Source organism: Paenibacillus harenae, assembly GCF_030812415.1.
GTDB classification, from domain to species: domain Bacteria; phylum Bacillota; class Bacilli; order Paenibacillales; family Paenibacillaceae; genus Pristimantibacillus; species Pristimantibacillus harenae_A.
On sequence record NZ_JAUSST010000002.1, the window covers coordinates 807,401 to 1,038,086 of the forward strand.

219 protein-coding genes, 2 riboswitches and 2 other annotated features (2 of these 223 cut by a window edge) are annotated in these 230,686 nt (G+C 52.4%); of the genes, 201 read left to right on the forward strand and 18 right to left on the reverse strand.

Going from position 1 to position 230,686, the window contains the following annotated elements:
* Positions 1–167, forward strand: partial view of a DUF2515 domain-containing protein gene (locus tag J2T14_RS08570; RefSeq protein WP_307469820.1) — the 3' end only. 1,144 nt of this gene lie to the left of the window's left edge; the window shows 167 of its 1,311 coding nt (coding positions 1,145–1,311); the start codon falls outside the window, past its left edge; its stop codon occupies positions 165–167.
* A 55-nt stretch (positions 168–222) separates the two neighbouring features.
* Here J2T14_RS08570 and J2T14_RS08575 read toward each other — a convergent pair whose 3' ends face one another.
* Positions 223–549 (reverse strand): YolD-like family protein, encoded by a 327-nt coding sequence (locus J2T14_RS08575; protein WP_307203956.1) that lies wholly within the window; start codon positions 547–549, stop codon positions 223–225.
* A complete protein-coding gene (locus tag J2T14_RS08580; protein ID WP_307469823.1) occupies positions 546–1,811 on the reverse strand; it encodes a DNA polymerase IV in 1,266 nt (421 codons plus the stop codon). The genes J2T14_RS08575 and J2T14_RS08580 overlap by 4 nt, the downstream gene beginning before the upstream one ends.
* Before the next feature lie 184 nt (positions 1,812–1,995).
* Here J2T14_RS08580 and J2T14_RS08585 point away from each other — a divergent pair, with 184 nt between their 5' ends.
* The 10 genes from J2T14_RS08585 to J2T14_RS08630 all read left to right on the forward strand — a co-directional run bounded on the left by J2T14_RS08585 (position 1,996) and on the right by J2T14_RS08630 (position 13,317).
* Positions 1,996–3,543 carry a spore germination protein gene (locus J2T14_RS08585; protein WP_307469825.1) on the forward strand — a complete coding sequence of 516 codons (1,548 nt, stop codon included), beginning with the start codon at positions 1,996–1,998 and terminating at the stop codon, positions 3,541–3,543.
* A gap of 18 nt (positions 3,544–3,561) precedes the next feature.
* Complete coding sequence (locus J2T14_RS08590) at positions 3,562–4,779, forward strand: Ger(x)C family spore germination protein (RefSeq protein ID WP_307469828.1); 1,218 nt, start codon at positions 3,562–3,564, stop codon at positions 4,777–4,779.
* A 16-nt stretch (positions 4,780–4,795) separates the two neighbouring features.
* A complete protein-coding gene (locus J2T14_RS08595) occupies positions 4,796–5,884 on the forward strand; it encodes a GerAB/ArcD/ProY family transporter (RefSeq protein WP_307469830.1) in 1,089 nt (362 codons plus the stop codon).
* Positions 5,885–5,952: 68 nt separating this feature from the next.
* Positions 5,953–6,068: riboswitch (TPP riboswitch) on the forward strand.
* 213 nt (positions 6,069–6,281) lie between these two features.
* A complete protein-coding gene (locus J2T14_RS08600; protein WP_307469833.1) occupies positions 6,282–7,331 on the forward strand; it encodes an ABC transporter substrate-binding protein in 1,050 nt (349 codons plus the stop codon).
* Between the two features lie 41 nt (positions 7,332–7,372).
* A complete protein-coding gene (locus tag J2T14_RS08605) occupies positions 7,373–7,675 on the forward strand; it encodes a thiamine-binding protein (RefSeq protein WP_307203964.1) in 303 nt (100 codons plus the stop codon).
* Entirely contained in the window at positions 7,665–8,447 is a 783-nt protein-coding gene (locus tag J2T14_RS08610; RefSeq protein WP_307469836.1) for an ABC transporter permease, read from the forward strand. Before J2T14_RS08605 ends, J2T14_RS08610 begins: the two co-directional genes overlap by 11 nt.
* Positions 8,448–8,450: 3 nt before the next feature.
* Positions 8,451–9,281: an ABC transporter ATP-binding protein gene (locus J2T14_RS08615; protein WP_307469839.1), complete on the forward strand. Its 831-nt coding sequence runs from the start codon at positions 8,451–8,453 to the stop codon at positions 9,279–9,281.
* Entirely contained in the window at positions 9,268–10,086 is an 819-nt protein-coding gene (locus J2T14_RS08620; RefSeq protein ID WP_307469842.1) for a TatD family hydrolase, read from the forward strand. Before J2T14_RS08615 ends, J2T14_RS08620 begins: the two co-directional genes overlap by 14 nt.
* A gap of 352 nt (positions 10,087–10,438) precedes the next feature.
* Positions 10,439–11,209 carry a glucosaminidase domain-containing protein gene (locus J2T14_RS08625; protein ID WP_307203968.1) on the forward strand — a complete coding sequence of 257 codons (771 nt, stop codon included), beginning with the start codon at positions 10,439–10,441 and terminating at the stop codon, positions 11,207–11,209.
* Between the two features lie 85 nt (positions 11,210–11,294).
* Positions 11,295–11,551 (forward strand) — a binding site (T-box leader).
* 74 nt (positions 11,552–11,625) lie between these two features.
* Entirely contained in the window at positions 11,626–13,317 is a 1,692-nt protein-coding gene (locus J2T14_RS08630) for a glutamine--tRNA ligase/YqeY domain fusion protein (protein WP_307469844.1), read from the forward strand.
* Between the two features lie 69 nt (positions 13,318–13,386).
* Here the strand turns inward: J2T14_RS08630 and J2T14_RS08635 are convergent, their stop codons facing one another.
* Entirely contained in the window at positions 13,387–13,545 is a 159-nt protein-coding gene (locus J2T14_RS08635; protein WP_307203971.1) for a hypothetical protein, read from the reverse strand.
* 278 nt (positions 13,546–13,823) lie between these two features.
* On the opposite strand from J2T14_RS08635, the gene J2T14_RS08640 reads away from it, so the two are divergent.
* The 7 genes from J2T14_RS08640 to J2T14_RS08670 all read left to right on the forward strand — a co-directional run bounded on the left by J2T14_RS08640 (position 13,824) and on the right by J2T14_RS08670 (position 23,355).
* Positions 13,824–15,182 carry a glycoside hydrolase family 30 protein gene (locus J2T14_RS08640; protein ID WP_307469847.1) on the forward strand — a complete coding sequence of 453 codons (1,359 nt, stop codon included), beginning with the start codon at positions 13,824–13,826 and terminating at the stop codon, positions 15,180–15,182.
* A 117-nt stretch (positions 15,183–15,299) separates the two neighbouring features.
* Positions 15,300–17,078, forward strand: a complete 1,779-nt coding sequence (locus J2T14_RS08645) for a sensor histidine kinase (protein WP_307469850.1) — start codon at positions 15,300–15,302, stop codon at positions 17,076–17,078.
* A complete protein-coding gene (locus tag J2T14_RS08650; RefSeq protein WP_307469853.1) occupies positions 17,071–18,150 on the forward strand; it encodes a response regulator transcription factor in 1,080 nt (359 codons plus the stop codon). The genes J2T14_RS08645 and J2T14_RS08650 overlap by 8 nt, the downstream gene beginning before the upstream one ends.
* 105 nt (positions 18,151–18,255) lie before the next feature.
* Positions 18,256–19,548: an ABC transporter substrate-binding protein gene (locus tag J2T14_RS08655; protein ID WP_307469857.1), complete on the forward strand. Its 1,293-nt coding sequence runs from the start codon at positions 18,256–18,258 to the stop codon at positions 19,546–19,548.
* Positions 19,549–19,633: 85 nt separating this feature from the next.
* Positions 19,634–20,518: a carbohydrate ABC transporter permease gene (locus tag J2T14_RS08660; protein WP_307469860.1), complete on the forward strand. Its 885-nt coding sequence runs from the start codon at positions 19,634–19,636 to the stop codon at positions 20,516–20,518.
* Positions 20,515–21,342: a carbohydrate ABC transporter permease gene (locus J2T14_RS08665; RefSeq protein ID WP_307469863.1), complete on the forward strand. Its 828-nt coding sequence runs from the start codon at positions 20,515–20,517 to the stop codon at positions 21,340–21,342. The genes J2T14_RS08660 and J2T14_RS08665 overlap by 4 nt, the downstream gene beginning before the upstream one ends.
* Before the next feature lie 18 nt (positions 21,343–21,360).
* Positions 21,361–23,355, forward strand: coding sequence for a beta-galactosidase (locus J2T14_RS08670; protein ID WP_307469865.1), 1,995 nt, complete (start codon positions 21,361–21,363; stop codon positions 23,353–23,355).
* Positions 23,356–23,515: 160 nt separating this feature from the next.
* Here the strand turns inward: J2T14_RS08670 and J2T14_RS30825 are convergent, their stop codons facing one another.
* On the reverse strand, positions 23,516–23,710 hold the full coding sequence (locus J2T14_RS30825; protein ID WP_373458119.1) for an aspartyl-phosphate phosphatase Spo0E family protein: 195 nt from the start codon (positions 23,708–23,710) through the stop codon (positions 23,516–23,518).
* Between the two features lie 412 nt (positions 23,711–24,122).
* Here J2T14_RS30825 and J2T14_RS08675 point away from each other — a divergent pair, with 412 nt between their 5' ends.
* From J2T14_RS08675 to coaD, 3 genes are all read left to right on the forward strand, one after another.
* On the forward strand, positions 24,123–24,368 hold the full coding sequence (locus J2T14_RS08675; RefSeq protein WP_307203979.1) for a YolD-like family protein: 246 nt from the start codon (positions 24,123–24,125) through the stop codon (positions 24,366–24,368).
* A gap of 659 nt (positions 24,369–25,027) precedes the next feature.
* Positions 25,028–25,615, forward strand: a complete 588-nt coding sequence (gene rsmD, locus J2T14_RS08680) for a 16S rRNA (guanine(966)-N(2))-methyltransferase RsmD (RefSeq protein WP_307469868.1) — start codon at positions 25,028–25,030, stop codon at positions 25,613–25,615.
* Positions 25,602–26,111, forward strand: coding sequence for a pantetheine-phosphate adenylyltransferase (coaD, locus tag J2T14_RS08685; protein ID WP_307469871.1), 510 nt, complete (start codon positions 25,602–25,604; stop codon positions 26,109–26,111). Before rsmD ends, coaD begins: the two co-directional genes overlap by 14 nt.
* A 26-nt stretch (positions 26,112–26,137) precedes the next feature.
* Here coaD and J2T14_RS08690 read toward each other — a convergent pair whose 3' ends face one another.
* Positions 26,138–27,367, reverse strand: a complete 1,230-nt coding sequence (locus J2T14_RS08690) for a nucleoside recognition domain-containing protein (RefSeq protein ID WP_307469873.1) — start codon at positions 27,365–27,367, stop codon at positions 26,138–26,140.
* A gap of 146 nt (positions 27,368–27,513) precedes the next feature.
* Between J2T14_RS08690 and J2T14_RS08695 the strand changes: the two genes are divergently transcribed.
* A complete protein-coding gene (locus J2T14_RS08695) occupies positions 27,514–28,590 on the forward strand; it encodes a S16 family serine protease (protein WP_307469876.1) in 1,077 nt (358 codons plus the stop codon).
* Between the two features lie 28 nt (positions 28,591–28,618).
* Here the strand turns inward: J2T14_RS08695 and J2T14_RS08700 are convergent, their stop codons facing one another.
* A complete protein-coding gene (locus tag J2T14_RS08700; protein WP_307469879.1) occupies positions 28,619–29,863 on the reverse strand; it encodes a nucleotidyltransferase in 1,245 nt (414 codons plus the stop codon).
* Between the two features lie 158 nt (positions 29,864–30,021).
* Between J2T14_RS08700 and J2T14_RS08705 the strand changes: the two genes are divergently transcribed.
* The 18 genes from J2T14_RS08705 to trmD all read left to right on the forward strand — a co-directional run bounded on the left by J2T14_RS08705 (position 30,022) and on the right by trmD (position 47,065).
* Positions 30,022–30,540, forward strand: coding sequence for a YceD family protein (locus J2T14_RS08705; protein ID WP_307469882.1), 519 nt, complete (start codon positions 30,022–30,024; stop codon positions 30,538–30,540).
* 34 nt (positions 30,541–30,574) lie between these two features.
* On the forward strand, positions 30,575–30,748 hold the full coding sequence (gene rpmF, locus J2T14_RS08710) for a 50S ribosomal protein L32 (protein ID WP_006036546.1): 174 nt from the start codon (positions 30,575–30,577) through the stop codon (positions 30,746–30,748).
* Between the two features lie 235 nt (positions 30,749–30,983).
* Positions 30,984–31,580, forward strand: coding sequence for a transcription factor FapR (gene fapR, locus J2T14_RS08715; protein WP_307469884.1), 597 nt, complete (start codon positions 30,984–30,986; stop codon positions 31,578–31,580).
* Positions 31,564–32,553 (forward strand): phosphate acyltransferase PlsX, encoded by a 990-nt coding sequence (plsX, locus tag J2T14_RS08720; protein ID WP_307469887.1) that lies wholly within the window; start codon positions 31,564–31,566, stop codon positions 32,551–32,553. Before fapR ends, plsX begins: the two co-directional genes overlap by 17 nt.
* Before the next feature lie 9 nt (positions 32,554–32,562).
* Complete coding sequence (locus J2T14_RS08725; protein WP_307469890.1) at positions 32,563–33,549, forward strand: beta-ketoacyl-ACP synthase III; 987 nt, start codon at positions 32,563–32,565, stop codon at positions 33,547–33,549.
* Between the two features lie 51 nt (positions 33,550–33,600).
* Positions 33,601–34,530 carry an ACP S-malonyltransferase gene (gene fabD, locus J2T14_RS08730; RefSeq protein WP_307469892.1) on the forward strand — a complete coding sequence of 310 codons (930 nt, stop codon included), beginning with the start codon at positions 33,601–33,603 and terminating at the stop codon, positions 34,528–34,530.
* Between the two features lie 21 nt (positions 34,531–34,551).
* Positions 34,552–35,301, forward strand: a complete 750-nt coding sequence (fabG, locus tag J2T14_RS08735) for a 3-oxoacyl-[acyl-carrier-protein] reductase (RefSeq protein WP_307203990.1) — start codon at positions 34,552–34,554, stop codon at positions 35,299–35,301.
* A 139-nt stretch (positions 35,302–35,440) separates the two neighbouring features.
* Positions 35,441–35,674 carry an acyl carrier protein gene (locus J2T14_RS08740; RefSeq protein WP_307203992.1) on the forward strand — a complete coding sequence of 78 codons (234 nt, stop codon included), beginning with the start codon at positions 35,441–35,443 and terminating at the stop codon, positions 35,672–35,674.
* A gap of 185 nt (positions 35,675–35,859) precedes the next feature.
* A complete protein-coding gene (gene fabF / locus J2T14_RS08745) occupies positions 35,860–37,101 on the forward strand; it encodes a beta-ketoacyl-ACP synthase II (protein WP_307203993.1) in 1,242 nt (413 codons plus the stop codon).
* Complete coding sequence (rnc, locus tag J2T14_RS08750) at positions 37,091–37,798, forward strand: ribonuclease III (RefSeq protein WP_307203994.1); 708 nt, start codon at positions 37,091–37,093, stop codon at positions 37,796–37,798. The genes fabF and rnc overlap by 11 nt, the downstream gene beginning before the upstream one ends.
* Before the next feature lie 346 nt (positions 37,799–38,144).
* Positions 38,145–41,720, forward strand: coding sequence for a chromosome segregation protein SMC (gene smc, locus J2T14_RS08755; RefSeq protein ID WP_307469895.1), 3,576 nt, complete (start codon positions 38,145–38,147; stop codon positions 41,718–41,720).
* A gap of 43 nt (positions 41,721–41,763) precedes the next feature.
* Positions 41,764–42,765: a signal recognition particle-docking protein FtsY gene (gene ftsY, locus J2T14_RS08760; protein WP_307203997.1), complete on the forward strand. Its 1,002-nt coding sequence runs from the start codon at positions 41,764–41,766 to the stop codon at positions 42,763–42,765.
* Between the two features lie 522 nt (positions 42,766–43,287).
* Positions 43,288–43,689, forward strand: coding sequence for a putative DNA-binding protein (locus J2T14_RS08765; protein ID WP_307203998.1), 402 nt, complete (start codon positions 43,288–43,290; stop codon positions 43,687–43,689).
* A complete protein-coding gene (gene ffh / locus J2T14_RS08770) occupies positions 43,676–45,052 on the forward strand; it encodes a signal recognition particle protein (protein WP_307469897.1) in 1,377 nt (458 codons plus the stop codon). Before J2T14_RS08765 ends, ffh begins: the two co-directional genes overlap by 14 nt.
* A gap of 52 nt (positions 45,053–45,104) precedes the next feature.
* Positions 45,105–45,377 carry a 30S ribosomal protein S16 gene (gene rpsP, locus J2T14_RS08775; protein ID WP_307204000.1) on the forward strand — a complete coding sequence of 91 codons (273 nt, stop codon included), beginning with the start codon at positions 45,105–45,107 and terminating at the stop codon, positions 45,375–45,377.
* A 28-nt stretch (positions 45,378–45,405) separates the two neighbouring features.
* On the forward strand, positions 45,406–45,636 hold the full coding sequence (locus J2T14_RS08780; RefSeq protein WP_307204001.1) for a KH domain-containing protein: 231 nt from the start codon (positions 45,406–45,408) through the stop codon (positions 45,634–45,636).
* 148 nt (positions 45,637–45,784) lie between these two features.
* Positions 45,785–46,309: a ribosome maturation factor RimM gene (gene rimM, locus J2T14_RS08785; RefSeq protein WP_307204156.1), complete on the forward strand. Its 525-nt coding sequence runs from the start codon at positions 45,785–45,787 to the stop codon at positions 46,307–46,309.
* A gap of 3 nt (positions 46,310–46,312) precedes the next feature.
* On the forward strand, positions 46,313–47,065 hold the full coding sequence (gene trmD, locus J2T14_RS08790) for a tRNA (guanosine(37)-N1)-methyltransferase TrmD (RefSeq protein WP_307469900.1): 753 nt from the start codon (positions 46,313–46,315) through the stop codon (positions 47,063–47,065).
* 79 nt (positions 47,066–47,144) lie between these two features.
* On the opposite strand, the gene J2T14_RS08795 is transcribed toward trmD, so the two are convergent.
* The gene (locus J2T14_RS08795) at positions 47,145–48,572 is read right to left on the reverse strand and encodes a CAP domain-containing protein (protein WP_307469903.1); all 1,428 of its coding nucleotides are present in this window, start codon (positions 48,570–48,572) and stop codon (positions 47,145–47,147) included.
* Between the two features lie 215 nt (positions 48,573–48,787).
* On the opposite strand from J2T14_RS08795, the gene rplS reads away from it, so the two are divergent.
* The 7 genes from rplS to J2T14_RS08830 all read left to right on the forward strand — a co-directional run bounded on the left by rplS (position 48,788) and on the right by J2T14_RS08830 (position 54,361).
* Positions 48,788–49,129, forward strand: a complete 342-nt coding sequence (rplS, locus tag J2T14_RS08800) for a 50S ribosomal protein L19 (RefSeq protein WP_307204005.1) — start codon at positions 48,788–48,790, stop codon at positions 49,127–49,129.
* Positions 49,130–49,224: 95 nt separating this feature from the next.
* Positions 49,225–49,935 (forward strand): signal peptidase I, encoded by a 711-nt coding sequence (gene lepB / locus J2T14_RS08805; RefSeq protein ID WP_307204006.1) that lies wholly within the window; start codon positions 49,225–49,227, stop codon positions 49,933–49,935.
* Positions 49,936–49,968: 33 nt separating this feature from the next.
* Positions 49,969–50,856, forward strand: coding sequence for a ribosome biogenesis GTPase YlqF (ylqF, locus tag J2T14_RS08810; protein WP_307469907.1), 888 nt, complete (start codon positions 49,969–49,971; stop codon positions 50,854–50,856).
* A 63-nt stretch (positions 50,857–50,919) separates the two neighbouring features.
* Positions 50,920–51,534, forward strand: a complete 615-nt coding sequence (locus J2T14_RS08815) for a ribonuclease HII (RefSeq protein WP_307469909.1) — start codon at positions 50,920–50,922, stop codon at positions 51,532–51,534.
* Between the two features lie 184 nt (positions 51,535–51,718).
* A complete protein-coding gene (locus tag J2T14_RS08820; protein WP_307469912.1) occupies positions 51,719–53,698 on the forward strand; it encodes a hypothetical protein in 1,980 nt (659 codons plus the stop codon).
* Positions 53,695–54,006, forward strand: coding sequence for an EscU/YscU/HrcU family type III secretion system export apparatus switch protein (locus J2T14_RS08825; protein ID WP_307469915.1), 312 nt, complete (start codon positions 53,695–53,697; stop codon positions 54,004–54,006). Before J2T14_RS08820 ends, J2T14_RS08825 begins: the two co-directional genes overlap by 4 nt.
* The gene (locus tag J2T14_RS08830; protein WP_307469918.1) at positions 53,993–54,361 is read left to right on the forward strand and encodes a YraN family protein; all 369 of its coding nucleotides are present in this window, start codon (positions 53,993–53,995) and stop codon (positions 54,359–54,361) included. Before J2T14_RS08825 ends, J2T14_RS08830 begins: the two co-directional genes overlap by 14 nt.
* Positions 54,362–54,922: 561 nt before the next feature.
* On the opposite strand, the gene J2T14_RS08835 is transcribed toward J2T14_RS08830, so the two are convergent.
* Positions 54,923–56,503, reverse strand: coding sequence for a YifB family Mg chelatase-like AAA ATPase (locus J2T14_RS08835; RefSeq protein WP_307469920.1), 1,581 nt, complete (start codon positions 56,501–56,503; stop codon positions 54,923–54,925).
* Between the two features lie 324 nt (positions 56,504–56,827).
* On the opposite strand from J2T14_RS08835, the gene sucC reads away from it, so the two are divergent.
* From sucC to pduL, 98 genes are all read left to right on the forward strand, one after another.
* A complete protein-coding gene (gene sucC, locus J2T14_RS08840) occupies positions 56,828–57,988 on the forward strand; it encodes an ADP-forming succinate--CoA ligase subunit beta (protein WP_307204014.1) in 1,161 nt (386 codons plus the stop codon).
* Between the two features lie 57 nt (positions 57,989–58,045).
* Complete coding sequence (sucD, locus tag J2T14_RS08845; protein ID WP_307469923.1) at positions 58,046–58,987, forward strand: succinate--CoA ligase subunit alpha; 942 nt, start codon at positions 58,046–58,048, stop codon at positions 58,985–58,987.
* A 180-nt stretch (positions 58,988–59,167) separates the two neighbouring features.
* Entirely contained in the window at positions 59,168–60,301 is a 1,134-nt protein-coding gene (gene dprA / locus J2T14_RS08850) for a DNA-processing protein DprA (protein WP_307469926.1), read from the forward strand.
* A 28-nt stretch (positions 60,302–60,329) separates the two neighbouring features.
* Entirely contained in the window at positions 60,330–62,435 is a 2,106-nt protein-coding gene (topA, locus tag J2T14_RS08855; RefSeq protein ID WP_307469929.1) for a type I DNA topoisomerase, read from the forward strand.
* A gap of 820 nt (positions 62,436–63,255) precedes the next feature.
* Positions 63,256–64,575 carry an FADH(2)-oxidizing methylenetetrahydrofolate--tRNA-(uracil(54)-C(5))-methyltransferase TrmFO gene (gene trmFO, locus J2T14_RS08860; RefSeq protein WP_307469931.1) on the forward strand — a complete coding sequence of 440 codons (1,320 nt, stop codon included), beginning with the start codon at positions 63,256–63,258 and terminating at the stop codon, positions 64,573–64,575.
* 146 nt (positions 64,576–64,721) lie between these two features.
* Positions 64,722–65,264, forward strand: a complete 543-nt coding sequence (gene hslV / locus J2T14_RS08865; RefSeq protein WP_307204020.1) for an ATP-dependent protease subunit HslV — start codon at positions 64,722–64,724, stop codon at positions 65,262–65,264.
* Positions 65,265–65,345: 81 nt separating this feature from the next.
* A complete protein-coding gene (hslU, locus tag J2T14_RS08870; protein ID WP_307469933.1) occupies positions 65,346–66,749 on the forward strand; it encodes an ATP-dependent protease ATPase subunit HslU in 1,404 nt (467 codons plus the stop codon).
* Positions 66,750–66,776: 27 nt separating this feature from the next.
* Positions 66,777–67,547 carry a GTP-sensing pleiotropic transcriptional regulator CodY gene (gene codY, locus J2T14_RS08875; RefSeq protein WP_307204022.1) on the forward strand — a complete coding sequence of 257 codons (771 nt, stop codon included), beginning with the start codon at positions 66,777–66,779 and terminating at the stop codon, positions 67,545–67,547.
* A 216-nt stretch (positions 67,548–67,763) separates the two neighbouring features.
* Positions 67,764–68,180, forward strand: coding sequence for a flagellar basal body rod protein FlgB (gene flgB, locus J2T14_RS08880; RefSeq protein ID WP_307204023.1), 417 nt, complete (start codon positions 67,764–67,766; stop codon positions 68,178–68,180).
* A gap of 3 nt (positions 68,181–68,183) precedes the next feature.
* The gene (flgC, locus tag J2T14_RS08885) at positions 68,184–68,633 is read left to right on the forward strand and encodes a flagellar basal body rod protein FlgC (RefSeq protein ID WP_307469937.1); all 450 of its coding nucleotides are present in this window, start codon (positions 68,184–68,186) and stop codon (positions 68,631–68,633) included.
* 37 nt (positions 68,634–68,670) lie between these two features.
* A complete protein-coding gene (gene fliE, locus J2T14_RS08890) occupies positions 68,671–68,976 on the forward strand; it encodes a flagellar hook-basal body complex protein FliE (protein ID WP_307204026.1) in 306 nt (101 codons plus the stop codon).
* 42 nt (positions 68,977–69,018) lie between these two features.
* The gene (fliF, locus tag J2T14_RS08895; protein WP_307469939.1) at positions 69,019–70,587 is read left to right on the forward strand and encodes a flagellar basal-body MS-ring/collar protein FliF; all 1,569 of its coding nucleotides are present in this window, start codon (positions 69,019–69,021) and stop codon (positions 70,585–70,587) included.
* 23 nt (positions 70,588–70,610) lie between these two features.
* Positions 70,611–71,612 carry a flagellar motor switch protein FliG gene (gene fliG, locus J2T14_RS08900; RefSeq protein ID WP_373458131.1) on the forward strand — a complete coding sequence of 334 codons (1,002 nt, stop codon included), beginning with the start codon at positions 70,611–70,613 and terminating at the stop codon, positions 71,610–71,612.
* Complete coding sequence (locus tag J2T14_RS08905) at positions 71,605–72,441, forward strand: FliH/SctL family protein (RefSeq protein WP_307469942.1); 837 nt, start codon at positions 71,605–71,607, stop codon at positions 72,439–72,441. Before fliG ends, J2T14_RS08905 begins: the two co-directional genes overlap by 8 nt.
* A complete protein-coding gene (gene fliI / locus J2T14_RS08910; RefSeq protein ID WP_307204030.1) occupies positions 72,428–73,753 on the forward strand; it encodes a flagellar protein export ATPase FliI in 1,326 nt (441 codons plus the stop codon). Before J2T14_RS08905 ends, fliI begins: the two co-directional genes overlap by 14 nt.
* Before the next feature lie 8 nt (positions 73,754–73,761).
* Complete coding sequence (gene fliJ / locus J2T14_RS08915) at positions 73,762–74,208, forward strand: flagellar export protein FliJ (RefSeq protein WP_307469945.1); 447 nt, start codon at positions 73,762–73,764, stop codon at positions 74,206–74,208.
* Between the two features lie 27 nt (positions 74,209–74,235).
* The gene (locus J2T14_RS08920; protein ID WP_307469949.1) at positions 74,236–75,150 is read left to right on the forward strand and encodes a MotE family protein; all 915 of its coding nucleotides are present in this window, start codon (positions 74,236–74,238) and stop codon (positions 75,148–75,150) included.
* Positions 75,151–75,200: 50 nt separating this feature from the next.
* Positions 75,201–76,595 carry a flagellar hook-length control protein FliK gene (locus J2T14_RS08925; protein ID WP_307469951.1) on the forward strand — a complete coding sequence of 465 codons (1,395 nt, stop codon included), beginning with the start codon at positions 75,201–75,203 and terminating at the stop codon, positions 76,593–76,595.
* 41 nt (positions 76,596–76,636) lie between these two features.
* On the forward strand, positions 76,637–77,101 hold the full coding sequence (locus J2T14_RS08930; RefSeq protein WP_307469954.1) for a flagellar hook capping FlgD N-terminal domain-containing protein: 465 nt from the start codon (positions 76,637–76,639) through the stop codon (positions 77,099–77,101).
* Positions 77,101–77,478, forward strand: coding sequence for a TIGR02530 family flagellar biosynthesis protein (locus tag J2T14_RS08935; protein ID WP_307469956.1), 378 nt, complete (start codon positions 77,101–77,103; stop codon positions 77,476–77,478). The genes J2T14_RS08930 and J2T14_RS08935 overlap by 1 nt, the downstream gene beginning before the upstream one ends.
* Before the next feature lie 101 nt (positions 77,479–77,579).
* Positions 77,580–78,398 (forward strand): flagellar basal body rod protein FlgG, encoded by an 819-nt coding sequence (gene flgG, locus J2T14_RS08940; protein ID WP_307469957.1) that lies wholly within the window; start codon positions 77,580–77,582, stop codon positions 78,396–78,398.
* A 62-nt stretch (positions 78,399–78,460) separates the two neighbouring features.
* Positions 78,461–78,688 carry a flagellar FlbD family protein gene (locus J2T14_RS08945; RefSeq protein ID WP_307469959.1) on the forward strand — a complete coding sequence of 76 codons (228 nt, stop codon included), beginning with the start codon at positions 78,461–78,463 and terminating at the stop codon, positions 78,686–78,688.
* Entirely contained in the window at positions 78,685–79,146 is a 462-nt protein-coding gene (locus J2T14_RS08950) for a flagellar basal body-associated FliL family protein (RefSeq protein ID WP_307204040.1), read from the forward strand. The genes J2T14_RS08945 and J2T14_RS08950 overlap by 4 nt, the downstream gene beginning before the upstream one ends.
* A 37-nt stretch (positions 79,147–79,183) precedes the next feature.
* Complete coding sequence (gene fliM, locus J2T14_RS08955; protein ID WP_307204041.1) at positions 79,184–80,185, forward strand: flagellar motor switch protein FliM; 1,002 nt, start codon at positions 79,184–79,186, stop codon at positions 80,183–80,185.
* Positions 80,175–81,440 (forward strand): flagellar motor switch phosphatase FliY, encoded by a 1,266-nt coding sequence (fliY, locus tag J2T14_RS08960; protein ID WP_307204042.1) that lies wholly within the window; start codon positions 80,175–80,177, stop codon positions 81,438–81,440. Before fliM ends, fliY begins: the two co-directional genes overlap by 11 nt.
* Before the next feature lie 21 nt (positions 81,441–81,461).
* Positions 81,462–81,824, forward strand: coding sequence for a response regulator (locus J2T14_RS08965; protein WP_307204043.1), 363 nt, complete (start codon positions 81,462–81,464; stop codon positions 81,822–81,824).
* Positions 81,825–81,834: 10 nt separating this feature from the next.
* Positions 81,835–82,479, forward strand: coding sequence for a flagellar biosynthetic protein FliO (locus tag J2T14_RS08970; RefSeq protein WP_307469961.1), 645 nt, complete (start codon positions 81,835–81,837; stop codon positions 82,477–82,479).
* 37 nt (positions 82,480–82,516) lie between these two features.
* Positions 82,517–83,224, forward strand: coding sequence for a flagellar type III secretion system pore protein FliP (fliP, locus tag J2T14_RS08975; protein WP_373458132.1), 708 nt, complete (start codon positions 82,517–82,519; stop codon positions 83,222–83,224).
* A gap of 22 nt (positions 83,225–83,246) precedes the next feature.
* The gene (gene fliQ / locus J2T14_RS08980; protein ID WP_307204047.1) at positions 83,247–83,516 is read left to right on the forward strand and encodes a flagellar biosynthesis protein FliQ; all 270 of its coding nucleotides are present in this window, start codon (positions 83,247–83,249) and stop codon (positions 83,514–83,516) included.
* Positions 83,517–83,527: 11 nt separating this feature from the next.
* Positions 83,528–84,322 carry a flagellar biosynthetic protein FliR gene (gene fliR, locus J2T14_RS08985; protein ID WP_307469963.1) on the forward strand — a complete coding sequence of 265 codons (795 nt, stop codon included), beginning with the start codon at positions 83,528–83,530 and terminating at the stop codon, positions 84,320–84,322.
* Positions 84,323–84,334: 12 nt separating this feature from the next.
* Positions 84,335–85,432, forward strand: coding sequence for a flagellar biosynthesis protein FlhB (gene flhB / locus J2T14_RS08990; RefSeq protein WP_307469965.1), 1,098 nt, complete (start codon positions 84,335–84,337; stop codon positions 85,430–85,432).
* A gap of 22 nt (positions 85,433–85,454) precedes the next feature.
* Positions 85,455–87,485: a flagellar biosynthesis protein FlhA gene (gene flhA / locus J2T14_RS08995; protein ID WP_307469967.1), complete on the forward strand. Its 2,031-nt coding sequence runs from the start codon at positions 85,455–85,457 to the stop codon at positions 87,483–87,485.
* Positions 87,482–88,720 carry a flagellar biosynthesis protein FlhF gene (gene flhF / locus J2T14_RS09000; RefSeq protein ID WP_307469970.1) on the forward strand — a complete coding sequence of 413 codons (1,239 nt, stop codon included), beginning with the start codon at positions 87,482–87,484 and terminating at the stop codon, positions 88,718–88,720. The genes flhA and flhF overlap by 4 nt, the downstream gene beginning before the upstream one ends.
* The gene (locus J2T14_RS09005) at positions 88,713–89,582 is read left to right on the forward strand and encodes a MinD/ParA family protein (RefSeq protein ID WP_307469975.1); all 870 of its coding nucleotides are present in this window, start codon (positions 88,713–88,715) and stop codon (positions 89,580–89,582) included. The genes flhF and J2T14_RS09005 overlap by 8 nt, the downstream gene beginning before the upstream one ends.
* Before the next feature lie 25 nt (positions 89,583–89,607).
* Positions 89,608–90,969 (forward strand): protein-glutamate methylesterase/protein-glutamine glutaminase, encoded by a 1,362-nt coding sequence (locus tag J2T14_RS09010; RefSeq protein WP_307469978.1) that lies wholly within the window; start codon positions 89,608–89,610, stop codon positions 90,967–90,969.
* 43 nt (positions 90,970–91,012) lie between these two features.
* On the forward strand, positions 91,013–93,106 hold the full coding sequence (locus tag J2T14_RS09015; RefSeq protein WP_307469980.1) for a chemotaxis protein CheA: 2,094 nt from the start codon (positions 91,013–91,015) through the stop codon (positions 93,104–93,106).
* Positions 93,107–93,118: 12 nt separating this feature from the next.
* Entirely contained in the window at positions 93,119–93,580 is a 462-nt protein-coding gene (locus J2T14_RS09020; RefSeq protein ID WP_307204056.1) for a chemotaxis protein CheW, read from the forward strand.
* A 2-nt stretch (positions 93,581–93,582) separates the two neighbouring features.
* A complete protein-coding gene (locus tag J2T14_RS09025) occupies positions 93,583–94,200 on the forward strand; it encodes a chemotaxis protein CheC (protein WP_307204057.1) in 618 nt (205 codons plus the stop codon).
* Positions 94,197–94,691 carry a chemotaxis protein CheD gene (locus J2T14_RS09030; RefSeq protein ID WP_307469983.1) on the forward strand — a complete coding sequence of 165 codons (495 nt, stop codon included), beginning with the start codon at positions 94,197–94,199 and terminating at the stop codon, positions 94,689–94,691. The genes J2T14_RS09025 and J2T14_RS09030 overlap by 4 nt, the downstream gene beginning before the upstream one ends.
* 1 nt (position 94,692) lies before the next feature.
* The gene (locus J2T14_RS09035; protein ID WP_307204060.1) at positions 94,693–95,136 is read left to right on the forward strand and encodes a hypothetical protein; all 444 of its coding nucleotides are present in this window, start codon (positions 94,693–94,695) and stop codon (positions 95,134–95,136) included.
* Positions 95,137–95,140: 4 nt separating this feature from the next.
* Positions 95,141–95,926 carry a FliA/WhiG family RNA polymerase sigma factor gene (locus J2T14_RS09040; RefSeq protein WP_307204061.1) on the forward strand — a complete coding sequence of 262 codons (786 nt, stop codon included), beginning with the start codon at positions 95,141–95,143 and terminating at the stop codon, positions 95,924–95,926.
* Positions 95,927–95,942: 16 nt separating this feature from the next.
* The gene (locus J2T14_RS09045) at positions 95,943–97,349 is read left to right on the forward strand and encodes a DUF342 domain-containing protein (protein ID WP_307469985.1); all 1,407 of its coding nucleotides are present in this window, start codon (positions 95,943–95,945) and stop codon (positions 97,347–97,349) included.
* Between the two features lie 65 nt (positions 97,350–97,414).
* Positions 97,415–97,744 carry a hypothetical protein gene (locus tag J2T14_RS09050; RefSeq protein WP_307204063.1) on the forward strand — a complete coding sequence of 110 codons (330 nt, stop codon included), beginning with the start codon at positions 97,415–97,417 and terminating at the stop codon, positions 97,742–97,744.
* On the forward strand, positions 97,744–98,397 hold the full coding sequence (locus J2T14_RS09055) for a DUF6115 domain-containing protein (protein ID WP_307469991.1): 654 nt from the start codon (positions 97,744–97,746) through the stop codon (positions 98,395–98,397). Before J2T14_RS09050 ends, J2T14_RS09055 begins: the two co-directional genes overlap by 1 nt.
* Positions 98,390–98,953, forward strand: coding sequence for a hypothetical protein (locus J2T14_RS09060; RefSeq protein WP_307469992.1), 564 nt, complete (start codon positions 98,390–98,392; stop codon positions 98,951–98,953). Before J2T14_RS09055 ends, J2T14_RS09060 begins: the two co-directional genes overlap by 8 nt.
* Before the next feature lie 186 nt (positions 98,954–99,139).
* On the forward strand, positions 99,140–99,838 hold the full coding sequence (gene rpsB / locus J2T14_RS09065) for a 30S ribosomal protein S2 (RefSeq protein WP_307204067.1): 699 nt from the start codon (positions 99,140–99,142) through the stop codon (positions 99,836–99,838).
* A gap of 133 nt (positions 99,839–99,971) precedes the next feature.
* Complete coding sequence (tsf, locus tag J2T14_RS09070) at positions 99,972–100,622, forward strand: translation elongation factor Ts (RefSeq protein WP_307204068.1); 651 nt, start codon at positions 99,972–99,974, stop codon at positions 100,620–100,622.
* A gap of 107 nt (positions 100,623–100,729) precedes the next feature.
* A complete protein-coding gene (gene pyrH, locus J2T14_RS09075; protein WP_307204069.1) occupies positions 100,730–101,458 on the forward strand; it encodes a UMP kinase in 729 nt (242 codons plus the stop codon).
* Complete coding sequence (gene frr, locus J2T14_RS09080) at positions 101,458–102,012, forward strand: ribosome recycling factor (RefSeq protein ID WP_307204071.1); 555 nt, start codon at positions 101,458–101,460, stop codon at positions 102,010–102,012. Before pyrH ends, frr begins: the two co-directional genes overlap by 1 nt.
* Before the next feature lie 62 nt (positions 102,013–102,074).
* Positions 102,075–102,839: an isoprenyl transferase gene (locus J2T14_RS09085; RefSeq protein ID WP_307204075.1), complete on the forward strand. Its 765-nt coding sequence runs from the start codon at positions 102,075–102,077 to the stop codon at positions 102,837–102,839.
* A 27-nt stretch (positions 102,840–102,866) separates the two neighbouring features.
* On the forward strand, positions 102,867–103,661 hold the full coding sequence (locus J2T14_RS09090) for a phosphatidate cytidylyltransferase (protein WP_307469994.1): 795 nt from the start codon (positions 102,867–102,869) through the stop codon (positions 103,659–103,661).
* Positions 103,662–103,679: 18 nt separating this feature from the next.
* Entirely contained in the window at positions 103,680–104,819 is a 1,140-nt protein-coding gene (locus tag J2T14_RS09095; RefSeq protein WP_307469998.1) for a 1-deoxy-D-xylulose-5-phosphate reductoisomerase, read from the forward strand.
* Between the two features lie 95 nt (positions 104,820–104,914).
* Positions 104,915–106,195, forward strand: coding sequence for an RIP metalloprotease RseP (gene rseP / locus J2T14_RS09100; protein WP_307470001.1), 1,281 nt, complete (start codon positions 104,915–104,917; stop codon positions 106,193–106,195).
* A gap of 11 nt (positions 106,196–106,206) precedes the next feature.
* Entirely contained in the window at positions 106,207–107,655 is a 1,449-nt protein-coding gene (gene proS, locus J2T14_RS09105) for a proline--tRNA ligase (RefSeq protein WP_307470004.1), read from the forward strand.
* Between the two features lie 191 nt (positions 107,656–107,846).
* Entirely contained in the window at positions 107,847–112,160 is a 4,314-nt protein-coding gene (locus J2T14_RS09110) for a PolC-type DNA polymerase III (protein WP_307470007.1), read from the forward strand.
* Between the two features lie 171 nt (positions 112,161–112,331).
* Entirely contained in the window at positions 112,332–112,793 is a 462-nt protein-coding gene (gene rimP / locus J2T14_RS09115; protein WP_307204082.1) for a ribosome maturation factor RimP, read from the forward strand.
* Between the two features lie 69 nt (positions 112,794–112,862).
* Complete coding sequence (gene nusA / locus J2T14_RS09120) at positions 112,863–113,960, forward strand: transcription termination factor NusA (protein ID WP_307204083.1); 1,098 nt, start codon at positions 112,863–112,865, stop codon at positions 113,958–113,960.
* 50 nt (positions 113,961–114,010) lie between these two features.
* Positions 114,011–114,325, forward strand: a complete 315-nt coding sequence (gene rnpM / locus J2T14_RS09125; protein ID WP_307204084.1) for an RNase P modulator RnpM — start codon at positions 114,011–114,013, stop codon at positions 114,323–114,325.
* The gene (locus J2T14_RS09130) at positions 114,312–114,644 is read left to right on the forward strand and encodes a L7Ae/L30e/S12e/Gadd45 family ribosomal protein (RefSeq protein ID WP_307204085.1); all 333 of its coding nucleotides are present in this window, start codon (positions 114,312–114,314) and stop codon (positions 114,642–114,644) included. Before rnpM ends, J2T14_RS09130 begins: the two co-directional genes overlap by 14 nt.
* A gap of 61 nt (positions 114,645–114,705) precedes the next feature.
* Positions 114,706–117,357, forward strand: a complete 2,652-nt coding sequence (gene infB / locus J2T14_RS09135) for a translation initiation factor IF-2 (protein ID WP_373458133.1) — start codon at positions 114,706–114,708, stop codon at positions 117,355–117,357.
* A gap of 7 nt (positions 117,358–117,364) precedes the next feature.
* Positions 117,365–117,721 (forward strand): 30S ribosome-binding factor RbfA, encoded by a 357-nt coding sequence (gene rbfA / locus J2T14_RS09140; protein ID WP_307204089.1) that lies wholly within the window; start codon positions 117,365–117,367, stop codon positions 117,719–117,721.
* Positions 117,718–118,707 carry a DHH family phosphoesterase gene (locus J2T14_RS09145; protein ID WP_307470014.1) on the forward strand — a complete coding sequence of 330 codons (990 nt, stop codon included), beginning with the start codon at positions 117,718–117,720 and terminating at the stop codon, positions 118,705–118,707. Before rbfA ends, J2T14_RS09145 begins: the two co-directional genes overlap by 4 nt.
* A gap of 3 nt (positions 118,708–118,710) precedes the next feature.
* Positions 118,711–119,622 (forward strand): tRNA pseudouridine(55) synthase TruB, encoded by a 912-nt coding sequence (gene truB, locus J2T14_RS09150; protein ID WP_307470016.1) that lies wholly within the window; start codon positions 118,711–118,713, stop codon positions 119,620–119,622.
* A 69-nt stretch (positions 119,623–119,691) separates the two neighbouring features.
* Positions 119,692–120,630, forward strand: coding sequence for a bifunctional riboflavin kinase/FAD synthetase (locus tag J2T14_RS09155; RefSeq protein ID WP_307470413.1), 939 nt, complete (start codon positions 119,692–119,694; stop codon positions 120,628–120,630).
* Between the two features lie 167 nt (positions 120,631–120,797).
* Positions 120,798–121,067 carry a 30S ribosomal protein S15 gene (gene rpsO / locus J2T14_RS09160; RefSeq protein WP_307204092.1) on the forward strand — a complete coding sequence of 90 codons (270 nt, stop codon included), beginning with the start codon at positions 120,798–120,800 and terminating at the stop codon, positions 121,065–121,067.
* Positions 121,068–121,201: 134 nt separating this feature from the next.
* Positions 121,202–123,298 (forward strand): polyribonucleotide nucleotidyltransferase, encoded by a 2,097-nt coding sequence (pnp, locus tag J2T14_RS09165; protein WP_307470018.1) that lies wholly within the window; start codon positions 121,202–121,204, stop codon positions 123,296–123,298.
* Between the two features lie 189 nt (positions 123,299–123,487).
* Positions 123,488–124,495, forward strand: a complete 1,008-nt coding sequence (locus J2T14_RS09170; RefSeq protein WP_307470020.1) for a polysaccharide deacetylase family protein — start codon at positions 123,488–123,490, stop codon at positions 124,493–124,495.
* Positions 124,496–124,531: 36 nt separating this feature from the next.
* Positions 124,532–125,800 carry a M16 family metallopeptidase gene (locus J2T14_RS09175; RefSeq protein ID WP_307470023.1) on the forward strand — a complete coding sequence of 423 codons (1,269 nt, stop codon included), beginning with the start codon at positions 124,532–124,534 and terminating at the stop codon, positions 125,798–125,800.
* Positions 125,745–126,224, forward strand: a complete 480-nt coding sequence (dut, locus tag J2T14_RS09180) for a dUTP diphosphatase (RefSeq protein ID WP_307470025.1) — start codon at positions 125,745–125,747, stop codon at positions 126,222–126,224. The genes J2T14_RS09175 and dut overlap by 56 nt, the downstream gene beginning before the upstream one ends.
* A 124-nt stretch (positions 126,225–126,348) precedes the next feature.
* Positions 126,349–127,248 carry a dipicolinate synthase subunit DpsA gene (dpsA, locus tag J2T14_RS09185; RefSeq protein ID WP_307470028.1) on the forward strand — a complete coding sequence of 300 codons (900 nt, stop codon included), beginning with the start codon at positions 126,349–126,351 and terminating at the stop codon, positions 127,246–127,248.
* Entirely contained in the window at positions 127,245–127,835 is a 591-nt protein-coding gene (locus J2T14_RS09190; protein ID WP_307204099.1) for a dipicolinate synthase subunit B, read from the forward strand. Before dpsA ends, J2T14_RS09190 begins: the two co-directional genes overlap by 4 nt.
* A gap of 28 nt (positions 127,836–127,863) precedes the next feature.
* Complete coding sequence (locus J2T14_RS09195; RefSeq protein ID WP_307470031.1) at positions 127,864–128,898, forward strand: aspartate-semialdehyde dehydrogenase; 1,035 nt, start codon at positions 127,864–127,866, stop codon at positions 128,896–128,898.
* Between the two features lie 65 nt (positions 128,899–128,963).
* Entirely contained in the window at positions 128,964–130,184 is a 1,221-nt protein-coding gene (gene dapG, locus J2T14_RS09200) for an aspartate kinase (RefSeq protein ID WP_307470036.1), read from the forward strand.
* Positions 130,185–130,363: 179 nt separating this feature from the next.
* Positions 130,364–131,239: a 4-hydroxy-tetrahydrodipicolinate synthase gene (gene dapA, locus J2T14_RS09205; protein WP_307470039.1), complete on the forward strand. Its 876-nt coding sequence runs from the start codon at positions 130,364–130,366 to the stop codon at positions 131,237–131,239.
* A gap of 509 nt (positions 131,240–131,748) precedes the next feature.
* Positions 131,749–133,428, forward strand: coding sequence for a ribonuclease J (locus J2T14_RS09210; RefSeq protein ID WP_307204104.1), 1,680 nt, complete (start codon positions 131,749–131,751; stop codon positions 133,426–133,428).
* 197 nt (positions 133,429–133,625) lie between these two features.
* Entirely contained in the window at positions 133,626–134,399 is a 774-nt protein-coding gene (locus J2T14_RS09215; RefSeq protein WP_307470041.1) for a ClpP family protease, read from the forward strand.
* Positions 134,396–134,614, forward strand: a complete 219-nt coding sequence (locus J2T14_RS09220; protein ID WP_307204106.1) for a YlzJ-like family protein — start codon at positions 134,396–134,398, stop codon at positions 134,612–134,614. The genes J2T14_RS09215 and J2T14_RS09220 overlap by 4 nt, the downstream gene beginning before the upstream one ends.
* Positions 134,615–134,690: 76 nt before the next feature.
* The gene (locus J2T14_RS09225) at positions 134,691–137,399 is read left to right on the forward strand and encodes an FtsK/SpoIIIE family DNA translocase (protein ID WP_307470045.1); all 2,709 of its coding nucleotides are present in this window, start codon (positions 134,691–134,693) and stop codon (positions 137,397–137,399) included.
* A 117-nt stretch (positions 137,400–137,516) separates the two neighbouring features.
* A complete protein-coding gene (gene sleB / locus J2T14_RS09230) occupies positions 137,517–138,281 on the forward strand; it encodes a spore cortex-lytic enzyme (RefSeq protein ID WP_307470048.1) in 765 nt (254 codons plus the stop codon).
* Between the two features lie 154 nt (positions 138,282–138,435).
* Complete coding sequence (yfmF, locus tag J2T14_RS09235; RefSeq protein ID WP_307470415.1) at positions 138,436–139,716, forward strand: EF-P 5-aminopentanol modification-associated protein YfmF; 1,281 nt, start codon at positions 138,436–138,438, stop codon at positions 139,714–139,716.
* A 3-nt stretch (positions 139,717–139,719) separates the two neighbouring features.
* Entirely contained in the window at positions 139,720–141,006 is a 1,287-nt protein-coding gene (gene yfmH / locus J2T14_RS09240; protein WP_307470051.1) for an EF-P 5-aminopentanol modification-associated protein YfmH, read from the forward strand.
* The gene (gene ymfI, locus J2T14_RS09245) at positions 141,003–141,749 is read left to right on the forward strand and encodes an elongation factor P 5-aminopentanone reductase (RefSeq protein WP_307204111.1); all 747 of its coding nucleotides are present in this window, start codon (positions 141,003–141,005) and stop codon (positions 141,747–141,749) included. The genes yfmH and ymfI overlap by 4 nt, the downstream gene beginning before the upstream one ends.
* 111 nt (positions 141,750–141,860) lie before the next feature.
* Positions 141,861–142,112 (forward strand): DUF3243 domain-containing protein, encoded by a 252-nt coding sequence (locus J2T14_RS09250; protein WP_307204112.1) that lies wholly within the window; start codon positions 141,861–141,863, stop codon positions 142,110–142,112.
* Between the two features lie 201 nt (positions 142,113–142,313).
* The gene (locus J2T14_RS09255; protein WP_307204113.1) at positions 142,314–143,081 is read left to right on the forward strand and encodes a DUF3388 domain-containing protein; all 768 of its coding nucleotides are present in this window, start codon (positions 142,314–142,316) and stop codon (positions 143,079–143,081) included.
* A gap of 25 nt (positions 143,082–143,106) precedes the next feature.
* The gene (locus tag J2T14_RS09260; RefSeq protein WP_307470054.1) at positions 143,107–144,054 is read left to right on the forward strand and encodes a helix-turn-helix domain-containing protein; all 948 of its coding nucleotides are present in this window, start codon (positions 143,107–143,109) and stop codon (positions 144,052–144,054) included.
* Positions 144,055–144,078: 24 nt separating this feature from the next.
* Positions 144,079–144,570 (forward strand): YajQ family cyclic di-GMP-binding protein, encoded by a 492-nt coding sequence (locus J2T14_RS09265; protein ID WP_307204116.1) that lies wholly within the window; start codon positions 144,079–144,081, stop codon positions 144,568–144,570.
* Between the two features lie 226 nt (positions 144,571–144,796).
* A complete protein-coding gene (rimO, locus tag J2T14_RS09270) occupies positions 144,797–146,125 on the forward strand; it encodes a 30S ribosomal protein S12 methylthiotransferase RimO (protein WP_307470056.1) in 1,329 nt (442 codons plus the stop codon).
* Positions 146,122–146,697, forward strand: a complete 576-nt coding sequence (gene pgsA / locus J2T14_RS09275) for a CDP-diacylglycerol--glycerol-3-phosphate 3-phosphatidyltransferase (protein ID WP_307204118.1) — start codon at positions 146,122–146,124, stop codon at positions 146,695–146,697. The genes rimO and pgsA overlap by 4 nt, the downstream gene beginning before the upstream one ends.
* Positions 146,698–146,788: 91 nt before the next feature.
* Entirely contained in the window at positions 146,789–148,039 is a 1,251-nt protein-coding gene (locus tag J2T14_RS09280) for a competence/damage-inducible protein A (RefSeq protein WP_307470059.1), read from the forward strand.
* 570 nt (positions 148,040–148,609) lie between these two features.
* Positions 148,610–149,662, forward strand: coding sequence for a recombinase RecA (recA, locus tag J2T14_RS09285; RefSeq protein ID WP_307470062.1), 1,053 nt, complete (start codon positions 148,610–148,612; stop codon positions 149,660–149,662).
* A 104-nt stretch (positions 149,663–149,766) separates the two neighbouring features.
* The gene (locus J2T14_RS09290) at positions 149,767–150,456 is read left to right on the forward strand and encodes a RecX family transcriptional regulator (RefSeq protein ID WP_307470065.1); all 690 of its coding nucleotides are present in this window, start codon (positions 149,767–149,769) and stop codon (positions 150,454–150,456) included.
* 213 nt (positions 150,457–150,669) lie between these two features.
* A complete protein-coding gene (gene rny / locus J2T14_RS09295) occupies positions 150,670–152,211 on the forward strand; it encodes a ribonuclease Y (protein WP_307210418.1) in 1,542 nt (513 codons plus the stop codon).
* Positions 152,212–152,303: 92 nt separating this feature from the next.
* Positions 152,304–153,104, forward strand: coding sequence for a TIGR00282 family metallophosphoesterase (locus tag J2T14_RS09300; protein ID WP_307470068.1), 801 nt, complete (start codon positions 152,304–152,306; stop codon positions 153,102–153,104).
* A 136-nt stretch (positions 153,105–153,240) separates the two neighbouring features.
* Positions 153,241–153,501, forward strand: coding sequence for a stage V sporulation protein S (locus J2T14_RS09305; protein WP_006036664.1), 261 nt, complete (start codon positions 153,241–153,243; stop codon positions 153,499–153,501).
* Positions 153,502–153,723: 222 nt separating this feature from the next.
* Positions 153,724–154,659, forward strand: a complete 936-nt coding sequence (locus J2T14_RS09310; RefSeq protein WP_307470071.1) for a dipeptidase — start codon at positions 153,724–153,726, stop codon at positions 154,657–154,659.
* A 291-nt stretch (positions 154,660–154,950) separates the two neighbouring features.
* The gene (locus J2T14_RS09315; RefSeq protein ID WP_307470073.1) at positions 154,951–156,708 is read left to right on the forward strand and encodes a 2-oxoacid:acceptor oxidoreductase subunit alpha; all 1,758 of its coding nucleotides are present in this window, start codon (positions 154,951–154,953) and stop codon (positions 156,706–156,708) included.
* On the forward strand, positions 156,686–157,552 hold the full coding sequence (locus J2T14_RS09320; RefSeq protein WP_307210397.1) for a 2-oxoacid:ferredoxin oxidoreductase subunit beta: 867 nt from the start codon (positions 156,686–156,688) through the stop codon (positions 157,550–157,552). Before J2T14_RS09315 ends, J2T14_RS09320 begins: the two co-directional genes overlap by 23 nt.
* A gap of 97 nt (positions 157,553–157,649) precedes the next feature.
* The gene (pduL, locus tag J2T14_RS09325; protein WP_307470417.1) at positions 157,650–158,222 is read left to right on the forward strand and encodes a phosphate propanoyltransferase; all 573 of its coding nucleotides are present in this window, start codon (positions 157,650–157,652) and stop codon (positions 158,220–158,222) included.
* 71 nt (positions 158,223–158,293) lie between these two features.
* Here pduL and J2T14_RS09330 read toward each other — a convergent pair whose 3' ends face one another.
* Positions 158,294–159,790: an MDR family MFS transporter gene (locus tag J2T14_RS09330; protein WP_307470076.1), complete on the reverse strand. Its 1,497-nt coding sequence runs from the start codon at positions 159,788–159,790 to the stop codon at positions 158,294–158,296.
* 191 nt (positions 159,791–159,981) lie between these two features.
* On the opposite strand from J2T14_RS09330, the gene J2T14_RS09335 reads away from it, so the two are divergent.
* The 6 genes from J2T14_RS09335 (at position 159,982) to J2T14_RS09360 (ending at position 164,710) form a co-directional block, all read left to right on the forward strand.
* Positions 159,982–160,584, forward strand: coding sequence for a TetR/AcrR family transcriptional regulator (locus tag J2T14_RS09335; RefSeq protein WP_307470084.1), 603 nt, complete (start codon positions 159,982–159,984; stop codon positions 160,582–160,584).
* A 176-nt stretch (positions 160,585–160,760) separates the two neighbouring features.
* The gene (miaB, locus tag J2T14_RS09340; protein ID WP_307470418.1) at positions 160,761–162,305 is read left to right on the forward strand and encodes a tRNA (N6-isopentenyl adenosine(37)-C2)-methylthiotransferase MiaB; all 1,545 of its coding nucleotides are present in this window, start codon (positions 160,761–160,763) and stop codon (positions 162,303–162,305) included.
* 23 nt (positions 162,306–162,328) lie between these two features.
* On the forward strand, positions 162,329–162,847 hold the full coding sequence (locus tag J2T14_RS09345; protein ID WP_307470087.1) for a RicAFT regulatory complex protein RicA family protein: 519 nt from the start codon (positions 162,329–162,331) through the stop codon (positions 162,845–162,847).
* A gap of 144 nt (positions 162,848–162,991) precedes the next feature.
* Positions 162,992–163,210 carry a hypothetical protein gene (locus J2T14_RS09350; RefSeq protein ID WP_307210383.1) on the forward strand — a complete coding sequence of 73 codons (219 nt, stop codon included), beginning with the start codon at positions 162,992–162,994 and terminating at the stop codon, positions 163,208–163,210.
* 485 nt (positions 163,211–163,695) lie between these two features.
* Complete coding sequence (locus tag J2T14_RS09355; protein WP_307470092.1) at positions 163,696–164,019, forward strand: sigma factor regulator N-terminal domain-containing protein; 324 nt, start codon at positions 163,696–163,698, stop codon at positions 164,017–164,019.
* On the forward strand, positions 163,970–164,710 hold the full coding sequence (locus J2T14_RS09360) for an anti-sigma factor C-terminal domain-containing protein (RefSeq protein ID WP_307470095.1): 741 nt from the start codon (positions 163,970–163,972) through the stop codon (positions 164,708–164,710). The genes J2T14_RS09355 and J2T14_RS09360 overlap by 50 nt, the downstream gene beginning before the upstream one ends.
* Before the next feature lie 73 nt (positions 164,711–164,783).
* On the opposite strand, the gene J2T14_RS09365 is transcribed toward J2T14_RS09360, so the two are convergent.
* The gene (locus tag J2T14_RS09365; protein ID WP_307210376.1) at positions 164,784–165,413 is read right to left on the reverse strand and encodes a biotin transporter BioY; all 630 of its coding nucleotides are present in this window, start codon (positions 165,411–165,413) and stop codon (positions 164,784–164,786) included.
* Positions 165,414–165,538: 125 nt separating this feature from the next.
* On the opposite strand from J2T14_RS09365, the gene J2T14_RS09370 reads away from it, so the two are divergent.
* Both J2T14_RS09370 and J2T14_RS09375 read left to right on the forward strand, forming a co-directional pair.
* Complete coding sequence (locus tag J2T14_RS09370) at positions 165,539–166,396, forward strand: energy-coupling factor ABC transporter ATP-binding protein (protein WP_307470097.1); 858 nt, start codon at positions 165,539–165,541, stop codon at positions 166,394–166,396.
* Entirely contained in the window at positions 166,374–168,068 is a 1,695-nt protein-coding gene (locus tag J2T14_RS09375) for an ATP-binding cassette domain-containing protein (protein WP_307470100.1), read from the forward strand. The genes J2T14_RS09370 and J2T14_RS09375 overlap by 23 nt, the downstream gene beginning before the upstream one ends.
* Here J2T14_RS09375 and J2T14_RS09380 read toward each other — a convergent pair.
* Positions 168,063–168,656 (reverse strand): HAD family hydrolase, encoded by a 594-nt coding sequence (locus J2T14_RS09380; protein ID WP_307470103.1) that lies wholly within the window; start codon positions 168,654–168,656, stop codon positions 168,063–168,065. The genes J2T14_RS09375 and J2T14_RS09380 overlap by 6 nt on opposite strands.
* Positions 168,653–169,864: an MFS transporter gene (locus J2T14_RS09385; RefSeq protein WP_307470106.1), complete on the reverse strand. Its 1,212-nt coding sequence runs from the start codon at positions 169,862–169,864 to the stop codon at positions 168,653–168,655. The genes J2T14_RS09380 and J2T14_RS09385 overlap by 4 nt, the downstream gene beginning before the upstream one ends.
* Positions 169,865–170,009: 145 nt before the next feature.
* On the opposite strand from J2T14_RS09385, the gene lepB (J2T14_RS09390) reads away from it, so the two are divergent.
* From lepB (J2T14_RS09390) to J2T14_RS09410, 5 genes are all read left to right on the forward strand, one after another.
* Positions 170,010–170,555 (forward strand): signal peptidase I, encoded by a 546-nt coding sequence (lepB, locus tag J2T14_RS09390; RefSeq protein ID WP_307470108.1) that lies wholly within the window; start codon positions 170,010–170,012, stop codon positions 170,553–170,555.
* Positions 170,556–170,571: 16 nt separating this feature from the next.
* Positions 170,572–171,525, forward strand: coding sequence for a DUF4184 family protein (locus J2T14_RS09395; protein ID WP_307470112.1), 954 nt, complete (start codon positions 170,572–170,574; stop codon positions 171,523–171,525).
* 187 nt (positions 171,526–171,712) lie between these two features.
* Entirely contained in the window at positions 171,713–173,191 is a 1,479-nt protein-coding gene (locus J2T14_RS09400) for a sensor histidine kinase (RefSeq protein ID WP_307470114.1), read from the forward strand.
* Positions 173,169–173,864, forward strand: a complete 696-nt coding sequence (locus tag J2T14_RS09405; RefSeq protein ID WP_307210360.1) for a response regulator transcription factor — start codon at positions 173,169–173,171, stop codon at positions 173,862–173,864. The genes J2T14_RS09400 and J2T14_RS09405 overlap by 23 nt, the downstream gene beginning before the upstream one ends.
* Before the next feature lie 31 nt (positions 173,865–173,895).
* Entirely contained in the window at positions 173,896–176,925 is a 3,030-nt protein-coding gene (locus tag J2T14_RS09410) for an efflux RND transporter permease subunit (RefSeq protein WP_307470117.1), read from the forward strand.
* Positions 176,926–177,010: 85 nt separating this feature from the next.
* Here J2T14_RS09410 and J2T14_RS09415 read toward each other — a convergent pair whose 3' ends face one another.
* Complete coding sequence (locus tag J2T14_RS09415) at positions 177,011–177,433, reverse strand: cupredoxin domain-containing protein (protein WP_307470120.1); 423 nt, start codon at positions 177,431–177,433, stop codon at positions 177,011–177,013.
* A 157-nt stretch (positions 177,434–177,590) separates the two neighbouring features.
* Between J2T14_RS09415 and J2T14_RS09420 the strand changes: the two genes are divergently transcribed.
* From J2T14_RS09420 to J2T14_RS09490, 15 genes are all read left to right on the forward strand, one after another.
* Positions 177,591–178,412, forward strand: coding sequence for a VanW family protein (locus J2T14_RS09420; RefSeq protein ID WP_307470123.1), 822 nt, complete (start codon positions 177,591–177,593; stop codon positions 178,410–178,412).
* Positions 178,413–178,488: 76 nt separating this feature from the next.
* Positions 178,489–178,830 (forward strand): DUF3889 domain-containing protein, encoded by a 342-nt coding sequence (locus tag J2T14_RS09425; RefSeq protein ID WP_307210348.1) that lies wholly within the window; start codon positions 178,489–178,491, stop codon positions 178,828–178,830.
* Between the two features lie 79 nt (positions 178,831–178,909).
* Positions 178,910–179,221 (forward strand): YbjQ family protein, encoded by a 312-nt coding sequence (locus tag J2T14_RS09430; protein ID WP_307470126.1) that lies wholly within the window; start codon positions 178,910–178,912, stop codon positions 179,219–179,221.
* 275 nt (positions 179,222–179,496) lie between these two features.
* A complete protein-coding gene (locus tag J2T14_RS09435; RefSeq protein WP_307470128.1) occupies positions 179,497–181,878 on the forward strand; it encodes a DUF4350 domain-containing protein in 2,382 nt (793 codons plus the stop codon).
* An 80-nt stretch (positions 181,879–181,958) separates the two neighbouring features.
* The gene (locus J2T14_RS09440; protein WP_307470419.1) at positions 181,959–182,891 is read left to right on the forward strand and encodes an ABC transporter ATP-binding protein; all 933 of its coding nucleotides are present in this window, start codon (positions 181,959–181,961) and stop codon (positions 182,889–182,891) included.
* Positions 182,888–183,784, forward strand: a complete 897-nt coding sequence (locus J2T14_RS09445; RefSeq protein ID WP_307470131.1) for an ABC transporter permease — start codon at positions 182,888–182,890, stop codon at positions 183,782–183,784. The genes J2T14_RS09440 and J2T14_RS09445 overlap by 4 nt, the downstream gene beginning before the upstream one ends.
* A gap of 70 nt (positions 183,785–183,854) precedes the next feature.
* A complete protein-coding gene (locus J2T14_RS09450; protein ID WP_307470134.1) occupies positions 183,855–185,603 on the forward strand; it encodes a hypothetical protein in 1,749 nt (582 codons plus the stop codon).
* Between the two features lie 12 nt (positions 185,604–185,615).
* Positions 185,616–186,605 carry an AAA family ATPase gene (locus J2T14_RS09455; protein ID WP_307470137.1) on the forward strand — a complete coding sequence of 330 codons (990 nt, stop codon included), beginning with the start codon at positions 185,616–185,618 and terminating at the stop codon, positions 186,603–186,605.
* Positions 186,602–187,585, forward strand: coding sequence for a DUF58 domain-containing protein (locus tag J2T14_RS09460; protein ID WP_307470140.1), 984 nt, complete (start codon positions 186,602–186,604; stop codon positions 187,583–187,585). Before J2T14_RS09455 ends, J2T14_RS09460 begins: the two co-directional genes overlap by 4 nt.
* Positions 187,586–187,628: 43 nt before the next feature.
* Complete coding sequence (locus tag J2T14_RS09465; protein WP_307470143.1) at positions 187,629–189,611, forward strand: vWA domain-containing protein; 1,983 nt, start codon at positions 187,629–187,631, stop codon at positions 189,609–189,611.
* On the forward strand, positions 189,595–192,501 hold the full coding sequence (locus J2T14_RS09470) for a VWA domain-containing protein (protein WP_307470146.1): 2,907 nt from the start codon (positions 189,595–189,597) through the stop codon (positions 192,499–192,501). The genes J2T14_RS09465 and J2T14_RS09470 overlap by 17 nt, the downstream gene beginning before the upstream one ends.
* Before the next feature lie 117 nt (positions 192,502–192,618).
* Positions 192,619–192,930 (forward strand): rhodanese-like domain-containing protein, encoded by a 312-nt coding sequence (locus tag J2T14_RS09475; protein ID WP_307210322.1) that lies wholly within the window; start codon positions 192,619–192,621, stop codon positions 192,928–192,930.
* Positions 192,931–193,307: 377 nt separating this feature from the next.
* Positions 193,308–193,564, forward strand: a binding site (T-box leader).
* A gap of 66 nt (positions 193,565–193,630) precedes the next feature.
* Positions 193,631–195,532: an arginine--tRNA ligase gene (locus J2T14_RS09480; protein ID WP_307470149.1), complete on the forward strand. Its 1,902-nt coding sequence runs from the start codon at positions 193,631–193,633 to the stop codon at positions 195,530–195,532.
* Between the two features lie 101 nt (positions 195,533–195,633).
* Positions 195,634–197,889 (forward strand): heavy metal translocating P-type ATPase, encoded by a 2,256-nt coding sequence (locus J2T14_RS09485; RefSeq protein ID WP_307470153.1) that lies wholly within the window; start codon positions 195,634–195,636, stop codon positions 197,887–197,889.
* Entirely contained in the window at positions 197,886–198,572 is a 687-nt protein-coding gene (locus J2T14_RS09490; protein ID WP_307470156.1) for a sulfite exporter TauE/SafE family protein, read from the forward strand. Before J2T14_RS09485 ends, J2T14_RS09490 begins: the two co-directional genes overlap by 4 nt.
* A 6-nt stretch (positions 198,573–198,578) precedes the next feature.
* Here J2T14_RS09490 and J2T14_RS09495 read toward each other — a convergent pair whose 3' ends face one another.
* Positions 198,579–199,040 carry a FixH family protein gene (locus J2T14_RS09495; protein ID WP_307470160.1) on the reverse strand — a complete coding sequence of 154 codons (462 nt, stop codon included), beginning with the start codon at positions 199,038–199,040 and terminating at the stop codon, positions 198,579–198,581.
* Between the two features lie 187 nt (positions 199,041–199,227).
* Positions 199,228–199,460: riboswitch (cobalamin riboswitch) on the forward strand.
* Between the two features lie 208 nt (positions 199,461–199,668).
* Here J2T14_RS09495 and J2T14_RS09500 point away from each other — a divergent pair.
* The 22 genes from J2T14_RS09500 to J2T14_RS09605 all read left to right on the forward strand — a co-directional run bounded on the left by J2T14_RS09500 (position 199,669) and on the right by J2T14_RS09605 (position 221,829).
* Positions 199,669–200,661: an ABC transporter substrate-binding protein gene (locus J2T14_RS09500; protein WP_307470163.1), complete on the forward strand. Its 993-nt coding sequence runs from the start codon at positions 199,669–199,671 to the stop codon at positions 200,659–200,661.
* Between the two features lie 3 nt (positions 200,662–200,664).
* Positions 200,665–201,702, forward strand: coding sequence for a FecCD family ABC transporter permease (locus J2T14_RS09505; RefSeq protein ID WP_307470165.1), 1,038 nt, complete (start codon positions 200,665–200,667; stop codon positions 201,700–201,702).
* A 2-nt stretch (positions 201,703–201,704) separates the two neighbouring features.
* A complete protein-coding gene (locus tag J2T14_RS09510; RefSeq protein WP_373458134.1) occupies positions 201,705–202,487 on the forward strand; it encodes an ABC transporter ATP-binding protein in 783 nt (260 codons plus the stop codon).
* Between the two features lie 34 nt (positions 202,488–202,521).
* Positions 202,522–203,586: a nicotinate-nucleotide--dimethylbenzimidazole phosphoribosyltransferase gene (gene cobT, locus J2T14_RS09515; RefSeq protein WP_307470172.1), complete on the forward strand. Its 1,065-nt coding sequence runs from the start codon at positions 202,522–202,524 to the stop codon at positions 203,584–203,586.
* Between the two features lie 9 nt (positions 203,587–203,595).
* Positions 203,596–204,177, forward strand: coding sequence for a bifunctional adenosylcobinamide kinase/adenosylcobinamide-phosphate guanylyltransferase (cobU, locus tag J2T14_RS09520; protein WP_307470175.1), 582 nt, complete (start codon positions 203,596–203,598; stop codon positions 204,175–204,177).
* On the forward strand, positions 204,174–205,154 hold the full coding sequence (cbiB, locus tag J2T14_RS09525; protein ID WP_307470179.1) for an adenosylcobinamide-phosphate synthase CbiB: 981 nt from the start codon (positions 204,174–204,176) through the stop codon (positions 205,152–205,154). Before cobU ends, cbiB begins: the two co-directional genes overlap by 4 nt.
* Complete coding sequence (gene cobS, locus J2T14_RS09530) at positions 205,136–205,960, forward strand: adenosylcobinamide-GDP ribazoletransferase (protein ID WP_307470181.1); 825 nt, start codon at positions 205,136–205,138, stop codon at positions 205,958–205,960. Before cbiB ends, cobS begins: the two co-directional genes overlap by 19 nt.
* 18 nt (positions 205,961–205,978) lie before the next feature.
* Positions 205,979–207,070, forward strand: coding sequence for a threonine-phosphate decarboxylase CobD (gene cobD / locus J2T14_RS09535; protein WP_307470184.1), 1,092 nt, complete (start codon positions 205,979–205,981; stop codon positions 207,068–207,070).
* Positions 207,067–207,777, forward strand: a complete 711-nt coding sequence (locus tag J2T14_RS09540) for an adenosylcobinamide amidohydrolase (protein ID WP_307470187.1) — start codon at positions 207,067–207,069, stop codon at positions 207,775–207,777. The genes cobD and J2T14_RS09540 overlap by 4 nt, the downstream gene beginning before the upstream one ends.
* A 152-nt stretch (positions 207,778–207,929) precedes the next feature.
* Entirely contained in the window at positions 207,930–208,469 is a 540-nt protein-coding gene (locus J2T14_RS09545) for an isochorismatase family protein (protein ID WP_307470188.1), read from the forward strand.
* Between the two features lie 386 nt (positions 208,470–208,855).
* Positions 208,856–209,167 (forward strand): hypothetical protein, encoded by a 312-nt coding sequence (locus J2T14_RS09550; protein ID WP_307470190.1) that lies wholly within the window; start codon positions 208,856–208,858, stop codon positions 209,165–209,167.
* A 92-nt stretch (positions 209,168–209,259) separates the two neighbouring features.
* Entirely contained in the window at positions 209,260–210,213 is a 954-nt protein-coding gene (gene corA / locus J2T14_RS09555; protein WP_307470192.1) for a magnesium/cobalt transporter CorA, read from the forward strand.
* Between the two features lie 22 nt (positions 210,214–210,235).
* The gene (locus J2T14_RS09560) at positions 210,236–211,063 is read left to right on the forward strand and encodes a hypothetical protein (RefSeq protein ID WP_307470194.1); all 828 of its coding nucleotides are present in this window, start codon (positions 210,236–210,238) and stop codon (positions 211,061–211,063) included.
* Positions 211,064–211,131: 68 nt separating this feature from the next.
* Positions 211,132–213,630: an ATP-dependent helicase HrpB gene (gene hrpB, locus J2T14_RS09565; protein ID WP_307470195.1), complete on the forward strand. Its 2,499-nt coding sequence runs from the start codon at positions 211,132–211,134 to the stop codon at positions 213,628–213,630.
* A gap of 44 nt (positions 213,631–213,674) precedes the next feature.
* Complete coding sequence (locus tag J2T14_RS09570) at positions 213,675–213,953, forward strand: DUF1294 domain-containing protein (RefSeq protein WP_307470197.1); 279 nt, start codon at positions 213,675–213,677, stop codon at positions 213,951–213,953.
* A 96-nt stretch (positions 213,954–214,049) separates the two neighbouring features.
* The gene (locus J2T14_RS09575) at positions 214,050–216,131 is read left to right on the forward strand and encodes a HelD family protein (protein WP_307470198.1); all 2,082 of its coding nucleotides are present in this window, start codon (positions 214,050–214,052) and stop codon (positions 216,129–216,131) included.
* A gap of 49 nt (positions 216,132–216,180) precedes the next feature.
* Entirely contained in the window at positions 216,181–216,843 is a 663-nt protein-coding gene (gene modB, locus J2T14_RS09580; protein ID WP_307470200.1) for a molybdate ABC transporter permease subunit, read from the forward strand.
* A gap of 66 nt (positions 216,844–216,909) precedes the next feature.
* Complete coding sequence (locus J2T14_RS09585; RefSeq protein ID WP_307470201.1) at positions 216,910–217,773, forward strand: EcsC family protein; 864 nt, start codon at positions 216,910–216,912, stop codon at positions 217,771–217,773.
* Positions 217,770–218,858 carry a nitric oxide synthase oxygenase gene (locus tag J2T14_RS09590; protein WP_307470203.1) on the forward strand — a complete coding sequence of 363 codons (1,089 nt, stop codon included), beginning with the start codon at positions 217,770–217,772 and terminating at the stop codon, positions 218,856–218,858. The genes J2T14_RS09585 and J2T14_RS09590 overlap by 4 nt, the downstream gene beginning before the upstream one ends.
* Positions 218,859–218,924: 66 nt before the next feature.
* A complete protein-coding gene (locus J2T14_RS09595; protein WP_307470205.1) occupies positions 218,925–220,073 on the forward strand; it encodes a DUF3900 domain-containing protein in 1,149 nt (382 codons plus the stop codon).
* 53 nt (positions 220,074–220,126) lie between these two features.
* A complete protein-coding gene (locus J2T14_RS09600; protein ID WP_307210471.1) occupies positions 220,127–220,486 on the forward strand; it encodes a Lin0512 family protein in 360 nt (119 codons plus the stop codon).
* 29 nt (positions 220,487–220,515) lie between these two features.
* Complete coding sequence (locus J2T14_RS09605) at positions 220,516–221,829, forward strand: hemolysin family protein (protein WP_307210474.1); 1,314 nt, start codon at positions 220,516–220,518, stop codon at positions 221,827–221,829.
* 79 nt (positions 221,830–221,908) lie between these two features.
* On the opposite strand, the gene J2T14_RS09610 is transcribed toward J2T14_RS09605, so the two are convergent.
* Positions 221,909–222,202, reverse strand: a complete 294-nt coding sequence (locus tag J2T14_RS09610) for a DUF3817 domain-containing protein (protein ID WP_307470421.1) — start codon at positions 222,200–222,202, stop codon at positions 221,909–221,911.
* A 255-nt stretch (positions 222,203–222,457) separates the two neighbouring features.
* Here J2T14_RS09610 and J2T14_RS09615 point away from each other — a divergent pair, with 255 nt between their 5' ends.
* The gene (locus J2T14_RS09615) at positions 222,458–223,051 is read left to right on the forward strand and encodes a hypothetical protein (protein WP_307470206.1); all 594 of its coding nucleotides are present in this window, start codon (positions 222,458–222,460) and stop codon (positions 223,049–223,051) included.
* On the opposite strand, the gene J2T14_RS09620 is transcribed toward J2T14_RS09615, so the two are convergent.
* Entirely contained in the window at positions 223,020–224,432 is a 1,413-nt protein-coding gene (locus J2T14_RS09620; protein WP_307470207.1) for a hypothetical protein, read from the reverse strand. The genes J2T14_RS09615 and J2T14_RS09620 overlap by 32 nt on opposite strands.
* A gap of 167 nt (positions 224,433–224,599) precedes the next feature.
* On the opposite strand from J2T14_RS09620, the gene J2T14_RS09625 reads away from it, so the two are divergent.
* Together J2T14_RS09625 and J2T14_RS09630 are read left to right on the forward strand one after the other, a co-directional pair.
* A complete protein-coding gene (locus J2T14_RS09625; RefSeq protein WP_307470208.1) occupies positions 224,600–225,043 on the forward strand; it encodes a DUF6376 family protein in 444 nt (147 codons plus the stop codon).
* Positions 225,044–225,077: 34 nt separating this feature from the next.
* Positions 225,078–225,347, forward strand: a complete 270-nt coding sequence (locus J2T14_RS09630; RefSeq protein WP_307470209.1) for a hypothetical protein — start codon at positions 225,078–225,080, stop codon at positions 225,345–225,347.
* A 74-nt stretch (positions 225,348–225,421) separates the two neighbouring features.
* Here the strand turns inward: J2T14_RS09630 and J2T14_RS09635 are convergent, their stop codons facing one another.
* Both J2T14_RS09635 and J2T14_RS09640 read right to left on the reverse strand, forming a co-directional pair.
* Positions 225,422–226,873, reverse strand: a complete 1,452-nt coding sequence (locus J2T14_RS09635; RefSeq protein WP_307470211.1) for a SulP family inorganic anion transporter — start codon at positions 226,871–226,873, stop codon at positions 225,422–225,424.
* Between the two features lie 286 nt (positions 226,874–227,159).
* Positions 227,160–227,786, reverse strand: coding sequence for a DedA family protein (locus J2T14_RS09640; RefSeq protein WP_307470213.1), 627 nt, complete (start codon positions 227,784–227,786; stop codon positions 227,160–227,162).
* 209 nt (positions 227,787–227,995) lie between these two features.
* On the opposite strand from J2T14_RS09640, the gene J2T14_RS09645 reads away from it, so the two are divergent.
* The 3 genes from J2T14_RS09645 to J2T14_RS09655 form a co-directional block, all read left to right on the forward strand.
* Positions 227,996–228,241 carry a hypothetical protein gene (locus J2T14_RS09645; RefSeq protein WP_307470215.1) on the forward strand — a complete coding sequence of 82 codons (246 nt, stop codon included), beginning with the start codon at positions 227,996–227,998 and terminating at the stop codon, positions 228,239–228,241.
* Positions 228,242–228,340: 99 nt separating this feature from the next.
* Entirely contained in the window at positions 228,341–229,741 is a 1,401-nt protein-coding gene (locus J2T14_RS09650; RefSeq protein WP_307470217.1) for an MDR family MFS transporter, read from the forward strand.
* Between the two features lie 16 nt (positions 229,742–229,757).
* Positions 229,758–230,686, forward strand: partial view of a serine hydrolase domain-containing protein gene (locus J2T14_RS09655; RefSeq protein WP_307470219.1) — the 5' portion only. 22 nt of this gene lie beyond the right edge of the window; the window shows 929 of its 951 coding nt (coding positions 1–929); its start codon is at positions 229,758–229,760; the stop codon falls past the right edge of the window.

Below are 230,686 nucleotides of genomic sequence, written 5' to 3' on the forward strand. Positions count from 1 at the left end.
CCGTCGACCCTGCCGAGAAGGGCGATTGGTTCAAGTCGGCTGATCAGGTACTGACCTACTTCCGCAAGCTGCCGCTTCCGCCGATGTTCGAGCTAACGAACGAGTACGGACTTATGCTCAATAAAATCGAGCTTGCCGTGCTTGCGACGCAGCGGCAGAAGCAATGACCGATAAACATGCCGCAGCACCAGCGTCACCGAGTTACCCGATGCGTCACCCGCCTCAGTCGCTGGTCGTGACGCCTTCGATATTCTTGACCTCGAACCATTCGCCGTCGATCATGAACCGGCCCCTCATCGAATCGACCCGATCGACGATGCCTATAATCGTCAGCTCCTCCAGCGGATGAAACATCCGCAGCGTTATGGGAAGCCGCAGCTGCAGCGATTCGGCTACGGAGCGCGAGACGGCTTCCCATTCCTGCTCGTCGAGCACGGTGCGCGCGCGCCGTTTCAGCGCCTCGTTGTTGTCGATAATCGCCGCTTTGTGCTCGGGCAGCATCATGCGGCTCGATTCCCATAATCCGTTCCCCTCAAGCTTCTTTCTCATTTGTAATGGCCTCCAATTTTGGCGGAGCGATCCTGCGCTTGGCCGCTCGGCGTTATCGATACGGCGCGCATGATGCTCGCATCTCCGTATTTTTGCTTAATGGCGTCGGTCGTCCTCTCCAGCGCTATCGACTTCTCCCGGTGCAGATCGAATAAAGAAAGCTGGTATCCGTCGTCCGAGGAAAACTGCGAGAGGCTGACGCCGACCTTGCGGACCGGAAGGCCGTCCCAATGCCTCTGCAGCAGCGTCACGGCTGCCCGGTACACTTGATTCGTAATATTGGTCGGATCCTCCATCTTCATCTGCCTGTTGAATCCGCTCGGACGGTCGTAATCGGCGCCCATGCATCCGACGGAAACGACATGTCCCATATAGCCCTTGCTGCGGCAGCGCTGGCATACAAGCTCGACGAGTTCCAGCAGCACGACCTTAATGTCCGCCAAGGTTCCGTAATCGCGGGGCAGCGTCATCATATGGCCGACGGTCGTAGGGGCGACCTGATGCGTGCCGGGCGTCACGGGACTGTCATCGATGCCGCTGGCAATACGCCAATACAGCTCGGCGTTGATGTCCGAGTTTTTGCCGAATTTGCGCCGCATCATCGCTTTCAGTTTATCCAGGGGCGTTCGCGCGATATGTCCGATGGTCGTCAGACCCATCGCATTGAAGTGGGCGGTCATCCGGTTGCCGACCATGAACATCTTGCCTACGGGCAACGTCCATAACGTCTCTTCGAGCGAATCCTTGGTCAGCGTGTAGAGACCGGATTCGTTCTTTTTGGCGTAGTTGTCGCAGGCCGTCTTCGCCAAAATTTTGTTTTCGGCGATGCCGAAGCGGGTGTTTATGCCGGTCTCGGCCTGTATGCGAGCCTGTATGAGCTCGGCGAGCTTCTCCGGCGGACCATATAGGTGCAGCGATCCGGTCACATCGAGAAATTGCTCGTCAATCGAGTAAGGCTCGACCAAATCGGTGAAGCTTTCGTAAATTTGCGTAATTCTCATCGACGTATCAATGTAAAGCTTCATGCGGGGCTTTACGATGACGAGATCCGGGCATTTGGAGAGCGAGTCTCCAAGCCGCTCGGCGGTTGTGACCCCGAATTTCTTCGCGATCGGGCAGGCGGCGAGAATAATGCCGGAGCGCCGCTCGGGATCGCCGGCGACGACGAGCGGGAGATCCTTGTATTCGGGATGCTCCGCCTTCTCGACGGAGGCGTAGAACGACTGGCAATCCGCCAGCATGACAACTCTTTGACGGGGCATCGTGTTCCTCCTATACAGAACGTTTGTTCTTACTATTATATACGGAACATGCGTTCTTATTCCATAGGCTTTGTTATGGTTATTATTGACAATGGACGCGGGTAAGGGATGTCCTTACATATATTCAACCAGTTTGCGCCAAAATAGAGGCAACATGGAAATGGAAAGGTGCCGGAATGCCGCTATGAAAAAAAACGCCCAGAAGACGCTAACGCCGCTTAGCTCGTCGCTTAAGGCTAACACGGACGCGATCCGGAGCCGTTTCGGGGGCAGCTTCGATCTCGTCGTCCGCCTGTTCCGGAGCGATGCGGCCCCGAGCCGGGAGCTGGCGATCATCTATATCGATGGCATCGTCGATGCGGAAACCGTCAACGTTAGCGTCATGGAGCCGCTAATGTCGATGACATTGCCGCCGCATGCGCATACGAAGGGGACTAAGCTGCTGGACGCGCTGCGCAGCTGCATCGTCTCGGTCGGCTCCGTAGGGGAATCGGCTACGCTAGAGGAAGCGCTGCAGGCGGTGTCGGACGGTTCATGCCTAGTGCTGGCGGAGGGCTGCACGTCGGTGCTGACGGCCAGCGTTAACGGCGGCGAGCAGCGCTCCGTCACCATTCCGCAGACGCAGACGGTCATACGAGGCCCGCAGTACAGCTTTGTCGAAAATATCCGAACCAATATAAGTCTTGTCCGGCGCATTATTCGCTCCAGCGATCTGCATGTGCAGATGCACAAGATCGGCAGCCAGACGCATACCGACGTTGCGGTCCTTTATTTGAACGGAATCGTCGACGAAGGCGTGCTGAAGGAAGTATACCGCAGGCTGGCCGACATCGATATTGACGGCGTGCTGGAGAGCGGTTATATCGAGGAATTCATCCAGGACGAGACGTTCACGCTGTTCCCGACCGTCCTCAACACGGAACGTCCCGATACCGTTGCCTCCATCCTGCTGGAGGGGCGTGTGGCGATCATGGTGGACGGAACGCCGATCGTGCTGATGGCGCCGATTACGTTCTTCAGCTTCTTCCAATCGCCGGAAGATTATTATCAGCGGTTCGATATTGCAACGTTCATACGAGTTATCCGATATGCGGCGTTCATCGTGTCGATCCTGCTGCCCGGTTTATACATCGCGGTTACAACCTACCATCAGGAGATGCTGCCGACGACGCTGCTGATCAGCCTTGCGGCGCAGCGGGAGGGCGTTCCGTTTCCGGGACTCGTGGAGGCGCTGCTCATGGAGGTGACGTTCGAGGTGCTGCGGGAAGCGGGGCTCCGAATGCCGCGGGCGATCGGACCCGCCATATCGATCGTGGGAGCCCTCGTGCTCGGGCAATCCGCGGTGCAGGCGGGCATCGTGTCGGCGGGCATGGTCATCGTCGTTTCCTTCACGGCGATCTCGAACTTCGTTATGCCGGAGTTCAATATGGGTGCGGCATCTCGCATTATCCGGTTTATCTTCATGCTGATGGCGGGCATGTTCGGCTTCTTCGGCCTCTTCATCTCGGTGCTGCTCATGCTCGTTCATCTCGTGTCGCTGCGCTCGTTCGGCGTGCCTTATATGTCGCCGATGGCTCCGGGGTCGGCGAGTCAGTCCATATTCAGGGACGTATTCATCCGCCTGCCGTGGTGGGCGATGATATTCCGCCCGTTCGAGCTTAAGCTGCGCAATCCGCGGCGGCTGCCTAATCGCAGGAAGCCTGCGGCTCAGCGGCATTCAGACAATCCATAACGGAAGGAGGCGGCATGCGTGAAAGGATGGAGGCTGCTGCCCGGACTACTCGCGCTGCTCGCCTGCTTGCCGCTGGCGGGGTGCTGGAACAGGGTCGAGCTAAGCGATATCGCAATCGTATCGGCAACGGGCGTCGATTGGAAGGATGGGCAATGGCAGTTGTCCTACCAGGTCGTCATTCCGCAAGCGATCTCGGGCCAGAGCCCCTCGGCCGACTCGGGCGCCGCGGTTAACGTATTCTCGACCAAAGGCGAGAACTTCCGGGGCGCCATTAGCAAAGCGAGCTTGGAGACGCCGAGGCGGCTCTTCTTCGCCCATAACCAGATCGTCATTATCGGACAGGAGGCTGCGCGCAAAGGGATATCCACGCTTGCGGAGGCATACCTTCGCACCCCCGATTCACGGGAAACGGTCAGCGTATTTCTGACGAAAGGCAGCGCGCGCCGCGTGCTGGAGCAGCTTATTCCGCTGGAGAAAATACCTGGGGCCGCGATCCAGCAAATGGTATTCAACGAGGAGCTGAACGGCTCGACCTTTCAGGAGATGACGATGCATAAGGTACTGGAAAATTTGCTTGGAAGCGCGCAGGCAGTCGGCATACCCAGCCTCGCGATCACCGGAACGGGAGAGAGTCTCGACCAAGCGGACAAGCTGGCAAGGACGAATACGCCCTCCAAGGTGAGGCTGCTCGATCTGGGCATCGTCTCCGGCGACAAGCTTGTAGGCTGGATCACGAAGGAAGAGAGCTCGGGCGTGATGTGGATTACGGATCAGATCAAGAAGTCGACCGTATCCTTCGCCTGTCCGGATGACGGCGAGAACAAGGTCTCCTCGATCCGCATTACGAAGGCGTCCACGAAGCTGCGTCCGCAGCGCTCCGGCGACAAGTGGACGATGCATGTAGAGACGAGGGCGGAAGGAACGCTGCTGGAGTATAACTGCGGCGGCGATATGATGCAGCCCAAACAGGTGGACGCGACGGGGCAAGCGATTGCCCAGTCGATCAAAGGAACGATGGAGAGCGGATGGAAAGCGGTCGCGAAGTATAAGTCGGATGTGCTGGGCTTCGGCGATCTCATTCATCGGAAGCACCCCGGAACGTGGAAGCAGATCAAGGGGGAGTGGCCGGACCTTTTTGCCCGAATGGACGTGAAAATTCAAGTGAAGGTGAGAGTAAATTCGACGGGCATGAGCGGCAACAGCTTCAAGAAGGTACAGGAGAAGGCGCGCTCATAGTCGGAAAGGAGAGGCCATGCAACGGATCGGAAAGTCGCAGTTGTCTATTATGATTATTGTTTTCTTAATCGGCAGCACGCCGCTGTTCGAGCTTGGCCTCAAAGCCCGGCAGGACGCTTGGATCGCGATGGCGATGGCCGCCGTCGTTGGACTGCTGCTTACCGTTATTTATGTAAAACTGCAGAAGCGCGCTCCGGAGGCGGGACTCGCCGAGCTGTGCAGGATGCATTTTGGCAAATGGCTTGGCGGAACGGTCGCTCTTGTCTACACGGTATGGTTCTCCTATGAATCGATGCGCAACGTGCGCGACGTAGGAGAACTGACGAGGATGGCGCTGTTGACCGTGACGCCGAAGTGGATCATCATGCTGCTCATTCTGTTTGTAGCCGCCTATACGGTCAGCAAAGGGCTTGAGGTGTTCGCGCGAATCGTGCAGCTGCTGTTCCCGATAGTCCTCATCAGCTATTTGTTCATTATTTTGCTTCTGTTTATCGCGAAGCTGCCGGAGATCGATCGTCTGCTGCCTATCATGGAGAACGGGATGGGGCCGATAACGAAGGCGGCGTTTCCGGATCTGGTTTCGTTTCCTTTTGGCCAAACGGTTGTCTTTCTCGTTTATTGGAAGCATCTGAAGGAGAAGCGGGAGCTGGGAAAGACGACGTTCAAGTCGCAAGCGGGGGTATCGGCCTTCCTGATTTTTATGAATATGCTCGTGATGAGCGTCTTAGGGCCTGCTCTATCCGAGGTTACGTCGCTGCCATTGCTCCAGGCGGTTCAATTGATTCGGCTGGCAAATTTTCTGGAGCGGTTGGACGTCATCGTTACGCTGCTTCTGTTCATTGGTCTCTACGTGAAAATGACGGCGTTATACTTGGCGGCTGTGCTTACTCTTAAGGAAGTGACGGGTGCCGCTTACCGCCATTTCGTATGGCCGGTCGGATTGGTTGTCTATGCAGCTTCGTTTCTCGAGCCTAACAATACGTATCATTTATGGTTGGGGCTTGATGTAACGCTCAAAATCGTACCGTTGTTCCAAATCGTGTTTCCTCTGCTCATGCTGGTCGCAGGCGTTCGCAAACGGTATAAGCGCGCGGCGTCTCCCTAGAGCTGGCTTTTCGAAAAAAAGATAGCTATTTGGTCGGGATTTGCTATAATAGTCGTATTGACGAAATCGAATATGTTCCGGGGAGCTGGTTAGGCCGGCTGAGAGGGGATTTATGTACAAGCAATCCCGACCCTATAAACCTGATCTGGATAATGCCAGCGTAGGGAAGATAATCTTTTGCGCGCTTCATGCAAGCCACGACCGTTAGTCAGTGCTTCTAACGTCATGACTGGGCAGCGTGCATAGGTGCAGCCGAATTTCAGGCGTCCTTCCATGCGGGAGGACGCTTTTTTTGCATGCAATGAGGTGGCAATTGCGCGGGGGCATCAGGACACAGACGAGATATCGTTTCGTTTTTCGTTTCGACAAAATAGAGATACGGGGAGAGGGAAACAGCATGATGAAGAAACAAGCGGGACGATTGACTTGGAGGCTAACGGCTCTATTAATGGCGCTCGTTATCGTACTTGCGGGCTGCGGAGCGAACAACAACAAGCCGGAGGGCGGCAACGCGGGAGAGAACGAGGCAAACGGTGCGGATAAGCCGCTGACGAAGGTGCAGGTCGTGCTTGACTGGACGCCGAACACGAATCATACGGGGCTCTACGTGGCAAGGGATAAAGGATTCTTCAAGGAGCAAGGGCTCGACGTTGAAATCATTCAACCGGGCGAGAGCGGCGCCGACCAAATGGTCGCATCCGGCAACGTGCAGTTCGGCGTGAGCTATCAGGAGTCGATCACGATGGCTCGCATCGCCGGCGTGCCGCTCGTGTCGCTGGCGGCAGTCATCCAGCATAACACGTCGGGCTTCGCTTCGCCGGTCGACAAGGGAATCGACTCGCCGAAGAAATTCGAAGGCAAAACGTACGGCGGCTGGGGCGCTCCGCTCGAAGAGGCGGTCATCGACTCGCTCATGCAAGAGGAGCAAGCGGACGTGAAGAAGGTGAATATCATGAGCATCGGCGACGGCGATTTCTTCTCGGCCGTTAAGCGCGATATCGACTTTGCCTGGATTTATTACGCATGGACGGGCGTGGAGGCCGAGCTGCGCGGCGAGAAAATCAATATGGTTTATTTGACCGATTACAGCGACAAGCTGGACTACTATACGCCGGTGCTTGCGACAAGCGAGAAGCTGATCGCCGAAGACCCTGAGCTCGTTAAGGCGTTCGTTGCGGGCGCGGCGGCAGGCTACCAATATGCGATCGACAATCCGGAGGATGCAGCCGAAATGCTGATCAAGGCAGAGCCGGACCTCAATGCCGAGCTCGTTCGCGCAAGCCAGAAGTGGCTTAGTCCGAAATACCAGGACGATGCAGCCCAATGGGGCGAGCAAAAGTTGAGCGTATGGGAAAATTACGCGGACTGGATGTTCGACCACAAGCTGCTGGAAAAGGAGCTTGAGGCGGACAAAGCGTTCACGAACGACTTCTTGCCGAAGAAATAATCGATCTTGTTTCTTAGTACAGACGAAAGCAGGGGAATCGAATGGCTAATGCACTGGTAAGCATTCAAATATTGCCGACGACGCCGGGCGGGGAAAGCGTTCTTCCGTACGTGGATCGGGCGATTGACATTATTAAGGCAGCGGGCGTCCCTTACCGGGTAGCGCCGCTGGAGACGACGATGGAGGGCGAGCTTAGCTCGCTGCTCGGCGTCGTGCAGCAGATGAGCGAGGCAATGGCAGAGATGGGCTGCCCGTCCGTTATATCGCAAGTGAAAATTTACTACAATCCGGTAAACGGCGCCTCAATGGGCAGATTGCTGGAGAAATACCCAGATGGGCAATAAGACGGGCGTTTGGGCAAAGGTATGGCCTCCGGTTATCGTCGTCGTCGCGCTTCTAGCCTGCTGGCAAGGCGCGACGATGTGGGGGCAGGTCGATAGCTGGCATCTTCCAAGCCCGGCATCGATCGTACAGGAAGCGGCATCGGCTAACGTCTGGCCGCGGCTCATGGAACATACCGGCGCGACGCTGCGGCTTACGCTGCTCGGATTTGCAGGCGGATCGGCGGCGGGCTTCTTGCTCGCCGCCTTGCTGCATCTTGCTCCGGGTTTGCGTGCTGCCGTCTACCCGCTCCTCGTCGTTTCGCAGAACGTCCCGATCGTCGTTATCGGCCCTCTGCTAACGATGTGGCTCGGATATGGGCTGCTGCCGAAGGTGCTGCTCGTCATGATGGTATGCTTCTTCCCGATCTCGGTAGCGATGCTCGGCGGCCTCACGAATACGGATGCGCAATTGCGCAATTATTTGCAAATGATCGGCACGGGCAAGTGGCAGCTGTTCTGGCGGCTTGAGCTTCCGCATGCCATCATTCATTTATTCTCGGGGCTTAAGCTTGCGGCGTCATACAGCGTGCTTAGCGCGATTGTCGCGGAATGGCTCGGTACGAATAAGGGACTTGGCTACTTCATGCAGCTGTCGGCCAAAGGGTTCATGCCGGAGCGGGTATTCGCGTCGGTTTTCATTATCGTGGCGCTCAGCCTGTCGTTGTTCGGCTTGATGACGCTGGCGGAGAAGCTGCTTATGCGCTGGCGTCCTGCCAAGAAGGAGGGGAACTAGCGAATGAATCGCACAGATGATGTGCAGAGGACGGTTGCCGGCTCTGAAGCGCTGGAGGTTAAATCGGTTAGCAAAAGCTTCGGCAAAGGCGCAGCTCTGAAAGAGATTCTCGGCGGCTTATCGCTGACGGTCGGCGAAGGGGAGTTCGTCTCCATCGTCGGGCCGTCGGGCAGCGGCAAGACGACGCTGTTCCAGGTCATTGGCGGACTGGAGCGTCCGACGAGCGGAGAGATTTGGATCGACGGCCGGCAAGCGACGGGGCAGACCGGGCATATCTCGTATATGCCCCAGCAATCGTCGCTGCTGCCATGGCGGACGGTAGCCCGCAACATCGAGCTGTCGCTGACGATCGCCGGGCTGGACCGCAATGAGGCGAAGCGAAGCGCGGCGGAATGGCTGCGCCGTATCGGGCTCGAGGAGTACGCGAAGAGCTATCCGCATGTGCTGTCGGGCGGCATGCAGCAGCGCGTATCGTTCCTGCGGGCGCTGTTGTCGCCGCAGCGGCTTATGCTGCTCGATGAGCCGTTCGGCTCGCTCGATGCGCTGACGCGGCTGAAGATGCAGAAGTGGCTGCTGTCTATTTGGGAGGAGAACCGCAGATCGGTGCTGCTCGTGACGCATAGCATCGAGGAGGCGCTGTTCTTGTCCGACCGGGTCATCGTGCTGTCCAACTCTCCTGCGATCGTGCTCGAACAATTCGAGGTGCCGCTGGCAAGGCCGCGCAGCGAGGCGATGTGGACGGAGCCGGCGTTCGTTGCTTTGAAGCAGCGGATCTATGAGCTGCTCCAAACGGGAGCGGGAGTCAAGGAGGAAGCGGGATATGCCAATCGTTAACGGGGGAACGGCAGGAACGTGGATCGACGCCCATATCCATGTGGATCATTATGACGAAGCGGAACGGGAAGCGCTGTTGGAGAAGGCGTTCTCCGCAGGGGCGGCCGCCGTGGTGGCCGTGTCGATGCATTTGCAGTCGTCGATCGCCAATCACGGACTGGCTCAGACGTATCCGGATCGCGTTCATCCGGCTTACGGCTTCCATCCGGAGCAGCCGATACCGTCCTCGGAGGACCTGGATGAGCTGTTCGAGTGGATGATGGCACGGCATGCGGCAGGCGAGAAATTCGCGATCGGAGAGGTCGGTCTGCCTTATTATACGAGAACGGAAGCGGAGGCTGCCGGGCAGACGTTCGACGAAGCGCCTTACTTGGCGTTGCTCGGGCGCTTCGCAGCGCTGGCGGCTGAACTGGAACGGCCGATCGTGCTGCACGCCGTCTATGAGGACGCGGACAAAGCTTGCGATATATTGGACCGCCACGGTGTACGCAAAGCGCACTTCCATTGGTTCAAGGGAAGCGAGGCGACCGTGAGGAGAATGATCGCCTCCGGCTACTCGATCTCGATTACGCCGGATATTGCTTACGAGGCGGAGATAAGAGCGCTCGCCGAGATATATCCGCTAAGCCTGCTGATGGCGGAGACGGACGGGCCATGGCCCTTCGAGGGTCCTTACGAGGGGCGTGCGACCGAGCCGGCCATGTCGCGGGATGTTGCGGTTCATATTGCAGCAATCAAGCAGCAGCCGGTGGAGCTCGTTCGCACTGCATTGCTGGAAAATACGAAACGGTTGTACGGATTATAACAGGTGGTTTACGAAAACAAGCTGCCGCTGCGATTTAAACGACGCCAGCCTGTTTTGTTTGTTTTTGTTGCGGACGTAGAAGTCGCTAATGGCTGCTTATCGCTGCATTTTTGATTATTACGGACAGAGGAGGCTTTAATCGATCATGATTGGGACGGTTAAACCTCTTTTTCAACCCATAGAGCTGCCTGAGTCCGTAATAAGCCGAATGATAGTTGTTTGGAGTAAATAAGGTCTTCTGTGTCCTTAAGCATGCTTCATACATACGATCGATTACCGCTCTGTCCCTTGCGCCGCTCCACTCTTCTGCATACAAAGATAGCAACAGAATGAGAAGAAGGGAGTTTTGAAGATGGCAGCTTTGACTCGGGAACAGTTTTTTGCGGTTTTGGCTCCGATCGTTATTAGGGTAAGGCAGGAAGGCTCGACGATGTTTCCTTCCGTGCGGTTAGCGCAAAATTTGCTCGAAACAGGCGGCGTTATTCACGCTTGGAACAATCTGAGCGGCATTAAAGTAGGCAACGGGCAGACGAATGCGTACTGGCATGGCGAGGCGGTCGTAAAGAGAACGTGGGAGCATATCGATGGCCGCGATATCAATACGAAGGCGGCGTTCCGGGCATACGATAGTCTGTACCACTTCTACAAGGATCTCGATCTGCTGCTGGCAACGCCGCGGTACGACCGCGTTCGCAAGGCGGAATCGCCGGAGCGCCAAGCCCAGATGCTGCTCGCTTGCGGGTATGCGACGGATCCGAATTATCCCTTGAAGCTGATGGCGATCATTAAGCAGTATTCGCTAAAGAAATACGACCTGATGGGCAAACCGCCTGTTAAGCCGGAGAAGTTCAGAGACGCTGAGATCGTGGCGGTCGTTCATGGCGGGCAGGCGGTGTCGGACGGCTACTTGGTTCATGGCGTCACATGGATACCGGCAAGACGGGTCGGCGAGCTCCTTGGAGCGGCGATCGATTGGAACGGGAAGCAGGTCACGGTGAACGGGGTCGCGATCGAGTCCGTATTGTCTAATGCAACGGGCTACGTCAAGGTGCGCGATCTGGCAGACCGGCTTGGACTGACGGCCGGCTGGGACGCACTGGCGAGAGTCGTCACGATCGGCTAGCAGATGGCCTGATGCATGCAGCTGATGCGCTCAGCATGCCGCGATTTACATCGGGGTCGGTCATTTGGTATTCTATAGGCAACAATGAAACGCGATGACGAGAAGAGTAAGGGAACAGGTTGTTGCACAGAGAGCTCCGGCAGCTGAGAGGGAGCGGACAACGTCTCCCCGAACCAAGCCTCCGAGCAGCATGTCGGAATCGCCCCGGGCGAGGATGGCATGACGGGAGCTCCCGTTACAGAGCTAAAGTATAAGCATTGCCTGCAATGCCGTACTTGAAGAGGTTAATATGGCGACATGTTAATGAAGCTGGGGTGGCACCGCGAGAACTTCGCCCCCAAGACCGACGTCTTGGAGGTGAGGTTCTTTTTTTGCGTTGCTTGGCCACTACAGCATTTATTAAGGAGGAGCCGACTTTGGAATCGGATAACAAAAAAGAGCATTCGAACGACAACTTTTTATTCAAGCTGATTAGCGGGGAGTTGGAGCAAGCTCCGTTCGCAAAAGACATGTGCACGCGATTCCCGCCGGAGCCGAACGGCTATCTCCATATCGGAAGCGCCTATGCGATTCAGACCAATTATAATGTAGCGCGCAGCTTCAAGGGGAAATTTCATTTGCGCTTTGACGATACGAATCCGCTCAAGGAGGACATTGCTTACGTCAATGCGATTATCGAGGATATCAAGTGGCTTGGTTATGATCCGGGCGAGCACATTTACTATGGGTCCGATTATTCGGATGAAATCCATTCGGCTGCAGTCCGTTTGATCGGGCATGGAAAAGCTTACGTATGCGATCTGACGCCGGAGGAAGTGTCGGAGTATCGGGGAACCTTGACGCAGCCGGGCAAGAACAGCCCGTATAGGGAACGGACGGTCGAAGAAAACCTGGCGCTTTTTGCGAAAATGAAAAAGGGCGACTTTGCGGCCTCCTCCAAGGTGCTGCGCGCCAAAATCGATATGGGCTCGCCGAATATGAACCTGCGCGACCCCGTTATTTACCGCATCATCCACGCCGAGCATTATCGTACAGGCGAAGACTGGTGCATCTATCCGATGTACGACTTCGCGCATCCGATTCAGGACTCGATCGAGGGCATTACGTATTCGCTCTGCTCGGTCGAATTCAAGGACCATCGGCCCTTGTACGAATGGGTGCTTAGAGAGCTTGGCATTGAGAGTCCGCCGCGGCAAAGGGAGTTCGGCCGCTTAAGCATAACGGGCGTTGTGACGAGCAAACGTTTCCTGCGGCAATTAGTGGAAGGCGGATTCGTAGACGGCTGGGATGATCCGAGATTGCCGACGCTTCGCGGCTTAAGAAGAAGGGGATTTACGCCGGAAAGCATACGCGGCTTCATCGAGGAGATCGGCAGCATCCGAACGCAAAGCACGGTTCATATCTCTTTGCTCGATCATTGTCTCCGGCAGGAGCTGAAAGCGTCGACGGCCAGCGTAATGGCGGTGCTGAAGCCGCTCAAGGTTGTCATTACGAATTATCCGGATGATAGGGCGGAGCTGTTGACGATCGAGAACAATAGCGAGAACGAGGAGCTCGGCAAGCGGGAGGTTTCTTTTGCCAAAACGATTTATATCGAACGGGACGACTTCGCGGAGCATCCGCCGAAGGGCTTCCATCGATTGAGTCCGAATGGCGAGGTCAGGCTGAAGGGCGCTTACTATATTCGCTGCGAGGAAGTCATCAAGGATTCGGATACCGGCGAAGTGACGGAGCTTCGTTGTACGTACGATCCGATCACGAAGAGCGGAACGGGGTTTAACGGGCGCAAGGTGAAAGGGACGATTCATTGGGTATCGGCGGAGCATGCAGTCAAGGCAAACGTTCATCTGTACGATAGGCTGCTGCTGGAATCTGCGGATACGGCAAGCGGGGATTGGACGGATGCGGTTAATCCGGAATCCCTAGTCATAGTGAAGGATGCTATGATTGAGCCTTTTGCGGCGGAATGGGGAGAAGATTGCCTGGAGCGCAGGCTGCAATTTTTACGCCATGGCTATTTCTGCATCGATAAGAAGCATACAACCGCCGACAGGCTCGTATTCAACCGGATTGTGCCGCTTAAGGATAGCTGGAACAAAAAGAATTAGGTTGTGCAAAGGCTGCCGATGCGAGGATCGGCAGCCTTTGTGCGCTTCTGGTCCACGTACGCGCGACGGTTATTTGCCTTTCTTAGAGGCGGCCCAGAAGGCGAGAGCGATAAGCGCCAGCAGAATATACCAAGGGATCGTAATCGTTCCGCCGACGATGAAAGCAAGCGCCATAACGAAGATAACGCCAATAATAATGTACAGACAGCCGCGTCCGAACGTTTCCATGCCATTGCTCCTTTCGTATGCCAGATCTGCGTCGCTAGCTACATGAAAGTATATTCGCGGATATAGCAGGATAGAGCAGCAGGTTGGCGTCGGCTCTCGTTCATCAGGGCAGCGTATGTTTAAGCATATCGTTCGCGGTTTAAATTTATCCAATGGAAATGGCTAACGCTGTCCAATCTTAATTCCTCCCTGGAAGGTTATAATGTAATCGCAACCAATTGAGCCCCATTACACTAAACTTAGGGAGTGCTTAACCGAAACGAGGGAGGACTACGGTCATGAACGAACATAAGCTTCGCTGGATTGCAAGCACGGAGCAGCGCCGTTGGCTGGAGCAGGCGGCTGTCACGGCAACAGCCGCAACGGCCGCAACAACCGCAACAGCGAATTTAACGATAACGGATCGCGAGCACCAGACGTTCGAAGGATTCGGCGGCTGCTTTAACGAGCTTGGCCATGTGGCGCTTGGCCGCTTGCCGGCAGAGGAACGCGATCAGGTGATGCACGGTCTGTTCCATCCGGAGGGCGAGCATAGGCTCAGCGTGTGCAGATTGCCGATCGGAGCCAGCGACTACGCGCTGGACTGGTACAGCCATAACGAAACCGACGGCGATACGGCGATGGAGCATTTTTCTGTCGAGCGCGATCGAAAGCATTTGATTCCATATATTAAAGAAGCGCTAAAGCTGAATCCTGAGCTCGTATTGTTCGCATCTCCATGGAGTCCGCCGACTTGGATGAAGTTTCCGAAGGCGTACAATTACGGCACGCTGCGCTGGGAGAAGGACATTTTGGAGGCGTACGCCCTGTATTTTGTCAAATTCGTACAAGCCTATGCCGAGGAAGGCATTACGATACATCAGGTGCACGTGCAGAATGAAGTGGTTGCCGATCAGAAGTTCCCGTCCTGCGTATGGACCGGGCAGCAATTGCGGGAATTTATTCGCGATTATTTGGGTCCTGCCTTCGAGCGGCATGGTCTGGATACGGAAATTTGGCTGGGCACGATCAATGCGCCCGAAGCGTGGGACGAGTGGCTGAAGAAAAAGGCGACCGACTTTGATGGCTATGCGGGAACTGTGCTTGGAGACCCGGAAGCGTATAAATATATCAAAGGCGTCGGCTATCAATGGGCGGGCAAGTACGGCATTCAGCGGGCCGTGCAAAGCTACCCGGAGCTGCGCTATATGCAGACCGAGAACGAATGCGGCGACGGCGAGAACACCTGGTTTTATGCCAAATATATTTTTAGCTTGTACCAGCATTATTTGTTTAACGGCGTTCATGCGTATGTATACTGGAATATGGTGTTGGAGCCGAAGGGCAGAAGCACGTGGGGCTGGGAGCAAAATGCGATGGTTACCGTCGATCCCGCGACGCGGCAATACGTCCGAAATCCGGAATATTACGTGATGAAGCATTATGCGCATTTCGTATCCCCCGGCGATATCCGAATCGGCCTGCAAGGTCCGTGGTCGGGGCATGCATCCGCCTTCCTGAAGCCGGACGGAACGAAGATTATCGTACTGAGCAATCCATATCCGGAGGAAAAGGAGCTGCGACTGTCATGCGGTTCCGTGGTATATAGCTTCCGACTGGAACCTGAATCGTTCCATACGATCGTATGGCCTGGCTAACCGGCCTTATTACACGAACGCCCTCATCAACTGCAGGGCGTTCGTGCTTTTTGATTTAACCTTTTGAGCGGTCCTTCTTCAAGGCTATAATGGTTGCAAAATAGGGGGCGATGCCAAATGATAAAAAAAATAGGGAACAAACTGGTCGAGCCGTTCAAACGCAGCATCAGGAACAAGCTGATCCTGACGATGATTTTGTTGGCGATCGTCCCGATTGCCGCCATAACGGGGCTTGCTGCCGACAACAGCCGTCAATCGATGGAAACGGAAGTGATAGCGACCAACCAATCCAATATGAAATGGACGGGCATATACGTCGGCGATCAGTTCGCGCAGTTGAACAATTTGATCTATAGTACCCTCATCAGTCCCCATCTTAGCGATTATTTGGCGAATGTGGAAGAGGGCAGCCCGTCAACGCAATTCACCATACAGAAGAACCTGATCGAGACGTTGAACAATATGTTCTATTCCGCGGGTAATCAGGTCATCGGAGTGGAGATGTATTTGGCCGAGCCGAAGAAGATGTTTGTCATTAACGCCTCGCAAAACGATATCGAATCGGTATCTATCCAGCCGGAGCCGTTCCGGACTATGGCGGATAACAACCAGGACTTTATGGTGCGGACAGACGAAGCGCGGCCCGATCAATTCCAGTTGATCAGAAGCATTAACCGCTTCGAGAATCAGGATAGGCTTGGCTATATATCCTTGCGGATTCGCTGGTCGATGTTCGATCAGACGCTTGATTTGCTCGGACGCGGCGATCGGCAGCAGGTGCTTATTGTCGGCGGGGATGGGAAGGCGCTCTACTTGCCGGGCGAGCATAACGTGCCGGAACCCTCGTTGGAGCGCATTCGGCAAATGGATCAGGGGCAAGGCTATTTCAGTACGGATGATGAATATGTGTTCTACAATACGATCGATCCCGTCGGCCTGCGCCTCGTCAACATCATTCCGAGAAGTACGATTAACGCAAGCGCGCTTGCGACGATGCGATTCGGTTTCATCGTCGGAACCATTTCCGCCATCGCAGCGATCGTCATGGCCGTATTTCTCGCTTGGCGTTTGGCTACCCCTATCGTATCGTTGGCAAGGTCGATGCAAGGGCTGGGGCTTATACGGGAGACGGAAGTTCCCATTAGCAATCGGGTGGACGAGATCGGTTTGCTTGAGACGAAGCTGAACAACATGTCGCTGCGAATCAAGGAGCATATTAAGAACGAATATAGCATTACGCTGGAGAAAAAAACGGCGGAGCTTAAAGCGCTGCAGGCCCAGATTAATCCGCATTTCCTGCAAAATACGCTGCAAATGATCGGCAGCATGCTATTCACCAAGCAGCCCGCGGAATGTTATGCCGTGATTCGTTCGCTTAGCGAAATGTTCAGGTACGTCATTCGCGATCCGGATCAACTGGCAACGTTGAAATCCGAAATGGATCATCTCGACAATTATATGAAAATTCAACGGCAGCGCTTCGGCGCACGGCTCCAATATAAGGTGCAGCAGGATGAGTCGGCGCTTGCGTGTTCCATTCCTAAGCTTACGTTGCAGCCTATTGTCGAAAATGCTTTTTTCCATGGGCTGGATACGAAAATGGGAGACTGGCAGTTAAATGTCGACGTCTACAAGGAAGAGAGCGCCGTGTTTATCCGCATCAAGGATAATGGCGTCGGAATGAGCGCGGATCGGCTGGCTCTTGTCAGGAGCAGGTTGAACGGACATAGCGGACAACCATGGACGGGCGGAAGCCGGATCGGCATTCAGAATGTCGCATCGCGAATCAGGCTGCATTTTGGCAAGGAAGGCCATATCGGGATTAATAGCGAGCCCGGAATAGGTACGACGGTAACGGTAAGCATGCCACTTGGCGGGGGTGTTGGTCTTGAATGATCGTATTAAAGTGCTGCTCGTAGACGATGAGGCCTGGACACGGGATATCGTGAAGACGTTCGGCGATTGGGATTCGCTAAACATGGTGATTATCGGAGAAGCGGATGACGGCATGGAGGCGTTGAAGCTCGTCGAGGAGCTTGAGCCGCAGGTGGTTATTACGGATATGCGCATGCCCGGCGTCGACGGCGTAAGATTGCTTGAGGTGCTTAACAAGCGATTTCCCGACATCAAATCGGTTGTGGTCAGCGGCTACGATGATTTTCAATATGCGAAGCATGCGGTGCGTTTTCAAGCTGTCGATTATTTGCTGAAGCCGGTGGATCCGGCAGAGCTCAATGCGGCGCTGCTTAAATGCAAGGAACAGGTGGAAGGGGCACAGATGAGTTTGGACGTTCTGGGACTAGACGTCGACGTATCGTACCTGCTGTCCCCTTTCAAGTCTCGGCTGCGCAGCTATTACAACGAGCTTAACCATGAAGGGGTCGAGACGGTGCTGAACCAACTGCGGGCAGAGCTGGATTCGAAAGTTGCGAAAGCGGTCATGAAATCATCTAAGCTGGAGCAGGTTGCGCAAGAGCTGCTGCTGTTGCTTAAGGAACTGATGGATGTCAATTCACAGAGCGCGGACAGCCTGAAGTTTTCTTATGAATCCAGCACGTTCGCGTCGCCTGGCGGGACGACGGCCTTTTTGCGCGTGTGTTATGGGCATATGCTTGATCAATTGATCAATATGCGGAAATTCAAGAACAAGCTTAACCTGGAGGAAGTTCGTAAATTTATGGACACTCATTATGCGGAGCCGATTACGCTTGAGCAGCTCGCACGAAGCTTCTATGTGAGCAAGGAATACTTAAGCAAATCGTTCAAGCAGGAATATAGGCAAAACATTACCGACTATTTGCTGAATTTACGGATGGTGAAGGCGAAGGAATGGCTGCTTGACGAAAGCATTCCGATTAAAGCAATCGCGGAAATGGCGGGTTATGAGGACGTGACTTATTTCTACCGGGTATTCAAAAAGCACTTCGGCATCGCTCCGGGCGAAATGCGCAAAAACAGCGAGGTTTAAAATTGTCCAATCAAAAAGCATAATTCCGTCCAATTAAACGCTTTCATCATTCAGTTACACTAAACACGTAAACAAAACAAGACGATTATTGGGAGGTCGCTACAGATGAGAAAAACGGTAAAAGGCATGCTGATTACCGCGCTTGCGGTCACGCTTCTGGCAGGCTGCGGAAGTAATGAGGGCAGCAATAGCGAGTCGGAAGGAACGTCAGGCGGCGAAGCGAAGAGCGTCAAACTCAAACTGTTTATTGCGCAGCCGCGGCTTAAGGAGCATTACGACAAATTCATCAATGATTTTGTTGCCAAACAAAAGGCCGACAAGAACATCGAGGTGTCGGTACAGCTTGAAATGCCTACAGCCGACAATGCAGCCCAAATATTGAAAACGCGTCTTGCATCCAACGACGCTCCGGATATTTTCGCGCTGCATGCGATCAATGAAATTCCGACGTATTATAAAGCGGGCTACCTGGAGGATTTAACCGATCAGCCTTTCGTAGGCAAGCTGCTTGACAGCGTCAAGCCTGCGGTAACGACAACGGACGGCAAGGTCGTGGCTGTTCCGCTGGAAACGTTGTCTTGGGGTTACCTGTACAACAAAAAGATTTTCGGCGATCTCGGGCTAACGCCTCCGGCTACGCTGACAGAAATGAAAGCGGTTGTCGAGAAGCTGAAGGATAACAAAATTACGCCGTTTGAATTGGCCTATAAGGAAGCATGGGTTCCGCAATTGATTCTTCCTCTCGCGGCCGGTGCGATGATCAATACCGAAAATCCGGATTTCATTGAGCGGATGAACAAGGATGAAGGCTCTTTTACAGAGATCAAATCGGCAATGTTCGACGTATTCGACCTGATCAACAGCAATGGAACGGAGCGTGCTACGGAGGTTGGCGCGGACGATGGAGCGGCGGCATTCGCGGCAGGCAAAGCGGCTATGTGGCTGCAAGGTCCTTGGTATGCGGAAACGATTCTCAAATCCAACCCTGACATCGAATTCGGCGTAGCTCCCCTGCCAATAAACGATAACGAAAAAGCGACGATGATTAACTTGAGCGCTTCCACTTCTCTAGCGGTTTCCAAAACGAGCAAAAACAAAGAGGTGGCTCTCGATTTCATCAATTATGTATTGGATGACCAGGCTTCCAACGATTTCTTCCAAGCTTTGAAGTTTAATCCGATTGCAACGGTTCATACGTATGACAGCTATCCATGGGTGAACGATGCTACCGATTACGTGAAAGAGGGCAAATCGTATCAGGATCCTGCTATTCCGCAAGCGGTCAAGGATGAGGTAGGAAAAGGGCTGCAATCGTATTATGCCGGACAAATTTCTCAAGACGATGTCATTACGGCGCTTGATAAAGCGTGGAAATCGTTCAATAAAGTAAATAAATAAAAACGGATATCCGGGCATGGCGGGAGCGCAAGCTCCCGGTCTGGCCGATACGCTGACAGATTATCATAGGGAGGGGGCGTAACCGATGCTCGCCAAAGGCTTTCGAAAATATGCAATATTTATATCGTTTATCGCGCCAGCATTTGTTTTGTATGCCGCTTTCCTATTAATCCCGACGATCGGCGGGATGTTCTACAGCTTTACCGATTGGAACGGGCTGAATCCGGACTACGATTTCATTGGACTTGGAAATTTCGTGGAAGCGCTTAAAGAGGATCCTGACTTTATACATTCGCTGCTCTTCACGCTTAAATACGTATTGTTTATGGTCGTTCTGCAAAATGTGTTCGCGCTTGGACTCGCCGTACTCATCGAGACTCGGGCGCGCAGCAAAGGATTTTTCCGTACGATCTTCTTTATGCCGAATATGATCAGTACGATTATTAGCGCGTTTATGTGGACCTTCGTGTTCGCGCAGGTGCTGCCGCAATTGGCGGAGAAAACGGGCATCGCCTTTTTCGGCCAATCCTGGATCGGCAATCCGGACGTATCGTTTTTCTCCATTCTTATCGTATCCTTGTGGAACGGCGTAGGTTATATGATGATTATTTATTTGGCGGGATTGCAAGGCGTTCCGCAAAGCTTAAGGGAGGCGTCCGTTATCGACGGAGCAACGCCATTCCAGACGTTCCGCAACGTCACTCTGCCGATGATTACGCACGCCATCACGATTTGTTTCTTCTTGACGCTTAACGGCGCGTTCAAAGTATTCGAGGCGGTATACGGTCTTACTGGCGGCGGTCCGGGCCGAAGCACGCAAGTCATTACGATGAATATTTACGAGGAGGCGTTCTCGAACAATTTCCGCTACGGTTATGCAAGCGCCAAATCCGTTATTTTGTTCATGATCATTCTGATTTTCACATTCATACAAATTCAGGTTATGAAAAAACGGGAGGTGGAGGCATGAGACAGAAAAAATCGACATCGCTGCTCGTTGGCATTCTGCTCGCAATCGCCGCTGCTATCTCCTTCTTCCCTATTTATTTGGCCATTATCAACTCGTTCAAGACGCAGGGAGATATGTTCCGCTCGTTTATTTCTCTGCCAACCCAAATTAGCTTTGACAACTATGCGCAGGCTTTTGATAAAATCAACTTGTTAGGCAGCACATTCAATTCGGTCGTCATTTCGGTTCTGGGCATCGGCGGCATCGTGTTATGCGCCTCGCTTGCCGGCTATAAACTATCGCGAACGAGCGAATTGCTGAGCCAGATTATATTCTTTCTGTTCATCGCGTCCATGCTTGTTCCGTTCCATTCGATTATGATTCCGCTCACCAGGATGGCCAAAACGTTATCCGTGCAAGGCAGCACCTACGGTCTGGCGGTTGTTTATATCGGACTCGGCGTCAATATGGCGATATTCCTCTACCACGGCTTCGTGAAATCGATTCCCCGCGAGCTGGAGGAAGCGGCGCAAATGGATGGCTGCAACGAATACCAGACGTTTTTCCGAATTATTTTTCCGTTGCTTGTGCCGATTACGGTTACGATCGCCATTCTCGATTTTCTCTGGATCTGGAACGACTTCCTGCTGCCGCTGCTGATGCTGACGGACTCGGCGGACTTTACGCTTATTTTGTCTACGAATACGCTGTTCGGCGAATACAACAAGGACTGGTCGTTAATTTTGTCCGCCCTCGTGCTGACAGCTATCCCGGTCATCATTATCTATGCGTTCTTCCAGCGCTTTATTATGCACGGCATTGCCGAAGGCGCGGTCAAAGGCTAACCAAAGGAGCGAGTCCGATTGGATAAATTATTGTACGGCGTTGCTTATTACGATGAATACATGCCTTACGAAAGGCTTGCCGAGGACATCCGGATGATGAAGGAAGCGGGCATTAATGTAGTCCGCATCGCCGAGTCTACCTGGAGCACGCATGAGCCGCAAAACGGGGTGTTTGATTTCAGTTCGGTCGACCGCGTGCTGGATGCGATGCACGATGCTGGCATTCATGTTATCGTTGGAACGCCGACTTATGCGGTTCCGACCTGGATGGTCAAGGAGCATCCGGAGGTACTGGCAGAGACGCCGCGCGGACCAGGCAAATACGGAGCAAGGCAAATTATGGACATTACGAATCCAACCTATTTGTTCTACGCGGAGCGCATCATTCGCAAGCTCATTTCGCGCGTTGCCGCCCATCCCGCCGTAATCGGCTATCAGATGGACAATGAAACGAAGCATTACGACACGGCAGGCGCGAATGTCCAGCTTCGGTTCGTTAAATACATGCGCGATACTTACGGCGATCTCGATGCAATCAACAAACGCTTCGGACTGGACTATTGGAGCAATCGGATTAACAGCTGGGAGGACTTCCCTTCCGTGGTTGGCACGATTAACGGCAGCCTCGGAGCCGAATTCGCCAAGTTTCAGCGCCTGCTCGTTAACGAATTTCTGGCATGGCAGGTGTCGCTCGTCAATGAATACAAGCGGCTCGGGCAATTCGTCACGCAAAACTTCGATTTTGAATGGCGCGGCCATTCGTTTGGCGTCCAGCCGTCGGTGGACCATTTTGCGGCGTCGGAGCCGTTCGATATCGCGGGCGTGGACATTTATCATCCATCGCAGGATAAGCTGACGGGAATTGAAATCGCCTTCGGCGGGGATATGACGCGTTCTCTCAAGCATAGCAACTACCTGGTGTTAGAAACGCAAGCGCAAGCATTCCCTAACTGGACGCCCTATCCAGGCCAGCTTCGCCAGTTGGCGTTCAGCCATTTGGCTTCGGGAGCGAATATGGTCGCTTATTGGCATTGGCATTCCATTCACAATTCGATCGAGACGTATTGGAAAGGCTTGCTCAGCCATGATCTTGGTCCTAACCCTGTATATAATGAGGCGAAGACGATCGGCGCCGATTTCCAGCGTTTAAGCGCCGAGCTTGTCAATTTGCGCAAAACGAACAAAGTGGCGATGCTCGTCAGCAATGAAGCGCTGACGGCAATGGAATGGTTCAAGCTTCCTGACGGCAAACTGTACAATGATGTGGTGCGCGCGCTCTATGACGAGCTGTACAAGCTTAATGTGGAAATCGATTTTATTTCGCCTTCCAGCGCCGATCTTGACCGTTACAAGCTTATCATAGTTCCCGCATTGTATGCAGCACCGGATAATTGCTTGCGGCGGATGAACGAATATGTGAAAAGAGGCGGTCACGTCGTTTATTCGTTCAAAAGCGGCTTTGCCGATGAAACCGTTAAAGTGCGCCATTCGCTGCAGCCCGGCATTATTCAGGAAGCTTGCGGCGTCACGTACAATATGTTCATCGCTCCTGATCAAGTTGGGCTGCGAGGTCCGATTGTAGCCGAGGGCGAATCGCCGGCAGTAGAGTCATGGATGGAACTTCTGACGCCCGGGTCGGCGGAGGTGCTTGCTTGGTATGACCATAAGCAGTGGGGAGAATATGCGGCCATTACGCGCAATCGATACGGCTCCGGTACTGCGACCTATATCGGATGTTTGCCTGACGCCGCCATTATCCGCAAAGTGTTGGCAGGAGCCGTACGGGAAGCTGGGGTTTGGGAGACCGCGCAGGAGTTGTCATTCCCTATTATTATCCGTTCCGGCATCAATGAAGCGGGCAAGCAGATACGCTATTATTTCAACTATTCAGGCGATCAGACGGAAATTCGTTATCCGCATGGCGACGGAGTAGAACTGTTGTCGGGAATCGTTGTCAGGGCCGGCGACACGGTCATGCTCCCGGCGTGGGGCGTCGCCATAATCAAAGCATAACGGGCGCCCGAATAGAAAAAGCATCTTCAGACGGCGCACCGGCGCCGTGGAGATGCTTTTTCTTTTCGCAAGTACAACGTTTGCTGGAATACTTCGTGTTCGTGCGGCAAGGCGTATGAAAATAAAACCCGGCCGAGGCGGCCGGGTAAGAAAATGCGCTTTAGTAACATAACGTATCGTGATTATCTGTTTTTTGGATCCTGGAGACACAATTGGTGTACTCCATCAGCTTTTTGTCGAGCTCTTGGCTTATCTGTATAACGACGCTGTCCGTAAAGCTATTGGATACTCCAAACACACGAACCATCTCTGTTCTCAACGCCTCAATCTGTTGTTGACAAACACAGTTATGCATTTAAAGTGTCCTCCTACGTATGCCCAAGATGTAACTGTTAGGCTAAAGCATACATCATTTTACTGTAAATTCCCTTCTTTGACAATTGGGTCGCGGCAAAAAGGGACATGAGTACGAAGAAATCGGAATTTGAACGGCAGAGGACCCACATTGCTGCGGGTCTGTCCTAGCTCTATGATCAACTGTGGGGTTGATAGCACTAGTATACGATCCGAATCTTAACGTTTCCTTAAAAAACAGTGTCCATGCGTTGAACTATTCTGATAATTTTCAAGGAGACGCCGATCGTCATGTCAAGAAATTGTGTCATTTTTGTTAAAATCGTTGTGGTAACCGTCGCCTTTTCATGGTAACGTTAATGTTTCTGAACAACTGATAATAAGCGGGTTATCGCATAGCGGGAGGGCATAAAATGGCATCAAAAGGACCAAAACGGCCGACGCGGGACGAGTTCCAAATGGAGGAGCTCGGTGAGCGCCTGGTCGAAGCGCAGCGGGAGGAAACGGAACTGCTGTTCACCGTCTGGAATTGGACGGAGCAGCCTCGCGGCATCATCGTGAGGATGGATTCGAGGACGAAGCTCGTTCATGTCGAGTATGAGGGCGAAACGACGAGAATCCCGTTCATGGATATTATGCAGGTGGAGAATCCTTATTAAAAAGCAAGAAGGAAGAGAGGGGCGATGAAGCAGCCTCTCCGACTGTCTTGCCAAACTAACGTTGCTCGATTAAGTCGATCGCGCCCAGAATGACATGGGCAAACCGAACCAACCTTGCTGATAACGAACGAAGTTAGTGCGAGAATCCAACATAGCTATGCAACGATACGGTTATCCAGTAGTTTTAAAATGAGGTCATTCATATGAGGATCATAAAAAAGTATAACGCTACTGACATATCTAATCTTTATGAACGTGTATCTAAATCTGAATCAAAATTGCTAAAGAAAAAATTTGCTGAAAGTTTTGCGATGTGAATTCAGGGAGTACTTAAGTATAAAATCCTTGATAAACGAGGGTTTTACAAAAAAATCGGGCGCCCTCTTTCGAGAGCGCCCTTTTCATGGGAGAGGAGAAACCGGACGAAGAGCTTATGGGGAAACGTAAGTCTTCTCCGCGGTTGTCTACGGCATCTCGCGACGCCGATGACATTATCTTGTCCGGTTTGTGGGGGAATATACATTTTTAGGACAAAAAATTTTGCGGGAGGATTGCGATATGTCTTAAAATCGGTCGTTTACATAAAATTCGACAGCTTTCTTAACAAAGGGAATGTATGGTACGATAGGCGGGAATGAGACAGAAGGGGGCAATTGCAAGTGAGAGTCATTGCGGGCGAGGCTAGAGGCCGCACGCTGAAAGCGGTGCCCGGCATGAATACGAGGCCGACGACCGACAAGGTGAAGGAAGCGATATTCAGCATGATCGGTCCTTATTTCGACGGGGGAACGGCGCTCGATCTGTTCGCCGGCACGGGAGGACTTGGGATAGAGGCGTGGAGCAGGGGCACGGAACGTGTCATTTTCATTGACCGGGAAAAAATCAGCATCGATATTATCCGCCAGAACATTCAGACGGCCGGTATGGGGGGCGCAGCGGAAATATACCGCAACGATGCGGAGCGCGCTTTGAAAGCGCTAGCGAAGCGGGAATTGAAGTTCGACCTCGTTTTTCTCGATCCGCCGTACAAGCTAACGACGATGGACGAGCTGATGGGCGAGCTGGCGGCGAACGGCATGCTTGAAGAAGCGGCAGTCATTGTGGTCGAGCATGATCAGGCGGTTCGGTACCCGGAAGCGATGGAACGTTTTGACCAAATCAAATACGCCAAATACGGAGATACAGCCGTGTCCATATATAGATACCACAGCCAGGACGACAGGAGTGATACCGATGTTAACGAATAATATAGGCAACGAGAGGGTCGCGGTATATCCAGGCAGCTTCGATCCCGTTACTTACGGGCATTTAGACATTATCCGCAGATCTGCTAAATTGTATGACCGTTTGATTGTAGCGGTGTTGAACAACACGAGCAAAAATCCGTTGTTTACCGTAGAGGAGCGTAAGCAGCTTCTGGCCGAGGTTACGCAGGATCTGCCCAACGTGGAGATCGACAGCTTCCGAGATCTGCTCGTTCGTTTCATGAAGTCGAGGCAGGCGAATGTTATTATACGCGGCATACGGTCCGTAACGGATTTCGAATATGAGCTGCAGCTTGCTTCAACGAATCATTTGCTCGATAACGAGATCGATACGATCTTCATGATGACGAATCCGAAGTATTCGTATCTAAGCTCAAGCATCGTGAAGGAGATCGCGCAATTCGACGGCGAAGTGAAGGAGCTTGTGCCTCCTGCGGTGGAACGTGAATTAAGGAAGAAGTACGATGCGCGCAAATAGCGGCGTATGACCATTGACTTTGCTCATTAGCGCCCTATGCGCCGTGTTCGCCAAAGTGGAGAGACAAAGTGAAGCAGCGCGAACGCAGTGAGAAGAAGCAAGCTAGCTGCAATGGAATAGAACCATAACATAGGCATATCGCTTGCGGTAATGGCGGTTGGCCCACCCCAAGCCGCTTGGGGCTGATCAGGGCTGAACACCGGGAACGTACCCGGGGGCGTCACGTAGCGCAGCAAAGCCGACATTGGATTCCATAGCAGCAGCGTGAGCAAAAAAGCTCCTACTGCATGCATCATGCGGAACGCGGCAAAAGGCAGCAGCTTCAAATCGGTCCCCGCAATCGTATATCCCGTCTGCAAAATACCGCCAAGTCCGCTCCAAGCGAGTACCCCTGCAATAGCCGCTGCGTTCATAAGGCTTCCGCCGACGGGGGTTTCCCAGATCGCGGCGGCATAGGCGCCGATGTGACTCTCGAACAGGGCGGGGCCGATGAACGAGGCATTCAGCTTCGTCAGAAGGGGCGCGAACAACGGCTGCGCGAGCTTGGCGAGCACGGAGGCGAAGATCATGAAGCCGCCGATCATAAGCAGCTTCTGCACGCTGGAAGACACGGCGTCGCCGAGCACTTTGCCGAAGCTGCGGCCGTCTTGTTCTCTGCCTAGCTGCATAGCGCCCGTGAGCTGCTTGACGAATCCGTCTTGCGGCTTGCTGGCGGCAGCATCTAGCGAAGGCTCGATCACGTTGTTTCTAGATCCGATATTTGCAATGGATAGCAGAAGCAGAAGGAAGAGAGCGGACAGCCAGACGGCTGCCGCTATCATAATGCCGACAATCGGTTTATGCAGGAAACCGGCGCCGACCACGACGAGCATGAACAATGGATTCGGCATATGCGCGATGGCAAGAAGACGCTGGCCTTGCGATTGGTCGACTTTATTTTGCTTGCGCAGCGATGCGGTCGCTTCCGCTCCGGCAGGGTAACCGCCCATCCAGCCAAGCGCTATGGCATGCGCGGCTTCGCCGGGCAGCTTGAACAGCCGATGCATGACGGGACCAAGCAGCGTGCTTGCGGCATGAGCGAGTCCGAAGGCGGTCATAAGCTCGAACAGCACCAGAAAAGGCAAAATACCGGGAAACACGATGTTCCACCAGACGGTTAGTCCTTGCAGCGACGCTTGGAAGGCGGTATCGGGCTGTACGATAATCGTGCCGACGAGCAATATGGAAATAATGGCGATCAGTATCGTTTTGACCATTGCCGTTCAACTCCTAGGACAATCTGTTCGTCTAAGATAAATAGTACGCGCACGGGGAAGCGGATAGACCAAGCATGGCCGAGGTGGCTTCGTAAAAAGCCGGCATGCTGTGCGAGGAAGGTACATAGGAAGAGGGGGCTTGCTTCTTGGACAGGCAGGTTTCGGATTTAAAACGCATTGCGCTTGTCGCGGTTGCTACGGCGGCGGCGATGTGGATACTGCTGTATGCCCCGACGCCTTATGTCGTTTACGAGCCCGGCATCGCGACACCGGTGGCGCCGATGGTTACGGCAGAGCAGGGCGATGCCGAAGGGGAGGGGACTTTCCTGCTCACGGCGGTTAAGCTAAGCGACCCGAATTTCTTCGACGTTCTGCGTTCGGCATGGGACAAGGACGAAGACGTCATGATGAAAAAAGAAGTATTCAGGGGCTACACGCAGCAGCAATATCAAGACCGTCTCTCCGTAATTATGGAGGGCTCGCAGAACAATGCGGTCGAGGCTGCATACCGCTATTTGGAATTACCTTTCGCCTTTAAAGTACAAGCTATCGTCGTATCCGATATTTCCGTGAAGGCCGAAGAGGATGCAGGCTTATTTCAGGCAGGCGACAAGCTGGTCGGATTAGCGGGCGGCCCGCGGTTCGAAAGCACGGCTGATATGCTGGATAAGCTGCGCAGGGTAGATGCAGGCAGTCATGTCGCAACTATCGATATCGAGCGCGACGGCGCCCTCGCGCAAGTTGAGATGGATGCGGCTCGTCTCGGACCGAACTTAACCGAAGATCGGTTGCCCGCCGCGTTCGGCGCATCAGGATTGACGGAGCTTAGGTCGCTCGAACCCGGCGATGCGCGCAAGCGCCTTGCGATTAAGGCCGGGGACATAGGCGGCCCGTCAGCCGGTCTCGTGTTCGCTTTGCAATCGATTGATTTGTTGACCGTAGGCGATCTGACCGGAGGCAGCCGCATTGCGGCTACAGGGACGATCACGCCGGATGGCAAGGTGGGTCCGATTGGCGGCATTAAGCAAAAGGTCGTTATAACGAGCCGGGAGGGCGCGCAGTTGTTTCTCGTACCGGAGGGCAATTATAAGGAAGCAAAAGCAAAGGCGAAGCAGCTGGGCACCGCCATGGAAGTTGTGGGCGTAACCAACCTGAAGGATGCTCTTGGCAAAATAAAGCAGTTCAATGCTTCGACTCGAGGCGTTGCAGTCGGCAACAGCTAAGCGGTGCAGAAGGAAAACCCCGCATCCTTTACAGAATGACGGGCTTTTCCTTGAAGTCTCTGAACAGCGCTTCGGACGGAACGCTGTCCCCGCGCCCGAGCATATAGACGGCGCTGGCCCGAGTGTCGAGCTCTAAGTAAGGATAGGGTTCGGGAGGCCGGGCGGCACTTAGGAGCACGGGCAGCGAAGCGGTTGTTTTCATACGGCGAAGCAACTGCTTGCCCTTCTCGGTGAAGCCGAGCACGCGAATATATTGCACGCCGGAGGCCAGCTTCTCGGGGGTGAAGGACGACTTCTCATGTCCGAGCAAGACGGATAGCAGCGCGCGCTGAAGTCTGGTACGCGTGTAACGTTTCGTCTTGAGCATGTCCAGCAGATCCTCGAAATGCATCGAAGCTAGGTCCGGGAGCGTTCGGAGCAAGCGATGCTCCAGGCCTTCCGATATGTCCCGCAGTCCGGACAGTTCGCCCGCGGAGCGGATAACGGTCTGATGCAGCAGCGGCTTCATGAAGTCGGTCCAACTGATCGGGCAATGGCCGGCCGCCCATTGCTCTTCAATGATACGGTAGGTGGACGCAGGCACGTATGAGCGAATCGGAGCCAAGTTTCGTTCGTCGAGCAGCAGCTTGCGAATGGCGGTCGCGCTGGCGATCTGGCTGTCCGAGATCGTCTGTTCATTATACTGCGATTTCTCGCGGGCGATGGTGAATGGCTCCATGCGGCCTGCAAGACGGCGCAAGGCAAGCAAGTAATGAAGTCCCAGCGTATGATTGGGCTGCGCGAACGGGAATGAAGCCGTATCCGGATGACCTTGCTCCGATAAGTAAGCGGCGACGGCACCGCTGTAAGCAGTTGGATAATTGATTCCCGTATCCAGCAATTGCTTCAGCGACGCGCGGAAATCCGGAGGCTCGTCCGCCAGCAGCGAGGCAGCTTGCTGCAACGGTGCCAGCTCGCCGCTCTCCGTGCCGAAGCAGAAGGCGTCTACGGCGCCTGTCGCCTCGAGCAGAGCGACGGCGCCATGGGCGAACCATTCCGCGGCATGGGTGGCGTAGGCGACGGGCAGCTCGATGACAAGGTCGCAGCCGCCCTCAAGCGCCATGCGCGTGCGCGACCACTTATCGAGGAGCGCGGGCTCGCCGCGCTGCAGGAAGTTGCCGCTCATGACGGCGACAACGGCTTCGGCTCCCGTTATTTTGCGCGATTGTTGTAAATGATAATGGTGACCGTTATGAAACGGATTGTATTCGACGATGAGTCCCACCGTACGCATTCTCTAACCTCTCTCTGTTAAATCTTGGTCGTTTCATCATAACATAGAGAGACGTTTCCTACACGGCTGCATGGAGAGCAAACGAAAAACCGCGTGAAAATGTTGACAAAACAGTAGGCTGATAGATATAATAATCTTTGTTTGTTTGGGGTGATCTGATGCAGTTTCATATTCAAGAAACGATGTCCAAAGGTCTTAAGACGACGATCAACGAACAGTTGGACGTCAGCGACCTGTTCAAGGGACGCCAAGATGTTATTCGTACTGGACCGCTTCACGTATCGCTTCAAGTAACCGGCAATGAAGGCTTTATTACGGTAGATGGAGAGCTATCCATCGATCTGGAGCTTGCTTGCTCGCGTTGCCTCGATCCGACAAGTGAGCATTCGGTCATTCCATTCTTCGAGCAATTCAAGCCTGCTTCGAATGAAGAAGTGAAGGACGAGGATGGAGAAGAAGAGAGTGACTTCATCGAAGTAAGCGGAGAACGACTGGACTTAAGGCCTTTTCTCGAAGAAGCGCTTCTGCTGTTCATGCCGTTCGCGCCGCTCTGCGGCGATGATTGCAAAGGTCTATGTCAAGAATGCGGACAAAACTTAAATGAGCGTACATGCAGCTGCAAGACGGAGAAGCTCGACCCTCGCTTTGCAGCGCTGAAGGATCTATTTAAGGAATAACGGCTCGATTGATTTTGTGAAGGAGGTGGGAAATATGGCAGTACCTCAACGTAGAACGTCCAAAACTCGCCGCGACAAACGTCGTACGCATTTCAAGCTCGCAGTACCGGGCATGGTGAAATGCGAGCAATGCGGAGAGCTGAAGTTGGCTCACCACGTATGCAAAGTTTGCGGATATTACAAAACGAAAGAGATCATTTCCCAATAGAATGATTTCAACAATAGCACTTCATCATGCGATGAGGTGCTGTTTTTTTTCTCTTTCATTGCGCTTGCGCTGTTTTTTTTATATACTCTTATTTAGTACCTGGTGATAATATCAGCCATCATACATATACTAATCGCAAACCAAGCAAGCTATGGCGGAGCTGCGCTGCGATCAGGTCATCGATACATGCTGTCACAATTTCTGTTAAAAAAAGGCGGTGCCGGACATCGAACGAATGCCCAAACGGCAGCGGCATCAGCAGCTTGCCCGACTTATAGAAGAAAATCCTTTCATAACCGATCGGGAGCTTACGCGCCAGCTCAAGGTAAGCATACAGACGATCCGGCTGGACCGGATGGAACTTGGCATACCCGAGCTGCGGGAGCGATTGAAGCTTATGGCGGAGCGCTCCTACGATTCGGTTCGTTCATTGCCGCTGCACGAGGTGATCGGCGACATCGTCGATCTGGAGCTTGATAAGAGCGGTATCTCGGTATTCGAGATCCGCGATGAGCATGTGTTCTCGAGAACCGGCATCGCGCGCGGTCATCATGTGTTCGCGCAGGCGAACTCGCTGGCGGTTGCTGTTATTAACGATGAGATCGCCCTTACCGTGACGGCGGACATTCGGTTCATCCGTCCTGTTAAGCTCGGCGAGAAATGTATAGCCAAGGCTTATGTAAAATCAATCTCGGGCGAAAGGAATAAGGCGAAGGTGGAATTGTTCACTTACGTGTCCGACGAGATGGTTTTCCAAGGAAACTTTGTGATATTCAGATCCGCGGGTGCTGCAAACAGTGGAGGAGGAGACGAACATGCGGATCGCTATTGATGCGATGGGGGGAGACCATGCCCCGGGATTAATCGTGCAAGGCGCATTGGAGGCTGCGGCGGAGTGGCCGGATACGGAGCTGCTGATCGTTGGGGACACAACCGTAATCGAGAAGCTGATTGGCGGCACTAAGCCGGCTAATATAACAATATGCCATGCCGATGAGGTAATCGGCCCGGATGATGAACCTGTTAAGGCGGTGCGTCGCAAAAAAGGGGCGTCGATGGTCGTGGCAGGCCAGCTCGTCCGCGAGAAGCAGGCCGACGCGATGCTGTCGGCAGGCAACACCGGCGCATTGATGGCGACGGGATTGCTCGTCGTAGGCCGGATGGATGGCATCGAGCGCCCGGCGCTCGCGCCAATGATGCCGACGATGGACAATCTTGGCGTGCTGGCGCTCGATCTGGGCGCGAACATGGACGCTAAGCCGGAGCATTTGCTCCAATATGCGATTATGGGAAGTATTTACCGCTCGAAAGTGCATGGCTTAGATAAGCCGAGAGTCGGTTTGCTTAATGTCGGCACGGAAGCGAAGAAGGGCAATGAAGTGTCGAAGGCTGCTTATGGGCTGCTCGAGCAGGCGCCGATTCATTTCATCGGCAATGTCGAGGCCAGAGATGTGCTTACGCGCAGCTGCGATGTTATTGTTTGCGACGGCTTCGCGGGGAACATTATGCTTAAGGCGATGGAAGGAACGGCAGGCGCGATCTTCTCCGAACTGAAAGGCGCGTTCGGCCAATCGATGCTGACAAAGCTGGCGGCAGCCATTATGATGCCCCGTTTGCGTCAATTGAAGAATAAGATGGATTATAAAGAGCATGGCGGAGCGCCGTTGCTCGGCTTGAACGGTCTCGTCGTGAAATGTCACGGCTCGTCCGATGTTGTCGCTGTGAAAAATGCAGTTCGGCAAGCTCGCATAGCGATTCAAGGACAATTGATTGAATCGATCGCAGATGAAATCAACGGGAAATGAGTGTGTGTAATGAGTTTATATCCTGTAGGCATTATAGGAACGGGTAAATATGTTCCGGAACGTATTCTGACGAACCAAGAATTAGAGCAAATGGTTGAAACGAACGACGAGTGGATCGTCACCCGTACGGGCATCAGAGAGCGCCGGCTGGCCTCCGCAGAGGAAGCGACGTCGGATCTTGCGCTGCATGCGTCAAAAAAAGCGATTGCTGCCGCAGGACTGACGGCCGAAGACATCGATCTCATTATCGTCGCGACGATAACGCCGGATATGTTCTTCCCATCCACGGCTTGCTTGCTTCAAGATAAGCTCGGCGCCAAGAAAGCTGCAGCCTTCGATTTGTCGGCTGCTTGCTCCGGCTTTATCTATGGCTTGGCAACGGCTTCGAACATGATTGCTACCGGCATGTATAAGCATGTGCTAGTTGTCGGCGCGGAAACGCTCTCGCGCATTACGGACTACACGGACCGCAACACGTGCATCTTGTTCGGAGACGGGGCGGGAGCTGTCGTTCTCGGGCAAGTGGAGGAAGGCCGCGGATTCCGTTCGTTCGAGCTTGGAGCCGACGGCAGCGGCGGCGACTTGCTTAAGGTGTGCGGCGGCGGCTCGCGCGTTCCGGCTTCAGAGGCGAGCCTCTCGGCCAAGCAGCATTTCATTCATATGGCGGGCAACGACGTATTCAAGTTCGCGGTGCGCATTATGGGGAGCGCGGCCGAAGACGCATTGCAGAAGGCCGGCATGACGAAGGAGGACATTAATCTTCTTGTGCCGCATCAAGCGAATATCCGCATAATAAATTCGGCGCTTACTCGTCTGGACTTGTCCGAAGAGAAAGCCATGATTAATTTGCACAAATACGGCAACATGTCGGCCGCTTCGATTCCGGTAGCGCTTGCGGAGGCTGTAGAAGAGGGACGCGTGCAGCAAGGCGATTGCCTAGTTCTCGTCGGTTTCGGCGGCGGCCTGACGTGGGGCGCATCGGTTCTCGTCTGGTAGTTAGCTTTCGAAGATAAGTTTGCAATCGCAAACTTTTTAGGAGGGTTTCAATTGAGCAAAACAGCATTCGTGTTTCCCGGCCAAGGCGCTCAAGCTGTGGGCATGGGGAAAGACGCGTACGAAACATTCGAACGTTCACGAGCCATTATCGAACAAGCGGATGAAGCGTTGGGCTTCAAGCTGAGCGATATTATTTTCGAAGGTCCTGAGGAGACGTTGAAGCAGACGGCCAATACGCAGCCTGCGCTGCTGACGGTCAGCATTGCCCTGCTTGAAGCGCTTGAAGGACGCGGGCTTAAAGCCGATTATGTCGCAGGTCACAGCCTAGGCGAATATAGCGCGCTTGTCGCAGCTGGCGTCTTGTCGTTCAAGGACGCGGTTCGCACCGTTCGCGCACGCGGCTTGTTCATGGAGCAAGCCGTTCCGAACGGGCAAGGCGCGATGGCGGCAGTGCTCGGCGCCGAACGCGAAGCGCTTGCGGCTCTATGCGCGCAGGTGTCGTCCGAAAGCACGACCGTCGAGCTTGCCAATGTCAACTGTCCGGGTCAGATTGTCGTCTCCGGCACTGCGGCTGGCGTACAAACAGTCGTGGAACGCGGTAAGGAAGCTGGCGCTAAGCGAGTTATTCCTCTTGACGTCAGCGGTCCTTTCCACTCCTCGCTCATGAAGCCGGCTGCTGAGAAGCTTGGCGACACGCTGGCAAGCGTAGAGCTGCAGGACGCTTCGATTCCAGTCATTGCTAATGTAACGGCACGTGAAGTGACCGGAGCGAGCGATATTCGCGCTCTCTTGGTCGAACAAGTCTACTCGCCGGTTCTATGGGAAGACAGCGTGCGTTATTTGATCGAGCAAGGCGTGGATACGTTCGTCGAGATCGGGTCGGGAACGGTGCTTGCCGGCCTGATTAAAAAAATCGACAAGAACGTACGCGTCATTTCGGTGAATAGCATCACGGCGCTTGATGCGCTGCAAGTTAACTAACGCCAAACGGAGGGGATATGTATGTTTGCCAGTCTGGAAGGCAAGAAAGCGCTCGTTACGGGAGCGTCCCGCGGTATCGGCAGAGCGATTGCAATTGCGCTCGCCGAAGCAGGAGCGGATGTTGCGGTCAATTATTCCGGCAGCGAAGCTGCGGCAGCGGAGACGGCGGCAGCCGTTGAAGCGCTCGGCAGGCGCGCAGTCATCGTGAAAGCGAACGTCGGCAAAGCCGATGAATTCGACGCGATGGTGAAGGAAGTTATCGAGCAATTGGGTGCAATCGATATTTTGGTGAATAACGCGGGCATTACAAGAGATAATCTTATTATGCGAATGAAGGAAGAAGAGTTCGACCAAGTCATCGAAACGAACCTCAAAGGCGTGTTCAACGGCATCAAAGCGGTTACCCGTCCGATGATGAAGCAACGCTCCGGCCGGATCATCAACATTTCGTCGGTCGTCGGCGTGCTCGGAAATCCGGGGCAAGCGAATTATGTGGCTGCCAAAGCTGGCGTTATCGGTCTTACGAAGGCAAGCGCGCGCGAGCTCGCTTCGAGAGGCATCACAGTCAACTGCGTGGCTCCTGGCTTCATTCAGACCGAAATGACGGACAAGCTGCCCGAGGAAATGCGCCAGTCGCTTGCCGGGCAGATTCCGCTTGCGCGTCTAGGCGACGCAGCCGATATTGCCAACGCGGTTCGTTTCCTGGCCTCCGACGCCGCAGCGTATATGACAGGCCAAACCGTCCATGTAGACGGCGGCATGTACATGTAACGCAGCCTTAATGCCGCAACCACGAGACGTTAGCCCTCACCGACTGAGAACGGCGCAAGGCGATGCGGTTCAATTAAAACGGTTACGTATGGCATTTTATCTTTAATTCTCGTATAATACCATGGAGGAGGTGAACCGGATGTCCGAAGTAGTAGATCGTGTAAAACGTATCGTCATCGACCGCCTTGGCGTAGACGAAGCGGAAGTCACGCTGGAAGCTTCCTTTAAAGATGACCTCGGCGCTGACTCTCTTGATGTCGTTGAATTGGTCATGGAGCTGGAAGACGAGTTTGATATGGAGATCTCTGATGAAGATGCAGAGACAATCACAACGGTGGGAGAAGTAGTTAATTACATACAATCTCATACCTAAGAAGGACAAGTCCCGTTCTAACAAACGGGACTTCTCTCCATCTTGACCGTTTTTTTCGAACGATGCGTGAACATGAGGCCGAAGGGCTTAATCCCGACAATTATACTTAGCGTTATAGCTTTTATATAAATATAAAGATGGCGCAGGCTTGGCCATCCATATTGCTGTCCTTAGAGGTGAAGCGAATGAAACAACGAGTAGTAGTTACCGGTATGGGGGTTATGACCTCATTAGGTTCTGATTTGGAACAGTTCTGGGGCAATTTGCTTGAAGGCAAGTCGGGGGTTTCCGTTGTGGAGGCATTTGATTTCTCCGAATATCCGACGCGCATTGCCGCCGAAATCAAAAACTTTAATCCTGAGGATTACGGTTTGGATAAAAAAGAAGCACGCAGAATGGACCGTTTCGTTCAGTTCGCGGCTGTAGCCAGCCAATTGGCGGTGAAAGACGCGGATTTGAAGATCGGAGAGGCCGTCGATGCGGAACGCGTAGGCGTCATGATCGGCTCCGGTATCGGCGGTCTTGGAACGTGGGAAGATCAGCACAACATTTTGCTTGAGAAAGGCCCTAAGCGTGTCAGCCCGTTCTTCATTCCGATGATGATCGCGAACATGGCTTCCGGCCAAGTATCGATGCTGACGGGTGCGAAAGGTCCGAACAGCACGGCGGTGACCGCATGCGCGACCGGAACGCATTCCATCGGCGACTCCTACAAGCTCATTCAGCGCGGTGACGCTGACGTAATGATCTGCGGAGGTGCGGAAGCGACAATCCGTCCGACCGGCATGGCGGGCTTCTGCTCGATGCGCGCAATGTCCGTTCGCAACGATGAGCCGGAGAAAGCAAGCCGTCCGTTCGACGTCGATCGCGATGGATTCGTTATGGGCGAGGGCGCAGGCGTTTTGGTGCTTGAGTCGCTCGAGCATGCGCAAGCGCGCGGTGCTAAGATTTACGCGGAGATTATCGGTTATGGCATGAGCGGCGACGCTCACCACATGACGGAGCCTGATCCGGATGGCGCGGCACGTTGCATGGCCAAAGCGATCAAGGATGCGGGCATAGAACCATCGGAGATCGACTACATTAACGCACATGGCACATCGACGCCGGTTGGCGACCGTTCGGAGACGAAGGCGATCAAGAAGGCGCTTGGCGACCATGCTTACAAAGTAGCCGTAAGCTCGACGAAGTCGATGACGGGACATTTGCTCGGCGCAGCCGGCGGTGTCGAAGCGGTTATTCTTGGCCTTACGCTTAAGAACGGCATTATTGCGCCAACAATCAACCTGGATAACCAAGATCCGGAGTGCGATTTGGATTATGTGCCGAATAAGCCTCGTAAAGCGGAAGTAAAAACGGCGTTATCGAATTCGTTCGGATTCGGCGGTCATAACGCAACGATCGTGATGAAAGTTTATGAAGCGTGATTCCTTCATGGAGCTGCAGCAGAGGCTGCAGCTCCATTTTAAACGTCCACGGCTGTTGAAGCAGGCGTTCACCCATACGTCTTATGTGAACGAGCATAAGGGAGCGCAGACGAAAGACAACGAGCGGCTGGAGTTTCTCGGCGATGCGGTGCTGCAATTGCTTGTGTCCGAGTATTTGTTCATGACCTACCCGCAGCGGCCGGAAGGCGAGCTGACGAGAATGCGCGCATCGGTCGTATGCGAGCCGTCGCTCGCTCAATTCGCCGAACGGCTGGAGCTTGGCGCGCATGTGCTGTTAGGCCGCGGCGAAGAGCAGCTGGGAGGCAGGCAGCGCCAGGCGCTGCTGGCTGACTTGTTCGAATCGTTTATTGGAGCGATTTTCCTTGATGCGGGCATCGAGCAAGTACGCAGCTTCCTGCAACAGCATATGTTCCCGTTCATCGATTCGAACGACTACGGTTTGCTTGTAAAGGACGCGAAGTCCAAGCTGCAGGAACGCTCGCAGCATCATGGGCTCGGTCCGGTCGAGTATCGAATCGTGGAGGAGCGCGGTCCCGCCCATGACCGGGAGTTTGTCGTCGAAGTGTATCTCGGTGAGGAACGATTCGGCATTGGCAACGGCAGGACGAAGAAGGAAGCGGAGCAACGTGCGGCTGCCGAAGCATGGCGCAACTTATCGCAAGAGCAGCAAGCGTAGAACGGTAATGGAATGGAACACCTCTCGGACGTGCGAGTCGTCCGGGAGGTGTTCCATTTATTTTTGCAGTGAGGACATGAATGCGCTATTTCTAGCTAACTGTAAGCAATCGAGACGATTCGGACATAGTGGCCTTTATTTGTGAACAAATCGAATATGCTATGCAAACTGTATTTTGACCCCTGTAAGGGATTGTCCGTTCGGCAGTTTGACCGATGCGGAGAAGTTCAAGAAGGTTGGCTGGGTTGTTGCGTTCTTTCTCATTCATACGCCGTCCTGTATGTCAAAATGGTTAACGTAAACTATTAAGATGTGGTACAATACAGGGTGAGGTGAAAGCCAAACCATGTTTCTGAAGAGGATTGAATTATCGGGTTTTAAATCATTTGCCGATCGTACGGAGATGGAATTTGTAACCGGCATTACGGCTGTCGTTGGGCCGAACGGTTCGGGTAAAAGCAACATTTCCGACGGCATCAGATGGGTGCTGGGCGAGCAGAGCGCGAAGAGCTTGCGCGGCGGCAAGATGGAAGACGTAATATTCGCCGGAAGCGACGCGCGCAAGGCGGTCAACTATGGCGAGGTATCGCTGACGCTGGATAATGCGGATGGCGCGCTGCCGCTTGAATATAATGAAGTAACGGTCACGCGCCGGGTTCATCGGAGCGGCGACAGCGAATACCTGATTAATAAGCAGCCGTGCAGGCTGAAGGATATTACCGAGCTGTTCATGGATACGGGCATCGGGAAGGAAGCGTATTCGATTATCGGACAAGGCCGGATCGAGGAAATTTTAAGTACGCGTTCCGAGGATCGACGCGGTATTTTCGAAGAGGCGTCGGGTATCGTCAAATATAAATCCCGCAAGCGCGAGGCGCAGAAGAAGCTCGATGAGACGGAGCAGAACCTGCTGCGCATACACGACCTCGTCTCCGAGCTTGAAGACCAGGTAGAACCGCTTCGCAAGCAGTCGGAGAAGGCGATCCACTTCAAGGAGCTCAAGGAACAGCTGAAAAATAAAGAGATATCGATGTATGTACATAATATCGAACAAATTCACGGATCGTGGACGGAAGCGAGCGGCAAGCTGGAGAAGCTGACGAATGAACAGATGCAATTGTCTACGATCGTAAGCTCCCATGACGCCCATCTTGAGAAGGATCGCCAAATGCTGCGCGAGCTGGAGACGACGCTGGATCAGCTGCATGAACTAATGCTGCAGATCAGCGAAGACTTCGAGAAGTGCGAAGGCTATGGCGAGGTGCTCAAGGAACGCCGCCGCAATCTGGAGCAGAACAAACGTCAGCTCGAGGAGTCGATTGCTTCGCAGGACGCGCGCATTGGCGTTCTGACGAAGGAAGAGGCGGAATTCCGCAGCAAGGCTGCTGCGCTGGAGCTGGAGCTTGCCGACATTCGAGCTAAGATGGCGGAGGAGGAATTCAGGCTGCTCGGCGTTGCCGGCGGTACGGCTCCCGATGCTGAGGAGACGCTGAAGAGCGAGCTGCTGGAAGTGCTGAGTTCGATGGCGCAGCATCGCAACGAAATTCGTTACGCCGCACAGCAGCAAGAGACGCTGCAGCGCCGGATGGAACGAATGAGCGAAGACGAGATGAAGTGGTCGGATCAACAGACTCGCGTCAACGAGCGGAGAGAACACTTGCAGCAAGCGCTGAGCGCTACGCTTGAACAGCTGGAGCAAGCGCGAAACAAGTCGATATCGGAATCGGAGCAGACGAAGTCGATTACGCAGACGCTCGATGAAGTGACGATCGCGATTCGCAAGTGGGATCAGAAGCTGGACAGCCATATCTCGCGTCGCGACACAATGAAGGAAATGCAGGATGCGCTTGACGGCTTCATGCACGGCGTTAAGGAAGTGCTGAAGGCTTCACGCCGCGGTACCGGGGGCATTTCCGGCGTTCATGGAGCGGTCGCGGAGCTGATGCGCGTGCCGGAGCGGATCGAGACGGCTGTCGAGACGGCGCTCGGCGGCGCGCTCCAGCATATTGTTATGGAAGACGAGAAGTCCGCTCGGGCGGCGATCGCCTTCTTGAAGCAGAGACAGCTCGGCAGGGCAACGTTTCTGCCGCTCGACGTCATTCGCGGGCGGCAAGTGCCTGAGCATGATAAGCGGATAGCATCCGAGCTCGAAGGCTTCATTGGAGTAGCGGCGGATCTCGTTGGCAGCGACAAGAAATACGAAGCTATCGTGAACAACTTGCTCGGCAACGTATTGCTCGCAGAGACCCTGGAGCAAGCAAACCGCATTGCGTCCAAGTGCTCATACCGCTACCGTGTCGTTACGCTCGACGGCGATATTGTAAACGCAGGCGGTTCGATGACAGGCGGCAGCTTGCAGAAGAAGGGTGCAAGCCTGCTCGGCAGGCAGCGCCAGATTGAAACGCTCGATCAAGAGATTGCTGATGCAAGGATTACGGTGGAGCAGCTGCGGGACAAGCTGAGCGACTTGCGCAAGGAGCAGTCGATCCGCTCGCATAACATGGAGGAGCTGCGTGCCAAGGCCGAGCAATGCCGGATCGAGGAACAGCAAATTCGTGCCGAGCTCCAGCAACTGAATAACGAAGCGAAAAACTTGGACGAGCAGCAGCAGCTTCATACGGCTGATCGCAGCACGCACAAGAACGAGCTTGAATCGCTCCAAGCGGCTGCGGAAGCGGCCGAGAAGCGGCTGGAGCAGCTCGTTATAGATGAAGCAAGATTGCAGGAAGCGATTCGTCTTGCGGAGGAGCGGCGCAAAGCAAGCGAATCCGCGAAAGAGGAGCTGCAAGGGCAGCTTACCGACATTAAGATCGCCGCGGCGAAGACCGATCAAGAGAAGCTGTCGTTCGAGGATCAAGCGACGCGGGTGCGCACGGACATTCAGCGCGCCAAGCAGGAACTTGCCAGCCTGCGCTCGTTGTCCGAGCAGCAGGACGAGGAGCTTGTCCGTCATGGCGAGGAGTCCGTCCGCCAGATCGAGCAGCTTAACGCGCTGCGCATTAAGAAGCAGCAATGCGCGGAGCAGACGGATCTGAAGCGCGCCGAGCGTACGCAGCGCTTTCAGGAAATCGAGGAAGGCGAGAGCGAGACGAAGGAGCAGCGAGCCCAGCTTAGAGCGGTCGAGGAGCAAATGCGACAGACTGAAATCGCTGCGAATCGGCTCGATGTGGAGCTCGATAACCTGCTTCGCAAGCTTAGCGAAGAATATGAGCTAAGCTACGAGCTGGCGAAGGAGCAGTATCCGGTTCCGGAGGACGTGCTCGGAACGCAGACGGCGGTTCGCGATCTGAAGCGGCAGATTGCCGCCCTCGGTGAAGTGAACCTCGGCGCGATCGATGAATACGATCGCGTGAAGGAGCGCTTCGAATTCCTGTCGGAGCAGAAAAACGATCTAATTGAAGCGAAGACGACACTGTATCAAGTTATTCGCGAAATGGACGAGGAGATGTCTAAGCGCTTCAAGACGACTTTCGAAGCGATACGCGGCCACTTTGTCGTTGTATTCGCGAAGCTGTTCGGCGGCGGCCGGGCCGATCTCGTCTTGGTCGAGCCGGATAAGGTGCTCGATACGGGTATCGACATCGTAGCGCAGCCGCCAGGTAAGAAGCTGCAGAACCTGCAGCTGCTGTCGGGCGGCGAGCGGGCGCTGACGGCGATTGCGCTGCTGTTCGCCATCCTGCAAGTGAAGCCCGTACCGTTCTGCGTACTCGATGAAGTCGAAGCTGCGCTTGACGAAGCGAACGTAGCGCGATTCGCCCAATATTTGCGCGAGTTCTCGGAACTTACGCAGTTCATCGTCGTAACGCACCGTAAAGGTACGATGGAAGAAGCGGACGTTCTCTACGGGGTAACGATGGAGGAAGGCGGCGTATCGAAGCTCGTGTCGGTACGTCTGGAGGAAGACGAGCCGGTATCGGCGTAGAAATTACGGTTTGCTTGTATGTTTAGGATGGAGGACATGGAGAATGAGTTTTTTCAAGAAATTGAAGGAAAGTATCGCTACGAAGACCGAAGCGGTCACGAATATATTCAAGGAAGGCTTGACCAAGACGCGTACCGCCTTCGTCGAGAAAGTCGAAGAGCTAATACTGCGCCGCAAAAAAATCGACGAACAGTTCTACGAGGAGCTTGAAGAAATTTTGATCGGCGCGGACGTTGGCGTCAATACGGTTATGCAGCTTATCGACGAGCTGCGCGCGGAAGTGAAGAAACGCAAAATCGAGGACGCGGCCGATCTGCAGCCGATTCTCTCCGAGAAGCTAATCGGGCTGATGAAGGGCGACGACCATTCTGCGCTGCGGATGGCTTCCAGCGGCATTACCGTTATTCTGTTCGTAGGCGTTAACGGCGTTGGCAAGACGACCACGATCGGCAAGCTTGCCCATAAGTTTAAGAGCGAGGGCAAAAGCGTCCTGTTGGCTGCCGGCGATACGTTCCGTGCCGGAGCGATCGAGCAGCTTGAAGTTTGGGGGCAGCGCGTAGGCGTTGACGTCATTAAGCAGCAATCCGGCTCCGATCCGGCAGCCGTCATGTTCGACGCCGTTCAAGCGGCCAAGCAGCGAGGCGTTGATGTGCTCCTGTGCGATACGGCAGGACGCCTTCAGAACAAGACGAACTTGATGGAAGAGCTGAACAAAATATTCCGCGTCATTCAACGCGAGCTTCCGGATGCGCCGCATGAGGTATTGCTCGTGCTCGACGCGACGACCGGCCAGAACGCGCTTAGCCAAGCGAAGCTGTTCGGCGAGAAAAGCGGCGTAACCGGCCTCGTATTGACGAAGCTGGACGGCACGGCAAAAGGCGGCATCGTCATCGCGATCCGCAACGAGCTGAACCTGCCGGTGAAGCTTGTCGGTCTTGGCGAAAAAATGGGCGACCTGCAGCAATTCGATTCCGAGCAGTTCGTGCATGCCCTCTTCGCCGGCTTAATCCAGCGTGAGGAAGAAGAAGCGCAAGCTGGCCAATAAGCGTCAGCTTTATATGCAGCTATAGCCGCATGGCTCCCCCGCCAAAACGATAGTGTTAGCCGGTTCGCATTGATGTTCCGGTTTGTATAACCCAAGGCATCAACGGGAAACCTCCTGTTATTTTCGTTGCTATATCGTTCGAATGCAGTTTAACTGGAAAACCTCCTGTTATCACCGGGGAGGTAACCGGTTTCTCTGGGGAATCGTGAAAATAGCTGGAGAAATTCCAGTTATACAGCCCGGATGGGCAAAAAAGCAGAGATTAACGGTAGAAAATCCCTTAATTATTGAGGCGAGAATTAAAGAAACAGATGTCGATCCCGCACTTTCATGAGGCTTGCACTCAGGTGAGTAGCCGATGGTTGCGTCGGATTACGTTTTGATCTGGTGACAAGTACAAATGCTTGACAGCCGCCTATAGCGTCATGTATGATAAAAGACGTTGCAATGCTGTAAAGGTGTTTTACTTGACGGCTTGCCGGTAGAGCAAAAGCGATGCTAAGGAATCGGGAGGCGAAGGGGATGAAAGCAAATGAACCAGACGCCTTATCGAAGACGACCCGAGTCAATTTGCTGTTCGACTTCTACGAGCCGCTTCTGACAGAGAAGCAGCGAACGTTTCTCAAATATTATTTTCACGACGACTTCTCCTTGGGCGAAATCGCTGCGGAATTCGGCATTAGCCGTCAGGCGGTGTACGATAACGTCAAGCGGGCCGAGCAGGCGCTCGAAGGCTACGAAAGCAAGCTGAACCTGCTTGTGAAACACGAGACGCTGCTGAAGCTTGCCGATCAGTTGGAGAAGAGCGTAATGAACCTAGCGATAGAAGATACAGAGAGAACTGCGCTCGTGAGTGTCATTGACGCATTCAGAGCGGCGGATAATCGATTAGAGAAGGAGGTGACGGTTCATGGCAGCATTTGAGAGCTTATCGAATAGGCTTCAGAATGTATTCAGCAAGCTGAGGGGTAAGGGCAAAGTAACCGAAGACGATCTGAACGAAGCGATGCGCGAAGTGCGGCTGGCTCTCCTGGAGGCGGACGTTAACTTTAAGGTCGTGAAGGATTTTATCGCCAAGGTGAAGGAAAAGGCTTTGGGCTTGGACGTATCCAAGAGCTTTACGCCCGGCATGGTCGTCATCGATATTGTAAATAAAGAGCTTACGGAGTTAATGGGCGGCACCCAAAGCAAGCTTGCTAAGGCGAACAAGCCTCCGACGGTCATCATGATGGCCGGCTTGCAGGGCGCAGGTAAAACAACGACTTCCGGTAAGCTTGCCAAGCTGTTGCAGAAGGGCAATCACAAGCCGTTGCTCGTTGCCTGCGACATCTACCGTCCAGCGGCAATCAAGCAGCTTCAAGTGCTAGGCGAACAAATCAATGCGCCTGTATTCGCGCTTGGCGATCAGACATCGCCGGTTGAAATTGCCCGTCAGAGCTTACAGTTCGCGAAGGACAACAACAACGATTACGTCATTATCGATACGGCGGGCCGTCTGCATATTGACGAGGCGCTGATGGAAGAGCTTAAGAACATTCATCAGATCGTCAAGCCCGATGAGGTGCTGCTCGTTGTCGATGCGATGACAGGGCAAGACGCCGTTAACGTAGCCCAAAGCTTCCATGAGCAGTTGGTGCTTACCGGCGTCGTGTTGACGAAGCTTGACGGCGACACGCGCGGTGGCGCGGCATTGTCCGTCAAGGCTGTAACGGGCTGTCCGATTAAGTTCGCTGCGATGGGCGAGAAGATCGATTCGCTCGAGCCGTTCCATCCGGAGCGGATGGCATCGCGTATTCTCGGCATGGGAGACATGCTGTCGCTGATCGAGAAGGCGCAGGCGGGAATCGACGCGGACCAGGCCAAAGAGATGGAACGCAAGATGCGTACGGCGGAATTTACGTTTGACGACTTCCTGGAGCAGATGGCTCAGGTGCGCAAGCTTGGCCCGCTCGATCAGATCATGGATATGCTGCCCGGCATGAACAAGATGAAGGGCGTTAAGGACATGAAGATCGACGAGAAGCAGATCGGCCGCGTCGAGGCGATCGTTCGCTCGATGACGAAGGATGAGAAGCAGAAGCCCGAGCTTCTCAACCATAGCCGTCGCAAGCGCGTCGCAGCGGGAAGCGGGACAACAATCGTTGAGGTCAACCGCTTGATCAAGCAGTTCGACGATATGAAGAAAATGATGAAGCAGTTCTCGTCGATGATGGGACCGAAAGGGCCTAAGGGTGGCAAAAAAGGGCTCAAAGGCATGCTCGGCAAAAATATGAAGTTTCCGTTCTAATGAATGACGGAGCAGCGACTTTATGTTTATTTTTCGAAGGAGGTGAATTCTAATGGCAGTACGTATTCGTTTGAAACGGATGGGCGCTCACAAAGCTCCTTTCTACCGCGTTGTTGTATCGGACTCCCGTTCGCCGCGTGACGGACGTTTTATTGAAGAAATCGGTACTTACAATCCGGTTGTACAACCGGCTCAAGTAAAGATCGACGAAGAGAAAGCTTTGAAATGGCTGCAAACAGGTGCTCAAGCTTCTGACACTGTTCGCGACCTGCTTTCCAAAGCTGGCGTCATGAAAAAGTTCCACGAGCTTAAACTTCAAAAATAATAGCGGATGAACAGCGGAGGGCTTTGAGATGAAAGAATTAATTCTTGTCATAGCGAAGGCTTTGGTGGATCATCCGGAGGAAGTGCGTGTGAACGTGAAGGATGATGACCGCAATACGATTTACGAGCTTTCGGTTCACCCTGAGGATATCGGTAAAATTATCGGTAAACAAGGTCGTATTGCGAAAGCAATGCGTACAGTTGTGACTTCAGCTTCCGTCAAATCGCAGAAGCGCGTCGTCGTCGATATCATGTCATAATGCACGCATGCGAGGGTTAGGATGAATAGTCCTAGCCCTTTTCCATTTGGGGAGATATAATGGACGGCTTCCTTCCGCGACGCGACGTGGAACGAAGCTGTTTTTCATGTATAATACAGATATACATAAAGGTGAAGGGCTGGTTGGAATGAACGGGAAATGGTTAACGGTTGGCAAAGTCGTGAATACGCATGGGATTAAAGGCGAGGTCAAAGTATTGTCGCAGTCTGATTTTGCGGACGAGCGGTTCGCTCCTGGAAGCAAACTGCTGCTGCAGGATGAAGAGCGAGGTACTTCGCTTGAGGTGAAGATCGTTAGCTCGCGTTCGCACAAGAATGTATATATTGTGAAGCTGGACGGATTCGACGATATTAACGTTGTCGAGAAGTACAAAGGCTGGGCGCTCAAAATATCGGAGGACCAGCAAGGCAAGCTGGATGAAGGCGAGTATTACTACCACGAAATAATCGGCTGCCGCGTGATTACGGATGAGGGCGAGGAGCTTGGCACGATTACAGAAATCCTTAGTCCTGGCGCAAATGATGTGTGGGTGGTTGAGCGTCCGAAGGGAGCCGGCAAGCCGATTCTTATTCCGGTTATCGACGATGTGCTGCTTCGTGTCGACGTTGCAGAGAAGGCCGTCACGGTCAAGCTAATGGAAGGATTGATCTAACGAATGAAGATTGATGTGCTGACGCTGTTCCCGGAAATGTTCGAAGGCGTGTTCGGAGCGAGCATATTGGGCAAAGCGAAGGATAAAGGCATTGTCTCTCTGCAGGCGATCAACTTCCGCGATTATTCGAACAATAAGCATAATACCGTTGACGATTATCCATATGGCGGCGGGGGCGGCATGGTGTTGAAGGCAGAGCCGGTCTTTGCGGCAGTAGAGGATCTGAAGCCTGAACCGAACGTGAAGCCGCGCGTCATCCTGATGTGTCCGCAGGGCGAGACGTTCACGCAGAAGAAAGCCGAGGAGCTGGCGAGAGAAGAGCATCTCGTGCTTATCTGCGGCCATTATGAAGGCTATGACGAGCGTATACGCGAGTATTTGGTTACGGACGAGCTGTCGATCGGCGATTACGTGCTGACAGGCGGGGAGATCCCTGCAATGACGATCATTGACAGTGTCGTTCGGTTGCTTCCGGGCGTGCTGGGCAATGAAACGTCGGCGGTTACGGATTCTTACAGTACAGGCCTGCTGGAATATCCCCATTATACGAGACCGGCCGAATATCGGGGCTGGGAGGTTCCAGACATCCTGTTGTCCGGGCATCACGCCAATATTGATGTGTGGAGGCGTCAACAGTCGCTGCTGCGCACGCTGCGTCGTCGTCCCGATCTGCTGGAGCAGGCAGAGCTCTCGGACAAGGAGCGCAAATGGCTGAAAGAAGCTGCAGCGCAAGAAGGTATCGAGTGGAAAACTTAGCAAGAACAAAAAACAAGCTGCAGTCGGTTATTAGGACCGGTGCAGCTTGTTTTTTTGCGGTTCTTGAATAGGGATCGTATTATGGCGTATAAAAATTTTGGGTATAATAAATGTTGTAAGAGCTGGTAGAACTGCCGAAGCCTACGCCGGTACCGAGCTTCTCCATCTTGCTGTTCAGCAGAGTCTCGCGATGACCGGAATCGGAGTTCATCCAGCCGTAATGGGCGTAGATGCTGTTCGGATAGCCTGCTGCTATATTTTCCGCCGCCATCCTATAACGTACGCCCTTGTCGTCCATGCGATCAAACGGCGATTTGCCGTCGGGATTATAATGGCCGAAGAAATTCCTCCCTCCCATGTCGACGCTGTGCGCGCGCGCGGACGAGGCTGCAAGCTTGTCCCAGACAAGCAAAGGAATGCCTCGTTTCGATCTCTCGGCATTCGCCAGGTCGAAGGTTTGCTGCTCGAAAGCGGTTTGGATCGCCGCGGAATGCTTGACGGTGCTTGCGCTCCCGGACTTGATCAGAAGCATGCCGCTTACTTTGTTTCCGTCCTTGCGGTCGATGAACAGCGTTGTAAGCACGCCGTCCGCCGTATACATATAATAATCGTCGCCCGAGGCAGCGTCTTGAACAGCGCCTGTCCGCGACTTCGCGTCGGCAATTGTTATTCCAGGCTCAATGCCTGTTTCGGTTTGCCACATGGCTTCAGAACTGGAGAATAGCGCGACAACGCGGTTGTTTTGCATACCGGCCATAAGGAACCGTTCGTAGCTCTTGCCCGTGTTGTAAATATGCCAATCAAAGCTATAGCCGCTCGCTTCGATTCTTATAGGACTGCCTAAGAGATGCTCGAGCCTCTGTCCATCGTCACCGATCGCGATGCCGCCCAGCTTATAGCCTACTGGCTTAATCTTTGCGCTGGCGAGCGAGGAGCTGTGTTGTTTCAGATTGTAAAAAAAGGTGAGCGCTTCGGCCCGCGTGAGCAAGCCTCCTGCTTCAAACCCGTTAACAGTAGCCGACGTTCGTCCGTTGGATATCTCTTCGTCGAGCAACCATTGGATAGCGCTTGTCTCCGAAAACGATTTGCCTACCGCAGCAGAGGCGATAAGGTGAGCTGCTTGTCCGCGGTGGAAGGAATTAATCGTTGTTGCATAGGTTACGGGCCATCCATGCTCTAGCGCATAGTCATAATAAGGCGTATACCATGCGCCGCCAGCAACGGACGACAGAGGTACTAGATTATAAGCCCTGAGCAGCATGGTCAAAAATTCAGGTTCACTGATCGGTTTGTTCGGCTTGAAGGAGCCGTCGGCGTACCCTGCTGCCAATTGTTCTTCTACCGCCCAGCTAATGTAGTTTTGTGCCCAATGTCCATCCGTATCGATGAATGTAGGGGAGCTTGCGGTTGCAGCTTCGCTTGGGTAAACGGCCGTGAACGAATAGATGAGCAGGATTGCGATAACGAAATGGAGCATTGGGTTGGATTTTCGGGAATTTTGTAGCATTCTGCACCTCGTTTTTGTCATAGTTTGTCATTATATAGATACGTATAAGTATACACGATTCGGTCCGTACTAAAAACAAGTTGAATTGTAAGTGCGGTTGTGGTAAAATTTCTAATGTTGTTCGTATATCGGGCGGTCCGCTAGCAGTGTTGAACCGGTTCAATGGAATTCGGCGAGCTTCTATGAACGTCTATGGTGGAAGGAGTGAAATTTTAATGAATATCGTACAAGCAATTACACAAGAGCAATTGCGCAAAGATCTTCCAAACTTTCGTCCAGGCGACACTTTGAAAGTACATGTTAAAGTTATCGAGGGTACTCGTGAGCGTATTCAGTTGTTCGAAGGCGTTGTAATCAAACGCCGCGGCGGCGGAATTAGCGAGACTTTTACAGTGCGCAAAATTTCTTACGGTGTTGGCGTGGAAAGAACTTTCCCGCTGCATTCGCCAAAACTCGAAAAAATCGAAGTGGCTCGCCGTGGTAAAGTACGTCGTGCGAAATTGTACTACCTTCGCAGTCTGCGTGGTAAAGCTGCTAGAATTAAAGAGATTCGCTAAGATGAACAAACAAGAGGGGCTTGCGCAAACAAGCTCCTCTTCGTTTTTTGCAGCATTGCTTACATAACTACGCATAAGGAAAGAGGGCGGGAGAGATGGACTTACAGAAGAACAATGGCGTTTCTGATACGGATGGCGGCAATGAATTGAAGCATTCAGATGCAGAGGATGGGCAAAGCCCGCTCCCGGAGCGTGCTGTTACATATGGAGCGGGTTCGGCTAGGAAGGGCGGAGCTTATAAGGAAATCGTAGAATGGATCAAAGCTCTGGTCATAGCAGTCGTGCTCGTATTTATTATCAGGCAATTTTTGTTCTCTCCGTTTATAGTGGATGGACCCTCGATGGAGCCCAACTTCGAAACGGGCGAACGTCTCATCGTGAACAAAATACTGTATTCGATTCGTGAGCCTAAGTTCGGCGAGGTCGTCGTGTTCGACGTGCCCGATCAGCACCGCAAGTTCATTAAACGCGTAATCGGCGTCCCAGGCGATAAAATCCGTCTTGAAGGTGACGATCTATATATTAATGATAAAATAGTCGAAGAGCCGTATATTAAAGAAGCGATCGAAGAAGCTCATGCAAAAGGGGAGCTCTATAACGAGCCGGGAATCAATACCGACTTCCCGAATAGCCAGGTAACGGAGGCGACGGTGCCGGAGGGCACGATCTTCGCGCTTGGCGATAACCGCAGCAACAGTACGGACAGCCGCTTTATCGGTTTCGTAAGGGACGAGGAAATCGTCGGACGCGCGGACATTATTTTCTGGCCGCTGAACAAGCTGGAGTTCATTAAACATTGGAATTAGGATTTTAGTTTGATTGAGGTTTGAGGTGAAAGCATGGCGATTCAATGGTTTCCCGGTCATATGACCCGGGCGAAGAGGCAAATACAGGATAAGCTCAAATTAATCGATATTGCGTTCGAGTTGTTGGATGCGAGGGTGCCGCTGTCTAGCCGCAATCCGATGATCGACGAAATATTGAACAATAAGCCTCGTCTTATTGTGCTTAACAAGTCGGATCTCGCCGATCCGAAAGCAACGGAAAGCTGGATGCAATATTTTGCCCATGAAGGTCATGAGTGCGTCGCCGTCGATTCTTCGACTGGCACGAGAGTTGGCGACATCCCGGCGAAAGCGAAGCAAATCTTGCATGAGAAGATAGCTCGCCAAATAGCGAAGGGCATGAATCCGCGTGCGATCAGAGCGCTTATCGTCGGTATTCCGAACGTAGGCAAGTCGACGTTGATCAATCGTCTCGCCGGCCGCAATATAGCAATAACGGGCGATCGCCCGGGCGTAACGAAGGGGCAGCAATGGATTCGCGTCGGCGGCGATATCGAGCTTCTCGACACGCCGGGCATTTTGTGGCCGAAGTTCGAGGATGAGCTGGTCGGTTATCGCCTTGCGATGACGGGAGCGATCAAGGAACAAATCTTGAACGTTGACGATATTGCGTTCTTCGCGGTTCGGGAGCTGGCCGGGCGATATTGGCCGACGATCAGCGAGCGTTACGACTTGGACACGCCACCGAAGGATGTAGAGGATTCCGATGAGATCGTGCGGGTCATGGAAGATATCGGACGTCGCAGAGGCTGTTTGATTGGCGGCGGACGCGTCGATTTGGAGAAAACGTCGGGCATTATTTTGCGCGATCTGCGAGCTGGGAAGCTCGGTCGGATTACGCTTGAAGCGCCTTACGACGATATGCCTGGAAGAAAAGATTAAGCGGCAAAAGCAGTAAGCTGCGTAAAGCATTACGGCGCAAGCGGCCTTAGGGGGAACGATACGATGCTGCGGTTTGAACAAGCTTTATGGGGCGACGGTTATTCAACCATCGCAGGCATTGACGAGGTTGGGAGAGGCTGCCTATTCGGCGATGTCGTTGCCGGAGCGGTTATCCTGCCTCCCGGTCTGCTGATTGAGGGCGTTGACGATTCGAAGAAGTTGTCGGAGAAAAAGCGGGATATGCTTTATGAAGTTATTTTGCGGCAATCCGTGGCTTGGTCCGTTGCTCGCGTCGATGCGGAGACGATCGATCGAATCAATATTAAGCAAGCCGCCCGCTTGGCGATGAAATTGGCGGTCGAATCGCTCGCCGTACCGGCAGACTATCTGCTCATTGACGCGGAGAAGGTCGACTTGCCGCTGCCGCAGCAATCGATTATTAAAGGCGACGCGACGAGCCAGTCCATTGCAGCGGCGTCAATCGTCGCGAAAGTGACGCGTGACAGACTTTGCCAAGGCGAGTGGGAAGAAGCGTATCCCGACTACGGGATTGCCATTCACAAGGGCTATGCAACGAAGCTTCACCGGGAGCGACTACTGGAGAACGGGGCTAGTCCGCTTCATCGTCGTACGTTTCTAGGCAAGCTGTTTGCAGAGCAGCAGCAGCTGTTAGTATAACGCTCAAAGTACATAGGAACGTAAGAACGCCTGTTACTTGTTCTTGGCATCCGCTGCCAGGAACGAGCGACGGGCGTTTTTGTTTGTCATACCTACACGGAAGGCGCTTGCCAGCCGATATAAAGGGTACATATATAAAATATGAGGGATCGTAAGGATTAGGCAGAGGAGGCTTGATGCAGAGATGAACATCAGCCAGATGATGAGAACCTATCTGGGAGAAGCCGCCGGCAACGATACGCGGGCGCTGGAGCTTAAGACGGGTCAAACGGTTCGCGGCGTCGTTCTGCAAGTCATGGAAAATAACGAAGCGATCGTACAAATAAACGGCGTGCAAGTGCGTGCCAAGCTTGAAATTCCGCTTCAGCAGGGGCAGACGGCACTTATGCAGGTTCAGCCGCAATCGTCCGGAGCGATCATCGTGCTGAAGCAGGTTGAGCCAAGCACGCTCGGCATGCCCGATGAGAATTTCAAGGAATGGGCCAAGGCGCTTTCGTTGCCGGAAACGAAGTGGGCGCTTGCGCTTATCAAAGATTTGCGCCGGGAAGGTCTTGTACTCACGAAGGAAGTTTCGCAAGCGTTCCAGCAAGCGGCGGCGGCTATGCCAGAGGGCGGCGATATCGAGCAGTGGATGCATGCAGCCGCTGCGGCGCATAAGAGAGGTCTGCCGATGACGGGAGCTGTCGTTGCTTCTTTGCAGCAAGTCATGTTCGGTCAGGATGCGCACGAGCTGCTGGACACGCTGCAGAAGCAGCTTGCCGGGTTGTCGAAAGCGATGGCGGGACAAGACGGCAAGGCGGCTGCCGAGGCCAAGGCGCTGCCACCGGCAGCAGCTCGTGTGGCGGCGCTGCTGGCCGAAGGAGCTGAGCTGTTGCGTCGAGCGGTCGATAGCTCTGCGACTGCCGATAGCGAGTCTCAGACCGGCTCTGCAAGAGCGGTGATTCCTGCTCAAGCAGGTAAGCCGGAGGTGCCTGCGCAAGCAGCGACAGCGGCAAGCATGACGATTGCCGCGGCAGCTCAAGGCGAAGGAGCCGAAGATGCTGCGAATGCTCAAGCCTCAATTCGCCCGTCGGATGCTGCCGGAAGCAAGGGCTCGCAAAACTGGATCGGCCAAATGATGAAATGGCTTGGCGTCGATCATGAGCTGCAGCTTGCCAAGGCGACTGCCGCGTCTGATGTGCCGGCAGGAGCACGTACGGCAGCACCTGCACCGCAAGCTGATGGACAGTCGCAGGCTGTTGCAGGAGAAAGCGTCAGCGAGAGGAATATTGATGGCGATGGAGCTGAGGAAACGGCAGCCCGACCTGCCGCATCTGCCACTAGAGGCGTCGAGTCGGAGCGGTCGATTGGCGGCGCTCAACCGAAGCTGCATCAGTCGGAGAATGAGCAAGCAAGTGGAGTGCAAGCTCGGGTTAGCGGGGGCACAGCAGAGGAGCACCAGACGAAGCCAGCCGCGGATATGCGGCCTGGCATGGAACGCACGGCAGGCATTTTGCAGCAGGCAAACGCGCTCGGAACCGAGTCCAAGCCGGAAATTCAGATTCAATCGAAGCAAGCTCAGCAGATGCAGCAAAGCCAACAGCATGAATCGCTGAAGAGCGCGCTGCTCTCGCTTCTATCGTCTAACGACACTCCGGCAGCAATCAAAGAAACGGCCCAGCAGCTCGTCGCGCAAATTACGGGTCAGCAGCTGCTGCTGACGCCGGAGCGGAACAGCTCTATTCTTACGCATGTCACGATGTTTATCCCATTCAACGGTCAAGACGGCAATCAGACGGCGTCCGTTCATATTCAAACGCGCAGGGGACGTAAAGGCGAGCTTGATGCGTCCAATTGCCGGCTCCTGTTCAACTTGTCGATGAACAATCTTGGCGATACGATGGTTGACGTGAATGTCGTAGACAAGATCGTCAGCTTGAATTTGTGGAATGATCACCCTGCCATCGGCGCGCTTGCAGAAACTTCGCGTATGGAGGTGACCGAGCGGCTTCAAGAGGCCGGTTATCAGTTGCTGACGCTTCGTGCAACGCCGCTGCCCAAGCCGGGCATCGAGACAGAACGGAAGCAGGAACAGGGCGCAGATAAGGCGAAGAAGCCGCAGGCACCGCCGGATCTGTCGCAGTTCTCGGCGACGAGGTACAAAGGAGTCGATTACAAAATATGAGCGGGGATCAGCAAGAAAATCGTTCATCTGCTCCCGCGCGCAAGGCGGTAGCGCTTAAATATGAGCCGGGCGATCGTATGGCTCCTGTAATGGTAGCCAAGGGCACGGGACATTTAGCGGATCTTATCCTTGAGAAGGCGAAGGAGAACGGCGTACCGATCCAAGAGGACGCATCACTTGTTGAAGTGCTCTCCAAGCTGGACGTCGATCAAGAGATCCCAGCCGAGCTATATACGCTGGTAGCCGAAATATTAAGCTTCGTCTACCGCTCGGATCGCAAAGCGAGGGATTGGAATGACGATAAGTAGGCAACAGCTTGGCAAGCTCGGCGAAGATGCGGCTTGCGACTTGCTTGAATCGGAGAGTTATCGGATTATCGAGCGCAACTGGCGCTGCCGAAGCGGAGAGATTGATATTATTGCCGAGCATGGAGGCAGGACGGTGTTCATCGAGGTTCGTACGCGAAGACCGGGAGCCGGGCGTTACGGAACGGCGGCAGAATCGGTAGATACTCGCAAACAAATGCAGGTTAGATCGACTGCTCTCGTCTACATGCGAAGCGCGGGTTTGTTAGATAGTCCAGTACGTTTCGACGTTATTGCCGTTGCGATAAGGGCGGATGGAAGCATCGTAGAGCGCAAGCAATATGAAGGGGCGTTCTGAAACGTGTAATATGATGGATTTTTACAGGAGGGGGCACAGTCCCAAAGCCACTGGCATAGGAACGGCCCCTTTGTGCGTATGCAGCTAACCTCTGGCTGCTGTGTTGGATTTCGCAGTAAATTGGGCGGAAATAGTGGTGGTGGGGAGCTATGGTGGATTTTCGCAGTAACTTTGAGCGTTTGACGCCATTTTGAGTACAAAAGAGAGGTCTATGCTGCGAATATCCAATATAGCTCTCTATATGTCGCGAAACAGCCTAAAGTTACTGCAATGATCCAGTATAGACACTTCGCACATCCCACGTAATGAACGATCTATTCGCCTAACGCTGAGAAAGCCTCACCCTGCTATATTCGATTTCTGCACTAACTTTGCTCTAGAACGTCCTCATTTGGGCGTTCCAACGAAAGTAAGTACAGGTCATCGACATAGGTTCGGGATGGACTACTACTCGGCTAAAATTAATGCAGATCTCCACCTTGGACACTGTCGCTGGCATATTCAATTATTTACTCATCGCATTATGGGAAGTGGTTGTATTCTATTCAAGCATCACAGCTACTATACATTGCCCAGTCTCCGATATTGTATCGCTTCCGCGACATGCTCGGCCTCAACCTCGTCGCTGCCCTCCACATCGGCGATCGTGCGCGCCAGCTTAAGCAGGCGGTCATAAGCCCGCATGCTTATGCCGAATAGCTGGAAGGCGTCGTCGAGCAAAGCTAACGCTGCCGGCTTAAGCAAAGCATGCTTGCGAAGCGCGGAGCTCGTTAGCTCGCTGTTCCATACGGTGCCGAGCGAGTGGGTCCGCTGCTGCTGACGGGCTCTGGCAGCCTGCACGATACGTCTCATATCGGCCGACGTTAGACCCTGTTCGGACGGTCTGCCTTGCTCCATAATAATGGGCCTAGGCACTTCAAGCTGAAGATCGATCCGGTCGAGGAGCGGACCGGATAGCTTGGAGCGGTACCGGCTAATCGCGGTCGAGCTGCACGTGCAGCGTTTCTCACCGTATTCATGGCCATAGTAGCCGCATGGGCAAGGGTTGAAGGAAGCAGCGAGCATGAGATTGGCGGGAAATTGGAAGACGGCCTTCGAACGGGCAATCGTCACGACACGATCCTCGAGTGGCTGCCTCATCATCTCGAGCACCTGTCGCGGGAATTCCGGCAGCTCATCAAGAAATAAGACGCCGCGATGGGCTAGCGTAATTTCTCCTGGCTTCGGGATGGAGCCGCCTCCAATCAGTCCGCCGCTCGAAATCGTATGATGCGGCGCTCGAAACGGCGGCCGCGTGATTAACCCTTGCGGCCCTTCGGGAAGCTTGCCTGCTACGCTATAGATTTTGGTCACTTCAAGCGCTTCATGCTCGCTAAGGGACGGCAATATGCCTGGCAATCGGCGGATCATCATCGTTTTTCCCGTTCCGGGCGGACCGCTAAGCAGAATATTATGTTTGCCTGCAGCGGCAATGAGCATGGCCCGCTTCGCTTGATGCTGCCCAATGACGTCACCGAAGTCGCAAGCATCATCTTTCCCCGATAGAGAAGCATCGCCATGTTCTGCCCTCCCCCGAACTCCTCTTCCTATAGCCGACGGATCGAATCGCAGCCGGTTCCAATCCCTGGCCGCATCTGTCTTGTCTGAAGAAGATAATTCCGTTAGATGCGTCAAGGCGAACAGCTCCATGCCCGAAATCCAAGCCGCTTCGAAAGCGTTGGCTAGCGGAAGCACGATTCGCGTAATGCCGCTGCTCTTGGCTTGCTCGATCATCGCTAGCACGCCGGATACGGGCTTGATTCCGCCGTTAAGCGACAGCTCGCCGATCAGAAGCGTGCGCTCGAACGGCTGCGAGCCGATCTGCGCACTGGCCGTCAATATACCTACGGCTATCGCAAGATCGAAAGCCGTTCCCTCCTTGCGTAGATCTGCAGGCGCTAGATTAACCGTTATCCGATCAAGCGGGAAGGTGAATCCGCTATTTTTAATAGCTGCCCGTACCCGTTCTACCGATTCGCGAACCGCAGGGTCCGGCAGCCCGACAATGTTGACCTGGGGCAAGCCGCTCGATATGTCTACTTCTACGGAAATACTTCTGCCATCCACGCCATATACGCTTGCGCTTTGCACAAAACTAAACAAAAAAAGCACCTCCATCGATTGAATGAAGGTGCTTCCTTACCATTCCGTTCCATTTATTTAGATTATGGCAATATCATAGAGCATGGCTTACATAAATGTCAATCATTGAACTTTTATAGCGTAAGATAATCGTTTAAAGGTCATACTATTTGGCGTAGTTTGTCTAGCGTTGTCGGTTTAATCTCAAAAAGAGATTAAACCCATATCAAAAAAGCCGTATTAATTATGCGTGAAAATAAGGTAACAAGCATGGAAAGGTGCTACAATAATAAAGGTTTGTGTACATATGACTGATTTCAGTCTGTGAAATGGAGGATTTCAACAATGAATATCCATGAGTATCAAGGGAAAGCGGTCCTTAAACAGTATGGTGTAGTCGTTCCTGAAGGTAAAGTTGCCTTCACGGTTGACGAAGCTGTAGAAGCGGCCAAAGAGCTCGGAACTGCCGTAGTTGTCGTGAAAGCGCAAATTCATGCAGGCGGACGCGGTAAAGCGGGCGGCGTTAAAGTAGCAAAAAACTTGGATGAAGTGCGTGCATACGCTAGCGAAATTCTTGGCAAAGTGCTCGTTACGCATCAAACGGGCCCAGAGGGCAAAGAAGTGAAACGCCTGCTCATCGAGCAAGGCTGCGACATCAAGAAAGAATATTATATCGGCGCCGTTCTTGACCGTGGTACAGGCCGCGTCGTTATAATGGCTTCGGAAGAGGGCGGCACGGAGATCGAAGAAGTTGCCGAACATTCCCCGGAGAAAATTTTCAAAGAGGTTGTCGATCCGGCTGTTGGCCTTCAGGCATTCCAAGCGCGCAAATTGGCGTATGCCATCAACATTCCGGGCGAGCTTGTCAATAAAGCAGTTAAATTCATGATCTCTCTTTACACCGCATTCGTTGAGAAGGACGCTTCCATCGCGGAGATTAACCCGCTCGTCGTTACTGGCGACGGACAAGTCATCGCCCTTGACGCGAAGCTGAACTTCGATTCCAACGCGCTGTACCGCCACAAAGATATCGTAGCGCTTCGCGACCTTGAAGAGGAAGACGCGAAAGAGATCGAAGCTTCCAAGTACGATCTGAGCTACATCGCCCTAGACGGCAACATCGGCTGCTTGGTTAACGGCGCAGGTCTTGCAATGGCAACGATGGATATTATCAAATACTTCGGCGGCGACCCGGCCAACTTCCTGGACGTAGGGGGCGGTGCGACTGCGGAAAAGGTTACCGAAGCATTCAAAATTATTTTGTCCGACGCGAAGGTAAAAGGGATCTTCGTTAACATCTTCGGCGGCATTATGCGTTGCGACGTTATTGCCAACGGCGTTGTCGAAGCGGCTAAGCAAGTCGGTCTAGACCGTCCGCTCGTCGTACGTCTGGAAGGTACAAACGTAGACCTCGGAAAAGCTATTTTGAAAGAATCGGGACTGAACATCGTCGCTGCCGACTCCATGTCGGACGGCGCTCAAAAAATTGTCGCTCTCGTGAAATAAATAGCTTGACTTGCGGCATGCCCGCATACGAATTCATTCAGGGGATGTGAGTTAAGAGTGAGCATTTTGGTCAATAAAGACACAAAAGTCATTACTCAAGGCATTACGGGCGCAACTGGCTTATTCCATGCAAAAGGCGCTTTAGAATACGGTACGCAAATGGTTGGCGGCGTTACTCCGGGCAAAGGCGGCACGAACGTTGACATCACGCTTGAAAACGGTAAGGTTGTATCGCTTCCGGTATTCAATACGGTGGCTCAAGCCGTCAAAGCTACGGGCGCTAACGCTTCGGTTATCTATGTACCGCCGGCATTCGCTGCCGACGCGATCATGGAAGCCGTAGACGCTGAGCTTGACCTTGTCATCTGTATTACAGAAGGCATTCCGGTACTCGATATGGTTAAAGTAAAACGCTACATGGACGGAAGCAACACGGTTCTTATCGGACCGAACTGCCCTGGCGTTATTACACCAGGCGAGTGCAAAATCGGCATTATGCCGGGCTACATCCATACGCCAGGCCACGTCGGCGTCATTTCCCGTTCGGGAACACTGACATACGAAGCGGTTCACCAGCTGACAACCCGCGGTATCGGTCAATCGTCCGCAGTCGGTATCGGAGGCGACCCGGTTAAAGGATCGGAATTCATCGATATCCTTAACCGCTTCAATGAAGACCCTGACACTTACGCGGTTATTATGATCGGCGAGATCGGCGGTACGGCAGAGGAAGAAGCTGCCGAGTGGATCAAAGCGAACATGAAGAAACCGGTAGTCGGCTTCATCGGCGGCGCAACGGCGCCTCCGGGCAAACGCATGGGACATGCGGGCGCTATCATCTCCGGCGGCAAAGGTACGGCCGCAGAGAAGATCGCTACGCTTGAAGCTTGCGGCATCAAAGTTGCTCCAACGCCTACGGATATGGGCTCCACGCTCGTAAGCGTACTTGAAGAGCAAGGCTTGCTCGAGAAATGCACGACGCACCAGGCGCAAATCTAATACGCAATACGCGAAGGTAAGCAACCTTTCAACGACCCGTTATCGGGAGTTGGAAGGTTGCTTTTTTTGTTTATTTTCATATTGATTTTCAAAATTTAATCGGCCGACTTGCATTCTTTATCCATGTAACGCACAATAGATAAGAATGTATGCCGCCCGATCCATGAGAGGGATGGGCGTATGAAGCTTAATAATGAACTAAGAAGAAGCATGGTTGTCGCTTTTTATGAAATACCGGGCATTGGCTGGCATTCCATTAAGAAGGCGATTGAGCATCAATTGTGGCTGAAGCCGATTTGGACGCTTGAGCTTCTAATCGGCATTGGATTGAAGAAGGATCAGGCGCAAGCGGTTATGAATCGTTTTGCTGCCGGCAGATGGGATCTCGCTGACAAATCCGCACCTGCAGCCGCAAGAGCGGGAGCCGTTACGCTAACGCCGTTCGACAAGGAATATCCGTATAACCTCAGGCAGATCGATCAACCGCCTTGGGTGCTGTACGCCAAGGGGAATCTCGATTTGCTTCATGCGCCGAGCGTTGCTATCGTTGGAACGAGAGTCCCGACCGCATATGGCAGGCACAGTGCAAGAGAAATGTCCAAGGAGCTCTCAGATCTCGGCCTTACCGTCGTTAGCGGTCTTGCCAAAGGAATCGACAGCCTTGCGCATGAAGCGGCTCTAGACGGTGCTGGCGGGACGATAGCGGTACTGCCGACTCCAATCGATACCTGTTATCCTTCGGAAAACAGGTCATTATTCCGCGCCATTGCCGAGAAAGGCTTGCTCGTATCCGAGACTCCGATCGGCACGACGCTCCATCCGGGGCAATTTCCGCAGCGCAATCGAATTATTGCAGGATTATCCGTCGGCACCGTCGTAGTGGAAGGTGCCAAACGAAGCGGTTCTCTCATAACGGCGAAGTATGCGCTTGACATGTCGAGAGAATTGTTCGCTATCCCGGGGCAAATATCGTCACCCAAGAGCGAAGGCCCGAATGATCTCATAAAAAAAGGCTCGGCTAAGCTGATTTCTTGCGCTACCGATATAATAGAGGAGCTGAGATGGCTGCCGGCCGCTATTGAGAAGAGGCTGAAAAGCAAGACCGATACCGGTACCGCCATCGATAACTCGGCTTTGGGTCTGACTGCCGAAGAACGACAAGTCGTCGGTTTTTTGCAGGATCAGCCGCTATCCATTAATGAATTACACGAGCTGTCCGCTATTCCGTTTGGACATTTGAACGCACTTCTGATAAATTTATGTATAAAACGGAAAATCGAGCTTCAGCCCGGATCCATATATATCGCATTGTAACCAGCAGTAGAGAGAGGAGGCACCTCGCATGGCAGATTCATTAGTTATCGTCGAATCACCGGCCAAAGCCAAAACGATAGGCAAATATTTAGGCAGCAAATATATCGTCAAAGCATCGATGGGTCACATTCGCGATTTGCCTAAAAGCCAGATCGGCGTAGAGGTAGAGAACGATTTCAACCCCAAATACATAACCATTCGCGGCAAAGGCAGCGTGCTGAAGGAATTGAAGGACGCCAGCAAAAAAGTCAAGCAAGTCTTTCTGGCGGCTGACCCGGATCGCGAAGGCGAGGCGATTGCATGGCATTTGGCACATTATTTGGAGCTAGACGAGACAGACACTTGCCGTGTCGTATTTAATGAAATTACGAAGCAAGCCGTGAAGGATGCGTTCAAGACGCCGCGGAAGATCAATATGGATTTGGTTAACGCGCAGCAGGCAAGACGCATTTTGGACCGTCTTGTAGGTTATAAGATCAGCCCGCTTCTATGGAAGAAAGTGAAGAAGGGATTATCCGCCGGACGCGTGCAATCGGTAGCGGTTAAGCTCATTATCGATCGCGACAACGAGATCGACGCTTTCGTGCCGGAGGAGTATTGGTCCATTACCGCGAAGCTGACCCATTCCGGCATCCCGTTCGACGCCAAGTATTATTCGGTTAACGGGGAGAAGAAGGAATTAGGCAAGGAAGCGGACGTGCAAGAAGTGCTAAGCGCTATGAGAGGCGAGAAGTTCAGCGTCTCCGACGTTCGGGAGAAGGAGCGGCTTCGCAATCCGGCTCCGCCGTTCATAACGAGCTCTTTGCAGCAGGAGGCGGCCAGAAAGCTGGGTTTCCGCGCTTCCAAGACGATGTCCGTCGCTCAGCAGCTCTATGAGGGCGTAGAGCTTGGCAAGGAAGGTACAGTCGGTCTAATTTCTTATATGAGAACGGATTCTACTCGCATATCGCCAGTTGCCCAGGAAGAAGCGAAAGAGTACATTACGACGAAGTACGGTCCGGCGTTCGCGCCCGAGCAGCCGCGCGTCTACACGAAGAAGAACAGCAATGCGCAGGATGCGCACGAAGCGATTCGTCCGACGTCGGTGCTGCGCGATCCGGAGACGGTCAAGTCATTCCTCAGCCGCGATCAGTTTCGCCTATACAAGCTGGTGTGGGAGCGCTTCGTATCCAGCCAAATGTCTTCTGCCATTCTAGACACGATGACCGTCGATATGCAAGCCGGCAGTACCGTATTCCGCGCTGTCGGTTCGAAAGTGAAATTCGCGGGCTTCATGAAGGTGTACGTCGAAGGCAACGACGACGGGACCGTTGAGGAGCATAAGTTTTTGCCTCCGCTTGCTGCGGGCGATGTGATCGCTGCCGAATCGATAGAGCCCAAGCAGCATTTCACGCAGCCGCCGCCGCGTTATTCGGAGGCAAGACTCGTTCGCACGCTTGAGGAGCTCGGCATAGGGCGGCCAAGTACGTATGCGCCGACGCTGGAGACGATCCAGAAGCGCGGATACGTAGCGATGGAAGAAAAGAAGTTCATGCCGACGGAACTTGGCGAGCTGGTTATCCAACTGATGGAGGAGTTCTTCCCTGAAATTCTTGACGCAGAGTTTACCGCCAACATGGAAGGAAATCTCGACCATGTGGAGGAAGGTACGGAGGATTGGGTGAAGGTGCTCGCTAATTTCTACGAATCTTTCGAGAAACGTCTTGAGGTCGCAGAGGACGAAATGAAGGAAATCGAGATTCAAGACGAGGTTTCCGATGAGCTCTGCGATAAGTGCGGAAGGCATTTGGTTTACAAAATGGGACGTTTCGGCAAGTTCCTGGCATGCTCGGGTTTCCCTGATTGCCGTAACACGAAGCCGATCGTCAAAGATATCGGCGTGCCTTGTCCGAAATGCAAAGATGGCAAGATCATCGAGCGTCGCAGCAAGAAGGGGCGCATTTTCTATGGCTGCGATCAATACCCGGGCTGCGATTACGTGTCGTGGGATAAACCGACGAACAAACCTTGCCCGAATTGCGACAGCATGCTGACCGAGAAGCGCAACCGGAACGGCCTGAAGCTTCAGTGTCCGACCTGCGACTATTCGGAAGAAGTGCCGGATGAAGATGATAACGAGGAATTGGCGGATTAACGCTTGATTGTGAAAGGAACAAAAGGCCATCGCGATTGGCACCCGTCCTCCCTAACTAGGGAGGACACCGTCGTTATATGACCTTCTCATTCCATTTTTAACATCCGATGCCTCGATAAGCCCTCCCTGCTAAGGGGAGGGTTTCACCGTGCATGGCGGCGTCGGAGGGGGAACAAGGGGCTGGTCCCGAGAAATCACGTGAATTTCTGCTTCTAATTTCACACCATGAGCATCGGGGCGATCGATAACCGGAAAAACTCCCGTTAAAACAACCCGTTTTTCGCTTACTTCAAGAAGTTCCTGAAATAAATGGAGCAATTCCTTCTATTTCACAAAACTCGGCCTAACCATACGATTTAACGTAAGAAATTCCAGTTATACTTGAGAATAGATTGAGGCGTATCGCTAGTTATGTAACCGACTCAACCTAAGTCCGAATATTCAATCAATAGCCGCAAACCTACTCAAACTAACTAAGTTCTCGCACCGCAAGATAGCGTGTCCCAAGGGACGAAGCGGTCCAACCGCAAATAAAGCAAAAGATCACCTGTGTACCTCCGACGTTCTAAATGCACTCAAACAGGTAACTAGTCCCCACTCAACGGGAAGCGGTCCCGCATGGACGATAGCAATCCAAGTGCAATCAAGCTCGCAAACGTCTCTCTAACTGCAACGTTTGCCATGCGGAGTCCAGAGGGTGCAACCCTTTGGGCCCTCCCTTGGAAGGGAGGGTTGGGAGGGTTCGAAAGTCCTTTGAAGGTTTGGTTATAAGCCTTTGAAGGTTTGGTGGAAAATATAATCTTGAAAGGATTGACCCACATTGTCACAACCACAAACCGTAACCGTCATCGGAGCAGGCTTAGCCGGAAGCGAAGCTGCCTGGCAGATCGCAACGCAGGGCGTGCCCGTTATATTATATGAAATGCGTCCGGTGAAACAAACGCCTGCTCATCATACGAACCAATTCGCAGAGCTTGTCTGCAGCAATAGCTTGAGGGCGAACGGCCTGACGAACGCCGTTGGCGTATTAAAGGAAGAAATGCGCCAGCTTGACTCGCTTATTATGAGCTGCGCCGATCAGCATGCCGTGCCTGCAGGAGGGGCGCTCGCCGTCGACCGCGACGGATTCTCCGGCGAAGTGACGAGCAGGCTTCGCGAGCATCCGCTCATTGAGGTGCGCAACGAAGAAGTAACCGAGATCCCGAAAGAAGGCATCGTCGTTATCGCGACAGGACCGCTTACTGCGCCAGGATTGTCCGCTCAGATCCAAGAGTTGCTTGGCGAGGAATACTTCTACTTCTACGATGCGGCTGCGCCGATTATCGAGAAAGACTCTATCGATATGAACAAGGTGTATCTCGCTTCCCGTTACGACAAAGGCGAAGCGGCATATCTGAACTGTCCGATGACCGAAGAGGAATTCGAAATTTTCCACGAGGCGCTTACGACGGCCGAGACGGCCGAGCTTAAGGAATTCGAGAAGGAAGTTTATTTCGAAGGCTGCATGCCGATCGAAGTCATGGCGAGCCGCGGCAAGCAGACGGTGCTGTTCGGACCGATGAAGCCAGTCGGCCTTGTTAATCCGCATACGGGCAAGCTTCCGCATGCCGTTATTCAGCTGCGCCAAGATAATGCCGCAGGTACGCTGTACAACCTAGTAGGCTTCCAAACCCACTTGAAATGGGGCGAGCAGAAGCGCGTATTTTCACTCATCCCCGGTCTGGAAAATGCCGAGTTCGTACGTTATGGCGTCATGCACCGCAATACGTTCATTAATTCGCCGCGTCTGCTTAAGCCGACTTATCAGTTGAATACGCGCGAGTCGCTGTTCTTCGCCGGCCAAATGACCGGGGTGGAGGGCTATGTCGAATCTGCCGCTTCGGGCCTCATAGCGGGCATAAACGCGGCTAGAGTCGCCCGTGGACAGGAGTCGATCGTATTGCCGGAGCAAACGACGCTGGGCAGTATGGCGAACTATATCACGACGGCCGATTTTAAACATTTTCAACCGATGAATGCGAACTTTGGCCTATTCCCGCCTCTGGAGAAGAAGATCCGCAACAAAAAAGAGAAAAACGAAGCGATCGCTAATCGGGCGTTGGAAGGCATTGAGCAATTTAAACGGGAACATTTGCAATAAATTTTCGTAGATAAGCATAGCATGGTCTACTCGAGGCGACGCATGTATAAATTTCTTCATATAGGCGCTTCACTTTGGACGAATGACAACTGCTGCTCAAGCAGAAGCGAACCGTGCTTGAGACATATCATAGAGGAGGCAAAGCAATGGAAATGCAATTTCACGCGACGACGATTTGCGCAGTTAGACATAACGGAAAGGGCGCAATTGCCGGCGATGGGCAAGTCACGTTCGGCAATAGCATGGTGATGAAGAACACCGCCAAAAAAGTAAGACGGCTCTATCGCGGACAAGTCATATCCGGTTTTGCAGGATCGGTTGCCGATGCCATTACTTTGTTCGAGAAATTCGAAGGCAAGCTCGAGGAACATCACGGCAATCTGCAGCGTTCCGCAGTAGAGCTGGCAAAGGATTGGAGATCGGATCGGGTGCTGCGCAAGCTGGAGGCGATGATGCTCGTTATGGATCAAAGCGGCCTGCTGCTGATCTCCGGAAACGGCGAAATCATCGAGCCGGATGACGGCTTGCTTGCCATTGGTTCGGGAGGTACTTACGCATTATCCGCCGCTCGCGCGTTAACTCGTTATTCATCCGAAATGGAAGCAAAAGACATTGCTCGCGCATCGCTGCAAATCGCTGCCGAAATCTGCGTCTATACGAACAATAATATTATCGTTGAGGAAATCTGATAATCGGGTAAGGTATAAGGGATTATTCATACCATGGTAAATCACATAAGATCGATGGAATCTATTATCGGAGGGATTAATTTGAAAAATGATGCCTTAACGCCGCGCCAAATCGTAGCAGAGCTGGATAAGTATATTGTCGGTCAGAAGTCAGCGAAGCGATCGGTGGCAATCGCGCTCCGCAATCGTTATCGCAGAAACATGCTGGATGAATCGCTGCGCGATGAGATCGTTCCGAAAAATATTTTGATGATCGGTCCGACCGGCGTCGGCAAGACGGAAATTGCCCGCCGATTGGCTAAGCTCGTGAAAGCGCCATTCGTAAAGCTTGAAGCGACGAAATTCACGGAGGTTGGATACGTTGGACGCGATGTCGAGTCGATGGTTCGCGATCTTGTAGAGACGTCGATCCGAATAGTGAAGGCTGAGCGGACCGAACGCGTTCAGGAGCGTGCCGAGAAGCTCGCCAATGAGCGTATCGTCTCGCTGTTGGCGCCTTCGGCTGCTAAATCGAAGCCTGCCAAAAACCCGTTCGAGATGCTGTTCGGCAACAACCAGCAGCAAACGAAAGAGGAAGAAGACGAGTCTGACGTGGACTTCAACGTTCAACAAAGACGCAATCAAGTGAAAGAGCAGCTCGCTGCGGGCAAGCTAGAGAACGAGATCATCGAGATCGAGATAGAGGACTCGGCGCCTAACATGTTCGATATGTTGTCCGGGCAAGGGCCCGAGGGCATGGGAATGAATATGCAGGAGTTGTTAGGACAGTTCATGCCGAAGAAGCATAAGAAACGCAAACTGTCGGTAAAGGAAGCGCGCAAGGTGCTCATTCAGGAGGAAGCGAATAAACTGATCGACATGGACGATGTGATATCGGAATCGATTCTTCGCGCAGAGCAATCCGGCATCATCTTCATCGATGAAATAGATAAAATTGCAAGCCCGTCGCGCGGCAATGGCCCCGACGTATCGAGAGAGGGCGTTCAGCGCGATATTTTACCGATTGTAGAAGGTTCGACAGTCATGACTAAGTACGGTCCGGTGAAGACGGATTATGTGCTGTTCATAGCTGCAGGCGCTTTCCATATCGCCAAGCCTTCCGACCTTATACCGGAGCTTCAAGGCCGTTTTCCGATTCGGGTGGAGCTGACCAGTCTGAGCTTGGAAGATTTCGTGAGCATACTTACCGAGCCGAAGAACGCACTGACGAAGCAATACACGGCGCTGTTGGAGACGGAAGGCATCAAGGTGGAATTCTCTAGCGAAGCGATTCACGAGCTTGCTTCGATTGCCGCTGACGTCAATCGGAATACCGAGAATATCGGAGCTCGCCGCTTGCACACGATCCTGGAGAAGCTGCTGGAGGATTTGTCGTTCGAAGCGCCAGAGCTATCGCTCGAGACGATGACGATCACGCCGGAGTATGTCAAAGAAAAACTGGCAAGCATTGCGCAAAATCGCGATTTGAGTCAATATATACTGTAGTCGTTAAGAGTTTTGGGAGGCAATGGAATGACTTTACTTACAAAGACAAGAACCTTGAACCGTCTGCTGCAGCGCGCTGCGGGCAAGGCGCTTAATTTTAGAGAAATGGCCGAGGTACTGTGCACAACGATCCAGACGAACGTTTTCGTTGTAAGCCGCAAAGGTAAAATTCTCGGCAGCGCAGCGGTTGACGTGTACGATCACGACTTCCTGCGTTCCTTGTCGTCGGATGAGCTGCGGTTCACGCAGGAGAGCAATGTCCGATTCCTCGATATGCAGGAGTCGATGACGAACGTGAAGCCGGACGAGGGCGTTTATGAGACGTTCCCCCGTCTAGGCGATCAAGAAATAATGACTGTCGTACCGATAATCGGAGGCGGGGATCGACTTGGGACGCTTGTGCTGACCCGCCAGTCGGGTACGTTCGACGATGACGATCTCGTGCTTGCCGAATACGGCTCAACGATCGTCGGGATGGAAATATTGCGCGAACGGGCGGATGAGATCGAACAAGAGGTTCGCAGCCGGGCGGCTGTTTCCGTCGCTGTCGGTTCGTTGTCCTTCAGCGAGCTGGAGGCGGTCGAGCATATCTTCGAAGAGTTGGATGGCAAGGAAGGGCTGCTCGTTGCATCCAAAATTGCGGATCGCGTCGGCATAACGCGTTCGGTTATCGTCAATGCGCTTCGCAAGCTTGAAAGCGCGGGCGTCATCGAGACAAGGTCGCTGGGCATGAAAGGAACGTACATCAAAATATTAAACCATCAGCTTTTACAAGAACTCAAAAAGATGAAAATCTAGAAATGGGACGTTTAGACCATTTCAGCCCTATCTGAATTAAAAGATAGGGCTTTTTTCTTATTGTAATAATTTAGGTAATTGTTGAATATTATGAAGTCGGCAAATATCGACACACTCGTCTCATTTTTTTCATTTTTATATGTCGAACTTAGCAGGAATGAGTGTTAATCTGTTGAATACCTAAGAGAAGATCATCAATGAAAGTGGTGAAACTGCATGAATTTGTTGAATGGCGCTTCATTCAAAAGAATGGAGGGGGCCGTACAGGCGGCTGAGCTCAGGCATCGCGTCATTTCAAACAATGTGGCTAACGCTGAAACGCCGCATTTCAAGAGGACTGAGGTACTGTTTGAAGAGCTTCTGGAACAATCGATGGGGGGCAATAGCCTCACTCGCTTGGCCGGTAGAACGACCGATGCAAGACATGTCCCGATTGGTGTCGGAAACTCGGCCGTCCCTGCTGCTAAAGTAATAACCGATGAAACGACTTCAATGACACACAGCGAAAACAATGTCGATATCGAACGAGAAATGTCGCTATTGGCCAAAAACCAATTGAGTTACAATTTTTATATTCAGCAAATTAACCATGACGTCGCGATGATGCGTACTGCAATAGAGGGGAGAGGGTAGAGAATGAAGCTTTCGACAGGATTTGACATTAATGCTTCAGCGTTAACGGCACAGCGGCTGCGGATGGACGTAATTTCATCGAACATCGCTAATGCCGAAACAACACGGGCAAGCTTCGTAAACGGTCGTTTTGAACCATACAAACGCAAAATGGTCGTTATGGAGCCTGTAAAGCAGTCGTTCTCGAGCGTCCTTTCCCAGCAGATGGGCAACAGTGCCGCCGGCCAAGGCGTGAAGGTAACGCAAATCAAGGAGGATCATACGCCGACCAAGCTCGTTTACAATCCTACCCACCCCGACGCCGACGAGAACGGTTATGTACAAATGCCGAACGTTGACGTCATGAAGGAAATGGTCGATTTGATTGCAGCAACGCGTAACTATGATGCGAACATAACGGCTATTAATGCTTCGAAGGCCATGTTTGTCAAAGCGCTTGAAATTGGCAAATAATCCAATGTGTGAATTGAACTAGAATGGAGGGGTACTAATGATACAACCGATGTCGCTAAGCCAAATTCAACCGACGAAGCTGATCGAGAAGCCGTCGATTGACAAGGCGACTCCGGCGGAGATGACACAATCGTTCGGCGATTACTTAAAAACGGCGATTGAAAATGTAAGCGCACAGGAAAAAAACGTACATAAGCTTAACGATCAATATTTAGTAGGCCAGGTGGATGTGACGAAGGTCCTGATCGCATCGGAGCAGGCGCAGTTAAGTTTGCAGCTTACTTCGCAAATCCGCAATAAAGTAGTCGAGGCATACCAGGACATGATGCGGATGCAAATTTAGCAGTAGGATGGACCTAGCATAGCATTTGGGTGAGGTGACAATGTGAACGAGAGAATCGCCCAATATCGAGGCAGACTTACGCAATTTTGGGGCCAGATGGGCAGAAAACAAAAAATATGGTTGGGAGCATCCATTGGAGGGTTGTTAGTAACGATTATTTTGTTAACGATCGTATTCACTAGAACGGAATACGAGATAGCGTTTCAAAATTTGGATACAACCGATGCCGCTGCAATCATGAATCATTTGGAAAGCAGTGGAATTCCTTACCAATTAAGCACAAATGGCAAGAGCATCTCAGTGCCAAGCGCGGTAGCGTCAAAAGTTAAAGTCGATGTCGGTTCACAGGGGCTCGTCCAAAACGGCTCTATCGGTTTCGAGTCGTTCAACGCAAGCTCGAGCGCTTTCGGACAAACGGACAATGAATTTAACGTGAAGTACTTGAATGCATTGAACGGAGAAGTGCAGCAGTTGCTTAACGGCATGCAGGGCGTCAATTCGTCGAACGTGCTCATTAATTTGCCGGAGGAAAGCGTATTTCTGTCGGCTGAAGAAGCGAAGAAAGCGTCCGCTTCGATCATGCTGAACTTCGCATCGGGCTATCGCCCAAGCCAGAAGGAAATCGATGGCTACTACAACTTGGTGAAGACGGCTGTTCCTAACCTAGCTATGCAAGATATAACAATCTCTAGCCCGCAAGGCGAGCTGACATCGTCGGAAGTGGACGGCGCACTTGCCGGCAATACCGATGTCGTAGAACAACAATTCCAGATTCAACGCAAATACGAGTCGGAATTGAAGAAAAATATCCAACAGTTTCTCGGTCCTATGGTCGGATCGAACAATCTCGTTATCAGCGTAGCGAGCACGATGAACTTCGATAAGAAATATTCGGAGCAAAATCTTGTTAGACCGCTTGAGGGCAATAACAACAACGGTATCATTTTGAGCGAAGAAACGAATACGAGTTCATCGACGGGCGGATCTGCTCAGGCAGGAGGAGTAACGGGCACGGGTGAAACCGATGTTCCGGGTTACGATGCAGCAAGCTCCGGTGAAAGCAGTTCGGAGACTAGCTCGAGGGCAACGAATTATGAATTCGACAGAATCAGTAACAAGATCGAATCCGGACCGTTTGTTGTGAAGGACCTTACAATTAGTATCGGCGTCGAACAAGGAAAACTGAATGACGAATCGAGTCAAGCGGTAAAAACTTATTTGACTGCGTTAGTAAGAGCTCAGCTTGCGGATTCCGGTCAAGATGTAACTAATGACGAGGTAATGGGCAAAAAAGTTTCAGTTATCGCTCAAACGTTTGCCGAAGGTTCTTCTTCGAGCCAAGCAAGCGGCTTATCGCTCGGTTGGGCTATCGGAATCGGAGCAGCGGCACTCGCATTAATCGGCGGACTTGTCATTATGCTCGTTCGAAAACGTAAACAAAGGGCTGTTGAAGAAATCGATATGGCTGCACCTCCTAAAGTGGAATATCCTACGCTTGATTTCGACAGCGTCAATGGTGACAGTCAAGCCCGTAAAAATCTTGAAACACTTGCCAAACGGAAGCCGGATGAGTTCGTCAACCTTCTTCGTACTTGGCTAGTGGATGAATAGAGGTGCTTTAATTGTCCAAGGCGATGCAAGGTTTGACGGGGCGGCAGAAAGCGGCCATCCTTCTCATTACGCTCGGTCCCGAAGTATCGGCACAAATTTTCAAGCATTTGCGCGATGAGGAAATCGAGCAGCTAACGCTTGAAATTGCGAATGTTCGGAAGGTAGACAGCTTAGACAGAGAAACGATCCTAAGCGAATTTCATCAAATCTGCTTGGCCCAGGAATATATATCGCAAGGCGGTATTGGCTATGCGAAAGATATTTTGGAGAAGGCGCTTGGCGAACAGAAGGCGCTTGATGTCATTAATCGATTGACGGCAACGCTTCAGGTTAGACCGTTCGACTTTGCCCGTAAAGCCGAGCCTACTCAAATATTGAACTTTATCCAGAACGAGAACTCGCAGACGATCGCGCTCGTGCTTTCGTACTTGCAATCCGAGCAATCGTCGCATATTTTATCTTCTCTGCCCCAAGAGAAGCAGGCAGATGTAGCAAGAAGAATCGCGCTTATGGACAGCACATCGCCTGAAGTGATTTCGCAGGTTGAACGCGTCTTGGAACAGAAGCTGTCTGCCACGGTTACGCAGGATTATACGAATGCCGGCGGCATCGATTCGATCGTTCAGATTTTGAACGGCGTAGACCGCGGAACGGAACGTACGATTCTCGACGCGCTCGAAATTCAAGATCCGGAGCTTGCCGAAGAAATCAAGAAGCGCATGTTCGTATTCGAAGATATCGTCAATATCGACAACCGTTCGATCCAACGCATTATTCGCGACATCGAGAGCGCCGATCTTCAATTGGCACTCAAAGTGGCAAGCGAAGAAGTCCGCGAAGCAATCTTCCGCAATATGTCCAAACGCATGTCCGAGACATTCAAAGAAGAAATGGAGTTTATGGGTCCTGTACGGCTTCGCGACGTCGAAGAAGCTCAGACTCGTATCGTTGCCACGATTCGCAGGCTAGAAGAATCGGGCGAGATCATTATCTCGCGCGGCGGAGGAGACGATATCATTGTCTAATTTGATAAAATCTTCGAGCGTCGTTTCGGTAGAACAGTTAAAGCACTTGCATTTGCTCAATCCATACGCCCCGGAAGTTCCTGAGGCGGAAGAACAACTGAACAGCGAGCCTACACCCGATGCAGAGCTGATATCGCTTCGCGATCAGATTCTGGCGGATGCGCAAGCTTTCGCTGAAGACAGGCTTCGCGAGGCTTCGCAGCAAAGCGAGCAGAAGCTTCAGGAAACGGAACAGCAGATTGAAGCATGGTGGCTTCTCAAGCGTTCGGAAGATGAAGCGGCGTCGGAAGCTTCAAGACAGCAGGGTTATGCACTTGGTTACTCGGAAGGCGCCGAACGGGCTGAAACGGATCTCCGCGAGCAATGGGAGCATAAGCTAGCAGAAGCGTCTGCGATCCTGCAAGGCTCCTATCAAATGAGAGAGCAGATTATTCAGGAAGCCGAACCGTTCCTGGTCGAGCTAAGCTGCGCGATTGCCGAGAAAATCATCGGACAGCAATTGACGGCATCGCCGGAAATGGCCATTGAGCTAATACGCAAGTCGTTATCGAGACGAAGAGAGTTAGGCGTCATTACGTTATGCGTCGCACCTGGACAGCTTGCATTCGTACAAGCTGCAAGGGAAGAACTGCATTACTCGATCGATTCGCAAGCAGAGCTTCAAATTTTGCCGGATTCTACGGTTAAAGATAACGGTTGCGTCATCCGATCGGCTTACGGCAGCATCGATGCACGTATCGATACGCAGCTTGCCGAGATTAAGAAAGAACTTATCCAACTTGCGCACCAAAGCAACGAAGAGCGAGGCCAAACGCATGGACGCGATTAAGCTCGACGTACTCAAGTATATCGAACATTTGCAGCCGCTCGATCCGATTAGGGTCAACGGCAAAGTAACCCAGGTTATCGGACTCACCGTTGAATCGGAAGGGCCGGACGCAAGCATCGGAGACGTCTGCTACATTTATCCGTCCAAAGGCGCAAAGCCGCTCAAAGCTGAGGTCGTCGGATTCAGAGACAACAAGGTGATTCTCATGCCGCTTGGCGATCTGCATTCGATAAGCGCAGGCTGCGATGTCGTCGGAACAGGGAAGCCGTTAACGGTTCAAGTCGGTTCTGAATTGCTAGGCAAAGTGCTTGACGGCCTAGGCAATCCGCTAGACGGATCATTTCTTCCAAGCCGGATGCAGCAATATTCGACTCATAATGAACCAAGCAATCCGCTTAAGCGCCCCCGGGTTGAACAGCCGCTTGGCATCGGGGTACGAGCGATCGACGGTCTGCTTACTGTAGGCAGCGGACAGAGGGTCGGCATTTTCGCAGGATCTGGCGTAGGGAAGAGTACATTGCTCGGCATGATTGCACGCAATACATCGGCTGATGTGAACGTTATCGCACTTATCGGCGAACGCGGACGCGAGGTTCTCGAATTCATCGAGAAGGATCTTGGTCCGGAAGGCTTGGCACGCTCGGTCGTCATCGTCGCAACATCCGATCAGCCGGCTCTCATCCGGATGAAAGGAGCGTTAATCGCAACTTCGATCGCAGAATATTTCCGCGATCGCGGTCTTAATGTGATGCTCATGATGGACTCCGTTACCCGTTATGCTATGGCGCTTCGTGAAGTTGGTCTCGCAATCGGCGAGCCGCCAGCGACGAGAGGATATACGCCATCGGTATTCGCCGCTCTGCCTAAGCTGCTCGAGCGTGCAGGCACCGGTCCGACTGGCTCAATAACTGCCTTCTATACCGTTCTCGTAGACGGGGATGATATGAACGAGCCGATTGCCGACGCCGTACGCGGCATTTTGGACGGACATATCGTGCTTAGCAGGGCTCTCGCTCACAAAGGACATTTTCCGGCAATCGATATACTCGCTTCCGTTAGTCGTGTCATGAAGGAAATTGTTACGGAAGAGCAGCAAGACGCCGCGAATGAATTGAAAAAATACCTTGCTGTCTATAAAGATTCGGAAGACTTGATCAATATAGGGGCGTATCAGCGAGGAACGAATGAAGAAATTGATATGGCTATCCAATACATGGATGAAATTCAAAGCTACACAAGGCAAAAAACGAATGAGAAGGTAAGCCTTGAGGAAGCCCAGCAACGCTTAATTACTGATTTCTATAGGAGCTGATCTGCTAAGTGGCGGCATTTCGATATTCGTTCCAGAAGATCGTGGATTTAAAATCTAGCGAGAAGACGCAAGCGGAATGGATCTTATCCGCGGCGGTCGGCGCTCTTGCTGCGGAAGAGCAGTCGCTTGAACAACTGCATGCTTCCAAGCGGGAATGGGAGATTAAGCTGATTGAAGCTTCCCAAACTGAGGTTTCTTTAATGGAGCTTCAAGTTATACAGCAGTACCTGGACCACTTAGTTACTTGTATCGCTAACAAAATGTCGGATGTACTTCAAGCGAAGAAGAAGGTCGAGCATCGCAGAGGATTGCTGACCGAGAAGATGAAAGACGAGAAAGTATGGCTAAAGGCCAAGGATCACGCATTTGACCGGTTTCGCAGCGCCCTGCAGGTGAAGGAGCAGAACGAGCTGGATGAGATGGCAACCGTCCGTTTCATGATATCAACCCCGTAACGTGATCCGTGACGCTGGCTAGAGGGAGTGAATGAATTGGCGGGTGCGGATGCAGAGAAGCAAAGTTATAGCGCGATTGAACGGTTTATGTTTTTTACGACGCCGATCCTGTTCGCGATCGTTATGCTGGTAGTACTGCTAATCTTGTTTAACAGTGATATACGGAATAAAGCGTTGGAGGTCGGGAATTCGGTTCCTTTCCTTAAAGACGTGCTTCCCGAACCGAAGGTTGCAGCCGGGGAAACTTCCGACGAACAACTGAAAGCGGACAATATGTCCAAGAAGATTGCCGATCTGCAAGCAGAGCTCACAGCGAAGGGAATGGAATTAGCGACTGCCGTTGAAGCCAAGACCGCGCAAGAGCAGCAGATCAAAGATCTTGAAGACCAGATTGCTCAGCTTAAGCGCTCGAACGAGGAGCAGCTTGTCGAGGATGAACAATACCAGGCGAAGGTGCTGGAGCTGTCGAACATGTTCTCGACCATTTCGCCAAGCAAGGCAGCGCCGATTATGCAAAGCATGACGCTAGAGGAGATGGTGCTTATCTTCAACACGATGCGTCCCGACGATCGCGTTCGCATTATGGAGAAGATGAATCCTCAGACCGCCGCGGATGCGGCAATTAAGCTGAAAGATGTCGGCAAAGCGAAGGATTTGCAGATTGCGGCGCTTCAATCCCAAGTGGACGCGCTGAAGGCTAAATCGACGAAACCCGCCTCCTCTATACTGGACGAAGAGCAGCTTAGCGCTACGTTCACATCGATGAACGCAAAGAGCGCAGGCGAGCTGCTTATCAAAATGGTTGACGTAAGCCCAAGCAAGGCGCTTCGGGTATTGAATCTGGTAGACGATACGACGCGTTCGGCTATATTGGCTGAAATGTCCGCAATCAATGAGTCGACGACGGCTCAGCTCGTTACGAAGCTCATGAGCGGCAACTGATTTTTCGCAGCATCCTTTTAGATCCATTCAATGGAAAGGAGGTGAGAAAAATGGAAATGGTTATTCCGCAAGCAGTGAACGTTCAGCCGCAAGCTGGAGGGCAAGCAACTGGCCAGAATCAATCGACGGGTTCGGCAAGCGGAACGAGTGGAACCGGCAACGGCAGCTTCCAGAAGACGCTTGTTCATCAACTTGGCGGCAAATCCTCGCAAACGGCTGAATCATCGAAGCCGATCGTTCAGATGGTTGGCGGATCGCAGCCTGCCATTGTAGATAGCGCGGCTACCGACAGCGCGACGCTTCCGTCTGATTTGTTGTCGCTAATTGATGGTTTGCTGGAGAGTCTGAACGGAGATGCCGAGAAAGACGATGCAGATGCGGCTCTTGAGGAACAATTGCCGGAGCTTGAATCGGCATTGGACCAATTGAACGCGCTGCTTGCGATTTTAGGCGCTCCGGTCGTCATAGTGAGCCAGCCGGCAGTAAACATGGAAGCGAACAACGAGGCATCAAATGAGTTTGGTATCGATCTGAATGCAGCCAATGTCAAGAACGGTCTGCAGGATGCTTTATTGCAACTGCAAGCTCTATTGTCGCAAGGCGATCTGAAGCGAGTGCAGCAGCAAGAGCCGAAGGCTCTTATTGGTCAGCAGCTTCAATCATTGGCAGCACTTCTGCAAGATGAATCGGATACACCGATAAAGCAGGAGACGAAGCAAGGTTCCGCTTCGGATTCGTTGTTTACGCCCATAACGTCACTGAAGACGGAAACAGGCGCGTTGCTGCAGCGTTTATCGCAGCAAGCTCTACATCCTTCTTATGTTGCGGTTGCAGCGGCCCAAGCGACAGAGATCGCGGTTGAGTCGGAAGCCGGACAACCTGTTACCGAGCAATTGCCGAACGCGCCTATAACGGCTGCGAATGCAGAACAGGCGAAGAACGCAGCTCCGATTTTTGCGAAGACAGCTCCCGTACAATATGTAGTAGCTGAAGAATTCGCCGAAACGATGACGGGGCTTGTCGTTCAGAAGTTCGACGTCACCTCGATCGATGGCGTATCGGAGGCAAAGCTTCTGTTATTCCCTGAGCATCTGGGACAAGTCGATGTTCGGATCTCGATGCAGAATGGACAGTTGACGGCAATCTTCCATACGGATACGGCAAGTGCCAAAGATATGCTCGACAACCAGTTGGCCCAATTAAGAACGGCGCTTCAAGCGCAAGGATTAGTTGTTGATAAGCTGGAAGTATCCCAAGGAGGAGCGTCCTCGCAATTGTTCGGCCAGCATAACAGTCAAGGGAATGGTCATTCGGCATCTGGCAACCGCCAATCCTCCAAAGGAAGCGGAGAAGGATCAGTCGATGAAATCTTTGAGACCGAGATGGTTGAGCAAGTTACGATTCAGGGACTTGGCTACGGTAGAGCCATTAATGTTAAAGCTTAGCGCCTTACAGTGACAATGAGAAGAAACGGAGGTGATTAGAAATGGCTAACAGCGTTTCCTCCAAAGTCGTATGGCCGAATTACAGTGCAGATAACGTCCAGAAAGCGGCTGAGAAAAAGACGGATACGTTAGGCAAAGATCAATTTCTAAGTATCTTGGTTACACAGCTTCGCAATCAAGACCCGATGCAACCGATGCAGGACAAAGATTTCATTGCCCAGATGGCGCAATTCACATCGGTTGAGCAGTTGGTTAATATGGCATCGGAAGTGTCCAAGCTCAGGCAAAGTATCGGTTCCGCTTCCAGTCTAATCGGCAAAACCATCGATTGGAACGAATATGACGACGCCGGTACGATCATCCCCGTTAGCGGCGTAGTGAATTCAATCGTATCGAAGGACGGCATCCTATATGCTTCCGCAGGAGAGAAGTCAGTCGCGCTTGATTATGTGCTTGGCATTAGAGAAACGAGCGCCTCGGATTCAAGCGAGGAGGCTGAAGTCTGATGAGCGACACGATAAAGATCGGCCATTTGTTTCCGGTCAAGGGTTCACCTCTTCAAGCAACCAAGACAGCGGCTGCACAAGGTGCTCAATCCACTGAATTCCGCGATATGCTCGATGCGAAGGTGCTTAAGTTCAGCCATCATGCGGAAATTCGCATGCAGCAGCGAGGCATTAAGCTTCAACCCGAATCGCTGACGAAGATTATGAATGCCGTCGAGGATGCAGCGTCCAAAGGCGCGAAAGACTCTTTGATCGTTTTCCGGGACATTGCGATGATCGTCAACGTTCCAAGCCGCACAGTCGTGACGGCGTTGGACGGAGGTCAAATGCAGAGCAATGTATTTACTCAAATCGATAGCGCTGTGATCATATCGTAAGGCTGGACCTGATAGGGGGCCTCGAGCCGCCGACCGATTGAAGCGGCTTGCAGCAGCGCTAGCCATCGAAGTGAAAAACAATTTAGGAGGAATAACGAACAATGCTAAGATCGATGTACTCCGGCGTATCAGGTATGCGCGGTTTTCAAACGAAGCTTGATGTAATCGGCAATAATATCGCAAACGTGAACACGGTCGGCTTCAAAGCGGGTCGCGTGATGTTCAAAGATATTTTGAGCCAGACGGTTGCTGGCGTTACAGCGCCAGAGGAAGGCGTCCGCGGCGGCGTCAACGCGAAGCAGATCGGACTCGGCGTATCGATCGGTTCGATCGATACGGTGCATACGGCGGGCAGCGCGATGACGACTAACCAACCGACAGACTTGCGTATTGACGGCGACGGTTTCTTCGTTGTAAGAGCGAACGACGATGCCGAGATGCTTCTGACTCGCGCGGGAAACTTCACGCTTGATTCGAACAGACAGCTCGTTACGGCTGACGGTTACTTCGTATTATCGGTTGATCAAGAACCGATCATTCTTGATGCGGAGGTAACGGCTTTCTCCATAGGCCAAGACGGAACGATCATGACGGTAACGCCGGACGGTACGGTTCCAGGTCCACAGCTTGCCGTAACGAAGGTTATCAACCCGAGCGGTCTTGAGAAGCTCGGCGGCAATATGTACCGGATGACGGCAAATGCGAACCCTGATGCTTCCATTGAGGATTACCTGACGTTCGCTGGCGATCCTGAGTTCGGTACAGGCGCGATCATTGCCGGTCAGCTAGAAATGTCGAACGTCGACTTGACCGCCGAATTCACGGAAATGATCGTGGCGCAGCGCGGTTTCCAAGCGAATTCGCGCATCATTACGACTTCCGACGAAATTTTGCAAGAAGTTGTTAACTTGAAACGATAATACAAGTCTTAACCGGCGGGAGGCGGCATAAGGCGTCTCCCCTAGGTGTGAGGGGGTAACTGATGATTACCGTAACGCGTTTGAACGGCACGAAAGTTATAATTAATGCGCTCTTGATTGAAGTGATCGAGGAGTCGGCTGATACAGTGATCACGCTTACGACCGGCAAGAAGCTGGTCGTGAAAGAAAAGTCATCTGAGCTGATAGAGCTTAATCAGCAATTTCTTCGGACGATCGGCCTCATTGCGACAGCCCAGAAGAGTGAACAAACGGAGGGTCCTTCAGCATGAAAAAGATGATGCCATGGTTGATTACCATTTTGCTGTCCATTACGCTTATCGCCATTGTGGCTGTAATTTTGTTCAAATCGTTTTTGACCGATAGCGAGACGGAAGCAGCGAACAAGCCAGTGGAAGTGAAGGTTCTTTCCGCTTCGGAGCGCGTAGAGGTAACTTCCGAATTGAAGGAATTCAGACGAAATCTGCTTGATCCTGAATATGTCGTTATTCTGAGCTTTGCTTTCCAACTGGACAGCAAAAAAGCAAAAGAGGACTTCGACAAAATTATGGAAATCGAAGTCCGTCCGATCATTAACCGCGCGGTTGCGGATATGACGGCGGATGAGCTCAGCGGCTCCAAGGGCGAAGACGCGTTGGAATCGAAGCTTCTGAACTTGATCAATCCAATCCTTGCCAAAGGCAAGCTTGTTAAGGTCGAGATTACCAACTTTACGATTGCAGAAATTTAAAAGTTAAGGCCGACATTCCTCGAAGGAGGTGAGAAAATTGGTTGATGTTTTATCGCAGAACGAAATAGACGCGCTGCTCGCTGCCTTGTCCTCAGGGGAAATGGATGCCGAGGATTTGAAAAAAGAAGAGACGTCTCGAAAAGTCAGTGTTTACAATTTCAAGCGCGCCACTCGTTTTTCGAAGGATCATATTCGGAGTTTAACTCGCATACACGAAAACTTCGCGCGATATTTGACAACCTATTTCTCAGCGCAACTTCGCACATTTGTTCAAATTAACGTCGTGCACGTAGACCAACTGCCGTATGACGAGTTTATTCGTTCGATTCCTAAAATGACGATACTGAACATTTTTGAAGCGGAGCCGCTGGAAGGGCGGATGGTGCTTGAGGTTCATCCCAATGTCGCTTACGCCATGCTGGATAGAATGTTAGGCGGCCAAGGCTCGGCGCCCTCCAAGATCAACAACTTGACTGAAATCGAAACGATGATTATGGAACGAATATTCAGCAAGACGCTGGAAAGCTTGCAGGAAGCATGGAGAACGATCATAGACATTTCTCCTGTCATGGAAGCATTGGAGACGAATCCGCAGTTCATGCAGATTGTCTCGCCGAACGAAACGATTGCGCTTATCTCGTTCAGCACGAAGATCGGCGATACTACGGGAATGATCAATCTATGTATTCCTCATGTCGTCATCGAACCGATTATGCAAAGACTGTCCGTCCATCATTGGTTTGTATCGCAGAAGAAAGCGCGCGCCCCAGAGGAATACGAAATGCTTGAACAAAGGGTACATAGGGCGAAGCTCCCGATCGTTGCCGAACTAGGCGAATCTTCGATATCGATTAGCGAATTTCTTGGTTTGAACATCGGCGACGTGATTACGTTAAATAAGTCGATTGAGGATGGGCTCAAAATAAAAGTTGGAGATAAGCTTAAGTTCATCGGCAGTCCGGGATCGGTTAAGGATCGGATTGCGGTACAGGTGGACGAGATTGTCAGCGAAGGAGTGGATGAAGAATATGACGAGTAAAGACTATTTATCGCAAGAGGAGATCGATGCATTGCTTCGTCAATCCTCTAATGAGCCTGAAGCGGCGCAGTCGACCGGACAAGCTGATCAGCTGGAAGACTTCTTGTCGTCCATGGAACAGGATGCGCTTGGAGAGATCGGCAATATTACGTTCGGAAGCGCTGCAACGGCTCTTTCCACGCTTCTCGGCAAGAAGGTCGATATTACGACTCCGCAAGTCACGCTTGTTAGACGCGACGAGCTCGCGGACATTTTTCCAAAGCCGCATGTAGCCGTTAGCGTCCAATACGTAGATGGCTTCCAAGGGATCAATTCGCTTGTGATCAAAACGAAGGATGCGCAAATCATAGCGGACTTAATGTTGGGCGGAGAAGGCGACGTATCCGTCGAGGAGCTTAATGAAATCCATATTAGCGCCGTTCAAGAAGCGATGAATCAAATGATGGGCTCGTCGGCGACGTCGATGTCGACAATCTTCAACCGATTCGTCAACATATCGCCTCCGGGAATCGATATTCTGGACGTGAATAACGGCGACGGTATGGGACATTTGCCGCCAGTCGACATTTTCATCAAAATTTCGTTCCGATTAACGATCGGGGATCTTATCGATTCGGCGATTATGCAATTGTTGCCCGTTTCGTTCGCGAAGCAAATGGTCTCAACGCTGATGGGCGGAAGTTTCGATGATGAGGTTGCTCCGGCACCGACACCTGCACCTGCTCCAGCGCCGGCGAATACGCCAGCTGCGTCTCCAGCGGCAGTCGAGCAAGCGACGGCTTATCAAGAAGTCGCAGCAGCGCAAATGTATACGATGCCATCTGCGCCGCCTCAGCAGCCTGCTATGCCTTTCGGGGCGCCAGCAGCCGGTTACGATATGCCTATGCAGCCACCTGGACCGCATACATACGGACACAATGCAGCTAACCGAAACGTCAATGTACAACCCGTTCAATTCGCTAATTTTGGCGGGGGATCGTTCGTTCAACCTGATTCGACAAACCTCAATTTACTTCTCGACATACCGCTTAAGGTCACTGTAGAATTAGGGAGAACCCAGAAGCAAATTAAGGATATTCTTGAGTTGTCGCAAGGCTCGATTATCGAGCTGGACAAGCTGGCCGGCGAGCCGGTCGACATCCTCGTGAATAACAAACTGATCGCCAAAGGCGAGGTTGTCGTCATCGACGAAAACTTTGGCGTTCGCGTAACAGATATTGTAAGCCAGTGGGATCGCATTCAAAAATTACAGTAATATCCTGGGAGGAAGAAAAAGATGGCAAACCGCATTCTTATCGTAGACGACGCAGCTTTTATGCGAATGATGATTCGCGACATTTTATCGAAGAACGGCTACGAAGTCGTCGGCGAGGCACCAGACGGCGCGCAGGCGGTTGAGAAGTATAAGGAACTTAAACCTGACCTGATTACGATGGACATTACGATGCCTGAGATGGACGGCATCTCCGCATTGAAAGAAATCAAGAAGCTTGACGGCAACGCAAAAGTAATTATGTGCTCCGCAATGGGTCAGCAAGCGATGGTTATCGATGCGATTCAAGCAGGCGCCAAAGACTTTATCGTGAAGCCTTTCCAAGCGGACCGCGTAATCGAAGCGATCAAGAAAACGCTCGGATAACGGTAACGCTATGGCTAATTTATTCTCGCGCGTCTCGATCGCATCGGTGCTTGGGACGGCGCTCTTGCCAGGAATCGCTTCGGCAGCAGAGGAAACTGTCGATAATGCGGCTAAGGACGAGCAGATGGTGTTCTCTGGATCGGAAAGTCTTGCTGGCAGCTTTATATGGGTAATCGTTTCGCTTGCGATTGTTATCGTTCTAATCGTGCTTGTCATCAAATGGCTGTCCCAGCGCAACCGGGCTTGGGGAACGAATCGTTCGCTCCGCTCGCTTGGAGGCATAGCGCTTGGGCAAAACAATTCGGTGCAAGTCGTTGAAATTGCGGGACGGATTTACATAGTAGGCATCGGCGAAAATATTACGCTGCTCGACAAGGTTGTCGATCCAGAGGAAGCCAAAGCGATCATTGAGTCGCTGGAGCGTCAACCTGACCATACGTGGCCGCAGAACGCCTTGACGCAGCTCGTAAGCAAGCTGCGCGGCCGTAACGCGGAGACGGATAAACAACCTGCTAACGAGCAATGGAATCATTCAACATCTTTCCAAAGCATGCTCCAAAGCAAGCTTTCTCAGCAGTCGGATCGGAAGCAACAGCTAGAATCTTTACTAAACGACACTAAAACAAATGAACGGTTGATCGATGATGACAAATAAATGGTGGATATCGATAGTAGCTGTACAACTGCTCGCCATGCTGTTCTATACGCCTGCATTCGCGGAGCCTATTCCGGACATCTCCATTAACATCGGCGACAGCGGTTCAGAAGAGCCGGCAACGAGCGCATTATCCATCTTGCTGCTAATTACGGTGCTTAGTATCGCTCCGGCCATCATGGTACTGATGACGAGCTTCACGCGTATCGTCATCGTACTCGGTTTCGTCAGAACATCGCTCGGCACGCAGCAAATGCCACCGAACCAAGTGCTGATCGGTCTTGCGATGTTTCTAACCTTCTTCATCATGGCGCCGACGTTCTCACAAGTAAATGAGGTAGCGCTGCAGCCGTATTTGAAAGGCGAGATTTCGCAAACCGAAGCATTCGAACAGGCTTCGCTTCCAATGAAGAAGTTCATGTTCTCCCACACGAGGGAGAAAGACTTGATGCTGTTCATGAATTATACGAAAACCGAGAAGCCGGAAACGTACGAGGACATTCCGATCACGGTACTCGTCCCCGCTTATGCGATAAGCGAGCTCAAGACGGCGTTCCAGATGGGCTTTATGATATTCATTCCTTTTCTGGTTATCGATATGATCGTCTCCAGTACCTTAATGGCGATGGGGATGATGATGCTCCCGCCGATCATGATTTCGTTGCCCTTCAAGCTGTTGCTATTCGTACTAGTCGACGGCTGGTATTTAATCGTTAAATCGTTGTTATTAAGCTTCAGCACATGACAAAAGCAGGGAGGACTAGAACATGAGTGCTGACTTCATAATCGGATTGGCCGGACAAGCCGTCTATACGGTGTTGAAAGCCAGCGCCCCGATGCTCATTCTTGCTTTAGTCGTTGGCCTGATCGTCAGTATTTTTCAAGCGACAACACAGATTCAGGAGCAGACGCTTGCATTTGTGCCTAAAATTGTAGCCGTATTTTTAGCCATCATCGTTTTTGGCCCATGGATACTGAATACGGTCGTCGACTTCACTTACAATCTGCTGAATAATCTCCATAAGTACATCGGATAGGCTGTGAATGAATGGATGCGATCGTAAAAGGGTTTCCTATTTTTTTGCTTATTTTTTGTCGGATTACAGCATTTTTCGTCGTCGCGCCTGTCTTTTCTTCTCGAGGCGTGCCGAATGCGTTCAAGATCGGGCTCGGTTTTTTCATTTCGTTCATCGTATTTCTTACTTATGGAATGGAACAGACAATCGTGCCGAATGCCGAATACGTGCTGGCTATTCTTCGTGAAATATTGGTGGGCGTCTTGCTGGGCTTCGTTGTGTACTTGTTCTTCTCGGTTGTGAACATGGCAGGCTCGCTAATGGATATGCAGATCGGATTCGCGATGGCGAACGTAATCGACCCGCATACGGGGACCTCTCAGCCGTTGCTTGGCAGCTTCAAGTATATGCTGATGATATTGATTTTCTTGATGATGAATGGTCATCATTACTTACTGCAAGGATTAATGGACAGTTATCAATGGATGCCGCTTTCGAATGAGCTGTTCGCCAGATTGATGAGCGGAAGCATAACGGACTATCTCGTCAGAGTGGTCGGCAATACTTTTTTGCTCGCGCTTCAAGTTTCGGCTCCATTAGTCGTTGCCATGCTGCTTACGGACGCGGGACTTGGCTTGCTGGCCAAGACAGCGCCGCAATATAACGTTTTCGTTATCGGCATTCCGCTTAAACTGATTGTCGGTCTGTTCCTACTCGTACTCCTCATGCCGGGGATTGCTTCTATCTTCGAGAGACTGTTCTCGATTATGTTCGAGTCGCTCGAGCAGCTATTCGGCATCGTACAAGGACCGCCCGTAGGGCGTTAGGAGGCAGCATCGATGCGTACATACCGTTTTGAGCTTGATCTGCAGATGTTCAGTCAAGAGAAGACGGAGAAGGCGACACCGAAGAAAGTAAGTGAAGCAAGGAAAAAAGGCCAAATCGCAAGATCAAGCGATTTGCCTGGCGCACTTATTCTGCTTGTTGTATTCTCCAGTTTCATGATGCTGGGCGGCTACTATAAGAAACATGTTCTCGGCATGTTCGGCAATCTGTTTGAAGATTGGCTGACCATGGAACTGACCGCTGAGAACGTAATGGCGTTATTGCTTGACGTGTCGGTTCAAATGTTAATGTTCTTGCTTCCGATCTTCGCAATCGCGATGCTGATCGGAATCATCGGCAATGTTATGCAATTCGGGTTTTTACTTACCGGAGAGCCTTTGAAGATGAAGCTGGAGAAACTCAATCCGATTAACGGCTTTAAACAAATTTTCTCGATGAGAACAGTCGTTGAAGGTTTAAAGAGCATCCTGAAGCTGCTTATCATCGGCATTTTCGTATTTATGGCAATCTGGAACGATTGGGAGCGGATCTTATCGCTCACCACGATGCCAATCGAATCCATATTCAGCTACGTTGCAGGCTTGACGCTGAAGATAGGGATACAAGTCGGTGCGATGCTTGTCGTGCTTGCGTTCGCGGATTACTTCTATCAACGTTATGAGCATGCCAAGAGTTTGAAGATGTCCAAACAAGATATTAAAGACGAGTACAAGAAGACAGAGGGAGATCCGATTATTAAAGGCCGCATCCGCGAGAAGCAGCGTCGAATGGCTTTGCAGCGAATGATGCAGGAAGTTCCGAAGGCCGATGTGGTCATTACCAACCCGACTCACTTTGCGATCGCGCTCAAATACGACGCTTCCAATATGGAGGCACCAACCATAATCGCGAAGGGGATGGATCATGTAGCACTCCGTATCAAAGAGATTGCGAAGGAAAACGGAGTCATTACGATGGAAAACAAGCCGCTTGCCAGAGCGCTTTACGAACGGGCCGAGATCGGCGACGTCATTCCGGCAGATCTGTTCCAAGCTGTGGCCGAAGTGCTGGCATATGTATATAAACTGAAAGGCCGAGCAAAGTCATCATAATTTATAGGGAGGAGGCAGCGTCATGAAAGCAAAAGATATAATCATATTACTCGGAATCATTGGGATTGTTCTCATGATGATTATCCCGATCCCGGTGCTGCTGCTAGACTTTCTCCTTATCGTCAATATATCGATAGCATTGATGATTTTACTTATTGCGATGAATACGCGGGAAGCGCTTGATTTCTCGATCTTCCCGGCTATTTTGCTCGTAACGACGCTATTCCGCCTAGCGCTTAACGTTTCGACGACAAGAAATATATTGTCGCATGCCCATGCCGGCGAAGTTGTAGAAACGTTCGGCAGATGGGTAGGCGGAGGCGAAATAGCAGTTGGCTTTATCGTCTTCCTTATTCTTGTCGTCGTACAGTTCATCGTTATTACGAAAGGCTCGGAGAGGGTAGCGGAAGTTGCCGCAAGGTTCACCCTCGATGCAATGCCCGGCAAGCAGATGAGCATTGATGCCGACCTGAACGCCGGCTTGATTAATGAAACGCAAGCGAGAGAGCGCCGGTCCAAGATCGAACGCGAAGCGGACTTCTACGGTGCGATGGACGGAGCCAGTAAATTCGTAAAAGGCGATGCGATCGCATCGATCATCATTCTACTCATTAACCTGGTCGGCGGCTTCATTATCGGAATGACTCTACGGGGCCTTAGCTTCCAGGATGCGCTTGAGACCTTCTCGATTCTAACGATTGGCGACGGACTCGTCAGTCAAATTCCTGCACTGCTAATCTCTACGGCTGCAGGCCTAATCGTAACGAGAGCGGCCTCCGACGGCAACTTCGCCGAAGATGTGACCAATCAATTGTTCAAATATCCGAAGCTGCTCTATGTTGCGGCAGGCACACTGCTGTTGCTCGGTTTCACGCCTATCGGCGTATTCAGAACTTGGCCTTTTGCGATTCTACTTGCATTCGGGGCATGGCGAATGCAGAAAGTCATCTCGAAGCAGCAAGAACAAGCGGAGATGCTTGTCGAGGAGCAACAGATCGAGGAGGTACGCAGTCCGGAGAGCGTGATCAGCCTTCTGCAAGTGGATCCGATCGAATTCGAATTTGGTTACGGTTTAATCCCGCTTGCCGATACGCAGCAGGGAGGCGACTTGCTTGACCGGATCATAATGATTCGCAGGCAATGCGCGCTTGAGCTTGGACTCGTCGTACCGGTCATCCGAATACGAGACAATATCCAACTCAAGCCGAACGAATATGTCATTAAGATCAAAGGCAATACGGTTGCGCGCGGCGATCTGCTGCTTAACCATTACTTGGCGATGAGCCCAGGTTTTGAAGACGATTCCGTCATTGGTATTGAGACTATGGAACCGGCTTTCGGTCTTCCGGCAATATGGATCGACGAGCAGATGAAGGAACGCGCCGAGCTGTCAGGCTATACGGTCGTTGATCCGCCATCGGTCGTGGCAACGCATTTGACGGAAATTATTAAGCGTCATGCGCATGAGCTGATCGGACGCCAAGAAGCGAAGCTGCTGATCGAGAATGTGAAGGAAACGTATCCAGCGCTTATCGAAGAGCTTATACCTTCGATCCTATCCATCGGCGAAATTCAGAAGGTGCTGGCGAAGCTGCTCCGCGAGAAAGTATCGATCCGCGATCTCGTCACGATCTTCGAATCGCTTGCCGATCACGGCAGTTACACGAAGGATCCGGATGTGCTGACCGAATATGTAAGACAAGCTTTGTCCCGCCAAATTACGCAACAATTCTCGCCCCAAGGCGATACGCTGCGCGTCATAACGGTAGGGCCGCAGCTTGAGAAGAAGATCGCCGAATCGGTACAACAAACCGAGCAAGGCAGCTACATTGCGCTTGATCCAATATCAACGCAGCAGATTTATCAGAAGCTTACCGAGCATGTCAATCGCCAGATTCAAACCGGGCAACAGCCCGTCGTACTCGCTTCGCCGACGATACGTATGTACTTGAGGCAAATCGTCGAGCGGACGATGCAAGACGTACCCGTGCTTTCGTACAGCGAGCTGGAGCCGAACGTTGAGGTTCAAAGTATCGGGGTGGTGAACTTATGAGAGTAAAACGTTACGTCGTTGACGCTTTGCCTGAGGCCGTTTCGATGATTCGGACGGAGCTCGGCAAAGACGCGGTCATTCTGAATACGAAGGAACTAAAGATTGGCGGCTTCATGGGTATGTTCCGCAAGAAGAAGATCGAAGTGATAGCGGCGATCGAATCGGCACCGGCGAATGCAGCCCCTCAAAGGCAGGCATCACCGGAGGTGAACGCTGCTGCAATGCAGATTTTGCAAAGCATGCAGCGTTCGTCAGCTGCAGCGTTGGATGCGGAAAGCCCGGTCATTCCGCCGATACCTGCGCCTGCTCCTGCGCCGCCCGCGCAAAATCAGATTGAGAACTTGCGGGTGGAACGCGAGCAATTCATCATTAACGAGATTAGAGATTTGCGGCAGTATATGGTTCAGTTATCGAAACAGCAGAAGGAGAGTTCTTTATATTCGGAGCAAATGCTGGAACTGAAGGAAAGACTGATCGATCAGGAAATGTCCTCCGAATGGATTGACCGTCTCATGCAAGCCGTTCACGATAAGCAAACAGAACTTCAAACAGAGTTTGCCAAGGATCAACTATGGTCCGAGGCAGCTAAAATGCTCGAGGAATGGATTCGTCCATTCGTCGGACATGCGATCGATCCCAATGCCAGGGTTGTTCATTTCGTAGGCCCGACAGGAGTAGGCAAGACGACGACGATTGCGAAGCTTGCCGCTGAGCAAACGATCAAGTTCAGCCGCAAGGTTGGCTTCATAACATCGGATACGTACCGTATAGCAGCGGTAGACCAGCTCAGGACGTATGCGAATATTTTGAACATCCCGCTTGAGGTCGTCGTTTCTCAGCCGGACTTGACGAAAGCGTATAAGCAATTGTCGGATCGCGAGCTCATCTATATGGATACGGCGGGACGCAACTTTCGAAGCGAGCTTCATGTATCCGAGGTGAATAGCCTGCTGCAATCGAAGGAATCCAGCGAGACGATACTCGTGCTTAGCTTAACGGCCAAGACGAAGGATATGGCAGCAGTTGCCGAGCAATTCGCCAAGTATGGCGTGCGCAAAGTGCTGTTCACGAAACTGGACGAAACGTCGGTTTACGGATCGATTTTCAACCTGATTATGAATTTCGAGCTTCTCCCTACTTACTTGGCTGCTGGCCAAACCGTGCCGGACGATATAGAAAGGTTCCGCGTACAGACTTACATTCAGCTCTTATTGGGGGACTCTTCCCATGAATGACCAGGCGGAAGCGCTGCGGAACCTGATTAAGCAAAGAGAACGAATAGAAGAAGGTCGGCAGACGCGGATCGTTACTGTGACGAGCGGTAAGGGCGGCGTCGGCAAGTCGAACTTCAGCCTCAACTTCGCTATTATGCTGCGGCGGTTAGGTCAGAAGGTGCTCGTGTTCGATGCCGACATCGGAATGGCCAATATCGACGTTCTGATGGGGGTAACCTCGCCATACAGCCTGTATCACCTGCTGAAGCAGGAGAAGACGATTTGGGATATTATTCAGCTCGGACCGGAAGGGCTTCACTTTATTGCCGGCGGCTCCGGATTCAGCGATCTTCTGAACTTGACTGCGGAGCAGCTTGATGGATTTGCTGGACAGATTGACAAGCTGCATGGGCAGTATGACGTTATTCTGTTCGATACGGGCGCAGGTTTATCGAAGGAAACGGTGAAGTTCATTGCCGCCTCGCAAGAGACGATTGTCGTGACGACACCGGAGCCTACCTCGATTACCGATGCCTATGCACTCATCAAGATGGTGAACGGGATGGATATACACGTACCGTTCAAGCTGATCGTCAACCGCGCAACCGATTATCGTGAAGGCCGCCAGACAGCCGACAAGATCAATCTTGTATCAAAGCAGTTTTTGCGCATTGAACTTCCATCGCTTGGCATCGTCCCTGACGATTCGAACGTCTCCAAGGCAGTCAAGCGTCAGATCCCTTTCACGGTCGCATATCCAAGCTCGGAAGCTTCCTCAGCAATCGAACGCATTGCCAAGCAGTTTCTGGAGATGCCTAAAGCCGAGGTGGCAGCAGGGGGCGTCAAAGGGTTTTTACACAAAATGTTCAGGCTTTCAAGATAATCCTTTGAATCTAGGAGGAACGCAGATGGCTCCTAATCGCATTCTAGTAGTTGACGATTCACCCTTCATGCGGAAAATTATAAGCGATCTGATCGTCCAAGATCCGCAATTCACGATTGTTGGCACTGCCGAGAACGGCGAAGAGGCTATTCAATCCGTAATGAAATGGAAGCCGGATGCGATTACGCTTGATTTGGAAATGCCGCTTATGAACGGGCTGCAAGCGCTGCAGCACATTATGAAGGACAGTCCGATTCCGGTCATAATGTTATCAGGAATTAGCGAGGAAAACACGCGAGATACGATTAAAGCTCTGCAATACGGCGCATTCGATTTTATTAGGAAGCCGTCTAGCGCGATTTCCAACGATATCCATCAGGTTGGCGAGCTGTTGATTGAGAAGCTCAAAATTGCCGTGTTGACGAAGCGTCATCAACCGGTAATTCACATTCAAGAATCCGAAGAAAGCAATACCGTCCCACCGATTGAGCCGTTATTTATTAATAAAGCCGAACCTCGAAAATTTGAGGATACGCCGCCGAAACCTGCCATACCTGTCATTAGCGAACGGAAGAAGCCCCTGCTTCAGCCGTCCAAGGAGATGCCACAGGCAAGGGCGACCGCCCCATTACATAAACCCGATCAGGATCCGGTGCAAAGCAAGCAAGTGCCGGTTAAAAAACCAAAGTCTGCATTAACGCCGCCAAGCACTCCTCCTAAGGAGGCAGCAGCGAAAGCGAAAACCGTGCAATCGAAGGTTTTGCAGCCTGCGGCTGGTGGCGTTAAGAGATCACCTGGTACGGCTGCAAGTTTCCGCCATATAGTAGCCATTGGCACCTCGACCGGTGGACCAAGGGCGCTTCACGAAGTGATCTGCTCGCTGCCAGCGAACTTTCCTTCGCCGGTGCTAGTCGTGCAGCATATGCCTCCTAAGTTCACGAAGTCGCTCGCTCAGAGGCTCGATAGCTTTAGCCCGCTGCAGGTCGTGGAAGCGACCAACGGCGAGAAGGTCTCAGCAGGTGTTGTCTATATCGCGCCAGGCGGCCATCATATGGAGCTAGGCAAAGACACAGACGGTTATCGAATCAAGTTGACGGAGCAGCCATTGCGCAATGGCCATCGGCCATCCGTCGATGTGTTGTTCGAATCGTTGATCGATCACCAGGAGTTGAAGCGCCATGCGGTCATTATGACAGGGATGGGCAACGACGGCACCAAAGGGATGATGCAGCTCGCGCAGAGCGGCGCGGTGTCAACGATTGCCGAGTCGGAGGAAACTTGCGTCGTGTACGGGATGCCAAGATGCGCGATCGAAGGCGGGTACGTTCGAACCGTACTACCGTTGCAACACATTGCGACCGAGCTCGTGAATGCAGTGTTTAAATAAATGCTAGAGACTACCATAAGTACTTACAGGAGGTGTTCTGGAAATGGATATGAATGCGTACTTGTCCATGTTTATCGATGAATCGAACGATCACTTGCAAGCATTAAACGAAAACCTGCTTAAGCTGGAAAGCGAGCCTGGGGAGCTAAGCATCGTTCAAGACATCTTCCGATCCGCTCATACGCTCAAAGGGATGTCGGCAACGATGGGTTTCGAGGATCTTGCCGCTCTGACGCATGAGATGGAAAACGTGCTTGATCTCGTTCGCAACAGCAAGCTCAAAATGGATAGCTTTATTTTCGATACATTGTTTAAAGGACTTGATGCTCTGGAGGCGATGGTGCAGGATATCGTTGGCGGAGGAACGGGCAAAGCGGATGTGTCGGCAATCGTAGCTTCGCTTCAAATCATTACGAAAAGCGACTATAAATCGGGTGCTGCCGCTCCGGCGCAGCCTGCTGCGTCTGCTGAGGCTGCTAAGCCTGAGGCTGGCATGACGGGGGCAATGCTGCTAGACGAATTCCAGTCGTCGGTATTGATGCAATCGATCGGCAGCGGTCAGAATGTGTATCTCATTCAAGTAGCGGTACGCGATAATTGCGTATTGAAAGCGGTACGCGCTTATATGGTGTTCGACTTGCTTGAGCGCAGCGGAGAGATTGTCAAGTCTGACCCTTCCGTACAGGACATTGAACAAGAGAAATTCGACAATTCGTTCTCGGTATTCATGATCTCCCCGATTGAGGGCGCCGATCTGCAAAAACAAATTTCCGATATTTCAGAAATCGAATCGGCGGTTGTTACTTTGCTCGATCAGGAATCGTTAGCCATGCTGATCCAAGCACCGGCCGCGCCATCAATGGATAGCGTCAATCAGGCGGAAGAGTCTTCCGCAGCGCCGGTCATTGAGGCTCAAAGCCAGGCAGCGGCAACTTCTGCCGCGCCGACTCCTCAGGCTGGAGCGGCAACAGCGCCAGCTCCGGCAGTATCACGCACGATTCGGGTTGATATTGAACGTCTGGACACGCTAATGAATCTGTTCAGCGAGTTGCTGATCGACCGCGTAAGGCTGGAGCAGCTGTCTAGCGAAATAAAACGCAACGATTTGACCGAGACCGTCGAGCATATGGCTCGGGTCAGCTCGGATTTGCAAAACATCGTGCTTAAGCTGCGAATGGTGCCCGTTGACTCGGTATTCAACCGGTTCCCGCGTATGATTCGCGATTTGGCCAAGTCATTGGACAAAAAAATCGATCTCGTTATTTCTGGAGCCGAGACCGAGCTCGATCGGACGGTCATCGATGAGATTGGCGATCCGCTCGTTCACTTGCTCCGCAACTCGGTCGATCACGGGATCGAGACGGTCGAAGAACGGATTGCGGCAGGCAAGTCGGAGACGGGAATAATCCATCTGCGAGCTTACCATAGCGGCAATCATGTATTCATAGAAGTGGAAGAGGACGGCCGAGGCATCCATAAGGAGAAAGTGCTGAAAACCGCGGTCAAAAATGGCGTCGTTACCGAGGAAGAAGCGAAGAAGCTGACGAATGACGAAATCAATATGCTGATCTTCGCGGCAGGATTCAGTACGGCAGATAAAATCTCCGATATATCCGGACGCGGCGTTGGTCTTGATGTCGTAAGATCGAAGATTACATCGCTTGGAGGAAACGTAACGGTAGATTCGGCGCCGGGAAGAGGAACGAAGTTTTCCGTTCAACTTCCGCTTACGCTATCTATAATTTCGGCCATGCTCGTGAAGCTAGGCAGCGAGAAGTATGCAATTCCGTTATCGTCCATCGTAGAGACGGGCATTTTACGCAAAGACCAAGTGCTCCATGTTCACGGCAATCGGATGATCGAATTCCGCAATACGATCATTCCAGTCGTATCGCTAAGCAAAGTATTGGACTCGCCTGATTATAACGAGGATACGGAGGACGAAACGGAAATCGTCGTCGTTCGCAAAGGCGAGAAATGGGCTGCCGTTATGGTAGACGAATTTATCGGCCAAAGCGAGATCGTGCTTAAGACCCTCGGCAAATACTTGACGAACATCGAAGCGATATCCGGAGCGACTATTCTTGGCGATGGCTATGTGGCACTGATCATTGATCCGAATGCGCTAATTAAATAGGGAGGGTTTACAATGGGAGAAGAAGTAAAAGTTATCGTGTTCGCGCTAGGCAACGAGGAGTACGGGATTGAAGTGGATAAGGTTCGCACGATTGAAAGATTGTCTCCAATTACTCGCGTCCCGAAAACGGCAGCATTCATTAAAGGCGTCATCAATTTGCGCGGCGTGGTTGTTCCGATCATTGATCTGCGCGGCCGCTTCAACTTAACGGAGACGCAGCCGACTGAAAACTCGCGTATTATCGTCGTAGCGGTCGGAGAGATCGAAGTAGGCTTTATCGTTGATTCGGCTAACGACGTTATCGATATTGATACCGATTCGATAGACTTGCCGCCTGAGATTGTTGGAGGCATTAAGGCCAAATATTTGCGAGGCATTGCGAAGCTCGGAGAAGGCAGGCTTCTTATTATGCTCAATCTATCTGAAGTTCTTAACAAAAACGAGATTGTCCAGCTTGCGCAAATCGAGGCTTAGTAGTGAGTATATTTAGTCGTTTCGAAGCCTTCGAACTGGATGTACTGAAAGAAGTAGGCAATATTGGGGCGGGCCATGCAGCGACCGCATTGTCCCGTCTGCTGGACAAGCCGGTCGACATGGCCGTTCCGAAAGTAAGCTTGCTTCCGTTCGAGGAAGTGGCCGAACGAGTTGGCGGATCCGAACAGATTGTATTCGCCGTCTTCCTGCGGGTAGAAGGGGAAGCGCCGGGCAATATGTTCTTCATTATCGAGGAGGAATCGGCCGAACGCTTGCTGAGACAATTATTGTCGATCCGTGAGGAAGGTCAAGAAGGGTATTCGGAGATGGAGCTATCGGCATTATGCGAGATAGGCAACATACTCGCCGGATCCTATCTGTCATCGCTTGCCGACTTTACTCAACTGATGATGGCGCCGTCCGTACCGCAGATTGCGCTTGATATGGCGGGAGCTATTCTTAGTTACGGACTTGTCCAATACGGGGAAATGGGCGACTCGGCGCTGCTGATCGAAACGACCTTCTTAGAAGATCGCGAATCGCTTAAAGGCCACTTCTTCCTAATCCCGGATCCAGAATCGTTCGACAAAATTTTCAGGGCCCTGGGAGTCGTTCAATGATACAGCAAACTGTGATAAAGGTAGGCATGGCAGATCTGAATATCGCAATGGATGGGGCAATCCTTAAGACAACCGGACTTGGTTCCTGCGTTGGACTTACGTTGTTTGATCCGATTCGCAAAATAGCCGGTATGGCGCATGTCATGCTGCCTTCATCAGATATTGCCCGCGAAGCTACGATTAATTTGGCAAAATATTCAGATACGGCAATCCCTGAATTGCTGGACCGAATGCTTGCTCAAGGCGCGCGAATAGAGCGTATGAAAGCGAAGATGGCTGGCGGCGCTCAAATGTTCGCGATGACGGGGCAAAGCGAAACGATGAGAATCGGACCGCGAAACGTCGAATCGTGTACAGCCATGCTTCACCGGTTCAGGATTCCGATCCTCTCTCAGGATACCGGGGGCAGTGTCGGTCGCACTATAGAATTCAATAGCAATAGCGGCATACTATCGATACGAAGTGTGCAGTTTGGAATAAAGGAGATTTGATATGCTAGGAACATGGCGATGGAATGTTGGATTTGGACTCGTCGGCACGGTACTGACGGTAGCTTTCTCACTCGGAGCGAATCCGCTGTCCGTTGTACTGCTTCGAAGCGCGTATGCTTTCATCGCTTTTTTTGTTCTTGCGTATGCAGTACGTACGGTGCTTGCCGTTATATTAAAGCCTCCAGCTCTCATAGGAGAATCTGAGGGCACGGAATCCGCGGAAAGCGAGACCGGAGCGAAGCTCGATATTCAGACGCCGGACGAAACGGCCGATTTGAACGAGCTGCTCAAGAGGCAGATGCAGGAAGGCGTTTCAACTAACGGAGCACAGAAGCAAGAGGCCGCTGGCGCGTTTAAGCCGCTTAATCCTCCTCAATTGCTATCAACAAAAAATTCACAGCCTGAGGAATTGGCTAAGGCCATTCGTCACCTGACAGGAGAGTGAATCGATGGCCGAGCCCAAAACCGCTCATCTGACGAACATCCAGATGTGGCAAGCGTGGAGAGAACATGGTGAAATCGAAGCTAAGAAGCAGTTGATCGAGCAATATTTGCCGCTTGTCGATTACGTAACGAATCGTATGGCAATCGGCCTGCCTAAGAACGTCATAAAGGATGATCTCGCCAGCAATGGCGTTATGGGATTAATCGATGCCATTGAGAAGTTCGATTATTGCCGCGGACTGCAATTCGAGACGTATGCATCCTGGCGCATTCGCGGCGCGATTATCGATGGATTACGCCAAGGAGACTGGGTACCGCGTTCCGTGCGCGAGAAAGCAAAGCGCGTGGAGGAAGCCTACCAGCACTTGGAGCAGCAATATTTACGTTCGGTTACCGATGCTGAGATCAGCTCCTACCTACAGATTTCGGAAAAAGAATTTACAAGCATGCTTCAAGATATAGCGGTCACAACGGTCTGTTCCTTGGAGGATCCGATTCGCGAAGAGGAATCCGAGACACGCATGTCGTTGCTTGTGGACGACAAAGCGAAGAATCCCGATCATAAAGTTCATGAGTTCTATATGAAGGAATCTTTGGTGAAGGGTATCGAACGGTTGACCGAGAAGGAACGTACGGTCGTATCTTTGTTTTATTATGAAGAATTGTCATTGAGCGAAATAGCAGAAGTTATGTCTTTGTCACCTTCGCGAATTTCCCAGCTCCATTCCAAAGCGATTTTACGATTGCGCGGGGCGCTGGCTAAACATAAAGATCAACTCATGCAGCATTAGAAAAGGGGGGGATAAGGTGGATGACCAACAATTAGACAGTTTTCTGCGCATCCAGACGTCGGCAGATAAGATGTCTGCCTTTTTAACGTTTAGCCGCATATCGGACGACTTCGAATGCACCAATGAACAACTGGAACGTTTTGCACGCAGCAAAGGGATTGTTCAAGGGCTTCAGACAGAGGTGTTACATCACATAAGCAGCAATCCGTTAGCCTATTGCAAAGAGCAAACCGTCATTGCCAAAGGCAAGGCTGCTCAGCCCGGAAGCGACGGTTACATACGCCTTATCAATGATCTTGAGCAGAGGGATAAACGTCCTTCCGAGGATGAAGATGGCAAGATTGACTTCAAGGATGTTAATAAGCTCAAGAACGTAACGAGAGGTCAGCTTATCGCTGAACGAATCGATCCGCTGCCGGGACCTTCGGGCGTAACCGTAACGGGAGAAACCGTATCTTCCAAGCTAGGCAAGCAGGTTCGATTCAAAGTCGGCAAAAACGTCGTTCTTAATCCAGAGCAGACGGCGATGTATGCAGCGATTGACGGCATGATCACAATGACGGACAAAGAGAAAATCAATGTCTTTCCGATTTATGAAGTTAATGGCGATGTCGATTATCGCGTCGGTAATATTGATTTTATCGGAACGGTCGTTATTCGCGGCAATGTTCTGAACGGCTTCCGGGTGAAAGCATCGGGCGATATTCGCGTCATTGGAGGCGTCGAAGGGGCTGAGCTTGACTCGGAAGGCTCAATTGAGATAACAGGTGGTATTCTTGGAGGGAACAAGGGTCATGTGAAGGCAGGTCGCAACGTGCGCTGCTCCTTCATTCAGGAAGCAAATGTAATAGCCGGTGAAGACGTACTCGTTACGCAGAGCATCATGCATGCCAATGTCAGAGCGGGCAAAAGCATCATTTGCTCGGGAACGAAAGGATTAATTGTAGGCGGCATTGTTCAAGCCGGCGATTTGGTGCGTGCTCGCATCGTCGGCAATACAATGTCGACAGCAACAGCGATCGAGGTTGGCGTTAAGCCGGAGTTCCGCTATGAGCTGCAAGAGCTAAGGGCGAAGTTGAAGCAATGCGCGGACAGCTTGGACAAAACAGATAAAGCGCTTACTATCCTCGATCAGCTCGCCGCTGCCGGACAGCTCGCCCAGGAGAAGATGGCGCTGCGGATGAAGCTTAGCGTGACGAAACGTCAGACGAAGGCCGAGCTTGAGGAAACAAAAGAGCGTGTTCTTGAAATCGAGCGATCGTTGGAGGATACGGATCGGGCAACGATTGATGTCGCGCACACGATCTATGGCGGAACGAGAGTTGTCATTGGCCGCTATACCAAATTCGTTAAGGATGCATCGCAGAGAGTGTCTTTTCGCTACCAGGACGGGGATATTGCCATGATTCCGTTTATCTCTTAACGAATCGACGCACATTGCTTGGCTGACTTTTGAAAGACCGACTACCTTATGAGGGGGAGTCCAAGATGACGTTCAAACCACTCGATATGCAGATGTCCGTTCCGCGTACGCAAGAATATAGCGGGTTGCAAGGACAAGCTGCCCATAAGCCGTTAGCCGATCAATCGGCGTTAGCGGGTCAGGCGTCGAAGGAAACCGAACAGCTGCGGACGAAAAACACCGCAGTTGAGCAAACGACAGGTCAAAAGGTGCGCAGCGATCAGGAACAGAGCGATGGTTCAGGTAGCCGCTATTCGGCTGCTCGCAAGCGTACCTCGGACGAAATGGCGGAAGAGCAGGCCGAAGAGAAGCCCGCCCATCCATTCAAAGGACATAACCTGGATATTAAATTATAATGAAGCAAGTCATCAGGAGAAAGGCGGTAAGAGCGGTGGAATCGTACTGGCAATATATTGTGTTACTTGGAGCGGTTGTCATCGTGCTGGCTTTTATGCTGCCTAGACAGAAGCGGCAAGCAGAGCAGCCGTCTCAAAGTATTCAAAACATGGAGACGGCGCTTGAGCAATTCATGGAAAATATGGAGAAGGACAATCAAGAGCTTGTCTCGCTAGTCGCGAAGTCGCAGCAAGAAGCGAAGCAGGATGCAGAGCGCAAAGACCTTCGCATAGCCGAGCTCGAGCGCAAGAGCTCGGCATTGGAGCAGCAACTGCTATTAGCGACCAGGCAAGCTGCGAGCATAGGTGCGCAAGGGATTGCGATGACATCACAGACGATGCAAGACCATCACGTTCCTTCTTCAGAGGGCGTACATCCTGCGTCGCCCCAAGTGCCCGTTATGGCGAGCCCATCCGCGATAGTCGTAGATGAGCCGCAAGACGAACGAGCAAGCCAAGCCAATCGTTCGATACAAGCTCGTTACGCTGAATTGTTCCAATTGTATGAGCAAGGGAAATCAATTGAAGCGATTTCGAAGAAGCTAGGTATGAACAAAGGTGAGGTGCAGCTCATTATGCTGCTTGCGAAGCGGGAGGATGCCGCCAATGCTTAAGAACCGTACGTTCGTGATCGGTCTGGGTGTCGGTATTATTATTGGAGCTTTGCTTTTGGAACTGATGTATATTGGAGAGAAGAGCGAGGATAGGCTGGCGAGACTGGGAGAAGATCCGACAAGCGAGCAGAAGCTGTATACGCAAGAAGAAGTGGATGCCCTGCTGGCTGCTCAGGAGGATTCCGCGGAAATCAGCAACGAAGTGAATAAATCTCCAGTAGAGGATGCAACGGATTCGCCCGCAAAGGCTAACGTCCAACCGGCAGCGCCTACATCAACCCCTAAGCCTGCTGTGCCGACGGCGAAGCCCGTAAGCGTAAAAAAGGTGCTTCGGATCGAGCACGGCTCGAACTTAACCAGCACGGCATCATTGCTCGAGAAGAGCGGCATTATCGATGATAAGACGGCGTTCGTTAACCAAATGAAGAAGGACAAAAAACTGGTTCGCGCCGGTTATTTTTTGTTTCATGAGAATATGACGATCAAAGAAGCGATTACGATTGTAACTAGCAAACCGCTTAGCAAAGCAGAGGCGGATGCGTTCGAAAGCAGCTAGACAAACGAATAACGATGTAATCTATAAACCATTGTTGCAGACGTTTGTCATATATGATATATTAATTGACGGTGTTAAAAACGCACGCCGGTCAATTTTGCCAATGGTGCTTTCGCTCGGCGGAAGTGTTGGCAAAAGATGCGAGTGGCGGAGGAGCACACAAAACCATAACAGGAGGTGTTTGGTATGGCGGTTATTTCCATGAAACAGCTTCTAGAAGCTGGGGTACACTTCGGTCATCAGACTCGTCGTTGGAATCCTAAGATGGATCGTTATATCTTCACAGAAAGAAACGGAATTTACATCATCGACTTGCAAAAAACAGTGAAAAAGGTTGACGAAGCGTATAACTTCGTTAAATCCGTTGCTGCTGAGGGCGGCACCATGCTGTTCGTCGGCACAAAAAAACAAGCGCAAGATTCGGTTAAAGAAGAAGCAGAACGTTGCGGCAACTTCTACATTAACCAACGCTGGCTCGGCGGCACGCTTACGAACTTCTCGACCATTCAAAAGCGTATCGACCGTTTGAAACAGCTTGAGAAATGGGAAGAGGACGGCACTTTCGAAGTTCTTCCTAAAAAAGAAGTTATCATTCTTCGCAAAGAAAAAGACCGTTTGGAAAAATTCCTTGGCGGCATCAAAGGAATGAAAGGTTTGCCAAGCGCGCTGTTCATCATCGATCCGCGCAAAGAGCGTATCGCAGTAGCTGAAGCTCGCAAACTTGGTATTCCAATCGTTGGTATCGTTGATACGAACTGTGACCCAGACGAAATCGACTATGTCATTCCGGGTAACGACGATGCAATTCGTGCCGTTAAGTTGTTGACTTCGAAGATGGCAGACGCGATCGTAGAAGCTAACCAAGGCGAGCAAACAACGGCTTAAATAGCAGTTCATGCAAGTCAACAAAGGGTGGTCAGATGGTGAAAAACCTCTCACTGCCCTTTTTTTGAACGAAAATCATTTTTTGCAAATAAGGTAGAATAACAGCTTCGCACAACATTTAGGAGGGTTTAATATGGCAGTTAGCGCTAGCGCAGTAAAAGAACTTCGTGAAAGAACGGGAGCAGGAATGCTCGATTGCAAGAAAGCTTTGGACGAGACGAATAATGATATCGACAAAGCGATCGCTTTGCTTCGTGAAAAAGGCTTGTCGGCTGCAGCAAACAAAGCTGGCCGTATCGCTACAGAAGGCGTTGTTGAATCGTATATTCACGCTGGCGGCCGTATCGGCGTTATCGTTGAAGTAAACTGCGAGACGGATTTCGTTGCGAAAACGGAACAATTCCGTGAATTTGCAAGAGACATCGCTATGCAAATCGCAGCTGCAAATCCAAAATTCGTTCGCCGCGAAGAAGTTCCTGGCGACGAGCTTGAGAAAGAGCGCGAAATTTTGAAAGCACAAGCGCTTAACGAAGGAAAACCGGAAAAAATCGTTGAAAAAATGGTTGAAGGCCGTATCTCGAAATACTATGAAGAGTATTGCTTGATGGAGCAATCTTTCATTAAAGATCCGGACAAAACAATTTCGACATTGCTGAATGAAAAAATTAGCAAAATCGGCGAAAACATTTCGATCCGTCGCTTCGTTCGTTTCGAACTCGGTGAAGGACTTGAGAAAAAAGTAGACAATTTCGTTGAAGAGGTTATGGCTCAAGCGAAACTTTAATCCGAACGCACAGGCGGGGCGGGGCGTCCGCCCCGCCTACTTGTTTTAGAAAGCGACTATTTGTTTGCTGCACACTTATTTGAGCTGAATGATGGAGGTATAAAACGTTGGAACATCCTGTGTATAAACGTATCGTTCTTAAGGTCAGCGGTGAATCATTGGCAGGGCAGGAAGGCTACGGTATCGAAGCGACTGTCATCTCTTCCATTGCGAATCAGGTGAAGGAAGTTATTGCGCTCGGCGTAGAGGTCGCAATCGTATGCGGCGGCGGCAACATCTGGAGGGGAATCGCCGGTACGGCGAAAGGCATCGACCGCGCAACAGCCGATTACATGGGCATGCTTGCTACTGTAATGAATTCGCTGGCGCTTCAAGACGCACTGGAACAAATCGATGTGCCAACACGGGTGCAGACGTCGATTGCGATGCAGCAAATTGCTGAACCGTACATTAGACGCCGTGCCATCCGTCACTTAGAGAAGGGCAGAGTCGTTATTTTCGCAGCTGGAACAGGCAATCCGTTCTTCTCGACCGATACGACGGCCGCACTTCGCGCTGCGGAGATCGAAGCGGAAGTCATTCTGATGGCGAAAAACAAAGTGGATGGCGTATACTCGGCCGATCCGTTCAAAGACAATACGGCAGAGAAGTTCGAAGAGCTTACCTACCTTGACATGCTTAACCGCAACTTGGGCGTAATGGATTCGACAGCCGCATCGCTCTGCATGGACAACAATATTCCGCTTATTGTATTCTCGATTACAGAGAATGGTAATATTAAGCGTGTCGTGCTCGGTGATAAAATCGGGACTATTGTGAAAGGAAGTGTCAAATAATGCCGCTTCAAATCAAGAAAAACGCTGAAGAACGCATGGAGAAGGCGATCTCGGCATTAAAACGCGACTTATCGTCGCTTCGCGCAGGCAAAGCGAGCCCCGCTTTGTTTGACCGCATTCAAGTTGAATACTACGGGGCTATGACGCCTCTTAACCAGCTCGCTAATATTAATACACCGGATTCGCGCACGTTGCTTATTCAGCCTTGGGACAAATCGTCCGTTGCTGCAATCGAGAAGGCGATCATGAAGTCGGATTTGGGTCTTACACCTTCTAACGATGGAACAGCGATCCGCATTTCCGTGCCAATGCTAACGGAAGAGCGCCGTGCCGAACTCGTGAAGACGTCGAAGAAGTTCGGCGAGGAAGCGAAGGTGGCTATCCGCAACATCCGCCGCGATGCGAACGATTCCATCAAGAAGCTGGAGAAATCGGATATTTCCGAGGACGAATCCCGCGGTCATCAAGAAGATATACAGAAGGCTACGGACAAGTACATCGCTGAGGTAGATAAAGTGCTTGTTTCCAAAGAAAAAGAGATTATGGAAGTATAATTATACAATTGGCCCCTCCGACAGGTGGGGTTTGGTTTTGATTCCGGTTGGGAGGAAGTAAGATGATCAAGCGACTTTGGGCCCTACTTGGCAAATCGTCCAAAAAGCCGTCTAATCCTAAAGTCTTTGAAAAGGTTCCTGAGCATGTAGCCATCATTATGGACGGCAACGGCCGTTGGGCTAAAACTCGCGGATTGCCGAGGACGGCGGGTCATCATTCCGGGATGAAGGCGGTCAAGCGAATTACGATGGCCGCTGATAAGCTGGGCATTAAATATTTGACGTTATATGCGTTTTCCACGGAAAACTGGACGAGACCGAAGGATGAGGTCGACTTTTTAATGAAGCTTCCCCAGCAATTCATCGAGATCGAGCTCGACGAGCTGATCGCGAACAACGTTCAAGTGCGTATGATGGGGCATAAGGAAAAGTTGCCGGCCCATACGATAAGCCCGCTTGAGGAAGCAATCGTGAAGACGGCAAACAATACCGGGCTCGTATTAAACTTTGCTCTGAACTATGGCAGCCGCAAGGAAATGCTGGAGGCGGTCAAGGATATTGCTTCGGATGTATCGCGGGGCGAACTCGCCATCGATGAGATTGACGAGAAGTTGATGGCAAGCCGATTACATACAAGCGGAATGCCTGACCCGGATTTGCTTATTCGTACAAGCGGAGAGCTGCGCCTTAGCAACTTCATGATGTGGCAGCTCGCTTATAGCGAACTATGGTTTACGGATGTGTATTGGCCGGCGTTTACGGAAGAGCATTTTCATGAGGCAATACACGAGTATCAGCGCCGCGTGCGCCGATATGGCGGGTTGTAGCTTCAAGTATCGGAGTGTGACGTTTCGTTGAGACAACGGATTATTACTGGCGTGCTGGCTGGCGCGCTCTTAGTCGCTTTGACAATCGTCGGAGGTTGGCTATTTACATCTTTGCTCGTACTGCTAGCGATTATAGGTTTCACGGAGTATGCAAAAATGAACGGCGTCAAATGGTCGCATCCGTCCGCACTGCTTGGGTATGCGGGCGTATTGCTGTTTGTGCTTCCTTGGTCGGAGTGGAACATGGATGTACCTTCGGAAATGACGATCATGTGGATGCTTGCTTTTCTGCTGCTTGCCGTGACGGTCATTACGAAAAATAAAACGACAATCGATGGCGCCGCGCTCATGCTGCTTGGCGCTTTATATGTAGGTTATGGTTTTGCCGCAATGATCGATGTGCGTGGCATCGTTCCGAACGGACTATTCTGGACGTTTCTATCCTTCTCTTGCACGATTGCGTCGGATACCGGCGCTTATTTCTGCGGACGAGCCTTCGGCCGGACGAAGCTATGGCCGTCTATCAGTCCGAATAAGACGGTGGAAGGTGCGCTAGGCGGCGTTGTGCTGTCTTTGGTCGTTGCTTCTGTCTTCTCATTATCCGCTCCGGACACGATCGATCTGCCAAAGGCGCTGCTCATCGGACTACTGGCCGCTGTCGCAGGACAATTCGGTGATTTAATCCAATCGGCCTATAAGCGCGTACGCGACATAAAGGATACGGGAACGCTGCTTCCCGGCCACGGCGGCGTGCTCGACCGTTTCGACAGCTGGCTTATCGTATTTCCGCTGCTGCTCCTTACAGGTTTGTTGCCGGCATAAGTTTGGAGGATGTTCGATATGAAGAAAATTAGCATTTTAGGCTCGACAGGCTCAATTGGAACGCAGACGCTCGACATTGTTGCCCATGCGCCTGAGCTATTCAAAGTTGTAGGTCTGACAGCAGGGTCGAATGTCGATCTGCTCATCGAGCAGGCAAGACAGTTCAAGCCAGCCATTGTTTGTCTGGGCACGAAGGAGCTCGCAGATGCAGCTAGACTGCATGTGCCGCCCGGAACGAGAGTTGTATATGGCGAAGAAGGCCTGATCGAGACGGCTTCCCAAGCCGATGCCGACGTTGTCGTAACGGCAATTGTAGGCAGCCGCGGGTTGCCGGCTACGCTTGCAGCGATTAACGCAGGCAAAACGATTGGGCTTGCCAACAAAGAAACGCTTGTGACGGCAGGCCATATCGTTATGGAACGCGCTAAGCAGCGCGGCGTGGCGATTCTACCGATCGACAGCGAGCACTCGGCTATCTTCCAATGCTTGAACGGCGAGAAACGGGAGAGCATTAAGCAAATTACGCTTACCGCATCGGGCGGCTCGTTCCGCGATCGGACGCGCGAGCAGTTGGAAGGCGTATCCGTAAACGAAGCGCTTAATCATCCGAACTGGTCGATGGGCGCCAAGATTACGATCGACTCGGCTACGATGGTCAATAAAGGACTTGAGGTTATTGAAGCCAAATGGCTTTTCGGCGTTACATACGATCAGATAGATGTCATTATTCATCCGGAGAGCATCATTCATTCTTATGTGGAATTCTCCGATCATAGTATGATCGCCCAAATGGGCTTGCCCGATATGCGCGTGCCGATTCAGTATGCGCTAACTTACCCGGACCGCATGGCGACGCCGACGAATCGGCTTAGTTTGGTTGAGGTGGGTAAACTTCATTTCCGCGAAATGGATTTTGTCCGCTTTCCGCTGCTCCGCCTAGCCTTCGATTGCGGGCGTCTTGGCGGCTCCGCTCCGGCTGTATTCAATGCGGCGAATGAAGTAGCGGTAGCCCGATTCCTTAGCGGCGAAATTAATTTTCTCGATATCGAGAGAGTCGTGGAGTCGGCCGTAAGCCGTCATGATGTAACGGAAATTAACGATCTGCAGGCGATAGCGGAGGTAGACGTCTGGGCGCGCCAGTTCGCGGCAACCGTGTAGCTATTGGATACGGTCAAAAACCGGTTCTCTTGTATCGGACGGGAGAATAATGATAATCTATGTACAGGCCGTAACGAACAGGAGGCTTCACGTATATGCATATGATTCAGGTCATTCTTCTGACCGTGCTCGTTTTTTTCGTTATTGTCACGATTCACGAATGGGGTCACTATTTTTTCGCCAAGCGGGCAGGGATTTTGGTCCGCGAATTCGCGATAGGGTTTGGACCGAAGCTATTTTCCGTGCTGCGGGGCGAGACAAGATATACGCTTAGGCTCATACCGGCTGGCGGATTCGTCAGAATGGCCGGCGAAGATCCTGAGATTGTCGAGGTACAACCCGGTCAGACGATTGCGGTCCGCGTGAAGGACAACGTCGTTAAGAAGATTTACTTGGATCGATTGGATGAGCGGAGCGACGTTATTCGCGGCGAAGTAACTTCGATTGATCTGGAGCGCAGCCTTCATGTGACGCTGGATGTTGAAGGGGAACTTGAACGTTTTGCGGTTCATCCGCAAGCGTTGCTTATTTCGAAAGGAAGAGACACGCAGATTGCGCCTCTCGACCGCCAATTCGGCAGCAAGACGGTAGCACAACGCGCGCTTGCGATTGCGGCAGGTCCGATTATGAACTTCGTGCTTGCGTTCGTGCTGTTCGCTGCTTATATCCAGATGGCGGGTATACCAACCGCTGAACCCGATAAGCTGCTAGTTAGCTCGGTGCTGCCGGATTCGCCGGCAGAGCAGAGCAAGCTGCAAGAGGGCGACGTTATTCATGCGATTAACGGAACGAAGATCGGCACCGATTTCGATAAAATGCTCGATATGATCGGGAAATCTCCCAATGTCGCGCTTAAAGTCGATATTATTAGAAATGGCGTTGCCCGGCAGGTTGTCATTACGCCGAAGCCTGATGCCGACGGCATAGGCAAGGTCGGGATAACGGCTGGCGTCAATAAAGTGCCGACACGTCATGCGACGTTCACGGAGACGATCTCCGGTTCGGCGAAGCTGATGAAGAACATGACGATCAGCATCTTCGAGGGCTTTAAACAGCTCATTACGAATTTCAATTTGAATGACATCGGCGGTCCCGTACGAACCGCAGAGGTTACGGGTCAAATCGCTCAGCAGGGAATTGTACAGTTAACGTCCTGGACTGCTCTGCTAAGCTTATATTTAGGCATATTCAACTTGCTTCCGATACCGGCGTTGGACGGCAGCCGTCTTATTTTCCTCGGAATCGAAGCATTGCGCGGCCGACCGGTCGATCCGAACAGGGAGAGTATGGTTCACTTTGTCGGTTTCGCAATGATTATGCTGTTAATGCTGGTAGTTACTTATAACGACATTTTACGATTGGTACGAGGGGAGTAGTAAGAAGGCTCATGTCTAAGGATAAGCAATTTGTTACGGAGATTACGCCGCAGAGCGAAGATTTCTCCAGATGGTATATCGATGTTATTAAGAAAGCCGAGCTAATGGATTACTCGCCGGTTCGAGGCTGTATCGTGTTCCGCCCTGAAGGCTACGAGCTGTGGGAAAATATTCAGCGCGATCTGGACCGCAGATTCAAGGAAACGGGTCACCGCAACGCCTACTTCCCAATGTTCATCCCGGAGAGCTTCTTCCAGAAAGAGAAGGAGCATGTCGAAGGCTTTAATCCTGAGCTGCCATGGGTAACGGAGGCTGCAGGCGAGAAGCTGGAGGAGCGCCTTGCGGTTCGTCCGACGTCGGAGACGATGTTCGGCCATATGTATTCCAAATGGATCCAATCGTACCGCGATCTGCCGGTTCTTATTAACCAGTGGGCGAACGTCGTCCGTTGGGAGAAACGTACGATGCCGTTCCTGCGCACGAGCGAATTCCTATGGCAGGAAGGCCATACCGCGCATGAGAACGAAGAAGAAGCGCGTGAGGAAACGATGCGCATGCTGAACGTTTATCGCGAGTTTGTCGAAGAGTTTCTAGCGATTCCGGTAATTGTCGGCGAGAAGACGCCTTCCGAGCGGTTTGCCGGCGCTGTAGATACGTACTCCATCGAAGCGATGATGAAGGACGGCAAGGCGGTGCAAGCCGGCACGTCCCATTACCTCGGAACGAAATTCGCCGTTGCTTTCGATATTAAATATTTGGATCGCGAAAATACGCTGCAGTTCTGCCATACGACGTCATGGGGCGCGAGCACGCGTCTCATCGGCGCGCTTATTATGGTGCACGGCGACGACCGCGGGCTTGCATTGCCGCCAAAGGTAGCCCCAACGCAAGTCATCATGATTCCAATCGGCCCTGCGAAGCTGCGCGATCAGGTCGTTGGACGCGTGGACGAGCTGTATGCCGAATTGAAAAAAGCGGGCGTTCGCGTGCGCGTGGACGACCGAGCGGACGTAAGTCCGGGCTGGAAGTTCAATGAATACGAAATGCGCGGCGTACCGCTTCGCCTCGAGCTAGGACCGCGCGATATGGAGAACGGCGTCGTTGTCCTCGTCTCGCGGATAACTGGCGAGAAGCGCATCGTGCAGCAAGATAATTTGGTTGCCGAGGTCGAGGCGATGTTGGCCGAGATTCAGAGCGGCATGCTGGAGAAGGCGAAGCAATTCAGAAGCGACAATTCCCGTTCGGTCGATACGATCGACGAGATGAAAGCTTTCCTTGAAGAACAGCGCGGATTCGTCGAAGCCGGCTGGTGCGGTTCCGCAGCTTGCGAGAAGCAAGTGAAGGAAGAAACGGGAGCTACAAGCCGGAACATTCCGTTCGAGCCTTCCGCCCAGAAGCCAAAATGTCTCGTTTGCGGCGACGACTCGAAGCATACGGTCGTATTCGCAAGAGCTTATTGAGAAAAACTCCTATCGGAGTACCTCGGGGATGTGCGACCTTCAAGTTTGCGTAGCAAACTCGCTTCGGAAGCAAAGTGGTTTTTATCGCCGATCAGAATGATCTCCTTTACGCTTTATCGCTGTAAATTACTTAAACTTTGTAATAAAGAACGAACAAATGTGTTCGGATTGGATCATAAGGAGTGATACGCATGAGCCAAACCGGTGACAAGCGGCAGCGCTTCGAGCTTTTATTGCAGCAAGCAGGTCTGCCGCAGGAACTTATACAATCTTATTTTCAAGACGGTTACATCGATCAAGTAATCGTAAGCAACAGCAATCGGGAATGGACGTTTTGCATCCGCAAAACGTCCATGGTGCCTTTACAGGCTTATAACGGCTTCTGCCAAGCAGCGAAAATGAAGTTCGAGCATATCGCCGCGGTTTCGTTCCAGCTTATTTATGATCCCGTCGTAGAGACGGAATCGATTTTACGGCAATATTGGGGTTTATTCATGGAATGGGCGCAGCGCGAGATCGCATCGGTTAACGGCTGGCTGCAGAAAGCAACGATTGACGTGCAGGGCGACCTGCTTACACTGTCTCTGCTCGATACGACGGGGCTGGAGCTGGCGCGGAAGAAGAAGCTTGACGAGGAGATCGTCCGCTTCTATGAAACGAATTTCCATCGCGCAAGCAAAGTCAAAATGATTGTCAGCGAATCGCGCCAAGAAATTTTGGACGAGTTCAACTTAAAGCTCGTGGAAGAGGAGCGAGAGGTTGTTCAGCAACTGATGGCCAGCTCGCAATCGGACTCTTTGTCCGCAGGCGATGACGAGGAAGCGGTTAAGCTTGCAGTCGGCTATGATATTCGCGAAGAAGCTGTCCCTCTGATGAACATCCAAGAGGAAGAGAAGAAAATAACGGTGCAGGGCGCGGTATTCGGACTTGACATGAAGGAGCTTCGCAACGGCAGCACGTTATTTACCTTCAACGTCACCGACTTCACCGACTCCATTGCGATGAAGATGTTCGCGAAGACGAAAGACGACGTGAAAGTGCTGAGCCAGCTGGCGAATGACAAATGGGTGAAGGCGCGCGGCCGGATCGAGTACGACCGGTTCATGCAGGAGCCCGAACTGGTCATGATGCCGAACGACCTGCACGAGATTGGGGCGCCCCCGGAGCGCAAGGACAAAGCCGAGGAGAAACGCGTCGAGTTCCACCTTCATACGACGATGAGCGTCATGGACGCCGTAACGCCTATCGGCGAATACGTCAAGCAGGCCGCGAAGTGGGGGCATAAGGCGATTGCCGTAACAGACCATAGCAACGTGCAATGTTATCCCGACGCTTACAAGGCTGCCAAGAAGCATGGCATCAAGGTTATCTTCGGCTTGGAAGCGAACGTCGTTAATGACGCCGTACCGATGGTGCTGCATTCAAGACCCGAGCCGCTCGCTTCAGCTACTTACATCGTATTCGATATCGAGACGACCGGCTTGTCCGTTATTAATAATAAGATTATCGAGCTCGCCGGCGTTAAGATGCGGGAAGGGAAGGAAATAGATCGTTTCTCGACCTTCATTAATCCGCATGAGAAAATACCTTATAACATTCAGCAGCTTACGAATATTAACGACGATATGGTGAAGGATGCGCCTGAGCTGGAACCGAAGCTGCGCGAATTCATCGAATTTATCGGCAATGACGTTTTAGTCGCGCATAACGCCCGGTTCGATATCGGCTTTATACAGGCATCATGCAAATCATTTGGAATGCCGGAAGTGATGAATCCGGTGCTAGATACGCTCGAATTGGCGAGATTCATTCATCCGTCGCTCAAAAACCATCGTCTGAACACGCTCTCCGACAAATATAAGATCAGCCTGGAAAACCATCACCGTGCCATCGATGACTCGATCGCTCTCGGCGGCGTCCTATTCGGCTTGATCGGCGATGCGGCGGAACGCAATATAACGGATCTTCATCAGCTTAACGATTACGTTGGTATGGACTTATCCAATTCCCGCCCTTTCCATTGCAACATTTACGCCTTGAACGCCGTAGGCAAAAAAAATCTATACAAGCTGATTTCCATGTCGCATACCGAGTATTTCAAACGAGTCCCAACGATACCCAAGAGCAAGCTCGTCGAGCTGCGGGAAGGGCTGTTCGTGATTTCCGGCTGCGAGAAGGGCGAATTTTTCGAGACGGTGCTGAATAAGTCGGAGGAAGAAGCAACCGAGGTTGCACGCTTCTACGATGTGCTTGAAATTCAACCGATCGATTTCTATATGCATTTGGTGGATAAAGGCTTGGTCGGAAGCAGAGCGGAGATCGAGCAAGCGCATCGCCGCATCTGTCAGATCGGCGACGAGCTTGGCAAGCCGGTTATCGCGACGGGCAACGTCCATTACTTGAACCCGCGCGATAAAATGTACAGGGACATTACGATTCATGGCATTACGGGCTTTAGCCCGCTTAAGGGGCAACGCAAGCCCGATGCTCATTTCCGTACGACCGACGAGATGCTCGAGGAATTTGCTTTCCTCGGGGAAGCGCGCGCCCGCCAAGTTGTCGTAACGAATACTTCTGAGCTGGCCGAACGCTTCGAATCGTACGATCTGTTCCCAAGCGAGCTGTTCACGCCGAATCTTGAAGGCGCAGACGAAGAAATCCGCAATACCTGTTACACGACGGCGAAGCATTTGTACGGGGAAGATCTACCGCAAGTTGTAATCGACCGATTGGAGAAGGAGCTTGTCCCGATTATTAAATACGGTTTCTCCGCCAACTACTTGATTTCCGAGAAGCTGGTGAAGAAATCGAATGCCGACGGATACCTCGTAGGCTCAAGGGGATCGGTAGGGTCTTCGGTCGTAGCGACGTTCCTTGGCATATCCGAGGTTAACCCGCTGCCAGCCCATTATATGTGCAAAAACTCGGACTGCCGACATAGCGAATGGTTCTTGGACGGCAGCGTTCCGAGCGGTTTCGACCTTCCCGCCAAGATGTGCCCGAAATGCGACCAGCCGATGAAAGGCGAAGGACAAGATATTCCCTTCGAGACGTTCCTAGGCTTCAAGGGGGATAAAGTTCCCGATATCGATCTTAACTTCTCCGGGGAATATCAGCCAGTTGCCCATAATTACACGAAAGTGCTGTTCGGCGAGAAAGCTGTATTCCGTGCCGGAACGATCGGCACGGTCGCGGAGAAGACGGCTTACGGCTTCGCTAAGAAATACGAGGAAGAGCATCAGAAGAAATGGCGCGGAGCGGAGCTTGCTAGACTTGCGAGCGGTTGTACGGGCGTCAAGCGCAGTACCGGCCAGCATCCGGGCGGTATCGTCGTCGTTCCCGACTATATCGAAGTCGAAGACGTAACGCCCGTGCAATACCCGGCCGACGATCAGAACGCGGAATGGAAAACGACGCACTTTGACTATCACGCCTTCGAGAGTAACCTGCTTAAGCTCGATATACTCGGGCATGACGATCCGACCATGATGCGGATGCTGCAGGACTTGACCGGCGTCGACCCGACAACGATTCCGATGAACGATCCGAAAGTCATGAGCATGTTCAACTCGACGGCAGCGCTGGAAGTCGCGCCGGAGAAGATCCGTTCATCGGTCGCGACTTATGGCGTGCCCGAGATGGGCACCAAATTCGTTCGCCAGATGCTCCAGGAGACACAGCCGTCATCGTTCGCCGACTTGCTGCAAATCTCAGGTCTGTCGCACGGTACGGGCGTTTGGCTCGGCAATGCCCAAGAGCTCATCAAGAACGGCACTTGCAACATCAAGACCGTTATTGGCTGTCGTGACGATATTATGCTCTATTTGATCTACAAAGCGGGAATGGACGCGGGACTGGCGTTCAAGATTACGGAGAGCGTTCGTAAGGGTAAAGGCTTGACGCCGGAATGGATCGAGGAAATGAAGCGCTGCAAAGTGCCGGCTTGGTACATTGATTCCTGTCTGCGCATCGAGTACATGTTTCCGAAGGCGCATGCCGCGGCGTACGTTATCTCGGCTGTACGCACCGCCTTCTTTAAGCTCTATTATCCGATTCAATATTATGCGACGTACTTTACGGTTCGAGCCGACGACTTCGATTTGGAACTGCTCTGCCAAGGCTATGATGCCATATTGGCTAAGTTGATCGAGATCGAGGCCAAAGGGTTTAACGCGCTTCCCAAGGAGAAAAACATGGTCTCGCAGCTCGAGATGTCGCTCGAGATGACGGCGCGCGGCTTCTCGTTCAAGCCGATTGATCTATACCGTTCGGACGCGACGAAATTCCAGGTGGACGGCGACTCTCTTATTCCTCCGTTCGCGGCAATTGCCGGAATCGGAGAGAATGCGGCGCGAAACATTGCGGCGTCAAGAGAAGAGGGCGAGTTCCTGTCGATCGAGGATTTCCAGATGAAATCGAAGGCAACGAAAACGATCGTGGAAGTGCTCGGTTCGATGGGCTGTTTCCGCGGCCTGCCTGAATCGAACCAGCTATCGTTGTTTTAGTTTAAAAACGGCTTGAAAACATTTCTTGTCACTCTATAGCGGTTATGTTATAATTTTTGTGGCAATGATGATGATAAAGACTTTAATGCAGAAGAGTGGGGAAACCCACTCTTTACGTTTTGTATTCGGCAAAACAGGCATACCGCGTATAATACAGGAGGTCAAATCAATTTGAGCACATCCAAAATCAAAACCGCCGTTGAAGAAATGATTTTACCGTTTCTTGACAGCCATGGATTTGAACTGGTCGATATTGAATACGTGAAGGAGGGCGGCAACTGGTTTCTCCGGATATTCGTAGATAAGGAGGGCGGGATCGATATAGACGATTGCGGCCGAATTAGCGAACACGTAAGCGAGCAGCTGGATAAGAATGATCCGATCTCGGATGCGTATTTCCTCGAGGTGTCATCCCCTGGAGCGGAGCGCCCGCTGAAAAAACCGGAGGATGTGCGTAAAGCCGTCGGAAAACACGTTTACATAACGACATACGAACCGATCAGCGGCGCTAAGGAGTTTGAAGGGCTGCTGCTTTCGTTTGACGGCGATAACGCCGTTGTTGCTGTGGGCAAGAAGGAGCATACGATCCCTTACTCGAAAGTTGCGAGCGCTCGTCTGGCTATCGTGTTCTAGCATTCGTTTTTTTCTCGAGAGACTTCGTTAGAAGTTTTTTTCATATTTGAAAGGGGGAACTCCATTCCAATGAGCATGGATTTTATTGAAGCGTTGCAGGAAATCGAGAGAGACAAGGGCATTACGAAGGACGTGCTGTTAGAGGCCATCGAAGCAGCGCTGATTTCCAGCTACAAACGCAATTTTAATACCGCACAAAACGTAAGGGTGGACATTAACCGCCACACCGGCGTCATTAAGGTATATGCCCGCAAGACAGTAGTAGAGGAAGTGCTTGACCCGAGACTTGAGATTTCGGTCGAAGCCTCCCGCGAGATTAACCCGCATTATCAGCTTGACGACGTAGCGGAGATTGAAGTAACGCCGCGCGACTTCGGCCGGATCGCCGCCCAGACGGCGAAACAGGTTGTCACGCAGCGCATCCGCGAAGCGGAACGCGGCCTTATCTACAATGCTTTCATCGATAAGGAAGAAGATATCGTCAACGGCATCGTGCAGCGTCAGGACGTAAAAAACTTATTCGTCGATCTAGGCAAAGTAGAAGCGGTATTGCCGCTTACCGAGCTTATGCCGACAGACAAGTTCAAGCACGGCGACCGCGTCAAATCGTATATCACGAAAGTCGAGAATACGACCAAAGGGCCTCAAATTATTTTGTCCCGTACGCATCCGGGCTTGTTGAAACGTCTATTCGAGCTTGAAGTGCCTGAAATTTACGATGGCGTCGTTGAAATTCGTTCCGTTGCGCGCGAAGCGGGCTTCCGCTCTAAGATCGCCGTTCATACCCGCAATAGTGAAGTCGATCCTGTCGGCTCCTGCGTAGGCCAGAAGGGAGTGCGCGTTCAAACGATCGTCGGCGAGCTCAGAGGCGAGAAAATCGATATCGTTCGCTGGTCCGAGAATGTGGAAGAATATGTTGCAAATGCGCTTAGCCCATCCAAAGTGCTAGAAGTTATCGTCTTCGAGCAAGAGAAGATGGCGCGCGTCATCGTGCCTGATTATCAGTTATCGCTCGCGATCGGCATTAAGGGTCAAAACGCCCGTCTTGCCGCGAAGCTAACGGGTTGGAAAATCGATATTAAGAGCGAGACGCAAGCCGAGCAGGAATACGGACGTCCGAGAACGACGACGGGCACGATGCATCAGGACTCCGTCTCGATCGATTAGTATTGAGATATGCAGCATTGTCAATGTAACTCGCAGAGGAGGGGTGCGCGGTGAGACCAAGAAAAGTGCCGCTTCGCAAATGCGTCGCTTGTCAAGAGATGATGCCGAAGAAGGAACTTATCCGGGTTGTGCGGACGCCAGCCGAAGAGGTTCAGATTGACCTGACGGGCAAGAAGGCTGGACGCGGAGCTTATCTGTGCGGCAAAGTGAGCTGTTTCAAGCTTGCTAAGAAAACAAAAGCGCTTGATCGTGCGCTTAAGCAGCCAGTGGGCGATCATATCTACGATCAACTAGAGCAGGACTTCGTAGCGGTTGAGGACCAGTTCATTGCCGGCAAGGAGCATAGCGCCGATGAAGACGAATAAAGTATTGTCGACGCTTGGCATGTGCATGCGTGCCGGCAAGCTCATCACCGGCGATGAAATTGTGCTCAAGGCGGTAAGGCAGAAGCAAGTGCATCTGGTCATTATTGCCGGAGACGCTTCCGCCAATACGAAGAAGAAATTCAACGATAAGTGCAGCACCTACGGGATACAACTCGCCGAAGCGTTCGACCGTGAGCAACTGGGAAAGGCGATTGGAAAGCCCGATCGAGTCGTGCTTGCGGTAACCGATTCGCAGTTCGGAAAAATGATTGCGAATCATCTGAGCCATAATACGGAGGTGGATAATATTGAACAATAAACAAGACAGCAAGGAAAATAAAGATAAACTACGCGTTTACGAATACGCGAAGTCGCTCAATATGAGCAGCAAAGAAATTATTACGATTCTTAAACGGCTGAACTTGCCTGTAAACAACCATATGAGCGTAATGGAAAACGAAATGGTTCATAAGGTTGAAGGCTTCTTCCGCGATATTAAGGCGAATGCGGCCGCTAAGCGCGCACAGGAATCGACCTCCAGCGTGTCCGTATCTTCGTCGGCTTCTGCTAAGCAAGGCGCTAATCGCCCGTCATCGCAGCAAGCGCAGCAGCCTCAACAACAGCAGCAAGAGCGAAAGCCACAGCCAGCGCAAGCGGCACAAGCGCCACAAGCGACGCAAGGGCCGACGAGCACTAATCCAAATCATGATAGACAGGGGCCTACGAATTCTATTAATACGAAAACACAACCTACCCAACAGCAAAGCGAACAACGACCAACAGCTCAGCAAGGCAATCGTCCTGCTCAATCTCACAATAACCGTCCGGCGCAGTCCGGTTCCAGTCCGAATCGTCAAGGCGGCCAAGGCCAAGGCGGCGGCGGCAACCGTCCTTCGCAATCCGGATCGAACACGAATCGCCCTAGCGGCCAAGGCGGCGGTCCTAATCGTCCTTCCTCACAAGGTCAAGGTGGACGTCCGGCACAAGGCGGTCAAGGAGGCCAAGGCGGCTTCAATCGTCCAAGCGCTCCGCGCCCTGACGGTGGCGGCAATCGTTCGGCATCCGCTCCGGCGGCGCCAAGCCGTACGTTCGAATCCAGATCGACTCAAGCTCCGAACCGCGGCGCAAGCGATGCCAAGGATAGAAACGGCCGCAGCGGCCAGAAGCGTTTCGATGACGGCAAGCCCGGCTACAGAGGCGGCAACAACAATAACCGTGGTCAAAAAGGTCGCGGCGGCAGATACCAACAGCAACAGCCCGCTCGCGAGAAAATCGACAATACGCCTAAGAAAATCATTGTACGCGGTACAATGACGGTAGGCGAACTCGCGAAGCTGCTCCATAAGGATGCTTCCGAAGTCATTAAGAAACTGATTTTCCTTGGCGTTATGGCAACGATCAACCAAGAAATCGACATGGATGCCATTCATTTGCTCGCGACCGATTACGGCGTTGAAGTGGAAGTGAAAATTCCGGTCGAAGAGGATTCATTCGAGACGGTTGAAGAGACGGACGAAGAAGCGGATCTAGAAGCACGCCCGCCAGTCGTTACCATTATGGGTCACGTCGACCATGGTAAGACGACACTCCTCGATGCGATTCGCAAAACGAACGTAACGGGCGGAGAGGCCGGAGGCATCACTCAGCATATCGGCGCTTACCAAGTCGAAATCAATCATAAAAAAATAACGTTCCTGGATACGCCTGGTCACGAAGCGTTCACGCTCATGCGTGCTCGGGGTGCGCAAGTAACGGACATTACGATTATTGTCGTAGCAGCCGACGACGGCATCATGCCTCAGACGGTCGAAGCAATCAACCATGCGAAGGCAGCGGGCGTTCCGATTATCGTTGCGGTCAACAAGATCGATAAGCCGGAAGCGAACGCAGACAAGATCAAGCAAGAGATGACCGAGTATGAGCTCGTTCCGGAAGAGTGGGGCGGCGACACGATTTTCGTTGAAGTATCCGCGAAACAGCGTATCGGCCTTGAAGGCTTGCTCGAGATGATTTTGCTCGTTGCTGAAGTGAATGACTACAAAGCGAATCCGAACAAGCGTGCTCGCGCGACGGTTATCGAAGCCGAGCTTGACAAAGGCAAAGGCCCGGTAGCGCGTATTCTCGTGCAGCACGGTACGCTTAAGATCGGCGATGCATTCGTTGCAGGCAACTGTTTCGGCCGCGTTAGAGCGATGGTCAACGACAAAGGCCGCCGATTGAAAGAAGCCGGACCATCGACACCGATCGAAATTACGGGTCTTACGGAAGTGCCGCAAGCAGGCGATCCGTTCATGGTGTTCGAGGATGAGCGCAAAGCGCGTGCGATCGCCGACCGCCGTTCGATCAAACAACGCCAATCCGAGATGGGCGCGAATACTCGCGTTACGCTCGATGATTTGTATAATCATATCAAAGACGGTGAAATTAAAGACCTGAACGTTATTATCAAAGCTGACGTTCAAGGTTCGGCCGAGGCGCTTAAAGGCTCGCTCTCGAAGATCGATATCGAAGGCGTACGCGTTAAGATTCTTCATAGCGGCGTGGGCGCAATTACGGAATCGGATATTATCCTGGCTTCCGCATCGAACGCGATCGTTATCGGCTTCAACGTTCGTCCTGATCCGCAAGCGGAATCGACGATCGCTCAAGAAAAAGTAGACGTGCGTATGCACCGCGTTATCTATAACGTCATCGACGAGATCGAACAAGCGATGAAAGGCATGCTTGATCCGATCTATAAAGAAGTCGTTATCGGTCATGCAGAGGTTCGTAACGTATTCAAAGTGACGAAGGTTGGCGCGATTGCCGGTTCGATGGTTACTTCCGGTAAAATGATCCGTTCGGCAGAGGCAAGACTTATCCGCGGCGGCATTGTCGTTTATACAGGGAAGATCGATTCCCTCAAACGTTTCAAGGATGACGCCAAGGAAGTTGCTCAAGGCTACGAATGCGGCATCACGCTTGATCGTTTCAGCGATGTCAAAGAAGGGGACATTATTGAAGCGTTCGTCATGGAAACGGTAGAGAGGTGATTACGGTATGGCAAAAATCCGTGTTGGGCGGGTCAGCGAGCAAATCAAAAAAGAGCTGAGCCAAATTATTCAAATGGAGCTTAAAGATCCAAGAATCGGCTTTATTACCGTAACGGGCGTAGAGACGACAAGCGATCTATCGCAAGCGAAAATATACCTGAGCGTTCTAGGCAGCGAGGAGCAGAAGGAAGCGACGCTTCAAGCGCTAGCACGCGGCACCGGCTTCCTGCGCTCCGAGCTTGGCAAGCGGATGAAGCTGCGCCATACGCCGGTGCTGCTGTTCAAGTTCGACAGTAGCATCGAATACGGAAGCCGAATCGAGGCATTGCTCGACAACATCAATAACGGAAACGATGCCCGATGATCGCTTCCGCGAGCTACTTGAAGCAGTTGGACGATGCGCTCGCTTTCTTGCGAGAAGGAGACAACTTTCTAGTCGTATCGCATGTACAGCCTGACGGCGATGCAATCAGCTCTACGGTTGTCGTAGGCTGGTTGCTCCGTAAGCTGGGCAAATCAGTTACGCTCATCAACGAAGGCGAGTTGCCTTCACGGCTAAGCTTCTTGCATCGCTCAGCGGAGATCGTCCATTATAGGGCGAATCCGCCGCAGCAGGTCTACGATACGGTTATCTCGGTCGATTGCGCCGACTTCCGCCGTATCGGGGACGTTGCAAACTGCTTTGCTGAAGGCGTTAAGCTGCTTAACATCGACCATCATCCTACGAACAACGGCTTCGGCCTCGTGAATGTCATTCGTGACAATGCGGCAGCGACCGTTGAAATCTTGTATGACCTGATTGAGCGAGGGGGCATCCAACTGGACCACGATTGTGCGACGGCCATTTATACGGGTCTGCTTACCGACACTGGCGGATTTCGTTACTCCAATACAAGTCCGCGAGTGATGGAGATTGCCTCCAAGCTGCTCGCCATTGGCGTATCAGGCCATCAGCTCGCCGATCATTTGCTCGAGAAGATGACAATCGCGAAGCTGAACCTGCTTAAGCTGGCGCTTAACCGGTTAACCTTTACCGACGATCTGAAGATCGGCTGGGTTCATATAGGCAAGGACGATATTCGCACGACGGGTGCTCTTTCGGAGGACTTAGAGGGAATCGTCAATTATGCGCTTAACGTGGACGGCGTCGAAGTAGGTATTTTATTCAAGGAAACGGAAGATGGGGCAGTGAAAGCTAGTTTACGTTCGGCTGGCAAAGCGGACGTTGCCGCTATTGCCCAATCGTTCGGCGGCGGCGGACATGTCAGAGCGGCAGGTTGCCGGCTTGACTGTTCAATTGATGCTGCGCCCGGTCTTCTCGTGGAAGCAGTGCGAAAGGCGTTGATTTAATCCATGGACGGCATTTTGGCGGTTTGGAAGCCGGAGGGCTGGACATCCCATGATGTTGTAGCAAAGGTCAGACGCATATTGCGGATGAAGCGAATCGGCCATGCAGGGACTCTTGACCCGATGGTTACGGGCGTTCTCCCATTATGTCTTGGCCGTTCTACTCGGGTTGTCGAGTATTTGCAGGAGCGTCCGAAAGCGTATGAGGCGGTTCTGAAGCTCGGTATCGCTACCGATACGGAGGATATAACAGGTGCTGTTCTTGACGATCAGCCGTATCCGCAAGTGTCGGAGGATGCTGTACGCACGGCGCTGCGTCGTTTCGTTGGCCGGATTGATCAGATACCGCCTATGTACTCGGCCGTTAAGGTAGACGGCAAGCGGCTGTACGAGCTTGCTAGAGAAGGAAAGACGGTAGAGCGGAAGTCGAGAACGGTAACGATCTACCTATTGGAACTGCTGGAGATGAAGCTGGATCAGCAGTATCCGGAAATAAGATTTTCCGCCACATGCTCCAAGGGCACTTACATTCGCACGTTATGCGTGGATATCGGCAAGGCGTTAGGCGTACCTGCTACAATGGCGAGTCTTACGCGTTCGATGTCAGGCGGCATTACGCGCGATCGGTGCTTGACGCTCGAGCGGATTGAGGAATTGCAGCAATCAGGCCAGCTTGATGAACATCTCATTGACGCTGACGAAGCAATCGATCATTTGCCAATCGCCGAAGTTTCGGCCGCAGTTGGCAAGCAAGCCTTGCTTGGGCAGAAGATCGCCTTAACCGAAGTTTCCATTGCCGACGTTTCTGGCGATAACGATGAGATTGTGCGATTATATAATGATAGTCGTCTGTTTATTGGAATTTTTCAGATCGATACGGAAAGCGCGCTGCTGAAGCCGATTAAGGTATTCTCGTAACCGTCTTCTCACCAGTCGCCGATATTAACGTTAAGCTTAACAAGAAATGCAGGTGTATCAGCGTTGAAGATGATTTCCCTTCAATATCCATTAGACGGATTGTCCGAATTGCAGCTGGACAAACCGCTTTCTATAGCTATCGGCCACTTTGACGGCGTACACCGCGGACATCAGAACGTCATCCGCAGAGCCGTGGAAGAAGCGAAAGCTGCCGGTCAGCTATCTGCGGTCATGACCTTTGACCCGCATCCGAAAGAGGTGCTGGGGCAAGGCGATCAGTATTACCGCTGTTTGACGCCTTTAAACGTTAAGACGAAGCTGTTCGCCGAGCTTGGCGTCGATCTTGTATTCGTAATGAGCTTCGACCTGTCTTTCGCATCGATTACGCCGGAACGGTTCGTAGACGAAGTTCTTCGGGGGTTACGTGCGAAGCAAGTGGTCGTAGGCTTCGACTTCACGTTCGGAAGCAAAGGCGCTGGCAATGCGGAAGAGCTGAGGCGTCTTGGCTCTCCCGACATCGACGTACATATCGTGGAGCCGCTTTATGAGAATGAAGGCAAAGTAAGCAGTACATGGGTTCGCGAGTCGCTGGAGAAGGGCGATCTGGAAACGGCATCGCTGCTGCTCGACAGGGCGTATGAAATTACGGGAACGGTCGTGCATGGGGACGGAAGAGGAAGAACGATTGGATTTCCAACCGCCAATATCGATTTCGATTACCCCTACGTATTTCCAAGGCTTGGCGTCTATGCTGTCGTCGCATGGCTCGATGGCAGACCATATCCTGGCGTTCTAAATCACGGAATGAAGCCGACTTTCAATAAGGAAGGCGTGCAGCCGGTTATGGAAGCTCATTTGTTCGACTTCAACCGAGATATCTATGGAGAGAAGATTCGGATTGAGTTCCGATCCTTCGTGAGGACCGAGAAGAAATTCAGCTCGGTGGACGAGCTCATCAAGCAAATTGGACGGGATTCCGACCAGGTTAGAGAGCAATTCTCTAATTAAGCTTAGACGCCTCGACAAACGCCTATTCGGTATGATATACTTTACAACGTTGTGACTGATTATGCAGCTTGTATAATACGGACACATACTTAACCTTAGCTTGGTTGTCCGCTCTCACCGGCGGCGCACGAGGCTAATGGCGATTATGAAGAAGGAGGTGAATTAGGATGGCAATCACTCAAGAACGTAAACAGGAATTGATCGACACACACAAAACGCACGCGAACGATACCGGTTCTCCGGAAGTTCAAATCGCTATCCTGACTGAAAACATCGTTAACTTGACGCAACATTTCCGGGAGCACAAGAAAGACCACCACTCCCGCCGTGGTTTGCTCAAGATGGTAGGTCAGCGCCGTAAGCTGCTTGCATACCTGAAGAACAAAGATGTTAGACGTTACAGCGCATTGATCGAAAAACTCGGCCTTCGCCGTTAAAACATGCGTAATGAAAAGCAACCTGGCTGTCCTGCCGTCCGGGAATATCGGATATGCGGATTCGGGTTGCTTTTTGTAATATGAATAGTTTCCGATAGATTTGCCAATAATGTAAGGTTTAGGAGGGATAACAGATGGTACATAGCATTGAAATGACTTTAGGCGGCAGACCGCTCTCCATTGAGACAGGCCGTCTTGCTAAGCAAGCGAACGCCGCAGTAACGGTTAGATACGGCGATACGGTCGTATTGTGTACGGTTACGGCATCGACCGAACCGAAGGATTTGGACTTCTTCCCGTTGACAGTCAACTATGAGGAACGTCTATACGCAGTCGGCAAGATCCCTGGCGGCTTCATTAAGCGCGAAGGACGTCCGAGCGAGAAAGCGATTCTGTCGAGCCGTCTTACTGACCGTCCGATCCGTCCTTTGTTCCCTGAAGGCTTCCGCAACGACGTACAGATTGCCAACCTCGTAATGAGCGTGGATCAAGACTGCCCGCCGGAGATTGCGGCAATGATCGGCACATCCGCGGCGCTATCGATTTCCGACGTTCCGTTCAACGGTCCGATCGGCGGCGTAAGCGTTGGTCGCGTGAATGGTCAATTCGTTATTAATCCAACGGTTGAGCAAGAGCAGCTTACGGATATTTTCGTCGTTGTAGCGGGCACAAAGGATGCCATTATGATGGTAGAGGCCGAAGGCAACGAAGTGTCTGAAGAAGTGATGCTTGAGGCGATCATGTTCGGTCATGACGAAATCAAGAACATCGTAGCAAAGATCGAAGAGCTGCAAACTGTTGCAGGCAAGCCGAAGATGGCTGTTAAGCTGCATAGCGTAAATGCGCAAGTAAATGATGAGGTTCGCGCATTTGCTTCCGCAGGTCTCGTAGAAGCGATTAAGATTGCCGAGAAGCATGCTCGCCAAGAGGCTATCGATGCCGTGAACAGCGACACGATTGCCAACTTCGAAACGAAATATGCCGATAGCCCCGAGCTGTTGTCCGATGTGAAGGAAGTATTGTACGACATCGTGAAGGAAGAGGTTCGCCGCCTGATTACTCACGATAAAGTTCGTCCTGACGGACGCGGATTGGACGAGATTCGTCCGATCGAGTGCGATGTTGCTTTACTGCCTCGTACACACGGATCCGGCTTATTCACTCGCGGTCAGACGCAAGCACTAAGCATTTGTACACTTGGCGCGATGGGCGACGTTCAAATTTTGGACGGTATTTCCCCAGAGGAAACGAAGCGCTTCATGCACCATTACAACTTCCCACCATTCAGCGTAGGCGAGGCTCGTCCGCTCCGTCCTCCTGGACGCCGCGAGATTGGTCACGGCGCACTCGGCGAACGCGCGTTGTCGAAAGTCATTCCGTCGGAAGCCGACTTCCCATACACGATTCGTCTTGTATCCGAAGTTCTAGAGTCGAACGGCTCGACATCGCAAGCAAGTATTTGCGCAAGCACGCTTGCTATGATGGACGCCGGCGTACCGATCAAGGCTCCTGTAGCCGGTATTGCGATGGGGCTTATTAAAGACGGCGACCATTTCTCCATCTTGTCCGACATTCAAGGGATGGAAGACCATCTCGGCGATATGGACTTTAAGGTAGCGGGTACGGCTGAAGGCGTAACGGCCATTCAGATGGATATTAAGATCGACGGCATTGACCGCAGCATTTTGCAGCAATCGCTTGAGCAAGCGCGTCTCGGACGGTTGTTCATTCTTGGCAAGATGACGGATGTGCTGTCGCAATCCCGAACGAGCCTATCCAAATACGCTCCGAAAATATTGACGCTTCGCATCAATCCGGACAAAATCCGTGACGTTATCGGTGCAGGCGGCAAAATCATCAATAAAATTATCGAAGAAACCGGCGTGAAAATCGATATCGAGCAGGACGGTATGGTATTTATCGCTTCCTCGAATGAAGAGATGAACCAAAAAGCGAGAGCGATCATCGAAGGCATCGTCAAAGAAGTTGTGATTGGCGAAGTATACCTCGGTACGGTTAAACGCATAGAGAAATTCGGCGTGTTCGTTGAAATCTTGCCGAATAAGGACGGTCTCGTCCACATTTCTCAGCTTGCGAACGAGCGTGTTGCCAAGTGCGAGGACGTTGTGAACATCGGCGACCAAATTACGGTTAAAGTGACGGAGATCGATCAACAAGGACGTATCAATCTATCTCGCAAAGCGGTACTAACGCCAGAGCCTGCACAATAGGATTTGGCCAGCGCAAAGATATCGCTTCAAACGAAGAGTCAGATTCCATCTGCCTCTTTTTTGTTTGCACAGAATGACCGCATCGCCACATAATCTCGTCCTACAATTCATACATATGTGTTAAGCGCGTCCACGACCGGCCGCAAGGCGATGAATGTGAGCGCAATAGGCTATGCGGGAGTTGGGGCTATGAAGATTCGAAAAGCGGCGATCATCGCGGCAAGCATGCTGATGGTGATCGTCTTCGTGCGGATGAACGAAGACGTGTCATCTTATTTAGCTGCTGTCAAATCGGGCGGCGCAAGCTTCGCAATAAGCAAGATTGAGCGCAGCGACGAGGAGAAGCGCCAGCTATACGATACGATTGTCGCCGAGGCGGCAAATAAGCGGGAAGCGCCCGTCAATGCGGTTATCGATCGGGTATGGCGAGCAATCCCGGGTTATAACGGCATTGAGGTCGATGTTGATCGAACGTATGAGGCAGCATTGCGATTGCCCGCATCAAACGCAATCCCTTACATATTCAAGGAAATTGAGCCGACAATAAAGCTTGAAGACTTAGGGGCGCATCCCGTCTATCGCGGCAATCCGAACAAGAAGATGATTGCTTTTATGATTAATGTGGCATGGGGCAATGAATTTATCGAGCCGATGCTGAAGACGCTGGAACAGGAACGTGTGAAGGCAACCTTCTTCCTTGATGGTAGCTGGCTGAACAAAAACGCCGAGATGGCCCGTAAAATACAAGCAGCCGGCCATGAGATGTCCAACCATGCTTACTCCCATCCCAACATGAGCGAATTAAGCCGCGGGGCTGCATACACGCAAATAGCGAAAACGGAGGAGCTGCTCAAGTCGACGCTAGGCGTGAATAATAGATGGTTTGCGCCGCCTTCGGGCGATTTTAACCAAATGACGGTTCAAGTAGCAAGAGAGCAAGGGCTGCAGACGGTGCTCTGGACGATCGATACGGTTGATTGGAGGAAGCCGTCGGCCGAATCGATCATTCGCAAAATCAACGCCAAGCTGGAGCCGGGCGCATTAATCTTAATGCATCCGACGGCATCGAGTCGGGATGCGCTCGCCGGCATGATCGCAAGCGCCAAGGCGAAGGGTTACGCGCTTGGAACGGTAAGTGAGACCCTGTCATCGGACCGAATCGCATCCTCCGTTGTTGAGGGAGCGGACTTATTCTGATATAGTGAAATCATTCGTGTTGTAGGAGGATACTTGGTGAACAAATATACGCTTAGTAACGGATTACGCGTTGTCGTTGAATATATTCCGCATGTGAGATCGGTATCGTTCGGGATATGGGTGAAGACAGGCTCGCGCAACGAGACGCCGGAGAACAACGGTATTTCCCATTTTATCGAGCATATGCTCTTCAAAGGAACGGACAAACGTACGGCGAAGGATATTGCGGACCTGTTCGACGGTATTGGCGGCAATGTCAACGCCTTTACGGCAAAGGAGTATACGTGTTACTTCGCAAAGGTGCTTGACGAGCATCTGCCGATCGCGGTAGACGCGCTTTCCGATATGTTCTTCAACTCGCAAATGGACGCGGAAGAGCTGGCCAAGGAAAAAAACGTTATTTTGGAAGAAATCGCGATGTACGAGGATACGCCGGATGACAAGGTTCATGACGAGGCATCTCGCGCTTCGTTCGGCGATCATCCGCTCGCATACTCCATTCTTGGTCTAGAGGAACGCTTGACGGCGATGGGTCCGGATACGCTCCGCGGTTATATGAATGAACGTTATACGATCGACAATACCGTAATAAGCGTTGCGGGCAACGTAGAGGAATCAGCCTTGCTTGAGCTGCTCGAGAAACATTTCGGCGGGTTCGCGAACAAGGCGGGTATTATTGTCGGCAACGAGCCGCCCTTGTTCCACGGGGAGTACAACTTCTATAAGAAGAAGACGGAGCAAAACCATATTTGCGTCACATTCCCGGGCTGCTCGATTACGGATTCCCATTTGTATGCGATGATTCTGCTGAACAATGCGCTCGGCGGCGGCATGAGCTCGAGATTGTTCCAGGAAATCAGGGAAAAGCGCGGACTCGCTTATTCCGTGTATTCGTACCATACGTCCTATGCAGACTCCGGGTTGTTCACGATCTATGCGGGCACGGCGCCTAAGCAGACGAAGGAAGTGCTTGATCTGACGATGGAACAGATCGGAGAGCTGTCGGTGAAAGGTCTTTCCGAAGAGGAGCTGCATCGCGGCAAGGAGCAACTGAAGGGCAGCTTGATTCTGAGCCTGGAGAGCACGAGCAGCCGCATGAACCGTCTTGGTAAAAATGAGTTGATGCTCGGACGCCACTATACGCTTGACGATCTGCTGCGGCGGATCGATGCGGTGACGATGGAAGATGTACAATTTATAACGAAGCAAATGCTGTCCGTTCCTTTTGCCGTTGCGATGGTAGGATCAAATGACAAAGCAGCTGCGCAATTGGGGAGGAATCGGTTTGTTTCAGGTACTGTTTAAGAGACTAGAAGGCAATGAGGATATTGCCGTGCCGCGCAAAATGTCCGAGTGGGCAGCGGGCTTTGACCTGCAGGCCGCGGTCGGGGAGTCGGTCGTGCTGGCACCGGGTGAGCGCAAGCTTATCCCTACTGGTTTCGCGATGGCGATGCCCGGCGAGCTGGAAGCGCAGATTCGGCCGCGAAGCGGCCTTGCGTACAAGCATGGCATTACTTGCTTGAACTCCCCGGGAACGATCGACGCCGACTATCGCGGAGAAGTAAAGGTGCTGCTCGTTAACCTGGGCCAAGAGCCGTTCACCATCATGCGAGGCGAGCGCATTGCGCAGATGGTATTCCAGCAAGTGCCGGTCGTGACGATCGAAGAAGCAGACGAATTGCCGGAAACCGTGCGCGGCGCGGGCGGATTCGGACATACAGGCGTTTAAGCCTATCATAGGAATGGATAAGAAAGATCGGGGCATTAACCCGATCTTTTTTTTATTTTTCACCCCGATTTGGGCGGTAGCATAAGATGATACATATCCAATTGCCAGAAAGGAGTGAGGCCTAATGCTAACAGGCGTTCAAGTGCTGTTGCTTGGGGGTGACGCAAGACAGCTTGAAATCATCCGCAAGCTGACTGAGCTTGATGCAAGCGTTACGGTATGCGGCTTCGACGGACTGCATTCTTCGCTGGACGGCGCGGTGCAAGCGGAGTTCGATGAACAGTTGTTCGAAGGAGTCGACGCGCTGCTGCTGCCTGCGGTGGGGACGGACGACGAAGGCATCATTCATGCCGTATTCAGCGACCGCCGAATGAAGCTGACCGAAGCTCATATTGCAAAGCTGCCGAAGCATTGCAAAGTTTATGCGGGCATGGCGAAGCCCTATTTGCGGCAGTTATGCGAGCAAAACGATATTGCGTTGGTCGAACTGTTCGATCGTGACGATGTTGCGATCTACAACTCGATTCCAACTGCCGAAGGCGCTATTATGATGGCTATTCAAAATACCGATTTTACGATTCACGGGTCAACGTCCATGGTTCTCGGTCTTGGGCGAACCGGGTTCACGCTCGCTCGCACGCTCCAGGGGTTAGGGTCGAAAGTGAAGGTTGGCGTACGCCGTTCCGAGCAGTTTGCACGTGCTTCGGAGATGGGCTTAGAGCCCTTTTATATGGGGGTTTTGCAGCAGCAAGTGGGGAATATTGACTTGCTTTTTAATACAATTCCGACTATGATAGTCACAGCGCAAATTATCGCAAATTTGCCATCGCGAGCGGTCGTAATCGACCTTGCATCGAAGCCTGGCGGGACTGATTTCCGCTTTGCCGAGAAGCGTGGCATCAAGGCGATGCTTGCACCCGGACTACCCGGTATCGTCGCACCGAAGACAGCTGGACGTATCATAGCGGATTGCTTGACACAGTTGATTTTGGACGATTCGATTAAGCGGGGGAATGGGTCATGAACTGGAATGGAATTACGGTGGGCTACGCGTTGTCGGGCTCACATTGCACGTTTGCCGAAGTCATGCCGGAAATTAAACGGTTCGTCGATGCGGGTGCCAACGTCGTGCCGATCGTATCGAATACGTTAATGACGACAGACACCAGGTTCGGCAAGTCCGAAGACTGGCAAGCGCAACTGAAGTCGATTACCGGCAATGAGTTGATATCCACGATTGTGCAGGCAGAGCCGCTTGGCCCTTCGAAGCTGCTCGACGTGCTAGTTATCGCTCCATGTACGGGCAATACGACAAGCCGCTTGGCTAACGCTCTGACTGACAGTGCAGTTCTCATGGCTGCCAAAGCACAGATGCGCAATAGCCGTCCAGTCGTGCTCGCCATTTCGACAAATGACGGACTAGGGTTGAATGCCGCTAACATTGCGAAGTTGCTAGTGGCTAAACATATTTATTTCGTACCGTTCGGCCAAGATAATCCTGTGCAGAAGCCGAATTCGCTTGTTGCCAAGATGGATCTTGTCATGGAAGCTTGCGAGGCTGCATTGCAAGGCAAGCAGCTCCAACCGCTACTCATCGAACGTTTTAATTGACGGATGCGCAAAGGGGAGACGACAACAGGTGTCGAATCAGAAATTGTTCAACGTTGCGGTAGTTGGAGCAACAGGCGCAGTTGGGGAACAAATACTTAAACTACTCGAATCGAGAAATTTCCCTATTCAAGAGCTTAAGCTATTATCGTCTGCCCGTTCAGCAGGAATCAAGCTTTCGTTCCAAGGCAAGGAAGTTACCGTTCAAGAAGCGACGCCGGACAGCTTCAAGGGCGTTGATATTGCACTGTTCAGCGCAGGCGGCGACGTAACGAAGGCACTTGCTCCTCTTGCGGTACAGCATGGCGCCGTCTGTATCGACAACACGAATGCTTATCGTATGGATGAGCATACGCCGCTAGTCGTGCCGGAGGTTAATATCGAGAAGGTTAACGAGCATAAGGGTATCATTGCGAACCCGAACTGCTCGACGATCCAGATGGTTGCAGCGCTTAAACCGCTTCACGATCGTTATGGCATCGCTCGCATTATCGTATCGACGTATCAAGCCGTCTCGGGTGCCGGAAGCCGTGCAATCGACGAGATGCTGCGCCAGACCCGAGCATCCTTGCAAGGCGATCCGGTTAATCCGGATATTTTGCCTGTAGGCACACTTCCTGTAAAGCATCAGATTGCATTCAATGCCATTCCGCAGATCGATAAGTTCCAAGACAACGGCTATACGCTCGAAGAAATGAAAATGGTTCGGGAGACGAAGAAGATTTTGGGCGATGAGTCGATCGAAGTAACGGCGACTTGCGTTCGTATTCCCGTCGTTTACGGCCATTCGGAATCGGTATATGTTGAATTCAAAAACAACTACGATTTGGAAGATGTCAAGCAGTTGCTGGAGGATGCGCCGGGCGTAACGCTCGTCGATGATCCGGCTAACCAGCAGTACCCGCTTGCTACCGATGCTGCCGGCAAGCCGGATGTATTCGTCGGTCGCTTGAGACGCGATCTTGGACATGAGCGCGGACTTAATATGTGGATTGTTTCCGATAACCTGCTCAAAGGTGCAGCATGGAACGCCGTACAAATCGCCGAACATATCGCAAAAGGTTAAAAAATGTATTAAGAAAAGGGTAGTGCGCTGCTTCATCTTGCGATCGGCAACGGAGGCTATCTTACATGCGCATCCTGATCCAAAAATTCGGGGGCACCTCATTATCAACCGATCATGCCAGAGAACACGTCATTAACCATATTAGAAGAGAACGAAGCAACGGATATGCAGTCGTCATCGTCGTATCCGCAATGGGGAGGAAGGGCGATCCGTACGCAACGGATACGCTTCTTCAGCTTATTAGGGACAACGGCGATCAATTGCCGGATCGAGAAAGAGATATGCTGCTGGGTTGCGGGGAGATTATATCTGCAGCTGCTTTATGCAGTTTACTTGTTTCGAGCGGTATTCCTGCCGTCGCGCTAACCGGCGGACAGGCGGGCATCATAACCGATGAACAGTATGGACATGCACGTATTAAGGAAATTAGGCCTGACCGGATCGTTAGCCTTCTGCAAACAGGCGTTGTCGTCATAGTCACCGGGTTTCAGGGCGTTACTGCGCGTGGCGATATAACGACGCTCGGCCGGGGCGGTAGCGATACGTCGGCGACGGCGTTAGGCGCAGCGATGCGAGCCGAAATGGTCGATATTTATACCGATGTCAGCGGCATTCTGACAGCCGATCCGCGTATTGTCGAGGAAGCGAAGCCGCTTCCGCGCGTCAGCTATGCAGAAATATGCAATATGGCGCGTCAAGGGGCGAAAGTCATCCATCCGCGCGCGGTTGAGATCGCTCAACAGGCGAAGATTCCGTTCCGGGTGCGTTCAACGTTCAATAACGACCCTGGGACGCTCGTTACCGATATATCTATGGACCGATCGGAGCTGACGGTAAGAGATCGACATGTGACCGGCATTGCTCATGTCTCGGGCATAACGCAAATATCGGTGAAAGCAATTGAAGGGCGCAACGATGTGCAGCTTCAAGTATTTCAGTCGATGGCTAAGCATCGCATTAGCGTCGATTTCATTAATGTAACACCAAGCGGCGCTATCTATACCGTATTCGATCAGGACGCCGAGAGGGCCGTTAACGTGCTCAAGGAAGGCGGATTCACGCCAGCAGCGGTAAACGGCTGCGCGAAGGTTTCTGTGATCGGGGGCGGCATGAACGGCGAGCCGGGCGTTATGGCCCGCATCGTCGAAGCGTTGACGGAGCAAGGCATCTCCATTATGCAATCGGCCGATTCGAATACGACCATATGGGTGCTTGTTCGCGAAGCCGATATGCCATCCGCGCTGCGGGCTCTGCACTCGAAGTTCGAGCTGCACTTGCCGTTATAAACGCAAGAGGGCGGCGCGGCGCTTACGATGACGCGGCATCATCTCGGGCATTATCTTTAGCGGATTCGATGAAGGTTTAATCATAGCTGTTAACGATGTTGGTTTTGCCGATTCGTTCATCGCTTGCACGTTGCATTGTGCAGCGCCGAGACGGCAAAGCTCTTATAGGAGGAGATCAAATGGACTTCGGAAGATTAATTACCGCCATGGTAACGCCGTTTGACGCAAACGGACAGATTGATTGGCAGACAACGGCACGTTTAATCGATTATTTAATTGACGAGCAACAAAGCGCAAGCATAGTTGTATGCGGCACAACGGGCGAGTCGCCGACGCTGTCGGATAACGAGAAGCTTGAGCTTTTCCGCTTCGCTGTTAAGCACACGGCAGGCCGCGCCAAAATCATCGCAGGAACGGGCAGCAACAATACTGCTCATTCCGTCCATCTTACGAAGGAAGCGGAAGCTTGCGGCGTGGACGGCGCGCTTATTGTAGCCCCTTACTACAACCGGCCTAGCCAGGAAGGTTTGTATCAGCATTTCAAGGCTGTTGCTGAAGCGACTGCTTTGCCAATCGTTCTTTACAACGTAGAAGGACGTACAGGTGTTAATATTTCAGCCGCTACAACGCTCCGGCTTGCTCAGATCGACAACATCGTTGCGACGAAAGATTGCGCTTCGACCGACCAATTGACGCAAATCATTGCCGGCGCGCCTGAAGGGTTCGTCGTGTACAGCGGCGACGACAGCATGACGTTGCCTTCCCTTGCGGTTGGTGCATACGGTATTGTGAGTGTAGCGAGCCATATTGTTGGAGCGGAGATGAAGCAGCTTATCGATGCTTATTTGAGCGGCGATGTTCAAGAGGCTGTACGCATCAACGGTAAACTGTTCCCGGTGTTCAAAGGATTGTTTTATTGCCCGCATCCTGTTCCTAATCCGGTTGCAGTGAAGTACGCGCTCGGATTGAAAGGGATTCCGGTAGGCGGAGTAAGGCTTCCGCTCGATACGGTAACGGAGCCGGAAGCAGCATTCATCCGAGATTTAATTCAATAATTTAATCCATTATTCAACGACAGCCGGTGCGTCCAGCATCGGTTTTGTTTTTTGGGGAAATCTAAATAATAATCGCTAAATCGGGTTTCACTTGTATTCCAGCTTTTTCTTCATGTATAATGAGTTCAAGTGACTGGGTGCGGCAAATATTTGAGAACGAAGTAATAACGTCGGAACGGCGTCTGACGATAGAAGCGCATACGTATGCTCATATTTGCATTTTCGGTTTGCAACGACCAGAGAATACGCTTTCGAAGCCGCTTACGCTTCGATCGTTTTCGTATGATCTTTCGTAGCGACTTATAGTTCACAGGGCTGAAGCGCTCGCTTTGCTTCGGCTTACCGTTATACGTTTCCAAAGAATAGGCTTTCGTGGCAGTTTATGTCTCGTTAGTCACACCATATGCCTACTGAAGCCGTAATAGGCTTCGGTCATACTTACCAGCAAAATTATAATGCTAACGAAGCAGCTTGCTGCTTCGCATAACCTTAAGGAGGTCTAGATCCACTTGTCGAAAAAGAACAACCAGGATAAGCTGCTCATATTTGCACTAGGCGGCGCAGGCGAAATCGGAAAAAATATGTATGTGATTCAATATAACAACGACATCATCGTTGTTGACTCGGGATTGAAGTTCCCGGAAGAGGACATGCTCGGAATCGACATTGTCATTCCGGATATTTCCTACCTAACGGAAAATCGCGATAAAGTTCGCGCCATTCTCATTACGCACGGTCATGAGGATCACATTGGCGGCTTGCCGTATGTGTTGAAAAACTTGAATGTACCTGTATACGCAACGAAGCTTACGCTTGGACTGATCGAGGGCAAGCTGAAGGAAGCGGGTTTACTTGGCGAGACGAAGCGAATTCTTATTACAGCTGAATCGGAGATTCAGTTCGGATCGATTCGCGCGTCGTTCTTCAAAACGAACCATAGTATTCCGGATTCTGTCGGCGTTAGCTTGGACACGCCCGAAGGTACCGTCGTTCATACGGGCGACTTCAAGTTCGACCATACGCCGGTTAACGATCAATTCGCCGACTTGCAGCGAATTGCCGAGATTGGAAGCAAAGGCGTGCTTGCCTTGCTGTCCGACAGCACGAACGCCGAGCGTCCAGGTTTTACGCCATCCGAGAGCAACGTCGGAGAAGAGCTCGAAGATATTTTCCGTAAATCGACGCAACGCGTTGTCGTTGCTACGTTCGCATCCAACGTACACCGTATTCAACAAATTATTAACGCTTCGATAGCAACTCGCCGCAAAATTGCTGTCGTAGGCCGCAGTATGGTCAACGTAGTAGGGATTGCTTCAGAGCTTGGTTATCTCAATATTCCGGAAGGCATGTTGATCGAGCCGGAGGAAGTGAATAAGCTAGCTGCTGACCGCGTCGTTATTTTGTGCACAGGCAGTCAAGGAGAGCCTATGTCGGCTCTTACGCGGATGGCACGCTCGACGCACCGTAAAGTGGACATTCTGCCTGGCGATACCGTCATCATCGCAGCGACGCCGATCCCCGGCAACGAGCGTTATGTCGGACGAACGGTTGATGAACTTTTCCGCCTTGGCGCTAACGTCATCTATGGTCCAGGCTCCGTATCCGGGGTTCACGTATCCGGTCACGGCAGCCAAGAAGAATTGAAGCTTATGCTTAACTTGATCAAGCCGAAATATTTCATTCCTATCCACGGTGAATATCGTATGCAGCGTCAACACGCGAAGCTGGGCGAATCAATCGGCATTGACCGCGAAAATATTTTCATCATCGATAACGGCGACACGGTCGAGTTCCAAGGCGGCGTAGGCCGCAAAGGCTCGAAAGTACAAGCAGGCAACGTATTGATCGATGGTCTCGGCGTAGGCGATGTTGGCAATATCGTTTTGCGCGACCGCAAGCTGTTGTCGCAAGATGGTATCCTTGTTGTAGTCGTTACGCTAAGCAAGCAAGATGGCGCCATATTGTCCGGTCCGGACATTATCTCGCGCGGTTTCGTCTATGTTCGCGAATCGGAAGGTCTTCTTGATGAAGCGAACCGAATCGTTACTTCGACGCTTACGAAGCTGATGAACGACAAGGTAAACGAATGGGCATCGCTTAAGACGAATGTGAAGGACGCGCTTGGCCGTTTCCTATACGAGCAAACTCGTCGCCGGCCTATGATTTTGCCGATCATCATGGAAGTATAATTTCCATTGAAATAAAGAAGAGGATCATATGTATTTCGCAGTAGTTGCTGCTTATACATAACGATCCTCTTTTTTTATTTTGTTTAACCTTGAATGAACATTCGGTCCTCCCATATCCCCTGAACCGTATAAATTCAGCCGCCAGCCCCATACTATGACGAGTTGCAGGTTATGAGCATAGAGGGGGATACTTATCAATGACAACGACAAAAATGGATTTTACGGCCGAGCAGCCTGAACCGGCAGTAGCCGATGATAAGAAGAAGGCGGCTGCATCCGTTGTTGAAACCATTCAGCAGCTTGGACAAACGTCAACGCCGATTCATGCGGAGTCCAACATCTTCTGTATGACGATTATCGGCCAAGTGGAGGGGCATATCGTACTTCCGCCTCAGAATAAGACGACTAAGTACGAACATTTAATTCCCCAACTCGTCGCGACGGAACAAAATCAGAAAATAGAAGGCATTCTTATTGTCCTTAATACGGTCGGCGGCGATGTAGAGGCGGGGCTTGCCATAGCCGAGATGATCTCGTCATTGTCGAAGCCAACGGTTACGCTCGTCCTTGGCGGTGGACATTCCATCGGCGTACCTATCGCGGTAGCCGGCAATTTGTCCATTATTGCGGAGACGGCTACGATGACGATACATCCGATCAGACTCAACGGCTTAGTAATCGGAGTGCCGCAGACGTTCGAGTATTTGGACAAAATGCAGGAGCGAGTCGTACGTTTCGTTACCTCTCATTCCAATGTAACCGAGCATACATTCAAGGAGCTTATGTTCAAGACCGGCGAGCTGACGCGCGATATTGGAACGACCGTTATAGGCGCGGATGCAGTCAAGCATGGCTTGATCGATCGTGTTGGCGGCTTAGGCGACGCCTTGAGGGAGTTGAACCGATTGATCGACGAACGCAGGAATGGGTCTATGCCAATGACGAAGGTTGAGGAGGAAGCAACCGTATGACATTATATACAAGTATGCCGCTTGAGGTAGTGTTTGAAGGGTTCAGCGAAGAAATGGAGCCCTTTCAGGAAGTATGGGCAATGGGGGTTAAGATGCTGGTTACGCCAGTTGCCCCGGGCATGGGCAAGATCGTTCGCTTGTTGGAATGCTCGCTTGACGACTACTTGAACCCCAGACTAAACCCGGGGACTATCATCAGCTACGACAACGTATAACCACTCTCGCAAGTACCATCGTCTCATAGGAACATTTCCCCACCTATGGTATAATGTTTTACTAGAGGTGACGGAATTGGCGAAAAGAAGGAAACGCAAAAAATCGATAGCCGCACAATTAAAATATGAAGTTTATGGCATATTGCTCATAACGATTTCAATTATCGCTTTGTCTGGAGAAGCAACCGTCGGGCGATCCTTATCCAAATTGTTCGGACTTGTACTTGGCAAGTTCTATTTCGTGCTTGCTCTAATCGGCGTATATGTCGGTCTTTATGTCATGGTAAAGCGGATTTGGCCGAAAGGGTGGTCGAACCGGAAAACGGGCTTGTTCATTCTGGTGTTAGCTTTAACATTATGGAGCTCGATAACGGAGATCGATAAGAAGCTTCGACCGACCACCGAGTTATCGGGAAGCATTATATTGACCCAATTAAGCACCGATATTCGAATGGGCTTGCTGTCAACGCCAACATCCGATCCGGAACTAACGGAACCTGACCCTTCGATTAGGGATAAGGCCATCAGCGGCGGGTATGTCGGAGCGCTGCAATATTCCATGCTATTCTCATTATTCGGCTACTATGGAACGGTGCTCATTCTACTTGTAATGTTTGCTATATCGCTTATGTTGATGACAGGCAAGTCCTACGTGGAGCTTGGCCGTATTATTAAGAAACGGACAGGCAATATGATTAAGCTGCTTATGGCAAAATGGGCAAAGAGATCTTCACTCCGGGCCGCCGCCGCCGCCAATGGTCCCGTTGCAGCAGACGGAGATGACGTTCAGATTATTGACGACGATGATGAATACGCCGATTATGAAATCATTAAACCTAAGAAAAAAAAATCGTTGTTCTTCTCTTGGAGGCAAGACCATGCGCAGGATACGCCTGCCGATAAGGACGAGCCTTCAGACGAATGGATTTTCGAACCGTCTAACGACGCGGGGCAGACCGGCGGCAGGCCGTCTTGGCAGACTGACCTCGATCAGCCGTGGGAGAAATCCGGCGAGGTTGGAGATAAAGCTGAACCTGGAGAAGAGAGCCCTCCATGGGAACGTGGCGAGACGATTATTCATGAAGCGCCTGCTCAAACTGAACCTGTACAGAATGATGCTTGGCGGACGCAAACAGCCGAGGAGCCGATGCCTTGGCAGCAGCAAACGGTTAGCGATGATTATCCATCTGATGGTAACGACACCGACGGTATTCCTCTTATTGATGTAGATGGAGTGAATGATTCTTCAGATTTAGACGCAGACATTGGTCCCGGCGAAACATCCGAAGCACTTGTCATTTCTGCTGGTGGCGACGAACATGCGCCGCGAAGACCGATCGCGGAGGAAAGACCGGTAGAGAAGCCGTACTTGCTGCCGCCATTCTCGCTGCTCACGAAACCAAGTCTTATGGGCAAGGGCACGGATGCTACCGATAAATACGACTCGAAGCGGAAGCTTGAAGCAACGCTGGAGAGCTTCGGCGTTAAGGCAACCGTGCTTGATGTCGTACGCGGGCCAGCCGTTACGCGTTACGAGGTTCAGCCCGCTACGGGCGTAAAGGTCAGCCGTATCGTCAGCTTAACGGATGATATCGCGCTTGCTCTTGCGGCGAAGGACATTCGGATGGAAGCCCCGATTCCGGGAAAGTCGGCAATCGGCATCGAAGTGCCTAATATGGAAGTGTCGGTTGTTACGATGCGGGAAGTCATGGAGACAGTCCCGTTCCAGAATGCGACATCGAGACTATCGATTGCATTCGGCCGCGATATCTCCGGGCAACCGATCATCGGCAACTTGGCTAAGATGCCCCATCTTCTTGTCGCAGGGGCTACGGGGTCAGGCAAGTCCGTCTGTATCAACGGCATCATTACAAGCATCTTGTACAAGGCGACGCCGGACGAAGTGAAGTTTCTTATGATCGATCCTAAGATGGTAGAGCTTAACGTATATAATGGCATACCGCATTTGCTCGCACCCGTCGTTACCGATCCGCGCAGAGCTTCTCTTGCTCTCAAGAAAATCGTTGTCGAGATGGAGAAGCGTTATGAACTATTTTCCAAGTCAGCGACGCGAAATATCGAAGGTTACAATACATTGATGGTCGACAATCCGGCCGCGGTACTTCCCTACATAGTCGTTATTGTAGACGAGCTTGCAGACTTGATGATGGTTGCGGCAAATGACGTAGAGGATTCGATCGCCCGCCTTGCCCAGATGGCGCGCGCCGCCGGCATTCACTTAATTATCGCTACGCAGAGGCCGTCCGTCGACGTTATAACCGGTGTCATTAAAGCGAATATACCGTCTCGTATCGCGTTCGGCGTATCGTCCCAAGTCGATTCCCGTACCATTCTCGATATGGTCGGGGCAGAGAAGCTGCTAGGACGCGGCGATATGCTGTTCCTTCCGGTCGGCATGTCGAAACCGATAAGGGTGCAGGGCGCTTTTCTCTCCGACCAAGAGGTCGAGGTACTCGTTAATTACGCCCGAGGACAAGCTGAAGCGGAATACAAGGAAGACCTTGTTCCCGAGATCGAGGACGACTCGTCAAGCAACGAGATGCAGCTCGACGAGCTATACGATCAAGCGGTGCAAATCGTTCTTGAAGCGAAGCAGGCTTCCGTTTCGTTGCTGCAGCGGCGGATGCGTATCGGCTATACGAGAGCGGCAAGGCTCATTGACCAGATGGAAGCGAAGTCGATCGTCGGTCCTTACGAAGGCAGCAAGCCGCGTGAAGTATTGATGACGATGGAGCAATTCCAAGCGGGAAAGACCGGCTCATAAGCTGTATTCAATTGGAGAAGCTGGCAGAAGTGCATAGAAGCGGGATTACTTTCTCATAATAAGGTTAGGTAACGCTCACTTTAGCGAACTAACTTGCAAGAGAAAGGCAGATCCCTCATGAAAAATCGTTTGATTGTGGTGACATCGTTGATCGTGCTCGTTTTGTTCGGCACCTTCTCCTTGCTGCGAAGCCATACGAATGAAGCAGCCGAAACGTTCAGCAGCGCAACGCTCAAGGTAGGCTCCTCGGGCAAGGATGTTTACGAATTGCAAGGTCGTTTGAAATATTTGGGCTATTACAACGGCAAGATCGACGGGCAATTCGGATCAACCACCAAAAATGCAGTAACCTGGTTCCAATGGAAATTCGGTCTTAAGTCGGACGGTGTCGTCGGCGCTAAGACGAAGCTGAAGCTGTGGGAAGCTACGAAGGCTTGGAAGCCGACTGCTGATTCACCATCTACAGGCGGCAGCGGAGGCGGCGCGACCGGCGATGCAACGATTGGTAAGTCTAATCGGCTTGGTCTGACCGACAACGATCTGAAGATTATGGCGAACGCCGTATATGGCGAAGCGCGCGGAGAGCCGTACGAAGGACAAGTTGCGGTTGCGGCCGTTATATTGAATCGTTTGCAGTCGCAGAGCTTCCCGAATTCGATCTATGGCGTTATATTCCAGCCTGGAGCCTTTACGGCCGTTGCGGATGGACAGATTTACTTAACGCCCAATGAGAAAGCGAAGGAAGCGGTAGAGGATGCGATCAACGGCTGGGATCCGTCCGGCGGCTGTCTCTACTACTTTAATCCGGTCACGGCGACGTCGAAGTGGATCTGGACGCGTACGCAGATCAAGACGATCGGCAAACACATATTTTGCATGTAAATCACATGCCGCCAGAGAGAGGAAGCAGCCGCTACTGCCTTGCGCAGCGACGGTTGCTTCTTCCATTTCCTATAGGGTAGAATGGTATAGCAGAAGGTCTTATGGAATAGATTTACTTTACGTATTTACATAGCTGCAGGAGCGAAAGGAGACAATCGGAGTGACCCAATTCGAAAGAGGGCAGTTGGAGCGCATTCGGCTTCATGTCATGCCAACGAAACGATTCAAGACGTTTGCTATATCGTTATTTGCAGGGCTTCCTCTCGAGGAAGACAACGTGACGCCTGTTGCGCTCATCCCGTTCGTACTTCGCAGAGGCACGGCAAGCACGCCGGAGACGATTGCGTTCCGCGAACGGTTGGACGACTTGTATGGCGCAGGCTTTGGTTTCGATGTTTATAAGAGGGGCGATGCGCAGATCGTGCAGTTCCGCCTCGATGTCATTAACGATCGGTTCGTCTCCAGCAACGTTCCGCTGCTTGACGAATCAATCACTTTCCTAGGTGAAGTATTCACCGATCCTGCCAAAGAGCGGGATGCATTCAGAATCAAATACGTCGATGCCGAGAAAGAAACGCTGCGCAAGCGTCTCGAGTCGATCGTTAACGATAAGATCCGCTATGCGGCCGAACGTTGTCTCGAAGAGATGTGCAAGGATGAGCCCTATCGGCTTCATCCGCTTGGCAAGCTGGAAGAAATCGGAGAGATTACGCCGACTTCATTGTATGAACATTATGAACGCTGGCAGGAGCAAGCCGCTCTTGATTTGTATGTCGTAGGCGATACGACGCTCGAGGAAGTAACCCAGCTTGTAGCCAAAGCGTTCCAGCTGAAGCCGGGTAAGCCGGCAGGCTACAGCTTGCCGGACGTCAGCCATCAAGTGGGCGAGGTCAAAACCGTTGTCGACAAGATGGAAGTGAATCAAGGCAAGCTCAATATGGGCCTTCGCACCGGCGTTGGTTACGCCGACGATGACTATCCGGCAACGCTTATGTATAACGGCATTCTTGGCGGGTACCCGCATTCGAAGCTATTCCTTAACGTGCGCGAGAAAGAGAGCCTCGCTTATTACGCGGCTTCCCGTCTCGACGGTCACAAAGGGATCTGCACGATTCAGTCCGGCATCGAAATCAAAAACTACGATAAAGCGGTTACGATTATTAAAGAGCAGCTTGAATCGTTGCGACAAGGCGAGATTACGGAGCTGGAGCTTGATCAGACCAAGGCGATGATCGCTAACCATTTGCGCGAATTGCAGGATTCGGCTTACGAAATGATCGCCTACGATTTCAACAGCGTGCTTTCCGGCAATGACCGCAGTGCGAAGCAGCTGCTTGAACAGGTTCAAGCGGTAACGACCGAGGATATCGTCCGCGTCGCGAACAGGGTGCAGCTGGATACCGTCTACTTCTTGCGTGATCGAAAGGAGGCATAATAGGTGGAAACGTTGAACTATCCGAATGTACAGGAGACGCTGTATCGCGAAATACTGGATAACGGGCTTGAAGTAATCGTACTTCCTAAGGAAGGCTTCCATAAGACGTATGCAACATTCTCTACAAAATACGGCTCGATCGATAACAAGTTTGCGGTCGGCGGCGAATCTCCAGTGAAGGTGCCCGACGGCATCGCCCATTTTCTGGAGCATAAAATGTTCGAAGAGCCTACAGGCGACATCTTCGCCGTATTCGCATCGCAGGGCGCATCGGCTAACGCCTATACGAGCTTCGATCGAACCGTCTATTTGTTCTCCGCAACGGAGCAGATTAACGCAAATTTGGAGACGCTCATTAATTTTGTCCAAAATCCTTATTTCACCGATACGAATGTCGATAAGGAGAAAGGCATCATCGAGCAGGAAATCAACATGTATCGCGACAACGCCGACTGGCGCGTATATTTCGGCTTAATCGATGCCTTGTACCACAATCATCCGGTGCATATCGATATTGCCGGTACGGTAGAGTCCATCTACCAGATCGACAAGGAAACGCTATATCGTTGTTACGAGACGTTTTATCACCCGTCCAACATGCTGCTGTTCGTCGTAGGCGGCGTGAAGGCCGATGAAGTGTTCGAGCTAGTCCGCGCTAACCAGACCAGCAAGACATTCAAGCCGCAAGGCGACATACAGCGCTTCTTCGACGAAGAGCCTTCTTCGGTCAAAATACCGCGCAAAGTATCCGAGCTTCCTGTCTCGCTTCCGAAAGTGATGATCGGCTTTAAGGAGAAGGAGGTCGGCCTTGAAGGCGAAGCGCTGCTTCGTCAAGAGGTAGAGACGAAGCTTATGCTCGAGGCGCTAATCGGCCCAAGCTCGAAGCTTTATCAGAGCCTCTATGAGCAGGATTTGATTTCCGACTCATTCGGCCATGAATTCAATTCGAGCAGCGGGTACTCCTTCTCGGTCATTGGCGGCGATACGCCGAAGCCGGACGAATTAATCGCTCAAATCAAGGCAGTCGTGGAAGCCATGCTGAAGACCGGCATTGAACCTGCGGCGTTCGAGCGTTCCAAACGAAAAAAAATCGGCGGTTATCTTCGCATGCTTAACTCCCCAGAAGCGATTGCCGGCGAATTCACGAGATACCGCTTCCGCGACAGCGATATGTTCGACGTGCTGGCGTTCTACGAAAGCTGCACGCTCGAGCAGATCAATGCCCGGCTGATCGAGCACTTCGACTTTAATCAAATGTCCGTGTCGATCGTGCAATCGCCTGCGGAATGAAGACATTGCAACAAATGACGGTTTTGATTACCGGGGGAAGCCGGGGAATCGGCGCGGCAATAGCCATACGATTCGCAGCGGAGGGCGTCAATATCGTTATTCATTATTTGCATTCGCATGAGGCGGCCAACGAAACGGCTCGCACATGCATGGCGCTAGGCGCGAATGTAATGACCATTTCAGCGGATTTAAGATCCAAAGAGCAGCTTGAGCGCATGTACGATAAGTTGAAAAGCCATCGGATGCTGCCTGATATTTTGGTAAATAACGGAGGCATATCGCATTACGGCATGTTAATGGATGTCACCGAGCAGGAGTGGGACGATGTAATGGCGGTAAACCTGAAGGGCATGTTTCTCTGCTCCCAGCTATTCATGCCGCATATGATCGCCGGGCGATTCGGCCGCATTATTAACGTATCTTCCGTCTGGGGCATCTCAGGCGCCTCCTGCGAGGTTCTGTACTCGACGACCAAGGGCGGCATGAACGCTTTCACGAAAGCGCTGGCTAAGGAGCTGGCGCCCTCTGGCGTCACAGTCAACGCAGTTGCGCCTGGAGCGGTTGACACCGTTATGATGAACAGCTTCAATGAAGAGGAGAAGGCGGCTCTGCAGCAAGAAATTCCGGCAGGACGATTCGGCTCGCCGGAAGAAATCGCATCGCTCGTCTATTTCTTGTCATTGCCGGAATCATCGTACATTACGGGGCAAATTATTAGCCCGAACGGCGGATGGCATACATAGGACAAGCAGCCAATGTTGCGCATTCGTCGTTTCTTGAATAATCATTGCCGCATTATCGCATCATAAGGACTGTTGCTTATTCTTTTCCACACCAATAGGAGGCGAAGAGTCATGACAACCGTCCTTACTAACTTTGCTACATGGAAACATTTCTTGGCCGATCGTGTTTCGCATGCCAAGAATATGGGGATGACCGAGGAGACGATTGCGAGCTTGGCTTTCGAGATCGGTTCATTTCTGGATGAGAAGGTCGATCCCAAGAACGAGGAAGAACGTCTTCTGAAGCAGCTATGGGATGCTGGCGACGAGGGTGAGCGCAAGGCGCTTGCCAGCTTGATGGTGAAGCTCGTCCAGAAATCTTAACTGCAAGGCTGTGCCATTGCAGGCGTAATCGTCGCAATCAATTTGAAGCAGCAGAGAAGCCTCCGATATGGAGGCTTTTCTGCAATGTTTCATGTGAGGTTGCAGGATTGTGATGAAAATTGTAGAATAATGCTTTATGGCGTATAATTTTCCGCATGACCATTACGATTATGTTCAGATTTAGGACGGTGACAGCAAGCAATGGAAAAAAAACAGTGGTATATGGAGTACAAAATACATAAAAACCGTCCGGGCTTGCTCGGAGACATCGCTTCCTTGCTCGGGATGCTCGAAGTTAACATTATGACGATAAACGGCGTCGAGGATCGTACGCGCGGGATGCTGCTGCAAACGGATGACGACGAGAAGATCGAGCTGCTTGGCAAGATGCTTCAAAAGGTTGACAATATTACGGTTAACAAGCTTCGGACACCGACGATCGTCGATATATTGGCCGTTCGCCACGGACGCTATATCGAGCGCGATTCCGATGATCGCAAGACGTTCCGCTTCACGAGAGACGAGCTTGGCATATTGGTCGACTTCCTTGGCGAAGTATTCAAGCGCGACGGCAATCAAGTGATCGGGCTTCGCGGCATGCCTCGCGTAGGCAAGACTGAATCGATCATTGCAGGCAGCGTTTGCTCGAATAAGCGCTGGACATTCGTGTCGTCTACACTGCTTAGGCAGACCGTTCGGAGCCAGCTGTCCGAGGACGAAATGGAACCGAACAATATTTATATCATTGACGGCATCGTCAGCACGATTCGTTCCAATGAGAAGCATCACGCGCTGCTTCAAGAAATAATGGCAATGCCTTCGACGAAGGTCATTGAACATCCGGATATTTTCGTGAAGGAGTCCCATTATGATTACAGTCATTTCGACATCATTGTCGAGTTGCGCAATTCCCCCGATGAAGAGATTTCTTACGAAAAATTTACCGCAAATTATACTGACGACTTCTAAAGCAGGGTAGGAAGGAGGTATTTCAATGTCTGATTTGGGCGCGTTGCTTCGCAAAGCGAGGGAGCAGCGAGGATTGTCGTTGGATGATATTCAAGAGACTACGAAAATTCGCAAACGTTACCTGGAAGCAATTGAAAGCGGAGACCATAGCATTCTGCCGGGCAGCTTCTACGTACGGGCATTCGTGAAAAACTATTCCGAAGCGGTCGGACTTGATCCCGACGAAGTGCTGCGCCTCTATCAGCATGAGGTGCCTGCAGCGCAGAATGAACACGCGGCAGAGCCGATTCCTGTACGGGCTCCTCGAAGATTAAAGTCGGAATCTTCGGAGCGGATGGGGAAAATCGGTTTTAACTTAATGATGTGGTGTTTTCTCATTCTTATTTTTGTCGTCGTGTGGATGTTCGTTATTAATCGCGATCCTGATCCGGCAGATCAGCTTGACCAGAAGACGCCGATTACCGATGCTTCGCAGCCTCCAACCGACAATATTAACGCAGGTAACGGCACGGTTACGGATAATCCGGTGCCTACGGCTACGCCGGTGCCAACCCAAGTGCCTACAACGGTTACTTTCGCAAGCAAAGTCGGCAAGGCGGATAAGTACGATATCGGTCCTGAAGGCACGCATAAACTGGAAATTAAGGTTAGCGGCGGCAGGAGCTGGCTCGAAATTCGAGCAGGCGGCTCAACGGGCGAGAAGCTGTATTCGGCTAACGCAGACGACGGAACGATTGAGACTCATGATCTCACTCAGCAGTTGTATGTAAATGTCGGGCGCGCCGATCTGACTGAAATTACGGTTGATGGCGTTCCTGTGCCGGATGGCGACCGCGCAGGTTCCAAGAAGCTGCTCATTAATCCGATCGTATCAACAAGCACTCCGCCTAACGGCGAACCTACGGATACGGCGGCAGATACGGACGAGACTGGCGGAACGGGAAATGAGCCTGATTCGGCAACGTCTGAATAAAGGGAACGAGAGGAGAGATTCGGGTTGAGTTCAGAAAGTTCATTTGACATTGTATCGAAGGTCGATATGGCCGAACTCGTAAACGCAATATCGCAAGCGGAGAAAGAGATCGAGACGAGGTTCGATTTCAAAGGCAGCAAAAGCAGCATCGCTCTCGAGAAGGAAGAATTGGTTGTCGGTTCCGATGACGAGTATAAGCTTAAGGCGGTTATCGACATCTTGCTTTCAAAGATGATCAAGCGCGGCGTTCCGATCAAAAATATGGATTACGGCAAAATCGAAGGCGCGTCGGCCGGTACGGTTCGCCAGAAAATTAAGCTAAGACAGGGCATCGAGCAGGACGTATCCAAAAAAATTAATATTTTAATCCGCGATTCGAAGCTTAAAGTAAAGAGTCAAATCCAAGGCGATCAAATTCGGGTGACGGGCAAGAGCCGCGACGATCTGCAAGCGGTCATGGCACTGCTTCGCGGTGCGGATTTGCCGATTGAGCTGCAATTTATGAATTACAGGTAAGCTTGCAATCAGAGCTGCGTTACATAGCAACCTGAGCCTCGCTTTGTCGCTCGTTCGCAAAGCGGGGCTTTGCATTTTTTTACATGCAATCGATGAATTTGTTCGGCATTGGCTGATTTTGACACTTAGAATACCATGTATTATACTTGAACTCGAAGCATTTGCAGGTTTTACACTAATAAGTGCTTGCCAAAGTTCTACGGATGAGATTCTGGAGGATGTGCAGATGACGGAACGAGTGAAAGTAGTAACGCTTGGTTGCGAGAAAAACTTGGTCGATTCGGAAATTATGTCGGGTTTGATCCATGAACGCGGTTATCGCTTAGTTGAGGAAGCCGATGATGCGACGGTTATTATCGTTAATACATGCGGTTTCATTGACGCGGCTAAGGAAGAATCCGTCAATACGATTTTAGATATGGCTGATCTGAAGGAAACGGGCCGGCTTAAGGCATTGATCGTTTCCGGCTGCTTGACGCAGCGCTACAAGCAGCAGCTTATGGAGGAAATGCCGGAAATCGACGGCATTGTCGGAACGGGCGACTTCCACCATATTAACGATATTGTGGACGAGGCTCTGCGAGGCAAGAAACCGATCAAGGTGGGCAATCCGGTATTCGATTACAGCCAGGAATTGCCGAGAATGGTGACGACACCTCGCTATGCGGCGTATGTGAAGATTGCCGAAGGTTGCGATAACGCTTGTACATTCTGCAGCATTCCGATTATGCGCGGCAACTTTAGAAGCCGCACGATCGAATCGATACTGGCCGAGGTTGAGCTGCTGGCTTCGCAAGGGGTGAAGGAGGTCAGCTTGATCGCGCAAGATTCCACGAATTACGGAACGGATCTATACGATCGTTTCATGCTTCCGGAGCTGCTTAACCGTGTAAGTGAGGTTAACGGAATCGTTTGGGTTCGCTTGCATTACGCTTACCCGGGCTTTTTCTCCGATGAGTTGATCGAGACCATCGCGAACAATCCGAAAATATGCAAATACATCGATATGCCTCTGCAACATAGCGAGGATACGATATTGAAACGAATGCGCAGGCCTGGCAGACAGCGTGATACGCGTGAGCTTATTGCGAAGATCCGGGCAGCGATTCCTGATGTTGCGCTTCGGACAAGCTTGATCGTTGGCTTCCCCGGCGAGACGGAGGAAGATTTCGGGAAGCTATGCGAGTTCGTTAAAGAAATGAAGTTCGACCGTTTGGGTGTATTTGCCTACTCCAGCGAAGAGGACACGCCGGCCGTTAGGTTGCCGCATCATGTTCCTGACGAAGTAAGAGAATGGCGAGTCAACACGCTCATGGAAGTGCAGCGGCTCGTTTCGCGCGACAATAGCAGCAAGTATATCGGCAAGGAGATTGATGTTCTCGTCGAACGGTACGACGGCAGAAGCGACGTCTATATCGGACGTTCCATGTACGACGCGCCGGAGATCGACGGAGAAGTATTCATATCGAATTGCCATGCAGAAATAGGTTCGATTCAGAAGGTTCGCGTTAAGCATGCCTATGAGTTTGACCTGTCCGGGGAGGGAATTGCATGAATCTGGCGAACCGCATAACGCTTGCCAGAATTTTTTTGGTACCGGTTATTATGTTGTTTTTGCTTATGAGGGTTGATCTGGGGTCGCTAACGTTCGCCGACTTCACTATTACATACAATCAAATCGTTGCAGCGCTCATCTTCATCGTAGCGGCAAGCACGGATGGGCTCGACGGCTACATCGCCCGCAAGAACAAGATCGTCACCAATCTGGGCAAGCTGCTCGATCCGCTAGCGGACAAGCTGCTTGTTGCAGCCGTCCTTATCTCGCTCGTTGAAATGGACAAGTTGAGCGCATTGATTGCGATCATTATCATTAGCCGCGAGTTTGCCGTTACGGGCCTGCGTCAGGTAGCGCTGCTCGAAGGCTCGGTTATGGCAGCAAGCAAGTGGGGCAAATGGAAGACGGCAATCCAGATTACGATGATTATTGCGCTGCTCATTAACAATTTCCCGTTCGCTTTCATCGACTTTCCGTTCGATGTGATTGCAAGCTGGGTAGCGGCAGCGATTACGGTCTACTCCGGTGTCGATTATTTCGTGAAGAACAAGAGTCTCATTCCCGTAGAGTAGCCGAAAAGCATCTTTCCGATTTACGGAGGGATGCTTTTGCATATAGTAGGATATTATAAAGCTCGCGCATGTAGCAAAGGAGAGGCTGCGGATGAAGGCAGAAATTATTGCGGTCGGCACGGAACTGCTGCTCGGCCAAATCGTGAATACGAACGCACGGTACTTATCGCAGAAGCTTGCTTCGCTTGGCATCGACGTCTATTATCAAACGGTTGTCGGCGACAACGCTGCAAGGTTAAGGAAAGCAATTGAGATTGGACGCTCGCGCGCCGATCTGCTCGTCTTTACGGGCGGGCTTGGTCCGACACAGGATGATTTGACGAAGGATGTGCTGGCCGACTATTTGGGTAGAGGGCTCTATATCCATGCGCCAACCATGGAACGCATTGAGCAGTTGTTTGGTTCAAGAGGGCTGCATATGGTCGAAAGCAATCGCCGTCAAGCGAATATGATCGAAGGCGGCGACGCGATCGATAATGCGGCAGGCCTTGCAGTCGGCAATGGCTTGGAAGCGGACGGCATGCTCTATTTGCTGCTGCCCGGCCCGCCTAAGGAAATGATGCCGATGATCGACGGACCCGGCGAGGCGTGGTTGCGATCGAAGCTGAACGAAGAGCTGCCCCTCTATTCGCGCCTGCTGAAATTCGCCGGCATCGGGGAGTCCAACCTCGAGGCTCGGCTTATCGATCTCATCGAAGCGCAGACCGATCCGACGATCGCGCCCTATGCGAAGGAAGGCGAGGTCGCGGTACGCGTCTCGACGAAAGCGGGATCCCTTGCGGAAGCGCAGCGGAAGATTGACGATGTGGTAGATCAGATCAAAACGAGAATCGGGGAGCATTTGTATGCGAAGGAGGATATCCCGCTTGAAGAGGCTGTCGTTAAGCTCCTGAGAGCTTCGAGGCGCAAGCTGGCTTGCGCGGAGAGCTGTAGCGGAGGATTGCTCGCCGAGCTCGTCACGAACGTTCCTGGTAGCAGCGGTGAGTTCGTGGGAGGCGTCGTAACCTATACGAACGAGATGAAGCATCTGTTGCTCGGCATTCCGATGACGCAGCTCGAAGGGGAAGGCGCTCCGGGCGCGATCAGCGAGTCGACGGCTGCTCTAATGGCGGAACGCGTAAGGCAATTGGCCGACACGGACTTCGGCGTTTCGCTCACAGGCGTTGCCGGCCCTTCCGAGTCGGAAGGCAAGCCTGTCGGCCTCGTCTACTTCGCGATCGCGGAGCGGGGCAAGAAAACGCTCGTCCATACGACGCATCTAAGCGGCGATCGCGGGATGATACGTTTAAGAGCGGTGAAGGCGACGTTGTACCGGCTATGGCAGGCGCTTCGGGAGCAGTGATCGACGCGGTACGACTGTTTGTGTTGGATCGTATCCTAGCTAATCGGGACGGCTATGTTGGATTCTGCAGGATAGCCCCCTTTAGAAACCCGACTTGCGGCTATAGTGGTTATTTGCATTAACTTCGGTCTTGATCAACTGGAATGAAGCTTTCACGAAGAAAGTTACTGCAGAAATCCAATATAGGCTCTGAAAACGACCTAAACGGGCAAAAGTTAGTGCCATTATACAACATAGACGTCGATGCAACGATGAGGCAATCATATGTTGAAGATAGTCCGACTTCTGGCTGTTCTCTAGCTGGTTGTGCGAGTCGCTTACGATGATAGAGGCAGCACTCGCAATTGGATGATTGTGGCTGAAAAAAAGCTTGTCTTTTGTCGAAGGCGGGACTATAATCGAAAGTAGTTATCGGAAGAACCGTGGCGAAGAATACTTTGCTGCGGTTTTTTTATTGTCTGTTGACATGCGGCCAAACGAAAAAAGCGAATGTATGTTCGAAAAAAATGCTTGGCAAGCAGTCGCAAGTGAGGTATCATACAATTATAAACGATGAAGGATGTGAGTTTCTTGTCGGACCGTCGCGCTGCGTTAGAAATGGCTTTGCGCCAAATCGAGAAACAATTTGGTAAAGGCTCAATCATGAAATTAGGTGAATCCACACACATGCAAGTAGAGACCGTGCCTAGCGGTTCGCTTGCTCTAGATATTGCGCTTGGAATCGGGGGTTTGCCCCGCGGCCGTGTTATCGAAGTATATGGACCGGAATCGTCCGGTAAGACGACAGTTGCTCTTCATGCCATTGCAGAAGTGCAACGCATTGGCGGACAAGCTGCTTTCATCGATGCGGAGCATGCGCTTGATCCGCTCTACGCCAGCAAGCTTGGCGTCAACATTGATGAGCTTCTGCTCTCGCAGCCTGACACTGGCGAGCAAGCACTAGAGATCGCTGAAGCGCTTGTACGCAGCGGCGCTGTTGACGTTATCGTTATTGACTCCGTTGCCGCACTCGTTCCGAAGGCGGAGATCGAAGGCGACATGGGCGATTCGCACGTCGGCCTACAAGCCCGTCTGATGTCGCAAGCGCTGCGCAAGCTGTCCGGCGCGATTTCGAAGTCGAAGACGATTGCAATCTTTATTAACCAATTGCGCGAGAAGGTTGGCGTTATGTTCGGCAATCCGGAGACGACGCCAGGCGGACGCGCACTGAAGTTCTATTCCAGCGTACGTCTTGATGTACGCCGCGTCGAGACGCTTAAGCAAGGCAATGATATGGTCGGTAACCGTACGCGTATCAAGGTCGTGAAGAATAAGGTTGCGCCTCCGTTCAAGCAAGCGGAGATCGACATTATGTATGGGGAAGGCATTTCGAGGGAAGGTTCTTTGATCGATATCGGCGTGGAGATGGATATCGTTCAGAAGAGCGGCGCGTGGTTCTCATACGAGGGCGAGCGTCTTGGACAAGGCCGCGAGAACGCGAAGCAATATCTGAAGGATCATAAAGACATTGCTGCTGTTATCGAGAAGAAGATTCGTGATGCGAGCAATCTATCGGCTACGGCGCAGCAAGCGAACTTTAACCAAGAGCCGCAAGAAGAAGAGGAATTCGAAGATTTGGAATAATATTATATGCAGCATAACCTATAGCTAGTGTCGTTTCGCCGTCCCGCAGGGGGCGGCGAAGCTTCGTTTAAGCGACGTTATCGTGTCAGGAGGCAGACAGCACAGTGGATGGGGATCACACGGCAGACGGAGGCTGGATCATCTTGTCGGTCAAGCAGGACAAGAAGGAGAGGCGGCGATACCATTTGTTCGGGGACTCGGAAGACCCGCTATTAAGCGTCCATGAGGATATACTCATTAGGTTCAACCTTATGAAGGGGCGATTGCTTATGGAGTCGGAGCTGGACGAGATTAGAACCGAAGACGAGCGTTATCGCGCTTATGCATTAGCGGTCTATTATCTTGGCGCGAAGCCAAGGACGAGGAAGCAGATCGAGCAGTATTTAAAAAGGAAGCAATTCGAAGAAATGAATATTGGCTACGCGCTTGACCGTTTAGAAAGCGAGCATATTGTGGATGATGAACAATATGCGCATCAATTCGCGGCTCAACGTCTGAAGAGCGGGCTCAAGGGCAGACATTGGATCAAGCAAGAGCTTCAGCAGCTAGGCATCTCGCAGGAGTTGGCCGGAGAAGCGCTTCGCACGCTGAACGAAGAAGCGGAGTTAGCGTCCGCAAATGCGGCTGCGGGCAAGAAATGGCGTTCGCTTAAAGGCACGCCGAAGGAAAGAAAACAGAAGCTGATCGTCTTTTTGCTTCGGCGAGGCTTCCCAGGAGACATTGCTAGAGAAGCGGTAAAGTCAGTCGAAAGTGAAGAGGAAGAGGATGCTTTCGGCATGGACGAGGGGTTCTAAAGGAAGCTGTAAGCCGTTTTCGCTTGACAATTGATTTTACGAAACGATAAAATGAGGATGTATTCCTTCTATTTTGAATCAATTTTCCTTCCAAAAGTTGATTCGAAACGATTATTTTCGTCAAAATGGTAGATGAGAAACGGTTTGGAAACCGATTGAAAACCTAATATCATTCCAGGTGCAAGCTTGGTGTGCAACAAGGAGGTGAACAAGATGCATTATGCAATTTGGATCTTGATCTGTCTACTTGTTGGCGTAATTTTCTTTGTGATTGGTTATTTTATTCGAAAGTCGATTGCAGAGGCTAAAATTTCGAGTGCCGAGCAAGCCGCAGTCCAAATCGTGGAGAACGCGAAGAAGGAAGCGGAGGCACAGAAAAAGGAAACCGTACTTGAGGCAAAAGACGAAGTCCATAAGCTCCGTTCTGAAGCCGAGAGAGACATTCGTGAACGACGCAACGAGGCTCAACGTCAAGAACGACGTTTGCTCCAAAAAGAGGAGTCGTTGGATAAAAAGTTAGAAGCGCTAGAACGCAAAGAAGAATCTGTAGCCAACAAAGAGAAGCGGATCGAAGAAACGCAGGAGCAGATCGATTCCATCTATAAGCAGCAGCTCAGTGAATTGGAGCGTATATCCAGTCTGACGATGGAAGATGCGAAATCGATTATTTTGTCAAATGTTGAACAGGAAGTACGGCATGAGACGGCACAAATGATTAAAGAGATCGAGCAGCAAGCGAAGGAAGAAGCGGACAAAAAAGCACGTGACATTATTTCGCTAGCTATTCAACGCTGTGCGGCGGACCATGTGGCGGAGACGACGGTATCTGTCGTAACGTTGCCTAATGAAGAGATGAAAGGCCGCATTATCGGGCGCGAAGGCCGCAATATCCGTGCTTTGGAAACATTGACCGGTATCGATCTCATCATCGACGATACACCGGAAGCGGTCATTTTGTCTGGATTTGACCCGATTAGACGCGAAATTGCTCGTACATCTTTGGAGAAGCTTGTGGCTGACGGACGTATCCATCCTGCCCGCATTGAAGAAATGGTCGAGAAATCCCGCAAGGAAGTGGATGAGCGTATCCGTGAATACGGGGAGCAAGCTACTTTCGAGGTTGGGGTGCATGGCTTGCATCCGGATCTAATCAAGATTCTGGGCCGATTGAAATATCGGACGAGCTATGGACAGAACGTGTTGAAGCACTCCATGGAGGTTGCTTACCTGACAGGTTTGATGGCAGCGGAGCTGGGCGAGGATATTACGCTCGCGAAGCGCGCAGGCTTGCTGCATGACATCGGGAAAGCGCTTGACCATGAGGTGGAAGGCTCGCATGTCGAGATCGGCGTAGAGCTCGCTAAGAAGTACAAGGAGCATCCTGTTGTCATTAACAGTATTGCTTCCCACCACGGCGATTGCGAGGCGACTTCCGTTATCGCAATGCTCGTAGGAGCAGCTGATGCCTTGTCGGCTGCGCGTCCTGGAGCACGTCGTGAGACGCTTGAGACGTACATCAAGCGACTGGAGAAGCTTGAAGATATCTCTGAGTCGTTCGAAGGCGTTGAGAAGTCGTACGCGATTCAAGCTGGTCGTGAAGTGCGCGTTATGGTACAGCCAGAGAAGATCGACGATACGGAAGCGTTCCGACTCGCACGCGACATTACGAAAAAAATCGAGAGCGAACTCGATTATCCGGGGCATATTAAAGTCACCGTTATTCGTGAGACAAGAGCGGTTGAATACGCGAAATAATCAACGAACCAGATATGCAAGACGGAAAAGTGGCTGCTCGTCAGCCACTTTTCTGCATGATTGCGTACAAATAGAAGGAAGTGGAATTTAAATTGAGTACGAATGTATTATTCATAGGCGATATAGTTGGCAATGTAGGAAGAAGCGCGCTTAAGCGGGTATTACCCGCTCTGAAAAGCAAATATAATCCGCATATTATTATTGTGAATGGTGAAAATGCAGCCGCCGGTCGCGGGATTACGGCAAACATAGCGAAGGAATTTTTCGAATGGGGCGTCCATGGCATTACGATGGGCAACCATACGTGGGATAATAAAGATTTGTTCGAATGGATCGACGATGAGCCAAGGCTCGTGCGTCCAGCCAACTTTCATGAGAGTGCGCCAGGGCAAGGTATGGCGTTCATCAAGGCTAACGGCAAGCAGCTTGCCATCATTAATCTTCAAGGAAGAACGTTTCTGCCGCCGATTGATTGTCCGTTCAACAAAGCGGATGAGCTAGTTGAGCAGGCAGGGCAGAAGACGAACAACATACTTGTTGATTTTCACGCGGAAGCAACGTCCGAGAAAATCGCTATGGGCTGGCATTTGGATGGCAGAGCCTCTATCGTCGTTGGAACGCATACGCATGTCCAAACGAATGACGATACGATACTGCCGGGCGGTACGGCTTACTTAACCGATGTAGGCATGGTTGGTCCGAAAGAAGGCGTGCTTGGCATGGAGCGGAACGCGGTGCTGCATAAGTTCATTACGCAAATGCCTGTCCGATTCGTTGTTGACGAGGGCAAGTGGCATCTGCATGCCGTATCCGTCCAGCTTGACGATACAACCGGCAAAGCGACCAGAATGCAAAAAATTCGACTCACCGAGGACGAATGGCTGCTCATGTAATGTTCTGAATCTCTGAAAAGAGCGACAATTCAGAATTGCTTGTAAAGTGCGACGAATAAAGCAGGAATTTTTTAACCTCCCTCGAATACTATTTAAAAGTGGAATCCATCCAACATTCCCAGGGGAGGTACTTTTCATGGATGTATTAAAAGTTTCAGCAAAGTCCAATCCAAATTCCGTTGCAGGCGCATTGGCTGGCGTTCTAAGAGAGCGTGGCGGCGCTGAATTGCAGGCTATCGGTGCAGGAGCGCTCAATCAAGCAATCAAGGCGGTAGCCATCGCACGCGGGTTCGTCGCTCCCAGCGGGGTGGATCTCATCTGCATACCGGCCTTTACAGACATCGTCATCGACGGCGAGGATCGAACGGCGATCAAGCTGATCGTGGAGCCGCGATAACAACAAAGCGGTAAAGAGGCGGCGGAATGTCTGGATGAACTTTTAAAATCGTTCGCCTGTTTACGACGTAGACAGGTTTTTTTGAATTCTAAGGAGATATTAGAGACTTCACTACAACCACTTAGAATGCCCCGCGTAACGACGATTGCGTAGCGCCGCCTTCAAGGACGGCGTTTGCCGTCTACGCTTATTTGCATACTATTCCGATGTGTGAGGTGTTTCATGAAAGTAGTTGATTTTCACTGCGATGTACTCTGCAAGCTGCTGGAAGACGAGCAGTTGACGTTCCGCGGCAACAAGTCCGGAGCGCTCGACGTCACGTATGAGAGGCTCCAGGCAGCAGATACGGTGCTTCAAACGTTTGCGATATACATACCGAGAGCATTAAACGGAAGACTGGAGCCGATACTGGAAAGCATTGATCGATTCCATGAGCATGTGCTCGCATGCGAAAATATGTTGTGGGTACGATCCGCTCGCGATTTAGAGACATGCCTTGCAACGGGCAAGATCGGGGCTTTGCTCTCGCTTGAAGGCGTAGACGGCCTGCAAGGCAAAATGTCGATGCTGCGCACGATGCATAAGCTTGGCGTTCGCGCGGCGGGGATGACCTGGAATAACGCCAATTGGGCGGCGGATGGCGTTATGGAGCCGCGAGGAGGCGGCTTGACGGGACTTGGCCGGGAATTCGTGGATGAATGCGATAAATGGGGAATCCTATTGGATGCATCGCATTTGTCGGAACAAGCGTTTTGGGATACGGCGGAGCGTACGGCGAGGCCGATTATCGCCTCGCATTCGAATGCGAAGCGGATATGCAACCACCCGCGCAACTTGTCCGACGAGCAGATTAAGCGGATTATCGAGAAAGACGGTATGATCGGCATTACGTTCGTTCCGTATTTCGTAGCGCAAGCGGAACGAGTGACGGTCGATGACGTCGTTCGGCATATTGAGCATATGTGCGAGCTTGGCGCCGAGCGTTCGATTATGCTTGGCTCGGACTTCGACGGAATCGACGTTTATGTAGAGGGACTGGCCCATCCGGGAGAGCTCGTCCATCTGAAGGACGCGTTATTGCAGCATTACACGGAGCAGCAGACGGAGCGGTTTTTCAGCGGCAATGCGATCGATTTTTTGTTGAAGCATCTTCCGTAACATTAAATTAACATACCATCTCGTTGTGATATGAATTTCATCTAAACAAACTATCGTTTCCATTAAGCGGTTACATCTTGCAATTATGCATTTTGACCTATAAAATTGTTGTGACTGTTATAAGATGATACACATTTATGGTCGGAGAATGTTCATATACGATTTATTTTTTATGGAATGACGGACTTAACAGGTACGATGTCGTCTGAGGGCCGGCGACAATCGTTTATGCTTGCCGATCAGGACAAATGCAACTTTTACTGATATGGCTACAAAGAGGAGATGGGCATTTTGATTAGTCAATTGTCTTGGAAGATCGGGGGCCAACAAGGGGAAGGCGTAGAAAGCACAGACCGGATTTTTTCCACCGCGCTCAACCGACTAGGTTATTATTTATACGGTTATCGTCATTTTTCATCAAGGATTAAGGGCGGACATACTAACAATAAAATTCGAATCAGCACGAAACCGATCCGCGCGATTTCGGATGACTTGGACATATTGGTCGCATTCGACCAAGAGAGCATCGATTTGAACGCAGTTGAGCTTCGTCCGGGCGGAGTCGTCGTAGCGGATGCAAAATTCAATCCGACGATTCCGGAAGGCATCGACGCTAGGCTGTTCGCCGTTCCTATTACGGCAATGGCGGAGGAACTCGGCACGTCCTTAATGAAGAACATGGTCGCCTCCGGCGCTTCATGGGCTCTCCTTGGCTTGCCGCTTGAAGTATTCAATAAGGCGGTTGAAGAAGAGTTCGGGCGCAAAGGCGCGGCAATCGTGGAAAAAAATATTGAAGCGGTTAAGCGCGGCGCCGAGTTCGTCCTTGCGGAAGCGGGAGGACCGCTGGATGCGTTCAAACTGGACGAAGCAGACGGCAAGCAGAAGCTGTTCATGATCGGCAACGAAGCGATAGGCCTCGGCTCGATTGCCGCAGGCTGCCGCCTCATGTCGGCGTATCCGATTACGCCGGCCTCGGAAATTATGGAGTATTTAATTAAGAAGCTGCCGAAATTCGGCGGCACGGTCGTGCAGACGGAGGATGAGATTGCCGCGGTCACGATGGCGATCGGCGCTAACTATGCCGGCGTACGTACGATGACGGCATCCGCAGGCCCGGGCCTTGCTCTTATGATGGAAGCGATCGGCCTTGCAGGTATGACCGAAACACCGCTTGTTATCGTGAATACGCAGCGCGGAGGCCCTTCTACCGGCTTGCCGACAAAGCAAGAGCAATCGGACTTGAACGCCATGGTATACGGCACGCACGGTGAAATTCCGAAGGTTGTCATTGCTCCGGCATCGATCGAAGACTGCTTCTACGATACGATTGAAGCATTCAACGTCGCGGAACAATATCAAGTGCCGGTTATCTTAATGACGGATCTCCAACTGTCTTTAGGCAAGCAATCGTGCGAACAGCTTGATTATAGCAAGATCGAGATCAAGCGCGGCAAGCTCGTTGACAACGTTCCTGCACTTGAAGGCCCGGAGTTATTCAAGCGCTATGAATTTACCGAAGACGGTGTCTCGCCCCGCGTTCTGCCAGGCGAGAAGGGCGGATTGCACCACGTCACAGGCGTTGAGCATGATGAAGTAGGCCGTCCGTCCGAGAGTGCGATTAACCGTCACAAGATGATGGATAAACGTCTGAACAAGCTAAACAATCTGTACATTCGTGATGCCCTGCGCGTAAACGCACCGCATCAGTCGCCTGACTTGCTCATTATCGGCATGGGTTCGACTGGCGGTACGATTGACGAAGCAAGAAGCTCGCTTGCGCAAGAAGGCGTAACGTCGAATCATATCACGATTCGCCAAATCCACCCGTTCCCTACGGAATTGCTGCTGCCGCATCTGCAAAGCGCAAAAAAAGTTGTCGTTATCGAGAACAACGCGACGGGTCAGCTTGCATCGCAAATTAAAATGAACGCCGGCTTCGCAGAGAAAATCGAAAGCCTGCTCAAATATGACGGTAATCCATTCCTGCCTGCACTGATTTATAAAGCCTGTAAGGAGCTGATCGAAGATGGCAACATTCAAAGAGTTTAGAAATAATGTCAAACCCAACTGGTGCCCAGGCTGCGGCGACTTCTCGATCCAAGCTGCCATTCAGCGCGCTGCAGCCAACGTCGGATTGGAACCGGAGGGACTGGCTGTTATATCCGGTATCGGTTGCTCGGGCCGTATCTCAGGTTACATTAACGCTTACGGCTTCCATGGCATTCATGGTCGCGTCCTTCCGATTGCGCAAGGCGTAAAGCTTGCCAACCGCGAGTTGACCGTAATCGCCTCAGGCGGCGACGGCGACGGCTTTGCAATAGGTATGGGCCATACCGTTCATGCGATACGCCGAAACTTGAACGTGACGTATATCGTTATGGATAACCAAATATACGGTTTGACCAAAGGACAGACTTCGCCGCGAAGCGCGGAAGGGTTCAAAACAAAATCGACGCCGGAAGGCTCAATCGAAACGACGCTATCGCCGCTGGAGATTGCTTTGGCTGCTGGCGCTACGTTCGTCGCCCAATCGTTCTCGAGCGATCTGAAGCAGTTGACGAGCTTGATCGAGCAAGGGATTAAGCATGAGGGCTTCTCGCTCATTAACGTATTCAGCCCTTGTGTTACGTTTAACAAAATCAACACGTACGACTGGTTCAAGGAAAATATCGTAAATCTGGAGCAATTCCCGGATTACGATCCGACGAACCGCGTCGTTGCGATGAACAAAATCATGGAGACGAACGGCATGCTTACAGGCCTGATCTACCAGAATACGACGCGCAAGTCGTACGAGGATTTGATTACGGGCTTCAAGCCGGAAGCGCTCGCGAAACAAGATCATATGATTACGCCGGACGAATTCCAGAAGCTTGTAGCTGAATTTAAATAAGTGGTATGATGGGCATACGGTCCGCGGGCCGTATGTTTTTTTTTGTATGCGGCAAGGAAGCAAGAACATCACTAAGAACTGGGAGCGTGACGATATGATACATAAACAAGTGCCAATCGGCGTATCTGCCAGACATATCCACCTATCTGAGGAGCATGTCGAGGCACTGTTCGGGGCTGGTTATACATTGACGGAGATGAAGCCGCTATCGCAGCCGGGGCAATATGCGGCGAATGAGACGGTTGCGGTGATCGGGCCGAAAGGAGAATTCGCGAAGGTGCGTATACTGGGGCCGGTTAGGAAGCGGACGCAGCTTGAGGTGTCGCGCACGGACGCATTCGCCTTAGGCGTAAAGCCCCCTCTTCGCGAGTCTGGCAATATTGCCGGATCTGCGGGCATCAAGCTTCAGGGGCCTGCTGGCGAGGTTGCGATCGAAGAGGGAGTAATCGTAGCTGCTAGGCATATTCACTTCAATACGAGCGATGCCGAGCGCTGGAATATCGAGGATAAGCAGCGCTTGCGAGTTCGTGTCGGCGGCGATCGAGGCGTCGTATTCGAGAATGTCGTTGCACGGGTATCGGACGAGTTCGCACTCGATATGCATATCGATACGGATGAAGCAAACGCTGCGGGCATTGCAAACGGCGATACCGGCGAGATTATCGACTAAATGTTCTTGGACAGAAGACAAGGAAGCTGCTTCCGCATACGCGGAGAGCAGCTTCTTCTTTCCCTCAAATATTAGTGACCCATCATCATGGTAACGTCTGGCTTCTCGCTTGGGTTGTCGCCAGGTACTGTCTTCGGCCTGCGCAGCAGGAAGGAGAACAGTACGCCGAGGATCCCGATGCAGCCGAGTACGAGGAACGTGTCTCCATAGGCGGAGAAGAATACGTCCGGACCCGGGTTACTAGCCATGTGATGCTCGGCGCGGCTAGCTAGCAGCGTCGAGAGGCCTGCTACGGCAAACGACGTCATGACTTGCTGCGCGGCCGCAGTCAGCGATGTGACGCGGCTAACGAGTTCCTTCGGAGCGGCTTGGATGATATGTGTATTAAGCGGCATCATCGACAAACCCATGCCGGCGCCAATCAAAGCAAGCGGAATCATAAGCGAGATAAGCGTCGTTTCCGCCGATATTTGCGTCAACAGGAAGGTGGCGATCGTAATGATGACCATACCGGACAGAACGACAGGCCTCGCGCCAAGCTTATCGAACAGCTTGCCGCCGATCGGCATGAAAAGGGCGGCGGCGAGCGCTTGCGGAAGTAGAATCAGACCTGTCGTGAAAGCGGAATATTCCTTGACGACTTGCAGATAGACCGGAATAAGGAAGATCGTACCGAACAAGGCGATTTGTACGATCCACTGAAGAATGACGCCGCGCGTGAAGTTGCTCGATTTGAATACGCGCAGCTCAAGCAGCGGTTCGCGGCGTCTAAGCTCAACGATAATGAATATGATGAGCGCAACCGTACCTACGATAATGCCGGTAAGCGTTTCTGGGGAAGTCCAGCCGCTTCCGGTTCCTCCGCCTTCCCCGCCGCCTGCAGAGCTTACCCCGTAAGCGAGGGATGCAAAGGCCAGAGGAGCGAAGATCATGCCTAAGTAGTCAAGTGCCGGAACGGTCTGGCGTTCGATGCGCGGCAATGTGCGAAGTCCGATGATTACGGCAACTACTCCGATCGGCAGGTTGATAAGGAAAATCCAATGCCAAGTGACATAATCGATGAGCCAGCCTGCGACGACCGGGCCGAGCGCAGGCGCGAGCAGCATCGGAATACCGATCATGCCCATAACGGCGCCTTGCTTGCCTGGAGGGCTAAGTCTGTAAGTAAATGCCATCGCGATTGGAGCTACCATACCGCCGCCAAGACCTTGAATGATGCGGTACACGATAAGCTGCTCTGCGCTTGTTGCAAGGGCGCAAAGCCCGGACCCGAGGGTGAACATGATGATCGACAGCAGGAAAATTTGTTTAGCGCCGAATCGGTCGGACAGCCAGCCTGCGAGCGGGATAACGGCTGCTTGGGCCAGCGCGTATCCGGTAATGGTCCATTGAACGATCGTCATGGAGCTTTGGAAATCGTCCATAAGCCCTTTCAATGCTACGTTCATTGCCGTACCGTCCAATATAACCATGAACATGCCGACAATAATGGCGAGCAGAGGCGCGATTATGCTCTTAATCGAGAGATCGGCGCTTTCCTGCTGCGGCCTGGATGAAGCAGAAGCCATTTTATTTTCCTCCTATCCGACTGTCGCGATATGCCGTATCTCTAGACGTTGACCTGCAACCATGTACAGGATACAATGAGAACGACTACCGCATTTATATAGCGGACAATTGTCCGCACTATTGAATCATAATGACGATAGCATAAAATGTCAATCCTTTAACGGTAAAATAATTGAAGGAGAAATGAGCAATGACAGCAACGGACAGCGGCAGAACGAAACAAGATTTGAGCGCTGCGATTTTGCGGACTGCAAATCACTTGTTTAACGAGCACGGGGTTGAATGCGTCAGTATGCATCAAATCGCTAAATCGGCCGGCATCGGACAAGGCACGCTATATCGGCGCTATGCCAATAAAGGCGACTTGTGCATGGATGTGATGAAGGATAGCTTCGAGAGATTCAGCGTCGAAGTCGTAAACGATTTGAAGCTGCAAGCGGATCGGCCCGTTCAGGATCGGTTGTACGGTGTAGTTTGCAAGGTTATTTATTTTCTGGAGACAAAATCCCGTTTTCTAGGCGTTATGCATGCCTCGCAACTGAGCGATGTGCAGAAAACCGATTTTTTCGATTCGCCGCCATATCATTTTTTACATGGCATTATGTGCAGTTTGCTGAAAGAAGCAGCCGAGCATGAACTTGCATATCCAATCGATGCGAGCTATGTCGCCCATTCCTATATATCGGTGATGTCGCCGCATACCCACATGCATCTTCGCATGAGATGCGGGTATTCGCTGGCCGATGTGCAGGAGCAGTTCCGCTCGACGCATATAGCGCCTCTGTTCAAATAAAATAGAACGCCATATGAGTCAGCAATCGCCGGTCAAGCATGGATATATGTTCCGTAAACTGGTATAATACTGAATTGGACTATGATAGCCGGAAACTATTTATGCATCTATAAGGAAGTGAGAAAGCCTTGACTACCGATCGTAACCAAGAGGACAAGAACAAGAGTAACGTCCAGATGAAGGATTACTCCAAGTATTTTGATTTCAGCGATGCGAAAGTGATTGAACAGGACGACAACTCGACGACTTACCGGATCAAAGGTAGAATCATTAACATAAATTCGGCGCCCAGCCATAAGGACGAGAAGAAACGCGGCAAAGAGGATATCGAGGTCCATTACGATTTCTCGATTCCGGAGGAGCTGCAATCCCTTGGATCAGGCAAACATTATTTGATCCAGACATACGGCTGCCAGATGAACGAGCATGACACTGAGGTCATGAAGGGCATGTTCGAGCAAATGGGATATACGGCGACGGAGGATCGGCAGCAAGCGGATGTTATATTGCTCAACACTTGCGCAATTCGCGAGAATGCGGAGGATAAGGTATTCGGCGAGTTAGGCCACTTGAAGACGCTGAAGCTGGAGAAGCCCGATTTGCTGCTTGGCGTATGCGGCTGCATGTCGCAGGAGGAGTCGGTCGTCGGGCGTATTTTGCAAAAGCATGCTTTCGTCGATATGATATTCGGAACGCATAATATTCATCGTCTGCCTTATCTGCTGCAAAATGCTTACTTCAGCAAGGAAATGGTCGTCGAGGTATGGTCCAAGGAAGGCGACATCATAGAGAATATGCCGAAGAAGCGGGAAGGCATGCGCGCTTGGGTCAATATTATGTATGGCTGCGACAAGTTCTGTACGTACTGCATCGTTCCTTATACGCGAGGCAAGGAGCGCAGCAGACGACCGGAGGATGTTATCGCGGAGGTGCGCGAGCTTGCAAGGCAAGGCTTCAAAGAAATTACGCTGCTCGGACAAAATGTCAATGCGTACGGCAAAGACTTCGAGGACATCGACTATCGCTTCGGCGATCTGATGCAGGATATGTCGAAGATCGATATTCCGCGGATTCGGTTCATGACGAGCCATCCGCGCGACTTCGACGATCATCTGATCGAGGTGCTTGCTCAGGGGGGCAATCTTGCCGAGCATATACACCTGCCTGTCCAATCCGGCAGCACGGAAACGCTTAAGCGGATGAGCCGTAAATATACGCGTGAAGCTTACATGGAGCTGGTCGGCAAAATCAAGCGGGCCATTCCGGATGTCGTGCTTACGACGGATATCATTGTCGGTTTTCCAGGGGAGACGGACGAGCAGTTCGAGGATACGTTATCGCTGGTGAGAGATGTCGGCTTTGACTCCGCCTACACTTTCCTCTATTCGCCTCGAGAAGGTACGCCTGCCGCGGTCATGGAGGACAATGTCCCGCTTGCCGTGAAGAAGGAGCGCTTGCAACGGCTGAACGGACTGCTGGGGGCGATTGCCCGGGAGAAGAACGAGCAGCTTCGCGGACGGACCGTAGAAGTGCTCATCGAAGGCGAAAGCAAAAACAATGCGGACGTTCTATCGGGACGTACCCGCACGAACAAGCTTGTTCACCTGGAAGGGCCGAAGGAATGGATCGGACAATTCATTCACGCAAAAGTAACCGATGCGCAAACTTGGTATATCAAGGCCGAGGCGCTTGATATGCATACACAAGAAGCAGTTAGCTAATGACGATACAGGAGAGATGATAAATGGCAAATCAACAGACAGCGGCAAACAATTCGGTTCAGCAAGGTCACGATCATGGGCACGAGCATGCGAACGGCGAGTTCTGCAGCAATCATGAAATTCCGTCGTTCCACACGCGCGACCTCATCGTCCGCGAAGATATTATGAACAAAGCGAAAGAGCTTGCAAGCCTTATCTATACATCGGAAGAAGTGCAGCATTATCGCCGCGCCGAGAAACAAATTAACGGCAACGAGCGCGTTCAAGTGCTTATCAACCAGATCAAGAAGAAGCAGAAGGAAGTTGTGGCGTTCGAAACGACGTTTAAGAACGCCGACATGGTGAAGAAGATCGAAGGCGAGATGGAAACGCTGCAGGACGAGCTGGACGGCATTCCGATCGTAACGGAGTTCCAACAAAGCCAATCGGATATCAACTACTTGCTGCAGCTTGTCGTGTCGATTATACGCGATACGGTATCGGAGAAAATCAACGTAGAGGACGCTTCGCCGTCCGATGATCCTGAGGAATGCATCGAATAAGCGAAGCCCTCAATCGGAGAAACCCGCGTTTAATCACGTCGGGTTTCTTTTTAATTTTCAAGTCGGCGGCTTGGCTCGGGTTGAATACCGAAAAATAGGGGCGTATACTGGGGAGGAATCAGATCGGGAAGGGAGAGAAGGACTATGACGGTTGGAAAAATGGTGCGCAATGTCTTGCTTGGTCTTATATTTGGCGTGTTGGCAATCGGACTTATGCCTTTTTTGATCGTTTTCAATTGGGCCGAAATGCTTAATCTGGCCGAATTCGAAGCTTCGCCGCTCTTCATGCTTTTGGGTCGCTATATCGGGCAAGGAAAGCGTAACGGCAAGTCAGACGAACCTGAGCGGCAATCTGATCAATAACTTATTTCGCTCCGCTATCATTTCTTTCATGCCCCGGAGAAGTCGCCTAAATATAGGCTCTTCTGCCGGGTCTTTTTTTTCTATGACTGACCAATCGACATACAAAACGGCGTAGAACATAATAACTGGAATTTCTACCGTTAAATGAGCCGCTCTACGCCCACTTTCATCAAGTAGATGGAATTTCTCCTGTTAATATCACCGTTTTACGGTCGGATAGGTGAGATTGCTTTCATTAACATGAGGATTTCCTGTTTTTTTATACTTTTGGTCATTTATCAATAAATAACTGGAGGAATTCCCTTTAATTCAGACAAAAAGGAAGGAAAGCTCAGCCCAGAGGAGCGGAAGGAGCTGGAGGAGAAGCTCGGCAAGCTGGAGGTATATCAATCGCATCTCGATGAGCTGTTGGAGTCGGAGGAGCAAGGAATCATGGCGGGAGAGAATCGTTCGATACAGTTGAATCCGAAGCGGGCAAGCAACTGATGCGCGGCAAATGGCGGGCCAGAACAGGGAGCATAGGCGGCGTGATCGGTATTTTGCTAGCGGCAATGATAATTAATTCGATTCTTTCATCGATTAATTACCGCGCGGGAACGCGGGAGAAACGAGAAGTGTATAAGGATGTCATTGAATCGGCCATTGCCGCGACAAGACCGAATATGAATATAAGATTAAACAGCAATACTTCATCTTTGTTAGGAATAAAGTATTACGGAGATATGGTGAAGCAAGTCGGCGATGAGCGCGTTGGGGGATATGAATACAACGATGCTGCTCGGTTGGCCAAGAATGATCGATTGGAATGAAAGCAAGGATTCGTACGGTAAGTTTGGCAGCCGTTTTTACTTGCCTGACAATGACATTGAAATTATGGAAGCTCCAGGCTCATCGAAGCTAAGCATGTTGCCGGAGGGGACGGTTGCCGAGGTCTATGTGTCTTTCGATCGGATGTATACGACGGATGAGGCGCCTATACTGTTCGAAGGCAAGGATATGAAGCCGGTCTGGTTGGCTGTGTATACCGGTGAGGCTGGAGAGGAAGGGACTGCAATTGTAAGCGCTCCGGTCGGTTTCCCGACGCAACCCATGTGGCATGCGGGCGATGGGGTTACGACGGTCTCCAATGTGAAGAAGTTTTTGTGGAGGACGGTCGAGAAAGGGACGGTTACTTCTTATCCTAGTATTGAATCATACGGAAGCGGCGTCGCGCGGAATGATAATTTCTTGAGCACGCTGCGTTTGTTAAGCGAGCACAAGGAGATTACGAATTATTATACGAGCTTCTTCGAAGTGGACCGGGTTCTTGAATATGTCGAAGAAAATGGGGTTTCGATCTACGGAATGGTCGTAACAGGACCGACGAAGGAGCTGTTGGCGCTAAAGGATGCTACATTCGTTAATTACATGCATGTAGGCGAAGTAAGGTTATGGAACTGGGGGGGGGCGACAGTAGAATCGAAGATCTCCGCTGCTCCTCATAAGAAAAAAGCTGTCTGATCACTCTTGATCTGTTAGGATCAGAAAAATGAACGGACAGCTTTTTTTGTTTGCGAAAGGATGGGAGATGGGATTACGCTTTTACCGTTTTGGGAAAGCCGCCGGCGTTACGGCGTGCTCCGGTTGACGAGCGGATGTAGGAAATGTAAGGTGTTAATGAGATGGCTACCACCGCTCCGAGAGCCGATTTTAATGCGTCTCCGATAATGAACGGGGAGAAACCGAGTGACATGGCTTTGGCAAAGTCCCAGCCCAGCACATGCATCAACCACGGGATGCCTGGTAAATAGGCTGCCAGCGAGCTGAACAATTCGAATGTTACGAACAGTACGATGAATAAAACGATTTTATTGCGCTTAATGCTTTCGTTGCGAAGTACCCAGCTGACGGCGAGGCTAATGAGCAGTGCGCAAAATGGGAACGCAATAATAAAGCCTCCCGTGTGACCGAGTAAATACGAGATGCCTCCCTTGCCATTAAATAGCGGAAGTCCGATGGCTGTTAACAAGATGACGACGACGATGCTCAAGAAGGCGTTGCGCGGCGTAAGGAACAAGCCGGCGAGCAATACGCCGAACGTCTGCATCGTAATCGGCACGGGCGATAAGCTGAGCTTGATCGACAATGAATTCATGATAATGAATAACGCCGCGAATAAGGCGGTAAATACGAGCGCTCTAATATTATTGGATTTGGATGGCATAGCTTGGGATCGACTCCTTTTATGTAGTTGCTTTTTGAATGTTAACCAACTATATTTTAATAATGGTTAACAATTCGCATTGTAGCATAGCTAATCTGTTTGGGGAAGAGGTTGGGTGAAATAAATTGGATTTTACTTCTGAGGTGGAACTGTCGGCAATTACGGTTAAGCCGATAGCGTTCACTGAGCAGCAACAGCGGCAAGAGCCGATTTTGAAGCAGGTACATTTACATATAGGATCCGGCGAGTGGATTACGCTTCTCGGGCGAAACGGAAGCGGGAAAAGCACGCTTGCGAAAGTGATCGCAGGCGCTGCGGTTGAAGGGCTGTCGGGCGACGTTATACGGTCGGATCCATCCGGACGGCTCGTGCCGATCGTCATGCAGCGGCCCGAAGCATCCTTGGTCGGATCAACGCCTTGGGAAGACGTCGTGCTCATGTTGGAGCAGAACGAGGCGGAGGAGGAACGAATAGCGGGATTAGCCGAGGAGGCTCTGAGTTTGGTTGGCCTTGGCGAAAGGCTTCATCAGCCTATCGGTACGTTGTCTGGCGGACAGAAGCAGCTCGTTGCTATTGCCGGCTGCATCGCCGTCTATTCGCCGCTGCTCGTCCTGGATGAAGCGACATCGATGCTCGATCCGGAGGCGTCCGCGCTCGTGCTTGAGCAAGCGAGAGCGATTCATGCCAAAGGAACGACCGTCATATGGATTACGCAGAAGCTGAACGAGCTGAATGAACGGGATCGTATTGTCGCCATGCAGGATGGCCGCATCGCCTTTGATGGGACCTCGACGAGTTGGTATGAAAGAGTCAATGGGCATGAAGGTGCCAGCGTATGCGAACGGCTAGGCTTCGATGCTCCCTATACGGTCCAAGTCGCTTGGGAGCTGGAGAAGCTTGGCTTGACGCTCGATCCATTCCCGATCGTTCCGTCTATGCTGGCGAAGGCGGTGAGCGGCTATGGTAGCCGATTGGACGCTTAAGGAAGTGACGGTTGTAACGGATGGACCCGATCGGAAGACGTTGCTGAAAAACGTGAACATGCGGTTCGAACCGGGAAAAATAACGTTGCTTGTCGGCCGTAACGGAGCGGGCAAGTCGACGCTTCTTGAAACGCTGGCGGGGCTGCGAGAGGTGCGGTTTGGCGAGATTAAGCTTGGAGAAACGCCTCTCTGGATGAAGAAGGGGCGCCTCAAAAGATTGAATGCGCCCGTGTTGCTGCAATTCGGGCTGTCGATGCAGCATTCGGAGTCGCAGTGGTTTCTGTCCACCGCGCGCGCCGAGCTGCTCTATTCGATGAAGCCGTACAAGGTGACGGCGAAGGAGGCGGAGCAAAGGATCGAGCGGGCGATGGCGTCGGCGGGGCTTGACGCCGAGCTGCTTGAGCGCGATCCTTGGACGCTTAGCGGCGGACAGCAGCGACGTCTGTCGCTCGCCTGCCTGCTGGCGTGCGAGCCGGAATGGCTGTTGCTGGACGAGCCGACGGCGGGGCTTGACGCCGTCGGCATCCGCAGCCTATGCGCGGTGCTGGAAGTGCACAGGGCTGCGGGGCGCGGAGCAGTCGTGGTGACGCACGACATAGGCGCGCTGCTGCCGCTCGCAGATGCGGTTGCCGTCGTCGAAGACGGCAACGTCCGCGAAGCGGCTCCCGCTGCGGCGGCGCATGCACATGCCGCAGCGGCGCCGGAGGCGCTCCGCGCGCTGGCGGCGCTGCGCGGGGCGGCGGCTCTGCCGCCGCAAGAGCCTGCAGCGCCCGCGCGGAGCGGCGGGACGCCGTGGCCGTCGCCGCGCGAAGCAGCCGCGGCGGCGGCAGAGCAGCTGGCGCGCCGCGATAGCGGGCGCGCCGAGCCCCTCGCGGCAGCGGCGGCCCATACGCCGCCTGCCGCTGCCCAGGCCGCTGCCGCCCCATCGGGGCGGTCGCCGCGCGCGGATACATTCGATCCGCGCGCGCTCGTCGCGGCCTACCTGCTGCTCGCGGCAAGCTTGCTCGCGCAGCGGAGCTTGGCCGCGCTTGCGCTTGCGGCCTGCGTAACGGCACTGCTTCTAGTACCCTATCGGCAGTTGCTATACCGATGGGCAGGCGTCATTCGCGCCTATGCCTACTTCATCGTCATTGTCGGCGCGATCAGCGGTATCCGGTTCCGGCCATTCGCTTTCGAATGGAGCAGTGCCGAGCCGACCGTGCTCAGGCTTTGCCAATTGCTCGTCGTCATGCTGCTCGGCATGCCGATGCTTCAATTGGTAACGCCGCTCCGACTGCAGCGATCGATTCAACAAACATTCGGTTGGTTGGCGCGTTTGCATATTCCGATCCATTCGTTTGCTTTACTCGTTACGTTAATATTCCGATTCATTCCGCTGCTGGCGGGGGAGTGGGAGAGGTTCGCGAAGCTCGCGCATGCGAGAGGAAAGGCGATTACGCCGCTGCGCAGCGTCCCGGTGAGAATGATATATGCCGTCATCGTTCCATACATTCGTTCGATCGTACGACTGGCGGAGCAGATGGCCGATGCGCTGGAAGCGCGCGGCTTCGGACTTGCGAGACAGAAGCCGACCTATGGATTTCGCTTGCGACTGGGCAAACCCGACTTCCTTCTGCTTACCGTTGCTCTCTTGGCCAGCGCAATCGAACTGATAATCGCCGCCTCCTTATAGGAGAGCGGCGATTTTGTTGATCCAATGTCCATCTTCATCGGCGAGCAAAGTCTGCCAGCCATGCCGTTCCGCTTGTCTGAGATTAATGTCCTGATCGTCGACGAATACGATAGGAGCTTCTTGCGGCAGCTGCCCGTTAACATAAGCATAGATGTCGGCGCTAGGCTTCTTCATGCCGATCTCGCTGGAGAGCGTGACGGTACCGAGATGATGCCGGACCGGTTCCAGCAGCGGATTCACCCACTCAGCCACATGATTGCTTAGAATATGGATGTCGGCCCGCTCGCTCCAACCGGCAAGTTTCTCCATAGCAGGCAGCGCAGTGAGACTCTCCGACAAATACTGCTTGGCTTGTCCATCGTCTAACGAAGGAAGCTGCAGCAGCAGCCACTGCCAGAATGCCGGCTCCGTTATTTGCCCCGTCCAAAGCTCCTTCGATATTCGCCGCTTATAGTCGGCATAAAAGCTTTCGACTGCCATTCCGGACGCCTCGGCGAGCTTATGCCAAAACACCGGCGATAAGTTCGTTGCCAGCACGCCGCCAATATCCAGCACAAGCTGCGTCCTCTTCCTGTTCATAGCGTTCATAAGCCGATGCCCTCTGCCGAGGAGGGCTTCGCTCTGCGCGCCGCTGCTCGTTCCTGCGAAGACCAGAGCCAAACGAGCAGAGCAGCGGCAGCGCCCAGCAACGCACCGAACACGAAGCCGCTGTCCAGTCCCCAGCTCTCGTTCAGCCATCCGGCGAGGAACGGCCCGGAGAACATCCCGATTGCGTAGAGCGCCTGATACAGTCCCATTGCCGTCGCTCTGCCAGGCAGTTCCACGTCGCGTATGGATAGTGCAAGCAGAAGAGGCAAATGAAGACCTTGGGCAAATCCATTAATCGCTTGAGTAAGGACGAGCATCTCGTACGATTGGAACAAAGCCATCGAAGCGGTGCATAACGAGCTTGCGACGAAACCGATTCCGATCGTGCCCCAATAGCCGAATCGGTTAACGAACCAGGTTGCCGTTACCGACGAGGCTATCGCATGGGGGAGCATGAAGGCAAAAACAAGCAGCGTCAGCAACGAGCCGTTGGCCCCCAGCTGTTCGGCTTTGAGCGGCGTGAAGCCGAACATCGTGATGAACAGTACGCCATGCGCCAGGATCGAAAGCACCGATACTTGCAGCAGCATTTTCGTTCGAATAACGCTTCTAATCATGGCGAACGACATGGCCGGCCGGCTGCCAGCCTCCAGCTTGGGTTCTCTTAGCATTAGCGCAAGAACGAGTCCGATTGCCGCCAGTATGCCGCCCGTGATGAAGGGAGCATGCTCGCCAAATCCGTCGTTCAGCCAGCCGCTCAGCACCATGCCAAGCATTTGTCCCGAGACGATCATTACGCTTATATTGCCCATCGCGCGGCCCGTCTGACCTGCTCCGAAATAGCTTGCGTAAAGGACGGTGAAGGCGACCCAGGTTGAAGCGCAGATCCCCGCCATCATACGGCCGGCAAGCGGCCATATCCAAATGCCCGGGATAATGAACAGCAGACAGCTAAGTCCGGCCGTTACCATGCCAAGGAGGACGAAAGGCTTCCGCTTGCCCCACTTGTCGGACATAATGCCGAGAGGGAACCGGCCTAGCATCTGGACGAAGCCGTAGCTGCCAAGAACGATGCCGATCATTTGGAGCGATATTCCGCGGCCGCTTAAGTATGGAGTAAGGATCGGAACGTAAGTGTACATAGACGTCCAGTAAAGGATAGTGACGATGGTGAACAACAGTCTTTGCGAGCGATCGTTAGCTGTCATAGTCGTTTTAAAAAACTCCTTTCCCTAACACTTTAGCGCATCGACCTCAAAACTGTCACTTGCTATTTTGCAAGCGATTGAGGAAACTTTATCCAAAATGGAACGTATTAATCATAGTCATATCGGACAAAGAGGTGAGCGTCAAATGAACGGGAAAGCAGCAAAGGGAAGCAAGTGGAAGAAGGAATTAAGGGATTGGTTGTTGTCGCTTGCGATTGCGGTCATCGTTGCAATGCTGTTCCAGAATTACGTTTACGCCCAGTCCCAGGTTCATAATGTATCGATGCAAAATACGCTTGTGGCCGGCCAACGTCTCATTGAGGATAAATGGTCGTACCGTTTTCACAATCCCGAGCGCGGCGATATCGTCATCATTAACGGGCCGGAGAGCGAGCTTCGTCTCGTGAAGCGGGTCATCGGATTGCCGGGCGACGTTATTGACATTCGCGGCGGAGAAGTATACATAAACGGCGAGAAACTATATGAAGACTATACGAAAGGGCAGACTTTCGCGGGCATGTATGAATTGCCGTTCACCGTCGAGCCCGGTTATCTATTCGTCATGGGCGATAATCGCGAGCACAGCATGGATAGCCGCGAATTAGGCCCGATTAAGCTCTCTAGCATCGAAGGCAAAGCGGTGTTCCGCATATGGCCTATTAATAAATTCGGCGGCTTGAACGATCGCTAGAAGTGGAGTGTAAATCATGCCATTCACCTTGGCGCATCCGTTGTACGCCGTACCGCTCCGCAGGCTCGTTCCGTCGCTTAGCATCTCGGGTCTCGTTCTTGGAAGCATGGCGCCAGACATGGAGTATTTTGTCGCGATGCAGCCTTATCGGTCAATAGGGCATTCCTTCATTGGTTTCCTAGCCATCGGATTGCCTCTAAGCATAGTTATTGCAATAGCGTTCCATTGCGTCATTGCACCTAGACTGCATACGTTTATGCCCGTTATCGGCGGGTTTAATCTGTTTGTCCAACAGCAATTGTTGCCGCGGCGTTTGGCAAAAAAGGCTGATTGGGCTTTTTTTGTCCTTTCGTTATGGATCGGGTTTATGACCCATGTGTTTGTCGATCATTTTACGCATAGCGGAGGCTGGTTCGTGCAGCGTATGCCTGCGCTTCAAGGCATCGTTGCAGGAGAGCCTGTCCACCACTGGCTGCAGCATTCGCTTTCCGCGCTTGGATTAGCCATTCCGGCCATCCTGCTATTGCGCCGTTGGCGCAGATGGTACCAGCATGCGTTTAGCGAGGGATCTTATGCACCGTCCCATGCATGGCCATTCACTCGGCGTAGCGATCCGTGGAAGCATGCGTTACTGGCAATCGTTTGCGCTGCTCCATTCCTGCTTGGCAAGTTATTGCTATCCGGGCAGTGGCTATCGATAAGCCTATGGGCTGTTGCACCGTTAACAAGCTTCTGCATAGGGCTGTATTTCGCTTCGCTACTTATTGAAGGGGGCGGTAATCGGAAGAAGGATGCCGCAGCGCACAAGCTGGTCGCAATTGCTGCGCCTTCATTGGTTTTTCTCATCTACGCTTTGGTCGATAGAAGCGGGGAGCGACCGCTTATGATATGGATTGGCTTCATTTGGCTGTTGTCTGCTTCAATCCTGACGGGAGCGATAATAGGCTGTCGAAACCGAATGAGAAAATGACATTAACTATTAATGTGATAAATAATTAATCCAATAAACCAATAAATTTAAACCTCAAGAAACGTAATAATTTCGTAAGAAATGGTTACTAGTTCGTTTAGAATTAGCCATTATGATAAAAAATAGATCGACGCATATAAACAGTGAATTTGCATGATGAATAAGCAAAAGGCAGGGCGTGTATCGATTGTCCATTAAAGTTAAGCTGTACATGTCTTACTTGGCGATGGTCATAGTGCCGTTTATCTTAATGATCGGTTTCATGATGTTCGTATTTTATGCAGGAGGCATGCAGGACATTAGGCAATATTTCGAAGTCGAAAAGGCGGAGAAGATGAGTCAAATGCTGATCTACGGCGAGCTCTCGTACGTCATCGAGAATGATGCGGACAAGCTGAACTCGGAGAGCTATCTGAACGATCTGCAGTCGAGACTCAGCGAGCAATGGGCGGGACTGCTCATTACGAAGGAAGGGAAGCTCGTCTCGATTCCTCCTTTCCTGCAGGTGATGTCGCCGGAACAAGACTGGCAAAAGTTGATTGACAATCCTCCGGAAAAAGCAACGCTTGGCTTGTTCCGGTTCGAGACGGACGCCTTCAGCTTCCATTATCCGGACGGCAGCGAAGGAGTGATGCTGCTGCTTCGCCGATATGACGTCGTTCCACTCTTCTGGCGTCCAGCAGGCACGGCAATCGGTCTGGCATTCGTCGCGTTGACCGGCTTATTGCTGACGTATTTCGTTTCGCGGAGCATTATCCGGCCGATTGAGCAGCTTAAGACGGCTGCTCTGCAGATTAAAGACGGCGACCTTTCGCAGCAGCTTGTCACGACAGGAAGAGGAGAGATCGGGCAACTGAGCGCCGCCTTCGAGGCTATGCGAATAAGGCTAAAATATTCGATCGACCAAAGCCTGCAGTACGAGGAAAATCGGAAGATGCTGCTGTCGCATATCTCGCATGATTTGAAGACGCCGATCTCCGCGATCAAAGGTTATGTCGAAGGCATTATGGACGGCATTGCGAACACGGACGAGAAACGCGAGCGGTACATGCAGACGATCTATCGGAAGGCCGAGGATATGGACCAGTTGATCGACGAGCTTTTTCTGTTCTCCAAGCTGGACTTGCAGACGGTCGCCTTCGATTTCAAGACGCTTGATATTTCCCGCTATTTGGAGCATTTTCTGGAGGAACAGCGGTTTGATCTGGAGAAATCGGGCGTTACGCTGCACTATGAAGCCGCTGCCGAGCTTCCGATTATGATTGCCGCGGACCCCGATAAGCTTAGCCGGGTACTGACAAATATTTTGAATAATTGCGTCAAATATATGGGACAACAGGCGGATGGCGGGGAGAAGCGAATCGATGTAAGCATGCGGGCGGAAGATCGACATGTTCTCATCGAGCTTGAGGATACAGGTCCAGGGATCGAAGAGGAGGATCTTCCTCATATATTCGATCGCTTCTACCGCGCCGAACAGTCGCGCAATTCCGAGACCGGCGGCAGCGGTCTGGGACTTGCCATTGTCAAACAAATAATTGAAGGGCATGGCGGTGTCGTTTGGGCTGAAAATGCGATCCATGGCGGTGCGCGCTTCTGCTTGAAGCTCCCGCTAGCGACAACGCCTAAAGCGGTGACGGAACATGAAGAACATACTCATCATTGAAGACGAGAAGGCGATTGCCGAGCTGGAACGCGATTATTTGGAAAGCTACGGATTTGGCGTGCATATCGAGGGCCGGGGAGATATCGGCTTGCAGAAAGCGCTTGAGGGCGAGTTCGACCTCATTATATTAGACGTGATGGTACCGAAGCTGGACGGCTTCGAGATATGCAGGCAAATCAGGCAATCGCACAACATCCCCATCCTCATGGTAACTTCGAAGAAAGAAGATATCGACAAGATTAGAGGGCTGGGGCTAGGAGCTGACGATTACATGACGAAGCCCTTCAGTCCCAGTGAGCTTGTAGCAAGGGTCAAAGCACATTTGGCAAGGTATGAGAGATTGACGGGAGACCGGTCAGGCGGAGAGAGGGGAGAACAAATTCGCATTAGAGGCTTGCTTATCGACAAGCCTTCCAGAAGAGTGACGATTCATGACAACGAGTCGAGTCTGACCTCGAAGGAATACGAGCTTCTGCTTCTGCTTGCTTCGAATCCGAACCGCGTATTCGAGAAGGAGGAGCTGTTCGAGCGAATATGGGGTCTTGATTCGAACGGGGACGCAGCTACGGTTACGGTTCATATTCGGAGGCTGCGCGAAAAAATAGAGCATGATCCGTCGAACCCGCAATATATCGAGACGATATGGGGCGTCGGTTATCGCTTTAAAGTATAGACAGACAGATAAATAATGAGGAGTGAGAGGCTTGAAAAGCATTATCCGATTTTCTTTGAACAACAAATTTGCTTTATGGATCTTGACCGCGCTGGTCATGTTCGCCGGTCTTTATTCCGGATTGAACATGAAGATGGAGACGATGCCGGATATTACGATACCGATCGTCAACGTTACGACGGTGCTTCCGGGCGCAGCCCCGGAAGAAATCATGGAGAAAGTAACGAAGCCGATCGAGCAGCGGACGAGAAACTTAGAGGGCGTTAACGTTGTCAGCTCAACGTCCTATGAGAACGCGTCGTCCGTCGTCATCGAATACGACTATGAGACGGATATGGAGAAGGCGGAGACGGAAGTCAAAAGCTTGCTAGCCGACATAGCGCTCCCTGAAGGCGCTCAGGATCCGCAAGTATCCCGGATTAGTCTGAACGCATTCCCTGTTGTGTCGCTTAGCTTGTCGGATGAGAAGCTGACTCTTGAACAATTGACGAAGCTGGTTCAAGCGAGCATTTTGCCTGAGTTGCAAGGTATCGAGGGCGTAGCCAGTACGCAAATGTCCGGCCAGAACGTCATGCAAGGCGACCTTACATTCAAACCAGAGGCGCTTGCGCAATACGGCCTGAACGAGGATATGGTTAAAGGAATGATTCAGGCATCGGCCATTAAGGCACCGCTTGGCATCTTTGAATTCGGCGATTCGGAGAAAGCGATTGTCGTTGACGGCAACGTTGTCACCGAAGACGATCTGAGAAACCTGATCTTGATGCCGAATGTGAAGCTCGGCGATGTAGCGGATCTGAACGTCGGAGGCAAGGCTGAATCGATCTCCCGTACGAACGGTCAAGACGCGATCGGCATTAACATCGTGAAGGCAGCCGATTCGAATACGGTCGATGTCGTTAACAATGTGAAGGATGCAATCAAGGAGTTGGAGCAGGATAATGACGGTCTTGTCATCCTCACCACGCTTGACCAAGGCAAGCCGATCGAGGATTCCGTCCATACGATGATTAACAAAGCGCTTATTGGCGCAATCTTCGCCGTCATTATTATTCTGATCTTCCTGCGCGACATTCGCTCGACGATTATTGCCGTCGTATCGATTCCGTTGTCGATCTTGATCGCTTTGTTTATTTTGAGTCAGATGGACATTACGCTTAATATTATGACGCTTGGCGCGATGACGGTCGCCATTGGCCGGGTCATAGACGATTCCATCGTCGTTATCGAGAACATTTACAGAAGGATGTCGCTGAAGGGCGAGAAGCTGAAGGGCAAAGAACTCATTCTGGATTCTACGAAAGAAATGTTCGTTCCGATTATGTCCTCGACGATCGTTACGATCGCGGTATTCCTGCCGCTTGCTCTCGTATCGGGTATGATCGGCGAGATCTTCATGCCGTTCGCGCTAACGATTGTGTTCGCACTGCTTGCTTCGCTGCTAGTTGCGATTACAGTCGTGCCGATGCTGGCGCATATGATGTTCCGCAACGGACTTAAGCCCGGCAAGGAGCACCATGATAAGCCGGGTCGTCTAGCAGAGTGGTACAAGAAAGTACTAAGGGTATCGTTGAACCATAAAGTCATTACTTCCCTTATTGCAGTGTTGCTGCTCGTAGGCAGTCTGTTCCTAGTTCCGGTAATCGGTGTCAGCTTCATTGCCGGCGATGAGCAAAAGAGTGTAATGGTCACTTACAATCCGGCACCGGGCGAGACGCTTGAGCAGGTGAAAGCGATGGCGCTTGAAGCCGAGGAGCTGTTGCTGGCTCGCGAGGACCAAGGCATTGATATTGTTCAATTCGCGGTAGGCGGATCAAATCCGTTCAGTCCTGGCGCATCGAAGCAAGCGCTATTCAACTTAACGTTCAATGATGATACGAAAAATTTCGTAGAAGAGAAAGAAAAGATCGTACCGCTTCTGCAAGAGCTTGGCGGCAAAGGCGAGTGGAAGCAGCAAGACTTCGCCGCGGGCGGACTTGGCGGTTCAGGTTTGTCGATGCTCGTATACGGTCCGGACATGGATACGATCACGCCAGTTGTGGAGCAACTGACAGCGAAGCTGACAGACAACCCGGATTTGAAAAAAATCGATTCGAGCTTGTCCGAAACGTATGAGCAATATCGCATCGTTGCCGATCAGTCGAAGCTGAGCCAAAACGGCTTGACCGCCGGTCAAATCGCGATGGCGCTAAGCCCTGTTCGCGAGACGCCGCTGCTGACGACGATCGAGGTGGACGGCGAAGAAGTTAATGTCTATGTGAAAGTCGAACAGAAGACATACAAAGAGAAAGCCGATCTTGAAAATGTGATGTTGAAAACGCCAATGGGCACGGAAGTAGCGCTTAAGGATGTCGTTACGATCGAGGAAGGCGAATCGCCGAATACGATTACGAGCCGCGACGACCGCATCTATGCGGAAGTATCTGCCGAAGCGACAAGCTCCGATATCGGAGCAGTATCCGCTGAATTGCAAACGATGATTGATGAAATGGAGCTTCCTGCCGGCGTTAACATCGAGATGGGTGGAGTGACGGAGCAAATCAACGAGTCGTTCATGCAGTTAGGTCTTGCCATGTTAGCTGCAATAGCCGTCGTTTATCTCGTGCTTGTCATTACGTTCGGCGGCGCATTAACGCCATTCGCGATTCTGTTCTCTCTGCCGTTCACGGTTATCGGTGCGCTTGTCGGCTTGTTCCTGGCTGGCGAGACGCTGAGCGTTACGGCGATGATCGGCGCGCTGATGCTGATCGGTATCGTCGTAACGAACGCGATCGTCCTCATCGACCGCGTTATCCACAAGGAGAAAGAGGGCTTAAGCGTTCGTGAAGCGCTGCTTGAAGCAGCGGGAACGAGGCTTCGTCCGATTCTGATGACGGCCATCGCAACAATCGGCGCATTGCTGCCGCTTGCGCTCGGATTCGAATCCGGCGGCTTGATTTCCAAAGGCATGGCGGTAACGGTAATCGGCGGCTTAACAAGTTCTACGCTGCTTACGCTGATCTTCGTACCGATGGTTTACGAGCTTGTGAACCGCAGAAAGAAAAAACAAGTTCAAGAATAACGGTAACAACCTTGCTCTATAAATGAGAAAGCTGACCCTGGCCATACGGCTATAGGTCAGCTTTTTTTATAAAGAGATAGGTTGATCAGGAAACCGTTAATTTGCCTACCATGTCCGCATGGCCGGAGCCGCATTGGATGGAGCAGTGGAAGTCGTATGAGCCTGCTTTGTCGACGGTGAACGTTGCGCTCTCGCCGTTTTTCAAATTGACGTCGAAATCAGGTATTTCAAGACCATGGTTTCCGGTGTCGTTTTTCAACGTAATCGTTACTTTATCGCCGGCGTTCAACTTGATATCCGGTGGATCGAACTCGAAGTTTGCGGCATTCACGGTGATCGATTTTGTTTCTCCGCCGCCCTCTCCGCCAGCCTCTCCGGCATTCTCTCCGGCCGGAGGCGTCGTGCCGCCGTTGTTATTGTTGGTGTTATTGCCGCCGCCGCAGCCGCTTAATGCCATGACTGCAGCCAAAGCGGTGACCGTTAAAGTCAGCGCTAGCTTCTTCTTCATGCTGTATTCCTCCTCATGTAGTGCTGATGCGATGGCGGTATAGCCATTCCGTCTTCCTATAACTTTCCCTGCAATACCAGCTTTTAAACGTTGCAACCATTTGCAGAGCCTCTTCGTTATAACAAGAGATAGATTGGAACGAAGAGGGGGATCAGCAATGCTTGAAGCGATGAAGCATCGCCCGATCCAGCGATCGAAAGCCAGATTGCTGGCCGGCAAATGGTGGTTCACGATCAAACGTTATGCGTCGTGGCTATCCCCGAAGATACGTATCGCCAAGGACCGTTCGGTTAATAGCGCCGCTTATTGTATTTTCACGCATCGGACGCCATTATTCCGGGAGCTTAAGGAAGTCGATCGATGGCTTCATAATAATAAGGCTGTTAACTTGAAGCTGGCAGCTGGCAAGCTGGACGGTTTATTGCTTAAGCCCGGCGAGACGTTTTCGTATTGGCGTACGATCGGGAAACCCACAAGAAGCAAGGGCTACGTGGAAGGAATGGTGCTGTTTTACGGCGGTTTTAAGACTGGGGTAGGCGGCGGTTTATGCCAAATGTCGAATCTTATTTATTGGATGACGCTCCATACCCCTTTGACCGTTACGGAGAGGCATCGTCACAGCTACGATGTATTTCCCGATGTGAATCGTACGCAGCCGTTCGGAAGCGGGGCTACATGCGCTTATAACTACCTCGATCTGCAAATTAAGAATACGACCGATACAACATATCAATTGCGCGTAAGGGTTAGCGATAATGAGCTTATCGGGGAGTGGAGAGCGGAATTACCCGAATACAGGCGCTACGAGGTATACGAGAAGGAGCATCTTATGGCTTCACAGCCGTGGGGCGGCTATATTCGCAGCAATGTTATCCACCGCAGGACGTTTAATAGCGACAATCAGTTGATAGCGGATGAATATGTGTCTTCTAACAACGCTCTCATGATGTACGCGCCTCTTCTGGAACAGCCGGTTTGACGCATAGAATGCGAACGGAGAGGTGAACCTATTCCTATTGCTCGAGATACGATAAAAATAGGAAGGTGTCGTTTACATGCTCCGTCATATCGTTATGAAGGCAGTATTCGTCCTCTTGAGCTTCGCGCATTCGGAGGTCATGTCCGGAGAAGAGGTGGCGCTTCATGCCGAACCAAGCTATGCGAAGTGGGGGAAGCTGGCAATGGAGGAGACCGCCAAGGCGTATCATGACGCTTCCATCATCGATTACAAATACGAGGGAAGGCACGCGATGGGCCAAGGCGAGGCCGAGGAGAGCTTTCTGCTATGGCTAAGGCAAGATGGCCGTGAATTCGGCGTTCGCGTCAAAATAAGGATTGAAGCTTCTGCGGACAAGCTTAGAGGAGTCAAGCTGGTGGAGATTCAACCGAATAATTGAAACATGTTTTGACGCATGGACGTATAAGTGGCTAACGGGCGATAGCGCCTCATACTGGTTTTAGGAGAGGAGAAACAATATGTTAATTACGACAACGCCGACCATAGAAGGTCGCACGATTCAAGAGTATTCAGGCGTAGTTACAGGCGAAGCGATCATGGGAGCTAACGTAGTGCGCGACTTCTTCGCATCGATAACCGATATTGTAGGCGGTCGTTCCGGCGCTTACGAGAGCAAGCTGAAGGAAGCGCGGGATATAGCTATTGAAGAGATGAAGCAGCAAGCTTCGCGCCTTGGCGCTAACGCGATTGTAGGTATCGATATCGATTATGAGGTCATTCGCGAAGGCATGTTAATGGTAGCGGTCAGCGGAACGGCGGTCCGAATATAATAAACGGAATGTTGTGTTGGAACGTTCAAAGAAAAAGCGACAATACTGATGCCTTTTGGCGGGTAGTTGTCGCTTTTTTTATTTTCTGTTGTTCTCGTTATTTTCTAATAGCGGTACCAAATAAACTTAGTACTGCTCCTAATCACGAAATAGATATACAATGGATTGGCAACCGATATCCTTTGCAACCTAATGATTGGATAATTCGTTAATAATAAGATGCGCTGCTTGTTATGAGGGGCTTAGACAAAGAGAGGAGTCTGGATGTGAACGGGATGAAAAAACGATTTATGCGAATCACGATGTTTGCCATTACACTGAGCTTGATTGCCGGTATCGTACTGCAAGCTGGAAGCAAGGCGAATGCTGCGCCGCAGGATGAAGGAATAGAGGTTCAGACGAGCATTGGCTATCAAGGAAACGTGAAGCAAAACGAGTGGTATCCGGTACGCTTCAAGCTGACCAACAAGACGGGCGAGGATGTCAAGGGCGAGCTTGTATTGTCGGCTGTGTCCTCCATGAGCAATTCGTCGGTCGATTATGTCGCCAACGCGGAGCTTCCTATGAATACGGAGGTAGAGCTGACTATATCTGTTCCAGGCGATTCGTTATCAAAAAACACGAGCAAAATCCGTTTCTTCAAAGGCCAAATAAAAGATGGCAAAGCGATTCCGATTATCGGCAACGATTACATTGAGACGAGAGTGACGTCGAGCTATACGATCGGCGTCATTTCCCGCGATCCGGATACGCTTAATTTCATGCCGACGCTGAATCAGCGCGGTTACGACATTACGGTCATTCCGATTGCGGAGGACGAGCTGCCTCATGAAGGTATTTTACTAGAGACATTGAATACGATCGTCATTAATGATACTGCTACAAGCAATTGGAAACCAGAGCAAGTGGAAGCTATTAAGGACTGGGTCATCCAAGGCGGGACGCTCGTGCTGTCGGGCGGAGCAGGTTATAGCAAGACGTCGCAGGCGTTCCAAGACATCGCTCCGGTTACAGCCAGCGGTACGGCTGAGTTAACGAGTACCAAAGCTCTGACTGCCTATAGCGGCGGCACGGCACCGGAAAGTACGGGAACGATCACGGTTTCGAAAGGACAGCTGAACGAGGCTCAGTCTCTTCTTTCTGAAGGCGGCATTGAGCTTGCCGCGTCACGGAAGGTTGGCCTCGGCAGCGTCGTTTATGTAGCCTTCGATCCATCGCTTGCGCCCCTTGCAACATGGGCTGGAAGCGCCTCGTTATGGTCGAAGCTGCTGCAAGGAACGTTAGCGCCGCTTACGCAAGGGATGATCAACGTATCCGACAATATGTTTTGGAATTACGGCAACCTGATCGACCAGTTTCCGTCTGTCAAAGCGCCTGAATTTCTATTATTGCTCGCTATGTTCGCTATTTATATGGTTATCGTCGCACCGGTGCTGTATTTCATCTTGGCGAAGAAGGATCGCAGAGAATGGGCATGGTGGCTCATTCCTTCCGTTTCGATCATTACGGGCATCGTTATATTCTATTTTGGCGCTGCCGACAAGCGGGTGATGAGCGCCCATACGATCGAGATTATCGAGATGACGGGTCAAGGCGATGCGGTAAAGAACGGTGCAACAGGGGTGTTCGTGCCAAACGGCGGCAATGTGAAGCTGGCTTTCGACGAACAACGGCATATCGTCGCCTACCCTTCGGAGAATCAATCCGGCACGCTGGAGTTGACCGGCAAAACCCAGCATCGAATATCGGAAGGCACATCGTCCGTGTTGTGGCGCTCCGTACCTTATTGGTCGACGCGCAAAGCGTTGCTGGAGAAGAAAACCGTCCGAGGGGAATCCGGGCAGCTGGATCTTGCCTATTCCAATACGAACGGAAACATTGAAGTCAAAGTTACGAATAACACCGCTGCGGATCTGACGAACGTTTCCTTGATTATGAATGGCAGCGCCCAGCGGATCGGCGACTTGAAGAAAGGCGAGAGCGGCAATGTGGCTTTGCCGAAGTCGTTGAATACCCAGATTGGTTATTATCCGTATGGCGATTTGGTGTTTCCAGGCTCATCCGGCAATAATGGCGCCGACTTCGAATACGCTCGCGAACGCGAGCTCGTTAATATGTATATGAATCGCGACAATAGCGGACTTGCGATGAGTTCGCCATTGATAGTCGGCTTCAGCATCGATCATGATCCTCTCTATACCGTGAACGGCGACATCGTGAAGGCCGATAATTTGACAATGTGGGTGCAGCGGCTTGGCGAAGTGAGACTGGAAGGCAATCGCGTACAAGTGCCGGCCGGCGTCATTCAGCCTATCATTACGTCTAATAACTTGCAGCGAATGGATCATTACGGCAATGGCGTCTTAGGACTTGGCAACGGCGAACTGCAATTCGAATTCACGCTTCCGAATGCGAAACAGGTTAAATACGATAAGCTGGACATTATTTATAACAACCAATACAAGTCAGTCAGCGGCGTATGGAGCATATGGAATGAAGCGAAGCAGCAATGGGTCGAGGCGACGATGCCGTCGCTTACCGATATTGCCGATTACTTAGCGAACGAGCAGTCGTTCCGAATGAAGCTGACGGTAGCATCGGATATGGAGACCACATTGCCGCAGATTGCGTTGGAAGGAGTGACCATTGCGCCATGACGACAAATAAATCAACCATTGAGGAAATGAACGGCGATAACGCCGCTGCTGCTCCGAGCGAAAGGGCGGCAGCCGTGCCGATGATCGAAATAAAGGGGCTTGCCAAGCAGTTCGGAAGTTTCCATGCATTGAAAGGAATCGACCTGACGATTGCGAAAGGGACGGTATTCGGCTTTGTCGGGCCTAATGGCGCAGGCAAGTCGACGACGATGTCCATTCTCGCGACGCTGATGGCGCCGACGTCGGGTTATGCGAAGGTCGACGGCATCGACGTGACGAAGCAGCCTCATGAGGTGCGCAAGCGCATCGGCTACATGCCCGACTTCTTCGGCGTATACGATCAGTTCAAGACGGTCGAATATTTGCATTTTTACGGGGCGAGCTACGGCATACCGAAGGCGGAGCGGGAGCAGCTGATTCCGCAGCTGCTGGAGCTTGTTAACCTTAGCGATAAGAAGGATGCCTATGTCGACACGTTATCGCGCGGAATGAAGCAGCGACTCTGCTTGGCGCGGTGCCTCGTCCATGACCCGGAGCTGCTCATTCTCGACGAGCCGGCATCGGGGCTGGATCCTCGCGCCCGCATCGAGATGCGGGAAATTTTGCGGGAGCTGAAGTCGATGGGCAAGACGATCATTATTTCCTCGCATATTTTGCCGGAACTTGCGGAAATGGTAGATGAGATCGGCGTTATCGAGCATGGCCAGATGATCGCGCAAGGCAATGTCGCCGATATTCAGAACCGGATGCGCGTCAAACGGTTTCTTCATATTCGTTTTCTTGACCGCGAGGACGAGGCGGAAGCTTTCCTTCGCGATCGTCCCTATGTGAACCGGCTGCTGCGCGACGAACGAGGCATACAGGTGCATTTCGGCGGACAAGACGAGGAGCAGTCTGAACTGCTGCATGATTTAATCGGAGCGGGCTTCAAGCTCGTCTCGTACAGCGAAGCGCAGACCAATCTGGAGGACGTATTTCTCGAAATTACGAAAGGAGGCGACGGCGCCCAATGAGAGAGCAAACGGCAGGGAAAAGCGGATTAAGCTGGCGGGCTAAGCTGATTAATCCGGTGCTGAACAAAGAGTTTCGGCTTCGCATGCGGACGCCTCGCTCGATGTGGACATTGTTTTTCTATTTGTTCGCGATCGGCTTAATGGCGCTCAGCGCTATTTATTTGACGCAGGTCATCTCCGGCAGCGGACGGGCGTTCGATCCCGAGACGAGCAAAGTATTGTTCATCTTCTTAAGCTTTGCGCAGCTAGGTCTTATCGCATTCATGGGACCTGGCCTTACGGCTGGCGTCGTAAGCGGCGAACGGGAGAAGCAGACGCTGAACCTGCTGCTTACAACGCAGCAAAGCTCGACGACGATTATACTAAGCAAGCTGGCGTCGTCGCTTAGCTTCATGGTGCTGATCGTGATTAGCACGATTCCGGTATACAGCATGGTGTTTCTCTATGGCGGTATTTCGCCAAGGCAATTGCTTCTCGTATTCCTGTTCTATATTTTCATGATGCTCGTCCTGGGCTCCTTCGGCATTATGTTCTCGACGCTGTTCAAGCGGACGATGATATCGGTCATAGTTACGTACGGCATCACTTTGTTCATGTTCGCGGGTACGGCGCTGTTGTTTTTCGTAATGGTGGGCGTGATGCAAGAACTGTCTCCGAACGCAACGAATAGCTGGATTGGGCATATTCTCGCCTGGAACCCGGCAGCAGCGTTGTATAGCATATTGGATCCGGAAGTATCGCAGCAGGTTTATAATTACCGCAGTATGGGCGGATCGGCTCCTAAGAAACCGTTGCTTACACTGTGGCAGGAGTTTATCGTCATCTACTCGGTTCTATCCGCGCTGGCGTTATGGACGGCTATCCGCAAGCTTCGACCGAGATTAAAGCGTTAGTCGCTATCGATGCTAGCGATATTTAACCATATTAACAAGATGGAATGATAGGAAAGGCGGGAAGGCGGATATGAAGGACAATGTGCTGCTAGAGCTAATGAAGCCGGTACGGCGAAGGCTGACGACATTCACGGTTATCCGCTATACGCTGCTTGGTTTGTTTGGCGGAAGCATTCTAGGCTTGCTCCTTATTGCAGCCAGCCGGATTTGGCCCATTCTTCATGTTCGCGTCTATGTTGCGGCAGCTGCAGGGCTTGGACTATGCGTCGGCGTCGCTATAGGCTGGTGGAAGCGCGCTTCGGTTAGAGAAACGGCGCGGACGATGGATAAGTCGGGGACCGAGGACGCGATCGTTACGGCGCTCGACGGTCTCGAGCGCGCGGATCTTGATGCGCAGCCGATTGTGCGGCTGCAACGAGAAGCGGCAACCGAAGCGGCTCAGCACTATGTCGGCGAGCTGCATGCGCGGTTGCCCTGGCCGGCTTGGAGAAGGTGGCGCAAGCCGGTGTATGGGGTGGCAGCCGCATGGGTGGTGACGGCTGCTATGCTGCTGTGGCCCAATCCGCAGGATGATCGGGCCGAGGCGCTTGCGCAAGCGAGAGATCAGCTTGCGCAGTTGGAGCGCGAGGCGGAGAAGCTTGCCGAGCAGGTCGACGGCGCTTCGCTCCCGGAGGAGGCGAAGCAGGAGCTGTTGCAGCCGCTGGAGGAGCTGCGAAGCAAGCTGGACGCGTTAAGCGGCGATCCGCTAGCGGCGCTGGAGCAGCTGGAAGCTGCGATGCGCGAGCTTGAGAAGACCGCCAATCTGGCGAAGCGGGCGGCGGAGCGGCTTTCGGCTGCCGCCAAGGAGATGAGCGGCGACAACAACTTGCGGCAATTGGCCGAGGCGATGCAGGACCGCGACGCGGAAGGCGTGAGCAAGGCCATCGACAGCCTGCGATCGGAGCTGCAGCGTCTAACGCCGGAGCAGCGCAAAGCGATGGCGGAGCTGCTGGAGAAGCTGGCTGCCGAGCAGCTGCAGCAGGATAGCCAAGGCAATAGCGATCTTGCCTCTGCGCTTAAGCAGGCGGCGGAGCAGGCCCGCGAGGGCGGACATTCCGCGGGCGAGAAAGATGGTTTGGAAGCGCTCGAGGATGCACTTACCCGTGAATTGTCGCAGGAGGAGCTGGAACAACTGGCTAGGTCGATGGCGGAGCGTCTCGGCCAGGAAGGCGAGGAGCTTGCCGGCCAAGCAGCTGCGGCAGGGGCAGAAGTGCCTTCGGCATGGGCCGGAGGATCCGCTGGAGAAGGCAGTTCTTCAGGAACGCCCGCCGGTTCAGGCGGCAATACCGGCGGACAATCGCCAGGCCAAGGCGGCTCGAATCCGAACGGCGGTCAAGGCACATCGCCGGGCTCGGGTCAGGGACAAGGTTCTGGTTCAGGTGCCGGCGCTGGATCGGGTCAAGGAAGCGGCTCCGGGGCAGGCTCCGGATCGGGTCAAGGAAGCGGTTCAGGCGCAGGTCAAGGTTCTGGATCCGGAACCGGTGCCGGATCGGGGCAAGGCGCCGGCGCAGGAATGGGTACGGGCGGGCGCTCGCTCGTTACGACGCCGCGCCATTTGGCCGGCTCGGGCAATACGCAGCAGGATGGCGGCCCTTCAACGGGTGGCCAGACGCAGACCGGCGGCAAGTCGCCGATGATCGACGGCATGACTCGTCCCTACGAGGAAGTGTACAACGAGTATGCGGCCGAAGCGAAGGAGTCGCTGGGAAGATCCCAACTGCCTGTCAGCATGCAGGATAAGGTTAAGCACTATTTTGAACAAATTCAACCTAACCGTTAATAGGAGGCCATTATGATAGAGTCGAAATCGCAGATTGACGAGGCAGCCTCGCGAATCTCATTGCTGAGAGAAGAGATCGGGCGAGTGATCGTCGGACAGCAGACGGTTGTGGAGCAGCTGCTCTGGTGCATGCTGGCAGGCGGTCATGCGCTGCTTGAAGGCATTCCGGGCCTCGGCAAGACGATGCTCGTGCGAACGGTCGCCGATTGCGTCTCGTTGCAGTTCTCAAGAATCCAGTTCACGCCCGATCTCATGCCCTCCGATATTACGGGAACGACTTTGATTGACTTCTCGGCGCAAGGAGCGGCAGCGCAGCGCTTCCAGCCGGGACCGTTGTTCGGCAATCTGGTGCTCGCCGATGAGATCAACCGCGCTACGCCCAAGACGCAGAGCGCGCTGCTGGAAGCGATGCAGGAGGGGACGGTGACGACCGGAGGCGAGACGCATAGGCTGCCTAAGCCGTTCTTCGTGCTGGCAACGCAAAATCCGATCGAGCAGGAAGGAACGTATCCGCTGCCGGAAGCGCAGCTTGACCGGTTTCTACTGAAGATCGGCGTCGACTATCCGAGCAGGGAGGAACTGAAGCAGATCGTGCTCCGCACGTCATCAGTCGAGCAACCGAAAGCTTCCGTCGTCATGGACGGGGAATCGCTGGCTGCCATTGGGCTCATGGCGAAGCAGATTTTGCTCTCGGACGAGCTGCTGGATGCAGCGGTGAAGATGATTATGATGACGCATCCCGGCGAGATGGATGCGCCGGAAGATATAAAGCGGTATGTCCGATTCGGAGCCGGCCCGCGGGCGCTTCAAGCGATTGTCGCGGTGAGCAAGGTACGCGCGTTGAGCGCCGGCCGGATGCATGTAACCTGGAATGATATTCGGGAGACCGCATTTCCGGTTCTGAGACATCGAATGGTGCTTGGTTACGAGGCGCAGGCAATGGGACTATCCAGCGATCGCATGACGGGTGCGATCGTACAGACGATCGAGACGCAGCGATGAGCGCGGATGACAATAGCGTACGGATGCAAAAGCCAAGCGCCGAAGAAGCGTTAAGGCTGCTGTTTCCGGACTTATCGTTGCTCGGCCGTATCGAGCAGCTGCGGATTGCTTCGGCGAGCAAAGTAAAAGGGACGTTGGCAGGCAAGAGACGATCCGTTTCCCTAGGAGGCTCGCAGGAGTTCGCCGATTACCGCCCCTATGCCCCGGGTGACGATGTGAGACGAATCGATTGGAGCGTCTATGGGAGAACGAGAAGGGCTTATGTTCGGCAATTTTGGGACGAACAGGAATTGGTTGTCCATATGTATGTCGATGTATCCCGATCGATGTCTTTCGGCGAACAAGACGCGAATAAGCTTCATTACGCATTAAAGCTTGCGGCTAGCGTAGGCTATGCCGCTTTATGCGGCGACGATCGCGTATCAATCAAGCTATTCAACGACCGCGTCGTCCAGGAGCTCCCTCCCGTGCACGGCAGAGCCGCATCGCCGAAATGGTTTCAATTCATTGCCGATGCGATGCGAAGCTCCGGTACGTACCAGACTTCCGGCCATCCGTCTCCGGAGCTTGATCTGTCTGTCCCGTTTCGGGCTCCAGGTACGTTGCCGCATCGCAGCGGCGTCACATGGCTATTCACCGATGCCATGTTCGAGGAAGGAATCGAAGAGACGCTGTTGTCGCTTCAAGCGGCGAAGCAGCAAGTTGTCCTTTGCCATCTGTTATCGCCCTCGGAGCTAGAGCCTGCGCTGAGCGGGGAACTGAAGCTGATTGATAGCGAGCTTAAAACAGGCAAGGATATAGCGGTCGGCCACCGGCTCCTCTCCGATTACCGCATGGCGGTAACGACATATAGGGAACAACTGGAGCGGATATGCGCCGAACGGGGAGCGACCTATGTTTTCGTGAATACGGGCGTCTCATTGACGGAGACGATACATCATGTGCTGCTGCCGGCACAAGCGCTATCCGGCAAATCGTAATTAGGCATACGCTTGTCTAACCGTTGTGGAAAGGAGGAACAGCATGCAGTTTTTGTCGCTTTCGTCGGCATGGTTTGCGATCGCAATGCCGCTGATTGCCGCTATGTATATTTTGAAGAGAACGTATATGGAGCAGGAAATCGCAAGTCATATGCTGTGGCGAAGGGCGCTGAACGAGCAGGAAGCGAACAGGCCTTGGCAGAAGCTCCGCAGCAGGCTGCTGCTTCTGTTGCAATTGGCGGCAGCGCTGCTTCTCACGCTGGCGCTTATGCAGCCGGTCATCATGAGGACTGCTGCGGCTAGCGGACATGCCGTAATCGTTATCGATCGTTCGGCAAGCATGACGGCTCGCTCGTCCGACGATGGAAGTGGGAGATCGACGAAGCTGGAACTTGCCGTGTCCGAAGCGGAGCAGTGGCTATCCCGCCAACCCGGCAACAGGCCGATTACGTTAATCGCGACCGGCCAACAGCCGGAAGTGGTTCTGTCGCGCACGATAGATCGTGCCGCATTGAACGAAAAGCTGCAGCAGATAACGCCTGCCTACGGAAAGTCGGACAATACGGCTGCCTTATCGCTTGCGGATTCCCTGCTGCTGAATGAGCCGGATGGCGAGCTTGTTGTCTTCACTGACGGTTTATGGCCGGATTTGGCGGAGGCGAATGCGATGCAGTTGCATAGCACCGCATCGTTGACGATTGTTGGCAGCTCTAAGCGGAGCAACAATCAAGCGATCCTTTATTTCGGCATTAAGGCCGATGCCGGCGGCAATGGGAGCAATACGGCAGTCGTAACGGTTAAAAACGACAGTTCGGCTGCACGGAAAGTTCAGCTAGACCTATCGGCCCGGAACGAACAAGGCGAATTATCGATTGCCGCTCAGTCGTCAATCGATATAGCTGCCGGGGAATGGGAGAGCGTTCAACTGACGGGTCTGCCTGCAGCCTCTTATTACAAAGCGGAGCTTCGACCTGCTGCGGACGCGATACATGCGGATAATAGCGCCTATCAATTTCCCGAAACTCCGCGGGCCAAGCAGGCGCTGCTCGTAACGGAAGGCAATCTGTTTCTGGAGAAAGCGTTGCAACTGGCTGGCATACGGACCGTCAAAGTAAGCCCGGATAGCGCTGCGCCAACCGGCGAGATGGCGGAGAAGACGGATTGGATTGTGCTGGACGGCAACGATCAACGTCTGTATAACGACCTGATCTGGGCGAAGCTGTTGGAGGAAAAACCGCTATGGTTGATCGACCATCCGCAAGAGGACGAAGCACGGAGCGAGGTGCCTTCGAACGTTCAAACGATCGTACAGGAGCACCCCGTAACCTCCTATATCACATTCTCTGATACGCATATTAGCAGACTTGCGAAGCCGCCGGCGGAGGAGCTCGGTTGGGGGAAGCCGATTCTGACGTATAGCGGCATTCCGGCGATCTATGCCGGAGAAGAGGGCGGCAAGCCAAAGCTGCGCTTCACCTTCAATCTTCAGGATTCCGATTTGCCGCTCAGATCCGAGTTCCCTGTTTTAATCGTACAAGCGGCAGAGTGGATGAGCGGAGGGTCGCAGCTCGAGTTGGGCGCAGCCGCGGCAGATCAGCTATTGGAATTGTCACTTCATTCCGAAACATCGGAAGCTTATTGGGAAGCCGTAGAGCATATAGACAACTTCTCGGTGCAATTACAGGCAGGTGCAGCACAAACGATGGCGCTTGATTTGAACGCCAACGGCGTTTATGCCGCCCCTTCCGCACCGGGGCTATATCGGCTAGTTGAAATTAACGGCAAAGGAGAGGTGCTCGGCAGGCGTATGCTTGCTGTTCATGCAGATTCAGCCGAGCTTGCGCGGCCGGCGGATGCTTTCGGTGCGCTCCGGCTGGTTCAATCGAGTCCTGCTGCCGATTCGGAAGCTGAAATCGCGCGCGAGCCGAATGAGCAGTCGCTATCATTAGCCGTTTGGGCTGCGGCACTATTGCTGCTCTTGATGGCAGCCGAATGGGAGGTGTACCGGCGTGGGCATTCAAGTTGAAGCGCCTTGGGCACTAACGCTGCTGCTGCCTTGGCTGTTCTATATGGCCTGGATCATACGTACCACGATTCGTTTGAAGGGCGGCCGAAAGATTGCAGCGATTACCTTAAGAGGCATCATTACACTTTTACTCATTGCCATCGTTGCGCAAGTACAGCCGTTCGTCATTGAAAGGCAGCGCAGCGTCGTAATCGTTGCCGACCGCTCTGCCAGTATGCAGGCCGATAAGCAGATCGGCGAATGGATCGCGAAAGGTTGGGCTGCAAGACATGACGGCGATACGGCTGGCGTCGTATCTACGGGCTTGAATGCGGCCGTTGAACGGTCGATATCGAACGAGCTTACGGAAGAAAGCGCAAGCTTTGCCTTCCGAACGACGGTGAATGACCGATTCACCGATTTGTCCGGAGGTTTGCAGTTAGCTGCCGCCATGCTTCAGAAAGAAGGCGGAGGACGGGTTGTGCTGCTCTCGGACGGTGCGGAAAATGCAGGCGACGCGCGGCGTCAAGCGAGGCTGCTTGCCAATGCGGGTATTGCCGTCGATGTCGTCGAGATGCAAACGGAGCCTAAGAGCGATGCCGCTATCGAATCGCTGGACGTGCCCGCGATGCTAAAGCAAGGGGAAACATTCCCTTTCGAAATTGCGATTGCGAGCGCGGCATCGCAGCAAGCAGAGCTGCGGTTGTTTGCGGATAATGAAGAAATATCGGTTACGCAGGTACAGTTGGAGAAAGGCGACAATCGTTTCGTACTGAACAGCATTGCGGTAGAGCCCGGCTATCACCGCTTCAGAGCCGAATTGTACGCTGCAGGCGACGAACAAGCGGCTAACAATACCGCTTACGCCTTCAGTCGGGTTGCCGGACCGCCGCATGTATTGATTGTGGAAGGACAACCGCAATCGTCGGCTAACGTGGAGGCCGCGCTATCCGCTTCGTTCATCGGGCATACGACGATCATGCCGGAGCAGCTCTCCGTCGAGCTGGCTGAGTATGCGAGCTATGACAGCATTATTTTGAACAATGTGCCTGCAACGCGAATTGCCGAGAAGCCGATGGAATGGCTGGGCAAAGCCGTTAGCGATTACGGTGTCGGACTCGTCATGCTCGGGGGCGAGGACAGCTTCGGCTTAGGCGGCTATTTCAAGACGCCAGTCGAGCGGGCGCTGCCAGTCTATATGGATTTGCAGGGCAAGCGGCAAATTCCGTCCCTAGGTCTCGTGCTCGTAATCGACCGGTCCGGAAGTATGTCGGACGGCAAGCTGGAGCTGGCCAAGGAAGCGGCGATAAGGACCATCGAGCTCATGCGCGACGCGGATACGGTTGGCGTCGTCGCCTTCGATTCCGCCCCGTGGTGGGTGGTCGAGCCGGAGAAGCTGTCGAACCGCGATTCGATTATCGAACGCATTCAAGGCATTCAATCCGAAGGCGGAACGGAAATCTACAACGCGCTGAAAGCAGGCTACGAGGGGCTTCTGGAAGTGGATGCCCAGCGGAAGCATATGATTTTGCTTACGGACGGACAGTCGGCGACGAACCCCGGTTATGAAGCATTAACCGATGCCATTGTCGATGACCAAATGACGCTGTCCACGGTCGCGGTAGGCGACGGAGCGGATCAGGTTTTGCTTGAACGGCTGGCTAAGGCCGCCAAAGGGCGCTTCTACTTCACCAAAGATCAAAGCACGCTTCCGGCGATATTCAGCCGTGAGACGGTAATGATGTCTCGCACGTACATCGTGGAGCAGAACTTCACGCCTGCCATCGCTCAAGCTTCCGATTGGAGCAAGCTATGGAGCGGCGGCGTGCCAACCGTTAACGCCTATATCGCCGCATCGGCGAAGGAAGCGGCTGAGGTCGCTCTACTGACGCCGGATGGCGATCCGCTGCTTGCTCGTTGGCAATACGGCTCCGGCCGCTCCGTTGCTTGGACGACAGACGTAACGGGCAAGTGGGCGCGCGAGTGGGTGCAGTGGCCGTCTTTTCCTAACGTGCTGACCGAATGGGTGAAATGGACGTTCCCGCAATTTGTGAACAATCCTTACTCGATTACGACCGAGCAAGACGGCGGTCAAGCCACGTTGAAGGTTCGTTCGGAAGCCGGTGCCGGATCGTTCGGTAGTGCCCTGTCGGCGGGAATCGAGGACGAATCGGGCAGCTATACCATTCGACGATTAATGCCGACCGGGCCGGGAGAATACGAAACCTCATTGCAGGCGACAGAACCTGGCGTTTACCTGACCCAGATTGGGCGGCAGGCAGTCGGGAACGCGATTGAAGGCGGTACGACCTCTGCCTTCGTTATTCCTTATTCGCCCGAATACCGGTTATCGAATACGGACGGCGCGGAAACGATGGCCCAGATTGCCGCCACAACCGGCGGACGGAAGCTGCTTATGGACAATCCGCAGGCGTTATTCCAATTCGAGCCGTTAGAAGCTCGCAGGACGGTTGATATAACGAATAAGCTGCTGCTCGCCATTTTGTTGCTTTGGTTGGCAGACATCGCTTTGCGAAGGCTGTCACTGCCTTACGGACGTCTGCTCGAATGGGCCGGAAAAATATTTAAACTACGAAACGGCCGAAGAAGCGGTCAAGCGTTGGACGCTTCAGCCTCGGCGAGCGCCGTAACGAGGTTAAGGAAGCGCGCGTCGGAAGCAAGCCGCTTCTATGGCGGCAATGATACGGGAAGCGCAGCACATCAGACAAATGAAGCACAGAAGGAAAACGCAGCGAACCCGGTCAAACCAGCTGCAACGTCGAGTGCAGGCCATTCATCCGCATCCACAGGCCATGCAGTTGTAGATAGGAGCGGCCGCGCGGAGCAGGATCCGGCTGCAGATGGCACGATCAATCGTTTGCTCGCGGCCAAAAACAAAAATCGAAGATGAATGTATTGTTAAGGCTCGTTAAGCAGCCATTCTCGTTCATATGGACATGAGCGTTCGCACGCGATACAATTCATATTAATGACTATTAAAGCAGCAAAGCTTGAAGGAGATGTCTAAATGGTTCAAGAACTGACGACCCAGGAATTGGAACAAAAGCTTAAAAACGGGGAGCCGCTTAACTTGGTTGACGTTCGCGAGGTCGATGAATGGCAAGCCGGACATATCAAGGAAGCACGCAACATTCCATTGTCCGAAATCGTGCAGCGCGTGGACGAGTTCCCGCAAGAAGAGATGGAGATCGTAATCATCTGCCGCAGCGGCGGACGCAGCGGCAAAGCATGCGACTATCTAGGCGCGCTAGGCCATACGGTCATCAACGTCTCGGGAGGCATGCTCGCTTGGGAAGGCGAAGTTGTAACCGGCGATTAAATGGTGTGAATGCAGCAAAACTGGCGGCGCAAGGCTCGATAGCCTAGTGCCGCTAGTTTTTTGATTTAGGTTAATTTGCTCCTGACTGTATGTTGGATTTCTGAAGGATAGAAGGCCTGTAGAAAACCGTACGGACTGCTACAGTGGATTATCGCATCAACTTTGCTAGAGTGGGGCCGAAAGGAAGCCTTCCGGCTAAAAGTTAATGCAGATAGCCAGCATAGGTTAGAAAAGAGGCACCAACGGGTAAAAGTTAATGCAATGTTCCACATAGAGCAAAACACCATAGACAACAACACCATAGACCGCAACCTCTTGACAGCCCTGCGCTCCTTATTGTATAAATACCTTTAAACCATATTCAGAATATTCATAATAAAACATTTGCGAACGGAACAGTAATCTTTAGACGGATAGTCGCAGCGAGCCGGAACAGTGGAAACCGGTACGGACGTCTAAGATGAAGCGGGCCCGGGAGATGGTTTGCCGATGTGTTTGCCGTAGCGATCGTAACGACGGCAATCAAAGTAGGCAAATCCGGTCAAGGACCGTTATCAAATCGAGTGATTGAGCCTGGCAACAGGCTTAATACTTAGAGTGGTACCGCGGGATTCAACAAGCTCTCGTCTCTTTTTTATTAGAGACGGGGGCTTGTTTGGCGTTATGCTGCTTGTCAGAGAATATGAAGGAGGAGTTGCAAATGATAAAAGAACAACTAACACGGGCATTGACCGATGCCGTGGAACAAATCGTGTCAGAGTCGGGGCTGACGCCGGCTCGCCAAGTCAACGTCGTCGTCGAGCATCCGGCAAACGAGGCTAACGGAGAGTTTAGCAGCAATGTCGCGATGCAATTGGCGAAGCAGCTAAAGCGCGCTCCGCTCGCGATAGCTTCGGAGGTCAAGGAAAAACTGCTAGGGGACGGCGTTGTAAGCAAGCTTTTCGCGAAAATCGACGTTGCTCCTCCAGGTTTCATCAATTTCTATGTCAATTGGGAGCAGTGGGCGAAGCTTGACGCATCCGGTACCATTTCACCTTGGGCTAAGATGCGCCAGAAGGTGCTCATCGAACATACGTCGATTAATCCGAACAAGTCTGCCCATATCGGACACTTAAGAAATTCCTGTATAGGCGATACGCTTGCAAGATTGCTCAAGCAAGCGGGACACAAGGTAGAAGTGCATAACTACATCGACGACCTCGGGAATCAGCTTGCCGATACGGTAGTCGGCATGTTGCATACGGAGACTGCCCAGACGCATGCAAGGTTCGGCGACTACTGCTGGGAGACGTATGCGAAGGTGAACCAAACGTACAAGGAGAAGCCCGAACTGCTGGAAGAGCGCGCGAGAGTACTCGCCTATCTGGAGGAGGGCGGCAATAATATCGCTTGGATGGGGCTGCTTATTGCAGAGCGAATCGTGCGTGAACATGTCGAGGAGATGAGGCAGTTCGGCATCGATTACGATGTACTCGTCTGGGAGAGCAGTATCGTAAGCGGGGGCTTCTGGCAGCGCGCTTTCGAGCTGCTCAAGCAGACCGATGTCTTCCGCATGGAGCAGCATGGCAAGCTTGCCGGCTGCTGGGTGCTCGCCCAACATGCGGCTTCCCGTTCAGAAGGGGAGGCTGGCGAAGCAGAGGAGCGCGAGCAGGGAGACCATCAAGCGGATAAGGTGCTTGTCCGCTCGAACGGTATTTTGACCTATACGGCCAAAGATATCGCTTATCATCTATGGAAGTTCGGCTTGCTCGACAATGATTTCCGTTACCGCAAATTCGGCGACCGTCTATGGTCTACGCATGCAAGCGGCGCGAAGAAGAAGATCGGTAAGGCGGATGCCGTCATTAACGTCATCGATCAGAGGCAGCATTACCCGCAGGAGATGGTGAAGCAAGCGCTCGTCGCGATGGGGTACAAAAGTCAGGCGGAGCAGTTAAGGCATGTCAGCTACGGAGTCGTGTCGTTAAGTCCGTCAACGGCTGCTGGCCTTGGCGTGGATATTTCAGATGGCAAACATGCGTATCCGATGTCCGGCCGTCAAGGAATCGGCATCAAAGTATCGGAGCTGCTGACCCGGATGGAGGCAATCATTGACGCGAAGCGTTCAAGAAAGGCGGGAATTAAGAGCCGTACTATAGCGGCAGCCTCCATTCGCTACTACTTGCTGCGCTTTCATCTGCAGACAGAAATCGTGTTCGACCTGGAGCAGGCAACGGAAATATCGGGCAATACGGGCGTTTATTTGTTATATGCCTATGCACGAGCTTGCAGCATTTTGGAGAAAGCAGGGCATGTTGGCATTCAAAATCCGGCAGAAGCACATTTCGGGCAGCAGCTTGAGAAGCAGGAGCATGCCGTTCTTAGGCAGCTATACTACTGGCCGGAGGCGCTGCAAGCAGCGGAGTCGGAGCTTGCCCCGAACATCGTCTGCAATTACACGTATGAGCTGACGACATTGTTTAACCATTTTTATGCGACGTGTTCCATATTGAAGGCTGCTCCCGCCCAGCGCCAACTGCGCTTATGGCTTACGCAGCGCTACAAGCAGACGCTTGGCGAGGCGCTTCATATTCTTGGCATGCCTACTCCAACCAGCATGTAGCCTCATATTCCATTCATGCAATTGGCCGGTCCCACATATAAATGAACCCAGATGGGTACAGGCATCGGTTGTTTAATGCGGAATGGAAGGAGGCGGGTTCAATGAGAATGAGTTCGCCGGATAACGGTATGATGATCGATTTTGCCGTGCAGGGGATGAGCTGCTCGGCGTGCGCGGCGCGCATAGAGAAATCGGTAGGCAAAATGGAGGGCGTTCATGAAGCGGCAGTCAGCTTCCCGCTGCGTACCGCTTGGGTGCAGTTCTCGCCGGAGCAGGTAAGTCCGGGACAAATCGCTGAGCGCGTTAGCCAGCTTGGCTTCACGGCATCGTTAAGCGAGCATGGCGATTCAGGGCTGCGCAAGGAGCATGCGATACTAAGGCTTCGGTTGATCGGGTCCCTATTGCTAACGCTGCCGCTGCTGCTCACTATGATTCACCATCTGCCCATCCTTGTGCCGCTAGCGGCTTATATACCGTCGTGGCTTACTTTGCCATGGCTTCAGCTTGCGCTGGCGACGGTGCTTCAATTCGTCATCGGCATGCCTTTCTACTTCGGCGCTTATTATGCGCTGAGACAGAAAAGCGCCAATATGGACGTGCTGGTCGCGGTAGGCACGACCGCCGCCTATTTGTACAGCCATTACATCGTGTTCCAACACGATTTGTTCGGCGCATCGACCTTCGGGGCGGAGATGCCGGCGCTATACTTCGAGACGTCAGCGGTCGTCATTACGGCTGTATTGCTTGGCAAATATATTGAGGCTTCCGCCTCGCTAAAGGCGAATCTGAATACGGCCGGCTATGTGACGCTTCAAAGTCAGACTGCCATGGTTGAACGCGCTGGCCAAATAACGAAGCTGCGCACGGAGTTCGTACGGGCGGGGGATACGGTCATTGTAGAGCCGGGCGAACTCGTGCCGGTCGACGGGACGGTTATCTCCGGCGAATCATCCGTCGATGAAGCGTTATTGACAGGCGAGAGCACGCCAGTCGCGAAGCGCGAAGGCGACAACATCTGGGCAGGCACGCGCAATGTCGGCGTCCGGCTCCGCATATGGACGGTTGCGGCTGGTCACGATACGCTGCTGAGCCGAATCGGCGAGCTGGTCAGGCAGGCGCAGCGTTCCAAGTCGTCGATCCAGCGAAACGTAGATGCTGCAGCGGGCTGGTTCGTGCCGCTTATGCTGCTTCTTGCCGCGCTAACCTTCCTGTTATGGATCCTTGTGCTTGATCCAGGCAATTGGAGCCGGGCATTCGTCAGCTCGATCGCCGTCATGCTGGCTGCGTGTCCGTGCGCGCTCGGGCTGGCTGCCCCGATCTCGCTTGTCCTGGCGTCCGGCCGCCTCGCGAAGCAAGGCATCGTCGCGAAGGAAGCGGGGGCGCTGGAGCGGCTTGCTTTGATCGATACCGTCATCTTCGATAAAACGGGCACTTTGACCGAAGGCAAGCCGAGAGTGAGCGCGCTTCAACCGCTTAAAGGCAGCCGCTCCTCTGCTCTTCGGCTTGCAGCAGCTGCCGAATCGGCATCGTCGCATCCTCTAGCTGCCGCGATCAGGCAAGAAGCGGCGAAGACGGGGCTTGTCATTCCTATGCCCGACAGCCAAGTCTATACGCCGGGCGGCGGCGTAGTCGCCGTAGTGAATAAGCAGCAGGTCGGGGTTGGCAACGCGGGCTTCGCGAAAGAGCGGGGATGGTTGGTCAGCGAGGAGGGTGAGAAGTTCGCGAAGAGCAAGGAGGCGGCGGGAGAGACGGTGCTGTTCATCGCCATCAATGACGAATGCGTAGCGATGATCGCGCTCATCGATTCGGTGAAGTCCGATGCCCGCTCGGTCGTAAGCGACTTAAGATCGCTTGGCGTATCGATCCTGCTGGCGACGGGCGACCGGGAAGCGCCCGCTCGCGCCGCGGCGAAAGCGGCAGGCATAACCGAGGTGCACGCATCGATGCTGCCCGAAGCAAAGCAGTCGCTCGTCGAACGGCTGAAGAAACGGGGCAAGCGCGTTGCGATGGCAGGAGACGGCTGGAATGACGCGCCGGCGCTCGCATCCTCCGATGTCGGCATCGCGATGGGCAACGGGACGGAAGCAGCGCTGACAGCCGGTCACCTGTCGCTGCTTAATTCACGATTGCTCGCTATTCCGGGGGCAATCCGGATTAGCAGGCTTACGCTTCGCAACGTACGGCAAAATCTCGCCTTTGCATTCCTCTACAATGTCGTCATCATTCCTTTCGCGGCGCTCGGCATGCTGAAGCCTTGGATGGCCGGTACGGCGATGGCGCTGAGCTCGGTGTCGGTCGTCGGCAACGCGCTGCGCCTGGGCGGTCAGATCAAGCGCGAGGAACGGAGACGCCGATGACGCTCACGTGGAATCTGATCGGCTTGATCGTGCTGACAGGCTTGTTCAGCGCTCCGCACTGCATCGGCATGTGCGGAGGAATCGTTTCATCGGTATCTTTGCAATCTTCCGCATCTGCTCGCCGTTCGATGCTGCTGTACAACGCGGGCAGAATTACCTCCTATACGTTGCTTGGCGCCGTCATGGGAGCAGTTGGCTCGTTCGTTGATCTAGCCGGCAAGCTGGCAGGCATCCAAGGCATTGCCTCGATCGTTGGCGGCTGTTTCGTCTTGTTATGGCTTTGGCGCCGATTCCAGCTGCCGTTGATGAGCAAGCTGTCCTCGCAGTTGCACAAGCGGCTGGTAGGAAGATCGGGGCAGTCGCCGGCCAGCGAAACGACGCATTTGCTCGCGACAGGCATCGCGTTCGGCTTCCTGCCATGCGGCTTAACCTATGCGATGCAGATGAATGCGGCGGCCAGTGGAGCGCCTTTTGAAGGAGCTGCCATTATGGCCATCTTCGGTCTCTCGACGTTCCCGGCGCTGGCAGCGGCCGCCTCGATCGCTGCTTTCGCGGGCAGACGCTGGCGCAGATTCATGCGCAAGGCAGGCGTTATAACGGCAATTGCCGTAGGTTTATTGTCGATTATGCGGGGGTTGGCCGTAAACGGCGTCATACCAAGTATTTCGCCTTGGCTCTGGTAAACTCCATCAATGAACAGCCGTGAGTCGTCTTGCTATCGTATAGCTACCCTCCGCCGTCTCCAGCGATAACGTCGCTTTCCACGTTCCCGCCATAAGCGGCATGCCTTCGCCCTCGTAAACGCCAGGAGCAGTCTCGGTTAATTCGAAGCTGTAATTACCGCAATTCATTCCGATCATATCTAATACGATGGATAAATGAGCATTTTGTAACGGCGCTCCCGAAGAGGTGTTAAGCGTTAGCCGAAAGTCGTTCAATTCAAGCACTTTGGCCGGATAGCGGCCGATCTCCCACGTAACCGAGCCTTCCCCGAATGAATGCGCGGTTACGGCAGGAGGCGCGGCTTCGGTCGTTTGCAGCCATGCGAATGCAGCGGTAACGATAACGGCCGCGGCAAGCAATGCCAACAACCATTTATAAATCGGCGTTCGGGTTGTCGTTGTAGCTAAGGTTTCAGCAGACTCCATCATTAGCGCACCCTTCTGCAGCTTTTTTTCATAGCGGAATGAGTCAAAAAAATCGCATCTGTAGTTACCTATGCTGAGCAAGCGGATGAAAGAACAGCGGGCGTCATCTATCCATTGTCTGACTTTGGCGGGTAGGGATAGACAAATGGTAGGAAGATGTGTATAGTTACATCTGACAATTTCATAGAAAATAACTAGGTGTCGAGACGGTAATCAGCGCAGCGCGAGCGTTGCTTGGAAAGCCGTCGAGACTTAATAGGGAAGCCGGTGCAATTCCGGCACGGACCCGCCACTGTAAGGAATGGCCGGAGAGCGCAAGCTCTCGTCGCAAGGCCAGTGCTTCGGCATTTATGTCACTGAGTTTAACCGCTCGGGAAGACGCCGAAATGCATGTATTCCAAGTCAGGAGACCTGCCTATTTATTAACGCTGAATCCTACGAGGAAAATAGGGAGGTGTTGCATACGATACATAGCTTATCGCCGCTTTGGAAGCGGTATTTGTGCAGCATTTCTGACTTGACGTCGGAAATGCTTTTTTTGTGTTCGGCCGACAGCCGCAGCTGATGCTAATGCTAATGCTGGAACCGCCATTTTGTTAGATAAATAGAGAGCATAGGAGTGTTTATATCAATGAAGAAGATGAACAAAGCTTGGATGGGATTGCTGCTGGCCATGATGCTCGTCATCATGACCGCTTGCGGGTCGAACAGCAATAATGGGGGGCAAGCAACGAACCAACCGACGAATGCGGCCTCGGAAGCGCCAACGAATGCGCCGGATAACGATGGGGAAAGCGCATCGGCAACGGTCTATCCATTAACCGTTAAAGACGATACAGGAACGGAAGTAACGTTCGCTCAAGCGCCTACGAAGGTCGTTTCATTGGCACCCAGCGAGACGGAAACAATCTATGCGATCGGTTCTGGCGAGCAGGTCGTTGGCGTGGACAGCTTCAGCAACTACCCGGAAGAGGCAGTCGCTAAGCAGCAGGTCGGGGATATGACGACGAATATCGAAGCCGTTACCGGGCTCAATCCCGATCTCGTGATCGCTTCCTCTTCCATGAACGTCGATGCGATCAAGCAGCTTCGCGAGCTTAACATCCCGGTTTATGCGACGGATCCTCTTACTTACGATGCGGTAGTTGCCAAAATCGAGACTTTAGGTAAAATTATGAATAGACAAGCGGAAGCTGCCGCTGTTGCCGAGCATATGATTCAAGCGAAGCAGCAGGTAACGGAAGCGGTAAAAGACGCGGAGAAGAAAAATGTATATCTGGAGTTCTCCCCCGGCTGGACGGTTGGCTCGGGCACGTTCCTCGACGAGCTTCTTACGCTCGCCGGCGGAACAAACGTAGCTGGCGGAAGTTCAGGTTGGTTCGAGGTTAACGCGGAAGAGGTTGTTGCCAAAAATCCGCAGCTGATCGTATACCCGGCTTGGAAGGAGGAGCCGAATCCGATTGTCGCCGGTATCGAGAGCCGTCCAGGATGGGACGCGATCGATGCAGTGAAGAATAAGCAAATGTTCGCCGTGACGGAGGACCCGCTCGTGCGTGTAGGTCCACGCCTCGCCGACGGATTGCTTGAGCTTGCGAAGGTGATTCACCCGGATCTCGTCAAATAAGCAATGAAACCTAAAGGAATTATTTATGGAGGAGCAGCTTTGCTCCTTCTTGCCGTTTCTATGATCGTAAGTTTATCTATCGGTACGTCGGGTCTCACGGTAGGCAAGGTATGGGGGATTCTGATTCACCAGCTCCCTTGGATGAACGGGGGCGACGAATTGTATAGCATAGGCGAAGTTGCGATCGTAACGCAGGTGAGGCTGTCGCGCGTGCTGCTTGCCGTCCTTGTCGGCGCATGTCTGGCGCTTGCCGGCACTGGCTTCCAAGGGGTGCTGCGCAATCCGCTGGCAGATCCTTATACGTTAGGCGTCGCCTCGGGAAGCTCGGTAGGCGCCGCTTTTATTATTTTGTTCGGACTGCAAATGGCGCTTGGCATGTGGACGATTCCTCTCGTTGCATTCCTTACGGGCAGCATCACGTTGTTTGGCGTGTTCTGGCTGTCGCGAAGCAAAGGCGCGATGCATATCGAAACGCTTATTTTATCCGGCGTCATTCTTCAAGCTTTTCTAGGCGCGTTCGTATCGTTCATGGTGTCGCTCTCGCAAGGCGTCGTCAACCAAATTTTGTTCTGGCTTATGGGCTCGCTGGCGATGCGCAACTGGGACAATGTGTATATGCTTATTCCGTTTCTTGTCATCGGCTTCCCCGTGCTGCTCTTCTATGGCCAATCGCTCAATTTATTCGTTTTAGGCGAACGCCATGCCGCCCATGCCGGCGTTCGCGTGGAGCGAACGAAGCTCATCGTGCTGATCGCATCGACGCTGCTTACGGCTGCGGCCGTATCCGTATCGGGGGTAATCGGCTTCGTCGGTCTTGTTGTTCCTCACTTGATCCGTCTGCTCGTTGGACCGGATTATAGGCTTATTACGCCGCTTGCGGCAATTGGGGGCGGTATTTTCGTGCTTTGGGCGGATACGCTGGCTCGGAATGCGCTAAGTCCGAGGGAGATTCCGCTTGGCGTCGTGACGGCGCTGATTGGCGCCCCATTCTTTGCGTATCTGCTCCACCTCAGGAAGATGAACGGAGGCGGTCGGCTATAACTATCTTGGAGGCAAAAGGGATTGTACAAACGATTCAAGGCCGAAAGGTGCTGCATGAGCTTGACTGCTCGTTCCTGAAGGGAAAGATTTATGGCATTATCGGGCCAAACGGAGTCGGCAAGTCAACGCTGCTCCAACTGCTGTCCGGCGTCGAGAAGGCGGCGAAGGGCGAAGTGCTGCTGTCGGGAGAATCGATCCTATCGATACCGCGCAAAGCGTTAGCCCGCAAGATGGCTGTGCTTCAGCAGAACGGCTTGCCTCCGGTCGGTTTTACCGTGCGTGAGGTCGTTGGCATGGGGCGATTTCCCTATCAAAGCTGGCTTGGCAGCGAAGAACAGGATCCGGCGCCGATTATCGATGAAGCGCTTGAGGCCATGGGGCTGGCTGTTCTTCAGGAGCGCAAGATGGATCAGCTCAGCGGCGGGGAACGACAGCGGGTTGCGCTTGCGAAGCTCATGGTTCAAGAGCCGTCGATTATTTTGCTGGATGAGCCGACGACTTATTTGGACATCGGGTATCAGGTGCAATTGCTTGATACGGTGAAGTCTTGGCAGCGAGAGCGGGGGTTAACGGTCATTGCGGTGCTGCATGACCTGAACTTGGCCTCGTTGTACTGCGATGAGCTCGTCGTGCTTCATGAAGGCAGGATCGCAGCTATCGGAACGCCGCAGAATGTGCTGACAACGGAATTGATCGAACGGGTGTACGAGACGACGACGGCTATCGTGCCGCATCCGGTAACGGGCATGCCGCAAATTATGCTGCAGCCAAGCGGATCGTCATAACGATCTCGACAAGGGGATAAAGGGGAGCAAGGACATGGATAATCAATGGCAGTATAAGGTGGAGCAAGCGGTTGCCCGCATCCGAGTATTCGATCACGAAGCGGCGGAGCGCGCACAGCGCCACTCCGACAGCTTGACGAAGCCGCCCGGCAGTCTTGGGAAGCTGGAAGCGATCGCTTGCCAGCTTGCGGGTATTACGGGGCAGCTATGGCCGGATATGTCCCGCAAGACCGTTATTGTCATGGCGGGCGATCATGGCGTGTGCGAGGAAGGCGTTAGCGCGTTTCCGCCAGAGGTGACGCCGCAGATGGTTCTGAACTTCCTGAGCGGCGGAGCGGCGGTTAATGTGCTCGCGCGCCAAGCCGGGGCGGATGTGATCTGCGTCGATGTAGGCGTCAACGCCGAACTGGAGCATCCGCGGCTCGTTAGCCGCAAGGTCGTTCGCGGAACGGCAAATATGGCGAAGCAGCCGGCAATGTCGAGGGAGCAGGCGCTTCAAGCGATTGCCGTTGGCATCGAGCTTGTCGATGAGCAGGTTGCGGCCGGCGTACGGGTTTTCGCAACGGGAGAGATGGGCATCGGCAATACGACGGCAAGCTCCGCTATTGCCAGCGTGCTGACGGGACTCTCGCCCGAGCAGTCCGTTGGTAGCGGAACGGGCATTAACGGCGAAGCGAGAGCGCGCAAGATCGATGTCGTGAAGCGCGCCATAGCTCTTAACAAGCCGGATGCGTCCGATCCGGTCGATGTGCTCGCCAAAGTCGGCGGCGCGGAGATTGCCGGTCTGGTCGGCGTGATTATCGGCGCGGCCGCTAACGGCTGCCCTGTCGCCATCGACGGCTTCATCTCATCGGCGGCGGCACTTGCAGCTTCGCGGATCGCGGAGCAGGCGAAGCCGTATATGATCGCGTCGCATCTATCCCAGGAGCAAGGGCATCAAGGGCTGCTCGAGGCTATTGGTTTGACTCCGATGATTCGGCTGGAGATGCGTTTGGGCGAAGGCACGGGCGCCGTATTAAGTTTTCATTTCATAGACGCTGCGCTGAAGCTGATGCAGGAGATGGCGACGTTCGAGAGCGCAGGCGTATCCAAAGGTTAGGTGAATGAAGTGGCAATACTCGTAACTGGCGGAGCTCGCAGCGGCAAGAGCAGCTTCGCGGAGCAGTACGCAATTCGTTCCAGCAATCACGGTGTGTACATCGCAACCTGCCAATCGTACGATGAGGAGATGGCAGATCGAATCATGAAGCATCAGAAGGACCGTAAAGTTACGGGCTTCGTCTGGAAAACATGCGAGGAACCGTATGAGGCGGCGGAAATGCTGGATAAGGTTGCGTCTGAAACCGATGACAAAAGGGATGAGCCGCCTGCGCTGCTGCTGGATTGCTTGACGTTATGGCTCACGAATTGGATGCTTCGAATCGAATGCGAAAGGCTTGGCGAAGATCGTTTGGAGCAGGAAATGACAAAGCTCGTTGCCGCAATCGAGCGTTATCCGCATAAGCTCATCATCGTTACGAATGAGGTCGGCGATGGCATTGTGCCTGAATATTCGCTTGGAAGAGCGTTCCGCGACGAGGCCGGGCGGCTTAATCAACGTGTTGCAGCGGTATGCGACCGCGTCTTTCTTGTAACGGCCGGTATCCCGGTGGAGTTAAAAGCGTTAGCATTCCGATGGGAGCAACTATGATCTTTTATTCATTGCCTGAAATGCTCCTTTTAGCGGCCGCGGCGATCGTTATCGATTGGATCGTCGGAGATCCGAAATGGCCTACGCACCCGGTTATATGGATCGGCCGCTTGATCCGACAGGTTGAGAGGCTGCTTGAGCCTGAGCGTTACCGCAATCGGCCGCGGAAGGTTAAGCTGCTTGGCATTGCATTAACGGTTGCCGTCCTTGCCGTATGTTGGCTGGCTATGATGCTGTTGGTATGGGCATCCGATGCTATTCACCCCTGGCTCGGTTATGCCGTGAGCGCTTGGTTCATCTCGACCACGATCGCGGTGAAAGGGCTTAAGGAGGCGGCCATGCTCGTCTACAAACCGTTAATCGCCGGCAGATTGGATGAAGCGCGCAAGTTTGTCGGCTATATCGTCGGACGCGATACGTCACAGCTAAATGTGGGAGAAGCGTCGCGGGCTGCCGTCGAGACGGTAGCCGAAAATACGGTCGATGCTCTCGTATCGCCGCTCGTCTTCGCCTTATTGGGAGGCGCACCGCTCGCAATGCTCTATCGCGCCGCCAATACGCTCGATTCCATGGTCGGCTACCGCAACGAAACCTATATTCATTTCGGCTGGTGCTCGGCGCGCACCGACGATGTGCTAAATTACATACCGGCAAGGCTTACGGGAGCGCTGATGGCATTGTCGGCGCTCCTGCTGCCTAAGCTGAATGCGGCAAGGGCGGCGAAGGCGATGTTCGTATTCGCGCGCCGTCACCCGAGTCCGAACAGCGGCATCCCGGAGTCGGCCGCAGCCGGCGCACTAGGCATCGAGCTGGGCGGAACGAATGTCTACTTCGGCGTTGCAAGCGAACGCGCCCGAATGGGGTGGCCGCTGCGCCCGCTGCAGCCGGGCGATATTGTGCTGACCGTACGACTGTTATATGGCGTAAGCGTAATTATATTGGCGGGAGTGATCGCGGCATGGCTGCTCATCAGGTGAAGCTGCACGGGCAGGCGCTCGTGGCGGCTTTTCAATTTCTGACTCGTCTTCCTATTCCCATAACGGTGCCTTTCGAGAGTCCGGTGCTGACAAGGAGCGTTCTATACTTTCCCATCGCAGGTGCGTTCATCGGGGCTGTTGTTGCCGCCGCAGGGTGGCTGTTGCAGCTCCTTCTGCCGCCGTGGCCGGCAGCCGTCTTGCTGTTGGCGTTATGGACAGCGCTTAGCGGCGGCCTCCATTTGGACGGATGGATGGATACGGCCGACGGCGTGCTCAGCCATCGCTCCCGCGAGCGAATGCTGGAAATCATGAAGGACAGCCGCGTAGGCGCGATGGGGGTTCTCGCTGCGGTATTGCTGCTATTGTTCAAGGCATCATTGCTGGCGGAACTATTGGCAGACGAACGGCCGGGGCTTGTGCTTCCGCTGATTGCAGCCGCTCCCATTTGGGGACGCGCTTGGATGGCTATTGCGATAGCAGGCTGGCCGAACGCAAGGCAAGGCGAAGGGATCGGGGCGCTGTTCGTCGGCGTGAGGAAGTCGTCGGCAGTCCTATCCTTGGTCATAGGCGGACTGATTACTTGTCTTTGCGTACTTGCTTGCCGTCAATCGTTTGAAACGTCTATTCTTATGATGCTGGCATGCTTATTATCGACGTTGGTCGTCGGGGGCGCTCTTGCCATCTGGCTGACCAAAAAGCTCGGAGGATTAACGGGCGATACATACGGTGCAATGAATGAAGCGGTGGAAGCTGTTATTTTGTTAACGGCAGTCATCACGTTAGGAACAACCTATTTATTTTTATAGTGAAGGAGATCAACTACGATGCTGGAGAGATACGGCCACGGCGGAGACATGCATACGGCGGAGGAAGCGTTCGGGAGAGCTGCGGATTCGTTCCTCGACTTCAGCTCCAATATGAATCCGCTTGGACCGCCGCCTTCGGTTAAGAAGAAGTTAGCCGATTACGCGGAGTTAATCGATCGTTATCCCGATCCGGCAGTTCGCGGTCTGCGTAAGAAGCTGGCGCATCACCACGGAATCGACGAGCAGAGCATTATGATCGGCAACGGCGCGGCGGAGCTGATCGATCTAGTCGTTCGCTCGCTTAATCCGCGAGTAACCGCGCTTGCTATTCCGTGCTTTGACGAATATGGAGATGCGGTTCGCAAAATCGGCGGTTCGATTTACGAAATCGCGCTGTCCGCTGACAATCGATTTATGCTTGATCCGGAAGCTGTCGGGAGTGCGATTGAAGCGAGTGCCGCATCGCTATATATGTTAGGCTCGCCCAACAATCCGACGGGACAGTTGGTCGATCCGAAGCTTATTATGGCTCTGCTGGATAGCGGCGCTTATGTCGTGGTCGACGAGGCGTTCATGGATTTTGTCCCCGATGAGGAGCGGTATAGTCTCGTACGGGAAGCGGCGATGAACGACCGGCTGTTCGTCATCCGCTCGATGACGAAGTTTTATTCGATTCCGGGCATTCGGCTCGGTTATATCATCGGCGTTCCAAAATCGCTAAGCGGACTAAGGCGGCTTCAAGTGGCTTGGAGCGTCAATTCGCTTGCGCAAATGATCGGAGAAGCGGTTCTGGAGGAGAGGGAGTTCGCTCGTCTTACGCATAGCTGGCTTGCGGAGGAGCGTCCTTGGCTCGTTAGGCAATTGAACCGCCTCGGCTTCGAAGTGAATGACGGCGTGACGAATTATTTGCTGCTCCGCATACCGCGGGAGCTTCGCACAAGCGCCAGCATGCTGCAGCTTGCCATGGGCAAGGAAGGAGTGCTCATTAGAGATGCGTCGCGATTCCCCGGTCTCGATCATACGTACATTCGAGTTGCCGTAAAGCGGAGAACCCAGAATGAAGCACTCGTGGAAACATTCAAACGCTGCTTGTTTGAGGTAACCGAATGAGCCAGCCCTTTCGCAGCTCCACTCGCTACGAATCGACGATATGGAGCGGACTTCGTCTCCAAATGCTGGGCGATCGAATCGTTGCCAGTCTTCAAGAGCCCGTCCATGCGCTAAGCAGCGCGATTCATCCGGGAGGCTTCTCCCTCGTCGATCATATCGTGAATTGGAAGGTGCCGCTCGATTATCGCTGCGACGATCCCGTGATGGACTTTGTGAGGCGATGCGACGGCTGGGGAAGCAAGCCGGAGCTTACGATCGGCATGCTGACCGCAGCGAAGCTGACCCATGCGTCCGTGATGGAGATGGAGGGCGACCGGTTCAAGCTGCTATGCTGTACGACATCAGGCACGCGAAACGCGGCGCGGGCAGGATTGCCCCGCCTAACGTTCTCGGCTTACGAGCCGGGAACGATTAATACCGTGCTGCTCATTGACGGGCAAATGACCGAGTCGGCGATGGTCAATGCGGTCATTACGGCGACAGAAGCCAAGGCAGCAGCATTGCATGAGCTCGGCATCGTAGAGTCGGCGAACGGACGGCTTGCGACCGGAACGACGACCGATGCCATTGTCGTTGGCGTCAGCCAACGAGAGAGCTGGCAAGCGATTCATGCGTACGCAGGCGTCGCGACGACGATCGGCTGCGCGATCGGCGAGGCGGTCTACGAGACCGTTCTCGAGGCAACTCGTACGCAGCATGAAGAGTAACAGCGACATGGACGAACGGAAATCCGCGACTGCAGCGGATTTTTTTCATTTTTCCGCAGCCTATTTTGAATGACGTATTTGCAGAGCTGGCAGGAACTGCGAACTGCGATATAGAATGAATTTCTTATTAAAGCAGAGGGCCGGTGATATAAATGAATGCTCTTTTAGTCATTGACGTGCAAAACGGGATAGTAGATTTGGGTGATTTCAAAAAAGAGTTATCAATGATGGAACAAGTCATTACAGATTTCAAAGCAAGCAGCAGCCCCGTGATCTTCATCCGGCATGTTGATGAATCGGAGGAAAGTCCGCTGTGTAAGGGCTCTGCCGGATCTGAGCTCTATTCTTCGTTAAGAGACTATGCTGACTACGTTATCGAGAAACGAACGCCGAGTTCGTTTTTCCAAACGGAGCTGTCCCAAGCGTTAGAAAGATTAGATGTGAAACATCTGTTTATCATCGGTTTCGAAACCGAGTTTTGTTGTATGTTCACGGCTATAGCCGCCTTTGATAGAGGTTATGAAGTAACGCTCATTAAGGATGCAACCGGAACAACTAACAGCGAAGAGACGTACGGTATGCAAGGCTTGCGCATTAACGATTTTGTAAGCAAAGTGCTCGGTTGGTCGAGTGTAATCGAGGTATTAAACTACGTTAATTATGTGGAGAAATATGAACCGGTAGGCCATTAGTTTCAACGGATTCAACCGCCATTGGTGAAAAATTAGTCAGGACGATAAGCTATGTTGGAGTTTCGCAACAACTTCGTTCGAAAGGAGTAAGGATGGAAGGCTATGTTGGATTTCTGCACTATCTTTGATCGAGAATAGTATTTTTGTGGCGCTGGGGCAAAAGTTAATGCGAATATCCAATGTAGCTTGAATGAAAGGGATAGCATGCGGAAAGTTGCTGCAAAAATCCAATATAGCCGTTTTAAACGAGGAGAAACGGTCTTTTTACTAAAGTGAACTTAAAAGCTTTATAACTATTTTCATTCATGGAATAAATATTCTTTTTTGGGATGTCTATAGATAGTGTATGTTGTTATAATCGCAGCCGAGAGGAGGGGGAGCTACCGTTGGGCTTCATTATTGAAGGAATCCTCGAGTTCATTATCGAGCTATTCGTTACGAACCGATTGGAGAATAGCGGCAGCTTCCGGAAGAGGCGTTATCGATCGAAGCTTAAGCGATACGCAAGAGAGTCCGAATGGTTCGAAGGGCTCTATCGCAATCCGGAATATACGCATGTGATCGAAGACGACTACGAGCTTGACCGCCTGCTCAGGAAACGTTCGACCTTTCGCGCTATCGAGCGCACGTTGGAGGAGAGAAGACGGTTCGAGCGGATGCTGTCCGACAAGCATGAGGCGCTTGCCGGACGAAGTTGAAACCCAAACATTACAATCCGCACTTTTTCATGTAAAATAAAACGAGCGCATTCGTCGCACTCGATTTAAATTGATTTGCAGGAGGTCACGCATTGATTCGCATTGTCGGTTACTCCAAAGATAAAAAATGGCGTACGGATTTAACGCTGGAACAGGTAAGCTCGTCCACGGAGTTAGCCTGGTACTGGGTTGATTTCGATCAGCCTAGCGTAGAGGAGAGCAAACTGCTCGGCACGCATTTCAAATTTCACCCGCTCGCGATTGAGGATTGCTACCACTTATTGCAACGTCCGAAAATGGATCATTATGACGACACGAATTTCCTCATCCTGCACGCCTTCAATGGATCGAAAACGGCGGCGGACGAAGTCAATATGTTTATTGGACCCCGTTTTCTAGTTACGTTCCACCATGGGCAATCGCAAGGAATCGAATCGGCAAGAACGAAGCTGCTCCAAAATACGAAGCCGGGCCTTCACGGCCACTTATGCGCGGCGTATCTTGTGATGGACAAGCTCGTCGATGAATACTTTCCTGTCGTCCAGGAGCTGGAAGAAATGCTTATCGATATGGATCTCAGCAACGGCACGATTACAGGCGATGGCGCAATTACGGATATATTCAGCATTCGCTCGCGCTTGCTGCGGCTGCGCAAAACGATTATTCCGATGAGGGATTTGCTCTACCGGTTGGTAAACAGCGATCGAATCGAGGGGTTGGGGCATTACCTTGCTTTTTACCGCGACATACACGACCATCTGCTGAAGCTGTCGGAAATGCTGGATAATTGCAGGGAAATGACGGCCGATCTGCGCGATAGTTATATTTCGTACAATTCCAATCGGATGAATACGATTATGAAGACGTTAACGGTTATTACGACGATTTTTATGCCGTTAACTTTTCTTGCCGGCATTTATGGAATGAACTTTCATGTCATGCCGGAGCTGGAATGGCGCTGGGGATATTTTGTCGTGTTAGGCTTCATGCTGCTGGTTGCTCTATCGATGTTCGCATGGTTCAACAAGAAAGGCTGGTTCAAATAATCGCAAGCAAGGAGAATAAGACATGGTAACGAATGAGCCCTCCGAAGTAGGGGGGAGAAAACGGACACTTGCCGTAGTTGGCATAATGCTGGCGATTATAATCACGTTGGGCGTTTTATTTACATTGATGGTCTACGCGCTTCGGGCGGACAAGCCGTCTGCCGGAGGCGGGACACAAGAGGCATCGCAATATGCTTATGCAGTTGCGGATGCGGCGAATGGGATGAAGCTTCATTATTTGGCGACGAAGCCGTCGAACGTTCGACCCGAAATGATACATAACAATGTGACGCTTACCGAATATACGGGTATTAACGGCGGTTTTTTCTATGGCGAGCAGATGCTTAACATCGCAGTCGTCGACTCTTTGCCCGTAGGCAGATCGCAAGGGAAATATGGTGATGGCTCGGAAAATGTCAGGTATGCGCGAGGTACGCTTGTCTGGGACGGGGCGCTCGACAAGCTGAACGTTCAGATCGTAAGCAAGGCGACCGAGCTTAAAGTGAAGGATAATACGCGCTTCTGGGCGCAGGGTGGCATAAGCATGAGCATCGGCGACGATGCTGGATGGGAGCAGCGGGCAATCGCCGAGAACGTGCCGTTCCCGGATGAAGACCGGCTACGGTCGGCGGTCGTCTACGATGCGCAAGGCATGCTGTACTTAATCGTCAGCGAAACGAAAGGGACGCTTGCGGCATTCCGCGAGGCCATCATCGAGAAGGTGGGAGGCGGCAAGCTTGCCGGCGGCATCTTCCTCGATGGAGACGGCTCTTCCCAGCTTCGCAGCAGCGAAGCTAAGCTGGCGGGCGACAACCGCCCTGTCGTACAGATGCTGCGCGTGTTGAAATAAGGATGAGTATATGAAGAGCCTAATCTTACGAAGTGTGTTTGCTACGCAAACACTTAAGGAGAATCAGCATGAATCAACAGCAACTGCCTATCGATGCTGTATTGCCTGAGCTGCTGGAATCGCTGCGAAAAGGCGTTAACGCGGTGCTGATCGCCGAGCCGGGAGCAGGCAAGACGACTAGAGTGCCTCTCGCCTTGCTTGATGAGCCATGGCTGCACGGCAAACGGATCGTCATGCTTGAGCCGAGGAGGCTGGCGGCACGATCCGCTGCGCAATACATGGCTCGCACGCTTGGGGAGCAAGCGGGGGAGACGGTCGGCTATCGCGTACGGCTGGAGACGAAAGTTAGCGCCAAGACGCGTATTGAGGTTGTAACCGAGGGCGTGCTGACACGCATGCTGCAGGAAGATGCCGCGCTTGAGCATGTAGGCGCGATCCTGTTCGATGAATTTCATGAACGCCACCTGCATGGCGATCTAGGTTTGGCGCTGAGCTTGCAATCACAGTCGCTGCTCCGCGAGGAGCTGCGGCTTATTGTTATGTCCGCGACGCTTGATGCGGAACCCATCGCCGCGCTGCTAAGCGATGCCCCGATCATTCGTTCGGAGGGACGCGTATTCCCCGTCATCACTCATTATGCGGCCGCACGTCCTTCGCGTACGGAGCGGATCGAACAGCAGGTCGGCAGCACGATCGTTAGCGCGCTGCGCTCGCATGAGGGCGATGTACTTGCTTTCCTGCCGGGCGCGCTCGAGATTCGCCGCACTGCAAGCTGGCTTGCGGCGTCAGGGATGCCGACCGGCGTTCGTATTGCGGAGCTGTACGGGACGATGCCGTTGTCCATGCAGGATGCGGCTGTTGCGCCTTGTCTGCCCGGGGAACGCAAGATCGTGCTCGCGACATCGATCGCAGAGTCGAGCTTGACCGTCCAAGGGGTGACGATCGTTGTCGACAGCGGTCTTATGCGCGTTCCGCGCTTCTCGCCGCGTACGGGCATGACGAGGCTGGAGACGGTGGCGGTATCGCAAGCTTCCGCCGACCAGCGCCGTGGCCGGGCGGGACGGCTTGCGCCCGGCGTCTGCTACAGGTTGTGGACGGAGCAGGAGCATCCGTACTTGCCTGCACAGAGCGCGCCGGAGATCGCGGATGCCGATCTTGCGCCGTTAGCGCTTGAACTTGCGGTATGGGGCATTCAAGACCCTGCCGAGCTGGATTGGCTTACTCCGCCTCCGCAGGCGGCATACGAACAGGCGACCGAGCTGCTGAAGAAGCTGCGAGCGCTCGATCCAAGCGGCAAGCCGACGCCGGAAGGGCTTAAGCTTGCGCGCTTCGGCATGCATCCCCGCCTTGGCGCAATGGTCTTGCGGGCGGAGGAGCGGGGCTGCGCGAACGAAGGATGCGAGCTCGCTGCAATACTTAGCGAGAGAGACTTGCTGCCGCAGGAGCGTAGCGTGGACATTAAGCTTCGCCTCGATGCGCTGAACGGAAAGATGGCGTCTGCAGACCCCGCCGCCATAAGGCGCATTGCCGCTCAAGCCGAGCAGTGGAAGCGGGTTGCTGCTCATTATGTTGCGAACAACGCCTCACCTTCTCCAATAGAAAAGCCTAGTATTGGCACGCTTCTAGCCGCGGCATATCCCGACCGGATCGCGCAGCGCAGGAGCGATGGCCGCTATTTGCTCGCCAACGGCAGAGGGGCTGTGCTTCCCGACGTTCAGCCGTTGTCGCGATGCGACTACTTAGCCGCTTGCGAGCTCGACGACGCCGGAACGGAAAGCCGGATCCGACTTGCAGCCGAGCTGACATTGACCGATATTGAACAATTCATGTCTCCGTACATTACAGTTGAAGAAGCGATTGAATGGGATCGCGCCGCGCTCGCGGTCCGATCGCGCCGAAGGACGAAGCTTGGCGCAATCGTGCTGGGGGAAGTGCCGATCTCCGGACCGGACGAAGAGAAGGTTGCCGATGCGCTGATCGCGGGAATCCGATCGGAGGGGATGGGTCTTCTTCCGATGACCAAGCCGGCGCTGGCGCTCCAAGCAAGAATGAAGCTGATGGCGCTAGGTGGCAAGGATTGGCCCGAAGCAGCGGATGAGGCGTTGCTGGGCACGCTGGAGGAATGGCTGAAACCTCATCTGTACGGCATGAAGAACCGTTCGGATCTGCAGCGGCTGAACATGGTTCAGCTGCTTGGGAGCATGTTGTCCTGGGCGCAGCAGCAGGAGCTGGACGAGCAGGTGCCGACCCACTTTACTGTGCCGAGCGGCTCTCGCATTCCTATCGATTATAGTGATCCTGCCGCGCCTGTGCTAGCCGTCAGATTGCAGGAAATGTTCGGACTTCAAGATACGCCCAGGTTAGCGCGAGGGAAGCTGCCGCTAACGCTGCATCTATTGTCGCCCTCGCAGCGCCCCGTTCAAGTGACGCAGGATTTGCGGAGTTTCTGGGAATCGGCTTATTTTGAGGTGAAGAAGGATTTGAAGGGCCGTTATCCGAAGCATTACTGGCCGGACGATCCGTACAGCGCAATGCCGACGAACCGCGTCAAGCCGCGCGGTACTTAGGCTGTCGTCGCGAATTGAGAAGTGAGGGAGAGTGGAGATTGATTATGGATTTCATATATATCATCGTATTGTATTTGCTGCTGATTAATATGTATACCTTCGCGTTAATGGGCAGAGACAAGAAGCTGGCCGTTAAGCAGCGTAGGCGAGTTCCAGAGAAACGGCTGTTTACGCTAAGCGCGATCGGGGGCAGCATCGGAACCTGGTTTGGCATGCGGACCTGGCGGCACAAGACGAAGCATAACAGCTTCGTGTTCGGAATCCCGGCTATATTCGTCCTGCAAGTAGCCATTGTCGTCGTTCTCTATCGCCTTATCGGTTAGGCCCTGGCAATAATGGCATTGCATAGAGAAAGTGTCCTATGGTATATTTGGTACTCGTTTTTGCTTGAGCAACCGCTTTTAGGAGGTAACTGACTAATGACCGTTCAAAGTGCCTATCAAGAGGAAAAGGATCGATTGGCTGCTTCGATTCAGGATATTGAATCACAGCTTAGAGCAATCGGTCCGCGTTATACGGGTGACGATTTTACCGAGCAAATGCTCGATTTGCAGCGCGAGGAAAGAAGGCAGCGGTTGGAGATCGCGCACCGCGAGCCGTATTTTGGCCGCATCGACTTCGAGGAGCTTCCGAACGGCAATCAGATGCCGCTCTACATAGGCAAGGCAGGCGTCGCCAAGCAAGGCAGCAACGAGCTGCTCGTCATCGACTGGAGAGCGCCGGCAGCCAGCTTATTCTATTCATTCACGGGCGGTGAAGCCCCCGGGACGTTCGATTCGCCCGATGGCGAAGTATCGGGTTATATTCATCTAAAGCGGAACTTCATGATTCGTCAGGGCGAGCTTGTACGGTTGGTCGACAGCTATGTGCGCGGCCAGGAAGAGGAAGCGGTCACTGACGAATTTCTATTATATCGCCTGGGAGAGAACAAGGATAACAAGCTTCGCGATATCGTATCTACCATTCAAGGCGAGCAGGACCGTATTATCCGCGCCGATCGAGCGAAGGCGTTATTTATTCAAGGAGTAGCGGGCAGCGGCAAAACGACCGTCGCACTTCACCGCCTCGCTTTCCTTCTCTATCAATACGCGGATCGGATGCGTGCCGAGAGAATGATTATTTTCGCGCCGAACCGGATGTTCCTCGATTATATTTCCGGCGTGCTGCCGGAGCTAGGCGTTGGCGACATTCAGCAGACGACATTCTCGGACTGGGCTGTCGAGCTGCTGGAGCACTCCGTTAGGCTTAGCGATCCTTCCGAGACGATGGCTTATTGGTTTGAAGAGCGTCGCACGGCTGAAGAAATCGAGGCTGCTTCGGGGAGATGGAAAGGCAGCATGGCGTTTAAAGCGATGGTAGACGAGAGAATAGTTGCCTTCGAGCAAAGCATCGTGCCAACCGTTCCGTTCAGCCCGCTCGACCGCCTTGAGCTGTCGCCTGAGCAAATGCGCGAATGGTACGATACCGATTATGGCGAAGAGACGGTCATGAAGAAGCGCGACCGGCTAGCAAACCGCATTCGCCGCTGGTTCGAATCCGAGCTGAAGATGCGCGGCGTCGCAGATAAGAAGATAAGGGCAAAGGCGTTAACAAAATTCAATGCCTTCGTCAAAAAAATACCGTCGTTTACGGCGGTTCAGCTTTATGCCTCGTTGTTCCAAGGCAAGCAAGCCGCGGCAGCCGTACCGAAGGCGATTGCCGCGGAGACGTCGGCTCGTCTTAAACAAGGCATTGCGGCGGCCGAAGACCTCGCCCCGCTTGTATACATCCATTTGCAGTTGTATGGTTTAGATAAACCGGCATTCGACCATATTGTGATTGACGAAGCGCAGGATTACTCGCCGTTTCAGCTGGAAGCGCTGGGGCTATGCCAACGTACGCCGTCGATGACGGTACTCGGCGACTTGCAGCAAGGCATCCATGCCTATACCGGCATTCAGCGCTGGTCCGAGCTGATGGACCTGTTCACCGAGGAACAGGCAGGGTTCTATGAGCTGAACCGAAGCTATCGCTCGACGATGGAAATCATCGAATTCGCGAACCTGATCTTAGGCGAAATGTCGGGCGGTGTTAAGCCCGCCGTGCCTGTGTTCCGGAGCGGCGATCCGGTAGAGACGGTTCGAACGGAAGAGAGCGATTGGCTCGCTTCTATCGACCGGACGGTGCGGGAATGGAAGACGAAGGGCGCTTACGAGACGATTTCGGTTATCGGTCGGACTGCGCTGGAATGCGAGCAAATCCATGGCTACCTAGTCGGCAGAGGGTTCGAGGCTTCGCTCGTGCAGAGCAAGCAGCCGTCTTACGGCGGCGGCTTGACTGTCGTTCCCGTCTACTTATCGAAGGGGCTTGAGTTCGACGCGGTACTCATTGCCGATGCGGGAGAGTCCGCTTACGGACCGCTCGATGCGAAGCTTCTCTATGTCGGTTGTACGCGTGCGCTTCATATGCTAAAGCTCTACTATCGAGGAGAGCGCACTTCTTTGCTGGGCGAGGACGCTTAATTCGTTTATAATGGGAAGGTATCTCACATACGCACGGGAGGCCTTCGCAATGAATGGGAACGAGCTGCTGCCACCGCTTTGGTTATCGCTGAAAGTATCGGTGACGGCTAGTATACTGGTAGCGATCATAGGCATTATTGCCGCGCACTTCATGACGAGGCGCGCGTTCAGAGGCAAGAGCGCCGTCGAGACGGTCTTTATGCTTCCTCTAGTGCTGCCTCCGACCGTCGTCGGATTTATATTGCTCGTGGCGCTCGGTCGCAGAAGCTGGATCGGGAGAAGCTACGAATGGCTTTTCAATCAACCAATCGTATTCTCATGGACCGCAGCGGTAATCGCTGCGGTCATTGTTGCATTTCCGCTTGTCTACCAGACAATGAAGGTCGGATTTCTATCGATAGACAAGAGCCTGGTGGAAGCGGCCCGTTCGGCAGGGGCTGACGAGAGGCAGGTCATGCGCTACATTACGCTGCCGCTGGCCAAGCATTCGCTGCTAACGGCGTTCGTACTCGGATTTGCACGAAGTCTCGGAGAGTTCGGAGCAACGCTCATGCTCGCCGGCAACATTCCAGGCAAGACGCAGACCGTGCCGACGGCCATCTATGTTGCGGTCGATTCCGGGAATACGGCAATGGCATGGACGTGGACGATCTGCATTGTTTTATTTTCGTTCCTGCTCCTCTTATTTACCGGGCGCAAAATGGAACAATAATGTGAACGGCGCATCCGCTTTCCGATTTGCACCGTAATACAGGCAGAGAAGGAGAGTGGAAAGCGAATGCCATCCTTATCGGATTCGAATGAGCGGTTATCGGAAGCTTTGAAAGAGATCGAGACTTGGGAGAACGAACAGAAGGACCTATGGTTCTGGGAAAAGCTTGGGCGGCTGCCATTCCTGCTGCTTGATAAAGTAACGCCAAAGTTCATTCAAGCGAAGCTTGGTCAAGCCGTCGATGAAGTCGGCGGTTATATCCAGCACGGGGGTAAATATCTCGTTTCGGAGAAAACGATCACAAACAAGCTTGCGCGGAACGCAGAGGCGGACGGTCTGGATGGTCTAGGCGTATTCGCTTCGAAAGACGATTCAGCCTTGACGGTTGATGACTGCGCTTCGTTGCCGCTGGCGATTATGGACCGGACCGCGGCAGAGCTGAAGAGCAGCCGCACGGCAATGGCGACCGTACAAGGGGCGACGACCGGGTTCGGCGGCATATTCACGCTCGCTATCGACATTCCAGCCATACTAGGCTTGTCGCTTAAGATCATTCAAGAAATCGCGATCTGCTACGGCTATGATCCGAAGCTGAAGGAAGAGCGGATCTTCGCCGTAAAAGTCATGCAATTCGCTTCGTCCGACATTGTCGGCAAGCGGGCGATCTTGGAGGAGTTAACCGAATACGGGAACGAGAGAAGCGGCAATCATATGCTGTCGCAGCTGCAAGGTTGGCGGGAGGTCGTCGCGGTATATCGCGACAACTTCGGCTGGAAGAAGCTGTTCCAGCTAATCCCGATTGCGGGCATGCTGTTCGGAGCTTTCATTAATCGCAGCACGCTGAATGACGTCGCCGAGGCGGCGACGATGCTATACAGAAAACGAAGAGTACTGGCAAAGCTGAAGGAAGGCGGAGGAACCGCAACATGACTACAGCCGTGAAAACGCTAATGGAGGAAGCTTCGGCTTTCATCCGCATCTGCTATTCGGAGCTCGGCAAGACAGCCGAGGAAACCGAGGGCAGGCTGCGGCAGATTGATCAACATATCGAAGCGCTTGGGACGTATACCCATACGGCCGAAGAGCTTAGATACGGGGCGAAGATGGCTTGGCGCAACAGCAATCGCTGCATAGGCAGGCTCTTCTGGCAGTCGCTTGAAGTATTCGACGCCAGAGAGGCGCAGGATGAAGACACCATCGCTTCGCACCTATTTAATCACATGAAATATGCCACGAACGGCGGACGGATTAGACCGGCTATTACCGTATTTGCTCCAAGCGGGGCGAATAGAAGCATTCGGATATGGAATCACCAGTTGGTCCGTTACGCGGGTTACCGAAAGGAAAATAGCATTGTCGGCGACCCGGCTTCCATCGCATTGACGCAAGCATGCGAAGCGCTTGGGTGGCGCGGAGAAGGGACGGCATTCGATCTGCTGCCGCTCGTCATTCAAATCGATAGTCTTAAGCCGAGATGGTTCGCGCTGCCTCGGGAAACGGCGCTTGAAGTACCGCTTACGCATCCGGAGCATGAAGGCTTCGAGCGGTTAGGGCTGCGATGGTATGCCGTTCCATTCGTATCGGATATGGAGCTTGAGATTGGCGGCATCCGCTATACGGCTGCGCCTTTCAACGGCTGGTATATGGGGACGGAGATCGGGGCGCGTAATCTGGCGGACACGAGTCGGTACAATCGGCTGCCGCAAGTCGCCCGCTTATTCGGACTGGATACATCAACGAACCTCTCTTTATGGAAGGATCGTTCATTAATAGAGTTAAATATTGCGGTGCTGCATTCATTCAAGAAATACGGCGTCAGCATCGTGGACCATCATACGGCCGCCGAGCAGTTCGCCAGATTCGAGAAGCAGGAGCAGGAGAACGGCAGAACGGTAACGGGCAGATGGTCTTGGTTAACACCGCCGATGTCTCCCGCAACGACAGCCATATGGCATCGAAGCTACGACGATACGGAGCGCAGCCCGCTCTTCCGCTATCAAGAGCCGCTCTATTAGTCATTTGCAATACGGACGCTAGTTCAGGCCATAGCAAAAATCAAGTAACATGGGGGAGCAGCAGCCGTGGATTTTCATATGCAATATTTATCGTTTTTCGTTATTCATACGGACGGAGAAGAAAGCGCGTCTTCGTCAGGCAAACGGTTCAAGCATTATCAAACGCTGGATGAGGATGGCTATGAGGATAGCGAGATTAAGAAGTTTCTGGACGAAGAATTCGCGAGGGTCGTAAAGCGCAAGGTCGAGCGCAACCCGAATACGGCGAACGCGCCGACGAAGATCGGCCGATTTGCCGTGGAACCGGGTTATGAGCTGGGCAGCAACCAGAACTACAATTTGTTCCAAAGACTGCGCGATGCGGATACGAAGGAGCGCTTCATCGGCATTGCCGACGAGCTCGTTCGCATTTATATGGATACGAGCGCTGTACGCGGCGGCGCGTTCATTATCGCTCGTTCCAAGCTGAACACTTACTTCGACGAGCCTTTTTTATTTTTGCTCAAATGTGACTTTGAACCGAAGATCGCGCGTATTGCGGACGAGCGCAGCTTAATCTCGCAAGTCGAGATGGCGATCAGCGCGCGCAGCATCAAGTCGATCCAGTACCCGCATATGCCGGAGGAAGGGATGCTGGAGCATTGGGAACTGAAAATTCATCAAGCGTCGCACGCCCGGTACTTCGAGGATTTCTTGAAATATGTCACCTATGAGAAGCCGCTGCCGGAAGTGATGGGCGAGCAGGTCATCGAGATGGTGCAGCAGTATATATCGGACAAATGGCAGGACGACGAGAGCACGGAGCGTCGCGAAGAGGAAAACGCGATCGAAGTTTGGGCGGCGAGCGAGAAGCGAGACATTCAGGAATGGTGGCCGCAGGAGCAGGTTGCCGTGGCATCGGCGGCGCTGGTCGAGCAGAAGCCGGACTTGCCGTTCTCGTTCAAGCTGGATAGCATGACGGTGAAGGGCTTGCTCGCGGACTTCGGCGATTCGCTTCATATCGCAAAGCATAACGGGCGTTATGTAGTCGTTATCGAAGGGGATATGTTCCAGTTCGATAAGGGGATGTCGCCGGTTGAGCTGTTGCAGCCGCCGGATCTGACCGATGTACTGCCTTTAATCGGCAGGAAGCAGCCTGCGGCAGATACGGATCGTGCAGGGAACAGCTATAAAGATAGCAATGGCAATATTAATGATGTTGATACGCCGTGGTAATGGAATCGAAGCTCGCATGTATCTATTTTACAAATAAAGGAGAGGCTGTATAAGTGGATAAGTTATTTTTCATAGAAATTGGCATGGGTTGCGATCTTCACGGTCAAAATATTACCAAAGCATCGGTACGCGCCGTACAAAACGCGATTCACCATAACTCGATGCCCGGTCTGCGATCTGTGTTGCCTGGCGGCACGCTCGACAACATGAAGGTGCATGTGAAGCTAGCCGTCCCTTGCGACCGCGAGCTGCTCGACGTCGAGCAAGTGAAGGCCGCACTGCCATACGGTCAAGTAACCGTCGAAATCATCGATGGCGGCATGGTAACGACCAGCGGAGTCGTTCTGCCGGACAAAGACGACAAAAACGATCTGATCTATGTCGTGAACGCGTCGGTGGAGGTCGGTTACTAACCTCATTAACATAGCAAAGGAAGAAGACGATGGTTTTAAAGCTTCTAATATTTGCGCTGCTGCTTTTGTTTACCGCTTTTTTCGTCGCAACGGAATTTTCCATCATTCGAATGCGATCAAGCCGAGTCAGCCAGATGGTTTCCGAGGGATTGAAAAATGCAAGGGCGGTTGAAAAAGTCATCTTGAAGCTGGACGGCTACTTATCCGCTTGTCAACTCGGGATTACGATCACGGCGCTCGGTCTCGGCTGGTTAGGAGAGCCGACCGTTGAACAAATATTGCATCCTTTATTCTATCGTCTTGAGCTCGGAGAAGAGGTTAGCTCGGTTCTCTCTTTCCTTATTTCCTTCGTGCTCGTAACCTACTTGCATGTCGTGCTTGGCGAGCTTGCTCCGAAGACGCTGGCCATTATAATGTCTGAGCGAATCAGCCAGTTGACTGCGCCGCTCATTATCATCTTCTACAAGGTGATGTATCCGTTCATCTGGGTGCTTAACGGATCGGCGAACGGCCTCGTGAGGCTGCTAGGCTTCAAGCCGACGAAGGAGCATGAGGCGCATTCCGAGGAAGAGATCCGTATCATTCTTTCGGAGAGCTACGAGAGCGGCAAAATCAACAAAAGCGAGTACGGCTACGTGAATCGGATATTCCAATTCGACGAGAGGCTCGCGCGTGAAATTATGGTGCCTCGAACGGATATGGTATGTTTGTTCGCCGAGCATTCCCATCAGGAGAATTTGGCTGTCATTAAGAAGGAGCAATATACACGGTTTCCGTATGCGAGCGGGAGCAAGGACAATATTATCGGCATCGTCAACACAAAGCAGTTTTTCCTGCGTTACGAAAGCGACCGCGAATTGGACGTGAAGACGCTGCTGCAGCCGGTTATGTCCGTGCCCGATGTGATGCCGATCAACAAGCTTCTGCGCAGAATGCAGCTGGAGCGCGTACATATTGCCATTTTGCTCGATGAATACGGGGGCACTTCGGGTCTCATTACCATCGAAGACATCTTAGAGGAGATTGTCGGCGAGATTCGCGACGAATTCGACGCGGATGAAGTGAAGGAGATCGAGATGCTGAACGAGCATCGTTATATGGTGGACGGCAAAGCGCTGATCGTTGAGTTCAACGATACGGCGGGCACCGATCTGGATAGCGAGGAAGTGGACTCGATAGGAGGATGGTTATTCAATCGGAAGCCCGATCTGCCTGTCGGGGAGTCATGGAGCTATCATAATATGATCTTCACCATCAGGGAGCGGGACGATAACCGGATTCGCAAAATCGAGATCGAGATCGCCATGAATGAATCGGATGCCGAAGCATTCGGACATGCGTAGGGGATAAGCGCCAAAACATAAACAAGAGCCGTATGTTTCATCGGTGGATGATACAGGCGGCTCTTGTTTATGTTTGATCTTAAGGATGATTGCGAAGCAGCTTGGCGTCGGAAACGAACGTGCCGAAGGGAACGAAAGCGGCAATGAATGCGGCCAAGACCTTCAGAAACGACCAGCGATGCTTGATCCAGACGTGAAGAAGAGCGAATCCGTACAGAGTGAACAATAAGCCATGCAAGCCGCCGACGATGGTAACCATCTGCGGCAGTTCGGCCCAATATTTGAGCGGCATCGCGATAAGCAGCAACACCAGGAACGAAATCCCCTCATAAAATCCTACAATTCTCAATCGGCCGATAGCGGTTTTGAACAGAGTAAACACCTCCTGGCATTTTTTTGTGCGAAACCGATTTTCCTCTTATGTCGAGGCTGAAATCCGCTCCAAAGTATTTCTACGGTTTCGGAGGCAGCTTGTTTCATCGATTTTTGATCGTTTATTCATCTTTTGCGGTTCCGAACCGTCATTATTGCCGAGAAATAGGAGCATCTGAAACTAATTTCCAACGTGGCGCGTTATATAGGAATTAGAGATGTTTTTAGAAATGCAGCAGACGATGGGGGAATAGAGATGAAGAGAATGAAATGGATCTGGCTGCTCGCAGTCATAATGCTTGTATCCGGAGGGTTGTTGTCTGCTCCTCAGATGATGTATGCGTGCTCTTGCGTGGCAAATGGGACAGTGATGGATGAGAGTGCCCGCAGCGACGCCGTATTCGAAGGAACGGTTGTATCGATGAAGTCATCCGGAATTTCGTTGTTCCAATCGTCGGCGGATGCGGTCAAAACAACCTTTCATGTCAATGAGGTATGGAAAGGACTTGTAACATCCGATATTGCGGTTATTTCGGCTCGCAGCGGCGAAAGCTGCGGCTTCGAATTCAAGAGCGGGCAGCGTTACTTGGTGTATGCCCGCGAGACGGGAAAATCGCTGGAGGTGAGCCTGTGCAGCAGAACAACGCCGTATAGCGATGCGGGGGAAGACATAGCCGCGCTTGGCAAAGGCTCTATTCCGCCAGCGCCAACGTCAGGAATGAACAATCAAGAAAGCAGCAGCTATATGATTACGCTCATGCTGCTGCTGCTTCTTATTGGAGCCGTATCCTTCCTATACGCGAGGAAGAGAAAACGTCTTAAATCAAGAACATCGCAACGATCGTCGTAACGGCAAGCCCGATCAGTACCGGCTTCAAGTTGCGGCGAGCGAGTTCGAACGGGCTCACGCCGCAGATGGCCGCTGCCGGTATAAGGGCCCAAGGGATAATCGTGCCGCCGCCGACCCATATGGCGGCGACTTGACCAAGAGCGGTCAACGTTGCCAGGCCGGAACCAATGGCGTGACCGAATAGCTGGGCGATAGAGCCGGCGAGCGATATGCCGGAGAATCCAGATCCGTCCAGACCGGTTATTGCGCCAACGACAGTCAGCGTTACGGAGCCGATGACGCCGTTGACAGGCACGGTATGCGCAAGCGCCAGGCCAAGGTCATTGACAATTCCGTGAGAGCCGTCAGGGAGCTTCTCTCCGAACAAGGACAGGAAGCCCGAATCGCCGAGGTAGAAGAAGGCCGCGATCGGAATAACGGGCCCGAACACTTTGAAGCCGAACAGAAAGCCTTCAATTAAATAACTTGTCGTCTTCTCGAGTCCTTCCCCCCTATGCGACAGCATCGTAATGAGCAGCATGATAAGGATCGACGTACCGCCGATTAGCGCAGTAGCTTCTCCGCCTTGAAGATCAAGCATGAACATCGCGATTACGTCAACGGCAAACAAGACAGGGATGAGGACGGCTAGAAATTGTTTCGTGCCGAGCGACAGGCTTGCGGCCCCTTCGGCCAGGTCTTTGCTATCGGCCCGAATTTCATCGGGGGTAGCGGCAACAAGTCCGTCATTCCACTTGCCGAGCCGCTGATCGCGTCGCATCATCCAATAAGCGGATACCGTTGTAACGACACCCATGACGATGACGAGCGGTATGCTTGCTTGCATCACTTCGCTGACCGGCAGTCCTGCGGCGTCGGCTGTCAGCTTCGGAGCGCCTTGAATAATATAGTCGCCGGAGAGTGCGATACCGTGACCGAACAAGTTCATCGCAACAGCTGCCCCGAGCGCCGGCAGTCCGACGCGAATCGCGACCGGCAGGAGAACCGCTCCGACGAGCGCAACGGCAGGGGATGGCCAGAAAAACCACGACGTTACCATCATAATGATGCCGATTCCCCAGAAAGCAAGCGCCGGCGACTTCATGAACCAAGTGAACGGCGATATCATAATCTCATTTATTCCGGTACGTATAAGCACGCGGCTCATGGCAACGATGATGGATATAATGAGTATTGTGCCTATTAATTCTTTGATGGCAAAAATAAAGCTATCGAAGATACCGCTTACCGAGCCGCTTAACGACGTGGTCGCAAGCAAACCGATGCCGAGTATGCCCGCGATACAGATTAACGTCGTATCGCGCCTCATTAGCATGAATCCAATAATGGCGACTATGAAGCCGAGATAAACCCAGTGCAGCGCCGTTAATTGAATAACCATCCAAACCACCCTCTCATGGGATACACGAAACCGTGCTGTGCCGGAATCGTATTGTAATGTATGCAAAGGGCTGGATAGGCGTTCGCCATGAATCTTCTATTCGGTTGCAAGCAGATTAGAGGCTATGCTATTCTACTTAAGCATGGTGATAAAGGAGAGGTTTGCCAATGATGAGAAGAAGCTTAACGCTGATTGTAGTCGCAGCAATGGTATTCGCCGCTGGCTGCGGCATTATCGAGGAAGCAACCCAAACCGTCAATTTCGCTGCGGAGACAACGAACTATTTGCAGACGATTACGAACTTCGGACAAAACATGCAGACGATGGCTGAGCAAGCGCTGACCGATTTGAACGCGAGAACCGAGCTTAAGGAGCAGCTGCTGGCGCTTCAGGAGCAGATCAAAGATTACGGGGCGCTGACCGTTCCGGATTACGCGAAGGATCTGCATCAGTCGATTACCGAATATAATGCCCAATTGAATCTGAGCATCGATACGGCGCTGACGAATATCGAGCAAGGCCGAGCGGCGTTCGACGCGACTGGAATTCCGGATACGATCAATAAGATCAATGAACTGCTCAATCAATTAAATCAACTGACACCGCAATAATCGCTGTTAGAATGCCGAGAGGAAGAGACTTGCAATGCAAATTACGATTTTGAACGCCGAGATGACGTACTCGAAGGAAGAGGGGTATGTCGGCAAAGTACAGTTTGAGGCAGAAGGGCACACCAATCCATACGAGATCGCTTTGCAGAGCAAACGCGGTACTAGAGATTGGGGCTACGGGTTGTTCTTCCTCCACGAGTCAGGCAAGGAAGAGCAACTGCTGGCCTTGGAGGAGCAGCTCGAAGAAGACGACGAGCTGTTCGATCAGCTTGTAGAGGCAGCGAAGGCAAAGCTGGACAAATAAGCAGAGGGTTACAAAAGAAGCGCGTGCGTTCCTGCATCCATAAAGGATGTTAGAATGTACGCGCCTTTATTTTGTCAATGGCCGCCCGATGAGGTTAAGCCCGTCTTATGAACGATCGTCTTGCTCTCTTCGTTAAGTCCGATGAACGTTACGTGTTTGTCCAGCAGCTCGTACTTTGCTTTCACCTTCGCCATTGCCGTTACAGCCGACTGATCCCATACATGCGAGCCGCTGAAATCAAGCACGATTGTTTGCGGGTCATTCGTATAATCGAACAGATTCACAAAGCTGGTCGTCGTTCCGAAAAACAACTGTCCGCGAAGCGTATACGTCTTGACGTTTGCCGCATCGACTTTGACAGATGTCTTGATCTTGGCAATCTTCCACGCGAAGAACAAGGCGCTGAGCACGACGCCGGCCATGACGCCCTTGGACAAATCATGCGTCACCAGCACGATGGCTACCGTTACAATCATCGTGAACGCATCGGTGCGCGGAGCCCGATGAATATGAAGCACCGACTTCCAGTCAAACGTGCTGATCGCGACCATGACCATGACGCCAACAAGCGCAGCCATCGGGATCGCACGCACCATATCGCTAAGCACGAGAATGAGGAATAGCAGGAAAGCGCCGGAAACAAGCGTGGATAACCGCGTTCGGCCGCCGGACTTCATATTGATGACCGATTGCCCGATTAATGCGCAGCCTGCCATGCCGCCGAAGAAGCCGGTGACGATATTCGCCACGCCTTGGCCTCTTACTTCTCTGTTCTTATTGCTCGCCGTATCGGTTATCTCATCGATAACCGATGCCGTAAGCAACGATTCCAGAATGCCTACGATTGCCAGCGAGAACGAATAAGGGAATAAGATGGCTAACGTATCGAAGGAAAGAGCAAGATCGGGCAAATGGAAGAAAGGCAGGACGCTTTCGATTTTGCCCATATCGCCTACGGTCTTAAGATCCGCGCCAATCGCAATCGCGAGAAGCGATACAATAATAATCGCCGCAAGCGGCGACGGGATGGCTTTCGTAAATTTCGGCAAAATATAAATAATGAGCAACGTTAAGCCAACGAGCGCATACATGATCCAGCTTGCGCCTTTAAAGTGAACGAGCTGCGTCGTAAAGATAAGAATGCCGAGCGCATTCACGAAACCAAGCATGACGGAGTGAGGAACGAATTGAATGAAGCGTCCTAGTTTTAGCGCACCCATTATAAACTGCAGAATACCAGCCAAAATGGTCGCCGCGAACATATACTCAATGCCGTGCTTATCGACGAGGCTTACCATAATCAGCGCCATAGCGCCTGTCGCTGCCGAAATCATGCCGGGTCTGCCGCCCGCGAAAGCGGTAATGACGGCGATGCAGAACGATGCATAGATGCCGACCATCGGATCGACGCCGACCATTAGCGAGAAGGCGATCGATTCAGGGATGAGCGCAAGAGCTACTGTAATGCCGGATAAAATATCGTTGCGGGTGTTGGAAAACCAGTTTTGTTTCAGATTGTAACGCAAAGCAAATAAACCTCCTTGGGAAATTGAGATGGGAAGAGCTTGTGTGCAGATATTAGAAATGACTTTCCACTCTCAGAAAAGTCGGGGCCGATGTTCACTAAGGGTCATTATACTTTATCTCATATGTTCAAATCCTTTAAGCCAACCTTTGAATAAGCGCTTACAAGCAGTGAATTCTCTCTCATGCTTCATTTATCTTCTTTACAGGCAATAATGTGTTTGTTCTATATAACAAAAAGGAGAAATGCCGCTAATGCGACACTTCTCCTTGCTTATACCATGCCTATTACATCGTACGTTCCACGTTTTTCTTTGTCGTTCTGCGCTGTTTGGCGATCCGGAATCCAAAGTAAATGATTGCGGCTGCCGCAAGCGCGGCAACGATCCAAATGCCGTATTGATAAATGGCGTTCGCGATATTCTGGACCTGCTCGCCGACAAACGTGCCGATAATAAAATAAATAAGCGTCCAGACGAAAGCCGACGGGTATGCGAATAAGATAAAGCGCTTGAAAGGCATTTTATTAAGTCCCATCACATAAGGCGTTACGTGTCTTAAGAAAGGAAGACAGAGGCTTAAGCTGATCGCATAACCGCCGTACTTGCTGCTTAGCTCTTCCGATCGCTTAACGAACCGATTAATGTTTTTCTTGCTGCTGAACCAGTTCGACAAGCGGCTGCCCGCGAATCTTCCGATGCTATACCCGAAGCTCATCGCGGAGCATATGCCCAGACAAGTCATGATGAAAGCCGGGATCGGAGAGAGAACGCCGGAAGCTACCAGCGCGCCTCCGGTCATGACAACGGCCTCGTTCGGGATCGGCAATCCGATTAATCCAAGGCATAAGACGAGAAACAAAGCCGCATAGCCAACCTGTTCAATTATAGATAATAGCAAGTCGTAGGCACCCATATATACACGCATCCTATCATTCCAAATTATTACATATTAATATTTCATCTACCCGATAGCTTATCATACTCGCTTTATTATGGATACCTATTATACGTTGGTAACGGAGGCAGGATTCAATTTTAACCTTTTCGTAACTAATTCGTTCCTCGGCTAAGCTACAATAGTTGAAGAAGATTTTGGGAATAGGTCGAAAGGCGGCTGCAAGCATGCTTGGTTTTGAACAAAAAGTTGACTATTTACGGCGAAGCGAGGCGCTTGTATATACGATATGCATCAAGCTGCTTGCGGATGAGCTTGCCGCATGCAAGGCGGCGGAGCAGCTTCTGCGAAGCTTGTTCAACGATCGATGCTTCTGGACGGCTTGCGAAGCGGAGCGCGGCGAATATCTCGCGAAGGCAACGAAGGCTGAATGCCTTCGCTTATGGAGAGAAAGCCTTCAGCAAACATCATAATGATGATGATTCATATTTCACCCCGATAACGAACAAAATAGAATATAGTATAGAGTGACGACTCTATTTTCCTATACGGATGGAATGAAAGGGTGAAGCATGCAAGCACAACAAAATCGGAAACAAGTGACGATTGCTTTGTTCGTCGCCACCTTTCTTGCCGCAATCGAAGGGACTATTGTCAGCACCGCAATGCCGAGCATAACGAGCGAGCTTGAAGGGATTAGGCAATATAGCTGGATTATTTCGATTTATTTGCTGGCGACGGTTATTACGACGCCGGTCTACGGCAAGTTATCCGATCTCTACGGTCGCAAAAGGATATTTATCGTCGGCGCGCTTATCTTTCTGGCGGGCTCCATGTTATCGGGCGTTGCGCAAACGATGAATCAGTTGATCTGGTTCCGTGCGCTGCAAGGACTCGGCGCTGGCGCGTTAACGACGATCCCTTATACGATTATCGGCGATTTGTACCCCTACGAGAAGCGGGCCAAAGTGCAGGGCTGGATGTCCAGCGTATGGGGCATAGCGGGTATTTCGGGCCCGTTGTTGGGCGGTCTGCTTGTCGATTACGTCTCGTGGCGGGCGATCTTCTATATGAATTTGCCGTTTGGCATCGCAGCGATCTACATGCTGTCGGCAGCTCTGCGCGAATCGTTCGAAAAGAAGAAACGCCATATCGACTACATAGGCATTGCGTTATTCACGATAGGCATGTTCGCCTTCCTCTACGGTATGACGCTTCTGCGCGATAAAGACGTGAACGGCATCTCCAGCCTTGCGATCGGAACGTTGTTCGCGACCGCAGTCGTTTTCCTTGCTTTATTCGTTGCGGCATCGTGGCGATCGGCCGAGCCGATCATTCCGTTCGAATTATTCAAGATCCGCATAATAAGCGTCGCCAACCTGGCGGGTTTTTTAATTTGCGTCGTAAATGTCGTCATTATTTTTTATTTGCCGTTATGGATTCAAGGGGTATATAACAAGCCGGCGACCTATTCGGGATTAGTCATGATTCCGTTGTCCATCGCATGGCCGCTTGGGGCGATATTGGCGGGCAATTGGATTGCGAAGCTAGGCGTACGCCTCATTACGGTGACGGGCGCTTGCTTGCTGCTCATAAGCGGAATCGGTCTTGCGCTGATGGACCCGCAGACGCCGTTCGCACTGTTCATCGTCTACACGCTGCTGTCGGGATTGTCATTCGGCTTAACGCTGACCTCGCTTACGGTAACGGTATCGTCCGCCGTCGGCTGGGAGCAGCGCGGCTCGGCTGTCGCCAGCAACAACTTCATTCGGACGCTCGGCCAGACGATCGGCATAACGGCGTTCGGAATGATGCTCAATACCGGCAGTACGAATCGTATTGACGCCGAGCTGTTGGAAGCGAGCTTGCATACGATTTTTATTTGGGTGGCGTTATTGTCGGTTGTCATATTGCTTGTCTCGGCAACCTTGCCTAATCGCCGCGCGGCTGAGCAGCAAAGTAGCGCTTCATAGAGGAGAGGAAGGCAGCATGAGCATGATGAAGTTACCAAGCAGGCTGGAATCGATCGAGGAGCAGCTTCGTACTTGGAAAATGAATACGGTCATCGTACTGCAAGGCGGCGAGGTTGCAGCGGAGTGGTACGAACTTGGGGCGGACGCGATGGGCAGCCTTTATTCCTGTACGAAGAGCGTGCTGTCATGCCTGATCGGCATGGCGATCGATGAAGGACGGATTGAAAGCGTAGACCAACCGATCTTCGATTATTTGGACCATCCGGCAGCGCTTCGTTTGGCAGACGAGAGCGAAGCGCCGATACGAATCAAGCATCTGTTATCCATGACACCCGGATTCGAGTGGCCGGACTTCGATAAGCCGTACCGGGCATTGCGTGCGTCAAGCGATCCGATCGGATTCGTACTGGACAGGCCGATTATCTCGCCTCCGGGTCAGGCTTACGCGTACAATTCAGGCGCATCGCATCTGTTGTCCGCCATACTGACGAAGGCAGTAGGTACTCCGGCGCTAGCTTATGCAAGCGAGAAGCTATTTCAACCGCTGCAATTCCGCAAGGCAAGATGGACGAAGCGCGATGGCGTCAATGAAGGCGGTACGGGGCTAAGCTTATACGGCATGGACCTCGCGAAGTTCGGGCAGCTCTACTTAAAGGAGGGTATCTGGCAAGGCGAGAGGCTGCTGTCGACGGAATGGATAAACCTCTCTACCGAGATGCATCATCGCGGCTTGCTGCATTACGAGCCGCCGATCTACGGCGAATACGGCTATCACTGGTGGCGCACGCCGGTTAGTCATAACGGATGCGCCGACTGCTACTTCGCTTTCGGTCATGGCGGGCAATATTTGCTTATCGTACCCGACTATGAACTCGTCATCGTCGTTCGCAAAGCGGTTACGAAACGGAATGACGCCGACCTGTCGCGCCGGCTCATCTTCGAGGA

Bases quoted from the DNA above. Each gene is read 5' to 3' on its own strand.
- fliG (WP_373458131.1), top strand. From the start codon at position 70,611: ATGCAAGGTTTGACGGGGCGGCAGAAAGCGGCCATCCTTCTCATTACG.
- J2T14_RS09335 (WP_307470084.1), top strand. From the start codon at position 159,982: ATGACAGCAACGGACAGCGGCAGAACGAAACAAGATTTGAGCGCTGCG.
- J2T14_RS08945 (WP_307469959.1), top strand. From the start codon at position 78,461: ATGATTACCGTAACGCGTTTGAACGGCACGAAAGTTATAATTAATGCG.
- tsf (WP_307204068.1), top strand. From the start codon at position 99,972: ATGGCAGTTAGCGCTAGCGCAGTAAAAGAACTTCGTGAAAGAACGGGA.
- rny (WP_307210418.1), top strand. From the start codon at position 150,670: ATGCATTATGCAATTTGGATCTTGATCTGTCTACTTGTTGGCGTAATT.
- cobS (WP_307470181.1), top strand. From the start codon at position 205,136: ATGGCTGCTCATCAGGTGAAGCTGCACGGGCAGGCGCTCGTGGCGGCT.
- J2T14_RS09220 (WP_307204106.1), top strand. From the start codon at position 134,396: ATGACATTATATACAAGTATGCCGCTTGAGGTAGTGTTTGAAGGGTTC.
- J2T14_RS09440 (WP_307470419.1), top strand. From the start codon at position 181,959: ATGATCGAAATAAAGGGGCTTGCCAAGCAGTTCGGAAGTTTCCATGCA.
- J2T14_RS08925 (WP_307469951.1), top strand. From the start codon at position 75,201: ATGGAAATGGTTATTCCGCAAGCAGTGAACGTTCAGCCGCAAGCTGGA.
- J2T14_RS08640 (WP_307469847.1), top strand. From the start codon at position 13,824: ATGAACGAACATAAGCTTCGCTGGATTGCAAGCACGGAGCAGCGCCGT.
- J2T14_RS09450 (WP_307470134.1), top strand. From the start codon at position 183,855: ATGAAGGACAATGTGCTGCTAGAGCTAATGAAGCCGGTACGGCGAAGG.
- flgC (WP_307469937.1), top strand. From the start codon at position 68,184: ATGAAGCTTTCGACAGGATTTGACATTAATGCTTCAGCGTTAACGGCA.
- J2T14_RS09255 (WP_307204113.1), top strand. From the start codon at position 142,314: ATGGAAAAAAAACAGTGGTATATGGAGTACAAAATACATAAAAACCGT.
- fliY (WP_307204042.1), top strand. From the start codon at position 80,175: ATGACGAGTAAAGACTATTTATCGCAAGAGGAGATCGATGCATTGCTT.
- J2T14_RS09320 (WP_307210397.1), top strand. From the start codon at position 156,686: ATGGCAACATTCAAAGAGTTTAGAAATAATGTCAAACCCAACTGGTGC.
- J2T14_RS09560 (WP_307470194.1), top strand. From the start codon at position 210,236: ATGGTAACGAATGAGCCCTCCGAAGTAGGGGGGAGAAAACGGACACTT.
- J2T14_RS09190 (WP_307204099.1), top strand. From the start codon at position 127,245: ATGAACTGGAATGGAATTACGGTGGGCTACGCGTTGTCGGGCTCACAT.
- J2T14_RS09035 (WP_307204060.1), top strand. From the start codon at position 94,693: ATGCTAGGAACATGGCGATGGAATGTTGGATTTGGACTCGTCGGCACG.
- J2T14_RS08795 (WP_307469903.1), bottom strand. From the start codon at position 48,572: ATGCTACAAAATTCCCGAAAATCCAACCCAATGCTCCATTTCGTTATC.
- J2T14_RS08825 (WP_307469915.1), top strand. From the start codon at position 53,695: ATGAGCGGGGATCAGCAAGAAAATCGTTCATCTGCTCCCGCGCGCAAG.
- truB (WP_307470016.1), top strand. From the start codon at position 118,711: ATGGACGGCATTTTGGCGGTTTGGAAGCCGGAGGGCTGGACATCCCAT.
- J2T14_RS08575 (WP_307203956.1), bottom strand. From the start codon at position 549: ATGAGAAAGAAGCTTGAGGGGAACGGATTATGGGAATCGAGCCGCATG.
- J2T14_RS09405 (WP_307210360.1), top strand. From the start codon at position 173,169: ATGAAGAACATACTCATCATTGAAGACGAGAAGGCGATTGCCGAGCTG.
- J2T14_RS09465 (WP_307470143.1), top strand. From the start codon at position 187,629: ATGCAGTTTTTGTCGCTTTCGTCGGCATGGTTTGCGATCGCAATGCCG.
- fapR (WP_307469884.1), top strand. From the start codon at position 30,984: ATGCCCAAACGGCAGCGGCATCAGCAGCTTGCCCGACTTATAGAAGAA.
- J2T14_RS09445 (WP_307470131.1), top strand. From the start codon at position 182,888: ATGAGAGAGCAAACGGCAGGGAAAAGCGGATTAAGCTGGCGGGCTAAG.
- J2T14_RS09430 (WP_307470126.1), top strand. From the start codon at position 178,910: ATGTTAATTACGACAACGCCGACCATAGAAGGTCGCACGATTCAAGAG.
- J2T14_RS09500 (WP_307470163.1), top strand. From the start codon at position 199,669: ATGAAGAAGATGAACAAAGCTTGGATGGGATTGCTGCTGGCCATGATG.
- J2T14_RS08645 (WP_307469850.1), top strand. From the start codon at position 15,300: ATGATAAAAAAAATAGGGAACAAACTGGTCGAGCCGTTCAAACGCAGC.
- J2T14_RS08725 (WP_307469890.1), top strand. From the start codon at position 32,563: ATGAGTTTATATCCTGTAGGCATTATAGGAACGGGTAAATATGTTCCG.
- J2T14_RS09280 (WP_307470059.1), top strand. From the start codon at position 146,789: ATGAAGGCAGAAATTATTGCGGTCGGCACGGAACTGCTGCTCGGCCAA.
- frr (WP_307204071.1), top strand. From the start codon at position 101,458: ATGCCGCTTCAAATCAAGAAAAACGCTGAAGAACGCATGGAGAAGGCG.
- J2T14_RS09380 (WP_307470103.1), bottom strand. From the start codon at position 168,656: ATGAACGCTATGAACAGGAAGAGGACGCAGCTTGTGCTGGATATTGGC.
- J2T14_RS09345 (WP_307470087.1), top strand. From the start codon at position 162,329: ATGGCAAATCAACAGACAGCGGCAAACAATTCGGTTCAGCAAGGTCAC.
- J2T14_RS09310 (WP_307470071.1), top strand. From the start codon at position 153,724: ATGAAAGTAGTTGATTTTCACTGCGATGTACTCTGCAAGCTGCTGGAA.
- dapA (WP_307470039.1), top strand. From the start codon at position 130,364: ATGGACTTCGGAAGATTAATTACCGCCATGGTAACGCCGTTTGACGCA.
- J2T14_RS08740 (WP_307203992.1), top strand. From the start codon at position 35,441: ATGTCCGAAGTAGTAGATCGTGTAAAACGTATCGTCATCGACCGCCTT.
- fliQ (WP_307204047.1), top strand. From the start codon at position 83,247: ATGAGTGCTGACTTCATAATCGGATTGGCCGGACAAGCCGTCTATACG.
- J2T14_RS09005 (WP_307469975.1), top strand. From the start codon at position 88,713: ATGAATGACCAGGCGGAAGCGCTGCGGAACCTGATTAAGCAAAGAGAA.
- J2T14_RS09010 (WP_307469978.1), top strand. From the start codon at position 89,608: ATGGCTCCTAATCGCATTCTAGTAGTTGACGATTCACCCTTCATGCGG.
- J2T14_RS08655 (WP_307469857.1), top strand. From the start codon at position 18,256: ATGAGAAAAACGGTAAAAGGCATGCTGATTACCGCGCTTGCGGTCACG.
- nusA (WP_307204083.1), top strand. From the start codon at position 112,863: ATGAGCATGGATTTTATTGAAGCGTTGCAGGAAATCGAGAGAGACAAG.
- J2T14_RS09395 (WP_307470112.1), top strand. From the start codon at position 170,572: ATGCCATTCACCTTGGCGCATCCGTTGTACGCCGTACCGCTCCGCAGG.
- flhF (WP_307469970.1), top strand. From the start codon at position 87,482: ATGAGAGTAAAACGTTACGTCGTTGACGCTTTGCCTGAGGCCGTTTCG.
- J2T14_RS30825 (WP_373458119.1), bottom strand. From the start codon at position 23,710: ATGCATAACTGTGTTTGTCAACAACAGATTGAGGCGTTGAGAACAGAG.
- J2T14_RS08635 (WP_307203971.1), bottom strand. From the start codon at position 13,545: ATGGAAACGTTCGGACGCGGCTGTCTGTACATTATTATTGGCGTTATC.
- pnp (WP_307470018.1), top strand. From the start codon at position 121,202: ATGGTACATAGCATTGAAATGACTTTAGGCGGCAGACCGCTCTCCATT.
- flhA (WP_307469967.1), top strand. From the start codon at position 85,455: ATGAAAGCAAAAGATATAATCATATTACTCGGAATCATTGGGATTGTT.
- rbfA (WP_307204089.1), top strand. From the start codon at position 117,365: ATGGCAAAAATCCGTGTTGGGCGGGTCAGCGAGCAAATCAAAAAAGAG.
- J2T14_RS08615 (WP_307469839.1), top strand. From the start codon at position 8,451: ATGAATCGCACAGATGATGTGCAGAGGACGGTTGCCGGCTCTGAAGCG.
- J2T14_RS08935 (WP_307469956.1), top strand. From the start codon at position 77,101: ATGAGCGACACGATAAAGATCGGCCATTTGTTTCCGGTCAAGGGTTCA.
- proS (WP_307470004.1), top strand. From the start codon at position 106,207: ATGTCTAAGGATAAGCAATTTGTTACGGAGATTACGCCGCAGAGCGAA.
- flhB (WP_307469965.1), top strand. From the start codon at position 84,335: ATGCGTACATACCGTTTTGAGCTTGATCTGCAGATGTTCAGTCAAGAG.
- J2T14_RS08690 (WP_307469873.1), bottom strand. From the start codon at position 27,367: ATGGTCAAAACGATACTGATCGCCATTATTTCCATATTGCTCGTCGGC.
- cobD (WP_307470184.1), top strand. From the start codon at position 205,979: ATGCTGGAGAGATACGGCCACGGCGGAGACATGCATACGGCGGAGGAA.
- J2T14_RS08830 (WP_307469918.1), top strand. From the start codon at position 53,993: ATGACGATAAGTAGGCAACAGCTTGGCAAGCTCGGCGAAGATGCGGCT.
- J2T14_RS09540 (WP_307470187.1), top strand. From the start codon at position 207,067: ATGAGCCAGCCCTTTCGCAGCTCCACTCGCTACGAATCGACGATATGG.
- J2T14_RS09040 (WP_307204061.1), top strand. From the start codon at position 95,141: ATGGCCGAGCCCAAAACCGCTCATCTGACGAACATCCAGATGTGGCAA.
- J2T14_RS09650 (WP_307470217.1), top strand. From the start codon at position 228,341: ATGCAAGCACAACAAAATCGGAAACAAGTGACGATTGCTTTGTTCGTC.
- J2T14_RS09645 (WP_307470215.1), top strand. From the start codon at position 227,996: ATGCTTGGTTTTGAACAAAAAGTTGACTATTTACGGCGAAGCGAGGCG.
- J2T14_RS08930 (WP_307469954.1), top strand. From the start codon at position 76,637: ATGGCTAACAGCGTTTCCTCCAAAGTCGTATGGCCGAATTACAGTGCA.
- sucC (WP_307204014.1), top strand. From the start codon at position 56,828: ATGAATATCCATGAGTATCAAGGGAAAGCGGTCCTTAAACAGTATGGT.
- J2T14_RS09050 (WP_307204063.1), top strand. From the start codon at position 97,415: ATGACGTTCAAACCACTCGATATGCAGATGTCCGTTCCGCGTACGCAA.
- dut (WP_307470025.1), top strand. From the start codon at position 125,745: ATGACAAAGCAGCTGCGCAATTGGGGAGGAATCGGTTTGTTTCAGGTA.
- rpsO (WP_307204092.1), top strand. From the start codon at position 120,798: ATGGCAATCACTCAAGAACGTAAACAGGAATTGATCGACACACACAAA.
- J2T14_RS09030 (WP_307469983.1), top strand. From the start codon at position 94,197: ATGATACAGCAAACTGTGATAAAGGTAGGCATGGCAGATCTGAATATC.
- J2T14_RS08815 (WP_307469909.1), top strand. From the start codon at position 50,920: ATGCTGCGGTTTGAACAAGCTTTATGGGGCGACGGTTATTCAACCATC.
- J2T14_RS08950 (WP_307204040.1), top strand. From the start codon at position 78,685: ATGAAAAAGATGATGCCATGGTTGATTACCATTTTGCTGTCCATTACG.
- J2T14_RS09355 (WP_307470092.1), top strand. From the start codon at position 163,696: ATGCGCGGCAAATGGCGGGCCAGAACAGGGAGCATAGGCGGCGTGATC.
- J2T14_RS09305 (WP_006036664.1), top strand. From the start codon at position 153,241: ATGGATGTATTAAAAGTTTCAGCAAAGTCCAATCCAAATTCCGTTGCA.
- J2T14_RS09485 (WP_307470153.1), top strand. From the start codon at position 195,634: ATGAGAATGAGTTCGCCGGATAACGGTATGATGATCGATTTTGCCGTG.
- codY (WP_307204022.1), top strand. From the start codon at position 66,777: ATGACTTTACTTACAAAGACAAGAACCTTGAACCGTCTGCTGCAGCGC.
- J2T14_RS08675 (WP_307203979.1), top strand. From the start codon at position 24,123: ATGGCATCAAAAGGACCAAAACGGCCGACGCGGGACGAGTTCCAAATG.
- J2T14_RS08765 (WP_307203998.1), top strand. From the start codon at position 43,288: ATGAAAGCAAATGAACCAGACGCCTTATCGAAGACGACCCGAGTCAAT.
- J2T14_RS09365 (WP_307210376.1), bottom strand. From the start codon at position 165,413: ATGCCATCCAAATCCAATAATATTAGAGCGCTCGTATTTACCGCCTTA.
- J2T14_RS09085 (WP_307204075.1), top strand. From the start codon at position 102,075: ATGATCAAGCGACTTTGGGCCCTACTTGGCAAATCGTCCAAAAAGCCG.
- rimO (WP_307470056.1), top strand. From the start codon at position 144,797: ATGACGGAACGAGTGAAAGTAGTAACGCTTGGTTGCGAGAAAAACTTG.
- infB (WP_373458133.1), top strand. From the start codon at position 114,706: ATGAGCAGCAAAGAAATTATTACGATTCTTAAACGGCTGAACTTGCCT.
- ftsY (WP_307203997.1), top strand. From the start codon at position 41,764: ATGAGTTTTTTCAAGAAATTGAAGGAAAGTATCGCTACGAAGACCGAA.
- flgG (WP_307469957.1), top strand. From the start codon at position 77,580: ATGCTAAGATCGATGTACTCCGGCGTATCAGGTATGCGCGGTTTTCAA.
- miaB (WP_307470418.1), top strand. From the start codon at position 160,761: ATGAAGGATTACTCCAAGTATTTTGATTTCAGCGATGCGAAAGTGATT.
- rnc (WP_307203994.1), top strand. From the start codon at position 37,091: ATGAAGCGTGATTCCTTCATGGAGCTGCAGCAGAGGCTGCAGCTCCAT.
- trmD (WP_307469900.1), top strand. From the start codon at position 46,313: ATGAAGATTGATGTGCTGACGCTGTTCCCGGAAATGTTCGAAGGCGTG.
- J2T14_RS09170 (WP_307470020.1), top strand. From the start codon at position 123,488: ATGAAGATTCGAAAAGCGGCGATCATCGCGGCAAGCATGCTGATGGTG.
- J2T14_RS08585 (WP_307469825.1), top strand. From the start codon at position 1,996: ATGAAAAAAAACGCCCAGAAGACGCTAACGCCGCTTAGCTCGTCGCTT.
- cbiB (WP_307470179.1), top strand. From the start codon at position 204,174: ATGATCTTTTATTCATTGCCTGAAATGCTCCTTTTAGCGGCCGCGGCG.
- J2T14_RS08625 (WP_307203968.1), top strand. From the start codon at position 10,439: ATGGCAGCTTTGACTCGGGAACAGTTTTTTGCGGTTTTGGCTCCGATC.
- ffh (WP_307469897.1), top strand. From the start codon at position 43,676: ATGGCAGCATTTGAGAGCTTATCGAATAGGCTTCAGAATGTATTCAGC.
- J2T14_RS08705 (WP_307469882.1), top strand. From the start codon at position 30,022: ATGCAGTTTCATATTCAAGAAACGATGTCCAAAGGTCTTAAGACGACG.
- J2T14_RS09360 (WP_307470095.1), top strand. From the start codon at position 163,970: ATGAATACAACGATGCTGCTCGGTTGGCCAAGAATGATCGATTGGAAT.
- J2T14_RS09215 (WP_307470041.1), top strand. From the start codon at position 133,626: ATGACAACGACAAAAATGGATTTTACGGCCGAGCAGCCTGAACCGGCA.
- J2T14_RS09630 (WP_307470209.1), top strand. From the start codon at position 225,078: ATGCAAATTACGATTTTGAACGCCGAGATGACGTACTCGAAGGAAGAG.
- J2T14_RS09460 (WP_307470140.1), top strand. From the start codon at position 186,602: ATGAGCGCGGATGACAATAGCGTACGGATGCAAAAGCCAAGCGCCGAA.
- J2T14_RS08665 (WP_307469863.1), top strand. From the start codon at position 20,515: ATGAGACAGAAAAAATCGACATCGCTGCTCGTTGGCATTCTGCTCGCA.
- J2T14_RS09385 (WP_307470106.1), bottom strand. From the start codon at position 169,864: ATGACAGCTAACGATCGCTCGCAAAGACTGTTGTTCACCATCGTCACT.
- J2T14_RS08580 (WP_307469823.1), bottom strand. From the start codon at position 1,811: ATGCCCCGTCAAAGAGTTGTCATGCTGGCGGATTGCCAGTCGTTCTAC.
- dprA (WP_307469926.1), top strand. From the start codon at position 59,168: ATGAAGCTTAATAATGAACTAAGAAGAAGCATGGTTGTCGCTTTTTAT.
- J2T14_RS09615 (WP_307470206.1), top strand. From the start codon at position 222,458: ATGAAGAGAATGAAATGGATCTGGCTGCTCGCAGTCATAATGCTTGTA.
- J2T14_RS09250 (WP_307204112.1), top strand. From the start codon at position 141,861: ATGACAACCGTCCTTACTAACTTTGCTACATGGAAACATTTCTTGGCC.
- J2T14_RS08660 (WP_307469860.1), top strand. From the start codon at position 19,634: ATGCTCGCCAAAGGCTTTCGAAAATATGCAATATTTATATCGTTTATC.
- J2T14_RS09585 (WP_307470201.1), top strand. From the start codon at position 216,910: ATGCCATCCTTATCGGATTCGAATGAGCGGTTATCGGAAGCTTTGAAA.
- sleB (WP_307470048.1), top strand. From the start codon at position 137,517: ATGAAAAATCGTTTGATTGTGGTGACATCGTTGATCGTGCTCGTTTTG.
- plsX (WP_307469887.1), top strand. From the start codon at position 31,564: ATGCGGATCGCTATTGATGCGATGGGGGGAGACCATGCCCCGGGATTA.
- J2T14_RS09415 (WP_307470120.1), bottom strand. From the start codon at position 177,433: ATGAAGAAGAAGCTAGCGCTGACTTTAACGGTCACCGCTTTGGCTGCA.
- rseP (WP_307470001.1), top strand. From the start codon at position 104,915: ATGCATATGATTCAGGTCATTCTTCTGACCGTGCTCGTTTTTTTCGTT.
- J2T14_RS09015 (WP_307469980.1), top strand. From the start codon at position 91,013: ATGGATATGAATGCGTACTTGTCCATGTTTATCGATGAATCGAACGAT.
- J2T14_RS09375 (WP_307470100.1), top strand. From the start codon at position 166,374: ATGGTAGCCGATTGGACGCTTAAGGAAGTGACGGTTGTAACGGATGGA.
- J2T14_RS09130 (WP_307204085.1), top strand. From the start codon at position 114,312: ATGAAGACGAATAAAGTATTGTCGACGCTTGGCATGTGCATGCGTGCC.
- coaD (WP_307469871.1), top strand. From the start codon at position 25,602: ATGTTAACGAATAATATAGGCAACGAGAGGGTCGCGGTATATCCAGGC.
- rpsB (WP_307204067.1), top strand. From the start codon at position 99,140: ATGGCGGTTATTTCCATGAAACAGCTTCTAGAAGCTGGGGTACACTTC.
- J2T14_RS09425 (WP_307210348.1), top strand. From the start codon at position 178,489: ATGCTCCGTCATATCGTTATGAAGGCAGTATTCGTCCTCTTGAGCTTC.
- J2T14_RS09570 (WP_307470197.1), top strand. From the start codon at position 213,675: ATGGATTTCATATATATCATCGTATTGTATTTGCTGCTGATTAATATG.
- topA (WP_307469929.1), top strand. From the start codon at position 60,330: ATGGCAGATTCATTAGTTATCGTCGAATCACCGGCCAAAGCCAAAACG.
- J2T14_RS08820 (WP_307469912.1), top strand. From the start codon at position 51,719: ATGAACATCAGCCAGATGATGAGAACCTATCTGGGAGAAGCCGCCGGC.
- dpsA (WP_307470028.1), top strand. From the start codon at position 126,349: ATGCTAACAGGCGTTCAAGTGCTGTTGCTTGGGGGTGACGCAAGACAG.
- J2T14_RS09480 (WP_307470149.1), top strand. From the start codon at position 193,631: ATGATAAAAGAACAACTAACACGGGCATTGACCGATGCCGTGGAACAA.
- J2T14_RS08610 (WP_307469836.1), top strand. From the start codon at position 7,665: ATGGGCAATAAGACGGGCGTTTGGGCAAAGGTATGGCCTCCGGTTATC.
- J2T14_RS09545 (WP_307470188.1), top strand. From the start codon at position 207,930: ATGAATGCTCTTTTAGTCATTGACGTGCAAAACGGGATAGTAGATTTG.
- J2T14_RS09435 (WP_307470128.1), top strand. From the start codon at position 179,497: ATGAAAAAACGATTTATGCGAATCACGATGTTTGCCATTACACTGAGC.
- J2T14_RS09475 (WP_307210322.1), top strand. From the start codon at position 192,619: ATGGTTCAAGAACTGACGACCCAGGAATTGGAACAAAAGCTTAAAAAC.
- rpmF (WP_006036546.1), top strand. From the start codon at position 30,575: ATGGCAGTACCTCAACGTAGAACGTCCAAAACTCGCCGCGACAAACGT.
- J2T14_RS09620 (WP_307470207.1), bottom strand. From the start codon at position 224,432: ATGGTTATTCAATTAACGGCGCTGCACTGGGTTTATCTCGGCTTCATA.
- J2T14_RS08780 (WP_307204001.1), top strand. From the start codon at position 45,406: ATGAAAGAATTAATTCTTGTCATAGCGAAGGCTTTGGTGGATCATCCG.
- rimM (WP_307204156.1), top strand. From the start codon at position 45,785: ATGAACGGGAAATGGTTAACGGTTGGCAAAGTCGTGAATACGCATGGG.
- ymfI (WP_307204111.1), top strand. From the start codon at position 141,003: ATGAAGACATTGCAACAAATGACGGTTTTGATTACCGGGGGAAGCCGG.
- J2T14_RS08595 (WP_307469830.1), top strand. From the start codon at position 4,796: ATGCAACGGATCGGAAAGTCGCAGTTGTCTATTATGATTATTGTTTTC.
- J2T14_RS09350 (WP_307210383.1), top strand. From the start codon at position 162,992: ATGACGGTTGGAAAAATGGTGCGCAATGTCTTGCTTGGTCTTATATTT.
- J2T14_RS09145 (WP_307470014.1), top strand. From the start codon at position 117,718: ATGATCGCTTCCGCGAGCTACTTGAAGCAGTTGGACGATGCGCTCGCT.
- rplS (WP_307204005.1), top strand. From the start codon at position 48,788: ATGAATATCGTACAAGCAATTACACAAGAGCAATTGCGCAAAGATCTT.
- J2T14_RS09605 (WP_307210474.1), top strand. From the start codon at position 220,516: ATGGTTTTAAAGCTTCTAATATTTGCGCTGCTGCTTTTGTTTACCGCT.
- fliI (WP_307204030.1), top strand. From the start codon at position 72,428: ATGGACGCGATTAAGCTCGACGTACTCAAGTATATCGAACATTTGCAG.
- fabG (WP_307203990.1), top strand. From the start codon at position 34,552: ATGTTTGCCAGTCTGGAAGGCAAGAAAGCGCTCGTTACGGGAGCGTCC.
- J2T14_RS08605 (WP_307203964.1), top strand. From the start codon at position 7,373: ATGGCTAATGCACTGGTAAGCATTCAAATATTGCCGACGACGCCGGGC.
- J2T14_RS09330 (WP_307470076.1), bottom strand. From the start codon at position 159,790: ATGGCTTCTGCTTCATCCAGGCCGCAGCAGGAAAGCGCCGATCTCTCG.
- J2T14_RS09095 (WP_307469998.1), top strand. From the start codon at position 103,680: ATGAAGAAAATTAGCATTTTAGGCTCGACAGGCTCAATTGGAACGCAG.
- ylqF (WP_307469907.1), top strand. From the start codon at position 49,969: ATGGCGATTCAATGGTTTCCCGGTCATATGACCCGGGCGAAGAGGCAA.
- J2T14_RS09060 (WP_307469992.1), top strand. From the start codon at position 98,390: ATGCTTAAGAACCGTACGTTCGTGATCGGTCTGGGTGTCGGTATTATT.
- lepB (WP_307470108.1), top strand. From the start codon at position 170,010: ATGAACGGGAAAGCAGCAAAGGGAAGCAAGTGGAAGAAGGAATTAAGG.
- J2T14_RS09495 (WP_307470160.1), bottom strand. From the start codon at position 199,040: ATGATGGAGTCTGCTGAAACCTTAGCTACAACGACAACCCGAACGCCG.
- J2T14_RS09055 (WP_307469991.1), top strand. From the start codon at position 97,744: ATGAAGCAAGTCATCAGGAGAAAGGCGGTAAGAGCGGTGGAATCGTAC.
- modB (WP_307470200.1), top strand. From the start codon at position 216,181: ATGAATGGGAACGAGCTGCTGCCACCGCTTTGGTTATCGCTGAAAGTA.
- J2T14_RS09260 (WP_307470054.1), top strand. From the start codon at position 143,107: ATGTCTGATTTGGGCGCGTTGCTTCGCAAAGCGAGGGAGCAGCGAGGA.
- J2T14_RS08620 (WP_307469842.1), top strand. From the start codon at position 9,268: ATGCCAATCGTTAACGGGGGAACGGCAGGAACGTGGATCGACGCCCAT.
- J2T14_RS09420 (WP_307470123.1), top strand. From the start codon at position 177,591: ATGCTTGAAGCGATGAAGCATCGCCCGATCCAGCGATCGAAAGCCAGA.
- smc (WP_307469895.1), top strand. From the start codon at position 38,145: ATGTTTCTGAAGAGGATTGAATTATCGGGTTTTAAATCATTTGCCGAT.
- J2T14_RS08970 (WP_307469961.1), top strand. From the start codon at position 81,835: ATGGCTAATTTATTCTCGCGCGTCTCGATCGCATCGGTGCTTGGGACG.
- J2T14_RS09640 (WP_307470213.1), bottom strand. From the start codon at position 227,786: ATGGGTGCCTACGACTTGCTATTATCTATAATTGAACAGGTTGGCTAT.
- J2T14_RS08965 (WP_307204043.1), top strand. From the start codon at position 81,462: ATGGCAAACCGCATTCTTATCGTAGACGACGCAGCTTTTATGCGAATG.
- J2T14_RS09455 (WP_307470137.1), top strand. From the start codon at position 185,616: ATGATAGAGTCGAAATCGCAGATTGACGAGGCAGCCTCGCGAATCTCA.
- hslV (WP_307204020.1), top strand. From the start codon at position 64,722: ATGGAAATGCAATTTCACGCGACGACGATTTGCGCAGTTAGACATAAC.
- pgsA (WP_307204118.1), top strand. From the start codon at position 146,122: ATGAATCTGGCGAACCGCATAACGCTTGCCAGAATTTTTTTGGTACCG.
- fliR (WP_307469963.1), top strand. From the start codon at position 83,528: ATGGATGCGATCGTAAAAGGGTTTCCTATTTTTTTGCTTATTTTTTGT.
- hrpB (WP_307470195.1), top strand. From the start codon at position 211,132: ATGAATCAACAGCAACTGCCTATCGATGCTGTATTGCCTGAGCTGCTG.
- flgB (WP_307204023.1), top strand. From the start codon at position 67,764: ATGAATTTGTTGAATGGCGCTTCATTCAAAAGAATGGAGGGGGCCGTA.
- J2T14_RS08700 (WP_307469879.1), bottom strand. From the start codon at position 29,863: ATGCGTACGGTGGGACTCATCGTCGAATACAATCCGTTTCATAACGGT.
- J2T14_RS09625 (WP_307470208.1), top strand. From the start codon at position 224,600: ATGATGAGAAGAAGCTTAACGCTGATTGTAGTCGCAGCAATGGTATTC.
- J2T14_RS09155 (WP_307470413.1), top strand. From the start codon at position 119,692: ATGATTTCCCTTCAATATCCATTAGACGGATTGTCCGAATTGCAGCTG.
- J2T14_RS09020 (WP_307204056.1), top strand. From the start codon at position 93,119: ATGGGAGAAGAAGTAAAAGTTATCGTGTTCGCGCTAGGCAACGAGGAG.
- cobT (WP_307470172.1), top strand. From the start codon at position 202,522: ATGGATAATCAATGGCAGTATAAGGTGGAGCAAGCGGTTGCCCGCATC.
- fliP (WP_373458132.1), top strand. From the start codon at position 82,517: ATGCTGTTCTATACGCCTGCATTCGCGGAGCCTATTCCGGACATCTCC.
- fliE (WP_307204026.1), top strand. From the start codon at position 68,671: ATGATACAACCGATGTCGCTAAGCCAAATTCAACCGACGAAGCTGATC.
- lepB (WP_307204006.1), top strand. From the start codon at position 49,225: ATGGACTTACAGAAGAACAATGGCGTTTCTGATACGGATGGCGGCAAT.
- J2T14_RS09505 (WP_307470165.1), top strand. From the start codon at position 200,665: ATGAAACCTAAAGGAATTATTTATGGAGGAGCAGCTTTGCTCCTTCTT.
- fabF (WP_307203993.1), top strand. From the start codon at position 35,860: ATGAAACAACGAGTAGTAGTTACCGGTATGGGGGTTATGACCTCATTA.
- J2T14_RS09490 (WP_307470156.1), top strand. From the start codon at position 197,886: ATGACGCTCACGTGGAATCTGATCGGCTTGATCGTGCTGACAGGCTTG.
- J2T14_RS09575 (WP_307470198.1), top strand. From the start codon at position 214,050: ATGACCGTTCAAAGTGCCTATCAAGAGGAAAAGGATCGATTGGCTGCT.
- dapG (WP_307470036.1), top strand. From the start codon at position 128,964: ATGCGCATCCTGATCCAAAAATTCGGGGGCACCTCATTATCAACCGAT.
- J2T14_RS09110 (WP_307470007.1), top strand. From the start codon at position 107,847: ATGAGCCAAACCGGTGACAAGCGGCAGCGCTTCGAGCTTTTATTGCAG.
- J2T14_RS09590 (WP_307470203.1), top strand. From the start codon at position 217,770: ATGACTACAGCCGTGAAAACGCTAATGGAGGAAGCTTCGGCTTTCATC.
- J2T14_RS08600 (WP_307469833.1), top strand. From the start codon at position 6,282: ATGATGAAGAAACAAGCGGGACGATTGACTTGGAGGCTAACGGCTCTA.
- rpsP (WP_307204000.1), top strand. From the start codon at position 45,105: ATGGCAGTACGTATTCGTTTGAAACGGATGGGCGCTCACAAAGCTCCT.